Genomic DNA, 225552 nt, shown 5'->3' with positions numbered 1-225552 from the left:
TTTCACAGCCCGATCAGTTATTGGGACAGCACCCACCACGCTCTATGGGTTGCGCCGCTATCCATGGCAGTTTGCATTATCTGCTATGTTGTCCTGTGGCGTCGCGGGATTTCTGTGCCAGCGAAAGTGTTTTTCGCCGCACTGCTCGCTGCCGAGTTTTGGGTCGCGCGGCAGTGGCTTTTGTTCTTCTGACACCTGACAAAAAGAAAAGCGCGCTCCCTTTTCAGGAGCGCGCTTTTTCATCAGAAGTCGCCTTGGATCAGGCGGCTTCGGCTTGTTGAGCAGCGTTGCGACGTTCGCTTTCTTCGCGCGACAGCGCAACCGAGGTGCGAACACCACGTCCAACGAACTCCATCAGGCCGCTGACAACCCGTTCATTCGGGTCGATGCCCGCGCAGGACAGCACTTCGCGACCGTCCCGCGAACGCGCCCAACGGGCGATTTGTTCAGGGCCGTTGCCGTATTTCTTGTCATCGGCAATGGCGTCATCCAGAGCGGCCAACACAACAGCCGCGAAAAGTTTGCGTGCACGATTGCCTTGTTCGTTGTTAAAGGCAGTGCCGTCAACGAAATCTCTCATCTCGTCTTCCTTATTTTTCTTGCTCTTGCAATTTTCGGCGTGACGGTCCTTATGACCGATAAAGTGCGATTCGGATACAGCTAAATTGCATAGTTGCGTTGCGTCATTTGCATAGCTTGCTGCATGTGCAGCACTAGGTGTCGTTGTCTTGTCAGGTGTGTTCCCGCCAGATATAGGGACGGGAACTGACGCATCAACCGTTTGTGAAGGATTTAAGTCATGCCCAAGATAAATGGGAACGAAATTCGCCCCGGCAATGTGCTTGAGCATAACGACGGGCTGTGGGCCGCGGTCAAGGTTGACCACGTAAAGCCCGGTAAAGGCGGTGCTTTTGCACAGGTCGAATTGCGCAACTTGCGCAACGGCTCGAAACTGAACGAACGGTTCCGCTCGGCCGACAAAGTCGAACGTGTGCGCCTTGAGCAGAAGGATCAGCAGTTCCTGTACGAATCCGACGGCATGCTGGTGTTCATGGATTCCGAGACCTACGAGCAGATCGAACTGCCTGCGGAACTGCTGGGCGAACGCCGCCCGTTTCTGCAGGACGGCATGACAATTGTTGTCGAATTTTATGAAAGCGAGGCGTTGAACGCCACTTTGCCGCAGAAAGTGACCTGCAAGATCGTTGAAACCGAGCCGGTGGTTAAAGGTCAGACTGCGGCGAACTCGTTCAAGCCGGCCATTCTGGACAACGGCGTCAAGGTCATGGTGCCGCCGTTCATCGGTCAGGATGAAATGATCGTCGTGAACACGGAAACCATGGAATATTCCGAACGCGCGTAAACAGGCGTTTTCCGGGACAAGAAAAAACCGCGAGGGCCTGTGCCCCGCGGTTTTTTTGTCAGCGTCTGTTTTCGATCTGCCGATAGCGTTCCGGGTTGGGGCCAAAAAGCTCGAGCATGAGTTCGTACTTGATACGGTTTGCGCTGACCTGCCTGTAGAACGCGATCAGAAACGCCGTGGGGCCCTGAATTCTGCCAAGTCCGCTTGTCGCAGCCACGACAGTACCGACATCCGTTTTGCCGTTCAGCACCAGATACCCCCCCAACATCAGAACACCGACTGTTCCCGCCCCGTTGATTACGCTGAGAAGAAATTTGGCGGACAGCTTCCACAGGAACATCCTGCGCCGGGTCTCATAAATGTCGTCGAACAAGGCATCGACCTCTTTCGAGACCGCGTCGATGTCCTCAACTGTCAGCTTGTCGGTTGCGCCCCTCAGGATACGGACGCGTTCGGCGACAAAGACGTTCACCTTGCGCTGCGAAATCAGCACGATGATGATTTGAGGGACGATCATCGAAAAGGCGATCATACCAAGACCCGGTTGGGTCGATGAGATATAGCCGATAACGCTGATCAGGGTTCCGATCTGGACCACGGGGTCTGAGAATGCACCGCCTGCGAATTTGCCCAGCTCCTCGGCTTCGGCCGATATGGCGGTACTCATTGTGCCCTTGCGAACGTCCTCACCCGAGCCCTTGATATCTGAGGCACGCACTAACAACCGTTGCCGGATCAGGCGGATCACGTCCTCGCCCAGCGTTCCGGCGCGGTACCCCAGAAGCCATTTGAGCGCGAGGCTGAGCAGAACGACGGACATCATTCCAGTGCCCAGATAGATCAGCTTGTCGGTGCTGACATCGTCGGCGGTGAGGTGGTTTATGATATCGCGCTGAAACTCCAGCGGAACGGCCGCCAACCCGGCGATTGCAATCGACAAAACGATGAGAATGATCTGCCGCCCGGCGCTGGCCCGCCAGATCGCTCTGTATAGCTGGAACATAGGTGAATCCGGTTTTCTGAACTCAAACCAGTGTGACAGCGCGCGGGGCTATATTCAAACCTGACGGCGGACACGGGTTGGCCCGCCGTGCCGGTTCGGCAACATGTTAAGAATCCAACAGAAGGCTGGCACCATCGGCCTGCATGTCGTCCCCGACGCGGTCCAGGCGCAGATACGCGATCGCGCGGCCATTGGACTGAGTGAACAAGGTTCCCGCCGGTTTTCCGCCCGAAGTAATAGCGGTTCCAACGGCGGCAGACCCTGTGATGCTGACACTGCGCAGACCTTTGCGCAGCTCGGTCTTGTGTTTCATCCGAGCGGTAACCTCTTGCCCGACATAGCAGCCCTTTTTGAAGTCCACGCCGTTCAGCGCCTCGAACCCGGATTCCAGGATGTAACTATCGGGGGTCAGTTCGATGCCCGTTTCAGGAATGCAGTGGCGCACGCGAATTGCATCCCAATCGGTGCCATCATCGTTTTCTGACTCAGTTGTGTAAGCCCGCCAGCCCATATCCGGGTGGCGCGGGTCGGGCAGGGCGCCTTCGGGAACTGGGCCGGTCCCGCGTTGCAGGTTCAGACCGCTATCCTCGATGCGCACATCTGCGCGCAACTTGTACATGCCCAGCCGTTTGGCTAAGCCGTCAGCAAGCTCTTCGGCGACGTCGAGCAAAATGGCGTCGCCATCGCGTTTGAGAAAGAAATCCGCCAGATACTTGCCCTGAGGGGTCAGCAAGGCCGAATAGACCAGCCCGTCTTTCATACCGTCGATGTCGTTGGTGACCAGACCCTGCAAGAAACTGTCTGTGTCCGAGCCGCTGAGGCGCAAAATACGGCGGTTGGGCATCTGAGTTGTCCTCGTCTTTTCCTCGGGCCTCGTGATATAGGAGTTTCCGCTGCCATGACCAGAGGGTTTCCGCCGTGCCTGCGCCGATTAGTATTGTAATCCCGACCCTGAATTCGGGTGAAACGCTGCCTGCGACCCTCGGCGCCTTGATGGAGGGGCTGCACGGCGGGCTGATCCGCGAATTGATTATTACTGATGGTGGGTCGACTGATCAGACCCACGAGATTACCGATGAGGCTGGCGCCGAGACGGTGACCGGACCTGCCTCGCGAGGTGGGCAGTTGGTCCGGGGGTGCAGGGTGGCCAAAGGCGAATGGCTTCTCGTTTTGCATGCCGACACCATCCTGCAAGAGGGTTGGAGCAAAGCCGTCGCAGATCATCTCGGGTCCGGTAATCCGGCTGCGTTTCGGCTGGCATTCCGGGCCTCGGGGTTTGCGCCGACATGGGTGGCGGGATGGGCCAACTTGCGCAGTCGGCTGTTCAGCCTTCCTTACGGTGATCAGGGTTTGCTGGTTCCGCGCGCGATGTACCAAAGCGCGGGCGGCTTTCCCGACCAACCTTTGATGGAGGACGTGGCCCTTGCCCGCAGTTTGCCGGGCATCACGCTGCTGCCCTGTCGGGCTTTTACGAGTGCGGATCGGTATGAGCGGGCGGGGTGGATACGTCGCGGGGCGCGGAATCTGTGGACTCTGACGCGGTACTTTCTTGGTGCTGATCCCGAGCGGCTGGCACAGGACTATCGGCGCTGAGCGACGCGCGCAGCTCAACAATGGATTTGCCCAAACGGAAGGGCGCGGCAAAGCTGACCAGGCACAAGGCGACGATCTGCAACACCAGAATATGCGCATTGGCTTGCAGGTATTCCCATTCGTCTTTCAGCTTTCCGACCTGATCCACCAGATCATCATAGCTCTGCGCCAGGATCAGGTAATCACCGGCAATCGCGGGCACCTTGCGGCGCATATTGTCGATGGCGGCCTGCGTCATGTTATCCAGCGTGGTGAAAACGAGGAACTGGTCGATGCTGAAAGCATCGGCTTTGGCGGCCATGGCGCGCATCTCGTCCTGTTCGTCTTTTGCCTGACGGCCAAACAGAAAGTGGAGCCCCTGAAGCGGCGCAACCTCGTTTGTGACGGCGATAAATAAGGGCAGATCAGCGTTGCTGGCAGTTGAGGCGGACAGGAATTCGACCTTGTCGCATAGCACTGCGGTATCGGGGTCAAAAGCAGGGTCGCAGAACCGCAGCCGGAACCGGGCTGCGTCGCGGTCAAAGGCAAGCGTGGCGGCATAAGCGACATCAATTTGCCGGTCCAGCCGCGAACTGTCTGAAGTGTAGAGCCCCGCCAGAACCGCCACCAAGGCGCCAACCCCGCCCAGCACGACCCAGACCAGATCGGCAAGTTTCCATGCGCGATGCCCGGCGGGCTTGCGGAACAGAAAAGCGGTGCCAATTGACCCGAGAATAAAGAAGAGGATCAGCAGAGGCAGTTGGTTCTCGGTCACAAAACTCATGGCTTCAAAGTGACGGTCCGCTTTGCCGCTGGCAACACTCCTCACGCTCAGTTGTACCAAGTAGCAGGAAAAAGGCGTTATGAGCCCGAGCTTTGGCCGAATTTGCGGAACAGTTTGGTACGGTCAAACGCCTGTTCCAACTCATCCGTGCGCTCTTTGACCGAATCCCATAGCCTTTCCTGCACTTCGGCAATGACGCATTCCATGAGGACAAGAATGGACGCCATCGAGTCCCACGCTGATGGCACGGCGATCCGCGCGGCAAAGGTGTGCTTGGCCAGCCTGTGAATGGGTGAGCGCCATTGATCCGTGAATAAAATGATCTCGGCTTCGCGTTCATGGCACAGCTGGCCGATCAACAAAGACGAGTTTTCATAGCGGCGGACATCCAGCGCGACCAGCACATCGTCTTTACGGACATCCAGCAGATCATGCGTCCATGACGCCGCGACGGGCAGCAGACGGACATCGGGGCGGATCATCTGCAGATGCAGATACAGGTATTGCGCCAGGGTTCCGGTGATGCGGCCGCCGGTAATAAAGATGCGTCGGTCGGGATCGCATAACAGGTTGCAGAAACTGTCGAATTCGTCCGGGTCGACCTCGTCAATAGTGCGTTTCTGATTGGCCAGTGTCTGCTGGGAATACCGGTTTAGAATGTGCTCTTCAGGCAGATCATTCTGCCACAGGTCACGTTTCGCGACCGGCCCCGAGATCATCTCTTTCACCTCGCCCCGCAAGGCGGCCTGAAACTGCGGATAGCCGTCGAACCCGGTTTTTTGCAACATCCGTGCGACGGTCGTCGTGGAAACCGAGGCCGCGCTGGCCAGTTCGGTGATGCTGCCAAGGCCCGCCATCGGGTAGTCGTCCAGCAGGACGCTGACCAACTGTCGTTCGGACGGGGTCATTTTTTCCTTGTGGGCCAGCAGCCTGTCCGTCACCCGCACTCAACGTTCCTCCTGCATAATTTCGACCCTAGTGTGAATAATTTTTCAGCATGATCAAGTGTGGAGAATTTTGTACAGGAAAATTATTGACAGGTTAAGGTCTCATGTGGAAATTTTTCCACACGCATCTTTAATGGAATCGCAGGGCGGTATTTTGGACTTCGGAACAGTTGTTCACACAGACATGGCGGATGGTCCTTTTTCGGTGGTGTTGGTCTGCGAACACGCGTCCAACCGTATTCCCGAATTCTTGGGGGATATGGGTTTGTCTGCCGATGCCTTGCAGAGTCATATCGCGTGGGACCCGGGGGCTTTGGCCGTTGCGAAGCTGATGGCCGAGCGCATGCAGGCACCTTTGGTGCATGGTGGTGTATCGCGGCTGGTCTACGACTGTAATCGCCCACCCGAAGCCTCAGGGGCTATGCCCGTACGCAGTGAGGACTATCAGATTCCAGCCAATACCGACATGTCCGATCAAGAGCGTAACTGCAGGATTGAAGGCATCTATAAGCCCTTCACCGCGGCATTGTCCGGGCTGATCGCCGATAACCGGACCGAACTTGAGCTTATGGTTACGATCCACAGTTTCACGCCAGTCTATCATGGCGAAAAGCGCGAGGTTGAACTGGGCATTCTGCATGGCGTGGATGACCGATTTGCCCAGGCGCTGATGAGTTCGACGCCTGATGATCAGCCCTTTGTGGTCCGTTTGAATGAGCCGTATTCGGCCGCTGATGGTGTTGCCCACACGCTGGACGCCCGGGCACTGCCGTCTGGCTTGCTGAACGTCATGATCGAAATCCGCAATGACCTGATACAGACGCCCGAGCAGCAAGAAGCGATAGCTGACCGTTTGGTGCCGTGGATCATGCGAACCCTTGTGGAATTGAAGAAAGGGGGCGCGGCGTGATCAAAGCGATGGCGTCATATGTGCGGGTCGTCGATGCGGTGAATTACCGGATCGGGCGGGTCATGATGTGGGGCCTGTTCGCGATGATGGGCATCCTGCTTTGGTCCTCGATCTCGAAAACCTTCTTCCTGCCTTCACTCTGGACGCTGGAAATGGCGCAGTTTGCGATGGTGACCTATTATATCATGGGCGGCCCGTATTCGATCCAGATGGGGTCGAACGTGCGGATGGACCTGTTCTATCACAACTGGAGCCCGCACAGGAAAGCCTGGTTCGATGCGATCACCGTTCTGCTGCTGATCTTCTATCTGGGTGTTCTGTTCTATGGCGGGCTCGGGTCTACAGCTTATAGCCTTGGCTACTGGGGCGATGAGCCGGTTTCCTACTTCTTTGGCTTGCTGACCGGCAGTGAGGAAATTGGTCGGCTTGAGCGCTCATCCACGGCATGGCGCCCGTATATCTGGCCAATCAAAACCATCATGGTGTTCGGCTTCTTCCTGATGCTGCTGCAGGCGATATCGGAATTTTTCAAAGACATAGCCCGGATCAACGGGCAGGAAATCGGGGTCTCACGGGCATGAGCCAGGAATATATCGCCATCTTCATGTTCGCGCTGATGATGCTGATGCTGTTTACAGGTCAGCGCGTTTTTGGAGCGATTGGTGCAGTTGCCACCATTGCCGCGCTGGCGCTGTGGGGAACGGGCGGGCAGGACATCACGTTCTCGGCCGCGATGAAGCTGATGAAATGGTATCCGCTGCTGACGCTGCCGATGTTCATCTTCATGGGCTATGTGCTCAGCGAGAGCCGGCTGGCTGATGACCTTTACAGGATGTTCCACGTCTGGATGGGGCCGGTGAATGGAGGTCTGGCCATCGGCACGATCGGCCTGATGGTTCTGGTCTCGGCCATGAACGGGCTAAGCGTTGCTGGCATGGCCATCGGCGCGACAATTGCGTTGCCCGAGCTGTTGCGGCGCGGGTACGACAAGACAATGGTGACGGGGGTTATTCAGGCCGGGTCCAGTTTGGGAATCCTGGTGCCTCCTTCGGTGGTTCTGGTTCTATACGCAATGATCGCGCGCCAGCCTGTCGGGCAGCTGTGGTTGGCCGGAATCGTTCCGGGCTTGCTGATGGCCGGGATGTTCATCCTGTACATCTGGATCAGGTGTCGAATTCAACCCGAGCTGGGGCCGGCCATGGAAGACGCGCACGAGGTGCCAAGGGCCGAGAAAATCCGGCTGCTGGGGGCAGGGGCGCTGCCGCTGATCATCTTCGCCGCGATGATGGTGCCGTTTGTGAATGGCTGGACATCGCTGGTTGAAAGTTCGGCCATCGGTGCGCTGACCGCTTTGGCCGTTTCCGTCATTAAACGGCGGATGACTTGGAAAATATTCGAAGACTGCACCAAGCAGACGCTGGCCATTTCCTGCATGTTCATGTGGATCATTTTGGCCGCTCTGGGTTTTGGAGCCGTATTCGACGGTTTGGGTGCCGTGAAAGCCATCGACAACCTGTTCACCGAACAACTTGGCCTGTCGCCGTGGATGATCCTGATCCTGATGCAGCTGAGCTTCATCGTCATGGGTACCTTTCTGGACGACACGGCAATGCTGGTTATCGTCGCCCCGCTCTACGTGCCGCTGGTCGGGGCGCTGGGCTTTGACCTCATCTGGTACGGGGTGCTTTATACGATCACAACGCAGATCGCGTACATGACGCCGCCCTTCGGCTATAACCTGTTCCTGATGCGCGCGATGGCGCCGCCGGAGATTGGGTTAAAGGACATCTATACCTCGATCTTCCCCTTTGTCGGGGTGATGGTCCTGGCCCTGACAATCATCATGATTTTCCCGGAAATCGCGCTTTGGCTGCCCGGATATGTTTATGGAAACTAATAAGAATGCTCGGCGAACGGGCACAGGAACTTTAACGGAGAGGAAATTGACATGACTACAAGACGTAAGTTTCTGAAAACTGCCGGGGTCGGTGTTGCCGCCGCGCCGCTGGCAACGCCCGCGCTGGCGCAGAACACGATCACGTGGCGGATGCAGACCTATGCCGGTCCTGCTCTCGCCGAGCACGTGATTGATCCGGCCATCAAGATGTTCAACCAGATCGCCGGCGACCGGATGCAGATCGAGCTGTTCTATGCCGATCAGTTGGTCCCGACGGGCGAGTTGTTCCGTGCGATGCAAAAAGGCACAATCGACGCTGTGCAGTCGGACGATGACTCGATGGCATCGCCGACCGAAGTCACCGTGTTCGGCGGTTACTTCCCCTTTGCGTCGCGCTATTCGCTCGACGTGCCGGTCCTTTTCAATCAGTGGGGCCTGAACGAGATCTGGGACGAGGAATACTCCAAGGTCGGCGTCAAGCACATCAGTGCCGGTGCATGGGACCCGTGCCACTTTGCGACTAAAGACCCGATCAACTCGCTGGAAGACATGAAGGGCAAGCGCATCTTCACCTTCCCGACAGCGGGCCGTTTCCTGTCGCAGTTCGGTGTCGTTCCGGTGACTCTGCCATGGGAAGACATCGAAGTCGCGGTTCAGACCGGCGAGCTGGACGGTATCGCGTGGTCGGGTATCACCGAGGATTACACCGTTGGCTGGGCTGATGTGACCAACTACTTCCTGACCAACAACGTGTCGGGCGCATGGGCGGGTCACTTCTTCGCCAATATGGACCGTTGGAACGAACTGCCCGAAGACCTACAGACCTTGTTCAAGGTGTGCTGTGATCAGTCGCATTATTATCGCCAGTGGTGGTATTGGGGCGGCGAGGCCAACCTGCGCGTCAACGGAACCAAGATGCAGCTGACCACCATTCCGGACGAAGAATGGGCGACCGTCGAACAAGCCGCCGTCAAGTTCTGGGACGAAATCGCCGCAGAGTCGGAAACCAAGGCGAAGGTTGTTGACATCTTCAAGCGATACAACGCCGAAATGCTCAAGGCCGGCCGGCCCTATCGTTACGGCTGATAAATGAAATCCCGACGCGAGGGGCACCCCTTGCGTCGGGATTAGACATCAGGAAGCAACATCTTTTATGTTCACATCTGTTCCAGAAATAGAACGACAAAGCCGGATGCACACAAGTGCGCACCGGTTGATAGAGGTGTGAAGATATGGCTATCGCGAGCTTTTTGATTGAGATTTTCGCCGCAACAATGTTGCTGCTTTTTGCCGTGCGTTTGGTTCGAACTGGTATCGAACGGCGTTTTGGCGCGCTGTTCCAGTCGATCCTGACACGCCACTCTAACAGCTTTGTTGCAGGGGGGGCTGGCATGGTTTTGGCCACTATCCTGCAAAGCTCGGCCGCAGTTACGGTCTTGCTGACCGGCTTCGCCGCAGCGGGGATGGTAACGTTTGGAATGGCGCTGGCGGGTGTGCTGGGTGCTGATCTGGGCGCGGCACTGGTCATTCAGGTCCTGTCATACGATCTGGGCTGGCTTCAACCGGCGCTGCTGGCGTTGGGGGGCTGGCTGTATCTCAAATCCGAGCGATCGAACGTTCGGCTCATGGGGCGGATCGTTCTGGGTGTCGCCTTCATTCTGATCTCGCTGCAATTCCTGCGCGAAGCGGTTGAGCCGATCCGCGAAAGCGCGTTCCTGCCTGCGATCGCAGGGTACCTTGAGGCCGACTATTTCAGCGCCTTTATCGTCGGTGCGGTGCTGGCCTTTGTCATGCACAGCTCGGTTGCGACGATCCTGATGTGCGTTGCCCTGGTTCAGATCGGCGCGATCCCGTTCGCGGCCGGGCTGTCTCTGGTGTTGGGGGCAAACCTTGGTTCTGCCTTCATCCCGATCTGGTTGACGCGAGATATGACCGTCACAGCCCGCCGTATTCCGCTGGCCAATCTGTTGTTGCGGGGAACTGCGGCGCTTGTGATGTTGATTGTCGTCAATTTGGCAGGGCTGCACGACGCGTTGATGGTGGCGGGTGCGGCGCAATCGCTGATCTTTGCACATATCGGGTTTAACCTGGCAGTTTTCCTGCTGGCGACGGGGTTCGTGAACCAGATGGAACAGCCGATGGCTATTCTGCTGGCGGAGCCCAAAGTCGAGAAGAATGCGTTGGATCAGTTCTCGGATGCGCTCACGCCGCTGGGGGATCCCAGCGGGTCGCGGGCCAGCGTTGCGATGTCTTCTGTGCGTCACGAGCTGTTGCAGATGATCACGCAGGTCGAGCGCATGTTCCGACCGGTGCTGGATATCTACGAGCAGGACGACAGTGACGCGATTTCAGCGCTTTGGCAGCAGGACAAACGGGTCAACACGCAGCTGACCGAAATTCGCCGCTTTGTCGCGCGCATGCCGCGGCAGAATATGAGCAAAGCGCAGATCAAAGCCGCGCGAGGGCTGGTGGAATATGCCATCCGACTTGAGGCAGCAGGCGATGTCGTCTCGAACCGGATGACCCGCACGGCGCAGATAAAGCACACAGAGCGCACCGAGTTTTCGGCACAAGGTTGGAAAGAACTGACGGATTTGCATTCGGCAATTCTGGAAAGCTTCTCGCTGGCGCGGCATGTGCTTTTGGTTGACGACATGGATTGCGCGCGCCGGCTGGTGCTGGACAAGGCCGAGGTCAAGCGGATGTCGCGGGACAGCCGCAAAGCGCACCTGAAACGCCTTGAGCGCGGCCAGACCGAGAGCTTTCAGTCCTCCGATCTGCATCTGGAAACGTTACGCGCCATGCGTGATCTGCATGGTCACATCGCGGCCATCGCCTATCCGATCCTCTACAAAAGCGGTCAGGTTCTGGAAACGCGGCTGGTGATGGAAATGGACAAGGATCCTGCCGATGACTGATGGCAGGCAATCGAAACCGAGGTCTCACTGAGTGACAAAGGATACCAATGATGGGCAATGATGCGATTTTGGCCGATCTGAAAGCCAAATTCGAGGCGGGCGAGGTCGACACGGTTCTGGTCTGTATGGTGGACATGCAGGGCCGCCTTATGGGCAAACGTTTCCACGCCGGACATTTCGTGGCGGGCGCGTGGGAAGAGACGCATTGTTGCAATTACCTGCTGGCCACGGATCTTGAGATGGCAACACCGGACGGTTACGCCGCGACCAGTTGGGAGCGAGGTTACGGCGACTATGTCATGAAGCCGGATCTCAGCACTCTGCGCCCGGTGCCATGGCTGGAAGGCACGGCGATGGTGATGTGCGATGTGCTGGATCACCACACGCATGAGGAAGTGCCGCATGCGCCGCGCTCGATCCTTAAGAAACAGGTCAATCGTCTGAAGGCGATGGGCTATGAGGCGATGTGCGCCACGGAGCTTGAGTTCTTCCTGTTCGAGAAGAGCTTTGACCAAATTCGCAAGGAAGGCTTCCGCGATTTGGAGCCAATTTCGGGCTATAACGAAGACTATCACATCCTCCAGACCACTAAGGAAGAGCATGTGATGCGTCCGATCCGCAACCATCTTTGGAATGCGGGAATACCGGTTGAGAACTCAAAGGGTGAGGCGGAGGCCGGGCAGGAAGAGCTGAACATCAAGTACGCGCCGGCCATGGACACGGCCGAGTATCACTCGATCGCCAAGAACGCCGTGAAGGAGATCGCCTGGCAGCACGGTCACGCGGCGACGTTCCTGCCGAAGTGGCATCACGACAAGGTCGGCAGTTCCTCGCACGTGCACCAGTCGTTATGGGCCGATGGCAGACCTGCTTTCTATGACGCATCGGATGAGTTGGGCATGTCGGCGCTGATGAAAAGCTACATGGCGGGTCTGCTGAAATACGCAGGCGACTATACCTATTTCATGGCGCCCTACATCAACAGCTACAAGCGCTTCATGAAGGGCACCTTTGCGCCCACACGGATCATCTGGTCGGTCGACAACCGGACTGCCGGGTTCCGCCTGTGCGGTGACGGTACCAAGGCGGTTCGGGTCGAGTGCCGGATTCCGGGTTCGGACATGAACCCCTATCTGGCAATGGCCGGGATGCTGGCGGCTGGTATTGCGGGCATCGAAGAGGGGCTGGAGTTGCAGCCACCGACCAAGGGCGATGTGTACCAGGGCGAAAGCGGCATGATCCCGGGCAACCTGCGCGCGGCGCGGGACGCGTTGCACGGGTCAGAGATGCTGCGCGCAGCCTTGGGGAATGACGTGGTCGATCACTATACCCGCGCGGCCGAGGTCGAGATCGAAGAGTTCGAGCGTGTGGTGACGGATTGGGAAATCGCTCGCGGGTTCGAGCGGGCTTAGAGGGCTGGCTGGGGGCTCTGCCCCCAGACCCCCGAGATATTTTTGGCCAGATGAAGCAGGGGATCCTGTTTCTTTCGGAAATGGAGTGAATATGGGGCAGATGTTGCAATGTGTCTCGCCGATCAACGGATCGGTTTATGCGGAACGTGAGGTTCTGTCGCGTGAGGCTGCGTTTGAAGCCGCAGCCCGCGCACGGGTCGCACAGGCTGAATGGGCTGAGCGTCCTCTGCAAGAGCGGATCGATCTTGTGATGGCGGGCGTGGCGGCCGTTGGCGCGATGAACGATGAGGTCGTGCCTGAACTGGCGCATATGATGGGTCGCCCGGTGCGTTACGGCGGAGAGTTTGGCGGCTTTAACGAGCGCGCCAGCCACATGGCAGGGATTGCCGAGGCGTCTCTGGCTGATATCGCGGTCGGTGAGGATGAGACGTTCAAGCGGTACATCAAGCGCATCCCGCATGGCGTGGTTTTTGTGGTGGCGCCGTGGAACTACCCTTACATGACCGCAATCAACACGGTGGCCCCGGCATTGATAGCGGGGAACGCCGTGATCCTGAAACATGCCACACAGACCCTGCTGGTCGGTGAACGCATGGCTCGGGCCTTCCATTCGGCAGGTGTGCCCGAGAATGTGTTCCAGAACGTGTTCCTGAGCCATGACGTGACCAATGATCTGATTGCGGGCAATGCGTTTGATTTCGTGAATTTCACCGGATCGATCGGTGGTGGTCAGGCGATGGAGCGTGCGGCGGCGGGGACATTCACCGGTGTCGGCACCGAGCTGGGCGGCAAGGACCCGGGTTACGTCATGGACGATGCCGACCTGGACGCCGCCGTTGATACGCTGATCGACGGGGCGATGTTCAATTCGGGCCAGTGTTGTTGCGGCATCGAGCGGATTTATGTGCATGAGAGCCTATACGATGACTTCGTTGCCAAGGCGGTTGAGGTCGTGAAAGGTTATAAGCTGGGTAATCCGCTGGATACTGAGACGACAATTGGCCCGATGGCCAATGTCCGCTTTGCCAATGAAGTCCGGGCGCAGATTGCTGAGGCGGTCGAAGCGGGGGCTGTGGCCCATATCGACACTTTCGCCGAGGATGATGGCGGTGCGTATTTGACGCCCCAGATCCTGACCAACGTCACTCACGACATGCGCGTGATGCGGGATGAGAGTTTTGGTCCGGTGGTCGGTATCATGAAAGTGTCGTCGGACAACGAGGCCATTGCGCTGATGAATGATAGCGAGTTTGGCCTGACCGCCAGCCTGTGGACCCGCGATGTCGACCGCGCGGCACGGGTGGGTGACGCCGTCGAGACCGGCACGGTGTTCATGAACCGCGCGGACTATCTGGACCCAGGCCTCTGCTGGACCGGTTGCAAGAACACCGGGCGCGGCGGCGGATTGTCCGTCATCGGCTATCACAACCTGACACGTCCTAAATCCTACCACCTGAAAAAGGTCACAGGCTAAGGGCACCGGCCTGCTCTGGACAGACCCCCTCGCCAGAGCAGGCCTCAAATAACAAAGGAAAACCTGACATGTCACTTGTTGGAAACTGGTCGTACCCGACCGCGATCAAATTCGGGGCAGGGCGCATCAAGGAACTGCCCGAAGCCTGCGAAACTGCGGGCATGAAAAAGCCTCTGCTGGTCACGGACAAAGGGCTGGCCGACTTGCCGATCACAACGCAGACGTTGGACATTATGGAGGCCGCCGGTTTGGGCCGTGGGCTGTTCAGCGATGTGGACCCGAACCCGAATGAAAAGAACCTCGAAGCGGGTGTGGAAGCCTACAAGGCAGGCGGTCATGATGGCGTGATCGCGTTCGGCGGCGGCTCCGGGCTGGATTTGGGCAAGATGGTTGCCTTCATGGCGGGTCAGACGCGCCCCGTCTGGGATTTCGAGGATATCGGTGACTGGTGGACCCGTGCAGATGCAGACGCCATCGCGCCGATCATTGCAGTGCCCACCACCGCGGGAACAGGGTCCGAGGTTGGCCGCGCCAGCGTCATCACCAATTCCGAGACCCATGCCAAGAAGATCATCTTTCACCCCAAGGTCCTGCCAACCGTTGTGATCTGTGACCCCGAACTGACCGTTGGCATGCCCAGGTTCATCACCGCCGGTACCGGGCTGGATGCATTCGCGCACTGCGTCGAGGCGTTCTCAAGCCCGCATTACCATCCGATGAGCCAGGGTATCGCGCTGGAAGGTATGCGGCTGGTCAAGGAATACCTCCCGCGCGCCTATGCCGATGGCACCGATATTGAGGCGCGGGCCCAGATGATGAGCGCCGCTGCGATGGGCGCAACCGCCTTCCAGAAAGGACTGGGCGCGATCCACGCGATGAGCCACCCCATTGGCGCGTACTTTAATACTCACCACGGCACCACCAACGCGGTCTGTATGCCTGCAGTGTTGGAGTTCAATGCCCCGGCCATAGCAGACAGGTTCCAGTCGGCCGCAGCCTATCTGGGCATCGACGGAGGCTTTGACGGGGTCCGAGGATTTGTTCAGGAATTCAACGACTCGCTGGGAATCCCGGTCAAACTGGCCGAATTGGGCGTGACCGAGGATGCGATCCCAGAGCTGGTGCAAGGGGCCATCATCGACCCGTCCTGCGGCGGGAACCCGATCGAATTGACCGAAGAAAATCTGACCGACTTGTTCAAAGCCGCGTTGTGATCGGTTCAACGCTGTGCAAGTAACGTAACCGGCCCGTTTCTCGGGCCGGTTTTCTCTGCGCGAAAGGTTGGGACGTGACCCCGTTTGTAATCGCCATCATTCTGACGGCCGCGCTGCTGCACGCAGTGTGGAACGCGATTGTCAAAACCGCGGCCGACCGGACCACAACACTTGGGCTGGTCGCGTTGGGCCATGTCATCCCCGCAACGGCAATGATCCTGCTGCTGCCGCTTCCCAGTGCCGAGAGCTTTCCGTATATCCTGATCTCGACTGTCGTACATTTCGGCTACTACTACATGCTGGGCAAAGCCTATCAGCACGGGGATCTCAGTGTCGTCTACCCAATCGCGCGCGGTATCGTACCCGCGCTGGTCTCGCTCTGGGCGATGATCCTCGTAGGCGAGGTGCTGCCTTTGCAGGCTTGGGGTGGCATCGCGCTGATCGCACTCGGTATCCAGCTCAGCAGTTGGAAGGCCTTGAGGTCCGGCGTCGGACGCTGGGCCTTGGGGTTTGCGGTAGGAACCGGCTTTTGCATATCGGTTTATTCGGTCGTGGATGGGATCGGCGTCCGGTTGTCCGGCAATACGCTGAGTTATTGGGCGTGGGGCGCCTTTCTGCATCTGTTCATCGCTGGTTTTGTCGGCGTCAAGAAGCGCAACACCCTGGCAAGCCTCCCTGCCAAGACGTGGATGATCGGCATTCTTGGCGGGTTGGTGTCGATGACAGCTTACGGCCTCGTGCTTTATGCAAAGAACTTCGCCCCGCTGGGCGCGGTTTCGGCGCTGCGCGAGACTTCGGTCATCTTTGCCGCACTGATCGGGTTTGTTTTCCTGAAAGAAGGCAACTGGATGCGTCGGCTGGGGGCTGCTGTTTTGATGGCCTTTGGTGTTGCTTTAATCGGCTTGGCCGTCTGATCCAGGCGGCCTTGCCGCTTGCCGCCTTTGTCTCGCATAGTGGGTGCGAGTGACGAGGGAGCGATTTGATGACCAAAGAGATTGTTCTGATCCACGGGGCCTTTGCCGGGCCGTGGTGCATGCGAGACTACGCAAATTTCTTCCGCGCGCGCGGCTGGACAGTGCACACCCCGGCGTTGCGCTATCATGGCGGGGACCCCAAGGCCGAACCCGACCCGGGCCTGACGGATACCAGCGTGATGGATTACGCCAATGATATCGCCGAGTTCGTGCAAGGGCTGGACAGCAAACCTGTGCTACTGGGTCACGCCATTGCGGGCGTTGTGGCGCAGCAGGTGGCCTCACGCGGGCTGGCCAGTGCGATTGTTCTGATCAACCCGAATGCGCCGTGGGGCACGCTGCCCGAAACCGACGACGAACGCGCCATCCCGCGTGCGCTGATGGAGGGCGGGGCGTTCTGGAAACAGCCCATGCGGGTCGAGTTCGACCTGATGGCACCCTTTGCATTGAACAAGATGCCCGAGGCGCAGCAGCACGCGGTCTTCGACCAGCTGGGTGCGGAAAGCGGACGGGTAATGTTCGAGATGTTCTTCTGGATGTTCGACGACCACCACGCGATGAAGGTGGATATCGAAAAGGTCGATTGCCCGGTGCTGGTCGTCTCAGGCACCGAGGACCGGGCCGTGAACCCCAACACCTGCCGCGCGCTGGCTGAGCTGTACGGAGAGCGCGCGACGTTTATGCCCGTGGAAGACCACGCGCATTTCCTTTTCATGGAACCCGGCTGGGAACATCCCGCCGGGCAGATCGCGGAGTGGCTGGAGAAGAAGGTGGGTTAGACCGCCCACCTTTTCGGGTCAGTGATTGACCTGAATACCGCTCTCCGGTTTCCACTTCATGGCACCGTCGCCGCCTTTGATACAACGCAACAGGTGTTCTTCGCGCGCACTGGACGTTTCGGTCACGGTGTTGTTGCCAGAGATCACAACATAGGCGTCCACCGAAAAGGCGAGGCCGTTGTAATAGCAGAACCGCAACTCTGCCCCGACCGGAATAGGCGATGCGCCGATCAGCGACTGCTGCGCGCTTGCCTGACTGGCCAGCAAGGCTAAGGCCAGCCCGAGGGTTAGTGATTTCATGTCGTCCTCCCGTTCGAAATTTATGTTCGTTCAAATTGGGTCTTGGACGCTCGGAACCTCAAAAATTGTTCTTGCATGACAGATTGCGCGCAAGTGTGAACGGGATCAACGGGTTAGGCAAGGGGGGTGTTTGGCTGGCGATTGTGGGGTGGACTCGCGCCATCCGACTAATGCTTGATAAGAAGCATCAAGCGCGCCCCCGACCTGCCCTTCAGAGCGGGTGCCAATATTTTGGAGGCGGTAATCAGTGTTTGCAGGCGCGATTTTGGTTCCGCACCCTTTACTGGCTTCATTCAAAATTAAACGACAGGTACTTTTTCCAATCCCATCGAAAATCCTGATGTGGATGGCTTCGCCCGCGTTATCCAAACACTCTCGTTTGTGAGTAAAGCCTTTACATCATGCAAACTTACTCGTGACCTAAACTCAACAATTACTTTTGTGAGGTTTAGATTTCCTCCGAAATCGAAAAAAGAGAGATCTGCACCGTGGGGATATTTTACAAACTTCCGATATTCCTCCTCATACTCCCAATGCTTAGATTTTGTTCGCATGGCATACTCGATCCACCCTCTAAACAAATTACCGTTTTCGGGCGCTAATGCTGCGTCCGGAAACGCTTCTAATGTGTCTACATAGTCTATTTTTTCTATCCATCGTGATGGTGCCCTTGTGAAATTGCTTTGGACTGTTGCATCGAACTCAAGACAAACTCCGCGATGATTGTCGGCATAGTTCGCCCACATTGAAGGGCTTTCGAAATTCCCACTAAAGGAAATGAAACCGGTCGTAGTCTCGCTGGTTTCTAGAATTTTCTGAAAGCGTTCACGACTCTTTTCACTCGCAAACCTGAATGGTCGCATTTCAAATGGATCATTGGTATCTGTTGGTTTTGAAACTTTTAGCCGCTTTAGGGCCAAAGTCTCCAAAGCGTACCGTTCACCGATAAACTTATAAATTTTCATTCACAGGCTCAAACATCCAACTCTTCCACAAACCGCGCATTCTCCTGAATGTACTGGAACCGAAGTTCGGGTTTTTTACCCATCAGGCGCTCGACAAGGTCTCCGGTCTCGCCGGGTTCGTCCTCGTCGATGGTGACGCGGATCAATTTGCGGGATGCCGGGTCCATCGTGGTCTCTTTCAGGTCCTTGGCGTCCATCTCACCCAGACCCTTAAAGCGCGACACGTCGATCTTGCCCTTGCCGCCCAGACCTTTCTCAAGCCACTCATCCCGCTCGGCCTCGTCCAGGCAATAGACGCGTTTCGCCCCTTGGGTCAGGCGGTAGAGAGGCGGGCAGGCGAGGTAGAGGTGGCCAGCGTCAATCATTGGGCGCATCTGGGTGAAGAAGAACGTCATCAGCAGCGCCGCGATATGCGCCCCGTCCACATCCGCGTCGGTCATGATGATGACCTTGTCATAGCGCAGGTCGTCGACGTTGAACTTGGTGCCCAGCCCCACACCCAGAGCCTGCGTCAGATCGTTGATCTCGGCATTGGTGCCCAGTTTCGAACTGGCCGCGCCCAGCACGTTCAGGATCTTACCACGCAGGGGAAGCAGGGCCTGTGTTTTGCGGTCGCGGCCCATTTTCGCGGACCCGCCCGCCGAGTCACCCTCGACGATGAATAATTCGGTGCCGTCGCGTGTTGAACTAGAACAGTCCACCAGCTTGCCGGGAAGACGAAGTTTCTTAGTGGCGGACTTGCGTTGTGTTTCCTTCTCGGCCCGTCGGCGGAGGCGTTCCTCAGCCCTCAGGATGAGGAAGTCCAGAATGGCGCCGGCGGATTTCGTGTCCGCGGCCAGCCAGTTATCGAAATGGTCGCGGACCGAGTTTTCCACCAGCCGCTGTGCCTCGACCGTGGCCAGACGGTCTTTGGTCTGGCCCACAAATTCCGGTTCACTGATGAAACACGAGACCAGAGCACAGCCGCCGGTCATCAGGTCATCACGGGTGATCTGCGCGGCCTTCTTGTTGTTGATCAACTCGCCATAGGCTTTGATCCCTTTGAGAACCGCAGCCCAGAAGCCCGCGACATGCGTGCCGCCTTCAGGCGTGGGGACGGTGTTACAGTAGGATTGGATGAACCCGTCGCGCGAGGGCGTCCAGTTGATCGCCCATTCGACCTTGCCGGGGGTTCTGAATTTCTCGTTGAAATCCACCGTGCCGGCAAAGGGCTGCTCGGCATAGGTGGATGAGCCGTTCATCGTCTCTTTCAGATAATCGGATAGCCCGCCGGGGAAGTGAAAGGATGCTTCGGTCGGAGTTTCGCCGTCGTCGATGTGGGATTTCCAGCGGATTTCAACACCCGAGAACAGGTAAGCCTTGGAGCGGATGGATTTGAACAGCCGCGCAGGTTTAAAGCGGTGATGGCCAAAGATTTCCTCGTCCGCGTGGAAGGTCACTGTCGTGCCGCGCCGGTTGGGGGCCGCACCGATTTTTTCGACAGGACCCAGAGGGACGCCGCGTGAGAACCGCTGCTCGAACAGTTGCTTGTCGCGTGCCACCTGAACAACCATCGAATCCGACAGCGCGTTGACCACTGACGCACCCACGCCGTGCAGACCGCCAGAGGTCTGGTACGCTTTTCCCGAGAACTTACCACCCGCGTGCAAGGTGCACAGGATCACCTCGAGCGCTGATTTGCCGGGGAACTTGGGGTGCGGATCAATCGGAATGCCGCGTCCGTTGTCCCTTACAGTCAGGGCGTAGTCAGCGTGCAGTTCCACCTCGATCCGGTTGGCGTGACCAGCGACCGCCTCGTCCATCGAGTTGTCGAGGATTTCGGCCACCATATGGTGCAGCGCACGCTCATCCGTGCCGCCGATATACATGCCGGGGCGTTTTCGGACCGGTTCCAGACCCTCAAGCACCTCAATGGAAGAGGCGTCATATGTAGCGGTGGCGCTGGGCGTCAACAGATCGTCGGGCATGGGTGCTGCTCTTGTTTTTCGGTTTGATCCCATTATGGCAGGTGATGTGTCCGGGGGAAAGAGGGGCGCGAGGTGTTGTGGGTAAATGGGGTGATCGGAGGGGACGGTCGAAATTTTGAGTGTTCAATCAAGCTCTTTCAGGAACGCTTCGACCATGTCTGCAAGGTTCCCGCCGGCCAGGTTCATGAAGATTTCGAACTGATTTGCGCCGGATTCAGCGCCAGCAAGGTCAGACAGCGCCCGAAAGGCCAGGAATGGTACGCTGTTCACATCCGCAACCTGTGCTATGGCCGCCGTTTCCATGTCCATCACTCGGGCATTGAAAGTGTTATGAGCCCATTCACGAAAATTCGCGTTGTCGACGAAAGCTGTCCCTGAAACGCCGCCGCCGCCGACATAGATTTTCGGCGCGCGGGAGAGGTGCCGACCATCCGCTGCGGTCGAGGAAAGCTCCAGTTTGCTGGCCGCTGCTTTCGCTGCAGCGAGGAAGGTCTCGTCGGCGGGAAACCAGAACTTGCTGGTTCCATGCCCGGCGAGCTCTTCGAAAACGCCCAGATTTATGGTGTGCATCATTCCGAAATTCGCGAAAACAGACGACAGAAAGGGCGGCAGTTCGTAGCCGGTGTCAGTTTCGCGCGCGAACGCCATTTCCATGTACTGTCCCCATTGAACCGGAACAGAGATATCTCCGATGGACAAGTTCGGATCGGCACCACCGGCAACACCGGACACGACAATTCCCTTGATTGCGAAATGATCGAGGGCAAGCTGGGTTGTCATGGCGGCGTTGACCATAGACACGCCCGACGAAAACACGACCACCGGCTGCCCGGCCAGCGTCCCAAGTACAAAGTCGGTTTTTGCACGTTGCACGGTCTCTGCGTCTTGAATTCTGCTTCGCAGGATTTCGATCTCGGGCTCGAAGGCGGAAATGAGGGCAATTCTGGGTGTCGTGTCGATGGGGGAACTCGGGGACGTGGGTTGGGTCATGACTTTCCTTCGCTCCGGCGGTGATTTCTGAGACAAATTTGGCACCTGTACTGCGCGCCGACAAGTGGCTTGCATAGTCACGCAACATCTCTGGGGGTTCTGTCTCGCGGATTGTTAAACGAATGATTAAGGTATTGGGACTCATCGTGAAAATGGCAGGAGGTTTCATGAGTTGGATAAAGACGGTTCCGTTCGAACAAGCCACAGGCAAGCTCAGGAAGCTTTATGAGCGGGTGACGGGGCCCGGCAACAACGTCGACAACATCATGATGGTGCATTCTCTGCGGCCACATTCGATGGAAGGCCACATGGCGTTGTACAAAAACGTTCTGCACCATTCGGCAAACACGATCCCGAAGTGGTTCCTTGAAGTGCTGGGTGTCTGGGTCAGTGCGCTGAACAGGTGCGGCTATTGTGTCGAGCATCATTACAGCGGTCTGCAGCGGTTGCTGGACGACCCGGAGCGCAGCACGGCTATTCGCGCTGCGATTGAGGTCAACTCGCCGGAAACGGCTCCGCTGAATGCCGCTCAGATCGCGGCGATGCAGTATGCGCGCAAGTTAACCGAGGCACCGGCAGACATGACCGAGAATGACGTGCTTGCCCTACGGGAAGCGGGTTGGGATGATGGTGAGATACTCGAAATCAATCAGGTCTGCGCCTATTTTTCATACGCGAACCGAACCGTTCTGGGGCTGGGGTGTTCCACGGATGGGGATATTCTGGGTCTGTCGCCGAACAATTCTGATGACCCTTCGGACTGGGGCCACAGGTAACGGCGTTAACTTTCCATCCATTCGATGATCGCCTGTGCCACCAAGTCAGGTCGTTGGTGGTGCAACCAATGATCCGCGTCCGGAATGTCGACGCGCGTGAGGTCCGGTGCGAACTCTTCGAGCCCTTCGGTCGACTCGGGCAACAACGCCTTGTCATCGCGCCCCCACAACAGCAGGTGGGGGCAGCGAACCATCAACCTCTCCTTCGGCAACTCCGGTAAATCTGTGCGCGGCATACCGGGTTTGGCGACGACCAACGGGGACGCGCGATACCAGTTCAGCATGGCCTTCAGCCGACCGGGCCGCGCCCACTCGGCGCGGTATTCCTGCATTTGCGCTTCCGACAACCAGTCTGTGCCCATGCCAAAGCGAAAGAACTGTTCGAGCTTGGCGAAATTGTCAGCTGACAGGCGCTCTGCGGCGTCCGGAGCGCGCAGGGCATTGATGTACTGCGACGCCTCGGACTGTGCTCCCCCAGCGGCCATCGCCATTTGGAACGGCACCGGATGGACACCGTTCGCAATGATCAGCCGGCTGACCAGATCCGGGTGGAGCATGGCCAACCCATAAGCCACCGACGCGCCCCAGTCATGGCCCAACACGCAGACCGGACGACCCAGCCCTTTGATCAGCGCCACCATGTCCGCCACCAGTTGTGACAAGGCGTAGTGGCCGACGCCTTTAGGAGCCCAGCTTTGCCCGTATCCACGTTGATCCGGGGCGATGCAAAAGAAGTCGGAGGATAGATAAGGGGCCAAGTCTTGCCACGCCCCGCCGTATTCCGGAAACCCGTGCAACATCAGCAGAGGAGGCTGCGCGGGATCTCCCCAACTGCGTAGGCAAAAGTTTTGACCATTAAGCTCGATAAACCTGCAATCCATGACCTGAAACCTGTGTTGACCACGCAAAATGCGCCGGAAAAGGTGTAGCAGTTTGATACCAATCAAGGCGCAATTTTCCAACGTTTGCTAGGTGTCCCGTTGGACAGCGCAACAAGGAGAGCCTGAATGGAAACAGTGACGCAGATCAAGAATGAGCAACCGCTTGTCAGTGTTGCGGTAACGCCCAAAACAAAGCCGGCCGAACCCAGCCCCGAAAAGATCCGTCAGGCCTTTGAAAGCGGCAGGTACCCTTACGGCCGCAAGATGGCGCGTAAAACATATGAGATGGAGAAGGCGCAGCTTCAGGCCGAACTTTTGAAGGTGCAACTTTGGGCACAGGAAACCGGCCAGCGGTTTGTCTTGCTGTTCGAAGGTCGCGACGCAGCGGGCAAGGGCGGCACGATCAAACGGTTCATGGAGCATTTGAACCCCCGTCAGGCGCGCGTTGTGGCACTGAACAAACCGACCTGGGAAGAGAAGGGCCAGTGGTACTATCAGCGTTACATTCAGGAAATGCCCACTGTCGGGGAAATGGTGTTCTATGACCGCTCCTGGTACAACCGCGCCGGAGTTGAACGGGTCATGGGGTTCTGCTCGCCCAACGAGTATCTCGAGTTCATGCGTCAGACGCCCGAGCTTGAGCGGATGCTGGTGCGTTCGGGCATCCAACTGTACAAATACTGGTTCTCGGTCACGCAATCCGAACAGCAACGCCGCTTCAAAAGCCGTGAGACCGACCCCCTGAAGCAGTGGAAGCTGTCGCCCATCGACAAGGCCAGCCTGGATAAATGGGACGACTATACCGAGGCCAAAGAGGCGATGTTCTTCTATACCGACACCGCTGATGCCCCGTGGACCATCGTGAAGTCGAACGACAAGAAGCGCGCCCGCCTGAACTGCATGCGCCATTTCCTGTCCACATTGGACTATCCGGACAAGGATCATGACGTCGTCGGCACCCCCGATCCTTTGATCGTCGGACAGGCGCATCACGTGATCCAACGGTCCGAGCACATTCTGGGCAATTCACTGCACCCGGAAACCTAAAGGCATCTGTCCACTGGGCTGCGCATCGGGCTTTCGAACCGGGGCGTTAGTATCAGTGTGAAATTTCGTCGTTCGCCTCTTGTCCCGGCCTCTGGCCGGGCATATGGCTGATGCGATGAACAAGGTGATGACATATGGTGGCCACTTTAAGGCCATTGCCGTGCTGGGCCTGCCGCTGATCGGCGGGCATCTGGCTCAATTCGCGATTGGCTTGACGGACACTGTCATGCTGGGCTGGTACGGTGTCGAAGCACTGGCCGCTGTGACGCTGGCCAGCAGCTATTTCTTTGTGCTGTTCCTCTTTGGGGCCGGCTTTGGGCTGGCCGTCATGCCCATGGTGGCAACCGCTGCGGCCGAAGAGGACGAAACGAGCATTCGCCGTTCGACCCGCATGGGGCTGTGGTTGTCGCTTATCTACGCGGCGGTGATGATGCCAATGCTGTGGTGGTCTTACCCCATTCTCATCGCGTTGAAACAGGACCCGCAGGTTGCTGAAACCGCGTCGCAATACCTTCGCGTCGCGGGGTGGGGGTTGTTTCCTGCGCTTTTGGTCATGGTCCTGAAATCCTATCTGGCTGCGTTGGAGCGGACACAGATTGTTTTATGGATCACCGTCGCGGCCGCAATGGTCAACGCTTTCACCAACTATGCGCTGATCTTTGGCAACTGGGGCGCACCGGAACTGGGTGTGATGGGAGCGGCCATCGCCTCTGTGGTCACGCAGATCGTGTCTTTGGTCTTTGTGGTTATCTATGCCGTTCGCGTTTTGCCCGAGCACAGCCTGTTCCAACGGTTTTGGCGCCCCGACTGGGAGATGTTTCTGAGTGTCTTGCGTCTCGGCGTGCCGATTGGCCTGACAACGCTGTCCGAGGTCAGCCTGTTTGCGATGTCGGCGATTATGATGGGCTGGCTGGGGCAGGTTCCCTTGGCCGCACACGGGATTGCGCTGAACCTGGCATCCGCAACGTTCATGGTCCATCTGGGGCTGTCAAACGCGGCCACGATCCGGGCCGGGAATGCGCTGGGCCGCAAAGATCGGCCACATCTTGAAAGGGGCGCGATCGCGGTGACGGGGATGTCGCTGGCGATCTCGGTCCTGACAGTCACCCTTTTCCTGACCTGTGCTGAGCCGTTGATTTCGTTGTTCATGGAACCGGATGATCCGCAACGTTCGGAAATTCTGGCTATCGGCACCGGCCTATTGGCGATGGCGGCTTTGTTCCAGCTGGTGGACGGCGCTCAGGTGATCGCGCTGGGGCTGTTGCGTGGCTTGCAGGACGCGAAAATCCCGATGTTGATGGCTGCGCTCAGCTATTGGGGCGTGGGGATCACGTCCTCGTATTATTTCGGTTTCGTGCAGGGTATGGACGGGATTGGTGTCTGGCTGGGCCTTGTTCTGGGCCTGGCATGCGCCGCTGTAATGCTGATGGCACGCTTCTGGATGCGTTCAGTGCGTGCGGTTGGCGTACCCGCCGAGTAAACTGCGGCAGGTCACTCTTTGCCGAACCGGTCCGCCTTTTTGCGCACCAGAACGGTGCGCAGATCGTGCATCGCCAGCAGCAATCTGTCCGTCACGTCCTCAAGCTGCTCGTCCGTGGCTTTAGATTGCGCCCATTGAGTGGTCAGGTTCAGGTAATCGACTGCGCGGTGAATGTCGTCGATATCGCGCTGGGCCAAAAGCTCTTTGCGTTCGTCCATCCAACGCGCGATCTCGGCCTTGTCGGCATCGGACAAGATGCGCTGACCCTGAGGTTTCACCTCGCCGTTGCGGATATTTATGACCGCGATCTGATCCATCTCGATCCGGCGCTGACGGTTCTCGGTGTCGATCTTGAACACCGCCGCGCCGTTTTCGCGCACGCGGAAATAATATTCGGGCAGCTCTGTGGTCATCGGATTCTCCGGTCAGCGCAGAGAGGCGCAAAAGCGTTGGATGCGGGTGCAGGCTTCGGTCAGTGCCTCATCCGAGGTCGCGTAGCTGACCCGAAAGTTTGGCGACAGACCGAAGGCCGCGCCGAAAACGACGGCAACGTCCGCCTCTTCGAGCAGCGCGGTGGCAAAGGCTTCGTCCGTGTCGATGACGGTGCCCGCTGGCGTGGTCTTACCGATCAACCCCGCAATCGAAGGATAGACGTAAAACGCGCCCTCCGGGGTCGGACAGGTGACACCGTCGATCTCACTCAGCATTCGGACAACCAAATCGCGGCGGCGTTTGAACGTTTCATTGTTCGGGGCCAGAAAAGCCTGAGTTCCGTTCAGCGCTTCGACCGCAGCCCACTGGCTGACCGAACAGGGGTTCGATGTTGATTGCGATTGAATTTTGCGCATCGCGGCGATGATCTCGACCGGACCGGCGGCATAACCAATGCGCCAGCCCGTCATGGCATAAGCCTTGGAGACGCCGTTGCAGGTTAGCGTCCGGTCATACAGGCCGGGTTCTACCTCGGCCGGGGTGCAGAACTCGAATCCGTCATAGGCCAGGTGTTCATACATATCGTCGGACATGATCCAGACATGTGGATGGCGCATCAGAACATCTGTTAAAGCCTTGAGTTCCTCTCGGCTGTACCCTGCGCCGGTTGGGTTGGACGGAGAGTTAAAGATGAACCACTTGGTTTTTGGTGTAATCGCAGCCTCAAGCTGATCGGCCGTCAGTTTAAAGCTGTTCTCCAGCGTTGTTTCGACCACGACCGGAGTACCCCCGGCTAGCAACACCATATCGGGATAGCTGACCCAATAGGGGGCAGGGATGATGACCTCGTCGCCTTCGTTCATCGTGGCCATCAGCGCATTATACAGCGTCTGCTTGCCACCGGTTCCAACCGAGATCTGCGCGGGGGTGTAGTCCAGCCCGTGATCGCGCTTCATCTTGGCGCAAGCGGCCTGTTTCAACTCGGGGATACCGTCCGGCGCGGTGTACTTTGTCTTGCCCGCGGCGATGGCCGCAACCGCTGCGTCCTTGATGTTCTGCGGGGTGTCGAAATCCGGTTCACCTGCGCTCAGGCCGATAACGTCGCGCCCGGCGGCTTTTAACTCGGCTGCTTTTGCTGTCATTGCGATGGTGGGCGATGGCTTCACGCGTGACAGTGTCGCAGAAAGGAAACTCATGGGCGGCCTCGATTTGTATGTTCAGCCTGACTGTCATAGGGTGCGCTCGAATGACGATCAAGCGATATGAATTTAGGAATTGGAGACCCCGATGAACGACGAGAACGACTGGTACGGACCGGACTCAGCGACATTCGGGGACAGGTTGGCGGGGGCACGCGAAGCCGCCGGCATGACGCAGGCTCAGATGGCTCGCCGTCTTGGAGTCAAAAAAGCAACGATCGCAGCTTGGGAAAATGACCTGTCCGAGCCGCGCGCGAACCGACTGTCGATGATGGCGGGCATGGTCAACGTGTCGATCATGTGGCTGCTGACCGGCGAGGGCGAAGGCATGGATGCTCCGGTCGAAGCAGACGAAGGCACGCCCGAGCTGGCGGATATCGTGGCCGAGCTGCGCTCGATCCGCGGTGAGATGCGCGCCAGTGCCGAACGCGCCGCGAAGCTGGAGAAAAGGTTGCGTCTGATCGTGGAGCAATCCCGGTGACCGAACCTCGTGACATTCGCATCAAGCGTCTGAAAATGCGATCCATGCGCCGCGGGATCAAGGAAATGGACCTAATCCTGTCTGCCTATGCGGAACGGAACCTGACGGCGATGGATACATCCGGTCTGGATACTTACGACGCGCTGCTGCACGAAAACGATCAGGACTTGTACCAATGGGTAACGGGGCAGGTTCTGCCCCCTGAAGGTTACGCCGATCTGATATCCGACATCGCGCAGACGTTCCAAAAATAAAAGAAAAACCTGCTTAACCGATTTTTCGGGAATTCGATTCATTCTGCCTGAAACAGCGCGACTGAATCGGAGGGTCGGATGAGTATGGAAATGCAGGTCTCCGCGCCGGGAACCAAGGGGTTCATGACCAGCTATCTTGAGGCACTTGCCTTGGTGGAACGGCTGCACCGGTTGCTATTGGACGTCATCAAGGATGAGTTTGAGCGTGTTGGCGTATTGGAAATCAACGCGGTCCAAGCGTTGCTTTTGTTCAATATCGGCGATCACGAAGTCACCGCCGGTGAGTTGAAAAGCCGCGGTTATTATCAGGGCAGCAACGTCAGCTACAACCTGAAAAAGCTGGTTGAAATGGGTTATATGCATCACCAGAGATGCGAAATCGACCGCCGCTCGGTCCGAGTTCGGCTGACACCGCGCGGACGCGAGATACGAGACATCGTTTCGGAACTGTTCTCGCGTCACGCCGAAGGGTTGCAAAGCCGCGGAGTGCTGGGGTTGGAAGGTATCGACGACATCACAACATCTCTGCGGAGAGTTGAGCGCTACTGGACTGACCAGATCCGATACATCTACTGATCAGCGAACGCATCTTGGGCGTCCGAAAGGGTCAACCCTTTCAGTTCGCGGATCAGTTTTCGGGTCATGGAATCTTCGTAGGCTTCAAAGCCCAGAGCGACTTCGACAAACGCCCCGGGCCCGAGAATAACCCAGGCGTTGTAATAGGCCGACAGTTCGCCAACCTGAACGTATCGCTTGTCTCCATGAGTGGGGTCGTCGGCCCCGATCACCAGCCCGTTTACCGTGATGCCGGACGCCCGCAACATGCGTTTTGCTTCGCGCGGATGGGGGCCAAGGTTGTGCTTGCCGTCCCCGGACAGGTCCAGCGTCCGTTTCCAGCATTCCTGCTGTTTGGATAGCAACTCAGCTCCAAAAAGCATTGCAGAGCCAACTGCGGTGCCCCGAGGGGCGCTGCTGCGTTCCACGTTGTTCAAAAGGGTGCTGATCCGTGTCAGGTCGTGTGTCGTACGGATTTCAGTCCAGTTCAACAGCATGCGGTGATGGCGGGGCTCACTCCATTCGTAGATGGCCATTTTAATAGGCGCGCCAATGTCCGACAGGATCAGCCGGACGACCTCAGGTCGTTGCAATGCGGCAGCCAGCCCGTCCAATTGTAACCGGTATTCCCGAGTGTCGACAGAGCCGGACACGTCGAGCCCCAAAGCCAACGCCTGTCTGCATTCCGAAGCGGCGGAATTGCCCAAGATGGTGAAAAGGACGGCCAAAACACGGATCATTGGCGCGCAGCGTCCCGCAAAGCGCCGATCTGAAGCCCCGACAATTCGCGTTCCAGTTTGCGGCGCATGGCGCGTTCGAAATCTTCGAACCCTTGCGCGACCTCAAGAAAAGCACCGGGGCCATGCAGCACATTGTTTTCAAAGAACGGGATGAGGAACAGTTCGCCTTCAAAGTCTGCAGCGTTGATGACCAGCCCGTTGACCACCGTGTTTTCAAACGGAAAGTGCCGGTACGCTGAATCGGGCCCATAGCCGTCATTGTTGGAGCCATCCCCCGACAAATCGATGGTTTGAAACAGACAAGGCGGTGCCTGCTGCATCAAAGTCGCACCGAATGCCAGAGCATAGCCCATCGCTGTGGCCGACCCGCTGTCCGAACGGACAGATTGTTGCACGGTCGATGCCGCGACCAGCAGGTCTGCCTCTGACGTAATCATCGTCCAATCAAGAATGACCCGCTGGGTCGTGCGGCCGCTCCATTCATACACGGCCAACGCAACCGGCATGGGAGAGGAAAAAAAGGCCTCGACCACCTCAGGCGCAATCAACGCGGCTGCCAGCCCTTGCCGTTGCAGTATGTCTTCGGTCTCATCGACCGAGGTCGAGATATCCATGGCCAAGGCCAGGGCAAGACGACAGGTCTCGGCCCGAACAGGGCTGGCCATTGCGGCCAGACCCAATGCTATCAGCCCGCGGATCACCAGTGGCCAGTGCTTTCCATGCTGGCCCAGGGCTCGGCCGGTTCCAGCGCTTCGCCGTTTTGCAGCAGCTCGACCGAGATATTGTCGGGCGAGCGGACAAACGCCATACGACCGTCACGGGGGGGGCGGTTGATGACCACCCCATTGTCCTGCAGGTGCTGGCAAACTTCGTAGATGTTGTCGACCCCATACGCGAGATGCCCGAAATGCCGACTGTCGCTGGGCAGGGCGTCATCTCCGTCCCAGTTGTGAGTCAATTCGATCGGTCGGTCCTCTTGCCCCGGAGGGGCCATGAAGATCAGCGAAAACCGTCCGGATTCGCTGTCGTACCGGCGGGTTTCTTTCAGTCCCAGCAATTCAAAAAACGCCATCGACTTCTCCAGATCCTTCACGCGGATCATGGTGTGAAGATATGTCAGCCCCATAGCGGCTTCCTTTCCGTTCAGGTGATGCGCAGCAGCTTAGCGCACGATCATTGAGTGTCGAGGGGCAGTTCGGACACAATTTAGGAATTGGACAATTGCGCGCACATATCGCGGTTCCGGTAACCGTATTGCCGAGATATAGTGGTAGGCGACTCATTGCTGGAAAGGAAATTTCATGCCGCTCTCCTCTGACCAACTGGCCGAGATCGAAGCGCAACGGGCGCAATCGCATCCAACACGCCGCGTTGTGGCTGAGGGTATGGAAGACCACCTCTATACCGCCCATCAGGTGCTGGACCATGGCTTTGTGCGCGTGATCGACTATATGGGCGATGACGCGGCGATCTGCCAGGCGGCGCGTGTGTCTTACGGCAAGGGCACCAAGTCGGTTCAGAATGATGAAGGCCTAATCCGGTATCTGATGCGCCATTGGCACTCGACCCCGTTTGAAATGTGCGAGATCAAGCTGCACGTCAAACTGCCGGTCTTCGTGGCGCGCCAATGGATCCGTCACCGTACAGCAAATGTGAATGAGTATTCCGCCCGCTATTCGATCCTGGATCGAGAGTTCTACATTCCCGCGCCGGACCATGTCGCCGCTCAATCCGAAGTGAACAATCAGGGCCGGGGCGAAGCGCTGCAGGGGGAAGAGGCTGCGCGCGTGCTTGAGATGCTCAAGGCCGACAGCGCGCGGTGCTATGACAATTACGAAGCGATGATCAGCCAAGATGGTCAGCAGGGACTGGCGCGCGAATTGGCGCGGATGAACCTGCCCGCGAACATCTATACTCAGTGGTACTGGAAGGTGGATCTGCACAACCTGTTCCACTTCCTGCGCCTGCGTGCCGATCCGCATGCCCAGTATGAAATTCGCGTCTACGCGGACACCATGTGCAAGATCGTCGCCGACTGGGTGCCGTTCGCGTACAAGGCGTTCGAAGATTACCGGTTGGGCGCTGTCAATCTGTCGGCCCAGATGGTCGATAGCCTGCGGCGTATGCTGGCCGGTGAAGCCGTGACACAGGAAAATTCAGGCATGACCGCGCGGGAATGGCGCGAGTTCGAAGCTGTCATACGCGAGACCTGACGTTCTCTCAGGCATAGCGATTGTCTATACGCGGTGTCATGAAGCTGTTACGATTGCCTCATGGCACCAGTCTCTTTTATCCGTTGCTCGTGTTTGGCGTTCGCCCTATCGGCACAGCCCGGTCTGGCAAAGTCGCCAATCGCCGAAGTGCTTTGCGAGCCGACCTCCAGATTGCACGAAAAACTAGAACGTCAGTTCAGGTCCCAGCGTGCGGCGACAGGGCTGCGCGGACCAGAGCAACTGATGGAGGTCTGGACCAGCGACACGGGTGACTGGACAATGGTGGTGACATATTCCAGCGGCACGTCCTGCATCGTGGCGATGGGACAAGACTGGTACACTCATGCCGATAAGAAGCCGGCGCGAGGATAAGGTTTCCAACCTTAGGTAATGGACAACGGCCGGAAATTGGCCGTTGACCTGCTTTTAGTACCCGCAGATGACGGGGTGTTTTATAACGGCTTCAAATCAGAGGCCATTTGGCGGCCGTCGCGTCCGTCTTGCAACTCGTACGAGACTTTCTGATTGTCAGCGAGCCCGGTCAAACCGGACCGTTCAACGGCCGAGATATGAACAAAAACGTCCTTGCCACCTTCATCAGGGGCAATGAACCCATAGCCTTTCGTGGTATTAAACCATTTCACGGTGCCAGTTGGCATTTCCCGTGTCTCCTTCTACTTACGCGTTGTCCCACAAAAATGGTGGGGGCAGTCGTTGACGCAACCACAACACATCACCGCTTCGCCCACACGACGCGGCCCGGATTGCGTGTTTCGTCTTTTTCAACATTGCACGGTGAAGTAAAAAATCAAGAATTACCGAGTGAAGCAGGCGAAAATGCCAAAAATTCATACAAATACAGGAGCAGCCCAAACATGCGTCTTTATGGCCTGAAAAACTGCGATACGTGTCGTAAGGCATTGAAAAAAATTCCAAATGCCGAGTTCATCGATGTTCGGGCGCAAGGCGTGCCTGAATCTTTGCTGACGCAGGCGTTAAACACCTTCGGCGAAGCTTTGCTCAATACGCGGTCGACGACATGGCGTGGATTGGATGCAGAACAGCGCAGTCGGCCTCCTCTGGAATTGCTTCAGGAGCACCCGACTTTGATGAAGCGTCCCCTGATCGAAAACGACGGTGCGTTGCTGTTGGGCTGGACAGCTGAGACCAAGGCAAGCCTTGGCGTTGCTTGATCAGGTGCTTATGTGTCTGGCGTGAAAATGAGGGTTAAAATGCGCAACGCATCCATGATTTTGGGCATCATTGCCGGGTTGATCGGAATGATCGTCGGCTTCTTCGGGTATGGCTATATCGAGTTCATAGACTACTACGGCGAGATCGAGGGCATTGCCGAGCAGGTAGACAATGCTCAGTTCATCCAGGCGGCGTCCATTATTGCGCCTCTTCTGGCCATCGCAGGGGGCGCAATGGCGCATGCTCGGGCTCTGATCGGTGGGGTATTGCTGCTGATCTCGGCCGTCGGCATGTACTACGCGTTTGGTTTCAACGCGTTCACAATGTTCCCGGTGGCCTTTGCCGCCGTGGCGGGAATCCTTGGGCTGGCCGCAGGTAAGCCGGACGAGCCCAAGGCACATTTCTAAATTACTTGATGCGCAGGATCCGGTCGAGCGAGAGCGGACCTGCGCCATTGATCACGATCACAAGCAGCAGGAAGGTCCACAGCGTCCGGTCGTCCAGCAAGCTCACGGCGTTGGTGAAGTAGCTGCCCAACTCGGTGCCGTGCCCGTTGACGTCCACAACGGTCTGGACCCAGACAAAGGCGACCATGCCCAATGCGGCAAACCGCGACAGCAGGCCGATAACGATCAGTGTTGGCAGAAGGAATTCTGCCCATGTCCCTGCGACAGCAATGGCCCAGTGAAAAATGCCCAATTGTGAGCTGTCATAGCTGACCGCTTCCATCGCCTTGGGGAAGATCTGGACATAGGCGCCGTCCGACGGGGACAGAAAGCCGAAGAAGCCGCTGCCTAATTTGGTTTTTGCCGAATTCCAGTAATACACCAGCAAAGTTGCCGCAAAAACCAGCCGCGCCAGGGTCGGTGTCAACCAGCCAGAGGTTACTTCCAGCCTTCCCAGGGTGTTGTTGTGCAATGAGATCAGGGCAGTCATGTTGCCAGCCTTTCGATAGTCACAGAGGTTATTGCGCCGCCTTGCAATAGCAGCGCCAGAGTGGCCCCAAGGTCAAATTCGGGGAATTCAGCAGACGTTTGTTCAAACGCTTCGCCAATGGTTTGTCCGGCTTGCACGCGCGCGATCCAAGCCGCGCCGCCTGCTGGCAGAAGTTGTGGTGTTGGGTCGTATTCGGGCCGAGTAATCAGAACGTCCTCGGCACCGGGGGTGGGTTTCGGGGCGTCAACTTCCGAGTTGAAGCGCCAGACCGAGAACAGCGGCCACTCGGATTTCACGACCTGCATTGATGGTGCAAACTCTAGTTGCGCCTGTACGATCTCTTCCGGTGGGATGGAGAGAGCATCAGCCGGGGCGGCCTCGCTGTCGGCAGCGTGGTACGAATGACGCAGTGCCAGTTCCAACCTGGCCACATCCGAAAGATAGCCAAGGTGCGAAAGCTGTTCCATTCCAGCGAGGAACTCGGGGAACTCTTCGCCGTAGAACATCATCAGAGGGGAAGAGGGCGGATGCTTGCGCAGAAAAATCCCCGCCAGCCCGTCCATGTTCTGAGGCCCCAACAGGCGCGTTATAACAGGAAAGGCCTGATGCATGGCCTCGGTCAGCGAGACAGCGACGTTGTTGCGATAGACGCTGAACCGTCTTCCCGCCGGATGTTCTGCGGCATCCAGCAGTCCGTCCGGAACAGCCGCCGACGGGTCCAGCAGCGCATCATGGAAAATTGTTTGCGAAACGCTCATGCCGGAATGCGGTCCAGAGCCGCTTGCGCGCGGTCCGCTTCGGCTCGCAGAATTGGCCAGTCTGGTACGTCTGTATCCCACTCGATCAGAACGGGTTTGGGGCCAGAGCGCTCCAGAACATAATCCAGCAAGGTCCACACAGGATCGACCACTTCGCGCCCATGGCTGTCGATCAAAAGGGGGCGACCGTGGTCGTCTTCATCTTCATCATGACCACCCAGGTGGATCTCTGCGACTTTTTCAAGTGGGTAGGCGTCGATGTAGCCTTGCGGTGAAAAGTCCAGATTGGTTGCCGAAACAAAAACATTGTTCACGTCCAGCAACAGACCGCAGCCAGTACGCCGTGCAACCTCGCGCAGGAAGTCGGGCTCGGACCATGTGCTTTCTTCGAAAGCCAGATAGCTGGATGGGTTTTCCAACAGCATCTGCCGCCCCACGGTTTCCTGAACCTCGTCGATATGTGCGCAAACTCGGGCGAGCGTCCCGTCGGTGTAGGGCAGGGGCAGAAGGTCGTTTAGAAAATGGCTGTCATGAGTCGACCACGCCAGATGCTCGGAAAAGCTGGCCGGGTTCAGCCATCCTACCAAGTGCTTCAGGCGCGCAAGGTGATCGGGGTCAAGGGGGCCTTCTCCACCGATAGAGAGGCCGACGCCGTGGACCGAGATCGGAAACTGCTGAGAAAGATGGCGCAGTTGCGCAAGCGGCCTGCCACCATCGCCCATGTAATTTTCAGCGTGAATTTCAAGCCACGCGACCGGTTGGGCGTGGTCCAGAATCTGTTCAAAATGCTGAGGTTTATAGCCGACGCCCGGCGCTGCGGGCAGCCTGTTCGATCGAAGTGTACTATCCAGCATTTGCAAATCCTCCGGTCACGAAAAGAGGCGGGCGATAGTGCCCGCCCCTTCGGTTCTCAGATGCTTGGGCTTATGCCGGCAGGTCGCGTTCCAGCGGCTCCAGCGAACCTTTGCGCGGGGTGCCGTTTGCTTCGGCGGGCAGCTCGATATCGGCGCAGGTGCCTGCGTCGACCAGAGTCCAGGCGTTGCCCTGATAGTCAACGGTCGAGGTGCCGGCGCAGGTGGTGCCGGGGCCTGCAGCGCAGTCGTTCTGACCGGCTTTTGACACGCCATAGCATTTCTCTTTGGCTTGTGCGGTTGCGGTTGTAGCTGCGCCCGATACGGCTGCTGCAACTGCGGTTGCGATAACCAGGGTTTTTGCGGTGTTCGACATCTCGGTAATCCCTTTTGATGACTGCGTATGTCTTCTTGTGACAATGACAAAGGTAGTAGCTTAATTGGGGCAGGTGAATTCACGAGCCCGTGTCTCACAACCCCGTCAAAGAGCGTAATGCCCCCTTGAAGGTTAACAAATTGTTTTTGAAATGAAAAATGGAAATTGTTTCAATCCGGCCCCGAATTTAGGGCCGGATTTATGGCGATATGCTGCCGAATGTTACAGAAGGTCAGGCGGGGTTGCGGCCTGCGCCAGCTCTTTTGTTACAGCCTCAAGCGATTGAACCTGCGTCTGTTTTTCACCGAGGCGGCGCACGCTTACGGTGCGCTCGTCAACTTCGCGATGACCGACGGCCAGAATGACCGGAACCTTGCCGACCGAGTGCTCGCGGACTTTGTAGTTGATCTTCTCGTTGCGAATATCCGCTTCGGCACGGACGCCCGCAGCCTTGAGGGTTTCAACCACTTCCAGCACATAGTCATCCGCTTCGGACGTGATCGAGGCGACAACCACCTGACGCGGGGCCAGCCAGAACGGCAGCTTACCGGCGTGCTCTTCGATCAGGATGCCGATGAAGCGCTCGAACGAGCCAAGGCAGGCGCGGTGCAGCATAACGGGGCGATGCTTGGCACCATCAGCACCGATGTAAGTCGCATCCAGTCGCTCAGGCAGAACAAAGTCCACCTGGAATGTGCCGCATTGCCAATCGCGTCCAATGGCGTCTGTCAGGACGAACTCAAGCTTCGGGCCATAGAAGGCACCTTCGCCCGGGTTCAGTTCTGGTTCAACGCCTGCCGCTCGGGTCGCGGTCAGCAGAGCTTCTTCTGCCTTGTCCCAGACTTCGTCGGAACCGGCGCGCTGTTCGGGACGATCAGAAAACTTCACTTTAAAGCTATCGAACCCGAGGTCCTTGTAAACATTGGTCAGGAACCCGATGAAGAGGGCGCACTCTTCGCCGATCTGATCTTCGGTTGAGAAGATATGAGCGTCGTCCTGGGCGAAACCACGTACGCGCATAATGCCATGCAGGGCACCCGACGGTTCGTACCGTGCGCACGATCCAAACTCGGCCATACGCAACGGCAGATCGCGGTAGGATTTCAGACCCTGCTTGAAGATTTCTACATGGCAGGGGCAGTTCATCGGCTTGAGCGCGTTTACCGATTTCTCTCGCGCGTGTTCCTCGTCCACTTCGACAATGAACATATGCTCTTGGTACTTGTCCCAATGGCCGGACTTTTCCCACAGCTTGCGGTCTACGACCTGCGGCGTGTTCACTTCGACATAACCGCCACGATGCTGGGCGCGGCGCATATAGTCCTGCAGTTGCGTGTAAATGGTCCAGCCGTTCGGGTGCCAGAAGATCTGGCCGGGGGCCTCTTCCTGCATGTGGAACAGGTCCATCTCGCGGCCCAGCTTGCGGTGGTCGCGTTTGGCGGCCTCTTCCAGCATGTGCAGGTGGGCTTTCAGCTTTTCCTTGCCGGTAAAGGCTACGCCGTAGATCCGCTGCAACATCGCGCGCGAGCTGTCGCCACGCCAATAGGCGCCAGCAATGCTCATCAGCTTGAAGGCGTCGCCCGGCAATTGGCCGGTATGCTGAAGATGCGGTCCGCGGCATAGATCCTGCCAATGCCCGTGCCAGTACATCCGTAGCGGCTCATCACCGGGAATGGATTCGATCAGCTCGACCTTGTAGGGCTCGTTATTGGCCTTGTAGAACTCGATCGCGCGGTCGCGGTCCCAGACCTCGGTGGTGACGGGGTCCCGCTTGTTGATGATCTCTTTCATCTTTTTCTCGATGAGGCCGAGATCTTCGGGCGTGAACGGTTCATCCCGATCGAAGTCATAGTACCAACCGTTTTCGATAACGGGGCCGATGGTGACTTTGGTCGCGGGCCAGATTTCCTGAACCGCACGCGCCATCACATGCGCCAGATCGTGACGGATCAGTTCGTTGGCCTGCTCTTCATCCTTCATCGTGTGGATGGCGATGTCGGCATCCGCATCAATTGGCCATTGCAGGTCCCAATGCTTGCCGTTCACCGTTGCGGAAATGGCCTTCTTGGCCAGAGAGGTCGAGATATCGGCAGCCACTTGCGCCGGCGTTACGCCTGCGTCGTAGGATCGTGCATTGCCATCGGGAAAAGTAAGGGAGACTGACTGTGAGTCCAGGGCCATATCGGCTCTCCTCGTCGGTTTGGCGCCCACTGAACGCCCGGTTGCGGGTTATTGTGTGCGCCTCATGTGGCAGGTGCAGCATCAGCTGTCAAGAATGGAGGGCTGCAAAACTGACGCGGCGAGAGGTTGGAATTCGGCAATTGCGGCCCGTGTGCAGCCGTGCATGATGATCAGCAAAGAAGAATGAGGAAAACATGGCGGCAACGAATTTTCTGACCACAGGGCAAGGGCGGCAGCTGGCGTATCACAAGACAGAAGGTGCGGGGCCGACCATCGTGTTTCTCGGTGGGCTCAAATCCGATATGGAGGGCACCAAGGCAATACATCTTGAGGCCTGGGCCAAATCCCGCGGACAGGCGTTTCTGCGGTTTGACTATTCTGGTCACGGCGAAAGCTCGGGCAAGTTCGAGGACGGCTGCATCGGTGATTGGCACGAGGATACTGTGACCGCCGTGACCGAGCTGACAGTCGGACCGCTGATCGTTGTCGGGTCGTCGATGGGCGGCTGGCAGGCGCTTTTGCTGGCAAAGGCGATGCCTGAACGGATTGTGGGTATGGCGACGATCGCTGCTGCGCCGGATTTTACCGAGGACGGATATTGGGCGTCTTTCTCTGACACACAAAAACAGGTGTTGGAGACTGAGGGATATGTCGAATTGCCGTCGGACTACATGGAGCCGTACATCATCACCAAGCGCATGATCGAAGACGGCAGACAGCAACTGGTCCTACGCGAGGCGCTGGATCTGCCGTTTCCGGTCCGCTTCCTGCAAGGCACGGCGGACACCGCGGTTTCCACCGAAACTGCGGTTCGATTGCTGGAACATGCAACAGGCCCAGACATGCGTCTTTTGCTGGTCAAAGACGCGGATCACCGCTTCTCCGACGGGCCTTGCCTTGAGATAATCGAAAATGCCGTGCTGGAAGTGATGGGCCAGCAATGATCCGGGGATTTGGAAGGGGACTTGGGCGCCTGTTGCTGGCGCTGGTTGCAGTAGGTGCGCTTATCTACTGGTTCGGTCCGCGTGAGGACGTAAACCTGAACCCGACCTTTGAGCCGCGCAAATTCGGCGAAGGCGTGCAGGTCTATTTCGAAAGCACCGAGTCCGCCTATGACGATATCGTCCCGGGTGTCGAAAAACGGGTGATCTGGCAGGACGGGTTCAAAGAGCAGCGCACGCCGGTTTCAATTCTGTATGTCCACGGGTTTTCCGCTTCGTCAGAAGAAATTCGCCCCGTCCCCGACATGGTAGCTGACGCGCTTGGCGCCAATCTGGTCTACACCCGTCTGCAGGGTCACGGCCGGAGCGGGCAGGCGATGGCCGAAGGCACCGCCTCGGGTTGGATGCAGGACATGGCCGAAGGGCTGGCTGCCGCGCGCGCGGTCGGAGATCAGGTCGTAGTGATCTCGACCTCGACCGGAGGAACGCTGGCTGCTGCTGCTGCGCTAGATGACGCGCTGATGGAAAACGTGGCCGGTCTGGTCTTTGTCTCGCCGAATTTCGGTGTGAACTCGCCCGGCGCATGGATACCCGGCCTTCCGTGGGCGCGCACCTGGCTGCCGATGATCATGGGTGAAGAACGCGATGTTTCCGGACCGGATCCGGAAAAGAACAAATACTGGTCGTCGGTCTATCCATGGGAGGCCGTTGTTCCGATGACAGTTCTGGTCGAGGTCGTCTACGCATTGGATTTTTCACAGGCCAAAGTACCGGCGCTGTTCTGGTTCTCTGACGACGATCAGGTTGTGCGTCCAGACCTGACCCATAAGGTGGCAGAGGCTTGGGGCGGCTCGGCAAACGTTAACACAGTGACGATGGGGCCGGGCGATGATCCGTCGTCACATGTTATCGCGGGACGTCTGATGTCGCCGGAACAGACCGATGACGCCGTTGCGGGTATTCTGGGCTGGTTGAAAGAGCAGGGGATTGAATGATGGAACAGCGTGTCAGCTTGATAACTGTCGGGGTCGACGACCCGGAGGTCGCCGCTGCATTCTATGAAAAAATCGGCTGGAAACGTGTCGACAGTCCGGACGGTGTAATAGCCTTTGACCTGATTGGACAGACGCTGGGCCTTTACCCTTTGCCTGCGCTGGCCGATGAAATTGGCGTCGATGTCGGCACGTTGGGGCGTGGGGCGTTGACCCTCAGCTACAACTGCCGGTCAAAGGAGGACGTCGCGCAGGTGTTGAACAAGGTCGAGGAGGCCGGTGCCGAAGTGCTGAAACCGGCGTCAGACGTGTTCTGGGGCGGACATCACGGCTATTTCCGGGCGCCCGAAGGCACGATCTGGGAGGTCGCTTTCAACCCGTTCTCGCCGCTGGCGACCGATGGTGCTTTCCGTTGGAACGGGTACGGGTGATGCGCAAGCCGGGCAGCATGTGGAGCCTTGAAACGCTCGGCCGTGTGCGCCTGTCCAGGCACTTCTTCATGCGCGATTTCCTGTATTCCGAAATCGGAAATTTCCATGAAAAACAAAACCTTCCCGAAGATCCCGACCTCGCGATCGAGACCGGTCGAGCGTTTTGCCAGACCCTTCTGGATCCGTTGGAGGAAACCTTTGGCCGAATAGCCGTTCGCTCGGGTTATCGCTCTCCTTCGCTGAACCAGTACGGCAATGAAAACCGGCTGAATTGCGCGCGAAACGACAACCCGCTGGAATGCCATATCTGGGACTGGGGGATGGGCGATGAGCGGGTTGCGGGCGCGTCACTCGTAGTCCCGTGGTTCGCGGACCAGTACGCAGAGGGGCGGGATTGGCGCGACCTTGCGTGGTGGATGCACGACCATCTGGACTATTCCGAAATCTGGTTTTTTCCCAAACTCTGCGCATTCAATCTGGTATGGCGACCAAATCCCATGAAGCGTATTGACAGCTATATCGCCCCGCGCGGATGCCTTTTGCGTGCCGGGGCCGAACCGGACGAAGACCTGCAAACCCGCCAAATGCGATATGCGGACTTTCCTGCATTCCGGGGCATCGTTTATCCGTGAAGTTTGACTTGCCCGCGCAGGAAAAACCACTCATCCTGAGAAAAAACGAAGCCGCCCGTGAGGTCGAGACGAAGGAGGCCGCGCTTGATCGAGCCGCTGGTTCTACTGCCCGGATTGATGTGCGATGCAAGGGTTTTTGACCCTCAGATCGCCTACCTGTCTCGTCAGCGCGCCGTCACTGTTGCTCCGGTTTCGTTAGGGGAAAGGATCGAAGAGATCGCCTCGGGTCTTTTGGACCAGTTGCCACACCGATTTGCACTGGCAGGGTTAAGCATGGGGGGTGTGGTCGCCTTGGAACTGGCCCGCCGCGCGCCTGACCGTATTTCGCGGTTGTGCCTGATTGCCACGGATGCGCAGGCGGATACCCCTCAGATTGCGGCAGCCAGAGAAGAGTACATGGTCGCTGCGAAAGCCGGGCGGCTTGAAGAAGTTATGCGCAAGATATTGGGGTCCGACACCTTGGCCCCCGGGCCTAAACGCGTTCCCATTCTGAATGACGTGATCGCCATGGCATTGGATCTGGGGGCGAACGTGTTCGAACGCCAGATGAGGGCGTTGCAGAGACGCCCGGATCAGCAAGGAGCGCTGCGAATGATCAAAGCTCCGACGCTCGTGTTATGTGGTGCGCATGACCTGCTGACACCTGTACGAAAGCACGCATTCATGGCGGACCTGATCCCGGAGGCACAGCTTAAGGTGATCGATGACGCAGGGCACCTGCCAACGCTTGAAACTCCTCAGGTCGTCAATGAGGCGCTTGAGAACTGGTTGAACACACCCGCGCGGGCTTCTTACGGGTAAAGGGCCGCGCGTTCGGCCTTTCTGAGGATCACCGGCTTGGCAACGGGATCTGCGGTATCCGGATTGAAGAAAGGCGTGTTCTTCCAACTGCCGGACCAACGCGATTTCGCGACGCGCGTCACCAAGCCGTAGATGGCCGATCCAATCTTTTCGTGCGCCTGCTTGCCGTTCCCTTTGGGAACAAACCCCCGAGTCGTAATCGGTCCCAGCCCGCCCGGGTCGGGAATGCATTTGACGATAAATCCGATAAATGGAAACTTCGGTGTTCTTGTGGTGGTCCCCAGCGGGGCATTGCAGCAGCTGGCGTACCAGCGCAGCATTCCATTGGGGCTGAGTTGCATCACGGCAAGGTGTTCTGCACCGCTGTCAATAATGATGTCTTCCGGTAGCGTCTGCAGGATCTCAATGGGGCCGGGAAACGGGTCCGGCTGTCCGAAATACAACTGAGCAGCGCGGCAATCGTGGCAAAAGCACACGGTATGCGTGCCATGTTTCACACCCGCCGCTGTGATCCGTCCTTGCAAGGAGCCACATGAGCAGGAAAACGAGGTTTCAGTCGCTGTTTTCCTGCTCATCGAACTCAGGCCACTTTGTTTTTGTTGGCCGCGCGACGCTGCGGTTTTCGCGAGTTGGCGTTCATGAAGTCGATAACAAGCGGCCGGATATTGTCGCGCCAGCTGCGGCCGGCGAAGATACCGTAGTGGCCAGCGCCCGGTTCGACATGGCTTGCCTTTTTGGCGTCCGGCAATCCAGTGCACAGGTCAAGCGCGGCAATACACTGACCCGGTGCCGAGATGTCGTCGTTGGCACCTTCGACCGTTTTGACAGCGACATCGGTGATATTGCCGATATCCACCTTGTGGCCTGCAACAATGAACTCATTGCGGGCAATCTCGCGTTTCTTGAAGACACGTTCGACGGTCGACAGGTAGAACTCGGCGGTCATGTCCATGACGGCAAGGTATTCGTCGTAGAACCGGTTATGCGCGTCGTGGTCCGACGCCTCGCCCCGCATCACGCGCTGAATTTGATCCGAAAAAGCTTTGGAATGACGGTCTGCATTCATCGACATGAAAGATGCCAGTTGCAGAAGGCCTGGATACACCATGCGGCCGACGCCTTTGTATTTGAACCCGACGCGCTGAATCATGGTTTCTTCCAGCTGGCCCATGGTGACGCGGGCACCGAAATCAGTCACATCCGTTGGGGTGGCATCGGGGTCAACCGGGCCGCCGATCAGGGTCAGCGTACTGGGCTGTGCCTTGGGGTCCACCTCGGCCAGATAGGCAGTCGCGGCCAAAGTCAGAGGTACGGGTTGGCAAACGGCGACGACATGCGTATCCGGGCCCAGCTCTTTCATAAAATCGACAAGATACAGCGTGTAATCCTCGACATCGAACTTGCCTTCGGAAACGGGAATATCACGCGCATTATGCCAGTCGGTAACGTAGACCTCGCAATTGACCAGCAAACTTTTGACGGTAGAGCGCAACAAAGTCGCGTAGTGCCCGGACATTGGTGCCACCAACAGCACCTTGCGGGGTTGTTCTTCGCGGCCATTGACGCGAATATGGATCAGGTCGCCAAATGGGCGCTCCATTACGGGAACAATATCAACAAGGTGGTCTTTGCCATCCTCACACGTAAACGTTCGTATACCCCAGTCCGGCTTAGCGATCATGCGCTGAAAGGTGCGCTCGGTCACTTCGCCCCACGCTGCCATCATGCTGAACGCAGGATTCGGTATCATGGAAAACAGCGGGTAAGACGCCATTGCGCTGGCTGTCGCTCCCATCCACTGGTTCGTATTGCGCATCGTTTCCATCAGATCGTAGGTGATCATATAGCGCATGTTGGGGGCCTCCTGGCTGCCGGTGTGAGTGTCGGACTATTCGTCGCTTTGCTCCCCAGGCCCACGACGATTATTCTGCATAGCAGCGAGGTTAGGGGGGAATTGTTAAAATGACAACAAGCGAACACCAGACACCGGATATGTCCCCGGAACACCTTGAACGACTTAAAGAAAATATGGGCAAAGTCGAAGAGCTGTCAAAGCGGCTTGTCGAGGTGATGGCCGGAAAAAAGACGCACAACCCGGCGTTAGACGGCCCGAATCAGGAACTTTATGCAAAGGCAGCATCGGCCTATTGGGCAGAAGCAATGCAAAACCCGGCCAAGCTGCTTGAACAGCAGATCGAGTTCTGGGGAAAGTCGGTTCTGAATTTCGCCGAAGCACAGCAGGCGCTGACGAAAGGCGAAACCGATGACGACAACTCCGGGCCGATAGATAAACGGTTTTCGAACCCTTTGTGGGAAACAAATCCATACTTCAAGTTCATTCGCCAGCAATACCAGACCAATGCCGAGGCAATCTCTCAAGCCGTGGCATCGGTTGAGGATCTGGACGCGACGGATAAACAGCGCCTGAAGTTCTTCTCGCAACAGATCATCGACATGATGTCGCCGACGAACTTTCTGGCGACCAACCCCGACGCGCTGGAAAAAGCGGTTGAGACAGAAGGTCAGTCACTGATCAAGGGGCTTGAGAACCTTGTGGCTGATCTTGAGGCCAATGACGGCGAAATGGTCGTCAAACTTGCCGATGACAGTGCCTTTAAGGTTGGGGGCAATATCGCAACGACACCGGGCGACGTTGTATACCGCAATCGTCTGATGGAGCTGATCCAGTACAAACCAGCGACCGAGACGGTTCACGAAACGCCGCTGCTTCTGTTCCCACCCTGGATCAACAAGTTCTACATTCTGGACCTCAAGGCGAAAAACAGCCTGATCAAATGGGTGACTGAGCAGGGGTACACCCTGTTTGTCGTCAGCTGGGTGAACGCAAACGAATCCCACGCCGATATCGGGATGGAGGATTACATCCAGAAAGGCTTCCTGACCGCAATCGAAGAGGTCAAATCGATTTGCAAGGTCAAGCAAGTCAACGCGGTTGGCTATTGCATTGCGGGAACCACGCTGAGCCTGACCCTGTCGCTACTGAAACAGCGCGGCGACAAATCCATCAAGTCGGCGACGTTCTTTACGGCGCTGACGGATTTCGGCGATCAGGGAGAGTTCACGCCCTTCCTGCAAAACGACTTTGTGGATGGCATAGAGGACCAGATCTCGAAAGACGGCGTGCTGAAAGCCTGGGTCATCGGACGCACAATGTCGTTTCTTCGGTCCAAGGACCTTATCTATGGGCCTGCGATCCGCAGCTATATGATGGGCGAAACGCCTCCGGCGTTCGACCTGTTGTTTTGGAATGGGGACGGGGCCAACTTGCCCGGTCGCATGGCTGTTCAGTACCTGCGCGGTTTGTGTCAGAGAAATGACTTCGTCACGGATGGGTTCGAACTGCTGGGGCACAAGTTGCATGTCCGGGATGTGGATGTGCCTTTGATGGCGATCACCTGCGAAACGGATCACATCGCGGCATGGAAGGCATGTTATCGCGGCGTGCAGGAGATGGGGTCGCGCTCCAAGACTTTCATCGTGTCGGAATCCGGGCATATCGCCGGGATTGTGAACCCGCCCAGCAAGAAGAAATACGGCCACTATACGAATTCCGATCTGAAAGTGGATGCTGACACCTGGCTTAAAGAGGCTGAGTTCCACGAAGGGTCTTGGTGGCCAAGGTGGGAAGCCTGGCTCAAGAAGCGTTCCGGCAAACAAGTGCCCGCGCGGGAAACCGGCGATTCGAAGCATCCTTCGCTTGCTCCGGCACCCGGAACCTATGTTTTAGCCAAGGCAACCAATTGATTTTCAAACTGATTTGAAAATTTTTCTGCACCGCAGCAAGAAAAAACTTGCAATGCTGCGGTGCGGCAATCATATTGTCCTCAAGCTGATGAAAACCGGGGTGGGCCCGGTTCAGCAAAAGGATTTGGACAATGGCAAAGACTCAAGACTTTACCGCGACCCTGAAAGACATGATGGGCGCATTCCCCGTTGACACCACCGCTCTGGAAGGTGCCTTCAAGTCGACCGCGACCCTGAACGAAAAGCTGTCGGGCGTTGCTCTGGAAGCTGCTGAAAAGTCGGCTGAAATCTCGAACAAATGGACCAAGGACACCCTGGCCAAGCTGACCGAGATGTCGAAAGCAAAGGCAGAGCCCGCTGACTACGCAAAAGCTGCAACCGACTTCGCAAGCGCATCGGCTGAGGTTGCCGCTGAAAACATGGCTGCTTTCGCTGAAATCGCGAAAAAAGTGCAGACCGAAACCGTTGAGCTGCTGATGGCGGCTGGCAAAGACGCTGCAGAAGACGCAACCGCAGCCGTCAAAAAAGCCACTAACGACGTGACTGCAGCTGCCAAAAAAGCAACTGCTGCCAAGTAAGTTAATGCCGCGAGGCGCACCCACTCCTCCCATTTGGTGCAATCGCGTGGGGCAGGTCGTTCGACCTGCCCTTTCTTTTTGTTCTGCGCTCGCATAATCTCTGCTGCAACGCATCATCCTTGGGGAGGGTAAACGGTGACAGAACAAGAAAAACCACTGTTGATAAAACGTTATGCCAGCCGTCGGCTGTATAACACCGAGACCAGCGACTATGTCACGCTGGAAGACATCGCGTCGTTCATTCGGGACGGGCGTGAAGTGCAGATCATCGACCTGAAAACCGGCGATGACCTGACACGGCAATACCTGCTGCAAATCATCGCCGAACATGAAAGCCGCGGTGAAAATGTGCTGCCGGTCAACGTGCTGAACGATCTGGTCCGCAGCTACATGCTGCCGGGCGGGGGTGTGATGCCGCAGTTTCTTCAAAGCTCGTTCGAGATGCTGCGCGAAAGCCAGAACAAGATGATGGAAAACATGAATGCCATGAACCCGATGTCACAGATGCCGGGGTTCGATGCGCTGCAGGCGCAACAGCAGGCATTTCTGAAAGCCATGACAGGCGGTCTGTCCAGCGGGTGGTCCGGACCTGACAAGGAAGACGAGGCCAAGTCGGAACCCAAAGAAGATCTGGACGACATCAAAAAGCAGCTGGCGGAATTGCAGCAAAAGCTGTCCAAGCTGAACTGATTGCACGCGGATGCGCTGTTTGTTCCTGAGTGCCGCAATACTCAGTGGAACATTCGCGTGGGCGCAGGGAGACTTTTCCGAGGTCTGGTCACCGATCTGCACAATTGGAACGACGGCGGAAGAAGGCTGCAAAGACATTCGCGCGCGCGAGATTCTGGACGCCGCAGAGCCCGCCTGGCGCGCAATTGGTCGCGTCAACTTCGCCAGCCGGGACCAGCGATCGCATTGCACCGGTGTTCTGGTGGCAGACGATCTGGTTTTGACTGCGGCCCACTGCCTATACAATTCGTCACGAAAGACTTGGATACCTGCCTCCAGCATTCGGTTCGCCGGGGGGTATCAGCGCGGAGAAGCGTCCGCATTTTCAATGATAAAATCATACCGGTTGCATCCTTATCAGGCCGCTGATTCAGGTTTCAATGATCGCGCTGAACTGGATTGGGCCGTGCTTGAACTGGCTGAGCCCATTGGTCAATCACTGGGATACTTTGAAATCGGAAACTTGGACACCGAAGCAGGGACTGTGGCCGGCTATGCGGGCCTGCGCCCACACGTCCTGAGCCGCACGAACAACTGCCCCGTACGTCGCTCAGCGGATGGTCTGTTGCTCGCGATTTGCCCGGTGATGATGGGCGATTCCGGGGCGCCCTTGCTGGTGGAAACGCCTTCAGGGATCAGGGTGGTCGGCATCCTGTCGCGGGTTGCCGCGACCCCTCAGGGGATTGCGGCGCTGTTTGTGTCGAGCGAGAGCTTTGCTGTGCCCGACTAAAGCTCAGGTGCCGTAAACCGGAACAGGACCGGTTACTTCGCCCATAGCGGCCAGAAGAATATCGGCGATCACATCCAGCTCTTTGCGCGTCAGGCGAACCGGAAGCCGCACATCGCAGGCTTTCATCAACATCGCGCGGGTTTGTGGCAGGTCGACCTGCTCGGGCAGGAACTGCCAGTTCCAGAACGCGCGGGCGTTATCCTCGCTTAGACCGAAGACTTGAACCTTGACGCCGCGCGCCTCGGTTGCGGCGGCAAAGGCGCGGATATCATCGTCACTCATGTCCACAAGGTTGAACTGAATGGAATCCGGCGCTCGGCGTTCGGGTGCCAGAGGGGCAGGGACGTGGATAAAGGGTGACGTGTTCAGGCGCTCGGCCACGTAGTCGTGGTTGGTCAGGCCGTCCCTTACGCGACGTGCGAGTTCCGGGATTTGCGGACGGATCACGGCGGCGCTGAGGTTGCTCATCCGCAGGTTATAAAGCGGCAACTGGTTCTGCCAGCGTGCAAAAGCCTGCTCCAGCTCGGGCGAGTTGTCGCCGTGAGGGCCTTTGTGCTTTTTCCAGTTGTGTTCGTAAGCGCCGGACATGATGACGGCACGCGCTACCAAATCGGCGTCGTCGGTGATCAGGATGCCACCTTCGCCCGCATTGATCATCTTGTAGGACTGGAACGAGAAGCAGCCGATCTTGCCGATCGTTCCGATATTGCGCCCGTGCCACGTCGTTCCCAGCGAGTGGGCCGCATCTTCGATCACAGGGATGTCACGCGCGTCGCACAGGGCCATGATGGCGTCCATATCCGAAGTATGGCCGCGCATGTGGCTGATGATGACCGCCTGTACACCGTCCAGCTTGGCCTCGAAATCGGCCATGTCGATGCGATAGTTCTCACCCACTTCGCACAAAACCGGAATGCAGTCCGCGTGCACGATTGAGGACGGCACGGCGGCAAAGGTGAAGCCAGGGATCAGAACACGTGCGTCACGTGGCAGGTCCAGAGCCTTTAGCGACAGGAACAATGCGGCCGAGCAGGACGATACTGCCAGCGCGTACTTGCTGCCCAGCAGCTCGGCAAATTCGGCTTCGAGCAAGGCAACCGGTGCATCCTGAGGCGCGGTATAGCGAAACAGGTCGCCAGACTGCATCAGGGCGTCGATGGCTTCTCGTGCTGCTGGGGGAATGGGTTCGGCGTCATGAACGTTTGGAGGAAGCGTCATATTTGGTTTTCCCGAATTCTAACTTTGGAAAAGATAAAGCTAAACATTGGGTGTTCCAACCCCCTTTCGCCAACACGGCGAAATTTCACCAATCTGTTGCAAAACAGAAGAAGTTAAAGGCCCAGGCGATCCCGAAGCGCAAACCAGGTCATCGCCAGGACCAGCAGCGGGCTACGCAATGCGGGGCCACCGGGGAAGGGAAGGGCGGGTACACGGGCCATAGTGTCGAACCCTTCGGCCTGACCCTGAATGGCCAGCGCCATCAGTTGGCCGGCATGGGTGGCGGTGCCTACACCGTGACCGGAATAGCCCGATGCCGACAGTACATTGGGCGCGACCCGAGCCAGATAGGGCATTCGGCGCATAGTGATGGCCAGCGTGCCGCCCCAGGCGTAGTCGATCTTAACATCCCGCAAATGCGGGAAAATCTCGGTCATGGGCTTGCGTACTTTGGTTGCGATGTCGCTGGGGAAGCGGTAGCCATAGCTTTCGCCACCCCCAAACAGCAGGCGGCCATCGGCGCTGAGACGGAAGTAGTTCACCACGAATTTGGTGTCGGCGACGGCGACGTCGCGGGTCAGAACCTGCGCGGCCTCGGCCCCCAAAGGTTCCGTGGCTGCGATGAAGTTATTGATAGGCATGACCCTAGCCGCCACCTTGCGGTTCAGGTCGCCGAGGTATCCGTTGCAGGCCAGAATGACGTGGTCGGCCGTGACAGCGCCCTCAGCAGTCCGAACCACAGCCGGGAGGTTTTCTTCGATGCCCAAAACCTCGGTGCTTTCGAAAATGCGCACACCAGCTTTGGCTGCGGCCTGCGCCAGCCCTAACGCGTAGTTCAACGGATGCAAATGGGCAGCACCCATGTCCAGATAGCCGCCTTTGTACGCGGGCGAAGGACACAGCGCATGTCCGGCATCTGTATCCAGCAGTTCGATCTGGTCATAGCCATATCGCCCAGACAAATGGACGGCGTGATCGCGCAGTTCCTTTTGTTCCGTATCCGACAGGCCCAGAACAGCGATGCCGGGCTTCAGGTCGCAGTCGATCTGATGCCTCGCGATCAGGGACTTGACCAGGTCCTTTGCGTCTTCGGCCAGTTCCCAGAGCTTAGCCGCGTCGTCATCGCCGACCAGACGCTCGAGGTCCTCCTGATCCATGCGCTGGGCGCTGCCAAGTTGCCCGCCATTTCGGCCCGACGCCCCGAAGCCCACGCGATGCGCCTCAAGCAGGACAACATCGAACCCTGCTTCGGCCAGATGCAAAGCAGCCGACAACCCGGTATATCCGCCGCCCACGACGCAAACATCCGCCTTGGTGTCGCCTGACAACGCCGGAAATCGATCCATCTGATTGGCGGTCGCAGCGTACCAGCTGGCCGGATGCTCCGACTTGCGGTCATTGGAATAAAGCAGGTTCATTGCGTGCCTCAGACGTTCATCAGCAGATGCTCACGCTCCCACGGAGAGATGACCTGCAGGAACTCCTCGTACTCGGCGCGTTTGACGATGCCGTACACGCGGGCGAACTCGGGGCCCAGCACCTCGTGAAGGGCGGTGGCCTCATCAAACAGGTCCAGCGCATTGCCCATAACCTGCGGGATGTCGCCTTCGCCCTCATAAGCGTCACCGTAGAACTGACGGCGCGGGCGTTCCTGCTGGGTCAGGCCCAAATAGCCACAAGCCAGCGACAGTGCGATGCCCAGATACGGGTTACAGTCCATGCCTGCGATGCGGTTCTCCACCCGACGAGCCTCAGGACCGGACAGCGGTACGCGAATACCGGTCGTCCGGTTGTCGCGCGCCCATTCCAGATTGATCGGCGCTGCATGGTCCTTCACATAGCGCCGATATGAGTTCACGTAGGGCGCCATCACGGCCAGACCCGCGGGCAAGTGGTTCTGCAGACCGGCGATGAAGTTGTAGAACGCGTCCGTTTCACCGCCCTGAGGACCCGAGAAGATGTTCTGGCCAGTTTCCATGTCGATAATCGAGTGATGGATGTGCATGGCCGAACCAGGCTCATCCTCGATCGGTTTTGCCATGAAAGTTGCAAAGCAGTTGTGCCGCAGCGCGGCCTCGCGGATCAGGCGTTTGAAATAGAATACCTCATCGGCCAGCTTGACCGGGTTGCCATGACGGAGGTTGATCTCCAACTGACCCGCGCCGCCTTCCTGAGTGATGCCGTCGATTTCGAACCCCTGGTGTTCGGCGAAGTCATAAATATCGTCGATCACCGGTCCGAATTCGTCCACCGCCGTCATCGAATAAGCCTGGCGCGCCGCAGCGGGACGACCTGAACGGCCCATCATCGGTTTGATTCCATGCGCCGGATCGACGTTCGGGGCGACCAGAAAGAACTCCATCTCGGGTGCGACGATCGGTTTCCAGCCTTTGTCCTGATACAGCTGCACCACGCGTTTCAGTACGTTGCGCGGGCTGAAGGGGATCGGCTCGCCATCGCGGTCATAAGCGTCGTGGATCACCTGCAGCGTCCAGTCCCCGGTCCAGGGCGCGGCGGACGTTGTTGAGAAGTCGGGCTTCAGGATCATGTCCCGTTCGATGAAGCCATCATCCCCTGCAGCCTCACCCCAGTCGCCTGTGATGGTCTGGTAAAAGATGCTGTCTGGCAGGTGGAAATAGTCCTGACGGGCGAATTTCGATGCCGGAACGGCCTTGCCTCGGGCGATACCGGGCAGATCTGAAATGATGCACTCGACCTCATCGAGCCTCTGGCCGTCGATATAGTCCCGTGCCGCTTGCGGTAGCTGATCTTTCCAGTCGGCCATCAGGCCCTCTCTTTCTTTAGAAACTCCGCCATATACTTTCCGATCAGCGGATTGTCATTTCGGGTCGGCAGGCGATTTGCAGCGGCTTCCATAAGCCCATCAGGGACCACGCCTTTGCCGCGTGTTTCCATCAGGCCCTGTATGAAGGCGTCGCCGTATTCCGGGTGGGCCTGTACCGTCCAAACGTTGTCGCCGTAGCTCACCATGGCATTGCGGCAGAAGTCGTTGGTGCCAGTAACGCGTGCGCCCTCGGGCAGCTCAACCACCTGGTCCTGATGCCAGGCGTTCAGTGTTACCGTTCCGCCTTCAAAGTCATAGTCAGTTCGTCCAACAGACCATCCGGCCTTGAACTTTTCGACTTTGCCGCCCAAAGCCTGCGCGATGATCTGGTGGCCAAAGCAGACACCGATCAAAGGCTTGCCACTTTTCTGAATGGCGCGGATCAGGTCCTCAAGCGGTGGAATCCAAGCGTGATCTTCGTAAGCACCATGACGCGAGCCGGTGATGATCCAGCCATCGGCCTGATCCTCATCCCGCGGAAACTGATCGTCCACGACTGCGAATGTTTCGTATTCAAAACCGTTGCCGTCCAGAAGTGTGCTGAACATCGTGTCGTATTCGCCGAATTGGCCGTGCAGCTCGTCCGGTGGATGGCCGGTCAGAAGGATACCGATTTTCATGGGTCACCAAATTTGATCAAATTTATTCTAGCCCACCGAATCCGGGCGGGCAAGGGGGCTCATACGGCTTCTATGTAACTCAGCCAGTGGTTTTCGGGAGGGCGGTCGGCAAAGCGCCTGATTTCCTGTCGCTTGGTCATTGCAAAGTAGCGGATCAACTCGGCAGGAAAGATGCGGGCGACGCTTGGATCGGTTTCGAACGCTGCAATGGCCTGAGGCCAATCGCTGGCAAGCTGAGGCAACCCGTCGATGTCATAGGCATTGCCCGAAATCGGGGCGGGCGGTTCGGCTTTGTCTTCGATGCCGTTCAGCGCCGCACCCAGAACAGCGGCCAGCATCAGATAGGGGTTGATATCCCCGCCTGCGACGCGATGCTCGATGCGTCGCGCGGCTGGGGCGCCGCCGGGAATGCGGAGGGCCGCAGTTCGGTTCTCATACGCCCAGCTTGCGCCTGTCGGGGCGTGTGCGCCCGGAACAAGGCGCGTGTAAGAATTGCCATGCGGCGCAAAGACCAGCGTGCAGCCTGGCATTGCGGTCAGGCATCCCGCCACGGCCCAGCGCAGCAAATCGGTGCCTTCGGGACCGCCATTGTCAAAGACGTTGCGGCCTTGCTGATCCACCACCGAAAAGTGCACATGCATCCCGTTGCCGGCATCATCCGCGTAGGGCTTGGCCATGAACGTGGCGGTGAACCCGTGTTTGCGGGCCAGACCACGCGCCAAAGACTTGAAAAGCCACGTATCATCTGCACAACGCATCGCTTCCTGATGGTTCAGGTTGATTTCGAACTGGCCGATGCCGCTTTCTGATATGGCGGTTTGCGCGGGAATGCCCATGGCGGCACATCCGTCATAAAGGTCCGTGAAAAAGGCATCAAAGGCGTCCAGTTCCGCCATAGACAGGACGGCCTCATCCTCCAACTGTCTTTGGGTGATGGGGCTCACGGGCGGCTGTGGATGAGCGCCCGAGGCGTCGAGTAAAGTGAATTCCAACTCGGTGGCTGCAATGACGGACCAACCGCGCTGGGCAAAACGATCCAGAATCGAGGCAAGCGCGTGTCTTGGGTCGCCGGGAAAGGGGGCGCCGTTGTCATCATGCAGGCTCATCGGAACCAGCGCGGTTTCAGTCGCCAGCCAGGGCACAGGAACCGGTCCGCGGTCTGTCGGCAACAGCACGCCATCCGCATCGCCGGATTCAAACACAAGCGGGCTGCCGTCGATATCGGCGCCCCACAGGTCGACATTCAGCGCGGAAAAGGGCATGCGCACCGCGCCCTTGTCCAGTTTGCTGGCATAAGAGGGCGGCACACGCTTTCCGCGCATCTGACCATTAAGATCACATGCTGCGACGCGAAAACTGTGCAGGGCGCTCAAGTCCATCGGAGTCTCCATTACTCTGGTTACCCGAGATGTAATCAAGACGCGCGGCGTTGTCACGAAATTTGATCAAATTATTTCGCACTGAGAAAAATCCCGCGCCAATTTAGTTAGGCGCGGGGGTAGGGGCTTAGATGAAGCTGACGCCGTTTTCTGCCATAGGCAGTTCCGCAACGTGAACGCCCGATAAGGCGTTGATCGCGTTTGCCAGAGCGGGCGCCGAGGGCGGCGTTCCAGGCTCACCCACGCCAGTCGGAGCTTCGGCCGACGGGACGATATGCACGTCGATGGCAGCGATATCGCCAATCCGCAGCGGCTCATAGTCCGGGAAGTTGAACTGGTCTACAGAACCGCTGGTCAGGGTGATCTGGTCGCGCATCACGTGACCGATGCCATAACCGATGCCACCTTCCATCTGGGCGCGTACGACGTCCGGGTTGACGGCAATTCCGCAATCCACGGCACAGGTGACCTTTTCGATCTTTATGCCGTCTTCAGGATTGCCGGAAACCTCAACCACTTGTGCCGCGTAAGAGCCAAAAGACTTGTGGACTGCGACGCCCTGCGACCGACCGGCAGGCGCATTGCCCCAGCCGGCTTTTTCGACGGCCAGTTTCAGGACATCCGCTTTCCGCTTCTGATCGGCATCACCGGCATCCGCAAGATGGGCGAGGCGGAACTCAACCGGATCGCGGCCCGCCGCAAGGGCTGCCATGTCCATCATCGTCTCCATGACGTAAGCCGTGTGCGTGTGACCCACGGATCGCCACCACAGAACCGAAGTCGCCTTTGGCGTATCGGTCAACCCAAGCGCCATACCAGGGATCTGATAGGGGCTGTCCGCGATACCTTCGATAGAGCTGTGGTCAACTCCGTCATGGACCAGCATGGCCTCGAAGGCTGTCCCCTTGATGATCGACTGTCCCGCGACCTGGTGCTGCCAGCCGACGATGTTTCCGTCGGCGTCCAGACCAACCCGGACTTTGTGCCCGAAGGCTGGGCGGTAGTAGCCGCTGCGGATGTCATCTTCGCGCGTCCAGACCAGCTTGACCGGGCGCGAGCGGTCGGTGACCACAAAGGCCAATGCAGCCTCGACCTGATAATCCGCATCCGGTGTTGCGCGGCGTCCGAACGAACCGCCCGCCAGCATCGTTTTGATCTGGATTTTCTCAGGCGGCAATTGGAAGATCTGCTGATAGGCCATGTGCGGACCGGTTGGCATTTGCGCACCGTCATGCAGAACAATGGTGCCGTCCGCAGTCTGTTCAATGGTGCAGTTCAGTGGCTCCATCGGGGCATGGGCCAGCAGGGGGAAGTAAAAGGTCTTCTCAATGACCCTATCTGCGCCATCGATTGCCGACGAAACGGCCGCTGCGTCCGCTTTGTTCACGTTATAGGTGGGCTCGGCATCCAGCGCGGCCATGATCTCGGCCTTGATTTGATCCGAGTCGCGGGTTTCTGCGCCGGACATGTCCCACTCGACCTCAAGCGCGTCGCGCGCCTGAATGGCGGCCCATGTGTTTTCGGCATAGACTGCGACCCCTGCCTGATTGGGCAGCACTGCGGCACTGATATAGCCTTTGACCTCTTTCGACGCGCTGTCGTCAAAACCGTTGGCTATACCGCCCTTTGACTCAGGGCGCTTGATCATGGCGACCATCTGGTTCGGCAGGTGAACGTCCATCGCGTACATCGCCTGGCCGTTGCCCTTGATCGCCGAGTCCTTGCGTCGGACGGATTCATTGCCGATCAGGCGGAACTCCGACGGGTCTTTCAGGCGAGGTTCGGCAGGGGCTTCCAACTGCGATGCAGCAGCCACGAATTCCGCGATCGGGGCCGACTTGTCGCCCGCTTTGACGATGCCCTCTTCGATGGTGATACCGGACGCGTCCACGCCCCAGCTTTGCGCGGCGGCGTTGATCAGCATTTCGCGCGCGGCGGCACCGGCCTGACGGTATTGCATCCACGAGTTCGCCATTGCGGTCGAACCGCCGGTGCCCTGAAACGGCCCGAATAGCAGGTTGTTGTAGACCTGTGGGTTGGAGGGAGCAAATTCGTATTCGATCTGGTTCATGGTCAGGCCGATTTCCTCGGCGATCAGCGTCGGCAAACCGGTTGCTGGACCTTGGCCCTTTTCAAAATGCTTCACGATGGCCGTTACGGTTCCATCGGCGTCGATTTTTACAAACGGGTTGAATTGAGCGGTTTCGGATGAGCCCGCCGCCAGCGCGCCATCAGGGCGTGCGCCGACCAGCAGGACGGCACCGGCAGCGGCGGCACCTTTCAGAAATCCACGGCGGGAGGTGTTGATGGTCATGGATCAGGCCTCCAGAATTTCAGATGCGCGTTGGATACCGGCGCGAATACGTTGGTAGGTGGCACAGCGGCAGGCGTTGCCGGCCATGTAGTCGTCGATCTCTTCGACGCTGGGCTTGGGGTTTTCTGACAACAGTCCGACTGCCGACATCACTTGGCCCGACTGGCAATAGCCGCACTGGACCACGTCCAGTTCGACCCAGGCCTGCTGTATGGCCGCGCCGATTTTGTCGTCGCCAACTGCCTCGATTGTGGTTATCTCGGCATCTTCAACGTCTTCGATATAGGTCTGGCACGAGCGCACAGGCTCGCCATTCAGGTGCACGGTGCACGCGCCGCAGGATGCGACGCCGCAGCCGAATTTGGTTCCGGTCAGCTTGAGTTCGTCCCGGATCACCCAGAGGAGGGGCGTGCCGGGTTCGGCGTCGACCGTGTGGGTTTCGCCGTTCAGTTTCAAAGTCAATGCCATGAGGGGACTCTCCGTGTTGGGCTGGTTACCTGAGTCGGTAAACTGGCGGGTTTACACTAGGCGAAGAATTCGCGCGTGTAAACTGGAGAGTTTACGTAGAGTTTGACCTCGATCTGTCAATAGGTCTATAGCTTTGGATATGAACGAATGCACAACGCCGAATGCGTCCAAACATGCCCAGATCATTGAGGCGGCTGTGGCTGAATTCCAGGAAAAGGGGTTCGCCGCCGCCAGCATGGATCGCATCTCGGCGCAGGCGGAGGTTTCCAAGCGGACGCTGTATAAGTATTTCGAAAGCAAGGAAAACCTGTTTCGATCCATTGTGATCGAACTGGCAAACCGCTTCGCAGGCGTATTGGATATTCGGTATGAAAAAGGCCGCGATATTCGCGAGCAACTGACCGAACTGGCCTGGGCCGAGGGGCGCATTCTGATGCTGCCAGAAGTGATGGCGATGGCACGGATGGTGATCAGCGAAACCCTGCGCAACCCGGTTCTTGCGGCTGCGGCTCAGGGCAAGCTGGATAAAACGGCGATCTTTGTGCAGATGCTGAAAGATGCTGCGGCGGACGGTCAGCTACGAATCGACGACCCGGAAAGCGCAGGGCAGGAGTTCATCGGCCTGATCAAGGCCAAAGCTTTCTGGCCCATGATCTTCACCGGCAGCGTCCTGAACGAAGCCGAGATGACTGCGACTATTGAAAATAGCGTGGACATGATCCTCAGCCGATACGGCGTTTAGTTGCAGGCGGTGCGAGGCGGGCATCGCAACGCACCCGCCCCGCCAACTTTATTCAAGCCGTCAGATCGTGCTTCACAGCCTGCGGCAGGACGAAAGGCACCTTGCCCATGGGCAGCGTGTTGATTGGCAGGTCAATTCCATAGACTTGCTCCATCGTTTTGTCGTTCAGGATGGTTGTCGGTGTACCCGAGCCCCAAACATTGCCTTCCGACAAGACATATACGTCGTCAGCAAAAAGCGCGGTAAGGTTCAGATCGTGCATGACCACAACAACTCCGCCGCCCTGCGCCGCGAAATCTCTTGCAACGCCTAGCACAGTAAACTCATGCGCGATGTCGAGGCTTGCAACCGGTTCGTCCAGCAAAAGCCATCTGGGCTTGTCGTGGTACTTCGCGTCCCAGACCTGAGTCAGAACACGGGCAAGCTGAACCCGTTGCTGTTCGCCGCCGGAGAGGTTCTGATAGGACCGATGCTCGAACCCGGCAAGATCGACATGGGCCAACGCCCTTGATGGCAGGGTGTCGTCCCCGGCCGCCAAGCCATTTGCCAGCCCCAGTTTGACGATCTCCAGCACGCTGAAGGGAAAGGCCACCGTTGACGATTGCGGCAGAACACCCCGCATTGCGGCCAGTTGCCAGGGTTTAAGTTCGGAAATTTCGCGCCCGTTCAAGGACACTTTGCCCAAGGATTCAATTTCGCCGGATAAGGCTTTGAGCAGGGTCGATTTTCCCGAGCCGTTCGGACCGATAATTGCCGTCACTTTCCCGGGCTCAGCCGCAAAGTCAACGCCATGCAGGATTTCCTTTCGTCCCAGACTGACCCGTATGTTCTCGCCCTTCATCACTTACATTCCCATTGTTCCGTGGCGCCGCAGCAGAATCCACAGGAAGACTGGCGCGCCAAGAATTGCGGTTACGATTCCGATTGGTAACTCTGCCGGGGCAACGACCAGTCGGCTGATCACGTCGGCGCCCAGCAACAGGCTGGCCCCCAGCAAGGCAGAGTTCATCAGTAGGCGATGGTGATCCGGTCCTGCCGCCAAACGCAGCAGGTGCGGTACGACGATGCCGATGAAACCAATTCCGCCAGACACCGCGGCGGCCGCACCGGTTGCGCCGGCGACGGCCAGAATGGCGATGTTCTTGCTGCGCTGAACCGGGATACCCATATGGTGCGCCACAGCTTCACCCATGGCCATACCGTTCAGGGTGCGAGCGAGGAATTGTGCGACAAAGACCGAGATCAGGATGATTGGCGCAGCCGATGCCGCCTTGGTCCACGTCGCACCCGCCAACGACCCCATGCCCCAGAAGGTCAGGTCGCGCAGTTGCTGGTCATCGGCCATGTAGACCAGAACACCTGATACCGCTCCTGACAACGCACCCAGAGCGATCCCGGCCAGCAGCATGGTTGCAACGGATGTCTGCCCTCGGCGCGTTGAAACGCGATACAGCAACAGGACGGACGCCCATCCACCCAGAAACGCGGCGATTGCCACCAGGCTGTTTCCTGTCCACGCCAGAACAGACGCGGGCAAATAGGACCCCAGAATGATCGCGGAAATCGCTCCAAGACCGGCACCAGCGCTGACACCTACTATGCCGGGGTCAGCGAGCGGGTTGCGGAATAGCCCCTGCATGACGACACCGGAAACCGCAAGCGCGGCCCCTACAAGAACTCCCATGGCCAGCCGGGGCAGGCGGATGTCCCAAAGAACGATCCGGTCGAGGTCCGAGATTTCTCGTCCGGCGATCAGATCACTCAACGCAGCGCCGAGCGATGCATTCGATGCGCCGACCGAGATGCTAACCACGCTGGTGACGATAAGAAGAAAAAACAGGGCCAATGTGACCCGGCGCGCCGTCACCCGACGGTCACGCGGGGCCACATTCAGCCCATCGTGATCCACTGCCAGAGTCATGAGTCACTTATTTTCTGCAGTTCCGCGGATAGATCCGCAATCGCATCGGCTGTGCGAGGACCAAATCCAAGAAGGTACGCCCCTTGCATGCGGATCAGACGCTTGTTCCGGCCAGCCGGTGTCAGCTGAATTGCAGGCAGGGCAAACAGTTCTTCGTTGCCGGTGATGTGATTGCCCTGACGATCCATCATCAGGATCACGTCTGGTGCGGTCGAGGCGATCGCTTCGGGTGTCATCGGTTTAAATCCGGACACGCTGCCTGCCGCGTTCACGCCACCCGCCAACCGGATGATGCTGTCCGCCTGAGTGTCCGCACCACCAACCAGAATCCGATTGTCTTGCGCTGACAGGACGAACAAGACCCGAACCGATCCATCCAGCGCTGCGTCAACGGCGTCCGAATTCGCACCGTCAATACGTGTGCCGGTCTGCGCGGCCAGTTCTTCCGCTGCTTCGTCCACTCCAAGCGCGGACCCGACGGCCCGGATCTTTTCCACGACTCCATCTCGTGAGTAGGTGTCGCTGATCGTGACATACGCCACACCCGCCTCCTTGAGTACTTCGACAGCTTCAGGCGGTCCGGCTCCTTCCAGTGCGACGATCAAATCCGGCTGGACCGACAAGACACCTTCGGGGGACAGGGCGCGCATGTAACCGACGTCGGGCAACTCAAGCACCTCGTTCGGGTATGTCGACGTCTGATCGCGGCCGACAAGCCGGTCTTGCTGGCCCAGTGCGTAAACGATCTCGGTCACGGAACTGCCGATTGCGATTATGCGGTTGGGCTCTGCCTCATTTGCCGACATGGCCTGAGTGCCGAAAACGCCTGCGGCGAGAACGGCAAGGGCTGAGGCAACGCGTGTAACGGTATTCATTATGCCACCTCGGCTTCTTTTTTGGATTGCAGCTTTGCTACCAGTTCATCCCAGGCCGGACGGTGATCCTTCTCGCCCGAGCGACGGCCAAAGACCTGTAGGATAAGGCCGCCTTCGGCATCGAAAGCCTCGACAGAGACCGCAGGACCGCGTTGCGTAGGCTTGGAAACCGCCCAGACTTCGGCGATGTGGTCCGAGCGCAGGTGCAGGTTGAAACGCGGATCAAGCACATTGAACCAAGGTCCCATCTGTTTAAGCGTCTCAACCGGGCCACCATGAATTTCGATGCAACCCCGGTTTCCGACGAAGACCATGACCTCAAGCCCCTGATCCCGAACTTGTTCGAATATCTGTGAAACCGTGTCAGTCGAAAGCTCACGAGCCAGCGGTTCGCCCGCAACTCGGTAAGCCCCCAAGCGGTTCATTTTCAACTTTGACGTCAGGCGCAGAAACTGATGTGTGTCCGTCATCTTGGCCCATTCCGAGCGCAGGATGTCGACTTTTTCCGAGTTTACTTTGGCGGCTTCGATCGGCTTGCGCGGCTCAACAGTCAACGTCTGCGATTGGTCTTCCGAAGCCAACGCGCTGACGAGTTCGTTCCAGTGGTTCAGGTCAGACCCCTCGCGCAGAAAGATCTTGTGAACTGCATCCCCGGCAGCATCAAAAATCTGAAGCGACCGTTTGGTTCCGTTCTGTGTTTCACGTTCGATCGCAAATGCATGGACCCAATGGCTGGGGAACATGCGCAAGTCGATGTCTTCGGTCAGCACCATCGAAGCATGAGCGCCAGAATGGAAATTATCGTACTGCCCGACCTTTTCGATGACACAGGACGGGTTGCGCGTCAGCGCCATGACCTCGCCCAGCCCGTTCAGCTTTGGAAAGATGTCATCAAGCTTTGCCGACAACCTTGTCACATCAATCCCTGTGTTTGCGGCAACAAGTTGCCCTTCGGTGATACCAAGCGATTCCGCCAAGTCGCGGTCACGTTTTCCGGGGTTTTCAGCATAGGCTGCGCGAATTTGATCCGGGGCCATAAGCACCTGTTCCGTCATGGGTTTTTCCATCTTCGAGTGTCATGATTGAGGTGCTGGCATGGTCATCGGTGAGCGCGGTGACCTGCTGGCGGATGTCGTGCGAACGACTAAGAATTTATGTTGACTATTTTAGTCAGCTTTATTAGCGAACACAAGTCGCCAAACCGGCGATTCCAAAAATCAAAAAAGACTGACCAAGCCAGCACGGAGCAAGCATTTCCGGTCCTCTTAAATGTTTCGAAGGGACAGAAATGCGTTCGCGGATTCAAAAGATGGGGTTGCTGGGTACGGTGTCGTGCCTGAGCATGATCGCGGCTGGTGCTTCGGCGCAGGAACAGGATGAAGGCTTCCTGGGCACGCTGGAACTGGGCGAAAGCAAACGGGAAATCCAGACGGATACCGCCGTACCGATAACGAGCATTGATCAGGAAGAAATCAACGATCGTCAGGCCAACACGGTTGCAGAGCTGATCGACACGGTGCCCGGTGTGACACTGGTCAACGGCTCGACGCCGCAGGGTTCGGGGATCAACATCCGCGGATTCGGGGCCAACGGTACTTTCGGCACCGACCAGAAAGTGCTGATCCTTGTCGATGGGGCGACAACCGGCGCGGAAGAACTGTATCGGATCGGTAACCAGTTGTTTACCGACCCGCAGCTATACAAAAGCGTTTCGGTTATCCGCGGTACCGTGGGTTCGTTCGAATACGGCTCGGGTGTCGTAGGCGGCGTGGTTCAGTTGGAAACCAAGGACGCGTCGGACTTCACCGGTGGTGAGCCGGGCTTCCGGTTCCGCCAAACGCTGGAAGGATACTCCAACGGAAACGGCTTTGCGTCCTCGTCGATCCTGGCCTGGCAGCCAAACCGGCAGACCGAGTTCCTGTTCAACTACACCTATCGGGACCAGGACGATCAGGAGGACGGAAACGGCGACACCATCGGCAACAGTGCTTTCACGCTGCCGTCTCTTTTGGCCAAGGGGAAGTACAGCTTTGGGGACAACCTCGAACACTCGATCACCGCGTCCTACAACCAATCCACCTCGGAAGAGCGAGATGTGCCATATGACTCGTTCGGAACGACATCGGATTCATTCGGTAACGTAGACCGCGACATCGAAACCAAAATTGGCATTCTACGCTATCAATACCGTCCGGCTGGCAACGACCTGATCGATCTGGACGTGAACCTCAGCTACTCGGAACAGAAGATCGACAGCTCGTATGTGCCGGGATCGTCCAGCCTGGAGGGAACACCTTTCTTCCCAAGCATTCGTGCACTGGCCGATGCGACCCATAACTATGAAACAACCAAGCTAACGATCAAGAACACGTCCTACTTCCAGACAGGCATCGCGTCGCACGACCTGCGCGCCGGGATCGAGTTCATCAATCGTGAGCGTCTGGACGCGCCGTCGGCCCCGGGTGGAACAGACCGCCGTGTCGCCTTGTTCGCAGTGGACGATATCCAGATTGGCGATCAGCTGACCATTACTCCGACCATCCGTTATGAAACGCAGGACATCGAAGGTGACAGAGATGCGCCGGCCCCGCGCAATGCGAGCTATGACAACAACGCGTTGATGGGGGGCCTGTCTGCACGATACGAGTTCGCAAGCGGCTTTGCCGTTTTCGGTAGCGGTGCATACACCGAAAACCTGCCGATTATCGACGATCTGGGTACGCCAGCGTATATGACGCAGCCTGAGAAGTCGCGCACTTGGGAAGCAGGTTTCTCGTACAACCGTGGTGATATCTTTGCCGAGGGCGACGTTGTTCGTGCCAAGGTCAACTTCTACAAGACAGACCTGTGGGACATTACGTCGTACGGCTCGGGCCGCCCTTCGACGCCGCTGTCCGAAGTTGAAACCAAAGGCGTGGAAATCGAGGCATCCTATGCCAACGCGGCTGGATACTACGTCGATTTCAACGCCAACATTGTCGACGGAACCGAGACAAGCTCGACCGGAGTGGAATCCCCGTGGCGCAACGAGCCGACGGACTCGGCCCGCGTGACGGTTGGCAAACGCTTCGGCGAGACACTGGATGTCAGCTGGGAGTTGTTCGGCGCCAAATCCGGCACCAATTCCAGCGGCGATCCGGTTGCAGGCTATGGGGTGAATACCCTGCGGGCGACCTATCTGCCGCAAGAGGGCGTGTTCGAGGGCTTCGAAGTCCGCGCCGGCATCGAGAATATCTTTGACAAGAACTACCTGCCGAACCTTTCGACCCGCAACTCACCGGGCCGGAACTTCAAGCTGACTTTGGCGAAAACATTCTGATCCACACGAAAGGACCAGTCATGCAAACAAGAACCAAGAGAAATGCTCGAGTGGTCCTGCTGGCCCTGCTCCCAATAATGGGGGCAGGGTTTGTCAGTGCAGAGGAAACCAGCAAGCCCGGCGGTATTTCCATCGAGCTGAGCTCGGCAGAGGCGAGGGGGCGAAACTGCCTGCTGAGTTTCGTGGCCAAAAACTCCTATGACACCGATATCGACAGTGCCGTTTACGAAACCGTCCTTTTTGGATCCGAAGGTCAGGTGGCATTACTGACCTTGCTGGATTTTGCGGAACTGCCCGCCGGACGCCCCCGAGTGCGTCAGTTCCAATTCAACGACATGGCCTGCAACGAGATCAGCCGAATTCTGATTAACGGAGTGCAAGAGTGTGAAACCCAAGGCGGTATGGCGGATGCCTGCCTGAGCGGGCTCGAACTCAAAAGCCGTCTAGAAACCGAGGTGATTGGCTAAAGTCATGAATGCGATACTTCAAAAGCTGATGGATATTCTGGCGCTGGGCGGGCCGGTTGTGGCCATCCTGATCCTGACGTCCATCGCAACACTCTCGTTGGTTTTATACAAGCTTTGGCAATTCAGGGCGGCGGGGGTTGGTCGTCACATCGAGCTTTCGCGGGCGATTCAAGCGTGGGATCGTCAGGATCACGCGGGCACCCGTGCGCATCTCAACAAAAGCCGCAGCTATCTGGCCTCGGTGATTGCGATGGCGTTGTCCGGTGATGATCGCACATTGTCCGAGCGTGTCGATGCCGAAGCCGAAGCACGTTTCGCGCAGCTTGAGCAGGGGTTCAACGTGTTGGACATGGTGGCTCAGCTTGCACCGCTTTTGGGTCTTTTCGGAACTGTCCTCGGAATGATTGAGGCGTTTCAAACTCTTCAGGGCGCAGGCAACTCAGTGGACCCCTCATTGTTGGCTGGTGGTATATGGGTGGCACTGCTGACAACGGCGGCCGGGCTGGCCGTCGCAATGCCGACGTCGATGGTTTTGACGTGGTTCGAAGCCCGCATGAACCGTGAACGCACCTTTGCCAACCGCGCATTGCGGACGGTCTTTGCGCCGGGGCATGCGGATAACGAAGTCGCGGCTGGAGAGCCCGCGCAATCAGTCTTTGCCCATGGCACTTGACGTTCGCAAGAAGCGGCGCAGTCGCCTGTCGATGACGTCCCTGATTGACGTCATCTTTTTGTTGCTTCTGTTTTTCATGCTGACGTCGACTTTCTCGAAGTTTGGCGAGATTGAATTCGCCACCGCCGCTGCCGGAGGACCGGAAACGGATCGGGCCATCCGGTTTGTCAAACTCGAGGCCAATCGAATTCTCGTCGATGGAACGCTGGTATCCTTCGAAGATGTTGGCGAAAGGCTTGCTGATAGCAAGCCCCAGACAGCGCTGATCAGCCTCGGCCAGGACGCAACCTCTCAGCAGTTGATCGACCTTCTTACAGTCCTGAAGGGTATTGATCAGTTGCGCGCGCAGGTGATCGGATGATTCAGCTGAAACCCAAGGCAAAACAGGGCCGAGAGCCGACGATCGCGTTGATCAATGTTGTATTTCTGATGCTAATCTTCTTCATGATCGCGGGCACACTCGCGCCGCCGCTCAGCAAATCGGTGAAGCTTGTGGAAACCGGCGATCTGGAGGGGCGCGAGCCGCCGGATGCTTTGGTCATTCGCAGCGATGGCACGCTGGAATACCGTGGCGCGGAACTCACGGGTGCCGAAGCGTATGTCGAACGCGCATCCATCGATCTGCCGCTGGACGACGTTCGCGTCGTGCCTGACCGTGCCTTGCCTGCGGTCAAGTTGAAAGAGGTCAGCGATACGCTGCGCAAGCTGGGCGCAAAGAAGGTCTATGTGGTCACCGAAAGGGGTTTGCAATGATACCCCGATCACGTGGCGCCGCCATAACCGCTTTGGCATTGGCCGCAGCAACGCACGTCCTCGCGTTGCATGACTTTTCCGCAGGTGAAACAGTGCACATAGAAGGAGGCGGCTCGGGTGAGGTCACCGCCTTGGGAGATTCATTCAAAGACTACGTCACTGGGGCCACCGCCTCTGCACCTTCGGCCATGCGCCAAAAATCAGTGACGCCCGCTCAACAGCAACCCTCGGTCACGCCGATATCCCAAGCCGAGGCGAGCGTTCCGCAGACGACCCGTCCCGCGGCTCCGAACAGCGCGGCGGCGGTCGCGGTGATCAACCCGCAAAAGCCAGTGGAGCCGGAGACAGCAAAGGCCCCAGAGCTACAGCCCACGAAAGCCGCCGCTTCGCAGCCGGAGGAGGTAACGCCACCTGAACCGGTGGAGCAGAAGGTCAATCAGATTGCATCGAAGCAGGGCAACTCGGAAAAGTCGGCCCAAAAGGGCAGCGCATCCGGAAAAACGAGCAAAGGTGCTGCGACAGCGAAAGAAACCAAGTCAAAATCGGCGGTGCAGGGTAACGCCGAGGCCAGTAACTACGCGGGGCATGTGAAGCGAAAAATCACGCGTGTAAAGCGCAAGAGCGTCAATATCCGGGGCGCGGCTCTGGTGAGCTTTCGGATCGGCGACAATGGTGACTTGCTTAGTGTCAGCATCACACGCAGCTCGGGGTCTGAGCGACTGGATCAAGTGGCCCTTGCCCAAGTGCGCGCTGCTGCTCCGTTTCAGCCACCACCAGCTGCGGCGAGGCGTGATTACACGATCGAGATCGTCGGCAAGTGACGGGGTCTTTCTGAGTCAATGTCACTCCAATTCAATCGCGACTTCAGAAGTGTTGTTTCTGAGAAGGCCGGTTTCCGGTCCAGACTTGTGTCCGCGCTCAGGGGTCCAAATAGTATCTTCCTAAAGATCTGCGGGCCGAATGAACGAGACTTAGAGATCTGCCGCGGCAAAGCGTATTATAGTTTTCAGGTTAGGCCTTGGCCTTGCCGATTTAATACGCGCCGTAGCGATCAATTGCTCGATCAGTTTCAGGACATTGGTGCGGGCCTGACCATTAACAAGATTCCCGGATTCAATCGCTTTCTCAATTTGCCTAATCCAAGTCAGGGCCGCGGTTCTTTTTGAAAACGTTGTTGAATTTGGAGAAGGCGACCCAGCCATAGTATTTTTGGCTGACCTGTGTCCGATGCGTGATGCCAGATTTGCCCTTGCGATCCACGGTAGCGCACATTACTTCCCATTCTTTGATTTGGCATACTGCGGATAAACGTTTGTGGAATGCCGCGTTCCAGTGAGTAAGCTAAAAGCTCAAAATACGGAAAACCCAGCAAAACAAGATCCGATCAGATCATCATACGAGCCAACAAAGATAGCCTAAATGACGGATAAGTCCTTAAAAACAAAGGCCGCGAGGCTGTCAGGTGCACCCATGATGGATTTGTGCGACTGATTGTAGGATTCTGAATTTAATAGACTGTTTAGGGGTGATTTCGGCATGTAGCACATACGTAGCAACTGTCCCGGCTTGATCATGAAGCTGCGCTTTACTCGGTTAGTTGTGCAGAATTTCAGCGTGCTGGGCAAACGACTGCTTCGTCGCAAAATGCGATGTGTCACCGGATCGCATTGAAGTTCGAAGACGAGGTCTAATCGACGAAGCCAAACCTGTCTTGCCAATGGATCCATCTTCTCCACTTTTTGCAACGCAAGTTATTTCTGCGGGGTTCATACCGAAATCCCGAAGAAGCAACTGTGCTGCACAATCTCGCCAACATTTCTCATGGTTTTCAATAGGAACCCGCCTCAGGTCAGCCAGTCATGGTGTTATAGCATTAGACAGTCGATCAGCATCCCTTTTGTTCTTGTGGCGGTAACGGGTACGATCAAAATGGGCGGTTCTGAACGCTCTGCAAATGATCGATAGTACTGTGATCCGCGTCCATCATCAGGCAGCGGTTACAAAAGGGGGACACCGAGACGGGGTTTCGGGCGTTCAAGAGGTGGCTTTACGACCAAGGTCCAACTTCTCGTCAATGCACACGATCTGCCAATGAGGACAGAGAACTCGCCCGGCCAGACATCCGATTATCGCGGTTTTGATCTGGTTATGGTCGACAATTTGCCCGGCCCGCGAGTATTACTTGCGGATTGCGGCTACGGTGTCGACAGCGGCAGGGCGAAAATGGAGGTCCGAGACTTGCAGCCCCAAATACCGATGCGGAAGTCCCGAAGGGAGCACATCGCTCTGGACCGATCGCTCTACCGTCTATGCAACCTCGTCGAACGCTGCTTCAACGAGCTCAAGAATGCCCGCCGCATCGCAACGCGTTACGATAAGACGATGGAGAGCTTCTCGGGATTCATCAATGTAACACCGATACGACACCGGCTCCGCAATTTGTCAACATGACTTTACCACTTGGAATGGACCAGGAGCTAAATGGCTAATAATTATTAACATTTCTTTCAAGAGACAAAGCTATTTGTCATTTAGGAACTGGGACCCCTAAATCAGATCTCTGACACCGTAATACATGTATGCAAGCGACAAACCGTGGCGGCGAAAGCTCGGGAGAGGGAATGTTGCCGGTTGTGTTTGTATGAAGTGAGGCAAGGGTGATTTGTAGGGCTTACCAGCTGCAATTCCTGCCAGCAGCCGCCCGGTATAGGTCGCCATTGCAACACCGCCGCCGTGATAGCCAAACCCCGACCAGGCGCGACGCCAGTTTCCAATCTGCCCGACAAAAGGGATAAGGCCTCGGGTGAGGCAGACCAGACCGCTCCAGTGAAACTCAGTTTCCGCATTGGTCAGCGCCGGGAACATCGCCTCGAATTCGCGGCGGATCTGACGCCGCATCCGCTGCATTGAGGCAGATGTGATATTGCTGGTGCCACGCATTCCAAACAGCACACGGTCGTCCGGCAGCAGACGAAAGTAGTGCAGCAGGTTACGGGTGTCGTAGGCGATGCGCCGGGTGGTCCACCCCTGGGTCTGTTTTTCCAGTTCGGTCAATGGCCGCGTGACCATGATATGTGACACCACCGGCAAATAGCGCCCCCGCAGCCAGTCCGGAAGGTTGTCGCTGCTGTAGCCGTTGCTGGCGACGATGAGACGATCAGCCTGAATCCGGCCGGCAGGCGTTTCTATGATGTAAGTGCCGCCCGGCTCTTCCTGCACCGAAAGCGCAGGGCTGCTGCCGTGAATCACAGCGCCGGCCTGCTGTGCCAGACGGGCCAGACCAGCAGCATACTTACCTGGGTTCAAGCCGAAGCCCTGGGGCAGCAGAAAACCACCGTGGAAACCGTCGCCGTGCAAGCCTTCCTGTTGCATCTCCTGTGCTGACAGAATCTGGCAATCAACCCCGGCATAGCGGCGCAGACCCTTCGCCACCTCTGGTAGTGCACGGGCGGCTGAGGCGTTGTGGGCCAGGCAGTATTCTCCGTCAACCTGGGCCTCTGCCTCAATGCCACCGCTGGAGGTGAGATCTCGGACCAGGGCGACGGCCTCCTTCTGGGCGCTGTAGAAAGCGCGCAGGTCATCCTCGCCGAAGCGGCGGATGATCGCGCTATCTCCCAGTTTGGCGCCGCCGAAGCCGCAGAATCCGGCATTACGCCCAGATGCCCCCCAGCCGGGCTGGGCGGCCTCGATTACAAGCGGCGCCTCGCCGTAGTCGCGGGCGAGATGCAGAGCCGTGCTGAGACCGGTGTAGCCAGCACCGATAATGGCCACGCCCGCGCGCCGATCCCCGTCCAGCGCCGGAAAGGCAGGCGTGGCAGGCATAGTAGCCTCCCAATAGCTGCCAATCGGTGTCTCGGTGTCATAGGCGTGGGCGTCGTAGATGCGGTGGAGATTTGGCATGGCGTTGGTCCGTTCCGGCGGCGCCCCTTCAGAGCGCTGCGATCACCTTGGTTTCAAGATATTCGAGAATACCTTCACGGCCGCCCTCTCGCCCGACTCCCGACCTCTTGATCCCACCGAAAGGAGAGCCCGCGCCAAGGAAGGCACCGTTCACATTGACCATACCCGAGTGCAGGGCGCGTGCGACGCGAGCCGCGCGGTCACTGTCGCCGGTTTGCACATAGGCAGAAAGGCCGTAAGGCGAGTCATTGGCAATGGCGATAGCTTCCGCCTCGTTGTCGAAGGGGATCATTACCAGAACCGGACCGAAGATTTCCTCCTGTGCGATGCGCATTGCATTGTTTACATCGGCAAAAATGGTGGGACGGGCATAGTAGCCAGTCTCAAATCCTTCAGGCTTGCCAGGTCCGCCAGCGACCAGCCGCGCGCCTTCGGCAATACCGGCCTCCATCATCTCCTGCACGCGGGCGTATTGCTGCGCGCTAGACAGCGGCCCCATGTGATCGCCCGGTTCAGCGGGGTTGCCGACGGTCATTTGCTCGCATTTCGCCTGCGCCAGTTCCACTGCGCGGTCATAGACGGTTTGCTCTACCAACATCCGGGTGGCGGCATCGCAACTCTGACCAGTATTGATGAAACAGGCTTCGATACCCTCGGTGACAGCAGTTTCCAGATCGCAATCGGCAAAGATCAGATTCGGGGACTTGCCACCTAGTTCCAGTGCCACCTTCTTGACCGTTTCCGCTGCGTCCCGAGTCACCGCGACACCGCCGCGGGTCGACCCGGTGAAGGACATCATGGCGACATCCGGGTGGCGTGACAGCGCAGCACCAACCACCGGGCCTTCGCCGTGAACTAGGTTGAATACACCCGCAGGTACACCAGCCTCATGCAGTACTTCAGCATAAAGAACCGCGGAAAGCGGTGTCAGTTCCGAGGGCTTCAGCACCATGGTGCAGCCCGCCGCCAGTGCAGGCGCGACTTTCAGCACGATCTGGTTGATTGGCCAGTTCCAGGGGGTAATCAGCCCGCAAACGCCTACCGGCATCCGCACAAGCGTGTCGCCGTTGGGCAGGGGTTCCTCGAAATCAAGCGCCTTCAGATCCGCGATGATGGCCTCCAGGTGGTCGATGCCCACCTGGGCCTGCATCTCACGCGACATGGAGATCGGGGCACCCATCTCCAATGAGATGGCCTGTGCAAAATCATCAACGCGGGCGGTGTAGACCTCCAGCACTCTTTCAAGGAGCGCGATTCGATTCTCCCGACTGGTGGCGGCAAAGGCGGGCAGCGCAGCCTTGGCTGCAGCAACTGCGGCATCGACGTCGGCTTCCTTGCCAAGTGCGAGATGGCCGAGAGACTGTTCGGTGGCAGGGTTGATCACATCAACAGTGCTGTTGCCGCAGGGTGTGGTCCAGTTGCCGCCGATATAGAACTGGGACATGTTGTACTGCATTGTCGTTTCCGATCTGGTTGGAGGGAAGGTCACGCGGCGGCCATTGCTGCGCGGGTTTCCTGTTTCTGGCGACGTTCTTGTCGGCGGTTGATGAGCGACGCGGCGATGACACCGGTGGCGACGACGCCTATCAGCATGGTCGAAAGAGCATTGATCTCGGGCGAGACACCAAGCCGGACGGAGGAATAGAGCTTCATCGGCAAAGTGGTGGAGCCGGGTCCTGAGGTAAAGGTAGCGATCACCAGATCATCGAGTGACAGAGTGAATGACAATAGCCAGGCCGAGATCACTGCAGGCGCGATTACCGGCAGGGTCACCTGACGGAAGGCGGAAAACGGAGTGCAACCCAGGTCGAGGGCCGCATCCTCCAGCGACCTGTCAAAACTTGACAGCCGGGAGGTGACCACCACCGAGGCATAGCACATGGAAAAGGTCGCATGAGCGACGGTGATGGTCCAAAACCCACGGTCGAGACCAATGGCAACAAACAGCAACAGAAGCGACAGGCCGGTCACCACTTCGGGCATTACCAGAGGAGCAAAGATCATGCCGGAGAACAGCGTGCGCCCTGGAAAGCGACCCATGCGGACCATGACGATAGCGCTGAGCGTACCCAGAACCGTGGCAAGAGTCGCGGAGACGAAGGCGATGCGGATAGTTATCCAGGCGGCCTCAAGGTAAGCCTCATTGTTCAGCACGATACCATACCATTTGGTGCTGAAGCCGCCCCAGACTGTGACGAGGCGCGAGTCGTTGAAGGAATAGACCACCACCAGCAGCAGCGGCAAATAGAGGAAGGCAAAGCCTAAGGTCAGCGATGTCAGGTTGAACAAGTTGAAGCGGCGGATCATCCCAATTCCTCCTGATGTTTCTGCTGATGGCGTTGAAACAGTACGATCGGCACTATCAGGATAGTAAGCAGCACGATGGCCACGGCCGCCGCGACGCCCCAGTCGCGGTTGGAGAAGAACTCGAGCCACAGGGTCTTGCCGATCATCAGTGTGCCGGATCCGCCCAGAAGGTCAGGAATCACGAATTCGCCGATTGCGGGAATGAAGACCAGAAAACAACCTGCGATCACCCCCGGCAGCGATAGCGGCAAAGTGATCTGGCGAAAGGCTGCAAATGCACTGCAGCCGAGGTCTTCGGCCGCTTCCAGCAGGCGGCCGTCGATCCGCTCCAGTGAGGCGTATAGCGGCAGGATCATGAACGGCAGGTAGGAATAGACGATGCCGATATAGACCGCGATTTCGGTGTGGATGATGGCCAGCGGCTGGTCGATGAGGCCGAGCTTCATCAGGGTGAGGTTCAGGAACCCCTCGTTCTTGAGAATGCCGATCCAAGCGTAGATGCGGATCAGGAAGCTGGTCCAGAACGGCAGGATTACCAGTAGCAGGAGCGTCTTGCGCCATTCCTGCGGAGCCTTGGCCATGGCATAGGCAACCGGGTAGCCGATCAGCAGGGCGAGGAGGGTTGCGATAGCGGCGACCTTGACGCTGTTGAGGTAGGCCTTGAGGTAGATGCCGTCCTCGGCCAGCCAGAGGAAATTCTCGAAATCAAGTTCCGCGAAGGATGCGCGCAGTCCGGCAAGCCCCTCATCCAGGCTGAAGGTGGGGGCATAGGGCGGGCTGGCGGTGACGGAATCCGACAGGGAAATCTTGATGACGATCAGGAAGGGCACCAGGAAAAAAAGCGTCAACCACAGGTAGGGCACGAGGATAAGCAGGCGTCGTGATGTAATCATGATCCTGCCCTCACGCGTCGACCAGCACGCAGGCACCTGCGCGCCAGCTGAGCCAGACCCTATCGTTCCAGTCGATCTCGCGCCGTGAGGTCAGCAACCGGTTGGCTTCCTGCGCACGGATCAGAAGGCCTCCGTCAAGCCGAACCAGAAAGGTTGAGGCGCTGCCGGTATAGGAAATTTCTTCGACTGTACCCTCGACCATGTTCACGTTGTGCGCTGCTGCCGGTTGGTCCTTGGTGAGGTGGATTTTCTCGGGGCGCAGCACCAAGATCTTGCGAGCACCGGGCGTCAGAACATCACCGGGCTGTGGGCGGAATACCAGTTGGGTGCCGCCGTCCCAACGGGCTATCGCCAGTTCTCCCTCCATGCCCGACAGCTCGATATCCAACAGGTTCACATTACCAATGAAGTCAGCAACATAGCTGGACGCAGGGTGTTCATATATCCGCGCGGGCGTGTCGGTCTGCAAGAGCTTGCCTGCCTTCATCACAGCGATACGAGAGGAAACGGTCATTGCCTCTTCCTGATCATGAGTGACGATTATGAAGGTAAGGCCCAGCCGGTCCTGAACGTCCATCAGTTGAAACTGTGTTTCCTCGCGCAGCTTTTTGTCGAGCGCGCCCAGCGGCTCGTCCAACAGCAGCACTTTGGGTTTCTTGGCCAAAGAGCGCGCCAACGCCACCCGCTGCATCTGTCCGCCAGACAATTGGTGTGGCTTGCGGTCTTCAAACCCTTCGAGCTGTACCAGCGCAAGCATCTCGTCCACACGGTCCTGAATGTCGCGCTTCTTCCAGCGTTCCTGCTTGAGACCGAAGCCGATGTTCTTGGCCACCGACATATGTGGAAACAACGCGTAGGACTGGAACATCATATTGATCGGTCGCCGGTTTGCCGGGATACCTGTAAGATCCTGCCCATCCAGCAGAATGCGGCCCGAAGTTGCGTCTTCGAAACCCGCCAGCAAACGCATCATCGTGGTCTTGCCGCAGCCGGAGGGGCCGAGGAGCGAAAAGAACTCGCGTTCCTGAATGTCCAGGTTCAGATCCGAGATTGCGGTGAAGCCGCCAAAGGTCTTGGTCACATTCTCGAAGCGGATCAATGGTGTCCGGGGCTGTTCCTGCGGACTGGCAGGTTCGGCGTGGGCGGCATGGGCCGGATCAAAGAGGTTCATTGCTGCAGGTTCCTCTGTCGCTGGTCTCTGCCGCGGACCGGGCGGGTGCTGCGGCAGAGCTAAGGATGCGCGGCCCGAAAGCCGCGCGTCAGGTCACTCGCCGGTACGGACTTTCGACCATGTGCGGGTGTAAAGTCGCTCGGTCTTTCGGTCCTGCAACACAGGAGTAGTCAGCATCTCCATCGTCTCTTCGGTCGGATAGACGGCGGGATTGCTGGTCAGCTCCGGGTCTATCTCAGCCTGGGCGGTGAAGTTGGCGCTGCCGTAGCGGATGAAGTTGGCATTCTGGGCCGACACCGAGGGCTGCATCAGGTAGTTCAGGAAGGCGTGGGCCTCGTCCACGTTTTTGGCATCGGCCAAAATGGCAAGGCCATCAAAATCCAGCAGCGTGCCTTCTTCCGGGATGATGTATTCCAGATTGACGCCATTGCTGGCCTCTTTAGCGCCGTCCGCAGCCCAGTAGGCATCACCGCTCCAGGTCAAGCCGAGGCAGGCGTCGCCATCCGACAGCGCTCCTATCATGCCATCGGTCGAAATCTGGGCGATATTGCCACGGATTGCGCCGATATGCGCTCCGGCCGCCGCAATCTGGTCCTTGTCGCTGGTATTCGGGTCATAGCCCATATCGATCAACGCCGCACCAATCACATCGATTGGGGAATCAGCGATCATCACGCTGCAATCTGTCAGTTTGCCGGAAATCTCAGGATCAAACAGCAAGTCCCAGGATTTGGGATGGTCTTCGCCCAGGCGCTCGGTCAGCTTGCCGGTGTTATACGCGATGCCGAAGGTCCACCAGTTGTAGGGCACCAGATATTCGTTGCCAGGATCGAAGGTTTCGATCAGTCCGGCGATTTTGGGCCAGACATGTTCCAGGTTCGGAATCTTGGATTTGTCGATCTTCTGAAGCACGCCGGCCGAAATCAGCCGCGCAGTGCCGGTGGAGGAGGGCACAATGATGTCATAACCTGAGCTTCCTGCGAGCACTTTGGTTTCCAGCATCGCGTTTGAATCATAGGTGTCATAAGTGACGTCGATTCCGGTTTCCGCTTCAAAGGCTTCGATGATCGCAGGGTCGAGATAGTCGCTCCAGTTATAGATCACCAGTTCGCCCTCTGCCGCAGCAGCGATGCCCCAGATAGTGGCGGCTCCTACCATAAGGCTGGTTGTCAGCTTGGTATTCATGGTTTCCTCCCGTGATGGGGTTGCGTTTTCTTGCGGTGCGGGCCTCAGGCCCGCTCCCGTTCCAGTTCGAGCCCCTGACCCAGCAATTCCTGAGTGGCGTGTTCGACACCTTCGGTAAGCATGTCGAACATGTCGTCGATCTGCGCCTTGGTGATCACCAGCGGCGGTGAGAAAATCGCCATGTTGCCATAGGGGCGGACCATCAGGCCCAGTTCCTGGCAGCGGGCGTCAATGACGGCACCAATGCTCGCATCAATCTCGGCACTGGCCTGACCATCGCGGGTCAGCGAGCATTCAATGCAGCCCACCAACCCCATTCCACGCACATCCACAATCAGCGGCAGTTCCAGCATTTGACTCAGGCGCTTCTGGAAATGCGGAGTCACGCTGCGGACGTGCTCCAAAATGCCGTCGCGCTCGAAGATCTCGATGTTTTTGAGACCGGCGGCGGCACAAACCGGGTGCCCGGAATAAGTGTAGCCGCTGGTGAAATAGACGTCCTTGGAGATATCACCTTCGATGTCCTTGAACAGACGGTCAGAGAACATCGCGGCCCCCATCGGGGCATAGCCCGAAGTTAACCCCTTGGCGCAGGTGATAATATCCGGAGTGACACCGAAGAGTTCCTCGGACGCGAACCAGTGGCCAAGTCTGCCAAAGCCGGTGACGACCTCGTCTGAAATGTAAAGGACGTCATGTTTGCGGCATACCTCCAGGCAGCGTTTGTGGTAGCCTGTGGGCGGTACGATCACGCCACCGGAGCCTAGCACCGGTTCGGCGATGAAGGCGGCGACGTTATCCGCGCCCAGGTCCAGAATGGCATTTTCCAGATCTGCGACTTTTTCATCGAGGAAGGCTTCAATGCTCATGCCTTTCGGTCGGCGAAAGGCGTTCACGTCCGGCAGGAAATGAGGAATGACCTGATCTGTGTCGAACCACTGGCGCTCACTCGGCTTGCCGCTGAGTGACGCGGTTAGATAGGTGCCGCCGTGATAGGCATGGGCCCGGGTGATGATGCGCTTCTTGGACGGCTTGCCCAGCAGGTTGTTTCGGAAATGGACAAAGCGGATGGCGGTATCAACCGCGGTGGAACCGCCGGTGGTGAAATAAACCCGGTTGAGGTCGCCCGGTGCCCGTTCTGCAATCGCATGGGCGAATTCTGCGCTGACTGACGTGGCCTCGCTGAAGGGCGAACAATAGGCCATCTTGCGGGCTTGCGCCGCCATTGCATCGGCAATTTCAGTGTTGCCATAGCCGAGCTGCATGCACCACATGCCACCGGGGCCGTCGATCACCTTGTTGCCGTGCTCGTCGTAGACATAGATGCCCTCGGCATATTCGCTGAACGTCCTGTCTGCTTTACCGGCGCCTTGGACTTCCAGCCCTTCCCACGGATGGAAGTAATTCTCCTTGTCCCATGTTTTATAGTTTTCGAAGTCGTTTCCAAATCTGGTCATCACGGCCCTCTGTCCGGAGTTGTTGCTTTCATGAATGAACGTACATACATTGGATATAAATGAATGGTCGTTCATTGTCGATGGAAATTTGTTCCGATATTGGGCAAAGTGTTCTAACGGCGCAAATCCAGCCGGGAGAAGAAAAGGGCAGGCAAATGACAAGCGTCGGAGATACAAGAAAAAAGCGGAAGGTGGACAAAGATCTGCACCGTGAAGTGCTGCTGGAAGCTGCTGCCAACGTGATCCTGCGTCATGGGGTGAGCGGCGCGACAATCAGCCGAATCCAGGAGGAATCCGGGCTCTCACGCGGTATGATTAACCTGCACTTCCAGTCAAAGGACAATCTGATTCGCGAACTCGCGAAACACATGACGCGGGAATACAATGCAGCCTGGCAGGGCTTCACCAGCCAGGCACCGGAAGAAGTATGTACCCCGGAAGATGCCGCTGCCCGTCTGCAGGCGCTATTCGAGACGGATTTTTCAGAAGCAGTGCTGAACAAGCGCAGCGTACGACTGACTTTCGCTTTCCGCGCTGAACCTGATCTCCAGGCAGTTGGATCGGGTTACATCGAGACCCGAGGAACTGATCTGCATGATCATGTGCGCGGCTGCTGCAAGGTGCTCTGCGAGGCTTGCGGCACTCAAGGTGATCCCGAAAAAGTCGCTATGGCGATCATGTCCTTGCTGGAGGGGTTGTGGACCGATTTTCATGCACATCCCGACGAGTTCAGCAGGAAAAATGCGGTGGAAATCTGCCAAACTACCGCTCGTGCTTTTTTCCCGGGTTTTTTCTGAACGGAAAGACCAGAGTTACAAATTTTTGCGAGTAGACCGGCCGTTTGAGATTTCTGGACGCCATAAACCCCCATTGAGAGCGTAATATTAGTTTTCCCAGATATCAAAGGTTTCAGATACCCAGCCGGCAGGCATAAGGCATTGAAATTAATTTATATAAGATCGCTGAAAGCAGATCGGTAAGGTGTTCAGTCTAAGTGGAATTCTACCCCGTTCGACCGTCTTTTCCAGTAAGCCGCGTTGCAGCACCTTGTGCCCAGAGTGACACTCAAATTCGAACTACCGGCCAAGCAATGAAAGCCCAAGCGAACTCGCGGCATCGCGAAGCTGTCGTGCAACTCGGCCTGGTTACCCGTCGGTCTCGCTTCCATCGAACATCGCATACCCGTCCCAGAGACTCGGAGCCGCGCCGATTTCCTACGCGGTCATCAGGGAGGCTGGAAGGCCCGCGTCCAGCTTTGCCTGTGGCCAGGCGCGCACCAGAACCTGCGCGTGCTTTGGGAAATGCCGCCCGTCTGGTGTCAGGGTCGCGCTGGATTTTCCGCGTTTGAACACAGGCTGGCCAAGATGTTGTTCACGCGTCTCGGTACGCATGCTCACCGTTGATTGCGTGACGTGAACCTTGTTCGCAGCATCGTAGAAGGTTCCCGTTTCAACGACGCCCAGGAAGGTTCGGGCAAGTTCAACGTCCATAGGTTATCTATTCGAATATCCGATACTATCTACAACAAAAATTCGTTTTTTAGCACGATAAGTTCGTGCCATATTCCGGTTGTAGCGCGAAAGTGCCCCCCACCAGATCGGAACGCCAATCAATATTTCTCGTTTGTAGTGGAGATCTCGATCTGAGGACCGTTGCAGCCTGAAACCCATAGAAATGCCACCGACACCAGAGCGCTACACCAACCCAACAATGGGCAGAATGCCCATTTTCTGATGGAGAACAAAATGAGTCGAGTTTCTGTTGTTGCTCTGCTCTCATCGCTGTTTGCCCTGCCGGCATTTGCCATGCCAGCGGATCTCGATATGGATGGGGACGGCCTGGCGTCGCTGGCAGAGCTTCAGACGAAGTATCCTGAAGTCTCGGAAGATCTCTTCCTGGAGATCGACGCAAACGCCGATGGTTTCATCAATGACGACGAATTGCTTGCCGCTGTTGACGCAGAGCTTCTCCCTGGTCCCGCAGGGGATCAGTAAGCAAAGGTCGTCACGGTTATGAGGAAGCCCATCCCACCCTATAGATGGCTACTTGCCGCAATGGGTATCTGGTTGGTTCTGTCCCCATTTGTCCTGTTCCGTGAGGACGCTCTGTTACAGGGCATGGCTGAACTTGAAGCGCTCGCCTTCATCGCCATCGGCATTGCTGCCCTGGTTATGTCCAGCGCTGACGGTCGGAGCCACCTTCTCGCACGGGTGGCTCCGGTATCTGCACTAGGGATTTCTCTGATCGCCGCACCTGCGGCGCTGAGTTTCACCGGCCATATTATGGCAACGGCCAATGCATGGCTAACGGGATCGGCACTGATCGCGCTCGTCGCATGGGAGGTAATAGTGAGCCGCGGATTGCGTGCGATCTCGTAGACTGGCGCGGGGCGGGCAACTGCCCCGCGCTCTCAATATCAGGCCACCTACAGGCCAATTAAATGATTTCATCCTCATCGAACATTGGATCGCCGTCGAGCTGATTGGCGATCATGTCGACCCGCATTTCAACATCTGCGCTCGTCGTTTTGGCGATATGAAACAAGGCGTCGCCCTCGTGCACAAATGGCAAGTTGGTGCGGCCCACAATGATGCCGTCAGACTCTCCAAGAACATCCATTCTGATTTCACCAAACGGGTCCGAGATCCGGCCGAGCAAGTCGCCAACCTTCACATATTCGCCCGCTGCCTTGAACGTTCTCAACAAACCACCGACCGGAGCGCGTACCCAGGAACTTGTCCTTGCGTGAACCGGCGCCTCACGCACGGTGGCGATGCCACGCTTGGCGACCATGCCCATCGCGTTCATAACCCGAAGGATACCTGCGAGACCCGCCCGTGCCGAAAGCTCGTCAAAACGCAGCCCTTCGCCGCCTTCGAACAGCAACACATCGACGCCCCGCTCTTGGGCTGCCTTTCGCAGTGACCCGTCGCGCAGCTTGGAAATCATCACGACCGGTGCACCGAACGCATCGGCGTATCTGATCGTCACGTCCGAGGCCGGCGAAACTCGAATTTGAGGCAGGTTGGTGCGGTGGATCGCGGCAGAATGAAGATCGATACCGAGATCGGAACGCTCAACAATTTCGGTCATGAAGATATGCGCGAGGCGGCCCGCCAGGGATCCGCCCTCGCTGCCGGGAAACGACCGGTTCAGGTCGCGCCTGTCCGGAAGGTATCTCGATTGGGTCATGAAGCCGAACGCGTTCACGATGGGCACAACCAGCAACGTGCCCGCGACCTTGTCGAGTTGAGGTGCCCGTAGCAATCGTCGTGCGATTTCGACACCAATCACTTCATCGCCATGAATTGCCGCGCTGACAAACAGGACTGGTCCTGGGCGGCGGCCATGAACCACATGCACTGACATGCTCACCGGGGTATGATCGGACATCACGCTCACCGGCAGGTCCAGCGTGGCCCGCGTACCTGCTGGAACGCTGAAGCCGCCGATTTCAAATGGCTCGCGCATGGCCGTTACCCGCGCCCTCTGGTCTTGGTGTTTCCCTTGGCGGCGTTCTTTTCCAGAAACTCGATGATTTTGCCGGCAACATCAATGCCGGTTGCCTTTTCCACCCCTTCCAGACCGGGTGAGGAGTTCACTTCCATGACCACGGCACCATGATTGGCGCGCAGCATATCTACGCCGCAGACATTCAGCCCCATCGTCTTGGCTGCGCGCACAGCGGTAGAGCGTTCCTCGGGCGAGATCTTGATGGGTTGGGCGCTTCCACCCCGATGCAGGTTGGATCGAAACTCGCCCTCGGCCCCTTTGCGCTGCATGGCTGCAATCACGCGCCCACCAACCACGAGCGCACGGATATCTGCGCCGCCCGCTTCCTTGATGAATTCCTGCACCATGATGTTAACTTTCGCGCCGCGAAATGCCTCGACTACGGATTTTGCCGACCGGTTTGAATCGGCAAGAACCACCCCGATACCCTGCGTACCCTCCAGCAGCTTGACCACCAGTGGAGCGTCCCCCGCGAGTTTGAGAACTTCGCCGGTTTGCTTCGGGTCATGAGCGAAGGTGGTGACCGGCAGGCCAATGCCGTCCCGCGCCATGAGCTGCATGGAGCGCAGCTTGTCGCGCGATCTGCCAATCGCCACTGACTCGTTGAGTGGAAAGACCCCCATGATTTCGAATTGCCGCAGCACAGCCAATCCATAAAAAGTGACCGATGCTCCGATCCGGGGGATCACAGCATCATAACGCCCGAGCTTCTTACCATCATAATAGACCTCGGGTCGGCGTGAAGCGATGTTCATGTAGCAGCGCAACGTGTTCACGATATCAAGCTCGTGACCGCGCTGCTCGGCGGCTTCTTTCAGACGGCGGTGCGAATAAAGGTCCGGGTTCCGGGCCAGCATGACAAATTTCATTGGCGTTGTCCCTCCGGGTCCTTGCTTCTGGCTTTCTTTTTGATCCCTGCTGGAGCTTTTCCGGAACCCAGCAGATAGGAGTGACCCGGATCGACAAGAATCCCCCGCCTGCGAATGGCGGTGCGGCCGAGGATCAGATCAAATTCCATCTTCGCACGGTTGGCCAGAGAGACGTCGATCTGCCAGCGATGCCGTCCAAGCAAAAGCTGGGTTCTCACGATCAGTCGACGTTCGGGAACACCACCCGTGTTCTTGATCTCGCGTTCGTCGACAACCCTGGTTCGAACCCGGTTTGGCGAACGGCGGTTTTGGACTGGTATCATGAATTCGACCCATCGCTCGCCGTCAATCTCGAACACGGTCTGGTCCACTGCATGGAGTGCTGCGGTCCTTGCGCCCGTGTCTATCTTGGCCGGGATATTCTTTATTCCGAAGTCGGGCAGACTGATGCGTTCACGCCAACCTATGATTTCTGGGTGTACAGCACGCTTCACCATGGCACCTACTCTATGCATTCATCGTTGGCACGCCTGTAATTTACAAACGAATTGGCGCTCATCACGACATAAAACGTGTCCATATCGATTAGCACGTACCCAAGTTCAAAAAGCGCGACTGACAATCCGCGGATGTCCGTTTCGTATAAACGTCTACGCCCTGCGATCCGACGCACGAGCTTGTCCGGGATTCGATAACGTCCATTTGCCTTACCGCCAAAGTCCTGATCGTAAAGTTCCGCCAAGCGTTCAGCGGTCATAGATATCCAGTCATTTTCACGCATGACTTTCCCTATATTGGCAAGAATAATTTGTCTATAGGTAAAAAAAATCTGTTATAAGGCCTGTATTGACCGGAAATCCCACCGAAGAAACGAATATGAGCGATACAGATACTTTCCCAAGGGAACTGGAAATGCAGCTGCAGCAGGCTTTGTCTGAGCGTGACGGGGCCGAACTCGCAAACCTGCTTGATCCTCTTCCATTGAGCGATGCATTGCGTGAGTTACTCAATCTGCCGGTGGAACAACGGAGCGTCGCACTGTCTTTGCTGCCACCGGAACTGGCTGCCGAACTTATCGAAGAGGCACCGAATGCGATGGCGGTCGATCTTGTCGAGCGCATGGAATCGGAGCAGGCCGCAGAAGTTATCGAAGAACTGGATTCGGATGTTCAGGCTGATGTCATCGGAGAGCTTGAAGACGCGGACGCGGAAGCAATCCTTACCCGGATGGACCCCGAGGATGCTGCCGACGTTCGCCGCTTGGTGGAGTACGAGGACGATGTCGCAGGCGGGCTCATGGTTGCTGAGGCCTTCACATTTTCTGAGACCGACACAGTCGGAAAGGTGTTGCGGCGGTTCGCCAACGAAGAATATGACCTCGAACGTTATCGGGGTCAGCATCCCTATGTGCTGGATTCAAATGGTGCCCCTATTGGCGTGGTCTCATTACGTAGCCTCGTGTCGACACGCCGAAGCGCGCGTTTGACCGATATCATGGTCCCACCAATCGTCGTCCCGGCCACGATGCAGTTGGAGAAACTGGAAGACCTGTTCGATGAAAACCCGTTTCTTGGATTGCCGGTCGTCGAGGCGAACGGGCATCTGGTGGGTGTCGTCTCTAGGTCTGCCGTCGATGATGCTCTGCTGAAACGCGCGGAATCGTCCAGCCTGAAACGTCAGGGTGTTTTCGGCGACGAACTTCGGTCGATGCCCCTGCCACTTCGGGCGCGGCGTCGGCTTCAATGGCTCTCGGCAAACATTGTTCTCAATGTGATTGCCGCCAGTGTGATTGCCGCCTATGAACAAACCCTCGCGGCTGTTATCGCGCTGGCTGTGTTCCTGCCAATGGTGTCCGACATGAGCGGCTGTTCCGGCAATCAGGCCGTCGCCGTCAGCATGCGCGAATTGTCCCTCGGCCTTGTGCGGCCCATCGACGCCATGCGGGTTTGGCTCAAAGAAGTGTCGGTCGGGGTGATCAACGGGTTCGTTCTGGGACTTCTGATTGGCGTCATTGCCTGGATGTGGAAAGGCAACCCGTTTCTGGGGCTGGTGATTGGTGGAGCGCTTGGGCTCAACACCGTCGTCGCCGTGTCCATTGGCGGTGTTCTACCATTGCTGTTGAAGCGCATCGGTCAGGACCCCGCCGTCGCCAGCGGCCCTTTATTGACGACTATAACCGACATGGCGGGGTTCTTCCTCGTCTTGAGTCTTGCAACCGCAATGATGCCACTTCTGGTTTGACGCTTTCCCGCACCGGAACCATCAGTTTGGTCGGGCGCCTTCTCACGAGGGGCAAAGAATGACGATCTCAAGTATTGTCGAAGCACAGAATCTAAAAAATCGCCCTTTCTGCGACGCTGACACAACCGTATTCGAAGCAGCGGTCACAATTGCACTTTTGGAAGTGAATGCCCTCGCCGTGCTTAAGGATGAGAAGTTGGTCGGGATCATCACGGATCACGCTGTGTTGCTATGTCTCGCGGATTCAGGGACCTCCTTTTACGAGCAAACCGTGGATGACTGGATGACAGAGAAACCAATCACATGTGCGACTGGTCATTGCCATCCGCACGCTTGCGGATTTGTACCCGGTAGGAGAACTTTCTATTCTTATCTTTAAATCGGGTGATGTTCTGCTCCTTGAATTTTTCTCTGGGTCTCCTTGCGAGGTTTCTTTTTTTCTGCTCGGCCGACGAAACCGGCAGGGTGTTTTCTGAAACCCCAGCAGCAGTCACAGCTGTAGCTTGAGAAGGGGAGCGGTGGAAGAGATTCTGGGCAGTAATCGCTGCGAGTACATCCGTTGTGCTGTTCTTGATAGTAGTCATGGAATTCGTCCCATCTTGCTTTCGATGATAGGGAATTCGGTTCGGTCGCACGAAAAACATTCCGGGGTTTGATAGCGGAATTCCGAGGGAAACACAGAAAATGGAACCGCGGTGCCCGGACCAGAAACCAGATGCATTTGGGCCACTGTTTGTATGCTTTGGATGTGCTACACCGTAGCACGCTCGAATCGAGAACCTCCGAAAACCCCCGGAAATACGGTGAAATCAGGAGAAGTCGTGCTACGCGAAGTTTGGAGATAAATGGAGTTAGCGCTTTGAAGAATAACGCACAAAAAGCAGCGCGTTTAAGCGTGGCACCCATGATGGATTGGACGGATCGGCATTGCCGGTTCCTGCACAGACTGCTTAGCCAGGAAACGCTGTTGTACACGGAAATGGTAACCGCCCCGGCGCTTGTGCGTGGTGGAGCTTTGCATTTGCTGGACTATAGCCCACAGGAACATCCTGTTGCTCTGCAATTAGGCGGTTCAGATCCTCAGGAACTTGCGCAGGCGGCACGGCTTGGAGCGGACGCGGGGTATGATGAGATCAACCTGAACTGCGGGTGCCCGTCAGACCGAGTGCAGTCCGGCACATTCGGCGCGGTGTTGATGAAAGATCCGGGGCGCGTGGCCGAGTGCGTCGCCGCCATGCGGGACACAGTCGATGTTGAGGTAACCGTAAAGTGTCGCATCGGCGTTGATGAACAGGATCCCGAAAAGGTCTTGCCAGACTTCCTGCAGGCCATTCGCGCAGTCGGGTGCCATCGCGTGACAATCCACGCGCGCAAGGCGTGGCTGCAGGGGCTGAGCCCCAAGGAAAACCGAGATATCCCGCCACTGGATTACGACCTTGTCCACCGGATGAAGGGTGCATTTCCGGATCTGCATATCTCAATCAACGGCGGCATAACGTCCCTGGATCAGGCGCGCGCGCATCTTGAGGCCGGGTTGGATGGCGTCATGATAGGACGGGCGGCCTATCACCAGCCGACTGATATTCTGGCTGGCGCAGACTCGCTGATTTTTGGCGCCGGGTATGCGGCCGATCCGATTGATGTCGTTCAAAAAATGGTGCCCTATGTCGAACAGCACCTTGCCGAAGGCGGGCGCTTGCACCAGATCACCCGTCACATGCTGGGCCTATTTGCCGGTCGCCCCGGCGCTCGTGCCTGGCGGCGTTATTTGTCCGAGGGGGCGGTTCACGAAGGTGCTGGCCCCGAAGTGATGCTGCAGGCTCTGGACAGCGTTGCGCCTTTGGCAGAGGTTTGACTGGAATTCGATACGGCCAAAAGGCCGGTTTGGGGGGATGATGCCCGAGACGATGTTGCTGGCCCAGATGCTGGGCCTTTTGCTTGCGATCGGAGCGCTGGCCGGTGTGCTGGCCGGGTTGCTGGGTGTCGGTGGCGGCATCGTTCTGGTGCCTGCATTTTTCTATGCGTTTCAAACGCTTGGATATGGCGGCCCGCAACTGATGCAGCTGTGTCTTGCAACATCTCTGGCAACGATCATCGTGACCTCCCTGCGTTCGGTTTTGGCACATAACAAGAAGGGCGCGGTCGATTGGGATATCCTGCGAGGCTGGGGGCCCGGTATCGCTGTCGGGGCCATCTTGGGTGTGCTGGTTGCCTCGGCCCTGCGGACCGAGGCTCTGCAAGCCCTGTTTGGCCTGCTGGGAATGGTGATTGGTGCATATCTTGGATTGGGCAAGTCGGAATGGCGGCTTGGCGATGCCATGCCCAAGGGACTCAAGCGTGCGATCCTGTCGCCCTCGGTCGGGTTTCTATCCGTCCTGATGGGGATCGGCGGCGGCAGCTTTGGTGTGCCGTTGATGAGCCTGTACCACACTCCCATTCATCGGGCGGTTGCTACGGCTGCCGGTTTTGGCGTGATCATTGCGGTACCTTCGGTTATCGGATTTTTGTTTCTGGATATCGCGCCTGAGCATCGGCCGCCGTATACGATCGGAGCCGTCAACCTGATTGCCTTTGCAATTGTCGTCGCCATGACGATGATCACCGCTCCGTGGGGCGTAAAACTGGCCCATGCGATGGATCCTAAGCCTTTGAAACGTGTCTTTGCCGTGTTCCTGACGTTGGTTGCATTGAACATGCTGCGTAAGGCGTTGGGCTTTTGACCGGTTTTTGGGAAAAAGGGTGGGTCCGGTTCCCACATGATCCGACGTTAGCCGAGTGGATAGAGCATGCGTTGCCCTCGGCTCGTGCCTCGGTCACAGATACGGCCTTTGCTGAATGGATGGACTGCGAAGGAACGTGGTTTATCGGCGTTGATGCACTGGACAATGATGCGGAGGGCAGGGTGGCGGGCTCTGCGCCTTTGGCCGGGCAGGCCATGGACTTCATTGCCGAACACTATGGGCGTTTACCGCTGCATAAGGGACAGGTCTCGGTTGTCTATCCCGGGTATCCCCGCCCTCGTCGTGGTGAGGGCGAGGCAGCCAGCAGATACAGACGGAACCGTGACGCGGCACATGTGGATGGGTTGCGCCCCATGGGGCCGGATCGACGCCGCCGGGTGGATGAGCCGCACGCCTGGATTCTGGGTATCCCGCTGACTGAGGCCAGTGCGGACGCCGCGCCGATGGTTCTTTGGGAAGGAAGCCACAAGATCCTGGGCGCCGCTTTCGCGCGCGCGATGGAGGGTCAGCCCAAAGACACCCTTCACCAAATGGACATCACCGAAATATATCAGACCGCCCGTCGTGAGGTGTTTGAATCCTGCGCCCGCATCGAACTCCCGGCAAAGCCGGGCGAGGCTTACCTGTTGCACCGCCACTGTCTGCACGGCGTCGCGCCTTGGGGCGACGGGGCCACTGCCGGGGCCGATGGACGGATGATCGCCTATTTCCGCCCCGAATGCGCCGGGGGAGTAGCCGAGTGGATCGAATCCTCCTAACGTGTTGCCATTATTCAGGTTTGGAGGTTTTTCGATGATTACGGTCCACACGGATTCTGAAGGTGCTCAGATCGAAGTCGAGCTGTCAGGCGAAGTGACCAGCGCCGATTACAGCGAGACGTTAGTTCCCGCAATCGAGGCAGCCCTGGCCGAGCATGACTCGGTACGTTTGTTGGCCATCGTTCAGCCGGAATTCAAAGGGTACGACCTTGGGGCGGCCTGGTCTGACACGAAACTTGGCCTCAGCCATTGGCGCGGGTTCGACCGCATTGCCGTCGCCGCCGATCAGAGCTGGGTGCAAACCAGTATCCGACTGGCGGCACCGATCCTGCCATGCCCTGTTCATGTGTTCGAGCTGTCCGAGGTCGAAGCCGCGCGCCGCTGGATGCGCGAGTCGCTCGGAGCGATTCATGTGACCGATCTGGGCGGTCCCTGTGTGCAGATCAGCCTGATGGGGAAACTGGACCCTGAAGAATACAAACAGGCAGAGCTGGATCTTGATGCGGTCTTGGCCTCGAAGGACGGGTTCCGCCTTCTGATTGATCTGCGCGAGTTTGATGGCTGGCAGGGTTTGACGGCCATGGCCGCACATTTCCGGTTGGCTCGGGGACATATCGGAATGCTGGATCGTGCGGCAATTGTGGGGGACAAGGCCTGGCAGCATTTGGCTCAGCGAATTGCAAGCCATGTCCTTGGCGCACGGACGCAGTTTTTTCCGTCAGAGGAATTTGAAAACGCTAAATCCTGGCTGGCAGCGGGCTAGGGGCTTCGGTTTGAAGGCCGCAAATGCGACCTGGCTTTACTTTTACGTAAAGTCAGGTTTGCGAACGCTCAGTTTTTCTTGATTGGTTGGTCAAAAAACGCTTAGAGTGGCCCTGTTCGTCCGCGAAAACCACTTCGGAAGAACACTTATGCTGAAGAGCGCCGCTGTGGGTTGCCACTCACTTACCGGATGTCTTCGAACTTAATCCCCCTCGGAGTTCAGACCAACCTGCAGCGGCGCGGATTCACGGAACCCGGCTCAGAACGAAATTCAGGAATTGTTCACGCGGGCAGCGCGTCCGCCGCGCCGTTTGGCCAGACGGGGCTTGCGGGCTGGTAGATCTTCCATGACCTCAGCACGCTCGGTGCTGTCCATTTTCGACCAGCGCGTAATCTCGTCGATGGTGCGATAGCAACCGGTGCAGATGCGTTCTGTCGGGTGCACGACGCATATCTGGATGCAAGGGCTTTCGACCTCGTTCCTTTTCCAGACCATGTTTGTCATCGGTGTACCCCGTTGCCACTAAAGAAAGCGCAGCCTGTCCAGCGCTCCTTGCAGAATATAGCCAGCCGCGACGTGATCGATAACCTGTCCGCGACGTTTTCGTGTCGTATCCGCCTCAAGCAGTGCCTTTTCTGCCGCTACTGTGCTGAGTCGTTCGTCCCAAAATCCGATGGGAACCTCGGTCAGGCGGGACAGGTTTCGGGCAAAAGCACGGGTTGATTGGCAGCGGGGACCTTCGGTGCCGTCCATGTTTTTCGGCAAACCGAGAATGACACCGCCAATTTCCCGGTCGGCAATAATGTCCAGTAACCTGGCTGAATCCAGCGTGAATTTCTTGCGCCGAACTGTTTCAAGCGGGCTCGCCACGGCGCGCATCCGGTCCGAGACAGCCACGCCAATGGTCTTTTCACCCAAATCCAACCCCATCAGGGCAGTCATGGGCGCGAGCGTGGCCGCAAAATCTTCGAACTCGTCAAGGATCATTGGGCGATTCCGGCCTGCAACGCGGCGGCGTCGATCATTTCAAGCGCCTCGGCATTTCCGGCGAATACTTCCATGGCTTCGTTTTTGATGTCGATGGCGCGCTGCCCTTCACCTAGAACGCCGAGAGCGGCGATTAGCCGAGCCCAATCTTCGGGCGCGCCGCCTTCGCTGGCCAGCCGGTCCGAGAGCTGATTGACCATGCTAAGGATCATTTCCTGGCGTTCTTCCGGGGTCAGCGCGGCGGCGGCCTCAACATCGTCCTGACTGGGGCCGGATGCCGCAGGAGCCTGAACCTCGGGCGCGTTGAAAACGCCAGCCCGGAAGGCCAGCTCATCCAATTGCGCATAGATCGCCTCTGCCCATGGCGCGCCGGAAGGCGCATTGCGCAGCGCGTCGACCCAGATGCGATATCCGATGTCGGGGCGTCCAACCTGAACCATCATCTGTCCCAGATAATACAGGGCGGGTCCATGGCGCGGATCGCTCTGCAGAGCTTGTCTCAGCGCCTCTTCGGCTTCAGGGGAAACATATCCGCCTGCGGCCAAAATCATCATCTCGGCCAAGTGCGAATAGGCATCTGCGGGAACGGTGTCGCCGGACAGCTCAATCACACGTTGCTGCGCCACGTAAGCCGCCACAAAGTTGCCCGCGTTCGCCTCGTGTTGGGCCAGTAAAATATGGCCTTGCAGGTCGTCGGGACGCGCAGCCACGGTTTCCCGCAATTGCTTCAACAGAGTTGCATAACTCTCTTCCAGCTCAGGTTGGGGCGCTGGTGTCGCGGTCGCTTCGAATTCAACCTGACTGGGGCGTTCTGCGCGCAGGGTTTCAGCCATCTCAAGCCTGAGCGATAGGGGCTGGTCCGGAAGTCCCGCCGCACCCATCCGATCATACATCCAGGAAGCGCCGCCAACCAGAATAAGGCCAACCGCAGCGATTGCCGTGACCGAAACCCAGCGCGGTGGTCCGACCTGTTTCCCCTGTGCTTGCATCTGGGCGTCCGCCGCCAGAATGCGTCGCGAGATTTCTGTTCGCACGCGCTCGGCATCTGCTTCACCGATAACGCCACGGGCCAGATCCTTGTCCACGCCCGCCAGTTGTTCGCGATAAACGCGCAGGTCATAGGCCGCAGCTGGTTCGCGTGTGTCGCGCCCCCGCAGCATGGAAAATCCCAGGAACACTGCCGTCACCAGTGCGGTTAAAATGATCAGGGCCCAGAATGTCATGGCTTCTCCGATATGGCTGCCCTGACTTAGACCTCTCGGCGGGCCGAAAAAAGGGACAAATGGCCGCTGGGCACCTTCATGTCGCAATAATGGAGCCTATGTCGCAATAGTGCGATATTACGGCGTTGCGCGGCAGGGGCTTAGTATCGTTACACGGCATATCTTCGCCCAATCACCGAACCGGATGGATTCGCCTATGAAACACTATTCAGCCTTTGCTGTAGCGCGCGAAGCGCTGCGCTATCACACCGGATGGGAACGCGCCTGGCGTTCGCCCGAGCCCAAGAAGAAATACGACGTCATCATTGTCGGTGCTGGCGGCCATGGTTTGGCCACCGCGTATTACTTGGGTAAGAACTACGGCATCCAGAATGTCGCCGTGATCGAAAAGGGCTGGCTGGGCGGTGGCAACACCGGCCGGAACACGACCATTATCCGCTCGAACTATCTGCAGGACCCGTCGGCAGCGATCTATGAAAAAGCGCGTAGCCTTTACGAAGACCTGAGTCAGGACCTGAACTACAACATCATGTTCAGCCCGCGCGGCGTCATGATGCTGGCCCAGACACAGCATGAGATTCGCGGCTATCAGCGCACGGCGCATGCAAACGCACTACAGGGCGTAAAGACCGAGTGGATCGGTCCCGAGCGCGTCAAACAGCTGGTGCCGATCATCAACATCGACGGTCCGCGTTATCCGGTATTGGGCGCGCTGTGGCAGGAACGCGGTGGCACCGCGCGCCACGACGCGGTGGCCTGGGGCTATGCCCGGGCGTGCTCGGCGATGGGTATGGACATTATACAGCAGTGCGAAGTAACCGGCGTACGGTCTGACAATGGACGCGTTGTCGGCGTTGACACCACCAAGGGCGCAATCGACTGTGACAAGCTGGGCATCGTCGTGGCGGGTCACTCCGGTCAGTTGGCCGAAATGGCAGGCTTCCGCCTGCCGCTGGAGGCGATTGCGCTGCAGGCGCTGGTTTCCGAGCCGATCAAACCCTGCATGGACGTTGTGGTGATGGCCAACACCGTGCACGGCTACATGTCGCAATCCGACAAGGGCGAGATGGTGATTGGCGGCGGGACTGACGGGTTTAACAACTTCACTCAGCGCGGTTCGTTTCACCATATCGAGGAAACGGTCCGCGCGCTGGTCGAGACCTTCCCGATGATCTCGCGCCTGAAGATGCTGCGGCAGTGGGGCGGGATCGTGGACATGACCGGCGACCGCTCGCCCATCCTGTCAAAGACGCCGCTACAAGGCTGCTTTATCAACGGTGGATGGGGCACTGGTGGCTTCAAGGCCATCCCTGGCTCGGGCTGGGGTATGGCGCAGCTGATGGCCACGGGCCATTCACCGCTGACAGAAGCCTTCTCGCTGGACCGGTTCAAAGAGGGCCGCTTCATCGACGAAAGCGTCGCCGCCGGGGTGGCACACTAAGGGCTCGGCCCAAAGTTGCCCGATAACAGAATTCTGGTCGGCCACAGTGCCGACCAACCGCCAAAAGGATGATCACATGCTGATCCTGAACTGTCCCTATTGCGGCGTCGATGCCGAAGAAACTGAACTGGCCGCCGGTGGCGAGGCGCATCTGAAGCGCTATGGCCCCGGATCGTCGGATGATGAATTCCACGACTACCTGTTCATGCGCGAAAACCCCAAGGGCGTTCATTTCGAACGCTGGCGCCACAGCAATGGCTGCGGCAAGTGGTTCCATGCCGCGCGCTGCACTCAGACGCTCGAAGTGTTTGGAACCTATTCCGCCCAGACCACCGAGCCGCCGCAAGAGATCAAGGACGCAATCTCTGCCAAACGTCCGGGATGGACGTGGAGAGAGTTCTCCTGATGCTTCATCTTTTCAAAAATACTCCCGCCGGAGGCTCCCACACCTCCACCTGCGAAAGGTCCGCAACATGAGCACCCGTCTCGCAAAACAAGGCCGGCTGATTGACCGGTCGAAACAGGTCACCTTCACCTTCAACGGCACCTCGATGCAGGGCTACGAGGGCGACACGCTTGCCTCGGCTCTGCTGGCCAATGACCAGATGATGATGGGCCGGTCGTTCAAATACCACCGTCCGCGCGGCGTTGTCGCCAGCGGCGCGGAAGAGCCGAACGCTCTGGTCGGTCTGGGGCAGGGCAACCGGTTCGAGCCCAACCAGCGCGCCACCACGACCGAGCTATTCAATGGCCTGACCTCAGTGTCGCAGAACCACTGGCCGAACCTCGAGTTCGACATCGGTGCCGTGAACACCGCTTTCGCCCGGTTCCTGCCGGCCGGTTTCTACTACAAGACGTTCATCCATCCGAAACCGTTCTGGAAGCACGTTTACGAGCCGATTATCCGTCAGTCCGCCGGTTTGGGCAAAGCGCCTGACAAGGACTCGCGCGATGCGGACACCTACGAACACTTCTACGCCTTCACCGATGTACTGGTGATCGGTGGCGGTGTTGCCGGTCTGCAGGCAGCCAAAGCAGCGGCGCAGTCCGGTGCCAAGGTTATGCTGATCGAGCAGACCGCCCATTGGGGCGGGCGTGCTCCGGTTGATGGGGGCACCATCGACGGCGAACCTGTGGATAAGTTCGTGGAACAATTGGTTTCCGAATTGGTAACAATAGACAACGTCACCATGCGCAATCGCTGCATGGGCGCTGGTGTCTATGACCACGGCTATGTTCTGGGGTATGAGCGTCTGACCGACCACAAACCGGGCACACAAGGCCCGCGTCACCGCCTGTGGCGCATTCGTGCCAAGCAGGTCGTTACTGCCACCGGTGCCATCGAACGTCCGCTTTCCTTTGCAGGCAACGATGTGCCGGGTGTGATGCTGGCCTCGGCGATGCGCGACTACGTCGTGAACTGGGGTGTGGCGCCGGGCGAAAAAGTGATCGTTGCCACCAACAACGATGATGCGTACCGCACCGCAATCATCCTGAAACAAGCCGGTGTAGACGTAATTCGCGTGGTCGATGCCCGTGCCGCAGCTGGTCCTCTGGCCGAAGAGGCGCGTCAGCTTGGCATCCGTGTTGACCCCGGTAAGGCCATTGCAAAGGTCAAAGGTGGCAAGCGCGTCAAGAAGGTCGCCCTGTGCAATCAGGAAGGCGTCGGTGGCGCTCGCGAGGAAGTTGAGTGCGATGCGGTTGCCATGTCGGGCGGCTGGTCTCCGGTCGTTCATATGTGGTCGCATTGCGGCGGCAAGCTGATCTGGGATGAGGCCAATGCCCATTTCCGTCCCGACCCGTCGCGTCCGCCCTTGGGTGCCAATGGCGAAGGGTTTGTTCTGGCCGCTGGTTCGTCGAACGGTCCGCTGGCGTTGGCTGACGTTCTGACCGACGCGCAGGCGGCAGGAAAAGCTGCGGCGAAGGCTGCGGGTTTCAAGCCCAAGAATACCAAGGCGCCTGTTGGTGAAACGACGGCAGAAGCCCCGATGGAAGCCGTTTGGCTCATGCCAGCCAATGCCGAAGTCCAGTTGCGCATGAAATCCTGGCTCGATTTCCAGAACGACGTCAAAGTATCGGACGTTCAACTGGCTGCGCGCGAAGGGTATGAAAGCGTTGAGCACACCAAGCGTTACACCACGCTGGGTATGGCGACCGATCAGGGTAAGCTAAGCAACATCAATGGCTTGGCGATCCTTGCTGATGCGCTGGAATCGGAAATTCCGAAGGTCGGCACTACCACTTTCCGCCCGCCATACACTCCGATTTCGCTGGCGGCCATCGGTGGCGAAGCGCGCGGTGAGGTGTTCCAGCCGATCCGTCAAACTCCGATGCACGACTGGCACGACAAGAACGGCGCGGACTGGGAGCCGGTCGGCCACTGGCGCCGGACCTATGCCTATGTGCGCCCGGGTGAATCCGTGCATGACGCGGTGAACCGCGAGGTCAAAAACACTCGGGAAAACCTCGGCCTGCTGGACGCGTCGACACTGGGTAAACTGATCGTCAAAGGCCCGGACGCCGGCAAGTTCCTCGACATGATGTACACCAACATGATGTCCACGCTGAAAGTCGGCAAATGTCGCTATGGCCTGATGTGCTCGGAAAACGGCTTCCTGATCGACGACGGCGTTGTTGCTCGTATCGACGAGGACACCTGGCTGTGTCACACAACCACCGGCGGAGCAGAACGTATCCACGGCCATATGGAAGAGTGGCTGCAGACCGAGTGGTGGGACTGGAAAGTCTACGTCGCCAACGTGACCGAGCAATACGCTCAGGTCGCCGTGGTCGGCCCCAACGCCCGCAAGGTGTTGGAAAAGCTGGGTGGCATGGATGTCAGCAAAGAGGCGCTGCCGTTCATGGAATGGCGGGACGGCAAGATCGGTGAGTTCGATTGCCGTGCATACCGTATCTCGTTCTCGGGTGAGCTGTCTTATGAAATCGCTGTTCCTGCCAGCCAGGGTCAGGCTTTCTGGGATGCGCTGATGGAGGCAGGTAAAGAGTTCGGAGTCATGCCTTACGGCACCGAATGTCTGCACATCCTGCGGGCCGAGAAGGGCTTTATCATGATCGGGGACGAAACCGACGGCACCGTGATCCCGCAGGATCTGGGGCTGCATTGGGCGCTCTCGAAAAAGAAAGAGGACTACCTCGGAAAACGCGCCCATTCGCGCAGCCACATGGCAGATCCCGAGCGTTGGAAACTGGTCGGTCTCGAGACTGTGGATGGTTCTGTCATCCCCGACGGAGCTTACGCAGTCGGCGAGGGCGTCAACGCCAACGGTCAGCGCAACATGATCGGCCGTGTGACGTCGACTTACTATTCGGCCAATCTGGGCAAGGGCATCGCGATGGGCCTGATCAAGCACGGTCCGGACCGGATGGGCGAGATCGTTGAATTCCCGGGCACCGACGGCAAAACCTACAAAGCTAAGATCGTGGACCCGATCTTCTTCGACAAGGACGGGGAGAAGCAGAATGTCTGAACCCATCAGCGCACTGAACCACGCCAGCTATGACGGCATCGCCAAGGTTGAGGAAACCGGCCTGCAGGGTATGATCACCCTGCGGGGCGAGCTGTCCGACAGGGTGCTGGCCAAGGCCGTCAAGGACGCTACCGGTCAGAACGTGCCCAGTCAGCGCGAAGCTCTGGTCAACGGTGATACTGGCGTCTGCTGGATGTCTACCGACGAATTGCTGGTCCTGGTGCCTTATGCCGAGGTCGAGGCCAAACTGGCCGCGATGACCAACGCGCTAAGCGGCACGCATGCTTTAGCAGTCAACGTTTCGGACGCGCGGGCGGTTTTCCGCATCTCTGGCGCGAACGCGCGTGAAGTGCTGGGCAAGCTGGCTCCGGTTGAGTTGTCGGCCGAGGCGTTCCAACCCGGCCAGATCCGCCGCTCGCGCCTTGCGCAGGTGGCGGGCGCATTCTGGATGGATGACGCAGAAACCTTCCGTGTAGTCTGTTTCCGGTCTGCTGCGGATTATGTGTTCAAACTGCTCAAGGTTGCGGCGCAGCCGGGCAGTGAAGTCGGGGTTTACTGATCTACAAGTGATAATCGAAAGCCCCAAGGGATTGGGGCTTTCGGTATTTCGAGTTAACTCTTTTTGAGAAGGCATGTTCCGGTCGTTGCAGGAGGTTTTTTGATCCAGCGTTGAACGAATGCGCCGCGCAACTCAATGGTGGCCTTCTTTGGGTCAAGTTTGGCGAAGCAGTCTCTCCAAAAATTTTTGACCATTTGCGGCCTTTGGCTTTTCTTGCCACCGCATACGATTGCGGCCTTTTGCGTCGACCCTGAGCTTGCTGGGCGCATGGCTTTGTCCAACGGCCGCGTATTTCGCTTTGTTCGAACCGGTTTCGATCCTTAAGGATTACTGCGGGCGACCCACCCACGGCTGCTTTGATTGGCGATCTGGCACTCGTAGATGAGCGTTTCAGAAGCCGCAACTTGCGGTCCGAATGACAATGCTAACGCGTTTTGACCCATTCCGGTTTGTCAGCAACCAGCGCCGGCCCGTCTTCAGAGTCGATCTGAAACGCGTACTGTGGCGCAGATCCATCCTCTGCTATCTGTTTTGGTCATCTGGCATTCGTAGCTTGCGGCCGACGCAAATGCTGTTTGCGCGGTGAGAACCCCTGCGACAGCGGCTAAAAAAACGATTTCATGAGGTTTCCTACTATTTATCCGTAGACGAAACTCAGCAGGTATTTTCGTTTTTTCAAGATAACTACAGCTAATTCGGGAAGTTGCAGTGTCGCACTCTACTCGGTGAAAAGAAGAGTATGATACCGCGCCATGTTCGCTGCGCTCATTACATCGCCGATATCCAGAAGTTGCCCTTTGGCATCGTGGATTTTGGAGTAAAAAGACAAACTTTCCAGCAGTATGGACATATGGGTTAACCGCTCTTCTTCTGCAAGCAAGGGGGCGTGGAGCGACAGGTACAAAGCAGGGCGGATTTTCTTCAACCACGGCAGCAAGGTCGGCAAAACAAAGAATTCCGCTCCCTCAATGTCCATTTTGACGATTGAAACATTCGACAGCTCATTCGCCGCTTCGAACTGATCCCATGCGATCGTCAGTGCGTCGTTGCCGTGGGTGCCGTCATGCAGGAGCGAGCTAGTGGAGTCTCCGGGCTCTCCGCGCACCGACGCCATGCGGGCGACGCCAAACTGATCCGACAATGCGACGCCGAACGCCGAGACGTTTTCGATATCGTTAAGATCCAGGTTCCAGGCCAGATGCCGATATGCCGTCGGATCGGGCTCAAAACACCAAACATGCCGTGCCTTGCGAGCCCCGTAAAGAACCGTGGGGCCAATCCACGCTCCGATATCCAGATAGTCGCGGTCGGGCGACAGGAATTGGTCCAGAATCGCGAAGGTTTCGGGCTCCCAATTACCCGCGGACGCCTTGCGCCAGAACTTCGAATGGTAGGGGTCCAGGCGGAATGGCTCGCCATTCAGGTTGCCCGCATAGTATCCGCGGGCGCGGTAAAACATTTTGCGCGCCTTGGTCAGCATCGCCTGCCTCCGGGTTTTCTTGTCTCGGCTCTTGACCTGCGGCGGTTGCCAAAGCATTTAACCTTGGGAACCGCAACTTACATTTAAACAGGGGGCCGACATGGCTTTTGAACTTCCTGATCTTCCTTATGCACATGACGCGCTGGCAGCCAAGGGTATGTCCGCGGAAACGTTGGAATATCACCACGACCTGCACCACAAGGCCTATGTCGACAACGGCAACAAGCTGATCGCCGGAACCGAGTGGGACGGCAAGTCGCTGGAAGAGATCATCGTTGGCACCTACGACGCGAACGCTGTCGCCCAGAATGGCATCTTCAACAACATCAGCCAGCTGTGGAACCACAACCAGTTTTGGGAAATGATGGGCCCCGGTGGCAACGCCATGCCCGGTGAGCTGGAAAAAGCGCTGACCGAAAGCTTTGGCTCGGTTGACGAGTTCAAGTCGCAGTTCAGCGCCGCTGGCGCCGGTCAGTTCGGTTCGGGCTGGGCGTGGCTGGTCAAGAACGCAGACGGCTCGCTGGCCGTGACCAAGACCGAGAACGGCGTGAACCCGCTGTGCTTTGACCAAACCGCTCTGCTGGGTTGCGACGTGTGGGAGCATTCGTACTACATCGACTTCCGCAATAAGCGCCCGGCGTACCTGTCGAACTTCCTCGACAACCTGGTGAACTGGGAAAACGTTGCATCGCGCATGTGATCATTGACCCCGTGGGGTTAATCAAGGGCCTGCTGGTGGAGACGCCGGCAGGCCTTTTTGTGTTTGGCGGAGCGTTACTCCAGTACCGATTTTGTGTTTGCACCCGACATCGAACGACTGGTTTGAGCCCAAAGCGGAAGCTGATTGACGCACCAGCATATAATTCTATCTTGGCATGAACATTCGAATTGGAAATTGCAAAGTAATGATACCTAACAAAGTTTTAGCTCTTGTTCTCGTTCTCGTTGGTTCGGCCACTTTCGCAGAAAATACCCAAGATGCTGAAAATCAGTATTTACTTGCCGGAGAAATTGAGAGGGTATCTACAACATCACAGCAAGCCTTTTCCAACACAGAAATTGGCTCTTTGTCAGAGCACAATCCTTCTAGAATATTCCGGCAAGAGATGCGCGTTCAGAGCTGCGAAATTACTGCAAGACGTACCAGCGTTGATGAGCGAAGCGGTATAGAGGAAATTCTAACTGAAATCACCTTTGACCTCAGTCGCACGCTGGTGCCTAGCCCGACAGTATCTCTTGGTGAAGAGCTTTCGTTCGAAGCTGATATAGATGAATCCTCAAAAGGGATAGCCATGTTCGAACTACATTTCTTACCTCCCTACACTCCGATAAGTCGAACACAGCCCTCATCTATTGTAGAAATCGAACGAGCGGTCTCATCTGTGCTTTTTTCCATGGGTTCGATCTCCGATGAAACGCAAGCTCGCCAACTGTTGGCACTTCTAACCCAGTACCAAACAGAGTTTTGTACTTTCGCTGGGTAGGAAATTTACACGACTGAACGGCAGCGTTGTCCGCATAGTGGACGTCATCGAAAAGTTCCGTTTGACAGTGCTGACATGACCCCGTGAAGCCACCGCAGGAAAAAACCTGCCGATACGTCAACTTTCGAATTGAGACCTATTGTACGCCGCCCGGCAATACCTAGCTAAAGTGGGCGGAGGGAGAGAGCCGCGAACCACTAAGAAAACCGTCAGGCAACGCGCTGATCATCGTCGGCGCGTCTCGGGTGAGGTGTGTCTGACGCATGAGGGATGGCTAAGAAAACGCCACTACAGGAGAACACAATGGTCGAACTTGCACAGGGAACATGGGTTGTTATTGCCGACGGGGAAAAGGCGCTGTTCATGGAGAACGTCACGGACGCCGAAGACCCAAATCTGGTTGTCGTATCGGTGGAAGAAAGCGACGGACCAAACACGAAGCCTTCTGACCGGGCTGGCCGTCGTTTCGACACGGCGCCAAATCAGAAATCTGCGGTCGAAGAAAACAAATGGAAAACCCATGCGAAATCCCTATTTGTTCAGGATGTTGCCAATCTTCTGAACCGCAAAGGGTTGAAAGGGGCCTATAACCGACTGGTTCTGGTGGCCAGCCCGCATGTTCTGGGGCTGTTGCGTCGGCGGTTGCACAGTGAAGTGCTGGCCAAGGTTATTGCCGAAGTCGACAAAACCCTGACCAACCACCCACTTCACAAGGTCGAGCAGGTGCTGAGAAACCGTCTGGCACCCGCAACTTGAGTTTTGCCAAAAAAAGACGGGCGGCTTTGACCGCCCGTTGTTCTGCCCGATTACGTCAACACCTGTCTCAGCGTGGACATTGCGGTGTTTGGATCTTCGACCCACGTGATGAATTCTGATAGCGATTGTTCCGCAAATCCCTGACCGATGACCTGCTGCAGCAAGTCATGCAGCGCATCCCAATAGCCATCCACATTCATGACCAGAATGGGTTTGTCATGCAGGCCCAGCTGCCGCCATGTCAGCGCCTCGAACAACTCGTCCAGCGATCCAGGTCCGCCGGGCAACACAACGACAGCGTCGGCGTTCATGATCATTACCTTTTTGCGTTCGTGCATCGTTTCGGTAATGACGAAATGCGTCAGGTCTGTTTTGCCGACCTCCCGTTTCACAAGGTGCACCGGGATCACGCCAAAGGTTTCTCCGCCAGCAGCCTGCGCTGATCGCGCAACTTCACCCATCAGGCCCACATCCCCGGCGCCATAGACCAGCCGCCAGCCCTCCTTGGCCAGCAACTCTCCAAACGTGCGCGCGGCCTCGGAATACGCGGAATTCGCGCCATTTCGTGACCCACAGTACACACAGACAGATTTCTGAGACATAAGATGGCTTCTCCGGGCTTGTGTCTGGGCTTTTGACCCGTGATAGCGGGATTGATAGATTGGCTCAACCGTCAGGCAGAATGTGTTATACTCAAAGCACTTGCGCTGCGGAGCGAAAGGAAAAGAATGAACTCCAAGTCGGGAAGCGAAAGCTCCGGAACTTTCACCTGGGGGGTGATCGCCGGCATCGTTGCTTTGGTTGGGGCAGGTGGGTTGTACCTGTCCGGCATCTTCGGGAACGTCTCACAAGACGCGACGTCGCAATCGGATGTGGCAGTTCAGACCTCGGAGGTGGCCAGCCCGGCTCCGACCAGTTCTCCGGCGGCTGAGGATCAGGCGCAGTCGGACGCCGAACCGGAAACCACCGAAACAGCGAGCGATCAGGACAGTGCCGAGCCTGCACCGGCGGCAGAACAAACAGCTGAGGTCGATGCCGGGACAACGCCGCCGACGCTGGACCAGATCTTTGTTGAGCCGGATGGCAATACGGTCCTGTCGGGCAACGCTGAGCCCGGCGCAGATGTTCGCGTCTTGCTGGACGGAGAACCGGTTCACAGCTTTACCGTCGATGATACGGGTCAGTTTGCAGAATTCCTTTCCATCCCGTTTTCGGAAGACGCGCGTGGACTGACGCTTGAGACAGCTGACGAGGGTCAGCCCGTGCGTTCGGACGACTACCTGATTGCCGCCCTGCCTGATCCGCAGCCGGAAACTCAGGACGTTGCGAGCGCTGAAACGGCTGAAACTACGCCTTCCGCTGACGCATCTGAAGCGAGTGATGAGGAAACCTCCGCACAGGAAGCCACAGCTGATGCGACCGCGTCGCCCGAGACTGAAGTTGAGACGGCGGAAGCAACGCCAGAGCCGACCGAAGATCAGGCAGAGCAAGCAGCTGATGAGGTTGCAGAGGAAGCCGAACAGAACCAACAGGTTGCCATCCTGCGTTCAGGTGAAGACGGGGTCGAGCTGGTACAGCCACCGTCAGAGCAAGGCGCATCGGACGAAGTTGCTTTGGATACGATCGGGTATTCGGACGTTGGCGACGTGGAACTTACCGGTCGGGTGCCGGACGGGTCTGCAGTGCGGCTGTATCTGGATAATCAACTGGTCGCCGATCTTTCCCCTGTCGATGACGGTAAGTGGCGCAGTGAGCTCGAAGGGATCGACCCGGGCGTTTACACCCTGCGTGTGGATGAGGTTGCTTCGGATGGCACAGTCGTCAGTCGATTGGAAACCCCGTTCAAACGCGAGCCGCTTGAGGTTCTTCGCGCCGCTGAGGGTACAAATGTGTCAGAGGACGAGCAGGAAACGCCCCCGATCCGTTCGGTTACCGTACAGGAAGGCGACACGCTATGGGCCATTTCCCGTGACCGTTTCGGAGATGGCATCCTTTATGTCAGGCTCTTCGAGGCCAACCGGGATTCGATCCGTGACCCTGACCTGATCTATCCAGGGCAGATTTTCACAATCCCGGAATAATTTTTGCCTCTGGCCCTTGCGGGGTCCAGGGCCTATCTCTGACCGCAGATCAGGTACGTGATGAGACGAACAGCGCCGATGACCTCAGCCGATATGCCCACGCCCGATGAACGCCGCTCTGGTTGGCGCACGATCCGGAAGGTCGCGCCTTATATGTGGCCCGAGGATCAACCGTGGGTGAAACGACGCGTCGTGCTGGCCATGGGCATGTTGGTGTTGGCCAAGCTGATCGCGGTTTATACGCCCATCCTTTACAAAGGCGCGGTCGACAGTCTGGCGGGCGAAGGTGTTCCGCCTTTGGCTCTGGGTGCGGTGGGCCTGACCGTCGCCTACGGCGTCGCGCGGATGATGACCGTTGGCTTTCAGCAACTGCGCGACGCGGCTTTTGCCCCGGTGGGGCAGCGTGCGCTGCGTGCATTGGCGCTTGAGACGTTCCAGCACATTCACCAGTTGTCTATGCGTTACCATGTGACGCGCCGGACCGGCGGACTCAGCCGGATCATTGAGCGCGGCGTGAAAGGTGTGGAGTTCCTGCTGCGGTTTCTGCTGTTCTCCATTGGACCGTTGATCCTGGAATTGCTGCTGGTTGCGATCATCCTGATGTGGCTGTTCGATGTCTGGTATCTGGTTGTCGTCGCGGTCACCATCGCGTTGTACATCTGGTTCACCTTCGCAGTGACGGAATGGCGCGTGAAGCTGCGGCGTGAGATGAACGATCAGGATACCGAGGCCAATCAACGCGCCATCGACAGTTTGCTGAATTTCGAAACCGTCAAGTATTTCAATGCTGAACAGCGCGAAGCTGACCGGTATGACGTTTCGATGAAAGCCTATGCCGGCGCCGCGCTGAAGACGGCGTATTCGCTGGCCTTCCTGAATTTTGGACAGTCTTTTCTGATCACTTGCGGGTTGATTGGGGTGATGGTGCTGGCTGCGATCGGCGTGCAGAACGGGTCGCTGACCGTCGGCGATTTTGTCATGGTGAATGCTTATATGATCCAGATTACCGTGCCCCTGAACTTTCTGGGCACCGTATATCGGGAAATTCGCCAGTCGCTGGTCGATATGGGGCAGATGTTCGATCTTCTGGAGCAACCTGCCGAGGTCAAGGATAAGCCCGGCGCGCCTGATCTAGTGGTCAATGGCGGCGAAGTGACATTGGACAACGTCCGCTTTGGCTACGATGCGGATCGGGAGATCCTCAAAGGTGTCTCGCTTACGGTTCCAGCCGGTCAGACTGTTGCGATAGTTGGGGCGACCGGGTCGGGTAAGTCCACTATCGGGCGTCTGCTGTTCCGGTTCTACGATGTGACCGGTGGGGCTCTGAAAATCGACGGGCAGGATGTGCGCGATGTCACCCTGAACAGCCTGCATGCAGCCATCGGTGTGGTGCCGCAGGACACGGTGCTGTTCAACGATACCATCCGCTACAACATCGCCTACGGCCGCGACGGCGCTACGCAGGAAGATGTAGAAACCGCAGCCAAGGCCGCTCAGATCCACGATTTCATCGTTACGCTGCCCGAAGGTTACGACACCAAAGTTGGGGAACGTGGCCTGAAACTGTCAGGCGGTGAAAAGCAGCGTGTCGGAATCGCGCGCACATTGCTGAAGAATCCGCCAATCCTGTTGCTGGACGAGGCGACCTCGGCGCTGGACACGGACACCGAGCAGGACATCAAGGACGCTCTGGCGCGGGCAGGTGAGGGGCGTACGGTTCTGACGATCGCCCATCGCCTCAGCACCATTGCCGAGGCGGATCGGATCGTGGTGCTGGAACAGGGTGAGATTCTGGAGCAGGGCACCCATGACGAGCTTTTGAGACGCGAAGGCCGGTACGCGCAACTGTGGAGCCGCCAGCAAGCTGATGCCGCCTGATCCGTCGGCCATGTTCACTGTGTCTTTTGGCGCACGGGCCGAGGACGGTTAGCAGATCAGACCGACTACTCTGTGCCCGTAATTGACGCGCGTTTCGGGACGAAATACACGTGGCCGATGAAATTTCAGTTTTCTTCTGGGGCCGAGTATCTGCATGGATAGGAAAGAACTTTCCAGACCGGAGGCACAATTGGTGCGCGCCGTGTGCAGGGAAAAAATGACTATGGTTGGTCGCCACTCGGCATTTGCCACTGCGCTGTCCGCGCTTCACGTCGTCAAACAAAAGATACCTGGTGACTTTGTCGAATGTGGTGTGTGGCGCGGGGGCAATGTGGCAATCGCGGCTAAAGTTTTCACACACCGGAACGACCCGCGGAAGTGTTATTTGTTCGATACCTTCACGGGCATGACGGCACCGACGCAGGATGATGTCGATCAGGCCGGCGCACCGGCCTTGGATGAATTCGAGCGCAAGAAAACTGAAGAAGGGTCCGATTGGTGCCTGGCGTCGCTGCAGGAAGTAAAATCCAATTTGGCGGGCTTTGATCTTGCCCCCGACATGTTTCAGTTCTGCAAGGGGGACGTCCTGGAGACGCTGAGACAGGAAGAAAACTTGCCTGAAAAGATTTCGTTCCTGCGTTTGGATACGGATTGGCATGATTCAACAAAATTGGAACTCGAGGTCTTGTATCCCCGGTTGTCACCAGGGGGAGTGATTATTGTCGATGATTATGGGCACTGGAGTGGTGCTCGAAAAGCGACTGATGAGTTCTTCGAAAACTCTGACTTCAAGCGCCCATTTTTCTTTACGCTTGAGAATGGCGGGATCATCGGAACAAAGATCTGATTTCCCGGCAACACAAAGTGCAATCTGACTTCGTTCACTCAAGATTAATTTGACGAATATTTTCGTTGATGACAATTTACCGACAGGCATAGTGCTTGGTGCTTTGACCGAACCCTAAACAAAGGAATAACTGATGAAAATGCGTGCAGCAGCAGCGTTGACCGCAACTGTACTTATGGCGACTTCGGCATTTGCCGATGATCTTGAATTTCTGGTGGTAAATGACTCCAGTGCGGATCTGGTCGAGTTCAATGTCTCGCCCGCGTCGTCCAGTGATTGGGAAGGCAACCTGCTGCGCGGCGGCTACCTCGCCCCCGACTACGAAGCCGACGTTGTTATCGCGGACGGGTTGACCACATGCATCTACGACATTCGTGGCGCTTTCCACGATGGTTCTTTGGTCGAAGACTATGGCCTGGATCTGTGTGATCTGGGTGAATACGTGTTCACCGATTAATCCTGCGCAAAGAAAAATGGCGAACCCCGGGGTTCGCCATTTACGTTATTCAGCCGCCTTGAGGGGCGTTTTGGGCGGGTGATCGGGGCGATCATCTTTCCGGGTATCCGGGTCTGCCGCAGCGACGGCTTCATCATCCCACACGACTTCTGTAGCCTGGGCTTGCATAGCAGCACGGCCAACGGCCATGTCCTGAGCGACCTGGCTGGACCGACCGGCAGTGACACGTGCCAGAGCTTTGCCAGTCCAGATCGCATAGGTCGTTACCCAGACACGCAAGGCCAGGAACGATGGCGTCACGATCAGGGTCAGAACCGTCGCGATGCCCAAACCAAACACAACCGCAGTCGCCAGTTGCTTCCACCACAGCGCGGTCGGGCTGTCGATGGAATAGCCGCCGTTGATGAAGTCCAGCGACAAGCCGAACATCATCGGTGTCAGACCGGCCATCGTTGTCAGCGTGGTCAACAGAACCGGACGGATACGTGCCTCGGCCGTTCGGATGATCGCCTCGATCCGGGGCATATAGCGGCTGTATTCCTGATAGGTGTCGATCAGAACAATATTGTTGTTCACCACGATCCCCGCCAGAGCCACAATCCCGGTCCCGGTCATGATGATCGAGAAGGGCTGCTGCATGACCATCATCCCGATCAGAACACCGGTGGTCGACAGGACAACAGCCAGCAGAACCAGAACCGAGTTGTAGAACGAGTTGAACTGCGCCAGCAGGATGACGAACATCAGCCCAAGGGCGGCCAGAAACGCGCTGGACAAGAAGGCCTGGCTTTCGGCCTGTTCTTCCTGATCCCCGGTCCATTCCCAGCTGACGGTGTTGGCGAACGGGTTGGTGTTCAACCATTCGGTCAGAACCGCGATGCGTTCGTTCGCGTTGATCAGGCTGATCCGGGCGTCACCAGAGTCGATACCAGCACGCAAGGCGTCGACGTTCTCTGCTCCCGTCAGCGTAACCAGTTCAAAGGTTTTACCCGTTGGACCTGTAAAGGTTGCCCCGACAGGTTCGACCCCTTCGACGACCTCACGCACAACGGCCAGGCGCTGTTCGGTTCCGTCCGGATTGTCGGTCACAACCTTGCTCAGTCCCGGCTCAACATCGGCCTTCACATCGTAATAGCGCTGCTGGTTGATCCGGTTGATCTCGGCCAGCTTGGCCACCGGCTTACGCGTGACAAAGTTCGACAGTGGCACCAGACCATCGGGTGTGCGCACCTTGAGCGTATCGAGCGTGGACAGAACCCGATCCTCGTCGGGCAGGCGGACGCGGATTTCGATTTCCTCGTCCACACTTTCAGGGCGCATTTCGCCAAGCAACAGCCCGCGCGTGACCAGTTGAACCATCGCGCCTACGGTCGCCACATCCGCGCCGAAACGGCCAGCTTTGGCGACATCCACGTCGATCTGCCAGTCGATGCCGGGCAGGGGGAGCGAGTCTTCGATCTTGATCAAGCCCGGGGTCTCATCGAACACTTCCCGTGCGGCCACGGTGGCCGCGGTCAGGTCTTCCCAGCCATCCGCCCTGATGCGAAGGTGAACCGGTTTGGCCGAGGCCGGACCCTGTTCCAGCGGTTGGATATCAACGATGAAGCCCGGCAGGTTTGCCAGATCAGCAGTCAAATCGTCGAGAACCACGTTTCCATCATATTCCGGCGCAATGGTTTCGCGATCCAGCAGGCCGCCCAAAATCGGTTCGGACAGATTGGGCCGGTCCTCCCACGGGATGATCTCGAACTGGACACGACCCACTGTATCAGCCGGGGCCTCTGCACCGCCGGTGTTCTGATTCAACCCGCCTTCGCCAGCAAAGGCAAAGACGTTGACGACCGCAGGATGCGCGCTGATGATCTCTTCGGCGGCCAGAACCATCGCGTCCTTTTCCGTCAGCGAAAGGTTACCCCGTGCGCGGACATAGGCCGTGGCCTGTTCCGGCTCGGTTTCCACAAAGAACTCGACACCGCGATTGTTGTTACCAAAGGCGGTCATCACCGTGACAACAGCGAAACCGATCGCCACGATGGACACAATTGGCATGATTGGATTGCCGACCAAGAACTTCATCACATAACCAAAGTTGGTGTGTTCCCGGGCAGTGTGCACATGGTTATCAGGCGCGCGCTGAATTTTGGCCGCGCTCAGCGTGATCGATCCGCCAAAGGCCCCGAACATCAGCAACAGGGCACCAAGCACCACACCGCCAGCGGACGATCCGGGCATCAGGTAATCGGGATTTACCATCTGCATCGCGCCGAGGAACATCATATACAGAACCGGCGGGATCATAATGGCACGTACCCACCATGCGGTTCTCGCGCGCAACCAGTCAGAGATGCGGTCAAACACTCGGCTCACCCGCCCCGAGACCCCGCCTACAACCGGCAGATAGATCAGAGCCACAACCAGCGATGCCGACAGAACGAAGATCAGGGTGATCGGTAGCATCTTCATGAACTCGCCCGGAACGCCGGGCCAGAACAGCATGGGCAGGAAGGCACAAAGCGTTGTGGCGGTCGACGACACGATGGGCCAGAACATCCGCTGTGCTGCCTCAACATAGGCATGCATCGGGCCGACGCCTTCTTTGATGCGTTTGTCGGCATATTCCACGACAACGATGGCCCCATCGACCAGCATCCCCACGGCCAGGATCAGCCCGAACATCACCATGTTCGAGATTGTAACCCCGATCATCGCCAGAAAGGCGAAACACAGCAGGAATGAGGTTGGGATTGCAAAACCCACAAGCAGTGCCGCGCGGGTGCCGAGCGAGGCCAGAACAACGATCATAACCAGAGCGATCGCGGTCAAAACCGAGCCTTCGAGCTGTCTGACCATCGAATCGACAATGCGGCTTTGGTCATTCGAGGTGCCAAGCTGGATGGCAGCCTGCATCTCGGGCGGCCATTTCGCCTGTGCAGCGGCAATGGTCTCTTTCACCCCTTCGACCGTGTCGATCAGGTTAAAGCCCTTGCGCTTGACCACCTGCAACGCGACGGTCTGTTCACCGTTGAAACGGGCCGTGCCTTCGCGATCTTCAAAGGTATAGTTGACCTGCGCCAGCTCGCCCAGCGTGACAACCCGGTCACCGTTGACCTTGACTGGCAGGTCATACACGTCCTGCGAGGTTTTGAAGGACGACGGGATCTTGACCGAGAATGTACCTTGTTCAGTTTCGACCTCACCGGCCGCGATCAACTGGTTGTTGTTGCGGACGACGTCGATGAGTTCCGCCGCTGTGACGTTGTATGCCTCAAGTCGCAGAGGGTCGATAATCACCTCCAACAGCTCATCCCGATTGCCCGCGATCCCAGCTTCCAGAACGGAATCCATCGCTTCCAGATCGTCCTGCAAGTCTTTGGCGACGCGTGCCATTGTGCGTTCCGGGACAGCCCCTGTCAGGTTGACGATGACAATGGGGAATTCCGAGAAATTGACCTCGGTGATCGTGTACTGCTCGGCTCCGTCAGGAAACTTGCTCTGAGCTGTGTTCATCGCATCGCGCACATCGGCGATGGTGGCGGACTTGTCCCAGCCGAACTCGAACTCCATCAGAATACCCGCGTAGCCCTCGGCGGCGGTTGCGGTCATCTTGTCCAGCCCGTCGAGATCGGCCATCTCGGTTTCCATTGGCTTGACCAGAAGGCTTTCGCTGTCCTCAGCCGAAATGCCGGGGAACTGAACCGATACGAAAAGCATCGGGATATCGATATCCGGTTCGCCTTCTTTCGGCAGGCTGACATAAGCAAACCCGCCGATCACCAGCGAGATGGCGATGAAGGCCAGAACCATTCTGGCCCGGTCGGCGGCCCAACTGACTATTCCGGTCATTTTGCAGCTTCCCGATATGTGGGCTTAACCGTAACACCGCGAGTCACGAATTCCTGCCCGACGACGATGATATCCACTGTTTCCGGCAGGCCGCCGACCCAGACACCTTCTGCAGTGTCACGCAGCAAGACGATGGGTTGGAAATCGACCACGTTGCCCTGGCCGACCGTACGGACACCGACCTGACCTTCGTTGTTCAGGGTCAATGCAGATTGCGGCAAGAAGTGCGCCTTGGCACCATCCGCCGAGATGCGGATGTCGGCGGTTTGGCCATCCCGAATAGCAAGTTCCGGGTTCGGAACCGTGATCTCGACCTCAAAAGTACGGGTCGTTTCATCCGCCGAACGGCTAAGGAAGGTCACACGACCGGCGACCTGCAGGCCGGTTACAAGCTGCGCCGACGCCTCAGAGCCGACGAGGATACGGTTAACCTCGGTTTCCGGGACAAACCCGACCAGTTTGATGGGGTCCAGCTGAATGACCGTCGCACACAGCGAACCGGGCTGCATCAGGCTGCCAAGTTCGGCGGTGTCGCTCTCCAGCAGGCCCTTGAAGGGGGCTTCGATCGTCTGCCGGTCGATCTCGCGTTTAGCGGCTTCGACTTCGGCTGTTGCGGCTTCGATTCCCGCGCGCGTGGCCTCAAGCCCGGCTTCGGCGGTCTTGATCCCTGCTTCAGCCGTCCGCATGGCGGCTTCGCTCGAGATTCTGCGGGTTTCAGAACCAAACCCGGTTTCGGACAGCTTGTTGGCGGCGGTCAGGTTGATCTGAGCCTCGGCAACCAAGGCGTGGGCTTCCTCCAGACGGGCCTCGGCCTCGGGGATACGACTTTCGGCTTCGAGTTTACCTGCCATTGCCTCGGCCAGGCTGGCGGGGCGGGTGCCCGGGTCCAGTTCGCACAGCAGGTCGCCCGCTTCGACAAAAGTACCCTTGCGCTTGGGTTCCGAGATGACGGTCGACGTGGTTTCGGCCAGAACTTCAACCTGGCGATTTGCCTTCGTCTGACCACGCAACAGCACGGCGCTGTCAATTTCGCGCGCAGTTGACCTTACGGCAACTACGCCGATGGTCGCTTGATCCACGGCAGTTCCGTCGCCGGAATCGGTCCCGGCTTCGGGGCCAGCATCGGCTTCTGCTCGTCCGGCAAAGGCAAACAGAGTGTCACGTTCGAAAACCAACAAAAACAGAATAACAATCACCAAGGCGGCATTTGCCAATGAAATCAATCGCATGCAGGACTACTCCCAGAATTCTTGGCCAAGGTTATTTTGGCGCTCATGCTAGAAAGTGGGGACGATTATGTACCTTTTCCACGCTAAACTGAATAGTTCGGTTTATTTTTTTGCACAAGAGCGCTTACCCCCCTCGGGATTGTGCAAAATCGGGCTCTTGGCTTGGCGATGGTGCCGGGGTATGACATGGCGCCATACACCAAGGATGCAGCCCCGGAGGGCAGGGATGAGCGACGTCGACAGTTTTATTGATGAGGTGACCGAAGAGGTGCGCCGAGACCGCCTGTTCCTATTGCTGCGCAGGTGGGGCTGGATCGGTGTGGTTGCGGTTGTTCTGATCGTGGGCGGCGCTGCTTTCAATGAGATCCGCAAGTCACGCGCAACCAGCCAGGCGCAGGATCTGGGCGACTCTATTCTGGCCGCGCTGGCGCAGAATCAGTCGGAAGAGCGAGCGACAAGCCTCGCCGCTGTTGAGGTCCAGTCACCGGGTGGAGACGCGATTCTCAACATGCTTTTGTCGGCATCTCAGGTCGAGGCTGGTTCGGAACAGGATGCGGTCAGCAGCCTGAACACCATTGCATCCCAGGGTGATCTTCCGGAAATCTATCGTGCGATCGCAACCTTCAAGGCGCTGTTGCTGCAAACCGAGACATTGCCCGCAGCCGATCGCCGCCTCCAGTTCGAGGCGCTCGCCGCACCGGGTGCTCCGCTGCGTCTTCTGGCCGAAGAACAGCTGGCTCTGATTGATGTGTCCGAGGGCAATGTCGACGCAGCCATCGCGCGGTTGGAAACGCTGCGTCAGGACGCGGAAGTCGGGGTGGATTTACAGCAGCGCGCGGCCCAGCTGATTGTTGCGTTGGGCGGTGAACCGAAACCTCTGGTCGCCCAACAGGGCTGATCCGGTGGCGGAACGAAAAATCACAGGCGAGTTCGGAAGATCATGGTAGCAAGTCTATTTTCTCGTATTGGATTGCCGGTGGCAGCCCTTTCCCTGACCATGGTCGCCGCCTGTCAGGAACCCGAAGTCATTCTGCCCGGTCCGCGTGAAGATATCCGGCCGGCGTCCGATACCGAAACGGTGGTGACCCGCGGTTCCAAGCCGATCAGCCTGCCGTCGCAAAAAGCCAATGCCAGCTGGCCACAAAGTGCGGGCACAGCTGCGTTCCGTACAACAAATGCCCAGTTGCGCGCCACACCGCAGAGGGTCTGGTCTACATCGATCGGTCAGGGGGACTCGCGCAAGCAGCGGATCACCGCAGAGCCGGTTGTCGCAGGGGGGCTGATCTACACGCTGGATGCGGGCGCGACAGTATCCGCGTTGTCGCCGCAGGGTCAGGTCGTGTGGAGCACCAACCTAATTCCGCCGAATGATGGCGATTCCGACGCCACCGGTGGCGGTTTGGCCTATGACAACGGCGTGCTGTACATTTCGTCCGGATATGGCCGTTTGACGGCACTGGATGCGAGGTCCGGTAACGTCCGCTGGCAGAAACGATTGAACGCGACAGGCAGCGGGGCACCTCTTGTCAGCAACGGGATTCTGTATCTTGTTGCCGGTGATGAAACCGGGTGGGCCGTCAATACCAAGGATGGGCGGATCGCCTGGCAGGTTCAGGGCACACCCAGCGTTGGTAACGTTCTGGGCGCACCGGCGCCGGTGATCGCTTCGGACTTTGCCGTCTTTGCCTTTGGCTCGGGCGACATCGCGGCCGCTTTCCGTCGGGGGGGTATTCGCCGCTGGAACGCATCCGTTGCAGGTGGGCGCCGTGGCAGAGCGGCCGCGCAGATTGTTGATGTCACCGGTGGGCCAATGGTCGTGGGCGACACGATCTATATCGGCAACCATTCCGGACGGACCGTTGCTTTTGACGCCAATTCCGGGGATCGGATCTGGACCGCAGACGAGGGCGCCGTCGATACGGTCTGGCCTGCTGGCAACAGCATTTTCCTGATCAGCGACCGCAGCCAGTTGGTCCGGCTCGACGCGGCCACCGGAGCGATTGTCTGGGCGCAGGACCTACCGGGCTTTGTCAAGGACAAGCCGGGTCGCCGTGGCCCGATCTACGCGCATTATGGTCCGATCCTCGCAGGCGGTCGCATCGTTATCGCCTCGAATGACGGCTACCTGCGCTTCTTCAACCCTGTCGATGGAACGCTGGTGAACCGCGTTGAAGTGCCGGGCGGCGCCACAACAGCGCCGGTTGTGGCGGGGCAGACACTGTACGTCGTGTCCACCAAAGGTGATTTGCACGCTTTCCGTTGACAGCAAGATGCGCTAAAGGGCGCGTCTGAGTCTTGAAAGTTGAGTATCATGTCGCTGACCCTCGCCATCGTGGGGCGCCCGAATGTGGGCAAATCCACCCTGTTCAATCGCCTTGTGGGCAAACGTCTGGCTCTGGTCGACGACCAGCCCGGCGTGACGCGCGACCTGCGCGAAGGCGAAGGGCGTCTGGGTGATCTTCGCTTTACCGTGATCGACACTGCTGGTCTTGAAGACGCAACCGATGACAGCCTTCAGGGCCGGATGCGCCGCCTGACCGAGCGCGCTGTGGATATGGCCGATGTCTGCCTGTTCATGATTGATGCTCGGGTCGGCATCACCCCAACCGACGAAATGTTCGCCGAAATTCTGCGCAAACGCTCCAAACACGTGATCCTGGCTGCCAACAAGGCCGAAGGCAGCGCGGCAGATGCGGGTGTACTCGAGGCTTATAACCTGGGTCTTGGCGAGCCGATTCGCCTGTCGGGTGAGCATGGTGAGGGCATGACCGACCTTTACACTCAGCTGATGCCTTTGGCTGATGCTGCCGAGGAAAAGGCCGTTGAGGATGCACCGGAAACCGATATCGAGTTAGACGAGGATGGAGAGGGCGAAACGCCTCTGATCACAGCGGCCAAGCCACTACAGGTCGCGGTCGTGGGCCGTCCGAACGCCGGAAAGTCCACGCTGATCAACAAGATTATCGGTGAGGATCGCTTGCTGACTGGTCCCGAAGCCGGAATTACCCGCGATGCAATCAGTTTGCGTATCGACTGGGCGGACCCTGACGGGGAAAGCACGCCCATGCGTATCTTTGATACGGCGGGTATGCGCAAAAAGGCCAAGGTTCAGGAGAAGCTTGAGAAGCTTTCGGTTTCGGACGGCCTGCGTGCGGTAAAGTTTGCCGAGGTTGTGGTTGTTCTTCTGGACGCCGCAATTCCCTTTGAGCAACAGGACCTACGCATCGCAGATCTGGCCGAGCGAGAAGGCCGCGCCGTCGTTGTCGCCATTAACAAGTGGGACATCGAAGAGGACAAGCAGGAAAAGCTGCGGGACCTGAAAGAGTCGTTCGAGCGTTTGCTGCCTCAACTGCGTGGCGCGCCGCTTGTTACGGTTTCGGCAAAAACGGGCAGGGGGCTGGAGCGTTTGCGCGCCGCCATCCTCCGTGCCCATGACGTTTGGAACCGTCGCGTTCCAACGGCCGCTCTGAACCGCTGGCTGACCGCCATGCTGGAACAGCACCCACCACCAGCGCCGCAGGGCCGCCGGATTAAACTGCGCTATATGACTCAGGCCAAAACCCGCCCGCCTGGGTTCGTGGTCATGTGTTCGCACCCAGACAAAATGCCGGCCAGCTATACCCGTTATCTGGTCAATGGTCTGCGTGAAGACTTTGACATGCCGGGCACTCCGATCCGCCTGACTTTGCGCGGACAGGGCGACAAGAACCCCTATAAGGGACGCCGCAAAAAGAACGCGGGCGCTCTGGCCAAACATCTCAAGGGTCGCGCGTAACTGCGCCAATTTTCAGCATTTTCGGCTGAGGGGCGTGACAGTCCCGATTCCCCGCGCTAGCATTCGTTTGCGTGCATCTGTTCATGCGCGCGCTTTTTCACGCGGAATTTCCGCACCAATTTTTGAAACACCATTGGACCTGACCATCGTGGGGAGCGGCTGGATGGATCTGAGGGAATACACAAGGCAATACGCGGTTCAGGACAATAGATTGGCCGCCTTGAGCTACTTTGGAACTTTCGCGGTGTATTTTGCATCGCTCGCGCTGGCGATTGTCTACGTAGATCGTTGGTACATCATGATCCCGGCGGGAGTCGTCTTTGCCTTTTCGGCGGTGCGCCTCTATGTGTTGCAGCACGATTGCGGGCATCATTCGTTGTTCGAAATCCGCGCGCAAAATGAATGGGCCGGGCACGGGCTGTCACCATTTACCTTTGCGCCTTTCGAGGTGATGAAGCAAAACCACAACCTGCATCACGCGGGCATCGGCAATCTCGAGCATCGCGAGACCGGCGAAATCCACACAATGACTCTGCGGGAATGGAACGAGGCCGATTGGAAGACGCGCCTGTTCTACCGCCTTTATCGTAATCCGTTCATCCTGGTTCCCATTGGCGCGTTGTTCACCTACTTCATCCGCTACCGCTGGCCGAAGAATACCGTTCGGTTCGGTATGACCGGTGTGCTGTTGCACAACTTGTCGATAGTTGTGTTCCTTGGACTTCTTTATTTGATCGCTGGTATGACAGGTATTCTCGTCTGGCTGGTTTTCTCATTGCTGGGTGGAATGTTGGGCGTTTTCCTTGTCTACCTGCAGCATAATTTCGAGGATACGTATTGGGACCGGCGTCCGGACCTTGACCCCAAGCTGGCGGCTTTGCAGGGGTCGTCGGCGCTGGATTTCGGGTGGTGGTTCGACAACGCGGTGGCCTGCATTACGCTGCACGATATCCATCACTTCAACGCGCGGATACCGTCGTACCGGTTACGGGCATGCCACTATAACTTGCCGCCCGAATACACTCCGCGTCGGATCAAGTTCCCTGAAGCCGTCGCCGCTTTGAATCTTAAACTCTGGGACGAAGATGCAAAGCGCCTTGTTCCATTTCCCGGAAAAGATCGATCTGGCGATCTGGCCCACAGTAACTGATATTAGCAACATGCTTGCCCGGCCGTTGGCTTGCAGGTCTGTATATCCAGTGTATATACGACAACGAAGGGCGAAATAGAAAGGACAGATAATGACCGCAGTGACCGATATTAAAGGTGTAGGTGAAGCGCTTGGAAAGTCTTTGGCTGCCAACGGTTTCAAGACCGCCGAAGCCATTGCCAAGGCAACCCCCGCTGATCTGGTCAAAGTTCCCCGAATTGGTGAAGCCCGCGCGGCTGTGCTGATTGCCGCCGCAAAAGAAGCCATTGCCGCGAAGCCTGCGGCTGCACAGCGTGCCGCGGCAAAACCAGCCGCGGCAAAACCAGTTGCCGCTAAACCTGCTGCTACCAGACGTACCACGACTAAACCTGCAGCGCGCCGCGCTCCGGCCAGAAAACCCGCGACGCGCCGACCGGCGGCCCGCAAGACAGTTGCGACCGCCGCTGCTGAGAAGCGGGCGGAAGAGGCAGCGCGTAAGGCGGCAGAGGAAAAGGCAGCGGCCGAGTTGGCAGAGGCGAAAGCCAGGAAGAAGGCAAAGGCCAAAGCGAAAGCTGAAAAAGCCGCCAAAAAGCTGCAAGAGATGGAGGCTGTGTTTTCCAAGGCCAAGGATAAGGTAAAAGCCAAGGCCAAGAAGGACAAAAAGTCCAAGAAGGACGACAAAAAGAAAGCTGACAAAAAGGCCGACAAGAAAAAAGCCGACAAAAAGAAAGACAAAAAGACAGATAAGAAGAAGGATAAGAAAAAGGCGAAGAAGTAACCTTCTTCACCTTACTGCCTTATGAACCCGGCGCCGATATTCGGCGCCGTTTTTTTATGCTAGTGCGCCGTCCAGCTGCAGCGTCATCTTGCCGCCCAGATAAGGGGCCAGAACCTCGGGCAGGGTGACGGTGCCGTCTGCGTTCTGGCCGTTTTCCAGAACGGCGATCAGGCAGCGTCCAACGGCCAGACCGGAACCGTTCAGGGTGTGAACGTATTCGGGCTTGCCACCACCTTCGGGACGGAACCGTGCGTTCATACGGCGCGCCTGGAAGTCACCGCAGGTCGAGACCGAGCTGATCTCGCGATACGTATCCTGACCCGGTAGCCACGCTTCGATGTCGTAGGTCCGGCGCGCGCCAAAGCCCATGTCGCCGGTGCACAGGATCACGGTGCGATAGGGGATGCCCAGCTTTTCCAGAATACCCTCGGCGCAACGCAGCATGCGCTTTTGTTCGTCATCCGATTTGTCCGGATGTGTGACCGAGACCATCTCGACCTTTTCGAACTGGTGCTGACGCAGCATGCCCCGGGTGTCCTTGCCGGCGCTGCCGGCTTCCGAACGGAAGCAGAGCGAATGCGCGGTATAGCGGCGGGGCAGGTAGCTTTCCTCGATCATCGTGTCGTTGACGATGTTGGTCAGCGAGACCTCCGACGTCGGGATCAGCCACCAGCCTTCGCGGGTCTGATAGCTGTCTTCGCCGAATTTCGGCAGTTGGCCGGTGCCCTGCATCATTTCAGACAGAACCAGAACCGGGCCGTTCACCTCGGTCAGTTCGTTCTCGTTGATATGCGTGTCCAGCATGAATTGTGCGAGCGCACGGTGAATGCGGGCAACGCCGCCGGACAGCAGCACGAAACGCGAGCCGGAAAGTTTTGCCGCCGTCTCGAAATCCATCCCGCTCTGAACGGCTTCGATTTCGAAATGCTCTTTCGGCGCAAAATCCAACGCACGTGGAGTGCCCCAGCGGTTGACCTCGACATTGTCGTCTTCGTCAGCGCCTTCGGGCACGTCCTCGGCCGGCAGGTTCGCGATGCGGATCAACTGATCGGTCAGCAGCGCATCCAAATCCTTGGCCTCGGTCTGCATCTGGGCTATCTCGGCCTTCTTTTCCGAGACCAGAGCGCGCAGACGCTGGAACTCTTCCTCGTCGCCGCGGGCCTTGGCAGCGCCAACTTCCTTGCTGGCCTTGTTCTGTTCGGCCTGCGCGGTTTCAGCCGCCAGAATCTTGGCCCGGCGGCTTTCGTCCAGCCTCAGCAAATCTGACGACACCGGCGCGTCCCCACGGCGCGCAAGAGCGGCGTCGAAGGCGGCTGGGTTTTCGCGAATGGCGCGGATGTCGTGCATGGTTCAGATCCTTAAATGCGTGAATCACTGAAACCGCTTATGCACCATCTGAAAGGCGGGTTGTAGCACCGCTTACGACTTATCCGTGTCCTCGTGTGTTTCGTGCGCCAGATGGCCATCCCAATGCTCGACCGGGATCTTGGGTTCGGGCGGATCGGCCATGTAAGAGGGCGTCATGATCTGCACGCCATTCTCATTGAACACCGCTACAATGTTGCGGTGCAGGTCCGACCGGATTTTCGGGATAATGCTGCCCCGAGTCGTGTAGCCGTTTATCTGGTAGTTGATCGCGTAATCTGCCAATGCCGTCCACAAAACAAAGGGTTCCGGTTTGGACTTGATGCCCTTGGTGCGATTGGCGGCCTCGATCAGCATCGCCTCAACTTTCTCGGGTGGCTCTTCGTATCCGATGCCGACCGTTGTGTGCAGCAACAGCCCACTGCCGTCCGTTTTTTTCGAGAAATTCACAACGTCCGAATTCATCAACTGGGCATTGGGGATCGAGATCAGCTCGTTCTTGATGGATTTCAGGTGCGTCTCCATCAGTTTGATCTGAACCACGTCTCCGATATGGTCGCCGATCTGAATGCGGTCCCCGATCGAGGTCGACCGGCGGTAGATCACGAACAGGCCGGCCAGCATGTTTGACACGACTGAATTGGCGCCAAGCGACAGCATCGCGCCCACGAGAATGGTCAAGCCTTGGAATGCAGCCGAGTCCGATCCAGGGATGTAGGGGACCGCGAAGACCAAGGCGATCAGGATCACGACAACTCGTGCAATGTTGAAGGTTGGGCTGACCCAGTGCTTCTCGAAATCGCCCATATCGAATGAGCCTGCTTCGACAGCGTCAAAAAACACCCGCACCCCCTTGATGATGTACATCGTTACCCAGGCGATCAAACCCAGCATGATCATGTTGGGGATGTAACTGATAACGCCTTTGAAGATCAGCAGCACAGGCTCTGTCAGGTAAGTCAGCAGAAGCTGGGCGAAATAGCGGGTTTCGGCGAAGGCCAGTAGAACAAACGAAAGGTAGTAGTAAAAACCCAGGAAGAAGATGATTAGCAGAACAAAACTCAGCCCGTACCGGACGAGCGCTGCAATCGCCTCGGCCTGAACGCTTTTGGCCGTCGCGGTTTCCACGTCTTTAAGATGACGCGAGACAAACTTCAGTGTCTTCCGTCGTATCCGACGGTGCAACCAGAGGATCGCAACTACAAACGCAACAAACCCCAAGGTCCATGCGGCGGCCTCGATCGCACCGGAAACGCGCGCCTGTTCGGTGCGGTTGGAGCGATAGGATTCAATGGATTGTTTGATCGCGTCCCCGTGTAAAACACTCAGAACGCTCAGCTCCATCTGTTCCAATTCGGCGTCAGCTTCGGTAACGATCGAGATTCTCTCACCATCAGCCAGTGTCCAGATACCAAACTCGGTTTCTTCGTATGTGATCTCGACCTTGGGCGTGTCCGAGGCTTCGGCGACTTCGACAATCTTGTTCTGAACAATCTCCGCTCGTTCGGGGGCGGGCAGGGCACTAGACCCACGGACCCGGAACAACACGTCCCCGTCCACTATAACCGGGGCGACGAAGGCATCCGATTCCGTACCCTCAGAAGCCGCCGGCTCGGCCGGTGTTTCCTGTGCCGACACAGCGTCTGAGAGCCAAAGGCTGGCAGCCAGTGCTGTCACAAAATAAGCCAGCAAAAGGAAGGGCTTGAATTGTTGTGTCATATGTCCCCCTTAGCCCAAACTATACCCAGTTTCGGTGACCTGCCTAGGACATATCTGCAACGCCTGGCTTGTTCTTTGCACACTGTGGTCAGATCCCGGTGGAGTTCGGCGCGGCCTTCGCTTGCAAAGGCGCAACTCAGAGCATAGGTTCTCGCCAAATTTGCGGAGCGTTTCCGCAGCACCAAAACAAAGGAATATCCCATGGAAGGTGGCGCAATCGCCCAGTTTCTCCCGCTGATCCTGATCTTCGCGATCATGTATTTCCTGCTGATCCGTCCGCAGCAGAAAAAGATGAAGCAGCATCAGGCCATGGTCGAGGCTGTCCGCCGCGGCGATCAGGTCGTCACCCAGGGTGGTCTGATCGGCAAGGTGTCGAAGGTCAAGGAAGGCGACAACGAGATCGAGGTCGAGATCGCCGAAAACGTCAAGGTTCGTGTGGTCAAATCGACCATTGCGCAGGTTCTGAACAAAACCGAACCGGCGAAGTAACTTCGCGCGACAATTCCTTGAAAAGGCAGGGTAATGCTGCAAATTGATACCTGGAAGCGGGTTCTGATCTGGTCGGTCTGCGTGATCGGCCTGCTGATGGCCCTGCCGAATGCGTTTTATACGCGCGTCGAGCAATCCAACGATGCCAAAGCCGCCATTGAGCTTGGCATCGACACCCCCGAAATGCAGGCCGAAGCGGCGCAGTGGCCAAACTGGCTGCCGTCCTCTCTGGTCAATCTGGGCCTCGATCTACGCGGAGGTGCGCATCTGCTGGCCGAAGTTCAGGTAGACGATGTCTACGAATCCCGGATGGAGGCGATGTGGCCGGAAATCCGCGATGCTCTGCGGGATGAGCGGGCGACTGTCGGCACGATCCGCAAGCAAGACTCGGCCCCCGATGAGATTCGCGTAAAGATCAGCCAGCCCGAGGGCATGTCCCGCGCGCTTGAGGTTGTGCGCGGACTGGCCCGTCAGGTGCAGACCCTGACAGGCGTAGGGGCCACGGATATCGAGGCGCGGTCGGATGGAGACACGATTGTCGTTCAACTGTCCGAAGCCGAAAAACTGGCCTCGGACGACCGCACCGTGCGCCAATCACTTGAGATTGTCCGCCGCCGGATCGACGAAGTTGGCACGCGCGAGCCGACGATCCAGCGGCAAGGTGCAGACCGTATCCTGATCCAGGTTCCGGGGATCGGTAGCGCGGGTGAGTTGAAGGACATCATCGGTACCACCGCACAGCTGACCTTCAACCCCGTTGTCGGGCGGGGCACCAACCCGGATGCGGTTCCGGGAATCGGCGAAAAGATCATTCCATCCATCGACGAAAATGGCATTTTCTACACCGTCGAAGCGGCGCCGGTCGTCACCGGTGAAGAGCTGGTGGATGCCCAACCGTCCTTCGACCAGAACGGACGTCCGGCGGTAAGCTTCCGGTTCAATACGTCCGGTGCTCGTAAGTTCGGCGACTATACGCTGGAGAACATTGGCCAGCCTTTTGCGATCGTTCTCGATGACGAAGTGATTTCGGCCCCTGTGATCCAAAGCCACATTCCGGGTGGTTCCGGTATCATCACCGGTAACTTCACCGTTGAAGAAAGCACCAACCTTGCCGTTCTTCTGCGTGCCGGTGCTTTGCCTGCCGGGCTGGAATTCCTTGAAGAACGAACCATTGGACCCGAGCTGGGTCAAGACAGCATCGACGCAGGTAAGGTGGCAACGATTGTGGCCTTTGTGGCCGTGCTGACCTTCATGGCGCTCAGCTATGGGCTGTTTGGCATATTCGCCAACATCGCGCTGATCATTAACGTCGGTCTGTTGTTTGGCCTGCTGTCGCTGATCGGGGCAACGCTGACCCTGCCGGGTATCGCGGGCATCGTGTTGACTGTCGGTATGGCGGTGGATGCCAACGTGCTGATCTTCGAGCGTATCCGCGAGGAACTGAAATCTGCCAGAGGTCCGGCGCGTGCCATCGAGCTTGGCTATGAAAAAGCGCTGTCGGCCATTCTGGACGCAAACGTCACGACATTCATTACGGCAACCATCCTGTTCGCCATGGGTAGCGGACCGGTACGCGGCTTCGCAATCACCCTCGGCCTGGGTATCCTGACTTCGGTCTTCACCGCGATCTTCGTGACGCGACTGATGATCGTCACGTGGTTCGAGCGCCGCCGTCCGAAAATGATCGAGGTTTGACATGAGACTTAAACTCGTACCCCAGAACACCTCGTTCGATTTCTTCAGCCGTTGGAAAATCTGGCTGGGCATCTCGGCCCTGATGATGATTGTGGCGTTCACCTCCTTCCTGCTGCAGGGGCTGAACTTCGGCATCGACTTCCGTGGTGGAACCACGATCCGGATCCAAAGCGCAGAAGTTGTGGATGTGGGCGCTTACCGTGGGGCTATTGCTCCGCTGGAATTGGGCGATGTGACGATTACCGAGATTTTCGATCCCACTTTTGCGGACGATGAAAATGTCGCGATGATCCGTATTCAGGCGCAGGCCGAGGCCGAGGCCGTGTCGGCCGCGACTGTTACAGCGGTTCAAGAGGCCCTGAAAACCGCCGCACCAGACATTCAGTTTGTCTCCGTCGAATCCGTCGGACCCAAAGTCTCGGGCGAGTTGATTCAGACCGCCGTCATCGCGGTGGCCTTGGCCATCGGCGCGGTGCTTGTTTATATCTGGTTGCGCTTCGAATGGCAGTTCGCATTGGGTGCTGTTGCCGCGCTGGTTCATGACGTGATCCTGACCATCGGTATCTTCTCGGAGCTGCAGATTCGGTTCGATCTGGCCATCATCGCGGCGCTTCTGACCATCGTTGGTTACTCGTTGAACGACACCGTGGTCGTGTTCGACCGCGTGCGCGAGAACCTGCGGAAGTACAAGAAGAAGGATCTGAAAGAGGTCCTGAACATCTCGATCAACGAAACGCTTAGCCGGACGGTGATGACCTCGGTCACCACACTGTTGGCTCTGATCTCGCTCTATGTCCTAGGCGGAGACGTGATCCGCGGCTTTGTCTTCGCGATGATTTGGGGCGTGATTGTTGGTACTTACTCCTCGGTCTTCGTGGCCTCGACCATCCTGCTGTGGCTGGGTGTCAAGCGCGACTGGTCGAAACCGTCCAATAATGCGGGCAATCAGTTCGCAAATGTGGACGCCTGATCTGTTCGGCCAGTCCCCCACGGGGCTGGCCGTTATCTTTTTTGCGGCCACTTTGGGCGGCATCGTACGCGGGTTTTCCGGTTTTGGAACCGCGCTGGTCTTTCTGCCAATTGCCACCCCGTTCCTGGGCCCGTTCGGGGCGCTGATCGGCCTGACGATCATGGATATCTTCGGACCGCTACCCAACCTGCGCCGCGCATGGCGCGTTGTGGATCGGGGCGATTTGGCGCGTCTGCTATTGGGCTGTGCTCTGGTTCTGCCCGTCGGGTTGTGGGTCCTGACGCAGGTCGACCCCAAGGTCTTCCGATATGCCGTCAGTTTCCTTGCCCTGTTCATGCTCACGATCCTGATTCTGGGGTTGCGCTATCAGGGACGGGTTCGGCGCGCGATGGTGGCTGCAATCGGCGGTGCTGCGGGATTTCTGGGCGGCGTTGCGGGCCTGCCTGGACCTGCGGTGATCCTTTTCTACATGTCCCGCCCGCTGCCGGTTGAGGTCATACGGGCCACGATCCTGCTGTTTCTGTTCGGCTTCGATTTTCTCATCTTTGGCTTCCTGTCTGGCATGGGACGGGTCACATTTGATTCCATCATTCTGGGGCTGGCACTGTCGATACCGAACCTTTTGGGCAATTGGCTGGGGGGCTGGCTGTTCCACCCCGAGCGGGAAAAGCTGTATCGGACTGCCGCATATGTCGCGATTGCGCTTGCCGCCTTGTCGGGATTACCACTTTGGGGCATAGAGGACGCCCATGCGGTTGAATGAAATCACATACAACAATGCGACGCCTGTAGACGGCTACGGGCCCGGTTTCTTTCGCGTTGGAGGGCAGGTCTATGAAGGCGCCATTCTGACCGGACCCGGCGGAACCGCCGGTTGGGGCGGCTATTCGGACCAGTCGACCTTGCTTGCGCTGTCCGAACAAGTGGACGTCCTGCTGATCGGAACAGGGACGGAACTTGCCCATATTCCCGCGGATCTGCGCGCTTCGCTCGAACAAGCGGGTATTGGCGTTGAGATCATGAACTCGCCCGCCGCGTGCCGGACCTATAATGTTCTCCTCTCCGAAGGTCGCCGCATTGCGCTGGCATTACTCCCGACCTGACGGGATCCCATTCATCTGGCCAAAAATACCTCGGGGAGCGCGAAGGGCTGGCCCCTCGCTTCGACGATCCCCACAAACGAGCCGGTCAGCACCCTGCGGCAAATCTCGCCTTTTGCCCCTGACCGCAATGGGCTAAGCGGGGTTTCATGACTTTGACCGTAACCGATCTTGCCATTACCCGCGGGGGTATTCCCGTGCTGGAAGGGCTGAATTTTTCTTTGCCACCCGGACGGGCCCTGATCCTGCGCGGCCCGAACGGGATCGGCAAGACCACGTTGCTGCGCACGCTTGCGGGGCTTCAACCGCCATTGACCGGTCGTATTGACGGGGCCGAGGATCAGATCGCCTATGCCTCGCATTCGGACGGGTTGAAGCCGACACTTACGGTATTGGAAAACCTGAATTTCTGGGCCTCGGTCTTTGGCACAGATGATATCCAGTCCGCTCTGGACGCTTTTGCGCTGAACGAATTGTCCGACCGCCACGCTGGCAACCTGTCCGCCGGGCAGAAACGGCGGTTGGGACTGGCGCGGATGCTGGTGACCGGGCGACCAATCTGGATGCTGGACGAACCAACCGTTTCGCTGGACCGCCACGCAGTTCAGATGTTTGCCGATGCAGTGCGGGCGCATCTGGGGCAGGGCGGCTCGGCCCTGATCGCCACCCATATCGACCTCGGTCTTGACGGAGAGGTGCTGGACGTCGGCCCCAACAAAGCCAAGCCAAAACCCATCGATGACTTTGACGGAGGCTTCCTGTGATCGCTCTGCTTCTGCGCGACCTGAAATTGGCCTTCCGCGCGGGCGGAGGCTTTGGCCTTGGCCTTGCGTTCTTCCTGATCGTAACGGTTCTGGTGCCATTTTCGGTTGGCCCGCAATCCTCATTGCTCTCGACCATTGCGCCGGGTGTGCTGTGGCTGGGCGCGCTTCTAGCCTGCCTGTTGTCGCTGGATCGCCTGTTGGCGCTGGATTGGGAGGACGGATCGCTCGACCTCTTGGCCACCGCTCCCCTGCCGCTTGAGGCTGTCGTATCCATCAAGGCGCTGGCTCACTGGCTGACCACCGGGTTACCACTGGTTCTGGCCGCGCCGTTTTTGGGTGTGTTGCTGAACCTTCCGACCCCTGGCTTTTCCTGGCTGGTGATCTCACTGCTGATCGGAACCCCGGCCATGAGCGTCATCGGCACGTTCGGTGCTGCTTTGACGGTGGGTCTGAAACGTGGCGGATTGCTGTTGTCTCTGTTGGTTCTGCCGCTTTACGTGCCAACGCTGATCTTCGGGGCCGAGGTCGCCCGTCGCGGAGCAACAGGAATGGAAACCCAGACACCGCTGCTGATGCTGGCGGGCGTGACTGCGGCCACAATCGCCCTGCTACCCTTTGCCAGCTCAGCGGTGCTGCGCATCAACCTTCGGTGACACGGTCGCAGTTTGACTGATGTCAATTGAGTACCGACCCGACTCGGACTAGATAAGGCCCATGTCTATCGCAGCCAAAGCCAACGCCCTTTGGGAATACGCCAACCCGCGCAAGTTCCTCGCGACCAGCGAGCGGGTTCTGCCGTTTTTCTGGATTACGTCCGCCGTCTGCCTGATCGTCGGGCTGACCTGGGGATTCTTCTTCACGCCGGATGACTACAAGCAGGGTTCGACCGTCAAGATCATCTATCTGCATGTGCCCGCGGCGCTGATGGCGATCAATTGCTGGCTGATGATGTTGGCGACGTCACTGGTCTGGTTGGTTCGGCGGCACCACGTTAGCGCATTGGCCGCACGTGCTGCAGCCCCGATCGGGATCGTGATGACCCTGATCGCCCTGGCAACCGGCGCGATCTGGGGTCAGCCGATGTGGGGTACCTGGTGGGCTTGGGATCCGCGTCTGACATCGTTCCTGATCCTGTTCCTGTTCTACCTGGGCTACGTCGCCCTGTGGGAGGCTATCGAGGACTCCGATACCGCGGCTGATCTGACTTCGGTTCTTTGTCTTGTGGGTTCGGTCTTCGCGATTCTCAGCCGCTATGCGGTGAACTTCTGGAACCAGGGGCTTCATCAGGGGGCGTCGGTGATGCGGGCGGCCGCCGTGACTGGGGCGGATACTGAAGAAAAAGTCAGCAATATCTATTTCTATCCGCTGCTTCTGTGCATCATCGGGTTTGTGCTGCTGTTCATTGCTTTGGTGCTGTATCGCACGGGCACGGAAATCCGCGCACGCCGGATCAAGGCGCTGCTGGCGCGGGAAAGGGTAAACGGATGATCCCTGATCTTGGAAAATACGCCGATACTGTCTTGTGGTCCTATGCGGCGTCATTGGGTTTGCTGGCCGCGTTGATTGTCGTCAGCGTGATGCGCGGGCGCAAGGTCCGGGCCGAGATGGAAAAAGTCGAAAACAGGATGACGCGCAATGGTTAAAATCTCGCCCCTGATGATTGCGCCGCCCCTGATCTTCGGCGCTTTTGCCGTTCTTGCGGGGATCGGTATGTTCCGCGAGGATCCAAACGCATTGCCCTCGGCCCGTGAAGGTCAGCCCGCGCCGCCGGTGGTCCTGACCGAGTTTCCGGGCAAGCAGATTTTCGACGATGCCACGCTGCGTGACGGCGAGATCAAGCTGGTGAACTACTGGGCCAGCTGGTGCGCGCCCTGCCGCGCCGAACATCCAAACCTTGAGGCACTTTCGGAGGAAGGCATTCCGGTCTACGGCATCAACTACAAGGATCAGTTGGGCAACGCAGAGGCCTTTTTGGCCGAGTTGGGCGATCCATACGCGGCCATGGGACGGGATGAACAGGGGCGTATGGCGCTCGACTGGGGTCTGTATGGTGTGCCGGAAACCTATGTGATCGATGGAGAGGGTACAATCATCTTGCGCTTTGCCGGGCCGATTACACAGCGTGTGATCGAAAGCACGATCCGTCCAGCATTGGAAAAAGCCAGCCAGTAATTCGGGCTGTAGCGAAACGGAGCGTGCCTGCGGCACGCGCTTTATCTTTTTTTGCGTTTGCGACTGCGACGTCTGGAACGTGAAAGCCCCGGCGCGTTGGCCGGGGCTTTGTTGTTTTAGTCGGCTTTTGCCAAGTTCCGCAGAACATATTGCAGAACGCCACCGTTTTCGATGTATTCGATCTCGGGCGCGGTATCGATCCGGCATTTCAGGGTGATGGTTTTCTCGGCTCCGTCGCCATAGACGATAGTGCAGGGCACCTCTTGCAACGGTTCGACGTTTTCCAATCCATCAATCGAGACGGTTTCATCCCCCTTCAGACCCAGCGATTTGCGGCTATCGCCGCCGGTGAATTCGAACGGGATGACTCCCATGCCAACCAGGTTGGAACGGTGGATACGCTCAAAGCTCTCTGCGATGACGGCCTTGACGCCCAGCAGAGCGGTGCCCTTCGCGGCCCAGTCGCGCGAAGACCCGGCGCCGTATTGCTCGCCACCGAAGACGACCAATGGGACGCCTTCTGCCTGATAGGCCATCGAAGCCTCGTAAACCGAAGTTTGCTGACCGTCCGGACCTTTGGTGTAGCCACCTTCGACGCCATCCAGCATCTCGTTTTTGACGCGAATATTGGCGAAAGTGCCGCGCATCATGACCTCGTGGTTCCCCCGACGCGAGCCGTACGAGTTGAACTCACGTGGTTGAACCTGTCGGTCGGTCAGATACTTACCCGCCGGAGTTGTCGTGGCGAAGGACCCGGCGGGCGAGATGTGGTCAGTCGTGATCATGTCGCCCAGGATCAGCAGGACCTTTGCACCATCGATATTCGAGATCGTGCCGGGTTCGGGGTTCATACCCAGGAAATAGGGCGGGTTCTGGATGTAGGTCGACGTCGGAGGCCAGTCATAGGTTTCCTGTTGGGGAACCTCGACCGATTGCCATTTTTCATCACCCTTGAAGACGTCCGCGTACTTGGACTGGAACGCCTCGCGGGTGACCGTCTGCTGAACCAGTTCCGCAATTTCGTGTTGGGTCGGCCAGAGATCTTTCATAAAGACGTCATTGCCGTCCTTGTCCTGTCCAATCGGCTCGGATGTCAGATCGATGTCCATCGTCCCGGCTAACGCATAGACAACAACCAGCGGCGGGGAGGCCAGATAGTTGGCCCGCACGTCGGGTGAAATCCGGCCTTCGAAGTTTCTGTTGCCTGACAGGACCGAAGTGGCGACCAGGTCGCCTTCGGAAATCGCCTCAGAAATTTCCCTCTGGAGCGGTCCCGAGTTGCCGATGCAGGTGGTGCAACCATAACCCACAAGGTTGAATCCGATGGCGTCCAGGTGCTGTTGCAGCCCGGCGGCCTCAAGGTACTCCGACACAACCTGCGAACCGGGGGCCAGCGAGGTTTTGACCCAGGGCTTACGGTTCAGGCCCAGCTCATGTGCTTTCTTTGCCACCAGACCGGCGCCGATCATCACGTAAGGATTCGAGGTGTTAGTGCAGGAAGTAATCGAGGCGATCACGACCTTGCCCGACTCCATGCCGTATTCTTCACCTTTGACTTCGACCTGCTTGCCCATCGGGCGCTTGAAGGTTTCAGCCATTTCTTTGGTAAAGGCCGCCTTGGCGTCGGTCAGAGCGACATAGTCTTGCGGGCGTTTCGGACCCGAGATCGCCGGGACGATGGTGCCCATATCCAGCGACAGTGTGTCCGTGTAGATCGGTGCGTAATTCTCATCGCGCCAGAACCCGTTCTCTTTCGCGTAGGCCTCGACCAACGCCAGACGGTCCTCGTCACGACCAGTGTTGCGCATGTAGCGCAGGGTCTCGTTGTCGATCGGGAAGAAGCCGCAGGTCGCGCCGTATTCAGGTGCCATATTGGCGATGGTGGCGCGGTCGGCCAGCGGCAGACGGTCCAGACCCTCGCCGTAGAATTCCACGAACTTGCCAACCACGCCTTTTTCGCGAAGCATCTCGACGACTTTCAGAACCAGATCGGTGCCGGTGGTGCCTTCGACCAGTTCACCGGTAAGTTCAAACCCGATGACCTCGGGGATCAGCATCGAGATCGGTTGACCCAGCATTGCGGCCTCGGCCTCGATCCCGCCGACGCCCCAGCCAAGAACGGCCATGCCGTTGACCATGGTAGTGTGGCTGTCGGTGCCGACCAGGGTGTCGGGGTAGGCGACTTCTTCGCCACTCTGGTCGGTATCGGTCCAGACGGTCTGCGACAAATACTCCAGGTTCACCTGATGGCAGATGCCGGTCCCGGGCGGCACCACGCGGAAGTTGTTGAAGGCCGACTGACCCCATTTCAGGAACTGGTAGCGCTCCATATTCCGTTCATATTCGCGGTCCACGTTCATCTGGAACGCGCGTGGGTTTCCGAATTCATCAATCATGACCGAGTGATCGATGACCAGATCAACCGGGTTCAGCGGGTTGATCTTTTGCGCATCGCCGCCCAGCGCTTTGATGCCGTCGCGCATCGCGGCTAGATCGACCACGGCCGGAACGCCGGTGAAGTCTTGCATCAGCACGCGAGCAGGGCGGTAGGCAATTTCGCGCGGGTTCTTGCCACCGTTGTCAGCCCATTCTCCGAAGGCTTTGATGTCGTCGACCGAGACCGAGAAACCGTCATCCTCGAACCGCAGCATGTTCTCCAGAACAACTTTCAACGCGGCGGGCAGCTTTGAAAAATCACCCAGACCGGCCTCTTGCGCGGCGGGGATCGAATAATAAGAAATGGATTTGCCATTCACGCTCAGGCTGCGGCGTGTCTTGGCGGTATCCTGTCCAACTTTGATGGGCATCTGTGGCCTCCCTCTGAAATGACTTAGGTCTCGGGATTCGCTATTAGTTATCTGCATCACCAAAGCCTTCGGTTCAAGGACCAAGGCAGTAGGTTCGCCGCTTGATGTATACCGTTGCACACAGAATTTAAGAGTCTTGACGGTCGTATCTCTCAAGAAACGTTGATTGGAGGTTGAGCGGGGTTCCGTTTAAACCGGTCGGGCACTCCGAAAGAAGCCCGAGATTCAAAATGTTCAGATCAGTTCGTGCAACCGCACTTGTTTCCTTGTTCCTTGCCACCGCCGCTGTGGCTGAAAGTGACCCGGTCGTGGTTGAACTGTTCACGTCTCAGGGATGTTCGTCCTGTCCGCCGGCGGATCGGATCATGCATGAACTGGCCAAGCGTGATGACGTCATCGGCCTCGCGCTGCATGTGGATTACTGGGACTACATCGGGTGGAAGGATGAGTATGCGGATCCGGACCACACACTGCGGCAGCGCTCATATGCCCGCCAAGGCGGACGGTCGATGATCTATACGCCTCAGATGGTGGTGAACGGCCAACAGGATGTGGTCGGCGCACAATCGCGGGAACTGGACCGTTTGATCAATGCGCACCTCAAGGCTGCGCCCGAGGCTTCTGTTACGGCGACCAGGTCCGGCAACGACGTAACGGTCGCCGTGACGCCCGTCGAGCTTCCTGTAGGAGAGACCTATGATGTGCGCGTCATCCAGTACGCGCCCTTGCGGCATGCTTCTATACGGCGTGGTGAACTTGCCGGGCATGAGCTGGATTACGCGAACGTTGTCGACTCCTGGCACTTGGCCGGTCAGTGGGACGGCGTTTCGCCGCAGGAGTTTTCGGTATCCCTGAACTCGGACTTGCCCGCCGTCGTGCTGATCCAAAGGGCGGGGCACGGGCCGATCGTCGCGGCGGCGCGGGTCAAGTAATCAGGGCATATCCTCGGGCTGAACACCCAAACCGTTCCACGTTTTCCAGCGCCGGTGAATCCAGAACCACTGACCCATGTGTTTCTTGACCATCGACTCCAGATCGTCATTTGTGAACTGGGTCATGGTCTTGGGGTCAGTGTGCGGCACCGGGTCGTGCAGAACGATTTCGAAATCAATGCCGTTGGGCTGACGAACCGCATAGCATGGGATCAGAACGGCGTCGTATTTCATCGCCAGTTCCGCGTTCAGCACCGAGGTCACGGCCGGTTTTCCAAAGAACATCAGCTCTTCGCCGCCATGCGCGTGCAGGTCCGAAACGATTGCGATGATCCCGCTTTTCTTGAGAGAGCGGACCATCTCGACCATCCCGCGACGACCTTGTTCGAACATCGGTGCGCCGGTTTTATAGAATGATTCGACATACATTTCGTTGAAATACGGGTTTGCCATGCGGCGATACAGGCATCCGATCGGTTGACCGCTGCGCTCTTGCAGGGCGATGCGGGCGGCCAGGTAGTGGCCGAAGTGCGCGGTGATCATCATGATCGGGCGACCCTCTGCCACGGCGGCGTCAAAGGCGGCAACACCGGATCCGCTGACCTTGGCGTTGCGTTGACGATCGGTGAATCCCTCGGGCGAAAAATGCTCCATAATGGCGCGACCGGCATTGTCGGGAACCGCGCGGCAAATCCGTTTGACCTCGTCTTCGGGCAGGTCCGGACAAGTCAGTTTCAGATTGCTGCGCACCCGGTTCGTGAATCCAATCAACGGAGACAGACCGCGCGCGATTGCGGCCATGGTGGCCAGACGGGTTTCATAGGGCAGCAGACGCATGGCCCCGATGACACCTTTCATGAACAATCCGGTGATATAGTATTTTCTAAGCTCTGCGCGGCTTAATTCCGACTTTTCGACGGGCATAGTGAAGTCTCACCGGCTGTTGCGATTTGCCGGGCAAGACATACAAGGCAGAAACCGCAACCACAAGCGTTGCAAAACAACCCTTTGTGCCGGCACGCTGGAAGGCGCTTGTCTGTCACTATTCGCGGTCTTCTTCGATCAAAGATATTGCCCCTTCGTCGACAAGGGCCCGAATTGCGCCAACGATCAGCGTCATGGCTTCTTCGGTTTCGGATAGCTTCACCTTGCCCCGCTCGCCAATTTCTTCGCGCAGGTTGTCGGCCATGCGGGTCGACATGTTGGACAATAGGAACGTAGCCGCGGCCTTGTCACCCTCAGCCGCAGCGCCCGCCAGAGCGGTGACGAGGTCTGCCTGATCCACGCCTCGCAGAATCGCAGGCACGTCGCGAGGAAGAATGCGGGCTGGGATATGGGCGAAGGTGAAGATCGACTGCCGTACGATGGCCGCAAAATCGGTGTCCTCTTCGTCCAGAGCAGTCAAAAGCCCATCGCGCGTCGAGGCAGCGGACTGGTTCAGGATCGCGCCGACGCGAACTCCGGGACCGTCTGAGAAAGCCGTCGCCGGACGTCGATCCAACTGGGCCGCCAGAGACCAGCCAATCCGTTCGACCGCCTCGGGCGTAACATTTGCCGTTTTCGACACGGCATAGGTGATGCGCCGCGCAATCGGGCCGGGTAGGTGCCCCAGTAGTTGCGCCGCCTTTGCAGTTTCTAGCTTGGACAACATGACGGCCGCAATCTCGGTGCTTTCGGCCTGCGCCATTTCCGCCAGGTCTTCGGTCGGGATCTCGCGCAGTCTTTGCCACGGGTCGCCGATCTGACGTACCCCGGCTTCTTTCCGCAACCGGGCGGCGGTCGCCGGAGCGATCTTGCCGTTGACCGCGTCCAAAGCCCCTGCCAAGCCATGCGGAAAGGACAGGCCGATGCCATCCAGTGCCTCTGCAAACTCCTGCGCGACGGCGTCCAGAGTGACCCGGTCCACAAGCCCCATCTGCCCCAGCTGATGCGTCAGCTTTTCCTGTAGGCTATCGGGAAGTTCTTCGAGCGGGATATCCGCGCCTTCGTTCAGCAAAAGGCGCACCACGACCGCGGCTTTCTGTCGGCTGCTTAGCGCCCTGGGCACAACACGGGGCGCGTCGTCCTGAGCGTTTGCGACGGGTGGCGACGCCCCCGGTGCCACTTGTACCAAAGAGTTCGTATCCTGCATCTGCCTGCGGTGCCAAAATTCTGTTCCACAGGCAGACTACGGGGAGTCGGGTAAAGAAAGGCTGAAGCTTAGTAGCTATAGGTCAGCCCGGTGCGGATCGCTTTGCGCAGGGATGCTTCGGCCCAGGTGCCTTCACCACCGCGCGCCTTGATTTCGCGCCACTGTTCGATTGCCAGATCGGGTTTACCTTCGGCCACAAATCCCTGACCCATGTAGCTGCGGGCCAGAATGTTGTCGGGGTTGGCTTCAATGGCATTGTTGTAAAAGGCATTTGCCAGCTCAAGCTCGCCCAGTTTGCGATAGGTAAAGCCCCAGTAGGTCAGGACGCGATCGTCGTTCTGGTCCATGATGCGCAGGATGTCCTGAGCATTCTCGAACTGTCCGTCATACGCCAGCTCGCGCACGGCATCGTACAACTGATCATCCGTAAAGTTGCTTTTGTTCGGCTTCACGCAGCGCCCGGCGTCCTTGTCGTAAACGCGGCCAAACAGGCATTTCTTGGTCGTATTGGTCGGCTTTGGCGGACTGCTGTCACCGCCCGCAGCAAGCGCAACTGGTGCGAATGCAAAGGCCTGAAGGGCGATGGCGGAAGCTATTACAAGGCGCATTTTCCTACTCCGTTGTCAGGGCTGCTTTGAGAAAGCATAGTGCGATCTTCAAAAAAGCTAACAACCCAAGGCTCGCATTTATTCACGAGTAGGAAAATTTTTTCTCAGCTGTTTACAATTTTGGCGCAAGTCTGGGCTTCGGAATCCCAATATGTCCCCGGCGCGCAAGATTGGGTTTGCTTGGAATGACCACTGCAGGCTAACGCGACAGACGCTGAACAGCTTAGGATCATAGCGCAGATAAGAGTACGGACCATCTTGTTTCTCCTGTTCGGAAATACGCGCTTAGGATAACCGAATTGAGGCCGTCTGGCAAAAGAACAAAGCCCGGCTCGCATCGTGCGAACCGGGCCTTTTCAACTGATTGATCAGCTTGAATTATTCGCCGAATACGCGGGCGAAAATCGTATCGACGTGCTTGGTGTGGTAACCGAGGTCAAATTTCTCTTCGATTTCTTCGGGGCTCAGCGCGGCGGTGACATCGGGGTCTGCCAGCAATTCCTCTTTGAAATCGGTACGGTGTTCCCAAACTTTCAGCGCATTGCGCTGGACCATGGCATAGGCATCTTCACGGCTGACACCTGCTTGGGTCAGCGCCAGCAGAACACGCTGGCTCATAACCAGGCCGGGGAACTTGTTCATGTTCTCGATCATGTTCTCCGGGAAGATCAGCATCTTGTCGATCACGCCTGTCAGGCGGGCCAGCGCAAAGTCCAAAGTGATTGTGGCGTCCGGCCCGATCATGCGTTCGACCGAGGAATGCGAGATATCGCGCTCGTGCCACAGCGCCACGTTTTCCATCGCCGGGATTACGGCTGCGCGCACCATGCGGGCCAGCCCCGTCAGGTTCTCGGTCAGCACCGGGTTTTTCTTGTGCGGCATGGCCGACGAGCCTTTTTGACCCATCGAGAAGAACTCGGCGCCCTCCAGCACCTCGGTCCGCTGCATATGGCGGATTTCGACGGCGATGTTTTCGATGCTGCTCGCAATCACGCCCAGTGTCGCAAAGAACGCCGCGTGGCGGTCGCGCGGGATGACTTGGGTGCTGATCGGTTCAGGCACAAGACCCAGCTGGTCGCAGACATGTTCCTCGACGCGCGGGTCGACATTGGCGAAGGTGCCGACCGCACCGCTGATCGCGCCGGTTGCGATTTCTGCGCGGGCGTCGCGCATACGGGATAGGTTACGGTCCATCTCGGCGTAGAAGCGGGCGAAGGTCAGGCCCATGGTTGTTGGCTCGGCGTGGATGCCGTGGCTGCGGCCGATGCGGACGGTGTTCTTATGTTCGATCGCGCGGCGCTTCAGGGCGGCCAGCAGACCTTCGAGGTCAGCGATCAGCAGATCAGCGGCGCGGGTCAGTTGCACGTTGAGGCAGGTGTCCAGCACGTCCGAGCTGGTCATGCCCTGATGCACAAAACGCGCTTCTTCGCTGCCAACATGTTCGGCCAGATGGGTCAGGAACGCAATGACGTCGTGCTTGGTGACGGCCTCGATCTCATCGATGCGCGCCACGTCGAATTCCACATCCTTGGCTTTCCAAACGGCCTCGGCATTCTCGCGCGGGATGACCCCCAGATCGGCCATGGCATCGCAGGCATGCGCTTCGATCTCGTACCAGATGCGGAACTTGGTTTCGGGCGACCAGATGGCGACCATGTCGGGGCGGGAATAGCGTGGAATCATTGGCAGCGGCACCTTATTGTGATTTGGCAGGAGGCGATGCGGCGGGGTTTAAACCCGTGCAGGCACAGGAACAAGGCGCGAGTGCATATATGAGACGGTTTGCCCTGATTTTCGCCCTTTGGCCCGGTTTGCTGCAGGCTGAAGAGTTCCGGACGTTGAACGGAGAACAGATTCTGGCGGCGCTGACCGGGCAGAAGCTCGATTACGGGCAGGGTGTCTGGCAGACCTTCGATGATACGATGCTGACACAGTACTTTTCGGGCCGGCCAAGCGCGGGACGCTGGGCGGTGCGTGAGGATCGTTATTGCTCGCTCTGGCCGCCGTCGGACCTGTGGGCCTGCTACGACGTTCAGCAAAGCGGCAGGGTCATTCGGTTCGTTGACGACAACGGCGGCACGACGGAGGGGATCTACGCCGAATGACCCTGCCGACAAGCCTGTCCGACTTTGAAGGCCGCTGGAATTTGACCCGGACGATCCGGGATGCTCGGGCCGGCCAGGTCGTGCAGGCGGATGGATTGGCGAACTTGCATCGGGTTGCAGACGGTTTGATCTATGATGAGAAGGTGACGCTGTACCTTCCCAACCAGCCTGCCATGAAGGGAACGCGCAGATATCTGTGGCACGACAGCGAAGAGAGAGTTTCCATTCACTTTGACGATGGCCGGTATTTCCATGCCCTTAAACTGGGCGTTGCGCGGGCTTGCGATCACCATGATTGCCCACCGGACAGCTATGATGCGGAATACGATTTTTCGGGCTGGCCGAATTGGACTGTGCGCTGGATCGTGGATGGGCCACGAAAATCCTATGAAATGGACACTAAGTACAAGTTAAGATAGCGTAATCATATTGCAGCTAGCGATCGAAACGGGCAATGCTGCACCTGCATATAAATCCGAAAGTGGAGATATGAGAATGGATGCGAATGTTCTGGCCAATGCGATTGGCCCGCGCGAAGGGACGGCATTGCGCGTAAAACAGGTTGCTCTGGTCGCTCTGGGTATCCTTGCGCTGGCAATTGCCGCTAAAATCAAGGTGCCGATGTGGCCTGTTCCGATCACCATGGGCACCTTTGCTGTGCTAACAATCGGCACAGCCTACGGAACGCGCTTGGGTCTGATCACCATGCTGGGCTACCTGCTGGTCGGAGCGCTCGGCTTTGACGTCTTCGCGGGTTCTTCGGCCGAGAAGTTCGGTCTGACTTACATGATGGGTGGCACTGGCGGCTATCTGGTTGGTTACCTGCTGGCAACTGTTCTGCTGGGTGCTCTGGCCGCGCGCGGCTGGGACCGCTCGTTTGGGAAGATGGCGCTGGCTCTGGTTCTGGCCAATGTCGTGATTTACGTGCCGGGTCTCTTGTGGCTGGGTCAACTGTACGGCTGGGACAAGCCGATCCTGGAATGGGGTCTGACGCCCTTCCTGGTGGGTGATGCCATCAAGCTGGTTTTGGCTGCGGTATTGATCCCCGGCCTGTGGAAACTGGTGGGCGACGCCCGCACCTGATCTCTGCCGAAATCGCCTATACGGAACCGCGCCCGGAAGTATCCCGGCGCGGTTTTTTCTTGTTTCCTGGCCGCAACGCTGGACAACTCCGGTGGCGGCGGTTCAATCTGCACTCAATGAAATCATCAGGTTATTGAAATATGCGTATTCAAATTGCCTCGGCATTCACCGTTTGTGCCGCTCTTTGGTTGAGTGGTGGGGGCGCATCAGCAGATACTCCGGTTACTTATACCGACAACGGGCGCGCACTGTTCAGCTTTTCCGTGCCTGACTATTGGGCGCTGCGGACGGGCGGCCCGCGTGAGATTGAGGATACCGAATTAGGTGACATGCGTGCCGTTTCCCGCGTCATGGGGGTGCGGCCTGTCACAGATGACAATGTCTGGATGGGGTTTGTCTCACCTGCTGGCGTGGCTTCGATTGAAGACGGTCTTCGTTATCTTGAAGACATCGACAAGTTTCTGGTCAAGGACCCAACAGTGTCCGAGACCACGTCGACGCGCATCGGCGGGATGCCGGCGCGGGTCATTCGTGGGACGGGCAATCGAGATGGGCGTGGCGTGAATTTCACCGCAACCATCATCGACCTGCCGCGAAACCGTGTTGCCGTAGTTGTCGCAATTCTGCGCGACGGCGCCGACCCAGCCTATGTTGACGACTTGAACGCCGTTTTCGCGTCGTTCCGCTCTAAACAGTGAGGAGGCGCCGATGACCCGCAAACTGATCAAACGCGTAACCCTCGCATTGGGATTGGGCGTAGCAAGCCTGACCCTATCAGCCTGTGATGGCGTAACCGTCGGCGTCGGATACGGGTACGATCCGTTTTACGATTCGATGCTGTGGAACGACTATTACCACGATGTTAACGTCGATATTGATATCGACCGGCCAGATCGCCCCGGACGTCCGGGAACGCGCCCCCCGGCGCGTCCGGTTCCGCCCATCGCAAAGCCGCCGAACAGACCGCCGGTGTCGCGACCGCCAAACAGGCCGCGCCCGCCGGTCGCGCGTCCTCCAGCCGCCCGGCCTCCCATTCACCGCCCCGCTGGGCGGCGATAACGCATCGGATCAGTCCAGTAATTCCGTCGTGATCTGGGCTGACCCTTCCAGCGTTCTGTGAACCGGGCATTTGTCCGCGATTTCCATCAACCTCGCGCGCTGCTCTAGCGTTAACGGACCTTCCAGGCGGATTTTGCGTCGGAATTGGTCGACCTTTCCTTCATTGGCCAAGCCCGCGTCCTGAGCGTGGACCTTGTTGTGGCAGACATCGACGGTGATGCCGTTCAGAGGCCAGCGTTTGCGCCGGGCGTACATGCGGATGGTCATCGACGTGCATGCGCCCAAACCGGATGACACAAAGCCATAGGGTGACATCCCCCTGTCCGTGCCGCCGTATGAGGCCGGTTCGTCTGCAACCGCATGGTGTCGGGGGCCGGATTGGATGTCCTGCAGAAACCCGGACGGGTCGGCCTCGGTTACGCGCACAACACCCTCGGGCGCACCCGGAGGCGGGGCAGGCGGGCAGAGTTTGACATAGCGCGTCACCCACGCGGCGATTACGTCCGCTGCATATTCAGCGTCGGCCGCGCGCGTAATCAGGTGGTCTGCATCGTCCAGTGTCACAAAGCTTTTGGGGTGTTTGGCCGCAAGGAAGAGTGTGCTGGCGTTGTCAATGCTTACGGTTTCGTCCCGGGGTGCGTGCAGGATCAACAACGCGGCTTTCAGGTCGGCGACTGCCGGGAGAAGCGCGGTCTCAGAGATATCGTCAACGAATGCCTTGCCTATGCGGAAAGGGCGCCCACCCAACATTACGTCAGCCGCCCCTTCTTGCGTGATCTCGGGCAACGCGTCCTCAAAGTGATGAGCAACATGACCCGGGTCAGCAGGTGCACCCAGAGTGACCACCGCCTTGACACTTGGAATGCCAGCGCGCGCGCGCAAAACCGCCGCTCCGCCCAGCGAATGACCGATCAGGAGTGCCGGCGCCATGTTGCGACCGGCAAGATAATGCGATGCAGCGATCAGGTCTTCGACATTCGACGAGAAGGTCGTATTGGCAAATTCTCCGCCGGAATGCCCCAGACCGGTGAAGTCGAAACGCAAAACGGCAATGCCCATTGCCGCCAACCGCGCCGCAATTCGGCGTGCGGCGGGGATGTCTTTTGAGCAGGTAAAACAATGTGCAAACAGCGCCGTTGCCAGGACCGGCCCGTCTGGCAGGTCAAGGCGCGCGGCCAATTGGTTGCCGTCGTGACCGGCAAAAGTAATGCGTTCGGTGGGCATGGCAGTTCCTTGTGTGTCGGGATGAACCAATAGTGTGTGCATCCGTCAGGTCGCTCAACCCCATTGTAAGGCGCGTCACGGGAAGGTGAGGTCCTGATACAGGTTTGTGCTTTAGCCCAGCGAAGATTCAATACATCAACATGTGTGATGCTTTTATTAATAAATATTCGTTTCACTAATTCTGAAAGCACCCCCATGTTGCGGTCACAGATCTTTTCAGCTCAGGAGGCTCAAATGGCACATAGCGTATCTGAACCCAGGGGCGTGATATTGCGTCCGAATATTGTGATCGTGATCGTACTAGCCGGTGTAATTGGTTTTTCACTCGGTCAGAATTGGCCGCTGGTTTCTTCGGACACAATGGAAACTGCCGCGCCCGTCACAGAGGACTGGCACGGCAATGTCAGGCGGTCGTACTGGTCGAACTGAGGGCTTGGCTCAGACCCATCAACTGCGGATCAAAGGGATAGGTGGTCAGGTTCTCATACCCGTCTTCTGTGATCAGAACCTGATCCTCCAGCTTGATCGAGAAATCTCCGCCGACCTCGCCGCAGGCGGCTTCGACGCACAACACCATGCCGGGCTCGAGCGGATAGTCGTACGAGCCCGCCACCGCCTTATCCGGGTAAGCGACCAGCGGCCATTCATCACACAAGCCGACGCCATGCATCAGGCAGCCGTATTTCTGCGCCTGGAATTTGTCGTCCAGTTTGTGCGCATTGGCCGTCAGTTCCGGGATCATTACGCCGGGTTTTAGCATCTCCATATTGGTCATGATGTGCTCATGCGCATGCTGCATGGCATAAACCATATCGGGGCGGGGTTTTTCGTCCCCAATCCACCATGTGCGCGAGATATCGATGCAAATGCCATATGAGCCGATCAGGTCTGTATCGAAGGCAATGATCTCGTTTTTCTGAGTAATCCGCGGGCCGCATTCCTGAAACCACGGGTTGGTTCGCTGGCCCGAGGCGAGCAGGCGGGTTTCAATCCACTCACCACCGCGGCGAATGTTTTCGGCGTGCAGGACGGCCCAGATGTCATCTTCTGACGTTTTGCCATCGCCCACGTTGGCGCGTGCGAACTTCTCCATCTCGGCAACGGCCGTTTCGCAGGCATGGTTGGCGCAGCGCATGGCGAGGATTTCGTCTGGTCCCTTGATGGCGCGGGTTTTTTCGGTGACTTCCTCACCTTCCATGATCTCGAACCCCTGCGCCTCAAGCGCGCGCAGCCCGTGCAGCATGATCTTGTCCACGGCCAGACGTTGATTGCCGCCGCCGTGCTCGTTGATCAGAACGCGCACCTCATTCGAAAACACGTCAGCGGCCACATCCACCTTGTCGCCGCGGTCGAAATAGAACAGGTCCGCACCGGATCGCTGTTCACGGACCAGCGGGTTGAACTTCGACAGGAACGGAGAGTTCTTATAGTCCCAGATCACCATATACCCATCGGCGCACAACAGAACCGCACGGAACGGGTTATGGGTGTTCCACAGCTGCATATTGGTACTATCGGTGGCATAGCGGATGTTGAGCGGGTCGAACATCAACAGTCCACCATAGCCGCGATCGACGATGGCTTGGGTTAATCGCTTCCACCGGTGTTCCCGCATCCGTGTCAGGTCAGGCAGGACAAGGCCGGCCTGTTCCCATTCCGAGAATGCAAGCTGAGTTGGCCCTATCTCAATCCGGTCATTCTCGTTCGGGGTGCCGTCACCAAGGGTCGCACCTTTGGTCGGGTCGATCTTGCGGTTGTCGCGATAGTGCTGATTCATGGTGGGTCTCCCTGCCTATTTTTCGAACGTGGAGAATCAATCTCCCGGCGTCTTGAAAATTTGCGACGGCGCATTCGTCGCTTTTTGACCGACAAGCCAAAATTCTGATGGTAGGTCAGAACCATGACGACCATTCTTCAAACATCTATCCCATACGATCCGCTGGACCAACGTCCCTTGCCCGGTATTCAGCCCGGTAGCATGGATGACTGGTTGCACTGCGATGACGCGTTCGCGGCTCAGATGCAAAGACGTGCAACGCTGTTGGCGGACCGGCGTGCGGACGTGCTGGCGCTGGACCCAGGCGCGATGCCCGCCGCACAGGAATTACTGGATCTGGTTCTGCAGCACGCCTATCCTGGAAGCACGGACCATGTGATCCGCTCGGACGGGCAGCGGGTAGAGGTTGACCGGTATCGTCCGTTCGACACGCTGTGCCAGCTGGTGCAGGAAGATTTCTGTATTCTGCAAAAGCAAGGGGACGAACACGTTCTGACCGGCGCTATCTTGTGTTTTCCCGCCAGTTGGCGGTTGTCCGAGAAATTCATGCGTCCCCTCGTCGGCATTCATGTTCCTGTAGATAGCTATGACGAAAACATCGCGCGGCGCGTTCAGCGCCTGTTCGACGGGATTCAGCCGGGACGTCCGCTGTGGAGGTTCAACACGCTGTGGTATAAGGATGCCGAGCTGCATCAACCCCGTAGCGCAAGCGAACCGCGCGACATAACAGATCCGGGATCCACAAGTTTCCTGCGAAGTGAGCGGCAGACACTTTTGCGCCTGCCGGAAACGCGGGCCGTCATCTTCTCGATCCATACGTATGTGCTTGCGGCAGATCAGGTGGCCAAAATGGAAAACCCCGCCTGACGGCGGGGCCTCCAAGGAGGGTCACTTGATGCCGGGCTACATGCCCAACGCACCGGCCACGCCTGCGAATGCACCGCTTGTGCTGAGAGCGGAGATCGCAACGGAATAGGCCAGCACCTGAGTATTAAGGCGAAAGTCTTCGCCCTTGATCAGGTTTACAGCGGCCAATGAGGCCGCAATCGGGACCGACACGCTTGCCACGGCACCCGTCAATCCCCAACTGGTCAGTCGTAGGATATCGCTGGGTTTTTCGTGGTCGAGGGGGGGCGTGTCGTCCCGATCGGTAGGCTGCTCGATAGGTTCTTCTGTCCGAAAAGCGATGCTGAGCAACTGCTCATCCGACAGCTGGATCGGCCGGGCTGCTGGTTTCAGCGCCCCTTTTTCTGGCTCATCCAGGTCTTGTGCGTCAGGAAGGTTCAGCCCTGCAAACGGGCCTGTTACTGCCTCGAATATCTGCTTTCTGTTCCGCGCCTTTCCGGGGGTCAGAGAGTCAAACGCGCTCATGAATTGTTCGAGCGTTAGAACGGTATTAGGGGATAGCCATTCAATCCGCTGCGTCGCGCAGATGTCGACCATCCTGTACAGGATTACCACCAGCATCAGCTCGGAAATTTCGCTGTCGTCCAGCAGGGGCGAAACCGGGGAAACCGTGATCGACAACCGGTTTTGCGGCTTGCTTACAATCGGTCTGGGAATGGTTTTCAAACCTGCTGCGCGGTCCAGACGCCCGAACCGGTCTTCAGTCTCGGCCGCCTGAGTGTCCAGTGTCAGGCGCACCAGATACTGGCTGGAAACAATACTGGCTTCGGTGGCGCTCAACAGGGCCCTGCGTTCGACCAGGTGACCATAGTCCTGAAGCGTCGTTGCAACGATTTTTCCAAACCGCTCAATCGCGCCTTCGGTCTTACCGTTGAATTGCAGACCACCGTGATAGCTGTGCTTCGGAGTCACTGCGCTGTCCTTTGTCGCATCCTGTCGTTGGAAACAATCTAGCAAGCGATCTGGGGCAGATTGGGGCGAAAATGGAAAAAAATGAAAAATCGCCCGGATTGATTACGCTATGGAAACCTAGGCATTTTAAGGGCCGTTTAATTTCTGTGGCGACAATGTGGCTGAAATTTGGTGCATTGGCCCGAATTCCCAGCTTCTCTTAACCGTCGATTCGGGCGGCCATGATTGCAATGGACTGCTGGTACACCGACGCGGCGTTCCACTGTTGAATGACCGCGAAATTCGGCTGGCCCTGCTGATAGCCGCGCCCCGGTTTCCACCCTTTCCTACGTAGAAAATTGGCGGTTGAGGCCAGTGCATCCGTCATATTGTAGAAATCAACGCGACCGTCGCCGGTGGCATCTACCCCGTAAGTCATGGCGTTGCCGGGCAGAAACTGAGTGTGCCCAAGCTCGCCATGTTTTGCGCCTTTTGTAGCCGTCGTAATGCTGCCTTGATCGACCAGTTTCAGCGCCCCGATGGCGTGGGGAATGAAAAACTCAGACCGGCGACAATCGTAGGCCAGTGTTGTAATTGCGGAAACAACCTGGCTGTCACCCATGAAGTTGCCAAAGCCAGTTTCCATACCGTGTATGGCGATCAAGACTCCTGCGGGCACTCCATATTGGCGTTCAAGTGCCGCGTAGAATTGCGGGTTACGCGCCTTGCGTTTACGACCCTGCGCGACAATGGTGTCCGCGCCGCGCACGCGCATGAACTTGTCGAGAGAGTATTTAAAGCTCTTCTGATTGCGGTCAGCCGCGATTGTGCGCGTGGCGTATTGCGACTGCGCCAGCGCTTGCAGACCCTTCTTTTTCACACCGGCGCGCTTGGCCTGTCTGGCAAAGTCGCTTTTCCACGCGTCAAATCCACTGCCGGTATTGCCGCAAGGGGCGGCCGCCGTCAGCGCGGGTATGGATAAAGCGAAAGCGATCAAAATGGCGAGGCGCCGCATGGTTTTCATTCCCTCAATCAGTTCTGTTTAAGCCGGTGCGAACTTTTACAACGCACGCTGCAGGTCTTCGGAGGTCAGGACGGGCTGGATTTCTATGTTTGCGTCCAGTGCTGCAAAAAGCGGTTCGTTGATTGCGGGCATGCGGGCCTGATCGGTTTCCTCAAAGATGACGATCCCCATTCTTTTGCCGTGCTCAAGCGCGAAATAAGCGGCCTCTGCGTTCACTTCTTTTACCAGAGCTTCAATCGCTGCTCCAAGTGTGCCGTCCCGCTCGGCCTGATTGCCTTTTTCAACGGGTATCGTGAATTTCAACATCAGGCGCATCGTTTTCTCCCAAAGCGATCAAGACAATACTTCAAAGAAAGGCTCTGACGATACCAACTGTCAGTCAAGACGCTTGTGATAGCGATGTTCGGAATGACAAAAGGGCGCCCAACAGGCGCCCTTTCGTTTGGTCTTTGCGCTAACCCTCGGTTTAGCAGCTGTAGTACATGCCGTACTCAACTGGGTGGGGTGTGTGCTCGTAGGTTTCGACCTCTTCCATCTTCAGTGCGATGTAGCCGTCGATCTGGTCTTTGGTGAACACGTCGCCCTGCAGCAGGAAGTCGTGATCGGACGCCAGAGCTTCCAGAGCCTCACGCAAGCTGCCGCAGACGGTCGGGATGTCGGCCAGTTCTTCGGCGGGCAGATCGTACAGGTTCTTGTCCATGGCTTCGCCCGGATCGATCTTGTTCTTGATGCCGTCCAGACCGGCCATCAGCAGAGCGGCAAACGCCAGGTAGGGGTTTGCGGCCGGATCGGGGAAGCGGGCCTCAACGCGCTTGGCTTTCGGGCTTTCGGTCCACGGAATACGGACACACCCCGAACGGTTGCGGGCCGAGTAGGCGCGTAGAACGGGGGCTTCGAAGCCCGGGATCAGACGCTTATAGCTGTTGGTTGCCGGGTTGGTGAAAGCGTTCAGGGTCTTGGCGTGCTTCAGAACACCACCGATGAACCACAGAGCTTCGTCCGACAGGTCGGCGTATTTGTCGCCGGCGAACAGAGGCTTGCCGTCTTTCCAGATCGACATGTTCACGTGCATACCGGTGCCGTTGTCGCCCGCGATCGGCTTCGGCATGAAGGTGGCCGATTTGCCGTAGGCGTGTGCAACGTTGTGGATGACGTACTTGTACTTCTGTAGTTCGTCGGCTTGCTTGGTCAGGCTGTCAAAGATCAGACCCAGTTCGTGCTGGCACGATGCAACCTCGTGGTGGTGCTTGTCGACCTTCATGCCCAGACGCTTCATGGTCGACAGCATTTCCGAACGCAGGTCCTGTGCTTCGTCGATCGGGTTGACCGGGAAGTAACCACCCTTGACGCCCGGACGGTGGCCCATGTTGCCCATCTCGTACTCGGTGTCGGTGTTCCACGACGCGTCCGTTGCATCAACTTCGTAGGATACTTTGTTGATAGTGTTCGAGAAACGGACGTCGTCGAACAGGAAAAACTCCGCTTCGGGGCCCATATAGGCGACGTCGCCGATGCCTGAGGCTTTCAGGTAAGCTTCGGCCTTCTGGGCAGTGCCGCGCGGGTCACGCTCATAGGCTTCGCCGGTGTCGGGCTCGACAACCGAGCAGTGTACACAGATGGTTTTTTCCGCGTAGAACGGATCGACATAGGCGCTTTCAGTGTCGACCATCAGCTTCATGTCAGATGCTTCGATCGACTTCCAGCCCGCGATGGACGAACCGTCGAACATGAAGCCTTCTTCCAGAAAGTCTTCGTCAACCTGATCTGCCATCAGCGTCACGTGCTGAAGCTTGCCGCGCGGGTCGGTGAAGCGAACGTCGACGTATTCGGCGTCCTCGTCCTTGATCAGCTGAAGAACTGCGTCCTTGCTCATAGCTTATTATTCCTCTGCTTTGAGATTGTTCTGTTACAGGGCTTCCGGGCCGGTTTCGCCGGTCCGGATGCGAATGGCTTGTTCAACGGGCGAGACAAAGATTTTGCCGTCGCCGATCTTGTCGGTTTTGGCTGCCGCAACGATGGCGTCGATGGCCGCATCAACCTGATCGTCGTCCAGCACAACCTCGACCTTCACCTTGGGCAGGAAATCAACGACGTATTCCGCGCCGCGGTAGAGTTCGGTGTGGCCTTTCTGACGGCCAAAACCCTTGACTTCGATCACGCTGAGACCCTGGACGCCGACGTCCTGCAGCGCCTCTTTAACTTCATCGAGTTTGAACGGCTTGATGATCGCTTCGATCTTCTTCATCCCGGGCTCCTTTTAACTCTTGTCACTGAGGCACTGACCACGTCTAAAATCGGTCGGCAATGTGATTGCGAAAATGGTCCGGGTTGGGCGCTTAGAAAAAAGGCGACAGGTCAAATTTTGATCGACTTGCACAAAAAGTAATCGAAATTGAATCACCGGGGGATTTGAGATGACGGAATTGCTGACAGCGGCGCAGATGCGGGCGATAGAACAGGCCGCTATTGAGTCCGGTCAGGTGACGGGTCTGGAGCTTATGGAGCGCGCCGGTCGCGGAGTTGTCGAGGCGATTTTCGAAGAATGGCCGGAGCTGTCGAAAACGTCCGGAGCGGCCGTGGTTTTCTGCGGCCCCGGTAACAATGGCGGTGACGGGTTTGTCGTCGCGCGGTTGTTGAAAGAGTGGGGCTGGGAGGTCGATGTTTATCTATTTTGCGATCCGGGCAAGCTGCCGCCAGACGCAAAAGCGAACTATGCGCGATGGTGTGCGATCGGAACCGTCGCGGAAGGGAAGCCGGTCGCTGAGGAATTGCTGCAGCGCGACCACAACCTTGTAATTGACGCAGTATTTGGAACGGGATTGTCGCGCCCACTTTCAGGTGCTGCAAAGGCGTTTTGCCTGGAAATGTTCAAGACTGGAATTGATGTGGCAATCGACGTTCCGTCCGGTTTCTGCTCCGATAGTGGGAAATTTCTGGACGAAGAAACGTCGTTTTATGATGGACCGATGGGCGTTGCGCTTATCGTGACGTTCGAACGCAAGAGGTTAGGCCACGAACTCGGTATTCTCGCGGATCAGGCTAAAACGTTAAAAGTCAAGGAAATCGGAGTATCCGACTTTGTACCTTCTTATCGGCGGGACTTTTCCATGCAATATGAGGCTGGGCGTGCTCGCTATCGGGCCTCAAGTAAGAACATTTCTGACATTCGTACCGGCAAACCGACGCATAAGTTCTCGTACGGCCATGCGCTGATCCTCTCTGGGGGCTCAGGTAAAACCGGCGCGGCGCGATTGGCGGCGCGTGGAGCTTTGCGGATCGGGGCCGGGTTGGTGACATTGGGTGTTCCTCTGGCAGCGCAGACGGAGGTCGCGGCGCAGGTGACAGCGATCATGTTGCAGCAAGTGGAGGATGCCAGTTCGTTATCCGAAGCTCTGAGAGACGAGCGTCTGAATGCCTTATGCCTTGGCCCCGGAATCGGGCTGGACCGAGGGCAGGATTTGGTGCCGGCCGCTCTGGCGGCTGGGAGGTCAACCGTTCTGGACGCGGATGCGTTGACGGGTTTTGCGAAAGCCCCCTCGACCTTGTTCAACATGCTGCATGAAAATTGTGTCCTCACTCCGCACGGGGGAGAATTCGCGCGTCTATTCCCTGACATAGCTGAAAAGCTAAAGGCGGTTCCCACCAAAGGCCCGGCCTATTCCAAGGTCGACGCTACTCGCGAGGCCGCCAAGCGGGCAGGGTGCGTGGTTCTGTTCAAGGGGCCGGATACAGTGATTGCTGCGCCGGATGGGCGCTGCGCGATCAATTCGGCCCACTACGAGCGGTCCGCACCGTGGCTGGCAACGGCGGGTTCCGGCGATGTTTTGGCGGGGTTCATCACTGGCTTGATGGCGCGCGGCTTTGATCCCATGTCGGCCGCGGAAACAGCGGCTTGGTTGCATGTGGAATGCGCACGTTCCTTCGGTCCGGGTCTGATTGCCGAGGATTTGCCCGAGCTGCTGCCTCGGGTGTTTCAGCAAATGTCCAGTTGACGCATGCGCGGAATTTGGCCGCTTTCCCTGGCTTTCGGCAAGAATTGGCCGCACGCATCTGCATCATTGCATGTCATTCTTTTGAAAGACGTGTGGTGGAGTGGCAGACTTGACACAGGAGCCCTGAACAATTTGAGGGCGCGCGAACAACGTGTTGATATATTTGCCATTTAGTTTCTGCCGATTTAGAGCCGTAAGGCGGAACCTCAGAGTCAGAATAGCCGGTTCTACGTGATGGATCTGTCGCATGAGTTCAGCCCGCTGACAGTATCCAAAAATAACGTTCATGGTGAAAGAAATGACAGTGAAATTAAGCATCCCTTCAATTGCCGGAGTTCTGGCCGTTACCACGGCAATTCCCGCTGCAGCCGAATTGAAGTACGACAACAACAGTGGCGGTTATGTGCTGCTGTATGGTCAGTTTGACCCGGTGATCGTGTCGGTCGATGACGGCCAGGAGACCGAGACCCGCTTGCTGGACAATGACCTGTCCAACAGCCGGGTGGGCCTGCGCGTGATGCAGCCTTACGGTAGTAACGAGTTCATGTTCCGGTTCGAGACGGGTCTGGGTCTGCCAAGTACCGGGTCGGCCAACCAGGACGGCACCAACACCAATGGCTGGACCCGCGAAGATATTCGTCACGTCGATTTCTCGCTCAAGGGGGGATACGGCAAATTTTCCGCCGGTCAGGGAAGCATGGCCTCGGACGGAGCCGCTGAAACGGATCTGTCTTACGTCGGAACCGCATTGTATTCGTTTACGAACGACGAAAACGGCGCATTCTTCTATCGTGCACCCGATGGTATCCTGAGTGACATCACAGTTGGTGACTCGGCCAGCAACTTTGACGGGGCTCGCCGGGGTAGGGTGCGTTACGATACACCTGATTTCAACGGCTTCTCGGCCGCAATCGCTTATGGCCAGAACATCCTGTCCAGCAGCGACGATGACGATTACTACGACATCGCAGTCAAATATCGGAACACCTTCACAAACGGCGTCGAGTTTGCAGCCAGCATTGCATACGCTGTGCGTGACTTTGACGGCCAACCTGGTGAACGCAAGGATACCATCGGATCGGCCTCGGTCTTGATGCCAAGCGGCTTTAGCTTCACAGCGGCTCTGGGATCGCGCGACGATACCTCGGCAGGGGCAAGCGATCCGGACTACTGGTACACCAAGCTTGCTTACGAAGGCGATTGGGTGTCGTGGGGCAAAACCGGTGTTGGTATCGACTATTTCGACGGTTCGGATTTCGAAAACCAGGGGTCCAGCACAAAGTCGTGGGGTATCGCAGTTGTTCAGCGGATCGATGCGATCAACACGGATGCCTATCTGAAGTACCGTAACCACGATTTCGACGACACGGTCGACTTTGACAAGAACGAAGCCTGGGTGCTGGGTGCGCTCTGGAAGTTCTGACGACAATTCCCCGTGAACTGGACGCGCCCCGACTTAGTTCGGGGCGTTTTTTTTGTTCAAATCGGCGGCAAAACAAGGCGGATCCGGCCATTGCCTCTTGCACGCGGGCGGCTGGGCAAATAGAAGGCGTCAAATTTGCCCGGCGCGCCGTTTTGCGCGCCCCGAATCCTATGGGGACTACCATAATGCAGGTTACCGAGACGCTGAACGAAGGTCTGAAACGCGGCTACAATATCGTCGTATCCGCAGCCGAGCTGGACGACAAAGTTAACGAGAAACTGGTCGAAGCGCAGCCGGAAATCGAGATGAAGGGTTTCCGCAAAGGCAAGGTGCCGATGGCGCTGCTGAAAAAGCAGTTCGGCCAGCGCCTGTTGGGCGAAGCGATGCAGGAAAGCATCGACGGTGCGATGAACAAGCACTTTGAAGACAGCGGCGAACGCCCCGCGCTGCAGCCCGAGGTCAAAATGACCAATGAGGACTGGAAAGAAGGCGACGATGTAGAAGTCGCAATGTCCTATGAGGCACTGCCCGAGATTCCCGAAGTTGACCTGAAATCGGTTGAACTGGAAAAGCTGGTTGTCAAAGCAGACGACGCTGCCGTTGAAGAAGCGCTGAACAACCTGGCCGAAACCGCTCAGGACTTCAAAGCGCGCCGCAAGGGTTCGAAAGCCAAGGATGGCGATCAGGTTGTGATCGACTTCGTTGGCAAGGTTGACGGCGAAGAGTTCGAAGGCGGTTCCGCTGAAGACTATCCGCTGGTTCTGGGTTCGAACAGCTTCATCCCCGGCTTCGAAGAGCAGCTGGTTGGCGTGAAGGCCGAAGAAGTCAAAGACGTCGAAGTAAAGTTCCCCGAGGAATATGGCGCCGAGCACCTGGCCGGTAAAGACGCCGTTTTCACCTGCACCGTCAAAGAGGTCAAAGAGCCGGTTGCGGCCGAGATCAACGACGAACTGGCCACGAAATTTGGCGCAGAAGATCTGGAAGCCCTGAAAGGCCAAATCGCCGAGCGTCTGGAAGCGGAATATGCCGGTGCCTCGCGCGCTGTTATGAAGCGTGCTCTGCTCGACGCGCTGGACGAGAAAGTCTCGTTCGACCTGCCGCCGTCGCTGGTTGAAGCCGAAGCCAAGCAGATTGCACACCAGCTGTGGCACGAAGAAAACCCGGAAGTGGAAGGCCACGACCACGGTGAGATCGAGCCCACGGACGAGCACAACAAGCTGGCCGAACGCCGCGTGCGTCTGGGTCTGCTGCTGGCCGAGCTGGGCCAGAAGGCCGAGGTCGAAGTGACCGATGCGGAAATGACTCAGGCGATCATGAACCAGGCGCGTCAGTACCCGGGTCAGGAACGCCAGTTCTTTGAGTTCGTTCAGCAGAACGCTCAGATGCAGCAGCAGCTGCGCGCGCCGATCTTCGAAGACAAGGTTATCGACTACGTATTCGAACTGGCTCAGGTTGCGGACAAAGAAGTCAGCAAGGACGACCTGCAGAAAGCCGTTGAGGCACTGGAAGAGGAGTAATCCTCTTCCGCCCATCCCCATGGGCACAAAAATAAACGGAGCCGTCTGAAATTAGACGGCTCCGCGTGGGTGGCTTCAACTTATGAGGTGAGGGGGTCAGGCCTCATGAGCAAAAGCACGGGGGGTTCTTAGCAGAGCGGTCTTCTGCTCTGGCGTAAATCGGTCCGAAAGCGCTTCGATCAGTTTCAACACTGACTCTACTTCGGCCTTCGATGTTGCCGAATTCATCTGTTCGACAAAGTATTTTTCCAGCTGTGTTAGCGGCTGATGGTCGTAATTCGCGGCACTTGGCTTTGCTTTTGCACCTTCGAAGCGCTCAAGCGCCTGTTCGTCGGTCAGAAAGACATCATGTTCAATGCCAGCATAATCCCGAATTCCCGAAATCCGCTCCTCCGAGCAGTCCATAAGGGCGGCCATCGCTACCACCTTGCCCATCGGCTTGGCGGTTCCAAGATAGTCGTAAGGCGCGTTGCCCGACCGTTGCAGGACGCGGTTCATCACCGGGTCGATCACGGCGATCGAGTCCAATACACCCGCTGTTTTCGCGTATTCGAACGAACCGATCATAACCTCGCTGGTGACATAGGACACAGAGTTTTCCCCACGACCGCGTCCTAGCTTTTTGGTGTCGACGCAAAACCGTGTTGCTTCCCAAACCTGAGCGCTGCGGATCGGTGGTTCGCCGTCCAGAATTGAATGAAAAACGTCGGACAGCATATGTGGCCCGGTCGTTTGCAGCAGTCTCATGCACCCAACAACGTCCCCCTCGTCGTTGATGCTGACTACGTGTGCAGGATGCAGATCGTCAAAATGGTCGCGCTCGCGCCCATCAACGATGTTGACCTCCCAGCCAAGACGGTCTCCAAAAACGCGTGCGCGCAGTTTGAACATCTCGTCCAAGACGTCATTAAACTTATGTTGGTTGATACCATCAATTACGATGATCATTTCCATCCCCCTACAGTCTGGTTACCGTAGAGAATAAGTTAACTAAGTTTTGAGCTGAGACTATTGGGGGTTTCCCGTATTTTTTATCTTTTTTGATTATCCTGGGGCAATTAAGCCCAGTCCAATGGCCCGTCCGATAGCCTGAGGTGTGGTCAAGGCACCGAGTTTTTCCCGCCCGGATCGCATGTGAACTTCGACGGTTCGGTGAGAAATCGACAGGATATCGCCAATATCCTGCTGAGATTTGCCGTCAGCGACCCATTGCAGGATCTCTTTTTCCCGCGTCGAAAGGGCTGGAAGATACAGCGCTTTGGCCAGCAGGCCGGACTGCATCACAGTATCATGCGCCTGAACAGCAGCCATCTGCAGGTCCCCCATGACATGTTTTTTAAGCTTTTCCCACTCTGCATCCGAACAATCGCGGGTCACATTCAACAGACCGCATTCTCCGTAAGGACCGCGCACGGGAACGGTCAAACCCCTTGGAGTTATGCCGAAATCATGCGCGTCACGGAAAACCGAGTGGAATTTTTCGTCGTGATTGAAGCGTCCCCAATCAACAGGGGCGATGCTGAGAACAGATTGGTATAGGGTCGGGTCGAAATGGTGAAATCCTTGACTTCCATAGTGAATTTTCCATTCGTCCGGATAGTTTGCATAGCCTTGGACGTCACCCTTCACGGGATTGAAGGTGGCATAAGACGCATAATCAAAGCCGAGTTCCTCGCAGACAGCGTTAATAATGTCGGCTGCCGACTTCTCCTCGTGGTCGATCGCGGCCAAGTCTATGAGTTTCACCTGTCCAACCCTTACGGCGGCAAATCTTTCCCCAAAGAAGTGCCATATCTGTCCATTTCATTGCATACGTTGCGTCAACTTAGGTGTCCCGCGCAAGGTATTTGTTCAAAACGTTTAGGCATATTGCGTGGTTCCGGCAACATAGTACCTAAGTAAACCACTAAGACACCTGTTAATATATTGTTCACATTTGGACTTGAAATTCAAGTCGACATCATTCCGGCCGCAAACCTGTTTCAATCAACATTCCTTGCGCTTTTGCTTCGGGGTAATAGCCCTTGGCATAGAGAAATATCGCGCGTTTCTGGTCGCCATCCGACAAGAGCCACGCACCGCGAAGGTATTTTCCGGCGAATTCCAGATTGGTTTCCGCGTCCAGCAATCCCTTTGCGTTACCTTTATATCCCATGGAACGCGCCGTCGCCGGAAGGATCTGCAACAGTCCGTAATATGGGCGGTTCACAGCCCACGGCCGATGCGTGCTTTCCCGAATCGCCAGCTTGTGAACCAACTCACGCGGCAATTCGTAGTGGTCGGCCCATTTGTTGATTGACGCGCGCAGCTCGGGGGTCTCATTGGGGTACAGAGGGGGATCAAAGGCATCACGGGCCGAAGTGTCAGGGCCACCACAGGCAGCGAGGGGCGCGGCAAGTAACATGGCCATAACGCTTCGGCGCAAAAAGTTATTCATCAGGGAACTCCGAGTTTCTGGACCCGATGATATGAGTTGATACCGTGACCGCAAGCATAGGTAAAAACTCTGGCTGATTTCTGCCCGTCTTGCGTGTGTACGAAAAAAGACCGCACGTTGAGTGCGGCCTTTTAAAACTCAGGTTAGCTAGATCAGGCCTTGGCTTCGTCTTCTTCAGCCGGGGCTTCTTCGGCAACCAGATCATCGTCGTCGGAGGCGGCGGAACCGATATCGTCGAACAGTTCAGCGATTTCGAATTCAGCGGCGGCCTCTTCTTCAGCTGCCAGTTCCTGGATCGATTTGCCCGACGCCTGCAGTTCGGCTTCTTCTTCCGAACGGGCGACGTTCATTTTGATTTCAACTTCGACCTCGGGGTGCAGCTTGACTGCCAGCGAGTGAAGACCCAGTTCCTTGATCGGAGCGATCAGGGCAATCTGCTTCTTGTCGACGGTGAAACCAGCTTCGGTTGCAGCGTCTGCTGCGTCACGCGGGGTGACCGAGCCGTACAGAGCGCCGGCATCCGATGCCGAGCGGATCACGATGAACTGCTGACCGTCCAGCTTTTCAGCCAGTGCTTCAGCTTCTTTCTTGGTTTCCAGGTTGCGCGCCTCAAGCTGCGCTTTCTGAGCTTCGAACGACGCGATGTTAGCGTCCGATGCGCTCAGCGCTTTGCCCTGGGGCAGCAGGAAGTTGCGGGCGTAGCCGGGCTTGACGTCAACGACGTCGCCCATTTGACCCAGTTTCGCAACGCGTTCGAGAAGGATAACTTGCATGTCAGTCTCTCCTTACTTCACGGCGTAGGGCAGCAGGGCGAGGAAACGGGCGCGCTTGATAGCACGGGCCAGTTCACGCTGCTTTTTCGCCGAAACGGCGGTGATGCGCGAAGGAACGATCTTGCCACGCTCAGAGATGTAGCGCTGCAGCAGACGGGTGTCTTTGTAGTCGATCTTCGGCGCGTTGTCGCCCGAGAACGGGCAAACTTTGCGGCGGCGGAAAAATGGTTTTGCGGCCATGGTGTATGTCCTTTTGTCAGGCTTAGATCAGCGGCGCTCGCGGCGGCCTTCGCGCTCATCGCGCTTCTGCATCTGGACCGAGGGGCCCTCGGCATGCTCGTCGACCTTGATGGTCAGAACGCGCATAACGTCGTCATGCAGGCGCATCAGGCGTTCCATTTCCTGAACGGCACCAGCGGGGGCGTCCGTCTTCAGGAAGGCGTAGTGGCCTTTGCGGTTCTTGTTGATCTTGTAGGCCATCGTCTTGACGCCCCAGTACTCGCTTTCGACGACGTTGCCGCCGTTGTCAGCCAGAACGGTGCCGAAATGTTCGACGAGGCTTTCTGCCTGCGCGTTGGACAAGTCCTGACGCGCGATCATTACATGCTCATACAGTGGCATGTGCACTCCTGTTTATATCAAGGCGCATTTCAAAGGCGGGGCCATCTGGTCCTTCGCGACCCTGCCACGAGAGGCTGCGCGATTCATAACTCTTGCGAAGGATGGCCCCATATACACGATTGCGCGCAGGGGGCAAGCCCTGCCACAAATGCCTTTGCGAAGTCGCGCTATTAACATTCAATTAACATTGCACCGCCCAATTCCTGACTCTTTTCGGCTCAAAGTTGTTTTGCATACCGGGGACTAGCCGGACAGAACGAACCTAAAGACGGCAACCTGAAACAGGGTACAGTGAAATGACCGCGATAAACACGAATACCTACGACAAGTCCGCGACCACCGCGAACTATGAGCAATCGGTTCCAGTTCTTATCGCATTCGCGCCAAACTGGCCGGCCCGGATCATTCTTGCACGTGTCGCAGGAGCGTTTCTGATCGTCGTTGCATTCTCGATGTGGCTGATGTCTGGCGCAGTGATGGCAACTGAGGTCTGGCCGATTAAACTGGCTGCGTCGCTTATGTTTCTTCTTGTTGGCGTGAGCCTGCTGACCATTCAGGTTCTGGATCCGCGCCCTGATGCCTATTTCGATCCGATCCGTCGCGAGGTTCGGGTTCTGCAAAAGAATGAAAACGGACGCCCTCAGACGGTGTTGCGCCGCAGCTACGACACCTTGGGAGGTGCCCGGTTTGCGGATGACCAGGTCGAACTGTACGACGTGGATGGCAGCCTGCTGATGAAACTGCCGCTACAATCGGCGGATGTCAGCCGAGCGCTGAAGGGGCAACTCAGCGGAAGTGTAACAATCTTTGCCTGATTTCTTTTCTGTTCATTTAAGAACAGAAAATGTGAGAGATTGAGTCTTGTGTGCCGCCCTTGGGCGGCACATTTTCGTTATCGAGCATTCCAACTGGTTTGCATCCACAACATTTTTGGAGATTGTCATGAAATCCACCCTTCTTGCTGCTGCACTGGCCGTATCGGCGACCTCGGCATTTGCGAGCGCCGAGAAATACGTTCTGGACCCCAGCCACAGCCAGGTTGTCTTTACCTACAACCACCTTGGTTTCTCGACCACGACCGGCATGTTCTCGGGCTTTGAGGGCGAGATCATGTTCGATCAAGAGAACCCGGCTGGTTCCAGCGTGAGTGTTTCGATGCCAGTCGTCGAAATGATCACCGGATGGAAACCGCGCGAAGATCACTTCATGACCGAAGACTTTTTTGGCGTTGCCGAAGGTGACCTGATCACGTTCACCTCGACCGGCATTGAAGTGACCGGCGACAATACCGCGAACATCACCGGCGATCTGACCATGAACGGCGTGACTAAGTCGGTCGTTCTGGACGCAAAGCTGAATCAAGTTGGCGAGCATCCGATGGCGGGCAAACCCTGGGCCGGTTTCGATGCGACCACCACATTGGTCCGCAGCGAGTTCGATCTGGGGCAGTTTGCGCCGTTTGTGGGCGACGAAGTGGAAGTTCGTATCTCGGTTGAAGCACAGAAGGCCGAATAAGCCTGCGTCAAACCCAAAGATTACCGCCGGGACCGAAAGGCTCCGGCGGTTTTTTGCATAGAAGCTATTGTTCTGCCTGCGTCGCCGTGAGTTCAACGGCCACTTTGACGCCAAACGCCAGAGAGTCTTCGGTCGGTTGTGATTTTCCGATGTCGAAGTCTAGCCGGTTAAGCTCGAGTTCGCCTTGCATCTTCGCGGTGCCGTCCTGCAGGTCCAGTTCAAACGGCAACACGACGTCCATGGTTTTGTCCCGGATGGTCAATGTGCCGCGCGCCTCATAGGCTAGGTCGGTCTTGAACAGGTCGGCTGTGAATTGCGCGGTGGGGAACTGACTGCTGTCAAAGAAATCGGCGCCCAACGCCTGATCTGTCACCGTGCCAATGCTTAGAGAGCCGATGGCGACTGTCACGTCAATAGACCCCGCAGGCCCGGGTTCAGCCGGATCGTCAAAGGTGATTGCGGCGGTCCACTCGGAAAACCCGCCGTTTACGGGGCTGCCCAACTGAGTGATCGTGATGCCCAGCGTGCCTTCCTGCACCTGCCAGTCGGATTGCACCGCTTCCAACTCGGCTGACGTGTGATCTGAAGTCGGATGCGCAGAATAGACCCCGTCAAACCAACCGACGGCCAGAGCCGCGCCCCAGATCACGATGGCGGCGAATGCAGGGACGGGAGAATGCCATTGCTGCGGTGGTTCCGGTAGCTCGATGCGACCGGGCAACATACGGCGCAGCGTGCTGTCCTTATCGATAACGTGGTGCTTGAGGGCGCCGGCGATGTGCAACACCAAGGCACCCAGCAAAACCAGCATCAGTACTTTGTGCAAGCCGCCGGTCACTTCGGCCACTTCGGGGGACTTGGGAACGAAAGGCAGGTTTTGTCCGAACGGCCAAAGGATCGGAGCGAAGCCTTCGGTTGCCGCATGGTGAATCCAACCGGTCAGAGGAACCAGAACCAGCGAGCCGTACAACAACCAATGCACAGTTTCTGCCGCAAAGGCCTCGGGTTTGTTTTCGGCGTTCAGCAGGCCGGGTTTGGGTTGACTCAGCGCCCACAGGATTCGGGCCAGTGCAACAATGAACACGGTGACGCCGATCGTTTTGTGCAGCGAGAATAGTTGCGCGGCTTGCTGAAGGTCTTCTGGTGTTGTCGGAATGGCCGGGTCTTCAATGGCATGTGCCAGTCGGTTTGCGAACCAACCTATCGGGAAGGCCGACAGAATTAACAAGGCCGTCAGCCAGTGAAAGGTTTTGGTAACGCCCCCATAGCTTTGGGCGGTGTTGGCAAGGGACATTGGTGAAAAGCTCCGGTCTGTTTGCTGGTGCTAACCTAATTGCACAGCGTTTCGACACAATAGCGTCTAGCGCACAGATTGCGTGTCAGGATGCAGAGCTTGTGCCGCTCGTTCACTCGGTTTACACCCCCACGCAACCTAACGTCATCCAAGAGGTTGCAATGACACGCGCGTTCGTTTTTCCGGGGCAGGGCGCCCAAACCATCGGCATGGGCAAAGCACTGGCTGAGGCCTATCCGACTGCTCAGGCCATTTTCGATGAGGTTGACGACGCGCTGGGCGAAAAGCTGAGCAGCCTGATCTGGGAAGGTGACATCGCAGAGCTGACGCTGACCCAGAATGCGCAACCGGCCCTGATGGCAACTTCGATGGCGGCAATGCGCGCATTAGAAGCTGAGGGCGTTGCGGTGATAGATGCGGCATATGTCGCCGGTCACTCTCTGGGTGAGTATTCGGCCCTAGCAGCGGCAGGAGCGTTGACTGTGGCTGACACCGCGCGTCTGTTGCGCACCCGCGGTCAAGCGATGCAAAGCGCGGTGCCGGTGGGCGAGGGCGCGATGGCTGCGATCCTTGGGTTGGATCTTGAGGCCGTGCGTGCCGTTGCAGAAGAGGCTGCACAGAATGGGGTCTGTCAGGCCGCGAACGACAATGATCCTACTCAGGTTGTGGTGTCGGGCGCCAAGGCCGCCGTGGAACGTGCTGCTGAGATTGCCAAGGAAAAAGGCGCCAAGCGTGCTGTGATGTTGCCCGTAAGCGCTCCGTTCCATTGTGCATTGATGCAGCCTGCCGCGGATGTGATGGCCGAGGCGCTGGCAGCTGTGGAAATCAAAGCTCCGGCGGTTCCGTTGGTGGCGAACGTCCGAGCTGAGGCCGTCAGTGACCCGGACCTGATCCGGCAGTTGCTGGTCGAGCAGGTCACTGGGTCCGTGCGCTGGCGCGAGAGCGTGCAGTATATGGCAGCACAGGGTGTAACCGAGACATGGGAAGTCGGCGCGGGCAAGGCGCTGTCGGGCATGATCCGCAAGATCGACCGCTCGATTGCCGGTAAGGCTGTTGGCACGCCGGATGACGTGCAGAATGTGATTCAGAGCGAATCGTAAGGACAACGTGCGACGCAAGTTGTGCACCAAGAGGAAGATCGAATGTTTGATTTGACAGGTAAGAATGCGCTGATCACCGGTGCGTCCGGTGGGATTGGCGGCGAGATCGCACGTGCGTTGCACGGCGCGGGTGCGACCGTTGCGTTGTCCGGTACGCGGGTTGAGCCGCTGGAGGCGCTGGCGGCTGAGCTGGGCGACCGGGCTCATGTCCTGCCGTGCAACCTGAGCGATGGTGAGGCCGTGGCCGCGCTGCCGAAACAGGCGGCCGAGGCGATGGGCTCGGTTGATATTCTGGTCAACAACGCCGGGATCACGCGGGACAACCTGTTCATGCGTATGTCGGACGACGAGTGGCAGAGCGTGATCGACGTGAACATGACCTCGACCGCCCGGCTGTGCAAAGGCGTCTTGCGGGGCATGATGAAGGCCCGCTGGGGTCGGATCATAAATATCTCGTCCGTGGTTGGCGCCACTGGTAACCCCGGTCAGGCAAATTACGCGGCGTCCAAGGCAGGTATGGTCGGCATGACCAAGTCGCTGGCCTATGAGGTTGCCAGCCGCGGGATCACTGCCAATGCGGTTGCGCCTGGCTTCATCACCACGGCCATGACCGACAAGCTGACCGACGATCAAAAGGCAGGCATTTTGGGGCAGGTTCCGGCCGGACGCATGGGCGATGCATCGGAAATTGCGGCGGCTGTTCTGTATCTTGCCAGCCCCGAAGCCGGATATGTTACCGGAACCACCTTGCATGTTAACGGCGGTATGGCCATGTTGTGAGCGCGGACAGGGGCAGGTGCGAAAGCGTTTGCCTCGCGCGTTGTCTATGTTATAGGCGGCGCATAAATGCTGAGGTCGACCAAACGGTCGGCCTTCTACTTTCCCGGTCATCCGGGAGCCAACCGCCCGCACCGGGCAAATCAAAGCCAGCCTGAGCGGGCAAGGGCAGAACCGGGCACTAGGCCCTGAAAACGGAATGAGGAATAGACATGAGCGACGTCGCAGATCGCGTAAAAAAGATCGTTGTTGAGCACCTGGGTGTTGAAGAAGACAAAGTGACCGAAAACGCGTCATTCATCGACGATCTGGGCGCAGACAGCCTGGATACTGTTGAGCTGGTTATGGCCTTCGAAGAAGAATTCGGAATCGAGATCCCTGATGACGCAGCCGAGACCATCCAGACATTTGGCGACGCCGTCAAATTCATCTCGGAAGCCTCCTAAGAGCTTCGAAAACGTTAAAAAGCGGCGCTTCCGGGCAACGGAGGCGCCGTTTTTTATTGTCCGTTAGAAATTCAGGCTTGCAAGCTGCGGCATTCGTTCGCAACCATTTATGTGAGGCTTAAATTTCTGAGCGGGCAGGGCATGATACGATCCACCCCGATGATAAACACGGCACGCCTGACGCTGTGCGCCATGCGGCCAGAGGATTTCAACCGGTTCGCCGAGATTTGGCGGAACCCGTGTATTGTGCGGCATATCGGTGGCATACCGCGTTCTCGTGGTGAGGCGTGGGATTCTTTTCTTCGCAATGCGGGGCACTGGCAGATGGCTGGGTTCGGTCAATGGGCCGTGGTTCAGCAATCGAATCGGCAAATGATCGGTCAGGCCGGTTTTTTCTACGGTAACCGTTCAATCGGTGAAGATTTCGACAGTTTCCCCGAGGCCGGATGGATTTTGGTTCCCGAGGCGCAGGGGCAGGGGCTGGGGTTCGAGGCCGCGCAGGCCGCGCACGACTGGTTTGACCGAATTATGCCCGGCCCATTGGTTGCAATGGTAAATTCGGCGAACGAGGCCTCGCAAAAGTTGGCTGGAAAGCTTGGGTATGTTCCCATGCGCGAATGCGATTTCAACGGCAGTGAGGTGACACTTTTCCGCCGCAACGGGCCACCCGCCCGTCACTGACACTTTGAGACTTCGGGATGCCGCAAACCGGCCGTAGTTTGCCGATCTTGGTAACATCGGGCTGATCTTCCGCGTGTATGGTACTCTGGATTTGCAGAGCGATTGAGCGGAGGAGCAAGCTCATGAGGATTTACCCCACGATGGAATTGCAGAACGGCCGGTGTGTCACACTGGACAAGGGCCGTCTGGACGAAGCGATGATCTGGCATGTGAATCCGACGGAAACGGCACGCAGCTGGTCTGCCGCCGGGGCCACGTGGATGCACCTGACGGATTTTGACGCGATCGAAGGCAGCGATGCCAACGCCGCGTTGGTCGAAGAAATTATCCGCACTTCCGAAATGTCGGTGCAACTGGCCGGCGGTATGCGGACAAGGGAACAGGTTGAACACTGGATCGACAAGGGCGCGGGTCGGATTGTGATCGGAACGCTGGCCGCTTGGGATCCAAACCTGGTCAAGGAACTGGCCAAGCTGTACCCGGACCAGATCGTTCTGGCCGTGGATGTTTGGCAGGGCCAGGTCATGACAGAAGGCTGGCGCAGCCAGAGTGCGTTTACACCCGAAGCTTTCATCGAAGCCTTCGAAGGCACGCCGTTCGCGGCAATTCTGGTGACTGACATCGACAGTGATATTGAAGATGTTGACGCGCAGCTGGGTCTGATCTCTGGTATTGCAGAAGCATCACGTACCCCGGTTATCGCCAGCGGTGTTGTTCGCACCGTCGATGATATCTCGCGCCTGGCGTATGTTCATAACATTTCGGGTGCATTGGTCGGGCGGGCGTTGTTCCGTAAGACGATCGATTTGTCGGACGCGTTGGAAGTCGCCGCGCAAGCGCACGAACCGATCGCCGAATTCCAGTAATACCACGTCAATTCTACAAGCCCCGCCTCATTCTTTTCAGGGAAGGGGCGGGGCAGTTCGTTCCGGCACATAGCTTCCTGCCGGAACTTCCGGCGAAATGGTGCCGGTGCGGAATGTGCCGTTGCTCTTGCCCCCGGACCCCGGGCCGGGGTATGAGCGGTTCTCAAATAGGAAGCAGGCAAGAGGCATTTCATGCGCAGAGTCGTTGTAACCGGTCTGGGATTGGTCACTCCTTTGGCCAGCGGGGTCGAGGAATCTTGGTCGCGGCTGCTGGATGGAGAATCCGGCGCGGGCCCGATCACGCAGTTTGATGCCGAAGCAAGCGGTGTCACCACGACCTATGCCTGCGAAGTTCCGCGCGGCGATGGCACCAACGGGACATTCAACCCCGATGACTGGCTGCCGCCGAAAGAGCAGCGCAAGATCGAAGACTTCATTCTCTATTCCATCGCGGCCGCCGACATGGCCTGTCAGGACGCCAACTGGCTGCCTGAGGGTGAAGAGGACCGCCTGCGCACAGGCGTTTTGATTGGTTCCGGTATTGGCGGGCTGGGCTCTATCGCTGAAACAGCGAACCTGATCCGCGACAAAGGTCCGCGCCGCGTGTCGCCGTTCTTTATTCCCGGGGCTCTGATCAACCTGGCATCTGGCCAGGTCTCGATCCGTCATGGCTTCAAGGGGCCGAACCACTCGGTCGTGACTGCTTGCTCCACCGGCGCGCACGCCATTGGCGACGCGAGCCGCATCATTCGCGCAGGTGACGCGGACGTCATGGTTGCAGGCGGCGGCGAAGGTTGCATCTGCGAAATCGGTATTGCCGGTTTCAACGCATGCAAGGCGCTGTCGACCAAATACGCGGACGATCCGAAGAAAGCGAGCCGGCCATACGATGTGGATCGTGACGGATTCGTCATGGGCGAGGGCGCAGGCATCGTGGTTCTGGAAGAATACGAGCATGCTAAAGCACGTGGCGCGAAGATCTATGCGGAAGTGCTGGGCTACGGTATGTCCGGTGACGCCTATCACATCACCGCCCCGTCTGAAGATGGTGACGGTGCAGAACGTTCGATGAAAGCCGCGCTGCGCAGCGCCGGGCTGGAGCCGAAAGATCTGGACTATATCAACGCGCATGGTACCTCGACCATGGCCGACACGATCGAGCTGGGTGCGGTTGAGCGCCTGCTGGGCGATCACGCCAGCAAGGCGACCATGACCTCGACCAAATCGGCCACCGGCCACCTGTTGGGTGCGGCTGGCGCGATTGAGGCGATCTTCTCGATCCTCGCGATCCGCGATCAGGTTGCTCCGCCTACGATCAACCTGGACAATCCGGCGGTTGAGACGCCGATTGATCTGGCACCGAACGCAAAACGCGAGCGGGAAATCAACGTGGCGCTGTCGAACTCGTTCGGCTTTGGCGGCACCAACGCCAGCGTGATCTTCGGAAAGGTCAGCTAAATGTTCCGGGCTCTTGCTTCGAACGCGTTGACTCTGCTGATCGTCGGCCTGTTCCTGATGGGGGGGCTGATCCTGTGGGGCCAGTCGCAATATAAGGCCGAGGGCCCACTGGAAACCGCCATGTGCCTGCAGGTCAAAAGCGGTTCGAACATGACAAAGGTGAGTCGCGAACTGGAAGATCAAGGTGCCATCAGCAATGCGACGATCTTCCGGATGGCGGCGGACTACACCGACAAAGCCCAGCAACTGAAGGCCGGCAGCTTTCTGGTGCGCGAAGGCGCGTCGATGGAGCAGATCATCGACGAAATCACCAGCAGCGGTGCCAGCACCTGTGGCTCCGAGATCGAGTATCGTATCGGCGTCACCCGGATTCAGACGCGCGTGCGCGAACTGGACCCTGCAACGCTGGACTTTGTCGAAATCGCTTCGTTTGATGCAACTGACGAGGACATTCCCGCCGAGTACACAGAAAAGCGAGGCGATGCCGACACCCGGTATCGCGTTTCGGTTGCTGAGGGCGTGACGTCCTGGCAGGTGGTTGAGGGGCTCAAAGGAATTGACACTCTGACCGGCGAAATCGGGGAAATTCCGGCCGAGGGCATGTTGGCACCCGACAGCTACGAACTGGCCCCCGGCGCTGACCGGGCGGCCATTTTGCAGGCGATGCAGGACAAACAACAACTGCGCATCAACGCTGTTTGGGAAGGCCGTCAAGAAGATTTGCCTATCAGCAGCCCAGAAGAGATGCTGATCCTCGCTTCTATCATCGAGAAGGAAACCGGTGTTCCACATGAGCGCGGTCAGGTTGCCAGTGTCTTTGTGAACCGCCTTGAACAGGGGATGAAGCTGCAAACGGACCCAACGGTCATCTACGGCGTCACCAAGGGGCAGGGTACGCTGGGTCGCGGTCTGCGTCGTAGTGAGCTGCGTCGGGCAACGCCTTGGAATACCTACGTGATCGATGGGTTGCCACCGACACCGATTGCAAACCCCGGACTGGCCAGCCTTGAGGCAGCCGTCGCGCCCGAAGACACCAATTTCGTCTTCTTCGTTGCGGATGGAACGGGCGGTCACGCGTTTGCGGAAACTCTGCAGGAACACAATCGCAACGTTGCCAAGTGGCGTGAGATTGAGGCCGAGCGGCAAAGTTCAGGCAACTAAATAAGGCCGCGCCGGAAACCAAGCCTTTAGCCAGACGAGTTGCTGATCACGCGACAGCGGTTGCGAGATCGGCGGCTCCTTCATGTCAGGTTCGAGTCCAAAGCCACGGTCTTGAATTTTAATTCAGAGATTACTAACCGTGATGAAAATTGCTTTCTTCGGAAATCAATGGCTGAGTAAGTCATTTCAGTGAAGGTTCCATTTTGATCTTGGCAACTGATTGGGCCAATAGTGCAGGTGGCCAATGAAACAGCGCGGAGTCCTTCTTTATTACGTCACAGCGGCGTTTTCTGTGTTTGTGGTCGGCTCGGGGATATTTTTCCTATCAGCTAGTATGAAACCAACTGCTGATGTCGAAGCACGTTATCGAAACGATGTACACTCTGTTTGGCTGGAAAACTGGAAGCCCGGCGATGTCAGGACTCTGCGTCTTGACGAAAAACCAATTGTGTTGTGGCGTCGAGATATCACAGAAATTGCGGCTGCGATGGCACAGATTGATCCAGACGTTTCAAAGGAAGAATGGTTGAATGTGCTGAACGACGGAACGTTTGCGTTTGAGATAGGGCCGGAAGCTTACAATCGTTTAGAATGGTTCATTGCTAGCCCCATAAACGTCGGCGGATATGGGTGCATTGTACATCCGAAGGTCGGCGATTACGACGGCTTTCTTGATCCTTGCCAGGCCGTGCACTTCGATATGTGGGGGCGCCCGAAAGCAGGACCAACCACGGAAAACCTGAAAGTAACTCCCGCTTGGTTTTCTGAGGACCTGCAGTCAGTCTATTTGGACCTTTCAGATATGCCGACCATGAAATGATCTGACCAACATTACGTCCGCACCAGCCAATCCTATCCTCCTGTTCTTCTACATAGTCAAAGCTTTAAACCAAAACACCCTCGCAGATATTTGCGAGGGTGTTTTTCTTGTTAGAGCCCGCTGCGCCTTGGGTTGTTCAGGCTTTGCGACACTCCCGGTAAGAGGCTTGGCCGCAAACGTGGCTCCATGCTTTGGCTTAGGCAGCGGGGCGTCGACGCGGCCGGCGACGCTTGGAAGGCGCAGGCTTGGACGCCGTGTTCGCAGCTTTGGGTTTGATGCCGCGGCCCCGGAAACCGCCGCGTCCGCGGGACTTTTTGGGTTCTGCAACTTCGGGCATCGTGCCGCTCGCGACAGGGATTTCGATTTTCATCAGTTTCTGAATCTGACGGAACTGATCCAGCTCATCGGGGGCGCAGAACGCAATCCCTTCGCCCTCGCGACCGGCACGGGCCGTTCGGCCGATACGGTGAACATAATTGTCCGGCACCTCGGGCAGGTCATAGTTGATCACATAAGCGACACCCGGAATGTCGATGCCGCGCGCGGCGACATCGGTGGCGACCAGTACGTTGATCTCTCCGGTGCGAAACGCTTTGATGGCGCGGTCACGTTGCCCCTGACTTTTGTTTCCGTGAATGGAGGCGGCGTTGAAGCCGTCTTTGACGAGGTCTTTCATCAGGCGTTCCGCACCGTGTTTGGTACGTGCAAAGACCAAAGTCAGAGCACCCATGTCCGCCGACAGGATTTCGCGCAGTTTCACAGGCTTCTCAGCCCGGCTGAGGAAGTGCACCGACTGAGCGATTTTGTCGGCCGCCTTGCCCGGAGGTGAAACCTGCACCCGGTGGGGGTTCGTCAGATAGGCCTGGCTGATCTCTTCCATCTGTTTCGGCATCGTGGCCGAAAACAGCATGGTTTGGCGCGGGGTTCCCAGCTTGGGCGCAATTTTGCGGAGCGCGTGAATGAAACCCATGTCAAGCATCTGATCCGCTTCGTCCAGAACCAGATGGCGCACTTGGCTGAGGTCTACCGCCTCACGTTCCATCAGGTCGATCAGACGACCGGGAGTGGCGACCAGAATATCGGTCCCGCGGGACAGAAATGAGATCTGTTTTCCGATGGACTGCCCCCCAACAACGGTGGCGACGCGCAGCTTGGATTTCTGTGTCAGGTTGCGCAGGCTTTCGGCGATCTGGTTGACCAGTTCGCGTGTGGGGGCGAGGATCAGCGCTTTGGCCGTTTTGGGGGCTGGTCTGCCGGGCTGGGCCAGCAGGTGGTCGATCAGCGGCAGGCCAAAGGCCAGTGTCTTGCCGGTGCCGGTTTGGGCCAGCCCGAGGATATCGTGGCCTTTTAGCGCCAACGGGATCGCCTGGTTCTGAATCGGAGTCGGTTGGGTGAAGTTGGCGCGTTCCAGCGCTTCATTCAGGGCCGGGGCGAGGCCCAGCATGTCGAAGTCGAACAAGTGTCATTCCTTTGCGGCCCATGGCGAAAGGTCAACCACGGACAATAGTGTTTGATCCCGCAAACTGCGAGACCGGCAGGGTTTTTACGAAGCCTCGGGTTGCACAGGCGAGTCCTGTGGCATCCGGCCGTCGCATCAAGAACCCTGCGTGATGGGGAACTGGGAAATGTTTAGCGCACTGTTGGGGCGGTCTTATCCGCGAAAGCTCACGCAATGGCGCTGTAATCCGGGGCAGATGCAAGTTTAGACGTCAAATGTCAAGCGGCTCTAAGGATTGCAATGTATTCAGCGAAACAGAACGCCGATCACGCGTTTCAGACTTTGAGCATAGTTTTCCGGTGTGCCGACCTTGAGCAGCAATCCCTTTGAGGCGAGGTTGAGCACATAAGCCGCATCCTTGGCCGCTTCTTCAGAGGGTGCCATACCTTGGGCCAAAAGGAACCACTCGACCGCTCGGGTGAACTCCCCCTCATAGTCGCGCGCTGATCTTTCGGCGGCAGATTTCGTTTGGTCCAGAAGCTCGGACCCATGCGGTGTTCCGCGCATCAAGGGAAGGTGATCACCGATCCAAGCCTGATAGGCTGATACAAGGGTTTGGGATGCAGAGCCGTCCATCGTTTCGAGGCAGTGAAGGGCATCGTCGATAATCGCGTCAAGGAAACTGGTCACCGCCCAATCAAGAACCGCCTCTTTTGAGCCAAACTGGTTGTAGATCGACTGTCGAGACAGCCCTGCGGCGGTTGCGATTTCACTCATCGATGCCTTGCGAAACCCGTAATTGGCAAAAAGTGTCAGAACATTCAGGGCGTTGCTATCGTTGGGCATTTTCGTATTTAACATTTTGGGTCCAAATTGTAAACATGGTACACGACCGGGTTACCTCCAACAAGCCTTACCTCAGGATTGAACTATGGAACAGAAAATCAGCGATTCCGGATTTGCGAATTGGACGCACGCGCAACTGCCCGATCTGACCGGCGGGACCTTCGTGATTACGGGGGCGAATTCGGGCATCGGATTTGAAGCTGCGCGGATGCTTGGCGAAAAGGGCGGAAACATCGTCATGGTATGCCGGTCGCGCGAAAAAGGTGAAGCTGCGCAACGCAAGCTTTCGGCACGTGTCAAAGGCAAATTGGATCTGATCTTGATGGACCTGTCAGATCTGTCTTCAGTTCGTAGTGCTGCCAAAGAACTGCGCGGCCGCTACAGCAAGATTGATGCGCTGATCAACAATGCCGGCATTATGATGACGCCGCAGACAAAGACAGTAGACGGTTTTGACCTGCAAATGGGGGCCAACCATTTGGGTCATTTCCTGTGGACCGGACTTTTACTGGATTTGGTTGAGGCGGCTGAGGGTCGTGTTGTTGTCTTGTCGAGCATGGCTCACAAGTTTAGACCGCTGGATCTGGATGATCTTATGTCAGACAGGAATTACTCGCCGACCAAAGCCTATGCCCAGAGTAAACTGGCAAACCTGATGTTCGCTTTCGAGTTAGATCGCCGCCTCAATACCCCGGGCAGCAAGGCATCCTGTATAGCTTGCCACCCGGGATACACCCAGACAAACCTGCAAAGCACAGGACCCAAGGGTGTTCTGAAGGGTCTCATGGCATTGACCAACAAACTGATGGCGCAAAGTCCCGAGGCCGGTGCGACCCCGACGGTTCTGGCGGCGGCAGGAACCGAAGCCAAAGCTGGTGCCTATTACGGGCCGCAAAAGATGCACGAGGCGCGCGGGCCGGTGAGCGATGCCAAGGTCATGGATCATGCGCTGGATCGCGAAAAGCAAGCGGCGCTGTGGGTCAGAAGTGAAGAATTGGTCGGCTTTCGATGGAGCCTTCCGGCTGTTTCTGACGCGGCCTGAGACCCGTTTTAAAGGCGTGATGCCAGTCAGGGCAGTGGCTCCGTTAAGAAATTCATAGGAGTTTTTGAACGGTGCCTGTTGCGACCATGTTGCGCAAAGCATTGACTTTGCGCGCTTTTTCGCGTACTAAGTGTGTCATGCTAGAAGAAGTGGGCAACGGCCCCGGGGAGACCCGGTGGCCGTTTTTCGTTTCTCTCGTGCGGAAAAACTCACGCATGAGGTCACAGGCAAACATGACTTTGATTACCCCGGAAGAGAGGATTTCCCAGACGGCGGAACTTTTGCAGTCGCTTGAGACATCCATTCGCGGTTTGCGCCAGGCAGCGGAAGAACTGCGCAGGCAAATCGGAACCGGGGAGGATGCAGATCTTGCTGGTTCAGCCAAGCAACTCGGGCAGCTAGAGGGGCTGATCCGAACCTGTCAGAAAGTGGAGACAAGCTTTGTCGAACAACATCACAGACAAGCCGGAATTGCCCAAGGGGGGTATGCGCTCGACCTTGAGCGCGCTCGATTTGAAGTCGGGTGCAGGCTGGCTCGCCTCCGCGCCTGCTGCGGTTCGGGAGAGATTTCTGAGTGAGATCGGGGAGGGGGGGCTGTGTGCCCTCCCTTTCCTGTTCGAGTTCTGGGCGTTGCCGCACCAGTTGCCGCCCGAGGGCGACTGGCGATCCTGGGTGATCATGGGCGGGCGTGGGGCCGGTAAGACGCGGGCCGGGGCCGAGTGGGTGCGGTCGATGGTTGAGGGGTCGAAGCCGTTGGATCGCGGTGAGGCGTGTCGTGTCGCTCTGGTCGGAGAGACCTTCGATCAGGTGCGCGATGTGATGATTTTTGGCGATAGTGGGATTTTGCAGTGCTCGCCACCGGATCGGCGGCCTGCGTGGAAAGCAACCGAACGCAAGCTGATCTGGCCCAACGGGGCCGAGGCGCAGGCGTTTTCGGCGCATGACCCGGAGGGGTTGCGGGGGCCTCAGTTCGATGCGGCTTGGGTGGATGAATTGGCCAAGTGGAAGAAGGGTGGTGAAACCTGGGATATGTTGCAATTTGCGCTGCGTTTGGGGGATCGGCCTCGGGTCTGTGTGACCACGACGCCGCGCAATGTGAAGGTATTGAGGGCGTTGTTGGCGTCTCCGTCCACGGTGCAGACCCATGCGCCGACCGAGGCGAACCGGGCCAATCTGGCGGACTCGTTTTTGGCCGAAGTGCGCGCGCGCTATGCAGGCACGCGGCTGGGGCGGCAGGAGTTGGACGGGGTGCTGCTGTCGGATGCCGAGGGGGCGCTGTGGACGGGTTCGATGCTGGAGGCGGTGCGCTGTGCGCAGGTGCCGGAGTTGGACCGGGTTGTCGTGGCGCTGGACCCGGCGGTGACAGCGGGGTCGGATGCGGATGCCTGCGGGATCGTGGTTGTGGGTGCGCGGGTGCAGGGGCCGCCAGAGGAGTGGAGGGCCTTTGTGCTGGCCGACCGGACGGTGCAGGGCGTTGGCCCGGCGGGTTGGGCGCAGGCGGCGATTGACGCGATGGACGAGTTCGGGGCCGAGCGGCTGGTGGCCGAGGTCAATCAGGGCGGACAACTGGTGGAAGAGGTCGTGCGGCAGGTGGACCCTTTGGTGCCCTTCCGCGCGGTGCGTGCCTCACGCGGCAAGGTCGCGCGGGCCGAGCCTGTGGCGGCGCTGTACGAACAGGGGCGGGTGTGCCATGTGGCGGGGCTGGTCGCGCTGGAGGAGCAGATGTGCCAGATGACCGCGCGCGGGTTCGAGGGGCAGGGCTCGCCCGACAGGGTCGACGCGCTGGTCTGGGCGCTGCATGAGTTGGTTGTGGGGCCTGCTGGGGCGTATCGGCGGCCTAGGGTGCGGAGTTTGTAACCGCAGCGAATAGAGAACATTGACTGTGTTCTCGAATAAGTTGCAAATGCTCAAAGGTTTTTCATGCATAGGAGCGAATTGTGACCGCTGCTTCTACTACTCCCTCGCTGTCAGGTCTTCCTATCGGCTTTGAAGCCGAAGGTAGCGATGCCCTGTTGGAACTTTTTCGCAAAGAACGGGACCCAGACCTCTGGCACTTATGCTTAACGCAAATGAACCCTGACACAGGCGTGGTGTATCCGCTCGCTATATGGGTGATAGAGCAGCCAGAAGTGGATAGGGCGACTGCAATGCTTTTGTTAGAGGTATTTGGTTGGAATACGGAGAGAAATGGCGGAAAGGTCTACCCGGTTTACTCTGGTAGTGGGCAATATAGATATGCGCCTGACTCTGATGGGCCTGACCGCGAACGGGATGCCTTCAATTTAGCTATTGATCGACTTCGGAGAGGTGATTTTTCTCGAGCAGAGTTATCTGCAAGAAAGTACTCTATTGTTAATGAGACCGATGCAAGAGACTTTGAGCCGAAAATTCTTCTAAGCGGTCAGCCCGGGCGTAAGCCGAATACGCCTTGGAAAGTGTTTGATGAAACAGCTGTGGTCTACGATCCCCATGATACCGTTATAACGCCATATTGGATGTAGTATCTAACGAACAGAATGAAATTGAGTAGCTGTATCTTTGAAAGAGCGCCCGGTTTTTGTCGAGTTGGGGTCGCCCTCCGAACGTCCGCCTATCGCAGAATTTTTTCTCTGACGTGTTGCCCACCCCCCGTACGCCCCGTTCCCAAGCGCTAAACTTCTTTCTGTCATAACTCCTTTCAACAAGCCGGGCAGAGCGGCGGCAGAAAGGAGCACAGATGGTATTCGATTTCTTGCGTCGTGGATCGGCTGAGGCGGCACCCGAGGCGAAGGCGAGCGCGGCGGGGCCTGTGGTAGCGTGGCAGACGGGCGGGCGCGTGGCGTGGAGCCCTAGGGATGCGGTGTCGCTGACGCGGACGGGGTTTTCCGGGAACCCGGTGGGGTTTCGCTCGGTCAAACTGATTGCTGAGGCGGCGGCGGCTCTGCCTCTGGTGTTGCAGGATCAGGCGCAGCGGTATGATACTCATCCGATCCTGTCGCTGATGCGTCGTCCGAATGCGGCGCAGGGGCGGGCGGAGTTGATGGAAGCTCTGTTCGGGCAGTTGCTGCTGTCGGGAAATGCCTATGTCGAGGCTGTGCAGGCCGATGAAGGGTTGCCGGTTGAGCTGCACGTGTTGCGCTCGGACCGGATGAGTGTGGTGCCGGGGGCGGATGGTTGGCCCAAGGCCTATGATTACGCGGTGGGTGGAAAGAAGCACCGGTTCGCGGCGGAAAACATCTGCCATATCAAATCGTTCCACCCCCAGGATGACCATTACGGATTCTCGCCCATGCAGGCGGCGGCGATGGCGATTGACGTGCATAACAGCGCGTCCCGGTGGTCGAAATCGCTGCTGGACAATGCGGCGCGGCCTTCGGGAGCGCTGGTTTGGAAGGGCGGTGACGGGCATGGCGTGATGGCCGAGGACCAGTTCCGCCGCCTGTCAGATGAGATCGAGCAGAACTATCGCGGTGCACGTAATGCCGGGCGGCCAATGGTTCTGGAAGGGGGATTGGATTGGAAGCCGATGGGTTTCTCGCCCTCGGACATGGAGTTTCAAAAGACCAAGGAAGCCGCCGCCCGCGAGATCGCGCTGGCCTTTGGGGTCCCACCGATGCTGCTGGGGATACAAGGCGATGCGACTTATTCGAACTATCAGGAGGCCAACCGGGCGTTCTATCGCCTGACCGTTCTGCCCCTGGTGACGCGGGTGGCGGCGGCGGTGTCCGAATGGCTTTCGGGTTTCACAGGTGAAGAGATGGTTCTGAAGCCCGATCTGGATCAGGTGCCTGCACTGGCCGCCGAACGCGACGCGCAATGGGCGCGGGTCAGCCAGGCAGAATTCCTGACAGAGGCTGAAAAGCGTTCGTTGCTTGGGCTGCCAGCGCTGGCAGATAACGCGGATGGCTGAAGGGTATCCGCCGTTCGAATGCGCGCCGGGCCTGCGTCTGGCCGCGCATGAGAGGGTGGCCGAGATTCAGCATGCGCATCTGTGCCGACGGTTGGATCAGATCGAAGAGATGATGGAGCGGCTGGAGCGGCGACTATGGTTGACGGTCTACGGTGTGGCCGCAGTGATTTTGGCGCAGGCGTTTCAATCATTTCTTACGGTAACACCATGAGTTCAGCGGGTTACATGGAGAAGTTTATGGACTTAGAGCACAAGTTTGCGCGGTTTGGTGACGGGCTGTCCGTATCCGAAGACGCGGTGATAGAAGGCTATGCCAGTCTGTTCGGTCAGGTCGACCATGGCAGTGATGTGGTGCAGAAAGGGGCCTATCGCGGATCGCTGGAAGGTCTGAAAGCGGTTGGTCAGCGAGTCAAGATGCTGTGGCAACATGATCCGGCACAACCCATCGGTGTCTGGGATGAGGTGCGCGAGGATGAGCGCGGTCTGTGGGTCAAGGGCCGGCTGCTGGAGAGCACACAGCAAGGTCGTGAGGCTGCGGAACTGATCCGAGCCGGCGCAATTGACGGGTTGTCGATTGGTTACCGCACCAAGCGTGCCGTGAAGAATGAAAAGGGCCAGCGGCTCTTGACCGAACTGGAGCTGTGGGAGGTGTCTTTGGTGACCTTTCCGATGCTTTCCAGTGCGCGGGTTGCGGCGAAGGGGGCGGACCCCGAGGCCGATAACACCTGGCGCAGTATTGCCGAGGTGTTCGATCACGCCCGGCAGGAGCTGGCGCGAATCTAGCGCGCCTCAAACCCACCCAAAAAGGAAGTGCTGATGAGCAAGACCGATACCCCGGCCTTGACCGTAGAGGGTGCGCCCCTGGTTCAGGAGGTGAAGCAGGCGATGGCTGGCTTCGTGAATGAATTTAGGGGCCTGAAGGCTGAAGTTAATACTAAACTGCAACAGACAGAAGAGCGACTGACTATGCTGGATCGTAAATCAACCATCGCGGCGCGTCCGCACCTTTCGACCTCGATCGAAGACGGCGCACCGCACCAGAAGGCCTTTGACGCTTATGTGCGTTCGGGTGACGATGATGGGCTGCGCGGGCTGGAAATGGAGGCCAAATCGCTTTCCGGTGCAGTCAACAGCGACGGCGGGTATCTGGTTGATCCGCAGACTGCCGAGATGATCAAATCCGTGCTGAAATCCACTGCTTCGATCCGCTCGATTGCATCAGTGGTGAATGTCGAGGCGAACTCGTTTGATGTGCTGATCGACCATACCGATGTAGGTGCGGGTTGGGCGGATGAGACCTCGGCCGCGACCGAAACAGCGACGCCTTCGATTGACCGAATTTCCATCGCGCTGCACGAGCTGAGCGCGCTGCCCAAGGCTTCGCAGCGGTTGTTGGATGACAGCGCATTTGATGTCGAAGGCTGGCTGGCCGGGCGGATCGCAGACAAGTTCGCCCGTGCCGAGGCGGCGGCGTTCATTAGCGGCGATGGCTCGGAAAAGCCGAAGGGCATTTTGGACCACGGCAAGGTCGACAATGATGTCTGGACCTGGGGCAATATCGGTTATGTCCCGACCGGCACGGCGGGCGGCATCGACGCGGACGCGATTGTCGATGTGGTCTACGCGCTGGGCGCGCAGTACCGCGTCAACGGGACATTCGTGATGAACTCGAAGACCGCCGGCCTGATCCGCAAGCTGAAGGACAGTGACGGCCGCTTCCTGTGGTCGGACGGTTTGGCCGCGGGTGAGCCTGCACGCCTGATGGGCTATCCGGTGCTGATTGCCGAGGATATGCCGGACGCCGGCACCGACAGTTTCTCGATTGCTTTTGGGGACTTCCAGGCGGGCTACACCATCGCCGAGCGTCCTGATCTCCGCGTTCTGCGCGATCCCTTCAGCGCCAAGCCTCATGTCCTGTTCTACGCAACCAAACGTGTTGGCGGCGACGTGAGCGACTTTGCCGCGATCAAATTGGTGAAATTCGGCACCGCCTAAACGGTGACGGATCTGGGGGGCTTTGCGCCCCTCGGGCGGCGGGTACGGGCCGGGGTGAGATCCCCTGCGTTGTCTAGCTGCTCCCCTCCGTCCGAGCAACGTGGGGCGGCACGTGCCCGTCATTTTCCTCAAGTGGCCCAGGAGGGGTCCGAGATTGCGGAGTGAATAGATGATGTTGATCGAAGAAACCGCCATCGCGGATGCGGCGTTGCCGGTGGATCAGTTCAAGGCGCACCTGCGGCTGGGCACAGGGTTTGCCGAAGGCAGTGTGCAGGACGAGGTGTTGAAGGGATTTCTGCGCGCGGCGATTGCAGCGATAGAGGCGCGCACCGGCAAAGTGTTGATAGAGCGGGATTTCTCGTGGAGCGTGAATGGCTGGCGTGATCCGGCGGGTGAGGTTCTGCCGGTGGCGCCGGTGGGCTACGTTGATGCGGTGACGCTGACGGACGCCGCTGGAGCCGAAACTGCGGCGAAAACCTCGACGTATCGGCTGGAACACGACAGTCAGCGTCCTCGGCTGCGGCCTGTGGGATCGGTATTGCCAGCGATCAGGACCGGTGGATCGGTGAAGATCGTCTTCACTGCAGGAATGGCTGTGGACTGGGGCGGGTTGCCTGCTGATCTGGGGCAGGCGGTTCTACTGCTGGCTGCGCATTACTACGAATACCGCGATGAGACTGCTCTGGGTGCGGAATGTATGCCCTTTGGCGTCACCAGCCTGATCCAGCGTTATCGCACGGTTCGGTTTGGCGCTGGAGTGATGCAATGAAGAAGCCGCGACTGAATCGAAAGCTTGTGCTGGAAGCGCCGGTGCGCGTTGCGGATGGGGCAGGTGGATACACCGAGACCTGGGCGACGCTGGGCACTGTATGGGCCGAGGTGACCGCACGCAGCGGTTCTGAGCGGCATGTGGCAGGCATTCCCGTATCGCGGGTTGGCTATCGCATCGTGGTCCGAGGTGCCCCCACAGGATCGACCATGCGACCATCGCCGGATCAGCGCTTTGCAGAGGGCACGCGCCGCTTTGTCATCCGCGCCGTCGCCGAGCGTGACTCGAGTGGCCAGTACCTGACCTGTTTCGCGGATGAGGAGGTGGCCGCATGAGCTATGGTGTCTCGGCCGCCCTGCAGGCGGCGGTGTTCAAGCAGATTTCAGAGGATACGCAGGTCAGTGCCTTGTCGGGAGGCGCGATTTACGACGCGGTGCCAGCTGGCTCTGTGCCACAGACCTACGTGACCCTGGGGCCGGAAGACGTGCGTGATGCTTCTGACAGGTCGGGCGTAGGCGCAGTGCACCGGTTTTCAGTTTCGGTTGTTTCCGAAGCCGCGGGATTTGGGGCTGCCAAAGCGCTGGCAGGCGCGGTGTGTGACGCGCTGGATGGTGCTACGCCCAGTCTCGATCGCGGACGCCTGGTGGGGCTGTGGTTCGAGCGCGCCTCGGCGCGGCGCACCGGGACCGGAGGAGCGATCCGCCAGATCGACCTGAGATTCCGCGCCCGCGTGGAAGACGATTAATTAATCAACGGAGAGAGCATATGGGTGCCCAGAACGGCAAGGACCTGTTGGTCAAAGTGGATATGAACGGCTCAGGCCTGTTCGAAACCATCGCGGGGCTGCGCGCTACGCGGGTCAGTTTCAACGCGGAAAGCGTGGATGTCACAAGTCTGGAAAGCCAGGGCGGCTGGCGCGAGCTGCTGTCGGGGGCGGGTGTCAAATCGGCGTCGATTTCTGGCTCGGGCGTGTTCAAGGATGCGGGCACGGATGAACGCGCGCGGCAATTGTTCTTTGACGGAGAGACGCCGGGTTTTCAGGTAATCATCCCCGATTTCGGTATCGTCGAGGGGCCGTTTCAGGTGACCGGTATCGAGTACGCCGGTTCGCACAATGGTGAGGCGACCTATGAAATGAGCCTGGCAAGCGCCGGTGCTCTGACCTTTACGGCGCTGTAAATCCGATGGCCAATCCGTGGACGGGCGAGGTGGCTTTGGCCATCGATGGAGAGCAGCGAGTACTCAAGCTGACGCTGGGTGCATTGGCGGAGTTGGAGCAGGAACTGGGCACAAGTTCCCTGGTAGAACTGGTGCAACGGTTCGAAGGCGGGGCCTATTCCAGCGGCGATGTATTGGCATTGATCGTGGCCGGGTTGCGCGGTGGCGGCGCTGATGTGAACCGCGCCGACCTGCTGAGCGCCGAGATCGAGGGCGGCCCGATGGCCGGTGCGCGGGCAGCCGCCGAGCTGCTGGCGCGCGCCTTCATGGTCCCCGGTCAGGCATGAGTGGCTTTGACTGGCCCGCCCTGATGCGCGCCGGGATGACCGGTCTCTGTCTGGCGCCGGATCAGTTCTGGCGTCTGACACCGGCTGAACTGCGACTGATGCTTGGGCAGGGCGCAGGGATGCCCTCGATGAACCGGGCGGGGTTGGACGCGCTTTTGGCGGCCTACCCGGACAAAACAATAGGAGAGCGTGATGACTGAGCGTGAAGGTCTGGAGGATCTGCAGGAGCGCGGCGAAGCGCTAGGCGACTCGCTGAGCGATGCGGCGTCAATGGCGGCGGCCTTTGACGGACAGATGAAGCGGATCAGCGCGGCGTTTGAAGAAACCGGTAAGGACGTCGCCACGCTGGAACGCGGTATGTCCAGCGGTTTGCGCAAGGCTTTCGATGGAGTGGTTTTGGATGGCATGAATTTGTCGGATGCCCTGGATGTACTGAAGAACTCGATGATCCGAACGGCTTACTCGGCGGCGATCAAGCCAGTAACGGACCATTTTGGCGGGATGTTAGCGGGTACGGTAGGCGGTCTGGTGCAGGGTCTTTTGCCATTCGCTGATGGTGGCAGCTTTTCGCAGGGGCGGGTGATGCCTTTTGCCAATGGCGGCGTTGTGAGCGGTCCGACCATGTTTCCGATGCGCGGCGCCACCGGGTTGATGGGCGAGGCTGGGCCCGAAGCGATCATGCCTCTGGCCCGTGGTCCGGACGGCAAGCTGGGCGTTCGCAACTCGGGTGGCGGGCGTGCTGTCAACGTCGTCATGAATATAACGACCCCGGACGTGCAAGGCTTCCGCCGAAGTCAGAGCCAGATCGCGGCCCAGATGAGCCGCGCGTTGGGGCGCGGCAATCGCAACAGGTAACAAGAGGGAGAATGTCATGAGTTTCCACGAGGTGAGATTTCCCGCCAGCCTGAGCTTTGGTTCGGTCGGTGGCCCCGAGCGGCGCACGGATATCGTGGCGCTGGCCAACGGGTTCGAGGAACGCAACACACCCTGGGCGCATTCTCGGCGGCGATATGATGCCGGGCTTGGGATGCGCTCGCTGGACGATATAGAAACGCTGATCTCGTTTTTTGAGGCGCGACAGGGGCAGATGTTTGGGTTCCGGTGGAAGGACTGGTCGGATTTCAAATCCGGCGCAGCAACGGCCGAAGTGGATAAGGCCGATCAAGTGATTGCGCAGGGCGATGGCAAGACGACCGAATTCCAATTGGTAAAAACCTACAGCTCTGGTGGGTTTAAATACGTCCGCCCGATCATCAAACCGGTGCTGGGAACCGTCAAGCTTGGACTTGAGCAGGATGAAATGCGCGAAGGCGTGGATTTCGAGGTCGATCTGGCACGCGGCCGGGTCATGTTCACGATCGCTCCACCAGAGGATGTCGATATCACGGCAGGTTTTGAGTTTGATGTGCCCGTTCGTTTCGACACGGACAAGATTCAGACCAGCGTGGCCAGCTTTCATGCAGGCGACGTGCCAAATGTTCCGGTGGTCGAGGTACGTGTCAGATGAGTGGTGATAGTCAGGCGCTGCAAGCACATCTGCAAAGTGGCATAACGACAACTTGCCGGTGCTGGGCAATCGGGCGAACGGATGGGCAGGTTTACGGTTTTACCGATCACGATATGGAGTTGCGCTTTGACGGGCTGACGTTCAAAGCCAGCACCGGATTGACGGCGGCAGCGATTGAACAGGCCACCGGGCTGTCCATCGACAACTCTGAGGCAATGGGCGCGCTGTCCGATGCGGCGATCAAAGAAGATGACATCGAAGCAGGTCGGTTTGACGGAGCACAGGTTCGCGCCTGGCTGGTAAACTGGGCCGCGCCCGAGCAGCGAGTCCTGCAATTTCGGGGCTCGATCGGTGAGATGCGTCGCGGCGGTGGGGCGTTTCATGCCGAATTGCGCGGACTGACGGATCTGCTGAACCGGCCTCTGGGCCGCATCTACCAAAAGCCATGTACCGCAGTTCTGGCTGACGCCGCCTGCCGGTTTAACGTGGTTGCGCCCGGGTTTCAGGCGGAAGCTGAGATCGTCAGCCTGACCGCGGGCAGCGTATTGCAACTGAAAGGGGCCGAGGCGTCGGATACGGCATGGTTCGAACGAGGCCGGTTAGATGTGATTTCTGGCACGGCGGCTGGGCTTTGGGCGTCTGTCAAACAGGATGAGCGTATCTCGGGCGGGCGCAATGTGACGTTGTGGTCCGGGATCAGTGGCGGGTTGACCGTCGGAGATCGCGTCAGGCTGACCGCCGGCTGCGACAAGCGCATGGAGACCTGCCGGAAGAAATTCAACAACCTTATCAATTTTCAAGGTTTTCCGGACTTGCCAGGCGAAGACTGGGTAATGGCTGTGCCGAAGAAAGACAAACCGAACAAAGGGGGCAGCAGGCGATGATGTCAGGCCGGCAAGACATAGTTGCAGAAGCACGCAGTTGGTTGGGTACGCCCTATGTGCATCAAGCATCCGTAAAAGGCGCGGGGGCGGACTGTCTTGGATTGCTGCGTGGTATCTGGCGCGCGCTTTATGGGGCCGAACCGGAGGCCGTTCCGAACTACAGCATGGATTGGTCGGAGCCGCAGGGAGAGGAGCGTATGTGGGCCGCTGCCTGCCGTCATCTGACGTCCAAAGCGCCTGAAGAACTGGCACCTGGGGACGTGCTGTTGTTTCGCATGCGAGACGGTAGCGTCGCCAAGCATGTGAGCATTGTCAGTGAAACCGGGGCGGTGCCTCGGTTCATTCACGCATATTCCGGGCATGGCGTTGTTGAAAACGCGCTGAGTGAGCCTTGGCGTCGCCGGGTTGTCGCATGTTTCGCATTTCCGCTGGAGGTCAAGTAAATGGCTACGATTGTTCTTTCGGCAGCCGGGGCTGCCATTGGTGGCTCGATCGGTGGCACTGTCGCGGGCCTTTCCACGGCGATCATCGGCCGCGCGGTCGGGGCCACTCTCGGTCGGGTCATCGACCAGCGGTTGATGAGCCAATCGGTGATGGGGGGCGGCAGCGAAGTTGTTGAAACCGGGCGACTCGATCGCTTCCGCCTGACTGAAACCGGAGAGGGTGCTCCGGTCACAACTGTATTCGGGCGAATGCGCGTCGGCGGTCAGGTGATCTGGGCCTCTGACTTTCTGGAAACCCGCAGCACCAGCACGACAACACAGTCCACTCGTGGCGGGAAAGGGTCGCGACGTCCAAGCTCGACCACAACAACCACGACCACGCATACTTACAGCTATTCGATCTCGCTGGCCATCGCGGTTGGCGCCGGGCAGATTTCCGACGTCGCGCGTATCTGGGCCGATGGTGAGGAGTTGGAGCGTGCCGGGCTGAACATGCGCGTCTACAAAGGCACCAATGACCAGTTGCCGGACCCACTAATCGAGTCCGTTGAGGGCACCGGCCAGGTTCCGGCGTATCGGGGCACGGCTTATGTAGTTATTGAGGACTTTCATCTGGCCTCCTTCGGAAACCGGGTTCCACAGTTTTCCTTCGAAGTGGTTCGGCAGGAACAGCCCGGGCTGCCGGATACGCCTGACGCCGTTTCCCGGATCGTTCGCGGTGTAGCGATGATCCCGGGAACGGGGGAGTATTCGCTGGCCAGTTCTCAGGTGAACTATTCCAAGGGGCAGGGGCAAAGCTGGGCTGCGAATGTGCATTCCGCCTCTGGTGTTTCTGATCTGGTTACCTCAACGCAGGCGTTGAACGCGGAAATGCCGGCCTGCGATGCGGTTTCGCTGGTCGTTTCCTGGTTCGGCGACGATCTGCGATGCGGACATTGCAAGGTTCAGCCAAAGGTTCTGCATAAGGAATTTGATGGCGAAAACATGCCCTGGAGCGTGTCGGGTGTCTCTCGCGCTGCGGCGCAAGTCGTTCAGATTGAAAACGACCGCCCAGTCTACGGAGCGACGCCTGCAGATGCATCTGTGATTGAGGCGATCCGACATCTGAAAAGCTCAGGTAAACGGGTGATGTTCTATCCATTCATCCTGATGGACCAATTGCGCAACAACGGCTTACCCGACCCGTGGTCGGATGCCACCAGTCAGCCGCATCTGCCGTGGCGGGGGCGCATCACGCTCAGCGAAGCACCGGGGCGCACGGGGTCCCCGGACAAGACCACCGAGGCCGACGCGCAGGTTGCGCAGTTCTTTGGCCAGGCCCGGGCGAGCGATTTTTCCGTTGGCGATGGGATCGTGACCTACAGCGGCCCGCAGGAGTGGGGCCTGTTCCGGTTCATTCTTCACTATGCGGCGCTTTGTAAGGCTGCAGGTGGCGTGACGTCCTTCTGTATCGCCTCGGAGATGCGCGGGCTGACGCAAGTCAGGGGCGCGACCGGGTTTCCTGCCGTGGCGCAGATGCGGATTCTAGCGGCTGAAGTGAGGGAAATTCTTGGGGCGGATACCAAAATTGGCTACGCCGCCGACTGGAGCGAGTATTTTGGCTATAAGCCCGCTGACGCGGGAAACGACCGGTATTTCCACCTTGATCCGCTGTGGGCCGACGACAACATCAACTTCGTCGGGATCGACAATTACATGCCCCTGTCCGACTGGCGCGACGGCGAGGATCACGTCGACACCAAGGCGGGAGTGGACGCGATTTACAACCTTGATTACCTGCGCAGCAATGTCGAAGGCGGAGAGGGCTACGATTGGTACTATGCCTCGCCCGAGGAAGCCAAGGCACAGATCCGGTCTCCGATCGAAGACAAGGCCCATGACGAGGCTTGGATCTGGCGATACAAGGATTTGCGCAACTGGTGGTCGCAACCCCATCACGAGCGGATTGGAGGGGTGCGGCAGGAAAATCGCACGGCTTGGGTGCCGGGCTCGAAACCAATCTGGTTCACGGAACTCGGCTGTGCCGCCGTCGACAAAGGCACCAACCAGCCCAACAAATTTCTTGATCCGAAGTCCTCGGAATCCAAGCTGCCGCGCTACTCGAACGGCCTGCGTGACGACTTCATGCAGGTGCAATATCTGAAAGCAATTCTGGGCTATTGGTCCGACTCTAGAAACAACCCGACTTCAGAGGCCTATGGTGGTCGCATGATCGATCTGTCAAACGCCTATGTCTGGGCCTGGGACGCGCGACCGTATCCAATCTTTCCGAACCTGCAAAGCCAGTGGAGCGATGGTGAAAACTATCCGCGCGGTCACTGGCTGAACGGCCGGTCAGGTTCGCGCACGTTGGCGTCGGTTGTGACGGAGATTTGCCACGGGGCCGGAGTGACCGACATCGACACGTCGCGCCTATATGGGGTTGTGAGGGGCTATGCACTTGAGCAGGTGTCCGACGCACGATCGGCCTTGCAACCACTTATGCTGCGCTATGGGTTTGACGCGATCGAACGTGACGGCGTGTTGCGGTTTCAAATGCGCAATGGCCAGCGCGCGATTGCGTTGGATCAGGAACGGCTCGCCATCAATTCCGACATTGAAGGTGGTATCGAGCATCGCCGGGAAGCCGAAGCTGAAATGACAGGCCGAGTTCGTCTTCGTTTTGTGCAGTCGGATGCGGACCATGAAATCGTGGCGGAAGAGGCGGTATTGCCGGACACGCGCACGCATTCTGTTTCGGTCAACGAAATGCCCCTGTCCATGACACGTTCTGAAGGACGGCAGACGGCAGAACGGTGGCTGAGCGAGGCGCGGGTGTCCCGCGAAACCGTACGCTTTGCCCTGCCGCCCTCCTTGGGACACATCGGTGCGGGGGATGTCATCAGCCTGACCGAGGGGGGGCGGGGCGCGCGTTTTCGGATCGACCGTCTTGAACAGGCCGAAATGCAGTTGGCAGATGCCGTCAGGATTGAGCCGGGAATTTATGCGCCGTCGGATTTGCCCGACGACAAGGTGTCCGCAAAGCCTTTTGTTGCTCCGGTCCCGGTTCTGCCGGTGTTTATGGATCTGCCTCTGCTGACCGGTTCCGAAGTACCGCATGCGCCGTACATTGCAGTATCCGCAGACCCCTGGCCCGGAAGCGCGGCGGTGTACTCGGCAGCAAACGACGAGGATTATGCCCTGCAAGAGGTCATCTCGGGTCAGGCTGTCATCGGGTTCACTGAAACGCCCATGCGACGGGCCAGCGTTGGTGTCTGGGACGATGGGGTACCACTGCGCGTCCGTTTGGTCGCCGGCTTGCTGGAATCCCGTCCGAGGGACGCTTTGCTGAACGGGGCCAACCTGGCGGCAATCGGAGACGGAACCCCGGGAAACTGGGAGCTTTTCCAGTTCGCCAATGCCGAACTTCAGGATCAGGGGATCTACACTCTGTCCGGTCGTTTGCGTGGGCAGTTAGGAACGGATGCCGCCATGCCGGATGTCTGGCCCGACGGTTCAACCTTTGTGCTGTTGGACGAACGGGTCTTTCAAACCGGGTTGCTGCGGTCGGAAAGGCGCGTGGCCAAGCATTATCGAATTGGCCCCGGGACCCGAGGATATGACGATCCGTCCTATGTCCATCAGGTTCATGCATTCGACGGCAATGGATTGCGACCCTATGCGCCAGCGCACCTCAAGATTACGTCGACCGGTACCGGCGACGAGCTGTCGTGGATACGCCGGACTCGGGTGGACGGCGACGACTGGGCCGGGTTGGACGTTCCTCTGGGCGAAGAGACCGAATCCTATCTGGTGAAAATCCGGGTTAACGGCGCGATCACGCGCGAATATGTCTCAGCGCAGCCAAGATGGCTCTATACGACCGCAATGAAAGCCGCGGATGGAGCCACCGGAGCTTATGAGGCTGAAGTAGCGCAGGTCTCGGCCAGTTACGGGCCCGGCCCGGCTGCACGCCTTTCGGTCGGCTGAGGCAATCATGCGTCCTGTTCTGCACGGTGACGTGAGTGCTGCGGCGCGGGCTCTGCTTAACGCGCCGCCCGCGGACCGTGAACAGCTCTGCATCAGAATGATAAACGAAGCCCAGCTGGCCGACGCACATGTCGGCCAGACCGGGCGTCTTCATCCGTTGTTCGGAAATGGCTCTTTGATGGCGTCGGCGCGCAACTGGCAACTGGCTGAGGAGCCGAATTTTGACGATCTGCAATATTGTCAGTGTTTTGAGTTGGTTCTGCGGTGCCTGGTTCAATTCCACGTTACCCGGATGCGCAGGTGACGCACTTGCTGGCGGCGAGATTCAGGTTCAGGCGACCAGCCGGGATCTCGTCGCCGCAATCTTCGCAATAGCCGAATTCACCGTCCTCAATTCGGATCAGTGCCGCCGATAACCTGCGTGCCTCAATATCCCGATTTGCCTGCTGCGCCTTTGCCATGGCCTGGTTTTGCAGGGCGTCCATTCGGCTCAGACGTCCAACCGCCTGCTGGTCTAACTCAACAACCGACTGAGACTCATTTGCCAGCGCCGATTGGTCTTTCAGTTCCTCCAACCGCGCGCGTATCCTGGCTTTGAATTGGCCCAACTGCGTTTCATTCATTTTCGTTACCCTGCAGATCACGGGTTTGCGTTTGGCGTTTTTCCAACTAAATGGCATTCTAGGCGCAGCAAAGGAAGAAAAACCATGTTGGAAACGCGCAGTCACGTGACCCCTGTCGATCCGGTTTGGGATCGTATCACGACCGAAGCTCAGTCGGCCGTTGAAAAAGAGCCATTGATGGGTGGGTTGGTGCATGCCTGTATTCTTCACCACCGTAGCCTCGAACGGGCGCTTTCGTATCGGGTGTCGGCCAAGCTGTGCTCGAACGAAATGTCCATGATGGTGCTGCGCGAGATCGTGGACGAGGCCTATGCCAACGATCCGTTACTAATCGAGGCCGCCCGTGCGGATCTCATGGCTGTCTACGAACGCGATCCTGCCTGCCACCGACTGTTGCAGCCGATCCTTTACTTCAAGGGATATCAGGCGATGCAAGCCTATCGGGTTGCGCATTGGCTGTGGCGCAAGGGACGTTACGATCTGGCTTATTTCTTCCAGATGCGGTCGTCCGAGATTTTTGGGATCGATATCCACCCTGCAGCCCGTATCGGCAAAGGGATCATGATCGACCACGCGCACTCGATCGTGATCGGTGAAACGGCTGTCGTCGGCGATAACGTCTCGATGCTGCATTCGGTGACCCTTGGCGGGACCGGCAAAGAAGAAGAACAGCGTCACCCGACCATTGGCGACGGCGTGCTGATCGGCGCAGGGGCAAAGGTTCTGGGCAATATTGTGGTCGGCCATTGCAGCCGCATCGCGGCCGGTTCTGTTGTCCTGCAAGAGGTTCCTGCCTGCAAAACCGTAGCTGGAATTCCCGCGAAGATCGTGGGCGAGGCTGGATGTGATCAGCCGTCGATCTCGATGGACCACATGCTGGGCAAGGATCAGTAATCCGACCCCTGAAAACGAAAAAAGCCGCCTCATGAAAGTGAGGCGGCTTTTTTTGTGCTTGAATTGATAGGCGTTAGGCCAGCATGACCATCGGGTTTTCCAGGTTCTCCACGATGGCTTTGAGCAATTCGGCACCCAATGCTCCGTCTATGACCCTGTGGTCAACGGACATGGTGACCGACATGACAGTCGCTACGGTCAACTCTCCATCGTCGCCGACAACCGGTTTTTTGACACCCGTTCCGACCGCCAGAATACCGGCGTGCGGCGGGTTCACGATGGCGTCAAAATTGTCGATGCCGAACATGCCGAGGTTCGATACCGCGAAAGTGCCGCCCTGATATTCATGCGGGGCGAGCTTACGCTCGCGGGCGCGGGCAGCGAGGTCCTTCATCTCGGTCGACAGAGCGGACAGGGATTTGGTGTCAGCATCCTGCAGGACCGGCGTGAACAGACCGCCTTCAATAGCGACCGCGACGGCCACGTCCGAAGGTTTCAGTTGCAGCACCCGGTCGCCAGCCCAAACAGCGTTGCAGGCCGGAACCTGTTGCAGCGCGTTGGCGACAGCCTTGATGATGAAGTCGTTGACGCTCAGCTTGACGCCACGGCCTTCCAGCTGCTTGTTCAGCTGACTGCGGAACTTGAGCAGCGCATCGAGCTTAATATCGCGGCGCAGGTAGAAATGAGGGATGGTCTGTTTGGCTTCGGACAAGCGCGCGGCAATGGTCTTACGCATCCCGTCCAGTTTGATCTCTTCGTACTCGCGACCTTCATACATCCGGGCAACAGCATCCGCGGACGGCCCAGCCGGCGGAGCGGCGGGTGCAGGAGCTGCAGCAGCAGGTGCGGGTGCCGCAGCCGGAGCTGTGGCAGTTGCACCTTCGACGTCGGCTTTCACAATCCGCCCGTGCGGTCCCGAACCGGTGATCTGCGCCAGATCAAGGCCTTTTTGCGCTGCAATCCGGCGGGCCAGTGGCGAGGCAAAGATACGTTCGCCATCCGCTTTGATCGGAGCTGCAGGGGCAGGGGCGGGCGCCTCGGGTGCCGCTGGCGCGGCAGCCTCGTTGCCCGCAGCGGCTGCGGGTGCAGCCGCAGGAGCAGCAGCCGGTGTGGTCGCGATATCATCTGCGCTTTCGCCATCTTCCAACAATACCGCGATGGCGGTGTTGACCTTGACCCCTTCGGTGCCCTCGGGGATCAGGATTTTGCCAATGGTTCCTTCGTCAACGGCCTCGAACTCCATCGTGGCCTTGTCGGTTTCGATCTCAGCCAGCAGGTCGCCGGAGGAGACGGTGTCACCTTCTTTGACCAGCCATTTGGCGAGCGTGCCTTCCTCCATGGTCGGTGAAAGGGCGGGCATCAGAATTTCGGTGGGCATCTGTTTGTCGCTCCTTACCGGTAGGTCACTTGTTTGACGGCGGCGATCACCTCATCGGTGGTGATCAGGGCCAGTTTTTCGAGGTTTGCGGCATAGGGCATCGGAACATCCTTGCCGGTGCAGTTAATGACCGGTGCGTCGAGATAGTCGAACGCCTCTTGCATCACGACCGATGAGATGTAGCTGCCAACCGAACCCTGCGGCCAGCCTTCTTCGACTGTGACCAGACGGTTGGTTTTCATCACCGAGTTGATGATTGCACCGGTATCCATCGGGCGGATGGTGCGCAGGTCGATTACTTCGGCGCTGATGCCTTCCTCGGCCAACTTGTCTGCGGCTTCCAGCGCATATTGCATACCGATGCCGAAGCTGACGATGGTCACGTCCGAGCCTTCACGCCAGATGCGTGCCTTGCCCAGCGGGACCGTAAGGTCATCCACTTGTGGCATGTCAAAGCTGCGACCGTAGAGGATTTCGTTCTCCAGGAACACGACCGGGTTGGGGTCGCGAATCGCCGATTTCAGCAGGCCTTTGGCATCGGCTGCCGAATAGGGCATCACCACTTTCAGACCGGGGATCTGCATGTACCAAGCCGCGTAGTCCTGGCTGTGCTGGGCGGCCACGCGCGCAGCGGCGCCGTTGGGGCCACGGAACACGATTGGGCATCCCATCTGACCACCGGACATATAAAGCGTCTTAGCGGCCGAGTTGATGATTTGGTCGATCGCCTGCATGGCGAAGTTGAAGGTCATGAACTCGACAATTGGCTTCAGACCGCCAAAGGCGGACCCAACCGCGATCCCGGCAAAGCCGTGCTCGGTAATCGGAGTATCGATGACGCGCTTGGAGCCGAACTCATCCAGCATACCCTGGCTGATCTTGTAGGCGCCTTGATATTCGGCAACCTCTTCGCCCATCAGGTAGACATCTTCGTCGCTGCGCATTTCTTCAGCCATCGCATCGCGAAGTGCTTCGCGCACAGTCTGCTGGATCATCGGCGCATCTGCCGGCCAGTCCGGCGACAGATCCACTTTGGGCGCAGCAGGAGCGGCTGTGGCTGGGGCTTCTGTCGCCACGGGGGCGGCTTCGGCCACCGCCGCGGATGCGGGTGCAGCCGCGGGAATGGCTGAGGCGTCTTCGCCTTCTTCGACCAGCACCGCGATGGGGGTATTCACCTTGACCCCTTCGGTGCCTTCGGCGATCAGGATCTTGCCGACGATGCCTTCATCGACGGCTTCGAACTCCATCGTCGCCTTGTCTGTTTCGATCTCGGCCATGATATCGCCGGACGATACGGTGTCGCCTTCCTTCACCAGCCATTTGGCCAGCGTGCCTTCTTCCATGGTGGGCGAAAGGGCGGGCATGAGAATTTCGGTTGCCATGTCTTAGTCGTCCTCTCAGGCGTAAATGTCGGTCCAGAGCTCTTCGACGGAAGGCTCGGGGCTTTCTTTCGAGAATTCGGCGGCCTGGTTCACGATCTCCTTGATCTCTTTGTCGATCGCCTTCAGGTCATCCTCGGTCGCATGTTTGCCGGACAGCAACAGCTCGCGTACATGTTCGATTGGATCGCTTTGCTCGCGGACCTTCTGAACCTCTTCTCGGGTGCGGTACTTGGCCGGGTCGGACATCGAGTGACCGCGATAGCGGTAAGTCTTGATTTCCAGGATGTAAGGGCCTTTGCCCGCGCGGCAGTGCGCGACGGCTTTCTCACCGGCTTCCTTGACGGCCAGCACGTCCATGCCATTGACGATCTCACCGGGGATGCCGAAGGCTTCGCCCCGGTGGTAGATGTCCTTGGTCGAGGTCGATCGCGCCTGAGCGGTGCCCATGGCGTATTGGTTATTCTCGATCACGAAAACAACAGGCAGGGCCCAAAGAGCCGCCATGTTGAACGTCTCATAGACCTGGCCCTGGTTCGCCGCACCATCACCGAAATAGGTGAAGGTCACGCGACCGTTTTCCTTGTACTTGTCAGCGAATGCCAACCCCGCGCCCAGCGGAACCTGCGCGCCGACGATGCCGTGACCGCCATAGAAGTGCTTCTCTTTCGAGAACATGTGCATCGAGCCGCCCTTACCTTTGGACAGGCCACCGATGCGCCCGGTCAGTTCGGCCATCACGCCGCCCGGGTCCATGCCGCAAGCCAGCATGTGACCGTGGTCGCGATAGGAGGTAATTCGCTTGTCACCTTCTTCGGCCGCAGCCTCGAGGCCGACAACAACCGCTTCCTGACCGATGTAAAGGTGGCAGAAACCGCCAATCAAGCCCATGCCGTACAACTGACCGGCCTTTTCCTCGAATCGGCGGATCAGCAGCATCTCACGGTAATATTCGGTAAGTTCTTCCGCAGAAACATTTGGTTTCTTTGTGGTTTTTCGCGCAGCCATTGTGGCGATCTCCCCCTCTCGGCAAGATAGTTTAGCGTTAAACTATCTCATAAAGCATTTGGCGCTTTCTGGCGAGTGGAAATGTGACGCAGCGTTTCGCCGCGCAGATTTTAGCGTGATTCTGAGTGTTTGCCGGTTGTGAAGGTCTTGGGGAGGGGATCAGCGAATGACGATTTCATCCGATCGGATCATACCAAGCACAGAACGCGCCTGCTGATCCAACAGGTCGAGGTCCAGATAGGTGTCCGACAGGCGGCGCGTCAGGTTTTCCATCTCTGAGATCTCAGCCTCAAGCTTGGCCAAGTCGCGCGACAGGGCGTCCCGTTCCGCTGCGATCTCGACCCGCCGGAACAGGCCATAGTCGCCCTGCACAGCGGCGAAGGTGAAATAAACACCAAGCATGAAAGCCACCATGAAGAATACAACTGCGCCCAAACCGGGCCGATGGGAACGGGACACTCTGTTTACCGCCGTATGAAGTCTGCCTCAATAACGTGCCCTTTTCGAGCATCTGTCAGCACTATGTCACAGGTGATTCGGCTTGTGAATCCCTCGATTCGCACTTTTTGCAATTCGACGAAGAAATGTGATCTTCTGCGGGTTGTGACGGCGCAAGCAACGCATCACCGCCAAGCGGCCAGTTCCTGATTTCGTTTCAGGGTCTGTTCTTCCATGCAGGCCCAGTAGAACATCTGCGCTGCACTGCCATCGCTTTTTAGTTCGGGGTCACAGGTTGCATCCCTGCGTTTTAACCAGGCGCGCTGTTCGTTCAACAAAGCCTGACCGCTACCGCGCGTATCCGCCGCCGGTTTGATCTCTTTCCAGAGGCGGTTCAGCTCTTTATCTGCGGTTTCCATTTCTCCTTGGCGCAGAAAGTGGCCTCGATCTGAGTTTGACCAGCGCAATGGGATTGCGCGTCAGAGGCAGTGGGCAGAAGGATGACAGCAAGGACGGCAACGGCTTTCATGGCTCATCTCCCGGTTTGCGGAAGAATACCATGAATGCAGATTGCCAGCCAGAATGGGGTTATTGATCCAGTGCGGCGACACCGGGCAGCGTTTTGCCTTCCATCCACTCGAGGAATGCGCCACCAGCCGTCGAGATGTATGAGAAGTCCTTTGCAGCGCCGGATGCATTAAGCGCGGCCACCGTATCACCGCCACCGGCGACAGAGACCAGTTGCCCGGACCGTGTCAGTTCCGCAGCTTTCAGCGCTGCTGCGTTGGTGGCGGCGTCAAACGGTTCGATCTCGAACGCGCCTAGCGGGCCGTTCCAGATCAACGTCTGGCTTTTGTCAAAAATCTCGGTGATGGCCGCAACGGTTTCAGGGCCGGCGTCCAGGATCATGCTGTCATCCGGGCACTGATCGGCTGGCAAAGTCTGGTTGGGCGCGTGGGCTTCGAACTTCTCGGCGACGACGACATCGCGGGGGAGAACGATTTGGCAACCAGTTGTTTCAGCTTTGGCCATGATCTCAGCGGCTGTGTCTTTCATTGCCGTTTCCGCCAGCGATTTGCCGACGTTCACGCCCTGCGCGACGAGGAAGGTGTTCGCCATCCCACCGCCGATGATCAGGTAATCTACCTTTTCGATCAGGTTGCCCAGCAGATCCAGTTTGGTCGAGACTTTGGCTCCACCCACAACGGCTGTCACGGGGCGTTTCGGCGAGCCAAGTGCGGCTTCCAGCGCGCTCAACTCTTGCTGCATCAGACGGCCCGCACAGGCGGGCAGCAGGCGCGCCAGAGCCTCGGTCGAGCTGTGTGCGCGGTGTGCGGCCGAAAATGCGTCGTTGCAATATACGTCACCCATCTTAGCCATGCCCGCAGCCAGTTCAGGGCTGTTCTTGGTCTCAGCAGCGTGAAAGCGGGTGTTCTCCAGCAAAAGCACTTCACCAGCGCCCAGGTTCGCCGCCGCGGTTTCCGCCTCGATCCCAACACAGTCATCGCCGAAACGCACCTTGGTGCCAAAGGCGGTTTCCAGCGTCGGAACAAGCTGTTTCAGCGACAGGTTCTGGCGGCGTTCACCGCCCGGGCGTCCGAAATGGGCCAACAGGATGGGTTTGCCGCCAGCCGCCAGAATGTCCTTCACGGTTGGTACGATGCGCTCGATGCGCGTGGCGTCTGTGACCACCCCGTCGACCACCGGCACGTTGATATCCACGCGCACCAGCACGCGTTTGCCGTTCAGGTCCATGTCGTCCAGTGTTTTCCAGCCCATCGCGCAATCCTCGACAAAAGTGAAATCCATTTAGGCGGTTCTTTTCCTGCATTTTGCCCTCAGGTCAATGCGTCACTTGGCATTCCCGCGTCCGGCGCATAGGTATTTGCGCAAGATAAAACGACAGGAGGGCCTCATGGCCGAGATCAAGGATCCCGAAAACACAATCATCGTCGAGCTTAAAGACGGCAACGTCGTCATCGAACTGCTGCCGGACGTGGCACCGCAGCACAGCGCGCGGATGAAGGAACTGGCACGGGCTGGCGAATATGACAACGTGGCTTTCCACCGTGTGATCGACGGCTTCATGGCACAGACCGGCGATGTGCAGCACGGCGATATGGAAGACGGGTTCAACCTGCGTATGGCGGGCACCGGTGGTTCGTCTCTTCCGAACGTTCCGGCGGAATTCTCGAAACTGCCGCATGACCGCGGCACGCTGGGTGCTGCCCGTTCGCAGAACCCGGACTCGGCCAACTCGCAGTTCTTCATCAACTTCAAGGACAACCACTTCCTGAACGGTCAGTACACTGTTTACGGCCGCGTCATCGACGGGATGGAACATGTGGACGCCATTGTACGTGGCGAGCCGCCGATGAGCCCTGATCGCATGATCAGCGTCAAGGTAGCAGCCGATGTATAAACTGGCCGCTGCATTTGCCCTTCTGGCCAGCCCTGCGCTGGCCACGGGCCTGGAGATCGAGATTGAAGGTGAAGGGGCCAACGGCACTGTCACCATCGATCTGTTCGATGACCTGGCCCCTAAGCATGTCGAGCAAATCTCGGCTCTGGCCAACGAAGGCAAGTATGATGGCGTGGTGTTCCACCGCGTTATCGATGGCTTCATGGCGCAGACTGGTGATGTCGAGCATGGCCGTTTGGGTGGCGACATGCGCCGCGCCGGCACCGGTGGTTCGGACCGTCCCGACCTGCCTGCCGAGTTCTCGGACTATGAATATGACCGGGGCGTGGTTGGCATGGCCCGTTCGCAGGATCCGAACAGCGCCAACTCGCAGTTCTTCATCATGTTTGAGCCCGGCCCGTTCCTGAACGGCCAATATACAGTTGTTGGTCAGGTGACCGACGGAATGGATGTGGTCGACGCGATCAAACGAGGAGAGGGTCAGAATGGCGCCGTGATCGGCCAACCGGACGTGATGAAAAAAGTCACTGTGACCGAATAATGATTAGACCCGGCACTGACATAGGCGCCGGGTTTTTCCTTATTGGTCGATAAAGTCCCTTATCGCCTGTGTGTATGCGTCCGGCGCCTGGAACGACGCAAAATGGCTGACGTCTTTCATAATCAGAAGATCAGCATCGGGGATTGCCTCAGCAATTACCTCAGAGTGTTCGGTGAGGATCGCTTCATCATGTTCGCTCTGCACGACAAGGGTAGGAACCGTTAATGAGTTCAGCCCTTCAAGCCCGCCGGGCTTTTCTGTGGCCCACATGGCCGCGACACCGCCCAGAAACGCGTCGAACCCGTCCGGAGTGGGGGACATGGCAGCATAATCTTCGGCCATCATACCGACGTAAGCACCGAAGAGCTCGTTGGTTTCCACCGATGGATCGATGCCATCAAGGGTGACGTTTCCCGCATGCGCAAAATGGCTGGCCAAACGTTCGGGCGCCGTAGACGAAATCGTGTAGCCAATATTAGCTCCGTCCGACCACCCGACCAGATGCACCTGATCTACGCCTAGGTGATCCAGCAACGCCAAATAATCCTGCGCCAGAAGGTCGTAAGAATAGGTGCTGCCGTCATTAGTGGATCGGCCATGTCCGCGTGTATCCGCGACGATCACGCTATGGTCAGTGGAAAGGTCAGCCACTTGCGCCGCCCAGATATCACCATGTGCCAGACCGCCGTGGATCAGAAGCACAGGAGTGCCCCCCGATGCGCCATAGGTGGCGTAATACATGTCGATACCATTGACGCTGGCGGTGCCGCCGGTCACCGCTTCGGGCATCGAAGGTGGTTCGGGAATTGTCAACCAGACGTCCTGCGCCAACGCTGCCGTTGAGGTCAGAATGACCGCAATTGCCGTAATAAATCGAAACATGAGCATCTCTCTGCTTGGGGCCATACGCCACGTGGGCGGCGCGGTTCTGCCGGAGATGATAGCTGAGGAAGGTGAGCCGCGGGGGAAAATCCCCCGCCGCCTTTTTTAGTCGTCGCCCATTGCTTTCCAAATCAGGGCACCGATAGCCCCACCGATCAAAGGCGCGACCCAGAACAGCCAGAGCTGTGCCAGCGCCGGCCCATCTGCAAACAGGGCCACACCAGTTGACCGAGCCGGGTTGACGGATGTGTTTGTCACCGGGATCGAAATCAGGTGGATCAGTGTCAGGCCAAGACCGATGGCGATCGGCCCAAAGCCCGCCGGTGCGCCCGCAGACGTCGCGCCCAGAATGATGATGATGAAGAAGGCGGTCATCACGATCTCGATCACTAGGGCCGACGTCAGTGAGTACCCTTCGGGCGAAGCCTCTCCGTACCCGTTTGACGCAAAACTGCCGGCGCCTTCGAACCCCGGCGCGCCACTGACAATCAGGTAAAGGACGGCTGCGGCTGCAATTGCTCCAATAACCTGCGCGATCCAATAGGGCAGCAAATCCTTGGCTGGGAACCTTCCGCCAATCATCAACCCAAGGCTGACCGCCGGGTTGAAATGCCCGCCCGAGATATGCCCAACCGCATAAGCCATTGTCAGAACGGTCAAGCCAAAGGCGAAGGCAACGCCCAACCATCCGATGCCCACATCGGCCACGCCAGCCGCCAGAACGGCGCTACCGCAACCGCCCAGCACCAACCAGAACGTGCCGAAGAACTCGGCCATGAGTTTTGATGACATGAAAAATCCTCCAGAAAACACTGATTTAAGGTTAATTCAATAAACACAATTTTTGAAATACTTGAAAATGAGGGACGTTTTTTCTGTTTAAGTATTTCTTTTGGGTAACTACCTCAGTGGTTGATTTGTTCCCCGGTGGATTGGGTTTTGACTCGATCCCCTTCAATACTCGCCCTTCTCTATGCCGACTGATTTCGAGAGGAACGCTGTCGGATTTGCGTCACTCTTCTGAAAAAAAAACAGCGCTTGGCGCCGCGCTTTTCATGAGATGGAGTGAGTTTGAAGGAATTTTTTGAGCTAGATTAGAATAAAGAATGCCAAAACAGTTTCAACTTACGCGTTGCGCGCCTCTCTGCGCTGTTCTGAGTCTTGCTGCGCCGATCCCGGCCTATGCTCAGCAACAGGCAGAAAGCGCGGGCTTGGATTTCTTCCTTGGGGCGGCGTTCCGCAATATCTTAACATTCCCGCAGTCTGAGGTCTCAACCGAAGAAGTACGTGGGCAAATTGCTTTGAACTTTTTCGCGCTGATGTCTAATGCGGATATCGTGCTGTCTCATGCGGATTCCGTTGACTATTTGCGAGTGGTCTCAAACAAATATTCGTTTTCAGTTACCAAAGAACCGGCGCGGTATGACCCGGATCGTGACGGCGTCGTCACGCAATCTGAGCTTGAGGTCTTCTGGTCCAAAGACGCCTGGAAATCAGCCGCTCATGAATACAAGCAAGGTGCAACGTTCGAAGCGGCGACGGAACGGTTTAAGGATAAACTTGGACAACAAACGGCTTTTATCCGGGATCTCATGGGGGGCCGGCGACCGGAGAAATCGTAGTTGATGACCCGCAAGGCGGATATACCGGGGCAGAGGAAACGGCTCAGCCGAAACCGGTACCGTATCTGGAGGAGTTTGACACAGACGGGGATGCAGTTTTGACTTTTGCGGAGTTCACCGAACCGCTTTGGGCGGCAGCCAGCGCCGCGGATTCAGATGGGGACGGCCTGTATTCAGACGATGAAATCAATCTGGTGCGCGAACGCTTTATTCTTGCCAATAGAGCACTGGATGGGAACGGGGTCCGCTCCGTCTCGAGCTGGAAAAAGCGATGAGGGTACCACCGATTTCTTCAGGTGACACGTTCATCCTGTCAGAGAGTCCTGAATCTGGCGCATTAATTCCAACTGACGGGGTCCAGACGGAACAGTTTGGACAGTTGTTCGTACACATCCGGCGCCTCGGCCTTTAGCGCTCGGGGCTTCTCAAAGAAAACTTCGACCGAGACGGCAAAGAACTCTTCATGTCCCGTCGCACCGTAAGCATCAATGACGGTGTGCCGCCCGCTTTCTACCGCGCGGACAAGGTCGTCATAGGCGGTCAGAAAGACGCGTTCCCACTCGGCAAAGCTTTGGCCGTCGCTCAGGATGGGAACGCCGTTGGTGCCGCCGGACAGATCGTCGATCTGATGGGCGAATTCATGCAGAACAACATTCTGCCCGTCATGGTCGTTCAAGGCACCCAGCTTGCTGTGTGTCCAGGACAGGATGACAGGCCCGCGGTCCCAGCTTTCGCCGGTTCGCACGATTTCCTTTTCGCTGACCACGTACCCTTCCTGTCGGCGCTGCCGCGACTTGAAGGCGTTCGGGTAGATCAGGATGGTCGTGAGATTGTCATACCAGAGGTCGCTGTTGACGATCAGCAGGCAAGCCTGTGTGGCGATGGCCAGTTCCATCTCTTCAGTGACCTCGAGCCCGTCGCAGCCATAGAAGCGCACCTGATCCAGAAACAGGTTCACTTTGCCATCCAGCTTGACGCTCAGGTCCAGAGGTAGGCGACGGATAAGCGGCACCTGCTGTTCGATGATCATGCGTTGATGGTCCGTAAGCCGGGTTGACAGAAGCTGCTGCCGCGCCTGGGATTTGGACCATTGGCGATACAGAAAGAATCCGGCGATAAGCGCAAGCGCAATAAAGAAAAACAGCATGGGGATCACTATAGGGACCCTCCCGCCGGTTGGAACCGGAAAACCCAATCCTCCTCTACTAATGAAAAACGCCGCGGGTCACCCCGCGGCGTTCAGAACTTTAGCTGGGTGTCAGCGTTACTGCTTGACCTCGGCTGCCGGGTTCGCGCCCGACTTGCCGCTGCGGCCCGGGTTCAGGGGGTCGTCCTGACGCTGAACCGAACCTTCGAAATGCGCGCCGCTTTCGATCGCGATGGTCTTGTGGATGATGTCGCCTTCGACGCGTGCGGTCGAGGTCAGACGGACTTTCAGACCACGTACGCGGCCAACGATACGGCCGTTGATCACGACGTCATCGGCGGTGACTTCGCCCTTGATGGTAGCGGTTTCGCCAATAGTCAGCAGATGTGCACGGATGTCGCCTTCGACTGTGCCTTCAACCTGGATGTCGCCCGATGTCTTCAGGTTGCCCGTGATGTGCAGGTCCGAGGACAGAACCGATGCCGGTGGCTTGGGCTTGGGCGCGGTGCTGGCCTTGTTTTCTGCCGGTGCAGGGGTCGCCGGAGTCGCCGGTGCAGCGGGTTTTGCCGCCTCGGGGGCAGTGGACGCGGGCTCGTTGATTTTGCTCTTAGAAAACATTTCTCGCAGCCTTGATGTAAGTCATTGGGTTAACAGGTTTTCCGTTCACGCGAACTTCATAGTGCAAATGCGTGCCGGTCGACCGTCCGGTGCTACCCATATCAGCAATATGATCCCCGCGCGAGACCCTTTGACCAACCGTCACACGTATCTTCGTGTTATGGGCATAAAGTGTCTCAATTCCGAAAGCATGCTTGATTTTTACCAGCCGTCCGAATCCGGACTGCCAGCCGGCGTGGCTGACCACGCCGTCGGCGGTGGCAAAAATGTCGGTGCCGTGGGCACCGGCGAAATCAGCGCCGTTGTGCATGCGGCGACCACCGGTCTTGGGGTCGCGGCGAGTCCCGTAACCGCTCGTGAAACGTACGACGGCGTTGACGGGGCTTGCAAACGGCGCTTTCTCGGCTGCGATGCGATACAGATTCAGCTGATCCATTTGCTGCAGCAGAGTATTCGCGCGGATCTCGTCGGGGGTCAGTTCCTCACCGCGCGTGCTAAAAGAGATAGGGGTTAGGGGGCCGCCCATGCCGCTGTAACCGCGGCGGACTTCTTCGATGATGCGGTCGGTGGGCATACCGGCCTGACGGAACATCTTGTCCAGCGGTTCGACCGAGATCACCATAGCTTCTTCAAGCTGGCGGAAGATCTCGTCGCTTCGTTCCTGCATCAGCTGGATTTCCAGCTCAAGATCGTCACGCTGTTCTAGCGCGTCCTTGGCATTTGCCGCGATCTGGTCCCGTTCCTCAGCGGTACGGGACAAGGCCTCGGTCATGAAGTTCATCTGTTCGGGGTTGGCAACGGCGGCCATGTAGATGTCGCCTTCGCCGGCTTCCTGCTGCAGCTTGGCCACCTCAGTGCGGGCTTCTTCGCGCTGTTTCATTGTGGCGCGCAGGGTCGTCTGGATGACCTCGATGCCGGTCTCAAGCTCACGGCGACGGTTTTCCGAGGCCAGCAATTCCGACTGCATGGCCGAGATCTGATCCAGTGCCGCATTGAACCGGTCCTGCGCGGCAAGGGCCTCTTGCGCGCGCGCATCGCGTTCGGCGGACATGATGTTCAGGCGTTCCTGATAAGTCGCCTGATCGCGCTTTGCCTGTTCCCGGAAGTTGCCAGACCCGATGCTGTCCATCAAAAGGATCGCCGTTGCAACAGCCGTCCAGGCGACAAACAGCCCGACACCGGCAACAGCAACAATCTGCGTTTCCGAGCTGAGCCGGATGAATCGCGTATCGTTGTCCGATTTCAGAAATACACGGCGTTCAGGAAAATGCCGCTCGAGCAGTGAGTGTAGTTTGATTGCCAGACGTGTTCTCACGCGTCTTACCTCTCCATCCCCAAAGATCGGGCCGGTCGTGAGTGATAGCCGCCCCTTGGGCGAAGTGCATAGATGGAGAGGGGGCTTTGGGCAAGTTTGTTAACCAGCCGACCCTGCGTTAGTGGATTTTACCGCCAATTCTAGGCGGGAAATTGCCGATTACGTCAACTTGCGCAGGACTATTGCGCTTGTCCGGGCGGAGGCAGATTTTCGGTAAGAGGCCAATAGAAATCCGGCGGCAGCCCGGCTTCGGCGCGCTTTTCCTCATTGAAGGGGGGCTTGAGCACGCCGTGGAAGTAGCGTCGCACCAGTTCGTGAAACACGTCTTTGGGATCGGCGTTTTCGCGCCCGCACAAAAAATGGAACCATTTTGACCCATAGGCCACATGGCCGACTTCTTCGGCATAAATGACTTCAAGCGCGGCAATCGCCTGTTCCGCTTTGGCCTTGCGGAAGATGTCGATCATGCCGGGTGTCACGTCCAGACCGCGCGCCTCAAGCACCATCGGGACAACGGCCAGTCGGCCCATCAAGTCCTCAGCCGTGTCCTCGGCTGCGCGCCACATTCCGGCATGCGCTGGCAGTGCGCCGTAGTGACTGCCCATCTGTTGCAGACAATCGCAGACCATCTCGAAATGGCGCGATTCCTCTTTGGCACATTTAACCCAGTCGTCGTAGAAACCGATCGGCATGGGCACGTGGCCAAAACGCGCGATGATGTCCCAATGCAGGTCCACAGCGTTCAGTTCGATATGCGCAACTGCGTGAAGCAGGGCGATGCGGCCTGCCTCGGTCCCCGGACGGCGCTTTGGGACGTCGCGAGGTGACAGCAGTTCCGGCTTGTCCGGGCGCGCCGGGTTCAGGGGCGGTGCTGCTGTTCCGACCTCAATCGCAGGCGCGTCGCCTTTTCGCGATGCGAACCACTCGGCGGCGTACCGCTTGGACAGGGTGGTCTTCTCGCGGCCATCCGCCGTTGTCAGGACCTCGGTCGCCATCTGAGTCAGTGTTTTGGACACCGTGTTGTCTCCGCTGATCTGGGTTGGCGGCTCATAAACCGGATGGCGACCGTGGTCGAGAGCGTTACAGGGCGCGCACGGCCTCAAGCACCTCATCCACATGGCCGGGGACTTTGACCTTGCGCCAGACCTTGGCGATCTTGCCTTCGGCGTCGATCAGGAAGGTCGAGCGCTGAATGCCCATCGATTTCTTGCCGTACATGTTCTTTTCAACCCAGACGCCGTAATCCTCGCAGACAGTCGATCCTTCGTCTGACAGCAGCGGCGTGGTCAGGTTGTGTTTGGCGACAAATTTGTCGTGCTTGGCGACGCTGTCCCGCGAGATGCCGAAAACTTGAGCGCCCGCATTGGCAAACTCCTGAAGTTGTTCCGAGAAACCGATGGATTCCTTGGTGCAGCCCGGCGTATCATCGCGGGGATAGAAAAACAGCACGACGGTGCCGCCGCGCAGGTCCGAAAGGGTCACCTCGCCGCCTCCGTCGCGGGGTAATGTGAAATCAGGGGCGATGTCTGTAACGTCGGGCATTGGAAACTCCGCTAAAGGTTTTTAAGTGCTGCCCGGCATAATAGGGCGACGCGAGCGGGTTGAAAGACGTGGATAAAAATTTGGTTCAGCACGAAAACACAAGTGCCGACCGGCCACAAAAGCCTGTGCGCCGGCGGTCGCGCCGCCGTATCGCCGCGCGCTGGGCCATCGTAGCCACTTTGTTTTTGTGTCTTCTGGCCGGTGCAGGTTGGTTTTTTCTGATCGGCAAGCAGTTGCATGCGCCCGAATGGGTGCGGGAAAGAGTCGAAGCACGCCTTGAGCAGAGCCTTGGGGGCCTGAAGTTCACGTTTGGGGACGCCAGTTTTATCGTCAACGAGAATTGGCGCCCGCGAATCCGGCTGACGGACGTGACGATCAGCGATGCCGCTGGTCGACAGATCGCTCAGGTATCCGAGCTGAGGACCCGGTTGTCGATGCGCGGCCTGTTGCGCGGCCAGATTCGGCCCCGGCGGATTGTTTTACTTGGCGCGCAAATTGCACTGACCAGAGGAGAGGACGGTGCGCTGTCGCTGACCGTGGGGTCGGGAAGCACTCCGGTTCAAAAGGCGCCGACGCTGGCCCAGCTTATCGAGGAATCCGACGATGTGTTCCTGTCGCCAATCCTGTCGGGGTTGCGGTCCGTCGAACTGGAGTCCCTGACACTGGATTATCAGGACCTGCGGCTGGGGCGGGCCTGGGTGTTTGACGGCGGGCACATCTCGATCACTCGAGAGGATTATGAAATGCGTCTCGCAACCGGGTTCTCGGTTCTGACCGGGCGCGACTATGCCAGCACGATTGAGGCAAACTATACCAGCGTGCTTGGTACCCCTCAGGCCACGTTTGGCGTTTCGATCACTGATTTGCCATCCGAGGATATCGCGGGTCAAAGTCTGGCGCTGTCCTGGCTGCAGGTGCTCAATGCGCCGATTTCAGGCGCGCTGCGGGGCAGTGTCGATGGTCAGGCCGCGCTGGGTCCGCTTTTTGCGACGCTGAACCTGGGTGAGGGCGTGGTGCAACCCACTCCGGAAACGCGGCCCATTCGCTTTGACTCGGCTAGGGCCTATTTCACCTATGATCCTGCGCGGCAGGTTCTGGACTTTAATGAGGCGTCGGTCGTCTCTGACCTTGGCGCGGTACAGGCTGAGGGCAAAGCGTTTCTGAATGGAATTGAGAATGGTGTTCTGGAAAGCCTGACAGCTCAACTGACGCTTAATAGTATCGATATCTATCCGGGCGGCCTGTTCCCGGAATCGCTTGAAACGGCGCGGGCGGATCTGGATTTCCAGATGAAGCTTGCGCCGTTTGAGGTGCGGCTGGGGCAGATGACCATCAAGGACGCCCATCATGAACTTCACGCCACGGGCAAGCTGATCGGCCAGCCCGACGGTTGGGTGGCGGAACTGGATGCACAACTGGACAAAATGGGGTCTGAAAACCTGCTGAGGTATTGGCCCGAGCAGCTGGCACCGAACCCGAGGAAATGGGTGGCCGAAAACCTGTTCAAAGGCCAGTTTTCGGATGTCGAATTCGCGCTCCGGGTAAGACCCGGTAGCAAGCCGGATGTCTATCTTGGTCTCGGGTTCGAGCAGGCCGAGATCAGATTTGCCAAAACCCTGCCACCGATTGAAAACACGCAGGGGCGTCTGAGCCTGCTGAAAGACCGTTTCACCGTCACTGCGGAACGCGGCGTCGTAATTGCCGATCAAGGTGGTCAGGTGGATGCGTCCGGAACCTCGTTCATTATTCCCGACACGACCGCCAAGGGGGCAACGCCCGCAGTGGCCCGGATCAAGGCGCGCGGCAACGTGGAGGCGGCATTGTCATTGCTGGACCGGCCGCCTCTAAGTCTGATGACCAAGGCCAATTTGCCGGTTGATCTGGCGTCAGGTGAAGTAAGCCTTTCCGGCACCTTGTCTCTGCCTTTGAAAAAAGGCCTGAAATTCGAGGATACCGAGTTCCACTACACCGGCGATATCGATGATGTCCAAAGTGACAAGCTGGTTCCCGGTTATTCGGTCAGCGCGGATCAGCTCAACCTGTCCGGAAATCAAACCGAGGTGGAAATCGATGGCTATGGGCTGTTTGGGCAGGTTCCGATACAGGCGGCGTGGCGTCAGCCGATTGGCGGCACCGGGCCGCAACGTAGTGCGCTGACCGGTCAGATCGAGCTGTCACCGCTGTTGATGGCCGAACTGAAGGTGCCGTTGCCCTCGGGCATGCTGACCGGAAAGGGCAAGGCGGACATCACTGTGGGTATTGGTGCGGACGAACCAATCAAACTGACTGCGACGTCGAATCTGGCCGGTGTTGGTCTTGCAATCCCGGAGCTTGGTTGGCGAAAGGGGACAGGCGCGACAGGTACGATGTCCTTGGACGCGACGCTGGGCAAGCAGCCAAGAGTAGATAACCTTACGCTGAACGTTGCCGGTCTGCGCAGCACGGCGACAATCTCGTTCAAAGACGGCGGCCAGTTCGACCGGATGCGGTTCAGCTCATTCGAACTGGGCAGCTGGCTCGCGGTTCCGGCAGAACTGATCAACACCGGTGGCCCTGTTCCCAATATTGTCGTGCAGGGCGGTGTGATGAATCTGGGTCGCGCAACCTTCGGGTCAGGGGGTGGCGGAGGTGGCGCGTCTGGCCCTGGTCCAAGGATCGATGTCCTGCTGGATCGGCTTCAAGTGACCGAAGATGTGTCTCTCACCGGGTTCAGAGGTGTTTTCCAAACCACCGGGGGCGTCAACGGAACGTTCTCGGCGAAGGTGAATGGTGGTGCTTCGGTCAGCGGTCAGGTGTCACCGCGCGGCGGGCGCAGCGCGGTCGACATAAAGTCGAATGATGCGGGTGCCGTATTGCGGTCGGCCGGCGTGATCACGCAGGCTCGTGGTGGAGGGCTGGATATGCAGCTCGAGCCGGTGAACGCGCCGGGAAACTACGACGTGATACTGAAAATCGTGAACACTCGCATTACCGATGCCCCCGCGATGGCCGCACTGCTTGATGCCATCAGCGTAGTTGGTTTGCTGGATGAATTGACCGGGCAGGGGATCTTTTTCTCGGCGATCGAAAGCCGTATGCGGATCACGCCGACCGAAATCAAGGTTCTCAGCGGCAGCGCCGTCGGTCCGTCCATGGGGCTGTCCTTCGACGGAACGATAGATACGGTCGCAGGGATGCTGAACTTGCGCGGTGCGATCTCTCCGATCTACTTGGTGAATGCGATCGGGAGTGTTTTCACCCGAAAGGGTGAAGGTGTCATCGGCTTTAACTACAGCCTGACTGGGCCGCTGACAAAGCCGAAGGTGTCAGTAAACCCGCTTTCGGGACTTGCGCCACTGTTCCTGCGAAACCTGATGCGTGCGCCGGCGCCAACGGTGTCGGACGGACCAAACGCGCAGCCGACAAAACCGGATGAGCCGAAAAAGACCTTTGGCTCTCCCCCCAAAGACCATTGAATGGGCTGTTGCTGAATCCGGTACGGCCTTGTATGGCGCGGCCATGAAACTCAGCGACTTTGATTTCCATCTGCCCGAAGACCTGATCGCCACACGCCCCGCCAGCCCGCGCTCGTCCGCGCGCCTACTGGTGGCCGAGGGCGAGGGGATCTCGGATGCGCATGTGTTTGATTTGCCCGACTGGCTGCGGCCCGGCGACCGTCTGGTGCTGAACGACACGCGCGTCATCCCTGCACGCCTGAACGGTCGGCGTCACCGGGACAGCGCGCAGGGTCCGGTTTCTGCGGCCATCGAGGCGACATTGCTGGACCCGCAAGCCGACGGCACATGGGCAGCGCTGATTAAGCCGCTGAAAAAGGTGAAGTTGGGTGAGGACATTCAGTTTTCGGATCAACTCAGCGCGTCGCTGGAACGCGTCGAAGATGGGCAGGCCTATTTGAAGTTCAATCTGTCCGGCGACGACTTTGACTCCGCCCTGGAACAGGCCGGGGCAATGCCTCTGCCGCCGTATATCGCGGCCAAACGTCCGGCAGACGAACAGGACAAAACGGATTATCAGACGATCTGGGCGCGGAACTCGGGTGCGGTTGCGGCACCGACGGCTTCTCTTCACTTTGATGAAACACTGATGCAGGCGCTGGGCGCGCACGGCGTCGAAATCAGCCACGTCACGCTACACGTGGGCGCCGGCACATTCTTACCGGTCAAGGTCGAGGACGTGACCACGCACAAAATGCACGCTGAATGGGGACGGGTCAGCGCCGCCGCCGTTCAGGAGATTCGCGCGACCAAAGCCGCCGGTGGACGGGTCATCCCCGTGGGCACTACAGCCCTGCGACTGATTGAAAGCGCGGCACGCTCCGGTGAGATCGAACCGTGGGAGGGGGACACCGATATCTTCATCTTCCCTGGCTTTCAGTTCCACGTGACCGATGCGCTGATGACCAATTTCCACCTGCCGAAATCTACCTTGCTGATGCTGGTCTCGGCCCTGATGGGGAAGGAGCGGATGCGTCAGGTCTATGCGCACGCCATTGAACAGAAATACCGGTTCTTCTCTTACGGGGATGCGTCGCTTTTGATCCCGTAAAGGCCGTGTTGTCGGGATCGAATCTTTCCAATGTCGTAGACAAGCATGATCAAAGCCGTTTTTGATTGCAGGACGGCGTCATAGTCTAGGTCGAAACTTTTCGGAGGCCCAAATGATTCAGGTCCTTTCCAGCGCGTGGGCGCTTTTGCTTGGTATGGGCCTGTTGATGGTCGGGAATGGCCTGCAAGGAACGGTTCTGGGTGTCCGTGGCGAGATCGAGGGTTTTTCGACGCTGCAAATGTCCTTTGTGATGTCGGCCTATTTTATGGGATTTTTGGGCGGATCGCGCCTTGCGCCAGAAATGATCCGGCGCGTCGGACATGTGCGGGTCTTTGCGGCGCTGGCATCATTCATTTCTGCCGTCATGATCCTCTACCCCCTGATGACGGACCCAATCGTATGGATTCTGGGTCGAGTCGTCATCGGCTTTTGCTTCTCCGGTGTTTATGTGACTGCGGAAAGCTGGCTGAATAACGCCGCCAGCAACGAAAACCGCGGTCAGGCGCTGTCACTTTACATGATCTTCCAGATGATGGGCATCATCAGCGCCCAAGGGCTGGTATTGTTAGGCGACCCAGCCGGTTTCGATACCTTTGTCATCGCATCCATTTTGGTTTCAGTGTCTTTTGCTCCAATCCTTTTGTCCATCTCGCCCACGCCAGCGTTCGACACCACGAAACCGATGACCCTGCGCGAGCTGTTCGGGTATTCGCCGCTGGGTTGCGTCGGCATGTTCCTTCTGGGGGGCGTTTTCTCGGCTCAGTTCGGCATGGCGTCGGTCTATGGTGCCCGTGCGGGCCTGACGCTGGTCGAGATTTCGACTTTCATTGCAGCTTTCTATGTCGGTGCTTTAGTGCTGCAATACCCGCTGGGCTGGATGTCGGACCGCATGGATCGCCGTTTCCTGATCATGCTGGTCGCCGGCGTCGGGACGTGCGCGGCCTTAGTGGGCATGGTATTCGGCGTGACATTCCCGCTACTGCTGGTGTCGGCCTTTGTGATCGGCGGAATGTCGAACCCGCTTTATTCCTTGCTGATCGCCCACGCGAACGACTTTCTGGATCATGAGGACATGGCTGCCGCCTCGGGCGGGCTGCTGTTTATCAATGGTCTGGGTGCGATCGCAGGCCCGCTGATTACCGGTTGGCTCATGGGCGACGCGGTGTTTGGCCCGCCCGGCTTTTTCCTGTTCATTGCGGCGCTGCTGGCCACGATGGCGGTGTACGCTCTGTACCGTACGACACAGCGTGCGGCGATCCCGGTCGACGAAACGGGAACCATGTCTCCGGTCTATCCAACAGCGTCACCGGTTGCAGTTGAAGTTGCGCAAGAAGTGGCCATCGAAGCCGCCGAAGCTGAGCAGGAGACGCAAGATGTTGCCTAAGACACAAGTTTATGTCGCAAGTGTTGCAATATTTTACTGTAACAACTCTGTAAAACGTTCTTAAATGACCCTACGTCCCTGGGGTGGGAAACACGACGGAGTTAAGGGCATGGCAAGTCCTGAAGAAGTATTGAGTTATTGGTTAGATGAAGTCGGTCCGAAGGGTTGGTATTTACAGGACGACGCATTGGACACAGAGATCCGCGAGAGGTTCTTGACCACTTGGGAGGCTGCAATTGAAGGCAGATTTTCCCTGTGGCTGACATACCCAAGTGGTGCTTTGGCGTACATCATCCTGATGGATCAGTTCCCACGCAACATGTTCCGCGGAAGCGCAAAGGCTTTTGCATCGGATCGTGCGGCATTGTCGGCGGCAAAATGTGCTGTGGACAAGGGTTGGGATCTCAAGATCGATGAACCGGCCCGGCAGTTCTTCTATCTGCCGATGATGCATTCGGAAAACCTGTGTGACCAGGAACGCTGTGTGCGCCTGATGTGTCAGAACATGACCAACAGCGACGACGGCAACCTGTTGCACGCACGTGCGCATCGCGAGGTGATCCGCAAATTCGGTCGGTTCCCGTATCGCAACGATGCATTGTCACGGCCGATGACCGAGCACGAGGCCGCCTATGTCGACATGGGTGGATATGGATCGACGGTACGCGAACTGCAGGCAGCCGGCTAAGACGCCGGCTCACAGCCTCGGATTGCAATGATCCGGTCGGCGATGACGTCGGCCGAGTTCTCTATGGCGATGTTTACCAATTGGTCCGGAGTTTCCGTAATATCTGCGATACGCGCCTGCGTCGCCTGTAGTTTTTCTTCCAGCCCGTCCAGTTTTGCCAAACTCTCTGAAATCTTTTGGGCGGTGGCGCTGTTGGCGACGGTTTCCCCAAGTTGAATGGAAGCCAGGTCGCTACGCAGAGCTGTCAGTTCGCCTCTGACCCCCTGAACTTCTTCTTTCAAAGGCGCAACGATCTGAACCTTTTCGGCGAATGTACCCGTGATGTCGTCGACTGTAGATGCCAATTTCCACCCCAAAAACAGGCACAGCGCGACCAGTATGAGTGTGGCGTTCAATAGAGCGAGCAACAGATCTTTGAGCGTTTTGCCCATGGTAAGCCTTTCGAATAACTTGGGTTTCGCAATGTCCGGGCAGGGCCGGTACCTATGTTCTAGCCATTCGACCACGCGCGGTATAGGCTGAATTCAGCGCAATCTGCGCTAGTTTACCCGGCGTCTCTTTTGTCGCGGGAGCAATATATTGATGCGTTCGAGAAATTAGTTTAATGGTAAACTAATTTCTGAATCGACCTGCGCCGAGAGGGAAACATGGCAGCACAATCTTTTGATCTGATCGTAATCGGCGCCGGTCCAGGCGGCTATGTGGCTGCAATTCGCGCAGCCCAACTGGGCCTGAAAACGGCCGTGGTCGAGCGTGAGCATCTGGGCGGCATCTGCCTGAACTGGGGATGTATCCCGACAAAGGCCCTGTTGCGTTCGTCCGAAGTGTTCCACTTGATGGAGCGCGCCAAGGATTTCGGGCTGAGTGCCGACAAAGTTGGCTACGATCTGAACGCGGTCGTAAAACGCTCGCGTGGTGTGGCGGCGCAACTTTCTGGGGGCATCGGCCACCTGTTAAAAAAGAACAAAGTGATTGTGGTTATGGGCGAGGCCACGATCCCTTCCAAGGGTAAGGTCACCGTCAAGACCGACAAGGGCACCGAGGAACTAACGGCCAAGAACATCGTTCTTGCCACAGGCGCGCGCGCGCGCGAACTGCCGGGGCTTGAGGCCGATGGCGATCTGGTCTGGACCTACAAGCACGCGCTGCAACCCCCTCGGATGCCCAAAAAGCTGCTGGTTATTGGGTCTGGTGCGATCGGCATCGAATTTGCCAGCTTTTACAACACATTGGGCGCAGACACGACGGTCGTCGAGGTGATGGATCGCGTATTGCCGGTTGAAGATGCTGAGATCAGTGCCTTGGCCAAGAAAGCCTTCACCAAGCAGGGCATGACCATCATGGAAAAGGCGATGGTCAAACAGTTGGACCGTGGCAAAGGCAAAGTCACCGCACATATCGAAGCGGGTGGCAAAGTTGAGAAGCACGATTTTGATACCGTGATTTCGGCCGTCGGAATTGTGGGGAATGTCGAAAACCTCGGTCTCGAAGCTCTGGGCGTCAAAATCGATCGTACCCATGTAGTGACAGATGAGTTCTGCCGCACCGGCGTTGACGGTTTGTACGCTATCGGCGACATCGCCGGCGCACCCTGGTTGGCACACAAGGCCAGCCACGAAGGAATTATGGTCGCTGAATTGATCGCGGGCAAGCACGCCCATCCGGTAAAACCTGAAAGCATCGCTGGCTGCACCTATTGCCAGCCGCAAGTTGCGTCGGTCGGCTATTCCGAGGCGAAGGCCAAGGAACTGGGCTACGACATCAAGGTCGGCCGGTTCCCTTTCATCGGCAATGGCAAAGCCATCGCATTGGGTGAGCCAGAGGGCCTGATCAAAACGGTCTTTGATGCAAAAACCGGCGAGTTGCTGGGCGCGCATATGATCGGCGCAGAGGTAACTGAATTGATTCAGGGTTATGTGGTCGGCCGGCAGCTGGAAACCACGGAAGAAGACCTGATGAACACAGTCTTCCCGCATCCGACTCTGTCAGAGATGATGCACGAAAGTGTGCTGGACGCCTACGGTCGTGTGATCCACATGTAAGGGAAGGGGGCTCTGCCCCCGCCGCCTTCGGCGACTCCCCCGAGGTATTTTCAGCCAGATCAAGCGAGGGATCCTTACTTCATCTGGCCTCAAATACCTCGGTGCGCGAGGCAGAGCCTCGCAAAGTGCTTTTACTTATTCAAAGCTTCCAGAATGCGCGCCCAAGAGCGGATGCCCTTGTGGAAGCTTTTGACATCATACTTTTCGTTCGGCGAGTGGATGGCGTCGTCGTCATTGGCGTAACCAACCAGCATGGAATCCAGCCCCAGAACGCTGTCGAAGTAGCCGACGACAGGGATCGAGCCGCCCATACCGGTGAAGACAGCCTCACGGTCCCATTCATCCGAGAGTGCGCCGCGTGCGGCTTCGAACTCTGGACGGTCCAGGTTCATGACCGACGCAGGGGCGCCTTCAAGATCGTTATCCCACACAACCTTCGCGTCAGGTGACAGGCGGTCTTCGACATGTTTGCGGATTTTGGTGCGCAGGGAGTCGGGGTCCATGTCGCCGACCAGACGGCAGGTGATCTTGCAATGGGCTTCGGACGGGATCACGGTTTTCGAGCCTGCGCCATTGTAACCGCCCCACAAACCGTTCACTTCCAGCGTCGGTCGCGCCCATTGCTGTTCCAGAGTGGAGTATCCCTTTTCGCCGTGCGGCTGGGAATATCCGACCGAATTCAGGTACTCAGCCTCGTTGAAGCCACAGTTTTCCCATTGGCGGAGCTGCTCTGCGGGCACTTCGTGTACGCCTTCGTAGAACCCTTCAACGGCCACGCGCCCAGTTTCGTCGTCATAGAAAGAGGCAACGATTTTGGACAATTCGCGCAACGGGTTCAGACCCGGGCCGCCATAGTGACCGGAGTGCAAGTCGATGCGAGGGCCGATGATGGTGAACTCATCCTTGAGCATACCGCGCAACTGAGATGCAATTGAGGGCACGCCGCGCGAAACCATCGAGGTATCGCAGACCAACGCCAGATCAGCCTTCAACTCGTCCTTGTTGGCTTCGAGGAAGGGAACCAGCGACGGCGAGCCGGATTCTTCTTCGCCTTCGAAGAAGAATGTGATGCGGCAGGGCAGGGTACCGTGGATCGCCTTCCATGCGCGGCAGGCCTCGACGAAGGTCATCAACTGGCCTTTGTCATCCGACGAACCTCGACCACGGATCACCTGTCCGTTTTCGGTGTCTTCCAGCGCCGGATCAAACGGGTCGCGGTTCCAAAGCTCCAGCGGATCGACGGGTTGGACATCGTAGTGACCGTAGAACAAGACATGGGGTCCGTCGCTACCTTCGCCCACATGACCTACAACCATGGGGTGGCCCGGAGTTTCGCGTTTTTCGGCTGCGATGCCAATGCTTTGCAGGTCAGCGACAAGCCAGTCCGCGGCTTGGTCGACCTGCTCTTTGTAAGCGGGGTCGGTCGAGATCGACGGGATGCGCAGAAATTCCATCAAACGGTCAATGGACGTGGGCAGATCGGAGTCGATCCTGCTCAGAACAGCGTCAAGCGACATGGGCTTCTCCTGATTGTATTGAACTGATGCGGAACCTATCAGCACCGGAGGCGCCGTCCAGTGCGTATCGGTGGGAATTGGCGTATACTATCGGAAACGGGATGTATGCTGTGGGGATGGCCTGCGTCGTTTCCTCGCGTCTGATGGCCGTAACTTTGCTTGTCCGAGGGCATGATCAGAGATAATTGATGCAAATCAAAGTTGCGACTCCAACAATGCCGATAGGCAGGGTAGTCAAGGGGAAGCAAAACCGCAGGGACAGTGTGCTTTGTCATCTGGGGGAATACAGGGTTCGGCAACCAGCAGGTCAATGCCGGGCACAGAAGGAGAAACCGGTGGACTATACTGCTCAGCTCGATTCTGCGATTGCCAGGCTGCATGATGAAGGACGTTACAGAACTTTCATCGATATCGAACGCCGGAATGGTCACTTCCCGCACGCAGTTCGCACGCGCCCGGACGGGTCGCAGCAGAACATCACCGTGTGGTGTGGCAACGACTATCTGGGGATGGGGCAACATCCGGTTGTTCTGAACGCCATGCACGAGGCGATTGAAGCCGCCGGTGCAGGTTCGGGTGGCACGCGCAACATTTCGGGCACCACGGTTTACCACAAACGTCTTGAGGCTGAGCTTGCCGATCTGCACGGCAAAGAATCTGCCTTGCTGTTTACCAGCGCCTATATCGCCAATGACGCGACGCTCAGCACTCTGCCCAAGCTGTTCCCCGGGCTGATCATTTATTCTGATGCGCTGAACCATGCCTCGATGATCGAAGGTGTGCGCCGCAACGGCGGCGCCAAGCGCATCTTCCGCCACAACGACGTCGCCCATCTGCGCGAGCTTCTTGAGGCCGACGATCCGAACGTGCCCAAGCTGATCGCGTTTGAATCGGTTTACTCGATGGACGGCGATTTCGGCCCGATTGAAGAGATTTGTGACCTCGCCGACGAATTCGGCGCGCTGACCTATATTGACGAAGTGCACGCGGTTGGCATGTACGGCCCGCGGGGCGGTGGTGTAACCGAACGTGATCGTCTGGCCCATCGCATCGACATCATCAATGGCACACTCGCCAAAGCCTATGGCGTGATGGGTGGCTATATCGCCGCCAGTGAGAAAATGTGTGATGCCGTACGCTCTTACGCGCCCGGGTTCATCTTCACGACGTCTTTGCCGCCTTCGGTTGCGGCCGGTGCTGCAGCGTCGGTTGCTTACCTCAAGGGCGCGCAGGAACTGCGGGATCAGCACCAGACCCAAGCCAAGGTTCTCAAGCTGCGTCTGAAAGGCATGGGCCTGCCCTTGATCGACCACGGCAGCCATATTGTGCCGGTAATTGTCGGCAATCCGGTGCATACCAAAATCCTCAGCGACAGGCTGCTGGATGACCACGGAATCTACGTCCAGCCGATCAACTTCCCGACAGTTCCGCGCGGAACAGAGCGCCTGCGGTTTACACCGTCACCGGTCCACGGACCGGGTGAGATGAACCGTTTGATCCAGGCTATGGACGAACTTTGGTCACATTGTGCGCTAAATCGCGCCGAACTTGCCGGCTAACCTCACGCCAAAGTGTGCAATGCATTTGTCGCGTGTTAAGCTTACGCTAACAAAACAAACGCACGAATCGTTATGGGAGTGATTCGTCGTTAGCGTGTAAGGCGCATAAGGCAGAATGGGGCAGCAGGAATGATTGGGCGCAGATCACAGCGCGATTCCAAAGATAAAACGGACGTCCGGCCTAAAGGCTATGACGACTACGAAGTGCGGCTTGGCGACAGGATGCGCGGCGAACGCGCGACCATGGGCAAGTCTCTTCTGGATGTTCAGCGCGAACTTAGGATCAAAGCCAACTACATAGCTGCCATTGAAGACGCTGATCCCGATGCGTTCGACACACCCGGCTTTATCGCCGGGTATGTACGTTCTTATGCCCGGTATCTGGGTATGAACCCGGACGAAACTTTCGCCGCGTTCTGCGCAGAAAGCGGGTTCGAAGTTGCCCATGGCATGTCGGCCGAAGCATCGGTTGTGCGCAAACCTTCCGGCGCTTTGCCGTCGCGCGGTCCGATGGGGCGTGACCCGTTCATCTCACCGAACACTCCATATATTCCGGGCAAGGAATCTCTGGTCAGCCAGATCGAACCACGCGCGATCGGGTCTTCGCTGGTCTTGCTGGCGGTGATCTGCGGTATTGGGTATGGCGGCTGGGCCGTTCTGAACAAAATCCAGCAAGTGCAGGTCAGCCCGGTCGAACAAGCCCCCGTCGTTCTGTCCGATCTCGATCCTTTGGACGCCGCCCGTGGTGTAATCGAGATTGTCGACCCGACCGAAACCTCGGCCCCGAATGCCGAAGCTCTGGACCGTCTATATCGCCCGCAGGCCTTGGACGTACCGGTTCTCGTGGCACGCGATGCACCGATCTCCACACTGGATCCGCGTACTGTCGGTACTTTCCGCCCACCAGAACCGCCCAAGGTCGAAGTGGCCGAGGTTCACACGGTTGAGCGTCCGGCATTGCCGCAAGTGGTCGAACAGGTAGATACCTCGTTGAAAATCGTGGCCGTTGGGCCTGCGTGGATGCGCATCCGAGCCGCGGATGGCAGCGTTCTGTTCGAGGGCACCTTGGGTACAGTCGAACAGGGGAATACGTTCGAGATACCCTTGACCGAAGAACCGCCGCAACTGCGCGCAGGGGCTTCGGGTGCCGTCTATTTCTCGATGAACGGAGAGCACTACGGACCGGTCGGTAAGCCCGGAACCGTGACCAAGGGCGTTGTTCTGTCCAAGGACGCTGTCGCCGAGCGCTATAAGGTCGCTGATCTTGAGGCCGAACAGAATAGCGCGCTTAAGCAGTTGGTGGCCGAACTTCAGTCACAAGTCACAGAAGCACCGGCCGAGTGATCTGACCATTGCGGTGCCCGGGTAGGCGAACTATTTAAGACCCAACTCAGGCAGCTTTGGACCCATCCTCATGTCCCTCAATCACGTCCGCCCGTGGCGCAACATCTATCGCCGCAAATCCCGCCAGATCATGGTCGGGAATGTTCCGGTCGGGGGCGACGCGCCGATTGCGGTTCAGACGATGACCAACACTCTGACAACGGATGTGGCTGCGACCGTGGCTCAGGTTCAGGCCGCGGCGGAGGCTGGTGCCGATATCGTTCGTGTATCGGTCCCGGACGAGGCATCGTCGAAGGCGCTGAAGGAAATCGTGCGCGAAAGCCCGGCTCCCATAGTGGCAGATATCCATTTCCATTACCGCCGTGGCATCGAAGCCGCCGAAGCCGGGGCCGCCTGCCTGCGGATCAATCCGGGCAATATCGGCGACGAGAAACGTGTAAAAGAAGTCATCAAGGCGGCACGTGACCACAATTGTTCGATCCGTATCGGCGTGAACGCGGGCAGCCTTGAAAAGCACCTGCTTGAAAAATATGGCGAACCTTGCCCTGACGCGATGGTCGAAAGCGGGTTGGAGCATATCCGAATCCTGCAGGACAACGACTTTCACGAGTTCAAGATCAGCGTGAAAGCCAGCGATGTCTTCTTGTCGGCGGCTGCTTACCAGGGAATTGCCGAGGCCACGGATGCGCCGATCCACCTTGGTATCACCGAGGCAGGGGGGCTAGTTTCGGGCACCATCAAATCCGCTATCGGACTGGGCAATCTGTTGTGGATGGGCATCGGAGACACGATCCGCGTCAGCTTGTCCGCCGATCCCGTCGAAGAGGTCAAGGTTGGCTATGAGATTTTGAAATCTCTGGGCCTGCGCCATCGTGGTGTGAACATCATCTCGTGCCCATCCTGCGCACGTCAGGGCTTTGACGTGATCAAGACCGTTGAAGCTTTGGAGCAGCGGTTGGAACACATCAAGACGCCGATGAGCCTGTCAATCATCGGTTGCGTCGTCAACGGACCGGGTGAAGCGCTGATGACCGATGTTGGCTTCACCGGCGGCGGTGCAGGGTCCGGCATGGTCTATCTGGCAGGCAAGGCCAGCCACAAGATGTCGAACGACCAGATGATTGAACACATCGTCGAAGAGGTCGAGAAAAAGGCCGCCGAACTGAATGCAGCGCAAGAAGCCGCAGAATAGTCGACTGAAGGCACCCTTCGAAAAACGCTTTCCTTTCAATCCGGTAATCCCAGATATGGCCGCGGATTGTCAAACTTGCGCCCTATTTTCTCTCCACAACACTCTAATGTTGTTTGGAGGTAATGATGGTCTCTCTAAAACGACGCCTGTTTCGCGAGCGTCGCAGATTTTTGATAATCGCTTTGATGACATTCATTGCCGGTTTGGTGGCGGGAATAGATGACGACCGCATCGTGTTCGGTATTCCGTTTCAACTGGCCTACGGGGTGGCCTTTACCCTGATCCTGACGCCGGTTTTGATGACCATCGCGCTCCTTTTTCCAAGTGTCCGAACCGCAACCGAGTCCGTGGCCTTTTCACTGCCGTTCATTTGTTGGATGGGCCTGTACGGGGCAGGGTACGAGGGCTCGGGATTTGAGGCATCCTCGACGGTTCTAACGCTCATGTTCCTGTATCTTGTTTTTGCTGTTTATGGTGGCGGTTGGCTTGACCGGTTTCTCCCCGCCAGGCGGCGTGCCTTTGACAGCAAGGTAATCACGCGCCTCGCCCCTGATGAACTGTGGCCGTTTCTGGTCGTGACACCCGATACGTTCGACACCTATGGCGGCGAAAAGACGGTTTCGATGAAATGGGTTGAGCCCGGGGTCAGCTTTGTAGAAGTCGAGCAGGTCGATGACCTGACACGGATCGAAGAGATGCAGACCATTGAACAGCTCGAGCCTGACGCGCGTGTTCGTGTCCGTTTTCAGGCTCTAAGTGCCAAAGAGACAGCGGATGGCGCCAGCGGGTGGATGGCCCGGAAGTTCGAGCGCACTGCAAATGGGACCCGGTTGTTCTCAACCCGGTGTTTCGACCGGACATCGCCCACGGCGGGGTTCCGGATGTGGGTGGATGATACCTTCGGGCGTTCTGACGACGAGTATGTCTCGCGAGCTGAGCAGATGTCTGGGCTGTAAAAGCCTTGAGTTTGGTGTGAGTTACACTGGGCAGTTAATCCGTCCGAGGCTCATCGAATTTGTTCGGCCCAGACAGGGAAACTACACGGCGGGCATCTGTTGCGTAGCGCAGTGGATACCGCCGCCAGACTCTCCCAAAACGTCGACGTTCAGCGAAACGATTTCGCGTCCGGGATAGTGCTGGGCCAAAGCATCACGCGCCATTGCATCGGTTTCCTGGTCGCCAAACCGGGCCATCACAACGGCGCCGTTGCAAACATAGTAGTTTGCGTAAGATGCCACGAATTCCAGATCTTTTACACGCGGTTCAAAGGGTTCGGGAATGACGTCAACCTGCAAGCCTTCGGCAATCAACCGGTCATATGTATCCAGCGCGGCAAGGTGGAAAGGGTCGTCCATGTCGGGTTCGTCCGGCAGGTTGACCAGTACACGGCCCGGACCGGTGAAACGCGCGAGGCTGTCGATATGGTAATCAGTTATGTCTTCGCCCCAGACCCCCTTTGACCAGATCATTCGGTCTGCACCATAGGCGGCCAGCAGCTTGGCTTCTATTTCGTCGCGGGATTGGCCGGGGTTGCGATTGTCATTCACCCACGAGCTTTCATGGGCCATCAGCAGCCCGTGGCCATCCTGCTCAACACCGCCGGCTTCGCCGTTCAGGCCCGAGGGCAGCAGCGGCAGGCCCAAACGCTCGGCCACTCGAGCGGCGATGCGGGCGTCGTGTTTATGCACCTGTTTGCGACCCCAGCCATTAAACTGGATCCGGCGGATTGCCATCTCTCCGCTGTCATTGACCAGAAATACCGGGCCAGCGTCCCGGCACCAGAGGTCTTCGGTGGGAACATCCCAAAGTTCGACCGACGCTGACAATTTCCTGCGGGCTGCCGCATGGTGATCGGCTGCTGCCAGCATGGTCACCGGTTCGAAATCCGAAATCGCGTTGGCAATGTCGGCGATCGTCTGCTGCACCAAGTCGAGAAGGTGGGCATCGTTGTACACTTGTCGGCTGACCGGCCACTGCATGAATGTCCGCTGGTGACGCGCTTCCTCGGCCGGAACAAAAAGACCCGAAGGTTGAGCTAATAACTGACCAGTAAAACCCATGACACCCAACGCCGCACCGGAAAGCAAAACACCCCGTCGGTTCATGCAAGATCACCTTTTAGGAATGGTGGTTGGGGCAACCCAGCCTGAGGTGCCCCGTGATCGGTCAGCCTTGTTCTGCGCGTACGCCATTGGCGATCTGCTGCATCTGATCGGCAGGCAAGAAGCCACGCAGCATTTCGGTGCCCAGAACGAAGGAAGGCGTTCCCGAAATCTGCATCCGCTGCGCCAGAGCCCGCGTCTGGTTGATTTCGTCCGTGACCTGTTCGCTGTCCATCGCCGCGATGATTGCATCGCTGTCCAGCCCGAGGCCGTCGGAAATGCGACGCAGCGAAACTTCTGAAGGTTCGCCGGTGAATTCCAGCAGCGCGTCGTGCACCTGCTTATAGGCGTCGTCGCCCGCCACATGCTTGGTCGCGACCGCGAAACGTGAAGACAGGACCGAGGCCTCACCCAGAATCGGGAATTCTTTGATTACAAGACGGATATTGCCGTCCGCTTCCAGCAAGGTGGCCACTTCGGGCACGGCACGGCGGCAGTAACCACAGCGGTAATCCATGAATTCGACCAAAGTGATGTCGCCATCGGGGTTGCCGCCGACCCAGCTGTAGCCGTCATTGAACAGCTCGTCGGAATTGGCTGCGACCAACTCTTTGTCGACCTGAGCTTCGGCGGCAGCGTTGCGCTGTTCCAGGATGTTGATGGCCTCGATGATGACTTCGGGGTTCTCGAGAAGATACTCCCGAACCTGCGCGCCGAACTGATCTTTTTCGGCGTCACTCATCGTGCTCAGGTCCAGCGCCTGAACAGGTCCTGATATCAGGGAAAGCCCCAGAAGGGCCGGTGCAGCGTGTCTGAGGATCATTTCCGTTTCCTTTTCTTTTTCTTCGCTCGTTCCGAGGCAATCAACACATCCTGTGCCCTTTGCCAACCCGGTGAGCCTTCGGGTAATTGCCCAATCGCTCGTTTTGCATGAATCCCCGCATCTGCCAACCGGCCTTGCAGGGCATAACGTTCTGCGGTCACGGCCGAGGCCATGCCGTTATTTCCAATCTTGGCGTAGGCCACCCCAAGATCCTGCATCAATCGCGCATTGCGATAATCCCGTGCGCGTGCTTTTTCAAGAACTTGCAGGGCGTTCTTCGTCTGACCCCGCGCCAGCAGGGCGCGCCCGTATCCCGCGAGGATAAGGGCGTCATTTGGCGCCATCTCCACCGCTTGGCCATAGGCATCCACAGCCTCGGTGAATTGACGATTTTCCAGTAAAATCTGTCCTTTAAGCTCATAATAGAACGGATCGTCCGGGCGTATTTCCAGTGCTCCGTCGATTGCCGTGCGGGCGCGGGCCAGATCACGGTTCTGGTGGTAGGCCGCGGCTTGGCGCATCAGCCGAATGTCTTCGGCGTTTTCTTCTTTGGCCCTGCGCATGGTCCAGGTTGGTGAGCGGAGGAACGCCGACAGCTTTCCTTTCACCCGTGCGAACCAGTAATCGGCGTTTGGATTCGGAAGCGCATTGTCACTGAACTCGCCCATAAACGCCTCAGCTGCGCGCAGACGTTCGCGGCTGGTGGGGTGGGACCGCATATAGGGGTCCTGGTTCGCGGTACTCAGCAATTCCTGACCCGCAAATTTTTGGTGCAGGGCAACCATACCGCTGGGCGAGATACCTGCTGCCCTGAGGTAGCTGGCCGAACTGCGGTCTGCCGAGGCCTCTTCCGCCCGCGTATGTCCCAGAAAACTCCGCAGCGCCGAGGCTGATGTTCCTGCGGCGATACCGGCCGCAGCCTCGCCACCCCCTGCAGCGGCCACGATCAAGGCCAAGGCCGTACCCAATTGCGCATTGCGCTGTGCAGCACGCAGGTTCTCGACCCGACGGGCCAGATGGCCATTAGCGATATGGGCCGCTTCGTGGGCGATCACGGCCTGCAGCATCTCGGGGCTTTCGACGGTCAGGATCAGCCCGTAATTTACGTAAATTGCATTGTAATCAATGACAAAGGCGTTGAACGTGCTGTCATTGACGACCAAAATCCTGACCCGGTTGGTGTTCAGCCCGGCGGCGCGCAGGATCGGAAAAGCCAATTCGCGCAGCCCATGTTCGATATCCGGGTCCCGGATCAGGCTCTGGGCGCTGGCCGGAAACGCGCTGCCCATCCATGTTACTGCCACCAGCAACAGGGCCGGGATTGACGCCAGCCTGGATACGCGTTCAAAAGCCATGGCTGCAACATGGGAGATGGGCATGAGAAACTCAACCCGATCCGGGGTCGATCCCTTCATCGTGATGGACGTGATGGAGGCCGCGCGCCGTGCTGAGGAGGCGGGGCGTCACATTATCCATATGGAGGTTGGCCAACCCGGAACCGGCGCGCCCAAGGGGGCCGTTCAGGCGTTGGCCCATGAGATGGAGCAAGGCCCTTTGGGTTATACCGTTGCTCTGGGTCTGCCTGCCTTGCGCAAGCGGATCGCGCGGCTTTATGGCGAATGGTACAATGTCGATCTGAACCCCGAACGCGTGGTGATCACACCGGGGTCGTCCGGTGGGTTTCTGCTGGCTTTTACCGCGCTGTTCGACAGCGGGGACCGCGTGGGAATCGGCGCGCCCGGTTACCCGTCCTATCGGCAGATTCTGAAAGCACTGGGGCTGGTCCCGGTAGACCTGCCGACAGCACCCGAGAACCGGCTGCAACCCGTGGCCGCTGACTTTGCCGGGCTGGACCTGCAAGGCCTGATGGTTGCGTCTCCGGCCAATCCCACCGGCACCATGTTGGATCACTCGGCAATGGGCGCGTTGATCGAGGCTGCGCACGGGCAGGGCGCGTCATTCATTAGCGACGAGATTTATCACGGTCTGGAATATGAGGCCAAAGCCGTCACCGCGCTGGAGCTGACGGATGAGTGCTACGTGATCAACTCGTTCTCCAAGTATTTCTCGATGACCGGTTGGCGTGTCGGCTGGATGGTCGTCCCCGAGGATCAGGTGCGCGTGGTTGAACGGATCGCCCAGAACATGTTCATCTGCGCCCCGCACGCCAGCCAGGTTGCAGCGCTTGCCGCAATGGATTGCGATGAAGAGTTGCAGGGAAATCTGGATGTCTACCGCCGCAACCGCCAATTGATGCTGGAAGGATTGCCCAAGGCCGGGTTCACCAATATCGCGCCGCCTGACGGGGCGTTCTATGTCTACGCAGACGTCTCGGACCTGACTGATGACAGCCACGCATTTGCGGCTGAAATTCTGGAAAAGGCCGGAGTCGCGGTCACGCCGGGTCTGGATTTTGACCCGTTGCGAGGTCATACGACCCTGCGGTTCTCGTATGCGCGCTCGACGGTCGATATTGAGGAGGGTCTGGAACGCCTTCACCGGTTCATGGCCGAACGTGGTGCGATCACAGAACAGGCCTGAGCCGTTCACAACACGGGCCGGATGCGATAGGGTGCCAGACAAACGATCTCGGGAAAACTTGAGGCTATGAGCAGGATCATCTACGCCATTGCGCTGTTCTGGGCGCTGACAAATGCCGCTGTCGCACATGACTTCAGCGCGCTTGCGCGCGTCCTGCCGGATGACAGCCGCATTGTTGACGAGGGTCGGGCAGGGGTGCGGATCGATCTTGGCCTCAGCCAAGGCGTGCCATACCGTGTGTTTACCCTGCAAGATCCGTACCGGATGGTGCTTGATTTTCAGGAGGTCGATTGGACCGGCCTGGACCGCGACGCATTCCTGCAGAGCGACCGCATCAGCGGCGTTCAATTCGGTGCCTATGTACCGGGATGGTCGCGGATGGTTCTGGACCTGGGCGCTCCGTTGGCCGTCAACAGCGCCGAGATGCGGATTGATGAGACGACCGGAAATGCGCAGTTGTCGCTGAGCTTGACGGGAACAGATTTCGGCATCTTTGCCGCAAGCTCAGGAGCGCCCCGTCAACAGGGCTGGGACCTACCCGAACCGGCAGTGACCCAGGCCTTGCCCCGCGACAGCGCCTCGGGTGCTTTACGGGTCATGCTGGACCCGGGCCATGGAGGTATCGATCCGGGGGCCGAGGTCGAGGGAACCGATGAAAAGACCTTGATGCTGACCTTCGCGCGCGAGCTGCGCGAGCAAATGCTGCGCACCGGAGGGTTTGAGGTCGTGTTGACGCGGGTCGATGATCAGTTCGTCTCGCTTGAACGGCGCATTGCACTGGCGCATCGGGCCGGTGCAGACGTGTTCATTTCGTTGCACGCGGATATTCTGTCCGAGGGGCGCGCGCATGGGGCCGCGGTTTATACCCTGTCCGATGACGCCTCGGATGTGGCGAGCCACAAGCTGGCTGAACGTCACGACCGGGGCGACCTGATTTCGGGGATCGATCTGAGTGGCGCGGATGATCAGGTGGCCGATGTGCTGCTGGATATGGCGCGTCAGGAAACCAAGCCCCGCACCGATGCACTTGCGCGGAGCCTCGCAGACGGCATGGCGCAGCAGGGCGGGCCGATGAACAGCAGACCGATCCGAACCGCCTCGTTTTCGGTTCTAAAGGCGGCGGATATCCCATCGGTTCTGGTCGAGCTTGGATTTCTATCCAGTCCCCGCGACCTGAAAAACATCGAAAACCCGGAATGGCGCAGAAGCATGGCGCGGGGTATCGTGGATGGTCTGAAGAAATGGCGGCAGGAAGATCTTGTCAAACGGTCCCTGATTGGACAGTGACCCAGCGGCGCAAACCGGCTATTATTGGCCATCGTGTTTTGACCCTGCGCCGGGCCATCACTATATAGGCGTCACCGCGAGTAAAAGGCAGTAACGTGATCCGTTTCATTCTTTCGATTTTCGGGGCAATCTTCAGCCTCGTGACCTTGGGTATTTTCATGGCCGCGCTGGTCGTAGGCGCGGTCTTCTGGATGTATGGGCGCGACCTTCCCAGCCATGAATCGCTGGCGCAGTACAAGCCGCCGACGATCAGCCGAATCTATTCGGGCGAAGGCCAGCTGATCGACGAATTCGCACAGGAACGCCGCCTGTTCACGCCGTCCGAGGAAATCCCCGATCTGGTGAAGCAAGCCTTCATCTCGGCGGAAGACAAGAACTTCTACACCCACCAGGGTTATGATCCGCGCGGTATCATTGCCGCCGGTGTCGAGGCGGTGAAGTCCAAGGGTGAGAACGTTCGCGGTGCGTCGACTATCACGCAGCAGGTGATGAAGAACTTCCTGCTGTCCGGCGACCGCCGTGCCGAGCGAAAGATCAAGGAAATCATCCTCGCCACCCGGCTTGAAGATACACTGGACAAGGAACAGATCCTCGAACTCTACATGAACGAGATCTTTCTGGGTCAGAACTCCTATGGTGTGACCGCTGCCGCGCAGACCTATTTCAACAAGACTTTGCAGGAACTGGAGCCGCACGAGGCCGCGACCCTGGCCGCGATGCCCAAGGCGCCGTCGGACTATCACCCGGTTCGACAAAAGGACCGCCTGCTGGCGCGCCGGAACTACGTGCTGCGTGAGATGAACCAGAACGGGTATATCGATAAGGCGACATACGAGACCGAAGTCGACATGCCGCTGCGCTCGGTCCAGAACGGTGATTTCGAAAGCTTCCGCACCGCGCTGCCGCCGCGCGATTATTTCACCGACGAGATTCGCCGCCAGCTGAGCGAGGATTTCGGCGAGGGTGAGTTCTTTACCGGCGGTTTCACCGTCCGTGCTTCGGTTGATGAGGAAATGCAGGTCGAAGCAGCCAAAGCCCTGCGCACCGCGCTTCAGAAATACGACCGTTCGCGTGGCAAGTGGCGCGGCACGGGCGAAGTCATTCCCGAAGAAAAGCTGGCCGATGAGACGCAGTGGCGCGAAGCGCTGGCGATCATGGAAATCCCACGCGACGTGGTGCTGCCGACGCAGTGGTATCCTGCCGTCGTGATGAACGTGGGCGAACAGCAGTTGACCGTGGGCATTGAAGATGGCCCCGCCGACGGCATCGTTCCGCGTTCGGACATCCAGTGGATGCAGGGCGATTTTGCGGCGAACTTCAAACGCGGCGACGTCATTCTGGTCATGGCCGGGGAAGAGGGCCAATGGTCCGCCCGACAGATCCCCGAAGTGCAGGGCGGATTCGTCGCAATGGATGTGAACTCGGGTCGCGTTCTGGCGATGCAGGGCGGGTTCTCGTATCAGGACACCGTGTTCAACCGTGCCACGCAGGCGCAGCGTCAACCGGGGTCGAGCTTCAAGCCCTTCGTTTATGCGGCTGCTTTGGACAGTGGCTACAGCCCCGCAACGATCGTGGTGGACGCTCCGATTGAAGTGAACACGCCGCAAGGTCTCTGGCGCCCCAAGAACTCGTCGAACAAGTTCTACGGCCCAACACCGCTGCGCACCGGGATCGAACAATCGCGGAACCTGATGACCATCCGTCTGGCGCAAGAGGTTACCATGCCGGTTGTCGCAGGCTATGCCGAGCGGTTCGGTGTTTATGACCGGATGGGCGCATTTCTGGCCAACTCGCTGGGGTCCGAAGAAACCACGTTATACAAGATGGTTGCTGCCTATGCGATGTTTGCCAACGGCGGCGAGCGCGTAGAACCCACTTTGGTCGACCGTATTCAGGATCGTTTCGGCAAGACGATCTACCGTCATGACGATCGCCAGTGTCTGGATTGTAACTCGGCGTGGTTGGAGCCGGATGAGTCGCCCACCATTGAGACCAACCGGTCTCAGGTTATGGACGCGATCACCGCTTATCAGTTGACGTCGATGATGAAGGGCGTAGTGGATCGTGGTACAGCCTCGGCCCATATCAATCTGCCGGTGCCCACGGCTGGTAAGACCGGTACGACCAACGAATCCAAGGATGCATGGTTCATCGGCTTCACCTCGAACATCGTCGCCGGGTGCTATATCGGTTACGACCGTCCGCGCCCGATGGGGCGGGGGGCTTATGGTGGCACCATGTGCGGCCCTGTCTTCCAGAGCTTCATGGAGAAAGCCGTCAAGAAATACGGCGGCGGCCCGTTTGAAGTGCCCGAAGGTGGCCATTTCATCAAGATCGACCGTTTTAGCGGCGCGCGTCTGCCGGCCGATGCAACAGGTGACTATGTCGTAGCCGAGTATTTCCGCGATGGTGTCGACGGCTTTATCGACCGCGTCTATGACGGTGGTTTCGCGATGGGATCGGACCTGCCACTGTTCGAAGAGGCAAGCTCGGGCCGACAGGTCACAACGTCCACCGGCAACACGATCACGGTTGGCCCGAATGCCAGCCAGGGCGATTTGCAAGGCGGCGGTCTTTACTGATCGGCCGCTCTTAGGAACAGATTGAGCAAGTCTGCCTGGCTGTCGTCCATAACAGTTCCCTCGGACCGCCAGAAGATCGACAGCGCACATTTTGCGGCGACCCATCGTTTCAGGCGTTTGGGCTGTACGCGCAGGGCCTCGGAATAGAGTGCAATGCAACGGTTGATCTGTTCAGGCTGGCGCAGAAGCTCCGGCATACCCTTTGGGTGGCGCAAGGCATTGGCCAGCTCAAAAGCCGGATCGCCCAGATACCCCTTGGCGTCAATAACCTGCAGACCCTTCGAGGTCTGGATGACGTTGTCATGATGCAGATCACCATGCAGTGGCACCGGATCGTCTTGGGTGTCCAGAAGAGACTGCGCCAAGCGCATCGCGCGGGTCATGTCCCGTCTAAGGTCTTCACGGCAGTTCACAGAGAAGACACAACCAAACAGCGGGGAAAAAACCTCTTTCAGGTCCTTCAAACCTGCCCGGTTCACCAGCGGCTCGGCGTGAAGGCGAGCTGCAGTTTCAGCCAACAGGTTACAGGCTAGGTCCGGGTCGCCGCGGCGGGCAATATCACCCAAGGAAGGGCCTTCAAGCCATTCCATCAGCACCGCATTTCCTGTTTCGGCCAATACCCGAACGGCGCCACGATCCTGCCAGCGCGCCAATAGCTGTGCACCGGGGGCTTCGTTCCCGCGATCAGGCTTTCTATAGAGTTTGAGCGCCGCTTCGGTTCCGTCGGACGTTTTGACCTTCCACACCTTTGCCAAATCGGTATCAGCGACCGGTTCCATGATCGTCAGGCCCCAACTCTTGGGAAACTCAAGCGGTACATTTCTCATTCCAGTCTCACGTGCCTTGTGGTGGTCTCGCGCTCTTGCTATCACGCAAGCCTGATTGAGCAAGTTGGGACAAGACTATGCGCGCCGAAACCCAGAACACCGTGGCGGAAATCGAAAAGTCGCTGGAGCTGCTGGCGCAGCGCATGGACTATGAAACCGCCCCCCACCGTCTTGAGGAATTCAACGCTCGGGTCGAGGACCCCAATCTGTGGGACAACCCTGAAAACGCGCAGAAACTGATGCGCGAACGTCAGATGCTGGTGGATGCCATCGAGACCTACGAGTCGATCAAAACCGATCTGAGCGACAATATCGAACTGATCGAACTGGGCGAGATGGAAGAGGACGAAGAGGTCGTCTCCGACGCCGAGGGCGCCATCAAAAAGCTGAAGGCCAAAGCCGCCAAGAAAGAGCTTGAGGCGCTGCTGGATGGTGAGGCCGATGGCAATGACACGTTCCTCGAAATCAACTCGGGCGCAGGTGGCACGGAAAGCTGCGACTGGGCCTCGATGCTGGCGCGGATGTATGTGCGTTGGGCCGAGAAAAAAGGTTACACGGTCGAGCTGCAGTCCGAGACCGCGGGCGAAGAGGCGGGGATCAAATCCGCCGCTTACAAGATTTCTGGTCACAACGCCTATGGCTGGCTGAAATCGGAAAGCGGCGTGCATCGATTGGTTCGGATTTCGCCTTATGACTCGGCAGCCAAGCGGCACACCTCGTTCAGCTCAGTCTGGGTCTATCCGGTGGTCGACGACAATATCGAGATTGAGGTCAACCCGTCCGACATACGCATCGACACCTACCGGTCCTCGGGTGCGGGTGGTCAGCACGTGAACACCACGGACTCGGCCGTTCGGATCACGCACATCCCGACCGGGATTGTCGTAACCTCGTCCGAGAAGTCGCAGCACCAGAACCGCGATATTGCCATGAAAGCGCTGAAATCGCGTCTGTACCAACAGGAACTGGATCGCCGGAACGCCGACATCAACGCCGCGCATGAGGCCAAAGGCGACGCGGGGTGGGGCAACCAGATTCGGTCTTACGTTTTGCAGCCCTATCAGATGGTCAAGGACCTGCGCACCAATCACGAGACCTCGGACACAAAGGGTGTTCTGGATGGGGATCTGGATGGATTCATGGCCGCGACGCTTGCGATGAATGTCGCCGGCAAGAGCCGCTCGGAGGCGCAGGGCTAGTAAGCCGGGCGGGGGGCACTGCCCCGATCTCCACATGCGGAGATTCCCCCGAGGTATATTGGGCCAGATGAAGCAGATCCAGGGCGCTGTGTTTCGTACGAGAAAAGATATATGTAAAACGTGGGTTTAAATGAGTTTGAGCCCCGGCTAGGCTGAGCGCGACACACTGACACGGGACGCGATGAGCCACGGATGGATCTGAGCCAGAAAACCGCAACCGCTTTGCTGGCCGATCTCTCGGCAGGACGCGTTTCTGCCGCTGATCTGATGCGCGCAACGTTGGCCCGGATCGCGACAATAAATGGTCCCCTCAACGCAATCGTCGCGCTTAGGGATCAGGATTCTTTGATGGCCGAGGCTCGGGCTTTGGATGCGGGGCCTTGGACAGGGCCGCTGCACGGGTTGCCGATCGCCGTCAAAGACCTGGTGAATGTCGCCGGCATCGTGTCGTCGCAGGGATCACCGTTGTACCGGGACCATGTGCCCAAGGAAGACGATCTGATTGCAGAGCGGTTGCGGGCCGCGGGCGCCATCCTGATCGGAAAAACCAACACACCGGAATTCGGATTGGGGTCGCACACGTTCAATCCTGTCTATGGTGCCACACGCAATCCCTACGACACTTCGCGCACATGCGGTGGATCGTCCGGCGGAGCAGCCGTCGCACTCGCAACAGGGATGTTGGCGCTTGCAGATGGCTCTGACATGATGGGCAGTCTACGTAACCCGGCAGCTTGGAACAATGTCTATGGATTCCGCCCGAGCTGGGGAAGGGTGCCGCCGGAACCAGCAGGCGACGTTTTCCTGCATCAGTTGTCCACCCTTGGTCCCATGGCCCGGTGCCCTGAGGACTTGGGCCTGTTGTTGGACGTGATTTCAGGCCCGGACCCCAGGCATCCTTTGGCCGTTCCCAGACAAGCGGTTTCTCCGGTTCAGGCCGCAGAACTTTCTGGCGTACGGATTGGTTGGCTGGGCGACTGGGGCGGAGCATTTCCGTATGAGGATGGCATTCGCGAGGTGTGCGAGGACGCATTGTCCGTCTTTACGCAACTTGGTGCACAGGTGGAGCCTGTTGCGCCGCCGTTCGACGCCGAGAGCATGTTCGACAGTTGGGCGACACTGCGGTCGTGGAGCGTAGCGGCCAGCCTCTCGCCGATGGCGGAACACCGGGCGCAGTTGAAAGATACAGCACAATGGGAAATGGACCAGGGGCAGGCTTTGACGGCGATGCAAGTGCATCAGGCAAGCGTTGTCCGATCCGACTGGTTCCGGCGCGCGGCTGAGATTTTTCAGGATTATGATGTGCTTGTCCTGCCATCCGCTCAGGTCTGGCCGTTTGATATCGAAACGCCGTTTCCCACAGAAATCGCTGGGAAAACAATGGATACCTATCACAGATGGATGCAGGTTCTTGTTCCCGTCAGTTTGATTGGTTTGCCGTGTCTGTCGGTTCCGGCCGGGTTCGGCGCAGGCGGGTTGCCAATGGGAATACAGGTCTTTGGCCCGCGTGGGGCGGATACACGCGTACTATCGATAGGGGCCGCTTATCACGCTGCGACCAAGTGGCCGCAAAAACGACCGGCTTGAGGAAAAGGCCGGAAAGGGGAGGAGAGACAGAACATGGAAAAGCCCTTTGGTGTTCCGGCAATGGGACCCGTGAATACAGAAATGCTGCGTCTGGCATTGCGCCGCGCTTGGGCGGATTTTCGTCGTGCACCGATCTTTGGCTTGTTGTTCGGTGGGTTCTACGTGCTGGCCGGTTGGGTGATGGCATGGGTGACGATCGAAACAGAGACGTCCTATTGGCTGGTGTTGGCCGCGATAGGATTCCCCTTGCTCGGGCCATTTGCAGCCGTGGGTCTGTATGAGGTCTCGCACAGGTTGGAACTGGGTGAACCATTGAATTTCGGGGCGATTTTTGGCGTGGTCATCCAGCAAAGCCGCCGACAGTTGCCGTCGATCTGCGCGATTATCGTGGTGATCTTTCTGTTCTGGTTCTTTCTGGGCCACATGATTTTCGCCCTGTTCATGGGTCTGTCCACAATGACCAACGTGTCCAGTTCGTTCGAGGTGTTTCTGACCCCGAACGGCCTGACGATGCTGGCCGTTGGAAGCGCTTTCGGGGCCGTGTTTGCAATTGTTCTGTACATGATCACAGTGCTTTCAATCCCGATGTTACTGGACCGAGAGCTGGATTTCGTGACCGCCATGATCGCCAGTTTCAACTATGTCAGATCGAACCCCACGGTCATGCTGGGGTGGGGTGCGTTCGTGGCGGTGCTGACCTTTGTCGCAATGATCCCATGGTTTTTGGGGCTGTTAATCGTGCTGCCTCTGCTGGGACATGCCAGCTGGCATCTGTATCGCCTCATCACCTTGGCGGGAGACGGGAAGAACTCCTAGGACCTGGCGGCAAATGGTGTTGTCGGGTTAGGCAGCGCTCTGCTCAAATCGCTTGGCGGCCCGGGCCGCGGGCAAAGCGGCTGTGGGCTTTGTGCCAAGATAGTTCAAGGTCAGTCTGCGCATGGTGGTTGCTTGTGCCGTGGTCTTTGACAGGCAAATCGCAACCCCGCGCCAGCGTTCGGAGTTCTCATCCGAGCCTCGGGTTACAAGGTAGATGCGGCTGTTTTGCGCGGCGCGACTGGACATAAGAATGTATATCTGTTGGCCCGCGCAAGCGGCAATGCCCTGAACCTCGCGCCTGGACGGTGAAGCCTGTTTTTCGCCGTTACTGGGTTCATAGCTGCGAACGAGTGTGCACTGCGGCATTCGCCGCGCATGGATCACTCTGTGTCGGGTCGAAAGCCCCTCATCCAGTCCTGTTTCCGTGACATAGTAGAACCCAGCCGGCAATAGGTTCTCGGTCAAAGTGGACGGGCCCGATCCCAGAAACTCGGTCAGGGCCGAGGCCGCCGGATGTATTGGCGGCAATTCGATTTCATCCAGAGGACGCAGGAGAATTCGGGCGTCGACGTCAAAAAACCGGCACATACGATCAAGGACATCGGGGCGGGGAAAGCTCTCGCCCGCAAGATATCTGTTGAACTGTGTCCTGTTGATGCCAAGCTGACGGCAGAGCTCTGACACAGAAGAGTATTGCCGCGACAATTGTCGCAGATTGGCGCCAAACATCCTGCGCAATTCATCAGGGCTACGGATACTCTTGGTCATTTCTGTCCCAGATTCCAGAGTGTCGTTCACAAGGGCGACGCACCCGACCTTTTGGCCGTTCATGCGCTTTTAATCGTACTGATGACCCTAGCGGACGCATCCCAACACCACGCTACGTTTTGAAGCTAACGTAGGGGGTAACAAACGCAATAGGCTTTATGCCAATTTGTATGATCTTTTGGGGCTTTTATGTTCATCGGCAACAATCAGCTGAACCACTAAAGCCCTCTGAGCAGCATCGCCTCGCCCCATAAATTGGGGCGAGGCTGAACAGTTCAATCTCCGCGCAACAGGGCGGCGACGCCGGTACGGGCGATTTCAACCAGGCCCAGTGGGCGCATCAGATCGGCGAAAGCGTCAATCTTGTCCGGAGCGCCCGTGATCTCAAAAATGAACGAATTCAGCGTGCTGTCGACAACGTTCGCGCGGAAGATATCTGCCAGACGCAGCGCTTCGACCCGCTTGTCACCGCCGCCAACGACCTTGATGATGGCCAGTTCCCGCTCAACCGAGGAGCCTTCGACAGTCAGGTCGTGAACATCATGTACCGGCACGATGCGCCCCAACTGGGCTTTGATCTGTTCGATCACCTGCGGGGTACCAGTGGTCACTATGGTGATGCGGCTGAGATGGCCGGTGTGATCCACCTCGGCCACGGTCAGGCTATCGATGTTGTAACCGCGGCCCGAGAACAACCCGATC

At 58.0% G+C, this 225552-nt stretch carries 232 protein-coding genes and 2 pseudogenes (2 of these 234 running past the window's edge); 135 read left to right on the top strand and 99 right to left on the bottom strand.

Translation table 11 applies throughout. The features are described 5' to 3' along the window. Positions 1–192, top strand: partial view of a cobalamin biosynthesis protein CobQ gene (locus ACR0J0_RS02580; RefSeq protein ID WP_480661101.1) — the final stretch only. Its footprint begins 378 nt before the window's first position; the window shows 192 of its 570 coding nt (coding positions 379–570); the start codon falls outside the window, past its left edge; it ends in the stop codon at positions 190–192. A gap of 67 nt (positions 193–259) precedes the next feature. On the opposite strand, the gene ACR0J0_RS02575 is transcribed toward ACR0J0_RS02580, so the two are convergent. Further along, positions 260–580: a DUF6280 family protein gene (locus ACR0J0_RS02575; protein WP_037310273.1), complete on the bottom strand. Its 321-nt coding sequence runs from the start codon at positions 578–580 to the stop codon at positions 260–262. Between the two features lie 219 nt (positions 581–799). On the opposite strand from ACR0J0_RS02575, the gene efp reads away from it, so the two are divergent. After that, complete coding sequence (gene efp, locus ACR0J0_RS02570; RefSeq protein WP_170325421.1) at positions 800–1363, top strand: elongation factor P; 564 nt, start codon at positions 800–802, stop codon at positions 1361–1363. Positions 1364–1421: 58 nt separating this feature from the next. On the opposite strand, the gene ACR0J0_RS02565 is transcribed toward efp, so the two are convergent. Together ACR0J0_RS02565 and ygfZ are read right to left on the bottom strand one after the other, a co-directional pair. Next, positions 1422–2366, bottom strand: coding sequence for an ABC transporter transmembrane domain-containing protein (locus tag ACR0J0_RS02565; RefSeq protein WP_480661099.1), 945 nt, complete (start codon positions 2364–2366; stop codon positions 1422–1424). Between the two features lie 106 nt (positions 2367–2472). After that, positions 2473–3210 (bottom strand): CAF17-like 4Fe-4S cluster assembly/insertion protein YgfZ, encoded by a 738-nt coding sequence (gene ygfZ / locus ACR0J0_RS02560; protein WP_480661097.1) that lies wholly within the window; start codon positions 3208–3210, stop codon positions 2473–2475. A 74-nt stretch (positions 3211–3284) separates the two neighbouring features. On the opposite strand from ygfZ, the gene ACR0J0_RS02555 reads away from it, so the two are divergent. After that, positions 3285–3959 carry a TIGR04283 family arsenosugar biosynthesis glycosyltransferase gene (locus ACR0J0_RS02555; protein WP_480661095.1) on the top strand — a complete coding sequence of 225 codons (675 nt, stop codon included), beginning with the start codon at positions 3285–3287 and terminating at the stop codon, positions 3957–3959. Between the two features lie 7 nt (positions 3960–3966). Here ACR0J0_RS02555 and ACR0J0_RS02550 read toward each other — a convergent pair. Then, positions 3967–4722: pseudogene (locus ACR0J0_RS02550) on the bottom strand (hypothetical protein); the annotation flags it as partial. Between the two features lie 77 nt (positions 4723–4799). Continuing rightward, positions 4800–5669 (bottom strand): MurR/RpiR family transcriptional regulator, encoded by an 870-nt coding sequence (locus ACR0J0_RS02545; protein ID WP_480661093.1) that lies wholly within the window; start codon positions 5667–5669, stop codon positions 4800–4802. A gap of 133 nt (positions 5670–5802) precedes the next feature. On the opposite strand from ACR0J0_RS02545, the gene ACR0J0_RS02540 reads away from it, so the two are divergent. From ACR0J0_RS02540 to ACR0J0_RS02495, 10 genes are all read left to right on the top strand, one after another. After that, positions 5803–6579, top strand: a complete 777-nt coding sequence (locus ACR0J0_RS02540) for an N-formylglutamate amidohydrolase (RefSeq protein WP_480661091.1) — start codon at positions 5803–5805, stop codon at positions 6577–6579. Then, positions 6576–7160 carry a TRAP transporter small permease subunit gene (locus tag ACR0J0_RS02535; RefSeq protein WP_480661089.1) on the top strand — a complete coding sequence of 195 codons (585 nt, stop codon included), beginning with the start codon at positions 6576–6578 and terminating at the stop codon, positions 7158–7160. The genes ACR0J0_RS02540 and ACR0J0_RS02535 overlap by 4 nt, the downstream gene beginning before the upstream one ends. Next, positions 7157–8476 carry a TRAP transporter large permease gene (locus ACR0J0_RS02530; RefSeq protein ID WP_480661087.1) on the top strand — a complete coding sequence of 440 codons (1320 nt, stop codon included), beginning with the start codon at positions 7157–7159 and terminating at the stop codon, positions 8474–8476. The genes ACR0J0_RS02535 and ACR0J0_RS02530 overlap by 4 nt, the downstream gene beginning before the upstream one ends. Positions 8477–8527: 51 nt before the next feature. Continuing rightward, positions 8528–9562, top strand: a complete 1035-nt coding sequence (locus ACR0J0_RS02525) for a TRAP transporter substrate-binding protein (RefSeq protein ID WP_480661085.1) — start codon at positions 8528–8530, stop codon at positions 9560–9562. Between the two features lie 146 nt (positions 9563–9708). Continuing rightward, complete coding sequence (locus tag ACR0J0_RS02520; protein WP_480661083.1) at positions 9709–11394, top strand: Na/Pi cotransporter family protein; 1686 nt, start codon at positions 9709–9711, stop codon at positions 11392–11394. 50 nt (positions 11395–11444) lie between these two features. After that, the gene (locus ACR0J0_RS02515) at positions 11445–12806 is read left to right on the top strand and encodes a glutamine synthetase family protein (protein WP_480661214.1); all 1362 of its coding nucleotides are present in this window, start codon (positions 11445–11447) and stop codon (positions 12804–12806) included. Positions 12807–12897: 91 nt separating this feature from the next. Next, complete coding sequence (locus ACR0J0_RS02510; protein WP_480661081.1) at positions 12898–14280, top strand: aldehyde dehydrogenase family protein; 1383 nt, start codon at positions 12898–12900, stop codon at positions 14278–14280. A gap of 68 nt (positions 14281–14348) precedes the next feature. Then, complete coding sequence (locus ACR0J0_RS02505) at positions 14349–15494, top strand: iron-containing alcohol dehydrogenase (protein ID WP_480661079.1); 1146 nt, start codon at positions 14349–14351, stop codon at positions 15492–15494. Between the two features lie 74 nt (positions 15495–15568). Continuing rightward, positions 15569–16408, top strand: coding sequence for an EamA family transporter (locus ACR0J0_RS02500; protein ID WP_480661077.1), 840 nt, complete (start codon positions 15569–15571; stop codon positions 16406–16408). A gap of 68 nt (positions 16409–16476) precedes the next feature. Next, on the top strand, positions 16477–17247 hold the full coding sequence (locus ACR0J0_RS02495; protein ID WP_480661075.1) for an alpha/beta hydrolase: 771 nt from the start codon (positions 16477–16479) through the stop codon (positions 17245–17247). A gap of 18 nt (positions 17248–17265) precedes the next feature. Here ACR0J0_RS02495 and ACR0J0_RS02490 read toward each other — a convergent pair whose 3' ends face one another. From ACR0J0_RS02490 to ACR0J0_RS02475, 4 genes are all read right to left on the bottom strand, one after another. Then, positions 17266–17547 (bottom strand): hypothetical protein, encoded by a 282-nt coding sequence (locus ACR0J0_RS02490; RefSeq protein WP_480661074.1) that lies wholly within the window; start codon positions 17545–17547, stop codon positions 17266–17268. Between the two features lie 299 nt (positions 17548–17846). Further along, positions 17847–18512: a DUF2971 domain-containing protein gene (locus ACR0J0_RS02485; RefSeq protein WP_480661072.1), complete on the bottom strand. Its 666-nt coding sequence runs from the start codon at positions 18510–18512 to the stop codon at positions 17847–17849. Between the two features lie 8 nt (positions 18513–18520). Continuing rightward, positions 18521–20479, bottom strand: coding sequence for a DNA topoisomerase IV subunit B (gene parE / locus ACR0J0_RS02480; protein ID WP_480661070.1), 1959 nt, complete (start codon positions 20477–20479; stop codon positions 18521–18523). A 123-nt stretch (positions 20480–20602) separates the two neighbouring features. Further along, positions 20603–21469, bottom strand: a complete 867-nt coding sequence (locus ACR0J0_RS02475; RefSeq protein WP_480661068.1) for a 5'-methylthioadenosine/S-adenosylhomocysteine nucleosidase — start codon at positions 21467–21469, stop codon at positions 20603–20605. Between the two features lie 167 nt (positions 21470–21636). On the opposite strand from ACR0J0_RS02475, the gene ACR0J0_RS02470 reads away from it, so the two are divergent. Beyond that, positions 21637–22245 carry a carboxymuconolactone decarboxylase family protein gene (locus ACR0J0_RS02470; RefSeq protein WP_480661066.1) on the top strand — a complete coding sequence of 203 codons (609 nt, stop codon included), beginning with the start codon at positions 21637–21639 and terminating at the stop codon, positions 22243–22245. A 5-nt stretch (positions 22246–22250) separates the two neighbouring features. On the opposite strand, the gene ACR0J0_RS02465 is transcribed toward ACR0J0_RS02470, so the two are convergent. Continuing rightward, positions 22251–23045 (bottom strand): alpha/beta fold hydrolase, encoded by a 795-nt coding sequence (locus ACR0J0_RS02465; protein ID WP_480661065.1) that lies wholly within the window; start codon positions 23043–23045, stop codon positions 22251–22253. Positions 23046–23252: 207 nt separating this feature from the next. Between ACR0J0_RS02465 and ppk2 the strand changes: the two genes are divergently transcribed. Both ppk2 and ACR0J0_RS02455 read left to right on the top strand, forming a co-directional pair. Then, entirely contained in the window at positions 23253–24173 is a 921-nt protein-coding gene (gene ppk2 / locus ACR0J0_RS02460; protein ID WP_480661063.1) for a polyphosphate kinase 2, read from the top strand. 115 nt (positions 24174–24288) lie between these two features. Then, the gene (locus ACR0J0_RS02455) at positions 24289–25653 is read left to right on the top strand and encodes an MATE family efflux transporter (protein WP_480661213.1); all 1365 of its coding nucleotides are present in this window, start codon (positions 24289–24291) and stop codon (positions 25651–25653) included. An 11-nt stretch (positions 25654–25664) separates the two neighbouring features. Here the strand turns inward: ACR0J0_RS02455 and ACR0J0_RS02450 are convergent, their stop codons facing one another. Then, positions 25665–26066 (bottom strand): hypothetical protein, encoded by a 402-nt coding sequence (locus tag ACR0J0_RS02450; protein ID WP_480661060.1) that lies wholly within the window; start codon positions 26064–26066, stop codon positions 25665–25667. Between the two features lie 12 nt (positions 26067–26078). Continuing rightward, positions 26079–27281, bottom strand: a complete 1203-nt coding sequence (locus ACR0J0_RS02445) for a pyridoxal phosphate-dependent aminotransferase (protein ID WP_480661059.1) — start codon at positions 27279–27281, stop codon at positions 26079–26081. A gap of 91 nt (positions 27282–27372) precedes the next feature. Between ACR0J0_RS02445 and ACR0J0_RS02440 the strand changes: the two genes are divergently transcribed. The 3 genes from ACR0J0_RS02440 (at position 27373) to ACR0J0_RS02430 (ending at position 28595) form a co-directional block, all read left to right on the top strand. After that, positions 27373–27765 carry a helix-turn-helix domain-containing protein gene (locus ACR0J0_RS02440; RefSeq protein WP_480661058.1) on the top strand — a complete coding sequence of 131 codons (393 nt, stop codon included), beginning with the start codon at positions 27373–27375 and terminating at the stop codon, positions 27763–27765. Then, positions 27762–28019, top strand: a complete 258-nt coding sequence (locus ACR0J0_RS02435; protein WP_480661056.1) for a succinate dehydrogenase assembly factor 2 — start codon at positions 27762–27764, stop codon at positions 28017–28019. Before ACR0J0_RS02440 ends, ACR0J0_RS02435 begins: the two co-directional genes overlap by 4 nt. Before the next feature lie 78 nt (positions 28020–28097). Further along, positions 28098–28595, top strand: a complete 498-nt coding sequence (locus tag ACR0J0_RS02430; RefSeq protein ID WP_209222537.1) for a MarR family winged helix-turn-helix transcriptional regulator — start codon at positions 28098–28100, stop codon at positions 28593–28595. On the opposite strand, the gene ACR0J0_RS02425 is transcribed toward ACR0J0_RS02430, so the two are convergent. Genes ACR0J0_RS02425 through ACR0J0_RS02415 form a run of 3 tightly spaced genes read right to left on the bottom strand, consistent with a single transcriptional unit; the run spans position 28589 to position 30440 of the window. Beyond that, the gene (locus tag ACR0J0_RS02425) at positions 28589–29314 is read right to left on the bottom strand and encodes a DUF1194 domain-containing protein (RefSeq protein ID WP_480661055.1); all 726 of its coding nucleotides are present in this window, start codon (positions 29312–29314) and stop codon (positions 28589–28591) included. The two genes, ACR0J0_RS02430 and ACR0J0_RS02425, sit on opposite strands and share 7 nt — an antisense overlap. Next, entirely contained in the window at positions 29311–30015 is a 705-nt protein-coding gene (locus ACR0J0_RS02420; protein WP_480661053.1) for a DUF1194 domain-containing protein, read from the bottom strand. Before ACR0J0_RS02420 ends, ACR0J0_RS02425 begins: the two co-directional genes overlap by 4 nt. Next, positions 30012–30440 carry a VOC family protein gene (locus ACR0J0_RS02415; RefSeq protein ID WP_480661052.1) on the bottom strand — a complete coding sequence of 143 codons (429 nt, stop codon included), beginning with the start codon at positions 30438–30440 and terminating at the stop codon, positions 30012–30014. Before ACR0J0_RS02415 ends, ACR0J0_RS02420 begins: the two co-directional genes overlap by 4 nt. Before the next feature lie 175 nt (positions 30441–30615). Here ACR0J0_RS02415 and thyX point away from each other — a divergent pair, with 175 nt between their 5' ends. Continuing rightward, complete coding sequence (thyX, locus tag ACR0J0_RS02410; protein WP_480661050.1) at positions 30616–31527, top strand: FAD-dependent thymidylate synthase; 912 nt, start codon at positions 30616–30618, stop codon at positions 31525–31527. A gap of 60 nt (positions 31528–31587) precedes the next feature. Beyond that, the gene (locus ACR0J0_RS02405) at positions 31588–31899 is read left to right on the top strand and encodes a hypothetical protein (protein WP_480661048.1); all 312 of its coding nucleotides are present in this window, start codon (positions 31588–31590) and stop codon (positions 31897–31899) included. 80 nt (positions 31900–31979) lie between these two features. Here the strand turns inward: ACR0J0_RS02405 and ACR0J0_RS02400 are convergent, their stop codons facing one another. Beyond that, on the bottom strand, positions 31980–32186 hold the full coding sequence (locus tag ACR0J0_RS02400; protein ID WP_138839651.1) for a cold-shock protein: 207 nt from the start codon (positions 32184–32186) through the stop codon (positions 31980–31982). 216 nt (positions 32187–32402) lie between these two features. Between ACR0J0_RS02400 and ACR0J0_RS02395 the strand changes: the two genes are divergently transcribed. Together ACR0J0_RS02395 and ACR0J0_RS02390 are read left to right on the top strand one after the other, a co-directional pair. Continuing rightward, on the top strand, positions 32403–32720 hold the full coding sequence (locus ACR0J0_RS02395) for an ArsC/Spx/MgsR family protein (protein WP_480661212.1): 318 nt from the start codon (positions 32403–32405) through the stop codon (positions 32718–32720). Positions 32721–32759: 39 nt separating this feature from the next. Beyond that, on the top strand, positions 32760–33128 hold the full coding sequence (locus ACR0J0_RS02390; protein ID WP_480661046.1) for a hypothetical protein: 369 nt from the start codon (positions 32760–32762) through the stop codon (positions 33126–33128). Between the two features lies 1 nt (position 33129). Here the strand turns inward: ACR0J0_RS02390 and ACR0J0_RS02385 are convergent, their stop codons facing one another. The 5 genes from ACR0J0_RS02385 to thrS all read right to left on the bottom strand — a co-directional run bounded on the left by ACR0J0_RS02385 (position 33130) and on the right by thrS (position 37823). Further along, entirely contained in the window at positions 33130–33657 is a 528-nt protein-coding gene (locus ACR0J0_RS02385) for a DoxX family protein (protein WP_480661044.1), read from the bottom strand. After that, on the bottom strand, positions 33654–34415 hold the full coding sequence (locus tag ACR0J0_RS02380; protein WP_480661042.1) for an HvfC/BufC family peptide modification chaperone: 762 nt from the start codon (positions 34413–34415) through the stop codon (positions 33654–33656). Before ACR0J0_RS02380 ends, ACR0J0_RS02385 begins: the two co-directional genes overlap by 4 nt. Next, positions 34412–35269 carry an MNIO family bufferin maturase gene (gene bufB / locus ACR0J0_RS02375; RefSeq protein ID WP_480661041.1) on the bottom strand — a complete coding sequence of 286 codons (858 nt, stop codon included), beginning with the start codon at positions 35267–35269 and terminating at the stop codon, positions 34412–34414. Before bufB ends, ACR0J0_RS02380 begins: the two co-directional genes overlap by 4 nt. Before the next feature lie 70 nt (positions 35270–35339). After that, on the bottom strand, positions 35340–35642 hold the full coding sequence (locus ACR0J0_RS02370) for a BufA1 family periplasmic bufferin-type metallophore (protein WP_480661040.1): 303 nt from the start codon (positions 35640–35642) through the stop codon (positions 35340–35342). Between the two features lie 222 nt (positions 35643–35864). Next, entirely contained in the window at positions 35865–37823 is a 1959-nt protein-coding gene (gene thrS / locus ACR0J0_RS02365) for a threonine--tRNA ligase (protein ID WP_480661038.1), read from the bottom strand. A gap of 194 nt (positions 37824–38017) precedes the next feature. Here thrS and ACR0J0_RS02360 point away from each other — a divergent pair, with 194 nt between their 5' ends. The 5 genes from ACR0J0_RS02360 (at position 38018) to ACR0J0_RS02340 (ending at position 41620) form a co-directional block, all read left to right on the top strand. Next, positions 38018–38767: an alpha/beta fold hydrolase gene (locus tag ACR0J0_RS02360; RefSeq protein WP_480661036.1), complete on the top strand. Its 750-nt coding sequence runs from the start codon at positions 38018–38020 to the stop codon at positions 38765–38767. Next, on the top strand, positions 38764–39759 hold the full coding sequence (locus ACR0J0_RS02355; RefSeq protein WP_480661034.1) for an alpha/beta hydrolase: 996 nt from the start codon (positions 38764–38766) through the stop codon (positions 39757–39759). The genes ACR0J0_RS02360 and ACR0J0_RS02355 overlap by 4 nt, the downstream gene beginning before the upstream one ends. Then, the gene (locus tag ACR0J0_RS02350; RefSeq protein WP_480661211.1) at positions 39759–40187 is read left to right on the top strand and encodes a VOC family protein; all 429 of its coding nucleotides are present in this window, start codon (positions 39759–39761) and stop codon (positions 40185–40187) included. The genes ACR0J0_RS02355 and ACR0J0_RS02350 overlap by 1 nt, the downstream gene beginning before the upstream one ends. 17 nt (positions 40188–40204) lie before the next feature. Continuing rightward, on the top strand, positions 40205–40819 hold the full coding sequence (locus ACR0J0_RS02345; RefSeq protein WP_480661210.1) for a hypothetical protein: 615 nt from the start codon (positions 40205–40207) through the stop codon (positions 40817–40819). A gap of 84 nt (positions 40820–40903) precedes the next feature. After that, positions 40904–41620 (top strand): alpha/beta fold hydrolase, encoded by a 717-nt coding sequence (locus tag ACR0J0_RS02340; RefSeq protein WP_480661032.1) that lies wholly within the window; start codon positions 40904–40906, stop codon positions 41618–41620. On the opposite strand, the gene ACR0J0_RS02335 is transcribed toward ACR0J0_RS02340, so the two are convergent. Both ACR0J0_RS02335 and phaZ read right to left on the bottom strand, forming a co-directional pair. Continuing rightward, a complete protein-coding gene (locus ACR0J0_RS02335; RefSeq protein WP_480661030.1) occupies positions 41611–42195 on the bottom strand; it encodes a DUF6151 family protein in 585 nt (194 codons plus the stop codon). The two genes, ACR0J0_RS02340 and ACR0J0_RS02335, sit on opposite strands and share 10 nt — an antisense overlap. Positions 42196–42200: 5 nt before the next feature. Then, a complete protein-coding gene (gene phaZ, locus ACR0J0_RS02330; RefSeq protein ID WP_480661028.1) occupies positions 42201–43472 on the bottom strand; it encodes a polyhydroxyalkanoate depolymerase in 1272 nt (423 codons plus the stop codon). A gap of 110 nt (positions 43473–43582) precedes the next feature. Here phaZ and ACR0J0_RS02325 point away from each other — a divergent pair, with 110 nt between their 5' ends. From ACR0J0_RS02325 to ACR0J0_RS02310, 4 genes are all read left to right on the top strand, one after another. Then, positions 43583–45385 carry a PHA/PHB synthase family protein gene (locus ACR0J0_RS02325; protein WP_480661026.1) on the top strand — a complete coding sequence of 601 codons (1803 nt, stop codon included), beginning with the start codon at positions 43583–43585 and terminating at the stop codon, positions 45383–45385. A 131-nt stretch (positions 45386–45516) separates the two neighbouring features. After that, a complete protein-coding gene (locus tag ACR0J0_RS02320; RefSeq protein WP_480661024.1) occupies positions 45517–45963 on the top strand; it encodes a phasin family protein in 447 nt (148 codons plus the stop codon). A 135-nt stretch (positions 45964–46098) separates the two neighbouring features. Continuing rightward, positions 46099–46653, top strand: a complete 555-nt coding sequence (gene phaR / locus ACR0J0_RS02315) for a polyhydroxyalkanoate synthesis repressor PhaR (RefSeq protein WP_480661022.1) — start codon at positions 46099–46101, stop codon at positions 46651–46653. A gap of 10 nt (positions 46654–46663) precedes the next feature. Next, positions 46664–47422 (top strand): trypsin-like serine peptidase, encoded by a 759-nt coding sequence (locus ACR0J0_RS02310; RefSeq protein ID WP_480661021.1) that lies wholly within the window; start codon positions 46664–46666, stop codon positions 47420–47422. Between the two features lie 3 nt (positions 47423–47425). Here the strand turns inward: ACR0J0_RS02310 and ACR0J0_RS02305 are convergent, their stop codons facing one another. The 7 genes from ACR0J0_RS02305 to ACR0J0_RS02275 form a co-directional block, all read right to left on the bottom strand. Beyond that, positions 47426–48640, bottom strand: coding sequence for a DegT/DnrJ/EryC1/StrS family aminotransferase (locus ACR0J0_RS02305; RefSeq protein ID WP_480661020.1), 1215 nt, complete (start codon positions 48638–48640; stop codon positions 47426–47428). Between the two features lie 113 nt (positions 48641–48753). Next, positions 48754–50058: an NAD(P)/FAD-dependent oxidoreductase gene (locus tag ACR0J0_RS02300; RefSeq protein ID WP_480661018.1), complete on the bottom strand. Its 1305-nt coding sequence runs from the start codon at positions 50056–50058 to the stop codon at positions 48754–48756. A gap of 8 nt (positions 50059–50066) precedes the next feature. Beyond that, the gene (locus tag ACR0J0_RS02295) at positions 50067–51425 is read right to left on the bottom strand and encodes a glutamine synthetase family protein (RefSeq protein ID WP_480661016.1); all 1359 of its coding nucleotides are present in this window, start codon (positions 51423–51425) and stop codon (positions 50067–50069) included. Continuing rightward, on the bottom strand, positions 51425–52105 hold the full coding sequence (locus ACR0J0_RS02290; RefSeq protein ID WP_480661014.1) for a type 1 glutamine amidotransferase: 681 nt from the start codon (positions 52103–52105) through the stop codon (positions 51425–51427). Before ACR0J0_RS02290 ends, ACR0J0_RS02295 begins: the two co-directional genes overlap by 1 nt. A 59-nt stretch (positions 52106–52164) precedes the next feature. Further along, positions 52165–53484: a glutamine synthetase family protein gene (locus ACR0J0_RS02285; RefSeq protein ID WP_480661012.1), complete on the bottom strand. Its 1320-nt coding sequence runs from the start codon at positions 53482–53484 to the stop codon at positions 52165–52167. A gap of 127 nt (positions 53485–53611) precedes the next feature. Then, entirely contained in the window at positions 53612–55798 is a 2187-nt protein-coding gene (locus tag ACR0J0_RS02280; protein ID WP_480661010.1) for a xanthine dehydrogenase family protein molybdopterin-binding subunit, read from the bottom strand. A 3-nt stretch (positions 55799–55801) separates the two neighbouring features. Beyond that, on the bottom strand, positions 55802–56266 hold the full coding sequence (locus ACR0J0_RS02275; protein ID WP_170560807.1) for a (2Fe-2S)-binding protein: 465 nt from the start codon (positions 56264–56266) through the stop codon (positions 55802–55804). 139 nt (positions 56267–56405) lie between these two features. On the opposite strand from ACR0J0_RS02275, the gene ACR0J0_RS02270 reads away from it, so the two are divergent. Next, a complete protein-coding gene (locus tag ACR0J0_RS02270) occupies positions 56406–57008 on the top strand; it encodes a TetR/AcrR family transcriptional regulator (protein WP_480661209.1) in 603 nt (200 codons plus the stop codon). 52 nt (positions 57009–57060) lie between these two features. Here ACR0J0_RS02270 and ACR0J0_RS02265 read toward each other — a convergent pair whose 3' ends face one another. From ACR0J0_RS02265 to ACR0J0_RS02250, 4 genes are read right to left on the bottom strand one after another with little or no spacing between them, the layout of a single operon-like run. Further along, entirely contained in the window at positions 57061–57849 is a 789-nt protein-coding gene (locus tag ACR0J0_RS02265) for a heme ABC transporter ATP-binding protein (protein WP_480661008.1), read from the bottom strand. Between the two features lie 3 nt (positions 57850–57852). Further along, the gene (locus ACR0J0_RS02260; RefSeq protein WP_480661006.1) at positions 57853–58929 is read right to left on the bottom strand and encodes a FecCD family ABC transporter permease; all 1077 of its coding nucleotides are present in this window, start codon (positions 58927–58929) and stop codon (positions 57853–57855) included. Then, positions 58926–59804: a heme/hemin ABC transporter substrate-binding protein gene (locus ACR0J0_RS02255; RefSeq protein WP_480661004.1), complete on the bottom strand. Its 879-nt coding sequence runs from the start codon at positions 59802–59804 to the stop codon at positions 58926–58928. The genes ACR0J0_RS02260 and ACR0J0_RS02255 overlap by 4 nt, the downstream gene beginning before the upstream one ends. Next, positions 59804–60859: a hemin-degrading factor gene (locus ACR0J0_RS02250; RefSeq protein ID WP_480661002.1), complete on the bottom strand. Its 1056-nt coding sequence runs from the start codon at positions 60857–60859 to the stop codon at positions 59804–59806. The genes ACR0J0_RS02255 and ACR0J0_RS02250 overlap by 1 nt, the downstream gene beginning before the upstream one ends. A 233-nt stretch (positions 60860–61092) precedes the next feature. On the opposite strand from ACR0J0_RS02250, the gene ACR0J0_RS02245 reads away from it, so the two are divergent. The 7 genes and pseudogenes from ACR0J0_RS02245 to ACR0J0_RS02215 all read left to right on the top strand — a co-directional run. Beyond that, complete coding sequence (locus ACR0J0_RS02245; RefSeq protein ID WP_480661000.1) at positions 61093–63123, top strand: TonB-dependent receptor domain-containing protein; 2031 nt, start codon at positions 61093–61095, stop codon at positions 63121–63123. Between the two features lie 20 nt (positions 63124–63143). Then, complete coding sequence (locus ACR0J0_RS02240; protein WP_480660998.1) at positions 63144–63590, top strand: hypothetical protein; 447 nt, start codon at positions 63144–63146, stop codon at positions 63588–63590. Positions 63591–63594: 4 nt separating this feature from the next. Further along, on the top strand, positions 63595–64263 hold the full coding sequence (locus ACR0J0_RS02235; RefSeq protein ID WP_480660996.1) for a MotA/TolQ/ExbB proton channel family protein: 669 nt from the start codon (positions 63595–63597) through the stop codon (positions 64261–64263). After that, complete coding sequence (locus ACR0J0_RS02230; protein WP_480660995.1) at positions 64253–64624, top strand: biopolymer transporter ExbD; 372 nt, start codon at positions 64253–64255, stop codon at positions 64622–64624. The genes ACR0J0_RS02235 and ACR0J0_RS02230 overlap by 11 nt, the downstream gene beginning before the upstream one ends. Continuing rightward, positions 64621–65016: an ExbD/TolR family protein gene (locus ACR0J0_RS02225; protein WP_480660993.1), complete on the top strand. Its 396-nt coding sequence runs from the start codon at positions 64621–64623 to the stop codon at positions 65014–65016. Before ACR0J0_RS02230 ends, ACR0J0_RS02225 begins: the two co-directional genes overlap by 4 nt. Then, entirely contained in the window at positions 65013–65837 is an 825-nt protein-coding gene (locus ACR0J0_RS02220) for an energy transducer TonB (RefSeq protein ID WP_480660991.1), read from the top strand. The genes ACR0J0_RS02225 and ACR0J0_RS02220 overlap by 4 nt, the downstream gene beginning before the upstream one ends. 1127 nt (positions 65838–66964) lie before the next feature. Further along, positions 66965–67467: pseudogene (locus ACR0J0_RS02215) on the top strand (IS5 family transposase); the annotation flags it as partial. 96 nt (positions 67468–67563) lie between these two features. Here the strand turns inward: ACR0J0_RS02215 and ACR0J0_RS02210 are convergent. From ACR0J0_RS02210 to ACR0J0_RS02180, 7 genes are all read right to left on the bottom strand, one after another. Beyond that, the gene (locus tag ACR0J0_RS02210) at positions 67564–68916 is read right to left on the bottom strand and encodes an NAD(P)/FAD-dependent oxidoreductase (protein ID WP_480660989.1); all 1353 of its coding nucleotides are present in this window, start codon (positions 68914–68916) and stop codon (positions 67564–67566) included. 28 nt (positions 68917–68944) lie between these two features. Next, on the bottom strand, positions 68945–70372 hold the full coding sequence (locus ACR0J0_RS02205) for an aldehyde dehydrogenase family protein (protein ID WP_480660987.1): 1428 nt from the start codon (positions 70370–70372) through the stop codon (positions 68945–68947). Positions 70373–70401: 29 nt separating this feature from the next. Then, positions 70402–71223 (bottom strand): ABC transporter permease, encoded by an 822-nt coding sequence (locus ACR0J0_RS02200; protein ID WP_480660985.1) that lies wholly within the window; start codon positions 71221–71223, stop codon positions 70402–70404. After that, positions 71220–72116 carry an ABC transporter permease subunit gene (locus tag ACR0J0_RS02195; RefSeq protein WP_480660983.1) on the bottom strand — a complete coding sequence of 299 codons (897 nt, stop codon included), beginning with the start codon at positions 72114–72116 and terminating at the stop codon, positions 71220–71222. The genes ACR0J0_RS02200 and ACR0J0_RS02195 overlap by 4 nt, the downstream gene beginning before the upstream one ends. Positions 72117–72126: 10 nt before the next feature. Further along, on the bottom strand, positions 72127–73287 hold the full coding sequence (locus tag ACR0J0_RS02190; RefSeq protein WP_480660982.1) for an ABC transporter ATP-binding protein: 1161 nt from the start codon (positions 73285–73287) through the stop codon (positions 72127–72129). Positions 73288–73380: 93 nt separating this feature from the next. After that, positions 73381–74472 carry an extracellular solute-binding protein gene (locus ACR0J0_RS02185; RefSeq protein WP_480660980.1) on the bottom strand — a complete coding sequence of 364 codons (1092 nt, stop codon included), beginning with the start codon at positions 74470–74472 and terminating at the stop codon, positions 73381–73383. Between the two features lie 44 nt (positions 74473–74516). Next, on the bottom strand, positions 74517–75929 hold the full coding sequence (locus ACR0J0_RS02180) for an aminotransferase (protein ID WP_480660978.1): 1413 nt from the start codon (positions 75927–75929) through the stop codon (positions 74517–74519). Between the two features lie 59 nt (positions 75930–75988). Between ACR0J0_RS02180 and ACR0J0_RS02175 the strand changes: the two genes are divergently transcribed. Continuing rightward, positions 75989–76726, top strand: a complete 738-nt coding sequence (locus ACR0J0_RS02175) for a TetR/AcrR family transcriptional regulator (RefSeq protein ID WP_480660976.1) — start codon at positions 75989–75991, stop codon at positions 76724–76726. A 417-nt stretch (positions 76727–77143) separates the two neighbouring features. Here the strand turns inward: ACR0J0_RS02175 and ACR0J0_RS02170 are convergent, their stop codons facing one another. Then, positions 77144–77419 (bottom strand): LysR family transcriptional regulator, encoded by a 276-nt coding sequence (locus ACR0J0_RS02170; RefSeq protein WP_480660974.1) that lies wholly within the window; start codon positions 77417–77419, stop codon positions 77144–77146. Positions 77420–77581: 162 nt separating this feature from the next. Here ACR0J0_RS02170 and ACR0J0_RS02165 point away from each other — a divergent pair, with 162 nt between their 5' ends. Both ACR0J0_RS02165 and ACR0J0_RS02160 read left to right on the top strand, forming a co-directional pair. Continuing rightward, positions 77582–77923 carry an EF-hand domain-containing protein gene (locus ACR0J0_RS02165; RefSeq protein WP_480660972.1) on the top strand — a complete coding sequence of 114 codons (342 nt, stop codon included), beginning with the start codon at positions 77582–77584 and terminating at the stop codon, positions 77921–77923. An 18-nt stretch (positions 77924–77941) separates the two neighbouring features. Then, positions 77942–78307, top strand: coding sequence for a hypothetical protein (locus tag ACR0J0_RS02160; RefSeq protein ID WP_480660970.1), 366 nt, complete (start codon positions 77942–77944; stop codon positions 78305–78307). A gap of 58 nt (positions 78308–78365) precedes the next feature. On the opposite strand, the gene ACR0J0_RS02155 is transcribed toward ACR0J0_RS02160, so the two are convergent. The 4 genes from ACR0J0_RS02155 to ACR0J0_RS02140 are packed head-to-tail and all read right to left on the bottom strand — an operon-like array spanning position 78366 to position 81092. After that, positions 78366–79400, bottom strand: a complete 1035-nt coding sequence (locus ACR0J0_RS02155) for a succinylglutamate desuccinylase/aspartoacylase family protein (RefSeq protein ID WP_480660968.1) — start codon at positions 79398–79400, stop codon at positions 78366–78368. Positions 79401–79405: 5 nt separating this feature from the next. Then, positions 79406–80311, bottom strand: a complete 906-nt coding sequence (gene rimK / locus ACR0J0_RS02150) for a 30S ribosomal protein S6--L-glutamate ligase (protein WP_142636275.1) — start codon at positions 80309–80311, stop codon at positions 79406–79408. After that, on the bottom strand, positions 80308–80808 hold the full coding sequence (locus ACR0J0_RS02145) for an ATP-dependent zinc protease family protein (protein ID WP_480485919.1): 501 nt from the start codon (positions 80806–80808) through the stop codon (positions 80308–80310). The genes rimK and ACR0J0_RS02145 overlap by 4 nt, the downstream gene beginning before the upstream one ends. Positions 80809–80813: 5 nt before the next feature. Further along, a complete protein-coding gene (locus tag ACR0J0_RS02140) occupies positions 80814–81092 on the bottom strand; it encodes a hypothetical protein (protein WP_480660965.1) in 279 nt (92 codons plus the stop codon). A 95-nt stretch (positions 81093–81187) separates the two neighbouring features. Between ACR0J0_RS02140 and mgtE the strand changes: the two genes are divergently transcribed. Beyond that, entirely contained in the window at positions 81188–82552 is a 1365-nt protein-coding gene (gene mgtE, locus ACR0J0_RS02135; RefSeq protein ID WP_480660963.1) for a magnesium transporter, read from the top strand. 58 nt (positions 82553–82610) lie between these two features. Beyond that, positions 82611–82931 (top strand): CBS domain-containing protein, encoded by a 321-nt coding sequence (locus ACR0J0_RS02130; RefSeq protein WP_480660961.1) that lies wholly within the window; start codon positions 82611–82613, stop codon positions 82929–82931. Here the strand turns inward: ACR0J0_RS02130 and ACR0J0_RS02125 are convergent. Next, positions 82852–83136, bottom strand: a complete 285-nt coding sequence (locus ACR0J0_RS02125) for a hypothetical protein (RefSeq protein WP_480661218.1) — start codon at positions 83134–83136, stop codon at positions 82852–82854. The genes ACR0J0_RS02130 and ACR0J0_RS02125 overlap by 80 nt on opposite strands. Positions 83137–83411: 275 nt before the next feature. Here ACR0J0_RS02125 and dusA point away from each other — a divergent pair, with 275 nt between their 5' ends. The 4 genes from dusA to ACR0J0_RS02105 are packed head-to-tail and all read left to right on the top strand — an operon-like array spanning position 83412 to position 86814. Further along, complete coding sequence (dusA, locus tag ACR0J0_RS02120) at positions 83412–84407, top strand: tRNA dihydrouridine(20/20a) synthase DusA (protein ID WP_480660959.1); 996 nt, start codon at positions 83412–83414, stop codon at positions 84405–84407. Positions 84408–84447: 40 nt separating this feature from the next. Next, positions 84448–85272, top strand: a complete 825-nt coding sequence (locus ACR0J0_RS02115) for a sulfite exporter TauE/SafE family protein (protein ID WP_480660957.1) — start codon at positions 84448–84450, stop codon at positions 85270–85272. Beyond that, positions 85269–86051: a hypothetical protein gene (locus tag ACR0J0_RS02110; RefSeq protein WP_480660955.1), complete on the top strand. Its 783-nt coding sequence runs from the start codon at positions 85269–85271 to the stop codon at positions 86049–86051. The genes ACR0J0_RS02115 and ACR0J0_RS02110 overlap by 4 nt, the downstream gene beginning before the upstream one ends. A 34-nt stretch (positions 86052–86085) precedes the next feature. Continuing rightward, on the top strand, positions 86086–86814 hold the full coding sequence (locus tag ACR0J0_RS02105; protein ID WP_480660953.1) for a SpoIIAA family protein: 729 nt from the start codon (positions 86086–86088) through the stop codon (positions 86812–86814). 270 nt (positions 86815–87084) lie between these two features. Here the strand turns inward: ACR0J0_RS02105 and ACR0J0_RS02100 are convergent, their stop codons facing one another. From ACR0J0_RS02100 to ccmI, 3 genes are read right to left on the bottom strand one after another with little or no spacing between them, the layout of a single operon-like run. Then, complete coding sequence (locus ACR0J0_RS02100) at positions 87085–87318, bottom strand: DUF1289 domain-containing protein (protein ID WP_480660951.1); 234 nt, start codon at positions 87316–87318, stop codon at positions 87085–87087. A gap of 18 nt (positions 87319–87336) precedes the next feature. Next, positions 87337–87801 carry a Holliday junction resolvase RuvX gene (gene ruvX, locus ACR0J0_RS02095; protein WP_480660949.1) on the bottom strand — a complete coding sequence of 155 codons (465 nt, stop codon included), beginning with the start codon at positions 87799–87801 and terminating at the stop codon, positions 87337–87339. Next, on the bottom strand, positions 87798–89024 hold the full coding sequence (gene ccmI, locus ACR0J0_RS02090; protein WP_480660947.1) for a c-type cytochrome biogenesis protein CcmI: 1227 nt from the start codon (positions 89022–89024) through the stop codon (positions 87798–87800). The genes ruvX and ccmI overlap by 4 nt, the downstream gene beginning before the upstream one ends. A gap of 196 nt (positions 89025–89220) precedes the next feature. Between ccmI and ACR0J0_RS02085 the strand changes: the two genes are divergently transcribed. The 4 genes from ACR0J0_RS02085 (at position 89221) to ACR0J0_RS02070 (ending at position 94512) form a co-directional block, all read left to right on the top strand. Beyond that, positions 89221–90465 (top strand): sarcosine oxidase subunit beta family protein, encoded by a 1245-nt coding sequence (locus ACR0J0_RS02085; protein WP_480660945.1) that lies wholly within the window; start codon positions 89221–89223, stop codon positions 90463–90465. Positions 90466–90541: 76 nt separating this feature from the next. Further along, the gene (locus ACR0J0_RS02080) at positions 90542–90871 is read left to right on the top strand and encodes a sarcosine oxidase subunit delta (protein WP_480660944.1); all 330 of its coding nucleotides are present in this window, start codon (positions 90542–90544) and stop codon (positions 90869–90871) included. A 67-nt stretch (positions 90872–90938) separates the two neighbouring features. Next, positions 90939–93953 (top strand): sarcosine oxidase subunit alpha family protein, encoded by a 3015-nt coding sequence (locus ACR0J0_RS02075; protein WP_480660942.1) that lies wholly within the window; start codon positions 90939–90941, stop codon positions 93951–93953. Then, the gene (locus ACR0J0_RS02070) at positions 93946–94512 is read left to right on the top strand and encodes a sarcosine oxidase subunit gamma (protein WP_480660940.1); all 567 of its coding nucleotides are present in this window, start codon (positions 93946–93948) and stop codon (positions 94510–94512) included. The genes ACR0J0_RS02075 and ACR0J0_RS02070 overlap by 8 nt, the downstream gene beginning before the upstream one ends. 718 nt (positions 94513–95230) lie before the next feature. On the opposite strand, the gene ACR0J0_RS02065 is transcribed toward ACR0J0_RS02070, so the two are convergent. After that, positions 95231–95992 carry an FkbM family methyltransferase gene (locus tag ACR0J0_RS02065; RefSeq protein WP_480660938.1) on the bottom strand — a complete coding sequence of 254 codons (762 nt, stop codon included), beginning with the start codon at positions 95990–95992 and terminating at the stop codon, positions 95231–95233. Between the two features lie 100 nt (positions 95993–96092). On the opposite strand from ACR0J0_RS02065, the gene ACR0J0_RS02060 reads away from it, so the two are divergent. The 3 genes from ACR0J0_RS02060 to ACR0J0_RS02050 all read left to right on the top strand — a co-directional run bounded on the left by ACR0J0_RS02060 (position 96093) and on the right by ACR0J0_RS02050 (position 98232). Beyond that, entirely contained in the window at positions 96093–96692 is a 600-nt protein-coding gene (locus ACR0J0_RS02060) for a superoxide dismutase (RefSeq protein WP_480660937.1), read from the top strand. 205 nt (positions 96693–96897) lie between these two features. Then, the gene (locus ACR0J0_RS02055; RefSeq protein ID WP_480660935.1) at positions 96898–97476 is read left to right on the top strand and encodes a hypothetical protein; all 579 of its coding nucleotides are present in this window, start codon (positions 96898–96900) and stop codon (positions 97474–97476) included. 303 nt (positions 97477–97779) lie between these two features. Continuing rightward, on the top strand, positions 97780–98232 hold the full coding sequence (locus ACR0J0_RS02050) for a baeRF12 domain-containing protein (RefSeq protein WP_480660933.1): 453 nt from the start codon (positions 97780–97782) through the stop codon (positions 98230–98232). 50 nt (positions 98233–98282) lie between these two features. On the opposite strand, the gene ACR0J0_RS02045 is transcribed toward ACR0J0_RS02050, so the two are convergent. After that, complete coding sequence (locus tag ACR0J0_RS02045) at positions 98283–98834, bottom strand: LOG family protein (RefSeq protein WP_480660931.1); 552 nt, start codon at positions 98832–98834, stop codon at positions 98283–98285. A 126-nt stretch (positions 98835–98960) separates the two neighbouring features. On the opposite strand from ACR0J0_RS02045, the gene ACR0J0_RS02040 reads away from it, so the two are divergent. The 4 genes from ACR0J0_RS02040 (at position 98961) to ACR0J0_RS02025 (ending at position 103495) form a co-directional block, all read left to right on the top strand. Next, the gene (locus ACR0J0_RS02040) at positions 98961–100313 is read left to right on the top strand and encodes a LysM peptidoglycan-binding domain-containing protein (protein WP_480660929.1); all 1353 of its coding nucleotides are present in this window, start codon (positions 98961–98963) and stop codon (positions 100311–100313) included. 78 nt (positions 100314–100391) lie between these two features. Continuing rightward, positions 100392–102191, top strand: coding sequence for an ABCB family ABC transporter ATP-binding protein/permease (locus ACR0J0_RS02035; RefSeq protein ID WP_480661208.1), 1800 nt, complete (start codon positions 100392–100394; stop codon positions 102189–102191). A 154-nt stretch (positions 102192–102345) separates the two neighbouring features. Continuing rightward, a complete protein-coding gene (locus tag ACR0J0_RS02030; RefSeq protein ID WP_480660927.1) occupies positions 102346–103038 on the top strand; it encodes a TylF/MycF/NovP-related O-methyltransferase in 693 nt (230 codons plus the stop codon). A 133-nt stretch (positions 103039–103171) separates the two neighbouring features. Further along, positions 103172–103495 carry a hypothetical protein gene (locus ACR0J0_RS02025; RefSeq protein ID WP_480660925.1) on the top strand — a complete coding sequence of 108 codons (324 nt, stop codon included), beginning with the start codon at positions 103172–103174 and terminating at the stop codon, positions 103493–103495. A gap of 45 nt (positions 103496–103540) precedes the next feature. Here ACR0J0_RS02025 and ACR0J0_RS02020 read toward each other — a convergent pair whose 3' ends face one another. After that, positions 103541–107338 carry an efflux RND transporter permease subunit gene (locus tag ACR0J0_RS02020; RefSeq protein ID WP_480660923.1) on the bottom strand — a complete coding sequence of 1266 codons (3798 nt, stop codon included), beginning with the start codon at positions 107336–107338 and terminating at the stop codon, positions 103541–103543. Beyond that, complete coding sequence (locus ACR0J0_RS02015; RefSeq protein ID WP_480660922.1) at positions 107335–108567, bottom strand: efflux RND transporter periplasmic adaptor subunit; 1233 nt, start codon at positions 108565–108567, stop codon at positions 107335–107337. Before ACR0J0_RS02015 ends, ACR0J0_RS02020 begins: the two co-directional genes overlap by 4 nt. A gap of 226 nt (positions 108568–108793) precedes the next feature. Here ACR0J0_RS02015 and ACR0J0_RS02010 point away from each other — a divergent pair, with 226 nt between their 5' ends. From ACR0J0_RS02010 to ACR0J0_RS01990, 5 genes are all read left to right on the top strand, one after another. Beyond that, on the top strand, positions 108794–109465 hold the full coding sequence (locus ACR0J0_RS02010) for a hypothetical protein (RefSeq protein ID WP_480660920.1): 672 nt from the start codon (positions 108794–108796) through the stop codon (positions 109463–109465). 42 nt (positions 109466–109507) lie between these two features. Continuing rightward, entirely contained in the window at positions 109508–110830 is a 1323-nt protein-coding gene (locus ACR0J0_RS02005) for an outer membrane protein assembly factor BamB family protein (RefSeq protein WP_480660918.1), read from the top strand. Positions 110831–110878: 48 nt separating this feature from the next. Beyond that, positions 110879–112342 carry a ribosome biogenesis GTPase Der gene (gene der / locus ACR0J0_RS02000; protein ID WP_480660916.1) on the top strand — a complete coding sequence of 488 codons (1464 nt, stop codon included), beginning with the start codon at positions 110879–110881 and terminating at the stop codon, positions 112340–112342. A 163-nt stretch (positions 112343–112505) separates the two neighbouring features. Further along, entirely contained in the window at positions 112506–113492 is a 987-nt protein-coding gene (locus ACR0J0_RS01995; protein ID WP_480660914.1) for a fatty acid desaturase, read from the top strand. A gap of 91 nt (positions 113493–113583) precedes the next feature. Continuing rightward, positions 113584–114249, top strand: a complete 666-nt coding sequence (locus tag ACR0J0_RS01990; protein ID WP_480660913.1) for a helix-hairpin-helix domain-containing protein — start codon at positions 113584–113586, stop codon at positions 114247–114249. A 54-nt stretch (positions 114250–114303) separates the two neighbouring features. On the opposite strand, the gene serS is transcribed toward ACR0J0_RS01990, so the two are convergent. Together serS and ACR0J0_RS01980 are read right to left on the bottom strand one after the other, a co-directional pair. Then, entirely contained in the window at positions 114304–115596 is a 1293-nt protein-coding gene (gene serS, locus ACR0J0_RS01985) for a serine--tRNA ligase (protein ID WP_480660911.1), read from the bottom strand. A 72-nt stretch (positions 115597–115668) separates the two neighbouring features. After that, entirely contained in the window at positions 115669–117333 is a 1665-nt protein-coding gene (locus ACR0J0_RS01980; protein WP_480660909.1) for a mechanosensitive ion channel family protein, read from the bottom strand. Between the two features lie 201 nt (positions 117334–117534). Here ACR0J0_RS01980 and yajC point away from each other — a divergent pair, with 201 nt between their 5' ends. The 10 genes from yajC to ACR0J0_RS01930 all read left to right on the top strand — a co-directional run bounded on the left by yajC (position 117535) and on the right by ACR0J0_RS01930 (position 124523). Continuing rightward, the gene (yajC, locus tag ACR0J0_RS01975; RefSeq protein WP_170382681.1) at positions 117535–117822 is read left to right on the top strand and encodes a preprotein translocase subunit YajC; all 288 of its coding nucleotides are present in this window, start codon (positions 117535–117537) and stop codon (positions 117820–117822) included. 33 nt (positions 117823–117855) lie between these two features. After that, positions 117856–119517 (top strand): protein translocase subunit SecD, encoded by a 1662-nt coding sequence (gene secD, locus ACR0J0_RS01970; RefSeq protein WP_480660907.1) that lies wholly within the window; start codon positions 117856–117858, stop codon positions 119515–119517. Position 119518: 1 nt separating this feature from the next. Continuing rightward, a complete protein-coding gene (gene secF / locus ACR0J0_RS01965) occupies positions 119519–120487 on the top strand; it encodes a protein translocase subunit SecF (protein WP_480660905.1) in 969 nt (322 codons plus the stop codon). Continuing rightward, on the top strand, positions 120474–121250 hold the full coding sequence (locus ACR0J0_RS01960; protein WP_480660903.1) for a TSUP family transporter: 777 nt from the start codon (positions 120474–120476) through the stop codon (positions 121248–121250). The genes secF and ACR0J0_RS01960 overlap by 14 nt, the downstream gene beginning before the upstream one ends. Next, positions 121237–121590, top strand: coding sequence for an Mth938-like domain-containing protein (locus ACR0J0_RS01955; protein ID WP_480660901.1), 354 nt, complete (start codon positions 121237–121239; stop codon positions 121588–121590). Before ACR0J0_RS01960 ends, ACR0J0_RS01955 begins: the two co-directional genes overlap by 14 nt. 146 nt (positions 121591–121736) lie before the next feature. After that, entirely contained in the window at positions 121737–122351 is a 615-nt protein-coding gene (gene ccmA, locus ACR0J0_RS01950) for a heme ABC exporter ATP-binding protein CcmA (protein WP_480660899.1), read from the top strand. Beyond that, positions 122348–123004, top strand: a complete 657-nt coding sequence (ccmB, locus tag ACR0J0_RS01945) for a heme exporter protein CcmB (RefSeq protein ID WP_239343725.1) — start codon at positions 122348–122350, stop codon at positions 123002–123004. Before ccmA ends, ccmB begins: the two co-directional genes overlap by 4 nt. A 61-nt stretch (positions 123005–123065) precedes the next feature. Then, positions 123066–123839 carry a heme ABC transporter permease gene (locus ACR0J0_RS01940; RefSeq protein ID WP_480660897.1) on the top strand — a complete coding sequence of 258 codons (774 nt, stop codon included), beginning with the start codon at positions 123066–123068 and terminating at the stop codon, positions 123837–123839. After that, positions 123836–123994 (top strand): heme exporter protein CcmD, encoded by a 159-nt coding sequence (gene ccmD, locus ACR0J0_RS01935; RefSeq protein WP_239343723.1) that lies wholly within the window; start codon positions 123836–123838, stop codon positions 123992–123994. The genes ACR0J0_RS01940 and ccmD overlap by 4 nt, the downstream gene beginning before the upstream one ends. Continuing rightward, positions 123987–124523: a DsbE family thiol:disulfide interchange protein gene (locus ACR0J0_RS01930; RefSeq protein WP_480660895.1), complete on the top strand. Its 537-nt coding sequence runs from the start codon at positions 123987–123989 to the stop codon at positions 124521–124523. Before ccmD ends, ACR0J0_RS01930 begins: the two co-directional genes overlap by 8 nt. A 116-nt stretch (positions 124524–124639) precedes the next feature. On the opposite strand, the gene acnA is transcribed toward ACR0J0_RS01930, so the two are convergent. Next, positions 124640–127330 carry an aconitate hydratase AcnA gene (gene acnA / locus ACR0J0_RS01925; protein WP_480660894.1) on the bottom strand — a complete coding sequence of 897 codons (2691 nt, stop codon included), beginning with the start codon at positions 127328–127330 and terminating at the stop codon, positions 124640–124642. 230 nt (positions 127331–127560) lie between these two features. Here acnA and ACR0J0_RS01920 point away from each other — a divergent pair, with 230 nt between their 5' ends. Next, positions 127561–128262, top strand: coding sequence for a DUF1223 domain-containing protein (locus ACR0J0_RS01920; RefSeq protein ID WP_480660892.1), 702 nt, complete (start codon positions 127561–127563; stop codon positions 128260–128262). Here ACR0J0_RS01920 and ACR0J0_RS01915 read toward each other — a convergent pair whose 3' ends face one another. The 4 genes from ACR0J0_RS01915 to purB all read right to left on the bottom strand — a co-directional run bounded on the left by ACR0J0_RS01915 (position 128263) and on the right by purB (position 132684). Then, a complete protein-coding gene (locus tag ACR0J0_RS01915; RefSeq protein ID WP_480660890.1) occupies positions 128263–129186 on the bottom strand; it encodes a lysophospholipid acyltransferase family protein in 924 nt (307 codons plus the stop codon). Between the two features lie 118 nt (positions 129187–129304). Beyond that, entirely contained in the window at positions 129305–130393 is a 1089-nt protein-coding gene (locus tag ACR0J0_RS01910) for a flagellar motor switch protein FliG (protein ID WP_480660888.1), read from the bottom strand. Between the two features lie 68 nt (positions 130394–130461). After that, complete coding sequence (locus ACR0J0_RS01905; RefSeq protein ID WP_480660886.1) at positions 130462–131001, bottom strand: tetratricopeptide repeat protein; 540 nt, start codon at positions 130999–131001, stop codon at positions 130462–130464. A 378-nt stretch (positions 131002–131379) separates the two neighbouring features. Continuing rightward, positions 131380–132684, bottom strand: coding sequence for an adenylosuccinate lyase (gene purB, locus ACR0J0_RS01900; protein ID WP_480660884.1), 1305 nt, complete (start codon positions 132682–132684; stop codon positions 131380–131382). A gap of 89 nt (positions 132685–132773) precedes the next feature. On the opposite strand from purB, the gene ACR0J0_RS01895 reads away from it, so the two are divergent. The 5 genes from ACR0J0_RS01895 to ACR0J0_RS01875 all read left to right on the top strand — a co-directional run bounded on the left by ACR0J0_RS01895 (position 132774) and on the right by ACR0J0_RS01875 (position 135248). After that, positions 132774–133106: a hypothetical protein gene (locus ACR0J0_RS01895; protein WP_480660882.1), complete on the top strand. Its 333-nt coding sequence runs from the start codon at positions 132774–132776 to the stop codon at positions 133104–133106. After that, positions 133103–133525: a DUF6314 family protein gene (locus ACR0J0_RS01890; protein ID WP_480660880.1), complete on the top strand. Its 423-nt coding sequence runs from the start codon at positions 133103–133105 to the stop codon at positions 133523–133525. The genes ACR0J0_RS01895 and ACR0J0_RS01890 overlap by 4 nt, the downstream gene beginning before the upstream one ends. 76 nt (positions 133526–133601) lie before the next feature. Next, positions 133602–134189, top strand: a complete 588-nt coding sequence (locus ACR0J0_RS01885; protein ID WP_480660878.1) for a biotin transporter BioY — start codon at positions 133602–133604, stop codon at positions 134187–134189. A gap of 140 nt (positions 134190–134329) precedes the next feature. Beyond that, the gene (locus ACR0J0_RS01880) at positions 134330–134887 is read left to right on the top strand and encodes a hypothetical protein (RefSeq protein WP_480660877.1); all 558 of its coding nucleotides are present in this window, start codon (positions 134330–134332) and stop codon (positions 134885–134887) included. 10 nt (positions 134888–134897) lie between these two features. Then, the gene (locus ACR0J0_RS01875) at positions 134898–135248 is read left to right on the top strand and encodes a hypothetical protein (protein WP_480660875.1); all 351 of its coding nucleotides are present in this window, start codon (positions 134898–134900) and stop codon (positions 135246–135248) included. A 9-nt stretch (positions 135249–135257) separates the two neighbouring features. On the opposite strand, the gene ACR0J0_RS01870 is transcribed toward ACR0J0_RS01875, so the two are convergent. Then, positions 135258–136472, bottom strand: coding sequence for a bifunctional alpha/beta hydrolase/OsmC family protein (locus ACR0J0_RS01870; RefSeq protein ID WP_480660874.1), 1215 nt, complete (start codon positions 136470–136472; stop codon positions 135258–135260). A 234-nt stretch (positions 136473–136706) separates the two neighbouring features. On the opposite strand from ACR0J0_RS01870, the gene ACR0J0_RS01865 reads away from it, so the two are divergent. Further along, positions 136707–136901, top strand: coding sequence for a hypothetical protein (locus ACR0J0_RS01865; RefSeq protein WP_480660872.1), 195 nt, complete (start codon positions 136707–136709; stop codon positions 136899–136901). Here ACR0J0_RS01865 and dddP read toward each other — a convergent pair. Further along, positions 136876–138249, bottom strand: coding sequence for a dimethylsulfonioproprionate lyase DddP (dddP, locus tag ACR0J0_RS01860; RefSeq protein ID WP_480660870.1), 1374 nt, complete (start codon positions 138247–138249; stop codon positions 136876–136878). The genes ACR0J0_RS01865 and dddP overlap by 26 nt on opposite strands. Positions 138250–138372: 123 nt before the next feature. On the opposite strand from dddP, the gene ACR0J0_RS01855 reads away from it, so the two are divergent. Beyond that, entirely contained in the window at positions 138373–139116 is a 744-nt protein-coding gene (locus ACR0J0_RS01855; protein ID WP_480660869.1) for a heme-dependent oxidative N-demethylase family protein, read from the top strand. A 36-nt stretch (positions 139117–139152) separates the two neighbouring features. Here the strand turns inward: ACR0J0_RS01855 and ACR0J0_RS01850 are convergent, their stop codons facing one another. The 5 genes from ACR0J0_RS01850 to ACR0J0_RS01830 form a co-directional block, all read right to left on the bottom strand. Further along, positions 139153–140067, bottom strand: coding sequence for a hypothetical protein (locus ACR0J0_RS01850; RefSeq protein ID WP_480660868.1), 915 nt, complete (start codon positions 140065–140067; stop codon positions 139153–139155). A 199-nt stretch (positions 140068–140266) separates the two neighbouring features. Next, positions 140267–141070 (bottom strand): lytic murein transglycosylase, encoded by an 804-nt coding sequence (locus ACR0J0_RS01845; protein ID WP_480660867.1) that lies wholly within the window; start codon positions 141068–141070, stop codon positions 140267–140269. A 36-nt stretch (positions 141071–141106) separates the two neighbouring features. Then, positions 141107–141385, bottom strand: a complete 279-nt coding sequence (locus ACR0J0_RS01840; RefSeq protein WP_480660866.1) for a hypothetical protein — start codon at positions 141383–141385, stop codon at positions 141107–141109. Positions 141386–141536: 151 nt separating this feature from the next. Then, a complete protein-coding gene (glnA, locus tag ACR0J0_RS01835; protein WP_480660865.1) occupies positions 141537–142943 on the bottom strand; it encodes a type I glutamate--ammonia ligase in 1407 nt (468 codons plus the stop codon). A 33-nt stretch (positions 142944–142976) separates the two neighbouring features. Beyond that, positions 142977–143315 carry a P-II family nitrogen regulator gene (locus ACR0J0_RS01830; RefSeq protein WP_058274017.1) on the bottom strand — a complete coding sequence of 113 codons (339 nt, stop codon included), beginning with the start codon at positions 143313–143315 and terminating at the stop codon, positions 142977–142979. Positions 143316–143484: 169 nt separating this feature from the next. On the opposite strand from ACR0J0_RS01830, the gene ACR0J0_RS01825 reads away from it, so the two are divergent. From ACR0J0_RS01825 to tig, 3 genes are all read left to right on the top strand, one after another. Continuing rightward, the gene (locus tag ACR0J0_RS01825; RefSeq protein ID WP_480660864.1) at positions 143485–145062 is read left to right on the top strand and encodes an NAD(P)H-hydrate dehydratase; all 1578 of its coding nucleotides are present in this window, start codon (positions 143485–143487) and stop codon (positions 145060–145062) included. A 298-nt stretch (positions 145063–145360) separates the two neighbouring features. Then, complete coding sequence (locus tag ACR0J0_RS01820; RefSeq protein ID WP_480660862.1) at positions 145361–146485, top strand: porin; 1125 nt, start codon at positions 145361–145363, stop codon at positions 146483–146485. A 185-nt stretch (positions 146486–146670) separates the two neighbouring features. Beyond that, positions 146671–148002 carry a trigger factor gene (gene tig, locus ACR0J0_RS01815; RefSeq protein ID WP_480660860.1) on the top strand — a complete coding sequence of 444 codons (1332 nt, stop codon included), beginning with the start codon at positions 146671–146673 and terminating at the stop codon, positions 148000–148002. Positions 148003–148098: 96 nt separating this feature from the next. Here the strand turns inward: tig and ACR0J0_RS01810 are convergent, their stop codons facing one another. From ACR0J0_RS01810 to rpsF, 6 genes are all read right to left on the bottom strand, one after another. Next, positions 148099–148950: an acyl-homoserine-lactone synthase gene (locus tag ACR0J0_RS01810; RefSeq protein ID WP_480660859.1), complete on the bottom strand. Its 852-nt coding sequence runs from the start codon at positions 148948–148950 to the stop codon at positions 148099–148101. Between the two features lie 96 nt (positions 148951–149046). Continuing rightward, entirely contained in the window at positions 149047–149748 is a 702-nt protein-coding gene (locus ACR0J0_RS01805) for a helix-turn-helix transcriptional regulator (protein ID WP_480660858.1), read from the bottom strand. Between the two features lie 214 nt (positions 149749–149962). Next, entirely contained in the window at positions 149963–150439 is a 477-nt protein-coding gene (locus ACR0J0_RS01800) for a transglycosylase SLT domain-containing protein (protein ID WP_480660856.1), read from the bottom strand. 152 nt (positions 150440–150591) lie between these two features. Further along, entirely contained in the window at positions 150592–151212 is a 621-nt protein-coding gene (rplI, locus tag ACR0J0_RS01795) for a 50S ribosomal protein L9 (protein WP_475064066.1), read from the bottom strand. Positions 151213–151224: 12 nt separating this feature from the next. Beyond that, complete coding sequence (gene rpsR / locus ACR0J0_RS01790) at positions 151225–151452, bottom strand: 30S ribosomal protein S18 (RefSeq protein WP_005982441.1); 228 nt, start codon at positions 151450–151452, stop codon at positions 151225–151227. 27 nt (positions 151453–151479) lie between these two features. Beyond that, entirely contained in the window at positions 151480–151833 is a 354-nt protein-coding gene (rpsF, locus tag ACR0J0_RS01785) for a 30S ribosomal protein S6 (protein WP_155151103.1), read from the bottom strand. A 296-nt stretch (positions 151834–152129) separates the two neighbouring features. On the opposite strand from rpsF, the gene ACR0J0_RS01780 reads away from it, so the two are divergent. Then, complete coding sequence (locus ACR0J0_RS01780; RefSeq protein ID WP_480660853.1) at positions 152130–152648, top strand: hypothetical protein; 519 nt, start codon at positions 152130–152132, stop codon at positions 152646–152648. 127 nt (positions 152649–152775) lie between these two features. After that, positions 152776–153348, top strand: a complete 573-nt coding sequence (locus ACR0J0_RS01775; protein WP_480660851.1) for a YceI family protein — start codon at positions 152776–152778, stop codon at positions 153346–153348. A gap of 64 nt (positions 153349–153412) precedes the next feature. On the opposite strand, the gene ACR0J0_RS01770 is transcribed toward ACR0J0_RS01775, so the two are convergent. Next, positions 153413–154642, bottom strand: a complete 1230-nt coding sequence (locus tag ACR0J0_RS01770; RefSeq protein ID WP_480660849.1) for a cytochrome b/b6 domain-containing protein — start codon at positions 154640–154642, stop codon at positions 153413–153415. A gap of 161 nt (positions 154643–154803) precedes the next feature. On the opposite strand from ACR0J0_RS01770, the gene fabD reads away from it, so the two are divergent. The 8 genes from fabD to ACR0J0_RS01730 all read left to right on the top strand — a co-directional run bounded on the left by fabD (position 154804) and on the right by ACR0J0_RS01730 (position 161951). Next, positions 154804–155742, top strand: coding sequence for an ACP S-malonyltransferase (gene fabD, locus ACR0J0_RS01765; protein WP_480660847.1), 939 nt, complete (start codon positions 154804–154806; stop codon positions 155740–155742). A gap of 42 nt (positions 155743–155784) precedes the next feature. Then, entirely contained in the window at positions 155785–156522 is a 738-nt protein-coding gene (gene fabG, locus ACR0J0_RS01760) for a 3-oxoacyl-[acyl-carrier-protein] reductase (protein WP_239343691.1), read from the top strand. Positions 156523–156731: 209 nt separating this feature from the next. Next, complete coding sequence (locus tag ACR0J0_RS01755) at positions 156732–156965, top strand: acyl carrier protein (protein ID WP_005982462.1); 234 nt, start codon at positions 156732–156734, stop codon at positions 156963–156965. Between the two features lie 141 nt (positions 156966–157106). After that, positions 157107–157646, top strand: coding sequence for a GNAT family N-acetyltransferase (locus ACR0J0_RS01750; protein WP_480660845.1), 540 nt, complete (start codon positions 157107–157109; stop codon positions 157644–157646). Positions 157647–157768: 122 nt separating this feature from the next. Further along, positions 157769–158512, top strand: coding sequence for a 1-(5-phosphoribosyl)-5-[(5-phosphoribosylamino)methylideneamino]imidazole-4-carboxamide isomerase (locus ACR0J0_RS01745; protein WP_480660843.1), 744 nt, complete (start codon positions 157769–157771; stop codon positions 158510–158512). Between the two features lie 192 nt (positions 158513–158704). Continuing rightward, positions 158705–159970, top strand: a complete 1266-nt coding sequence (fabF, locus tag ACR0J0_RS01740; protein ID WP_480660842.1) for a beta-ketoacyl-ACP synthase II — start codon at positions 158705–158707, stop codon at positions 159968–159970. Further along, a complete protein-coding gene (mltG, locus tag ACR0J0_RS01735; protein WP_480660840.1) occupies positions 159971–161131 on the top strand; it encodes an endolytic transglycosylase MltG in 1161 nt (386 codons plus the stop codon). It begins immediately after the preceding gene. A 244-nt stretch (positions 161132–161375) separates the two neighbouring features. Next, positions 161376–161951, top strand: a complete 576-nt coding sequence (locus tag ACR0J0_RS01730) for a Rieske (2Fe-2S) protein (RefSeq protein ID WP_480660839.1) — start codon at positions 161376–161378, stop codon at positions 161949–161951. Positions 161952–162147: 196 nt separating this feature from the next. Here ACR0J0_RS01730 and ACR0J0_RS01725 read toward each other — a convergent pair whose 3' ends face one another. Together ACR0J0_RS01725 and ACR0J0_RS01720 are read right to left on the bottom strand one after the other, a co-directional pair. Continuing rightward, a complete protein-coding gene (locus ACR0J0_RS01725) occupies positions 162148–163410 on the bottom strand; it encodes a DEAD/DEAH box helicase (protein ID WP_480660837.1) in 1263 nt (420 codons plus the stop codon). Positions 163411–163695: 285 nt separating this feature from the next. Next, entirely contained in the window at positions 163696–164250 is a 555-nt protein-coding gene (locus tag ACR0J0_RS01720) for a TetR/AcrR family transcriptional regulator (RefSeq protein ID WP_480660835.1), read from the bottom strand. A gap of 70 nt (positions 164251–164320) precedes the next feature. On the opposite strand from ACR0J0_RS01720, the gene ACR0J0_RS01715 reads away from it, so the two are divergent. From ACR0J0_RS01715 to ACR0J0_RS01625, 19 genes are all read left to right on the top strand, one after another. After that, a complete protein-coding gene (locus ACR0J0_RS01715; protein WP_480660833.1) occupies positions 164321–165277 on the top strand; it encodes an oxidoreductase in 957 nt (318 codons plus the stop codon). A gap of 486 nt (positions 165278–165763) precedes the next feature. After that, positions 165764–167134, top strand: a complete 1371-nt coding sequence (locus tag ACR0J0_RS01710) for a DNA-packaging protein (protein WP_480661207.1) — start codon at positions 165764–165766, stop codon at positions 167132–167134. Positions 167135–167214: 80 nt separating this feature from the next. Then, entirely contained in the window at positions 167215–167778 is a 564-nt protein-coding gene (locus ACR0J0_RS01705) for a hypothetical protein (RefSeq protein ID WP_480660832.1), read from the top strand. Between the two features lie 215 nt (positions 167779–167993). Further along, positions 167994–169166, top strand: coding sequence for a phage portal protein (locus ACR0J0_RS01700; protein WP_480660830.1), 1173 nt, complete (start codon positions 167994–167996; stop codon positions 169164–169166). Further along, the gene (locus tag ACR0J0_RS01695; protein WP_480660828.1) at positions 169159–169377 is read left to right on the top strand and encodes a GTA head formation protein, RCAP_rcc01685 family; all 219 of its coding nucleotides are present in this window, start codon (positions 169159–169161) and stop codon (positions 169375–169377) included. Before ACR0J0_RS01700 ends, ACR0J0_RS01695 begins: the two co-directional genes overlap by 8 nt. 26 nt (positions 169378–169403) lie before the next feature. Then, positions 169404–169949 (top strand): HK97 family phage prohead protease, encoded by a 546-nt coding sequence (locus ACR0J0_RS01690; protein ID WP_480660826.1) that lies wholly within the window; start codon positions 169404–169406, stop codon positions 169947–169949. A gap of 33 nt (positions 169950–169982) precedes the next feature. Next, positions 169983–171161, top strand: coding sequence for a phage major capsid protein (locus ACR0J0_RS01685; protein ID WP_480660824.1), 1179 nt, complete (start codon positions 169983–169985; stop codon positions 171159–171161). A gap of 169 nt (positions 171162–171330) precedes the next feature. Further along, positions 171331–171930, top strand: a complete 600-nt coding sequence (locus ACR0J0_RS01680; RefSeq protein ID WP_480660822.1) for a head-tail connector protein — start codon at positions 171331–171333, stop codon at positions 171928–171930. Continuing rightward, entirely contained in the window at positions 171927–172265 is a 339-nt protein-coding gene (locus ACR0J0_RS01675; RefSeq protein ID WP_480660821.1) for a phage head closure protein, read from the top strand. Before ACR0J0_RS01680 ends, ACR0J0_RS01675 begins: the two co-directional genes overlap by 4 nt. Continuing rightward, positions 172262–172675, top strand: coding sequence for a DUF3168 domain-containing protein (locus tag ACR0J0_RS01670; protein ID WP_480660820.1), 414 nt, complete (start codon positions 172262–172264; stop codon positions 172673–172675). The genes ACR0J0_RS01675 and ACR0J0_RS01670 overlap by 4 nt, the downstream gene beginning before the upstream one ends. Positions 172676–172695: 20 nt before the next feature. Continuing rightward, on the top strand, positions 172696–173109 hold the full coding sequence (locus tag ACR0J0_RS01665; RefSeq protein WP_239343675.1) for a phage major tail protein, TP901-1 family: 414 nt from the start codon (positions 172696–172698) through the stop codon (positions 173107–173109). 5 nt (positions 173110–173114) lie between these two features. After that, positions 173115–173435 (top strand): gene transfer agent family protein, encoded by a 321-nt coding sequence (locus tag ACR0J0_RS01660; RefSeq protein WP_480660818.1) that lies wholly within the window; start codon positions 173115–173117, stop codon positions 173433–173435. Then, positions 173432–173635, top strand: a complete 204-nt coding sequence (locus tag ACR0J0_RS01655) for a rcc01693 family protein (RefSeq protein WP_480660817.1) — start codon at positions 173432–173434, stop codon at positions 173633–173635. The genes ACR0J0_RS01660 and ACR0J0_RS01655 overlap by 4 nt, the downstream gene beginning before the upstream one ends. Further along, positions 173628–174290: a phage tail tape measure protein gene (locus ACR0J0_RS01650; RefSeq protein ID WP_480660815.1), complete on the top strand. Its 663-nt coding sequence runs from the start codon at positions 173628–173630 to the stop codon at positions 174288–174290. Before ACR0J0_RS01655 ends, ACR0J0_RS01650 begins: the two co-directional genes overlap by 8 nt. A gap of 16 nt (positions 174291–174306) precedes the next feature. Continuing rightward, positions 174307–174942, top strand: a complete 636-nt coding sequence (locus ACR0J0_RS01645) for a phage distal tail protein, Rcc01695 family (RefSeq protein ID WP_480660813.1) — start codon at positions 174307–174309, stop codon at positions 174940–174942. After that, on the top strand, positions 174939–175826 hold the full coding sequence (locus ACR0J0_RS01640) for a DUF2163 domain-containing protein (RefSeq protein WP_480660811.1): 888 nt from the start codon (positions 174939–174941) through the stop codon (positions 175824–175826). The genes ACR0J0_RS01645 and ACR0J0_RS01640 overlap by 4 nt, the downstream gene beginning before the upstream one ends. Beyond that, positions 175826–176269 carry an NlpC/P60 family protein gene (locus tag ACR0J0_RS01635; RefSeq protein WP_480660809.1) on the top strand — a complete coding sequence of 148 codons (444 nt, stop codon included), beginning with the start codon at positions 175826–175828 and terminating at the stop codon, positions 176267–176269. The genes ACR0J0_RS01640 and ACR0J0_RS01635 overlap by 1 nt, the downstream gene beginning before the upstream one ends. Then, positions 176270–180238: a baseplate multidomain protein megatron gene (locus ACR0J0_RS01630; protein ID WP_480660807.1), complete on the top strand. Its 3969-nt coding sequence runs from the start codon at positions 176270–176272 to the stop codon at positions 180236–180238. 7 nt (positions 180239–180245) lie between these two features. Further along, positions 180246–180542, top strand: a complete 297-nt coding sequence (locus ACR0J0_RS01625) for a DUF7742 family protein (protein WP_480660805.1) — start codon at positions 180246–180248, stop codon at positions 180540–180542. Here ACR0J0_RS01625 and ACR0J0_RS01620 read toward each other — a convergent pair. After that, entirely contained in the window at positions 180523–180861 is a 339-nt protein-coding gene (locus tag ACR0J0_RS01620; RefSeq protein WP_480660803.1) for a TraR/DksA family transcriptional regulator, read from the bottom strand. The genes ACR0J0_RS01625 and ACR0J0_RS01620 overlap by 20 nt on opposite strands. 84 nt (positions 180862–180945) lie before the next feature. Between ACR0J0_RS01620 and cysE the strand changes: the two genes are divergently transcribed. Beyond that, on the top strand, positions 180946–181755 hold the full coding sequence (gene cysE, locus ACR0J0_RS01615; protein ID WP_480660801.1) for a serine O-acetyltransferase: 810 nt from the start codon (positions 180946–180948) through the stop codon (positions 181753–181755). Between the two features lie 73 nt (positions 181756–181828). Here the strand turns inward: cysE and ACR0J0_RS01610 are convergent, their stop codons facing one another. From ACR0J0_RS01610 to ACR0J0_RS01585, 6 genes are all read right to left on the bottom strand, one after another. Further along, positions 181829–183133: a pyruvate dehydrogenase complex dihydrolipoamide acetyltransferase gene (locus ACR0J0_RS01610; protein WP_480660799.1), complete on the bottom strand. Its 1305-nt coding sequence runs from the start codon at positions 183131–183133 to the stop codon at positions 181829–181831. Between the two features lie 14 nt (positions 183134–183147). Continuing rightward, positions 183148–184515 (bottom strand): pyruvate dehydrogenase complex E1 component subunit beta, encoded by a 1368-nt coding sequence (locus tag ACR0J0_RS01605; protein WP_480660797.1) that lies wholly within the window; start codon positions 184513–184515, stop codon positions 183148–183150. 15 nt (positions 184516–184530) lie between these two features. Then, positions 184531–185520, bottom strand: coding sequence for a pyruvate dehydrogenase (acetyl-transferring) E1 component subunit alpha (gene pdhA / locus ACR0J0_RS01600; RefSeq protein ID WP_480660795.1), 990 nt, complete (start codon positions 185518–185520; stop codon positions 184531–184533). Positions 185521–185679: 159 nt separating this feature from the next. Then, complete coding sequence (locus tag ACR0J0_RS01595) at positions 185680–185979, bottom strand: FtsB family cell division protein (protein WP_480660793.1); 300 nt, start codon at positions 185977–185979, stop codon at positions 185680–185682. Between the two features lie 164 nt (positions 185980–186143). Beyond that, on the bottom strand, positions 186144–186377 hold the full coding sequence (locus tag ACR0J0_RS01590; protein WP_480660791.1) for a lysozyme inhibitor LprI family protein: 234 nt from the start codon (positions 186375–186377) through the stop codon (positions 186144–186146). A 169-nt stretch (positions 186378–186546) separates the two neighbouring features. After that, the gene (locus ACR0J0_RS01585; protein WP_480661206.1) at positions 186547–187737 is read right to left on the bottom strand and encodes a phosphoglycerate kinase; all 1191 of its coding nucleotides are present in this window, start codon (positions 187735–187737) and stop codon (positions 186547–186549) included. A gap of 136 nt (positions 187738–187873) precedes the next feature. Here ACR0J0_RS01585 and ACR0J0_RS01580 point away from each other — a divergent pair, with 136 nt between their 5' ends. Together ACR0J0_RS01580 and ACR0J0_RS01575 are read left to right on the top strand one after the other, a co-directional pair. Beyond that, entirely contained in the window at positions 187874–188380 is a 507-nt protein-coding gene (locus ACR0J0_RS01580) for a peptidylprolyl isomerase (protein ID WP_155151010.1), read from the top strand. Next, on the top strand, positions 188373–188921 hold the full coding sequence (locus ACR0J0_RS01575) for a peptidylprolyl isomerase (RefSeq protein WP_480660789.1): 549 nt from the start codon (positions 188373–188375) through the stop codon (positions 188919–188921). The genes ACR0J0_RS01580 and ACR0J0_RS01575 overlap by 8 nt, the downstream gene beginning before the upstream one ends. A gap of 39 nt (positions 188922–188960) precedes the next feature. Here the strand turns inward: ACR0J0_RS01575 and ACR0J0_RS01570 are convergent, their stop codons facing one another. Beyond that, a complete protein-coding gene (locus ACR0J0_RS01570; protein WP_480660787.1) occupies positions 188961–189803 on the bottom strand; it encodes an alpha/beta fold hydrolase in 843 nt (280 codons plus the stop codon). A gap of 105 nt (positions 189804–189908) precedes the next feature. Next, on the bottom strand, positions 189909–190595 hold the full coding sequence (aqpZ, locus tag ACR0J0_RS01565; protein ID WP_480660785.1) for an aquaporin Z: 687 nt from the start codon (positions 190593–190595) through the stop codon (positions 189909–189911). Positions 190596–191014: 419 nt separating this feature from the next. Between aqpZ and ACR0J0_RS01560 the strand changes: the two genes are divergently transcribed. Both ACR0J0_RS01560 and ACR0J0_RS01555 read left to right on the top strand, forming a co-directional pair. Beyond that, on the top strand, positions 191015–191425 hold the full coding sequence (locus tag ACR0J0_RS01560) for a hypothetical protein (protein WP_480660784.1): 411 nt from the start codon (positions 191015–191017) through the stop codon (positions 191423–191425). A gap of 98 nt (positions 191426–191523) precedes the next feature. After that, on the top strand, positions 191524–191700 hold the full coding sequence (locus ACR0J0_RS01555) for a hypothetical protein (RefSeq protein ID WP_480660782.1): 177 nt from the start codon (positions 191524–191526) through the stop codon (positions 191698–191700). A gap of 62 nt (positions 191701–191762) precedes the next feature. Here the strand turns inward: ACR0J0_RS01555 and ACR0J0_RS01550 are convergent, their stop codons facing one another. From ACR0J0_RS01550 to ACR0J0_RS01530, 5 genes are all read right to left on the bottom strand, one after another. After that, positions 191763–192572, bottom strand: coding sequence for a M90 family metallopeptidase (locus tag ACR0J0_RS01550; RefSeq protein ID WP_480660780.1), 810 nt, complete (start codon positions 192570–192572; stop codon positions 191763–191765). Between the two features lie 117 nt (positions 192573–192689). Next, positions 192690–193190, bottom strand: a complete 501-nt coding sequence (locus ACR0J0_RS01545; RefSeq protein ID WP_480660778.1) for a bactofilin family protein — start codon at positions 193188–193190, stop codon at positions 192690–192692. Then, positions 193180–194505, bottom strand: a complete 1326-nt coding sequence (locus ACR0J0_RS01540; RefSeq protein WP_480660776.1) for a DUF5930 domain-containing protein — start codon at positions 194503–194505, stop codon at positions 193180–193182. The genes ACR0J0_RS01545 and ACR0J0_RS01540 overlap by 11 nt, the downstream gene beginning before the upstream one ends. 179 nt (positions 194506–194684) lie before the next feature. Next, on the bottom strand, positions 194685–195500 hold the full coding sequence (locus ACR0J0_RS01535) for a ferritin-like domain-containing protein (protein WP_480661205.1): 816 nt from the start codon (positions 195498–195500) through the stop codon (positions 194685–194687). An 85-nt stretch (positions 195501–195585) separates the two neighbouring features. Then, on the bottom strand, positions 195586–196047 hold the full coding sequence (locus ACR0J0_RS01530; RefSeq protein ID WP_480660773.1) for a peroxiredoxin: 462 nt from the start codon (positions 196045–196047) through the stop codon (positions 195586–195588). A 68-nt stretch (positions 196048–196115) separates the two neighbouring features. Between ACR0J0_RS01530 and ACR0J0_RS01525 the strand changes: the two genes are divergently transcribed. From ACR0J0_RS01525 to ACR0J0_RS01510, 4 genes are all read left to right on the top strand, one after another. Continuing rightward, positions 196116–199502, top strand: a complete 3387-nt coding sequence (locus ACR0J0_RS01525) for a YhdP family protein (RefSeq protein WP_480660771.1) — start codon at positions 196116–196118, stop codon at positions 199500–199502. 43 nt (positions 199503–199545) lie between these two features. Then, on the top strand, positions 199546–200592 hold the full coding sequence (gene queA, locus ACR0J0_RS01520; RefSeq protein WP_480661204.1) for a tRNA preQ1(34) S-adenosylmethionine ribosyltransferase-isomerase QueA: 1047 nt from the start codon (positions 199546–199548) through the stop codon (positions 200590–200592). A gap of 112 nt (positions 200593–200704) precedes the next feature. Next, complete coding sequence (locus ACR0J0_RS01515) at positions 200705–201976, top strand: MFS transporter (RefSeq protein ID WP_480660769.1); 1272 nt, start codon at positions 200705–200707, stop codon at positions 201974–201976. A 109-nt stretch (positions 201977–202085) separates the two neighbouring features. Next, positions 202086–202664 carry a DUF924 family protein gene (locus tag ACR0J0_RS01510; RefSeq protein ID WP_480660767.1) on the top strand — a complete coding sequence of 193 codons (579 nt, stop codon included), beginning with the start codon at positions 202086–202088 and terminating at the stop codon, positions 202662–202664. On the opposite strand, the gene ACR0J0_RS01505 is transcribed toward ACR0J0_RS01510, so the two are convergent. Further along, positions 202661–203095 carry a hypothetical protein gene (locus ACR0J0_RS01505; RefSeq protein WP_480660765.1) on the bottom strand — a complete coding sequence of 145 codons (435 nt, stop codon included), beginning with the start codon at positions 203093–203095 and terminating at the stop codon, positions 202661–202663. The two genes, ACR0J0_RS01510 and ACR0J0_RS01505, sit on opposite strands and share 4 nt — an antisense overlap. Positions 203096–203311: 216 nt before the next feature. Here ACR0J0_RS01505 and lpdA point away from each other — a divergent pair, with 216 nt between their 5' ends. Next, positions 203312–204706 carry a dihydrolipoyl dehydrogenase gene (gene lpdA / locus ACR0J0_RS01500; protein ID WP_480660763.1) on the top strand — a complete coding sequence of 465 codons (1395 nt, stop codon included), beginning with the start codon at positions 203312–203314 and terminating at the stop codon, positions 204704–204706. 131 nt (positions 204707–204837) lie between these two features. Here lpdA and ACR0J0_RS01495 read toward each other — a convergent pair whose 3' ends face one another. Further along, positions 204838–206223, bottom strand: a complete 1386-nt coding sequence (locus ACR0J0_RS01495) for a dipeptidase (protein ID WP_480660761.1) — start codon at positions 206221–206223, stop codon at positions 204838–204840. A 335-nt stretch (positions 206224–206558) separates the two neighbouring features. Here ACR0J0_RS01495 and hemA point away from each other — a divergent pair, with 335 nt between their 5' ends. The 4 genes from hemA (at position 206559) to ACR0J0_RS01475 (ending at position 211274) form a co-directional block, all read left to right on the top strand. After that, positions 206559–207782 carry a 5-aminolevulinate synthase gene (gene hemA, locus ACR0J0_RS01490; RefSeq protein ID WP_480660759.1) on the top strand — a complete coding sequence of 408 codons (1224 nt, stop codon included), beginning with the start codon at positions 206559–206561 and terminating at the stop codon, positions 207780–207782. Positions 207783–207911: 129 nt separating this feature from the next. Continuing rightward, complete coding sequence (locus ACR0J0_RS01485; RefSeq protein WP_480660757.1) at positions 207912–209126, top strand: helix-turn-helix domain-containing protein; 1215 nt, start codon at positions 207912–207914, stop codon at positions 209124–209126. Between the two features lie 70 nt (positions 209127–209196). Then, positions 209197–210318, top strand: coding sequence for a flavodoxin-dependent (E)-4-hydroxy-3-methylbut-2-enyl-diphosphate synthase (gene ispG, locus ACR0J0_RS01480; protein ID WP_480660755.1), 1122 nt, complete (start codon positions 209197–209199; stop codon positions 210316–210318). 185 nt (positions 210319–210503) lie between these two features. Further along, positions 210504–211274: a hypothetical protein gene (locus ACR0J0_RS01475; RefSeq protein WP_480660753.1), complete on the top strand. Its 771-nt coding sequence runs from the start codon at positions 210504–210506 to the stop codon at positions 211272–211274. An 81-nt stretch (positions 211275–211355) separates the two neighbouring features. On the opposite strand, the gene ACR0J0_RS01470 is transcribed toward ACR0J0_RS01475, so the two are convergent. The 3 genes from ACR0J0_RS01470 to ACR0J0_RS01460 form a co-directional block, all read right to left on the bottom strand. Beyond that, complete coding sequence (locus tag ACR0J0_RS01470) at positions 211356–212423, bottom strand: agmatine deiminase family protein (protein WP_480660751.1); 1068 nt, start codon at positions 212421–212423, stop codon at positions 211356–211358. Positions 212424–212484: 61 nt separating this feature from the next. Then, a complete protein-coding gene (locus tag ACR0J0_RS01465) occupies positions 212485–213243 on the bottom strand; it encodes a DsbA family protein (RefSeq protein WP_480660749.1) in 759 nt (252 codons plus the stop codon). Beyond that, a complete protein-coding gene (locus ACR0J0_RS01460) occupies positions 213240–214622 on the bottom strand; it encodes a M48 family metalloprotease (RefSeq protein ID WP_480660748.1) in 1383 nt (460 codons plus the stop codon). Before ACR0J0_RS01460 ends, ACR0J0_RS01465 begins: the two co-directional genes overlap by 4 nt. On the opposite strand from ACR0J0_RS01460, the gene ACR0J0_RS01455 reads away from it, so the two are divergent. From ACR0J0_RS01455 to ACR0J0_RS01445, 3 genes are all read left to right on the top strand, one after another. Further along, the gene (locus ACR0J0_RS01455) at positions 214621–215784 is read left to right on the top strand and encodes a pyridoxal phosphate-dependent aminotransferase (protein WP_480660746.1); all 1164 of its coding nucleotides are present in this window, start codon (positions 214621–214623) and stop codon (positions 215782–215784) included. The two genes, ACR0J0_RS01460 and ACR0J0_RS01455, sit on opposite strands and share 2 nt — an antisense overlap. 66 nt (positions 215785–215850) lie before the next feature. After that, positions 215851–217071 carry an N-acetylmuramoyl-L-alanine amidase gene (locus ACR0J0_RS01450; protein WP_480660744.1) on the top strand — a complete coding sequence of 407 codons (1221 nt, stop codon included), beginning with the start codon at positions 215851–215853 and terminating at the stop codon, positions 217069–217071. Positions 217072–217166: 95 nt separating this feature from the next. After that, positions 217167–219653, top strand: coding sequence for a penicillin-binding protein 1A (locus ACR0J0_RS01445; RefSeq protein WP_480660742.1), 2487 nt, complete (start codon positions 217167–217169; stop codon positions 219651–219653). Here ACR0J0_RS01445 and ACR0J0_RS01440 read toward each other — a convergent pair. Next, on the bottom strand, positions 219647–220480 hold the full coding sequence (locus ACR0J0_RS01440) for an aminoglycoside phosphotransferase family protein (protein WP_480660740.1): 834 nt from the start codon (positions 220478–220480) through the stop codon (positions 219647–219649). The genes ACR0J0_RS01445 and ACR0J0_RS01440 overlap by 7 nt on opposite strands. A gap of 77 nt (positions 220481–220557) precedes the next feature. Between ACR0J0_RS01440 and prfB the strand changes: the two genes are divergently transcribed. The 3 genes from prfB (at position 220558) to ACR0J0_RS01425 (ending at position 224082) form a co-directional block, all read left to right on the top strand. Next, the gene (gene prfB / locus ACR0J0_RS01435) at positions 220558–221679 is read left to right on the top strand and encodes a peptide chain release factor 2 (RefSeq protein ID WP_480660739.1); all 1122 of its coding nucleotides are present in this window, start codon (positions 220558–220560) and stop codon (positions 221677–221679) included. Positions 221680–221871: 192 nt separating this feature from the next. Beyond that, positions 221872–223266 carry an amidase gene (locus ACR0J0_RS01430; protein WP_480660737.1) on the top strand — a complete coding sequence of 465 codons (1395 nt, stop codon included), beginning with the start codon at positions 221872–221874 and terminating at the stop codon, positions 223264–223266. Positions 223267–223299: 33 nt separating this feature from the next. Next, positions 223300–224082 carry a DUF2189 domain-containing protein gene (locus ACR0J0_RS01425; RefSeq protein WP_480660735.1) on the top strand — a complete coding sequence of 261 codons (783 nt, stop codon included), beginning with the start codon at positions 223300–223302 and terminating at the stop codon, positions 224080–224082. Between the two features lie 27 nt (positions 224083–224109). On the opposite strand, the gene ACR0J0_RS01420 is transcribed toward ACR0J0_RS01425, so the two are convergent. Both ACR0J0_RS01420 and ilvN read right to left on the bottom strand, forming a co-directional pair. Next, complete coding sequence (locus ACR0J0_RS01420; protein ID WP_480660733.1) at positions 224110–224850, bottom strand: helix-turn-helix domain-containing protein; 741 nt, start codon at positions 224848–224850, stop codon at positions 224110–224112. Positions 224851–225125: 275 nt separating this feature from the next. Further along, on the bottom strand, positions 225126–225552 hold the 3' portion of the coding sequence (gene ilvN / locus ACR0J0_RS01415; protein ID WP_480660731.1) for an acetolactate synthase small subunit. 134 nt of this gene lie beyond the right edge of the window; only the last 427 of its 561 coding nucleotides appear in the window; its start codon lies off the right edge, out of view; it ends in the stop codon at positions 225126–225128.

The organism is Ruegeria sp. BF12, from assembly GCF_056538705.1.
Note: the sequence above shows the minus strand (reverse complement) of the source record. Positions and strands in the feature narration are given on the sequence as shown.

Coding starts and splice junctions, on each gene's coding strand:
- ACR0J0_RS02070 (WP_480660940.1), top strand. CDS start 93,946: ATGTCTGAACCCATCAGCGCACTGAACCACGCCAGCTATGACGGCATC.
- ACR0J0_RS02155 (WP_480660968.1), bottom strand. CDS start 79,400: ATGCGCGAGCCATTTGAAATCGGCGGCTTCAGCGTTCCAGCAGGTACG.
- ACR0J0_RS01550 (WP_480660780.1), bottom strand. CDS start 192,572: ATGCTGTTTTTCTTTATTGCGCTTGCGCTTATCGCCGGATTCTTTCTG.
- ACR0J0_RS02495 (WP_480661075.1), top strand. CDS start 16,477: ATGACCAAAGAGATTGTTCTGATCCACGGGGCCTTTGCCGGGCCGTGG.
- ACR0J0_RS01655 (WP_480660817.1), top strand. CDS start 173,432: ATGAGTGGCTTTGACTGGCCCGCCCTGATGCGCGCCGGGATGACCGGT.
- ACR0J0_RS01515 (WP_480660769.1), top strand. CDS start 200,705: ATGATTCAGGTCCTTTCCAGCGCGTGGGCGCTTTTGCTTGGTATGGGC.
- ACR0J0_RS02020 (WP_480660923.1), bottom strand. CDS start 107,338: ATGACCGGAATAGTCAGTTGGGCCGCCGACCGGGCCAGAATGGTTCTG.
- glnA (WP_480660865.1), bottom strand. CDS start 142,943: ATGAGCAAGGACGCAGTTCTTCAGCTGATCAAGGACGAGGACGCCGAA.
- ACR0J0_RS01460 (WP_480660748.1), bottom strand. CDS start 214,622: ATGCCCATCTCCCATGTTGCAGCCATGGCTTTTGAACGCGTATCCAGG.
- ACR0J0_RS02295 (WP_480661016.1), bottom strand. CDS start 51,425: ATGGCCGACTGGAAAGATCAGCTACCGCAAGCGGCACGGGACTATATC.
- ACR0J0_RS02300 (WP_480661018.1), bottom strand. CDS start 50,058: ATGAACCTGCTTTATTCCAATGACCGCAAGTCGGAGCATCCGGCCAGC.
- ACR0J0_RS01430 (WP_480660737.1), top strand. CDS start 221,872: ATGGATCTGAGCCAGAAAACCGCAACCGCTTTGCTGGCCGATCTCTCG.
- parE (WP_480661070.1), bottom strand. CDS start 20,479: ATGCCCGACGATCTGTTGACGCCCAGCGCCACCGCTACATATGACGCC.
- ACR0J0_RS01470 (WP_480660751.1), bottom strand. CDS start 212,423: ATGAACCGACGGGGTGTTTTGCTTTCCGGTGCGGCGTTGGGTGTCATG.
- ACR0J0_RS02055 (WP_480660935.1), top strand. CDS start 96,898: ATGATACCTAACAAAGTTTTAGCTCTTGTTCTCGTTCTCGTTGGTTCG.
- ACR0J0_RS02540 (WP_480661091.1), top strand. CDS start 5,803: ATGGAATCGCAGGGCGGTATTTTGGACTTCGGAACAGTTGTTCACACA.
- ACR0J0_RS02025 (WP_480660925.1), top strand. CDS start 103,172: ATGAAAATGCGTGCAGCAGCAGCGTTGACCGCAACTGTACTTATGGCG.
- rplI (WP_475064066.1), bottom strand. CDS start 151,212: ATGCAAGTTATCCTTCTCGAACGCGTTGCGAAACTGGGTCAAATGGGC.
- ACR0J0_RS01995 (WP_480660914.1), top strand. CDS start 112,506: ATGGATCTGAGGGAATACACAAGGCAATACGCGGTTCAGGACAATAGA.
- ACR0J0_RS02130 (WP_480660961.1), top strand. CDS start 82,611: ATGACGATCTCAAGTATTGTCGAAGCACAGAATCTAAAAAATCGCCCT.
- ACR0J0_RS01425 (WP_480660735.1), top strand. CDS start 223,300: ATGGAAAAGCCCTTTGGTGTTCCGGCAATGGGACCCGTGAATACAGAA.
- ACR0J0_RS01960 (WP_480660903.1), top strand. CDS start 120,474: ATGTGGACGCCTGATCTGTTCGGCCAGTCCCCCACGGGGCTGGCCGTT.
- ACR0J0_RS01720 (WP_480660835.1), bottom strand. CDS start 164,250: ATGTTAAATACGAAAATGCCCAACGATAGCAACGCCCTGAATGTTCTG.
- ACR0J0_RS01420 (WP_480660733.1), bottom strand. CDS start 224,850: ATGACCAAGAGTATCCGTAGCCCTGATGAATTGCGCAGGATGTTTGGC.
- ACR0J0_RS01570 (WP_480660787.1), bottom strand. CDS start 189,803: ATGTTTCGATTTATTACGGCAATTGCGGTCATTCTGACCTCAACGGCA.
- ACR0J0_RS01685 (WP_480660824.1), top strand. CDS start 169,983: ATGAGCAAGACCGATACCCCGGCCTTGACCGTAGAGGGTGCGCCCCTG.
- ACR0J0_RS02170 (WP_480660974.1), bottom strand. CDS start 77,419: ATGGACGTTGAACTTGCCCGAACCTTCCTGGGCGTCGTTGAAACGGGA.
- ACR0J0_RS02230 (WP_480660995.1), top strand. CDS start 64,253: ATGGCACTTGACGTTCGCAAGAAGCGGCGCAGTCGCCTGTCGATGACG.
- ACR0J0_RS02440 (WP_480661058.1), top strand. CDS start 27,373: ATGAACGACGAGAACGACTGGTACGGACCGGACTCAGCGACATTCGGG.
- ACR0J0_RS01665 (WP_239343675.1), top strand. CDS start 172,696: ATGGGTGCCCAGAACGGCAAGGACCTGTTGGTCAAAGTGGATATGAAC.
- ACR0J0_RS02160 (WP_480660970.1), top strand. CDS start 77,942: ATGAGGAAGCCCATCCCACCCTATAGATGGCTACTTGCCGCAATGGGT.
- ACR0J0_RS02040 (WP_480660929.1), top strand. CDS start 98,961: ATGAACTCCAAGTCGGGAAGCGAAAGCTCCGGAACTTTCACCTGGGGG.
- fabD (WP_480660847.1), top strand. CDS start 154,804: ATGACACGCGCGTTCGTTTTTCCGGGGCAGGGCGCCCAAACCATCGGC.
- rpsR (WP_005982441.1), bottom strand. CDS start 151,452: ATGGCCGCAAAACCATTTTTCCGCCGCCGCAAAGTTTGCCCGTTCTCG.
- ACR0J0_RS02265 (WP_480661008.1), bottom strand. CDS start 57,849: ATGAAGGGCGAGAACATACGGGTCAGTCTGGGACGAAAGGAAATCCTG.
- ACR0J0_RS01575 (WP_480660789.1), top strand. CDS start 188,373: ATGTATAAACTGGCCGCTGCATTTGCCCTTCTGGCCAGCCCTGCGCTG.
- ACR0J0_RS02015 (WP_480660922.1), bottom strand. CDS start 108,567: ATGCGATTGATTTCATTGGCAAATGCCGCCTTGGTGATTGTTATTCTG.
- ACR0J0_RS01820 (WP_480660862.1), top strand. CDS start 145,361: ATGACAGTGAAATTAAGCATCCCTTCAATTGCCGGAGTTCTGGCCGTT.
- ACR0J0_RS01885 (WP_480660878.1), top strand. CDS start 133,602: ATGGATGCGAATGTTCTGGCCAATGCGATTGGCCCGCGCGAAGGGACG.
- ccmA (WP_480660899.1), top strand. CDS start 121,737: ATGACTTTGACCGTAACCGATCTTGCCATTACCCGCGGGGGTATTCCC.
- ACR0J0_RS02470 (WP_480661066.1), top strand. CDS start 21,637: ATGAGTTGGATAAAGACGGTTCCGTTCGAACAAGCCACAGGCAAGCTC.
- ACR0J0_RS02415 (WP_480661052.1), bottom strand. CDS start 30,440: ATGGGGCTGACATATCTTCACACCATGATCCGCGTGAAGGATCTGGAG.
- ACR0J0_RS02515 (WP_480661214.1), top strand. CDS start 11,445: ATGGGCAATGATGCGATTTTGGCCGATCTGAAAGCCAAATTCGAGGCG.
- ACR0J0_RS02080 (WP_480660944.1), top strand. CDS start 90,542: ATGCTGATCCTGAACTGTCCCTATTGCGGCGTCGATGCCGAAGAAACT.
- ACR0J0_RS01755 (WP_005982462.1), top strand. CDS start 156,732: ATGAGCGACGTCGCAGATCGCGTAAAAAAGATCGTTGTTGAGCACCTG.
- ACR0J0_RS02520 (WP_480661083.1), top strand. CDS start 9,709: ATGGCTATCGCGAGCTTTTTGATTGAGATTTTCGCCGCAACAATGTTG.
- ACR0J0_RS01645 (WP_480660813.1), top strand. CDS start 174,307: ATGAGTTTCCACGAGGTGAGATTTCCCGCCAGCCTGAGCTTTGGTTCG.
- ACR0J0_RS02485 (WP_480661072.1), bottom strand. CDS start 18,512: ATGAAAATTTATAAGTTTATCGGTGAACGGTACGCTTTGGAGACTTTG.
- ACR0J0_RS01990 (WP_480660913.1), top strand. CDS start 113,584: ATGACCGCAGTGACCGATATTAAAGGTGTAGGTGAAGCGCTTGGAAAG.
- ACR0J0_RS01775 (WP_480660851.1), top strand. CDS start 152,776: ATGAAATCCACCCTTCTTGCTGCTGCACTGGCCGTATCGGCGACCTCG.
- bufB (WP_480661041.1), bottom strand. CDS start 35,269: ATGCTGGATAGTACACTTCGATCGAACAGGCTGCCCGCAGCGCCGGGC.
- ACR0J0_RS01695 (WP_480660828.1), top strand. CDS start 169,159: ATGGCTGAAGGGTATCCGCCGTTCGAATGCGCGCCGGGCCTGCGTCTG.
- ACR0J0_RS02530 (WP_480661087.1), top strand. CDS start 7,157: ATGAGCCAGGAATATATCGCCATCTTCATGTTCGCGCTGATGATGCTG.
- ACR0J0_RS01810 (WP_480660859.1), bottom strand. CDS start 148,950: ATGATCATCGTAATTGATGGTATCAACCAACATAAGTTTAATGACGTC.
- ACR0J0_RS02510 (WP_480661081.1), top strand. CDS start 12,898: ATGGGGCAGATGTTGCAATGTGTCTCGCCGATCAACGGATCGGTTTAT.
- ACR0J0_RS02195 (WP_480660983.1), bottom strand. CDS start 72,116: ATGATTACATCACGACGCCTGCTTATCCTCGTGCCCTACCTGTGGTTG.
- ACR0J0_RS01840 (WP_480660866.1), bottom strand. CDS start 141,385: ATGCGCCTGATGTTGAAATTCACGATACCCGTTGAAAAAGGCAATCAG.
- thyX (WP_480661050.1), top strand. CDS start 30,616: ATGCCGCTCTCCTCTGACCAACTGGCCGAGATCGAAGCGCAACGGGCG.
- ACR0J0_RS01485 (WP_480660757.1), top strand. CDS start 207,912: ATGATTGGGCGCAGATCACAGCGCGATTCCAAAGATAAAACGGACGTC.
- ACR0J0_RS02220 (WP_480660991.1), top strand. CDS start 65,013: ATGATACCCCGATCACGTGGCGCCGCCATAACCGCTTTGGCATTGGCC.
- acnA (WP_480660894.1), bottom strand. CDS start 127,330: ATGCCCATCAAAGTTGGACAGGATACCGCCAAGACACGCCGCAGCCTG.
- ACR0J0_RS02180 (WP_480660978.1), bottom strand. CDS start 75,929: ATGACCAGATTTGGAAACGACTTCGAAAACTATAAAACATGGGACAAG.
- ACR0J0_RS02360 (WP_480661036.1), top strand. CDS start 38,018: ATGGCGGCAACGAATTTTCTGACCACAGGGCAAGGGCGGCAGCTGGCG.
- serS (WP_480660911.1), bottom strand. CDS start 115,596: ATGCACGACATCCGCGCCATTCGCGAAAACCCAGCCGCCTTCGACGCC.
- rpsF (WP_155151103.1), bottom strand. CDS start 151,833: ATGCCACTGTATGAGCATGTAATGATCGCGCGTCAGGACTTGTCCAAC.
- ACR0J0_RS02450 (WP_480661060.1), bottom strand. CDS start 26,066: ATGACCACAGAGCTGCCCGAATATTATTTCCGCGTGCGCGAAAACGGC.
- aqpZ (WP_480660785.1), bottom strand. CDS start 190,595: ATGTCATCAAAACTCATGGCCGAGTTCTTCGGCACGTTCTGGTTGGTG.
- ACR0J0_RS01930 (WP_480660895.1), top strand. CDS start 123,987: ATGGTTAAAATCTCGCCCCTGATGATTGCGCCGCCCCTGATCTTCGGC.
- ACR0J0_RS02245 (WP_480661000.1), top strand. CDS start 61,093: ATGCGTTCGCGGATTCAAAAGATGGGGTTGCTGGGTACGGTGTCGTGC.
- ACR0J0_RS01770 (WP_480660849.1), bottom strand. CDS start 154,642: ATGTCCCTTGCCAACACCGCCCAAAGCTATGGGGGCGTTACCAAAACC.
- ACR0J0_RS02275 (WP_170560807.1), bottom strand. CDS start 56,266: ATGGCATTGACTTTGAAACTGAACGGCGAAACCCACACGGTCGACGCC.
- mgtE (WP_480660963.1), top strand. CDS start 81,188: ATGAGCGATACAGATACTTTCCCAAGGGAACTGGAAATGCAGCTGCAG.
- ACR0J0_RS02010 (WP_480660920.1), top strand. CDS start 108,794: ATGAGCGACGTCGACAGTTTTATTGATGAGGTGACCGAAGAGGTGCGC.
- ACR0J0_RS02505 (WP_480661079.1), top strand. CDS start 14,349: ATGTCACTTGTTGGAAACTGGTCGTACCCGACCGCGATCAAATTCGGG.
- ACR0J0_RS02210 (WP_480660989.1), bottom strand. CDS start 68,916: ATGCCAAATCTCCACCGCATCTACGACGCCCACGCCTATGACACCGAG.
- ACR0J0_RS02175 (WP_480660976.1), top strand. CDS start 75,989: ATGAATGGTCGTTCATTGTCGATGGAAATTTGTTCCGATATTGGGCAA.
- ACR0J0_RS01870 (WP_480660874.1), bottom strand. CDS start 136,472: ATGCCCACCGAACGCATTACTTTTGCCGGTCACGACGGCAACCAATTG.
- ACR0J0_RS02035 (WP_480661208.1), top strand. CDS start 100,392: ATGACCTCAGCCGATATGCCCACGCCCGATGAACGCCGCTCTGGTTGG.
- ACR0J0_RS01955 (WP_480660901.1), top strand. CDS start 121,237: ATGCGGTTGAATGAAATCACATACAACAATGCGACGCCTGTAGACGGC.
- ACR0J0_RS02280 (WP_480661010.1), bottom strand. CDS start 55,798: ATGACCATCAACACCTCCCGCCGTGGATTTCTGAAAGGTGCCGCCGCT.
- yajC (WP_170382681.1), top strand. CDS start 117,535: ATGGAAGGTGGCGCAATCGCCCAGTTTCTCCCGCTGATCCTGATCTTC.
- ACR0J0_RS01495 (WP_480660761.1), bottom strand. CDS start 206,223: ATGTCGCTTGACGCTGTTCTGAGCAGGATCGACTCCGATCTGCCCACG.
- ACR0J0_RS02085 (WP_480660945.1), top strand. CDS start 89,221: ATGAAACACTATTCAGCCTTTGCTGTAGCGCGCGAAGCGCTGCGCTAT.
- mltG (WP_480660840.1), top strand. CDS start 159,971: ATGTTCCGGGCTCTTGCTTCGAACGCGTTGACTCTGCTGATCGTCGGC.
- ACR0J0_RS02455 (WP_480661213.1), top strand. CDS start 24,289: ATGAACAAGGTGATGACATATGGTGGCCACTTTAAGGCCATTGCCGTG.
- ACR0J0_RS02255 (WP_480661004.1), bottom strand. CDS start 59,804: ATGAATACCGTTACACGCGTTGCCTCAGCCCTTGCCGTTCTCGCCGCA.
- ACR0J0_RS01580 (WP_155151010.1), top strand. CDS start 187,874: ATGGCCGAGATCAAGGATCCCGAAAACACAATCATCGTCGAGCTTAAA.
- ACR0J0_RS02475 (WP_480661068.1), bottom strand. CDS start 21,469: ATGACCCAACCCACGTCCCCGAGTTCCCCCATCGACACGACACCCAGA.
- ACR0J0_RS02305 (WP_480661020.1), bottom strand. CDS start 48,640: ATGACGCTTCCTCCAAACGTTCATGACGCCGAACCCATTCCCCCAGCA.
- ACR0J0_RS02240 (WP_480660998.1), top strand. CDS start 63,144: ATGCAAACAAGAACCAAGAGAAATGCTCGAGTGGTCCTGCTGGCCCTG.
- ACR0J0_RS01780 (WP_480660853.1), top strand. CDS start 152,130: ATGACCGCGATAAACACGAATACCTACGACAAGTCCGCGACCACCGCG.
- ACR0J0_RS02005 (WP_480660918.1), top strand. CDS start 109,508: ATGGTAGCAAGTCTATTTTCTCGTATTGGATTGCCGGTGGCAGCCCTT.
- ACR0J0_RS01545 (WP_480660778.1), bottom strand. CDS start 193,190: ATGTTTTCTAAGAGCAAAATCAACGAGCCCGCGTCCACTGCCCCCGAG.
- ACR0J0_RS02395 (WP_480661212.1), top strand. CDS start 32,403: ATGCGTCTTTATGGCCTGAAAAACTGCGATACGTGTCGTAAGGCATTG.
- ACR0J0_RS01670 (WP_480660820.1), top strand. CDS start 172,262: ATGAGCTATGGTGTCTCGGCCGCCCTGCAGGCGGCGGTGTTCAAGCAG.
- ACR0J0_RS02370 (WP_480661040.1), bottom strand. CDS start 35,642: ATGTCGAACACCGCAAAAACCCTGGTTATCGCAACCGCAGTTGCAGCA.
- ACR0J0_RS01845 (WP_480660867.1), bottom strand. CDS start 141,070: ATGAAAACCATGCGGCGCCTCGCCATTTTGATCGCTTTCGCTTTATCC.
- ACR0J0_RS02290 (WP_480661014.1), bottom strand. CDS start 52,105: ATGAAAATCGGTATCCTTCTGACCGGCCATCCACCGGACGAGCTGCAC.
- cysE (WP_480660801.1), top strand. CDS start 180,946: ATGTTGGAAACGCGCAGTCACGTGACCCCTGTCGATCCGGTTTGGGAT.
- fabG (WP_239343691.1), top strand. CDS start 155,785: ATGTTTGATTTGACAGGTAAGAATGCGCTGATCACCGGTGCGTCCGGT.
- ACR0J0_RS01745 (WP_480660843.1), top strand. CDS start 157,769: ATGAGGATTTACCCCACGATGGAATTGCAGAACGGCCGGTGTGTCACA.
- ACR0J0_RS01635 (WP_480660809.1), top strand. CDS start 175,826: ATGTCAGGCCGGCAAGACATAGTTGCAGAAGCACGCAGTTGGTTGGGT.
- ACR0J0_RS02400 (WP_138839651.1), bottom strand. CDS start 32,186: ATGCCAACTGGCACCGTGAAATGGTTTAATACCACGAAAGGCTATGGG.
- ACR0J0_RS02380 (WP_480661042.1), bottom strand. CDS start 34,415: ATGAGCGTTTCGCAAACAATTTTCCATGATGCGCTGCTGGACCCGTCG.
- fabF (WP_480660842.1), top strand. CDS start 158,705: ATGCGCAGAGTCGTTGTAACCGGTCTGGGATTGGTCACTCCTTTGGCC.
- secF (WP_480660905.1), top strand. CDS start 119,519: ATGAGACTTAAACTCGTACCCCAGAACACCTCGTTCGATTTCTTCAGC.
- ACR0J0_RS02425 (WP_480661055.1), bottom strand. CDS start 29,314: ATGATCCGTGTTTTGGCCGTCCTTTTCACCATCTTGGGCAATTCCGCC.
- ACR0J0_RS02045 (WP_480660931.1), bottom strand. CDS start 98,834: ATGTCTCAGAAATCTGTCTGTGTGTACTGTGGGTCACGAAATGGCGCG.
- ACR0J0_RS02260 (WP_480661006.1), bottom strand. CDS start 58,929: ATGACTCTGGCAGTGGATCACGATGGGCTGAATGTGGCCCCGCGTGAC.
- ACR0J0_RS01855 (WP_480660869.1), top strand. CDS start 138,373: ATGACGACCATTCTTCAAACATCTATCCCATACGATCCGCTGGACCAA.
- tig (WP_480660860.1), top strand. CDS start 146,671: ATGCAGGTTACCGAGACGCTGAACGAAGGTCTGAAACGCGGCTACAAT.
- ACR0J0_RS01465 (WP_480660749.1), bottom strand. CDS start 213,243: ATGATCCTCAGACACGCTGCACCGGCCCTTCTGGGGCTTTCCCTGATA.
- ACR0J0_RS01700 (WP_480660830.1), top strand. CDS start 167,994: ATGGTATTCGATTTCTTGCGTCGTGGATCGGCTGAGGCGGCACCCGAG.
- ACR0J0_RS01895 (WP_480660882.1), top strand. CDS start 132,774: ATGAGACGGTTTGCCCTGATTTTCGCCCTTTGGCCCGGTTTGCTGCAG.
- ACR0J0_RS02350 (WP_480661211.1), top strand. CDS start 39,759: ATGGAACAGCGTGTCAGCTTGATAACTGTCGGGGTCGACGACCCGGAG.
- ACR0J0_RS02200 (WP_480660985.1), bottom strand. CDS start 71,223: ATGATCCGCCGCTTCAACTTGTTCAACCTGACATCGCTGACCTTAGGC.
- ACR0J0_RS01940 (WP_480660897.1), top strand. CDS start 123,066: ATGTCTATCGCAGCCAAAGCCAACGCCCTTTGGGAATACGCCAACCCG.
- ruvX (WP_480660949.1), bottom strand. CDS start 87,801: ATGATCCTTGACGAGTTCGAAGATTTTGCGGCCACGCTCGCGCCCATG.
- ACR0J0_RS02335 (WP_480661030.1), bottom strand. CDS start 42,195: ATGAGCAGGAAAACAGCGACTGAAACCTCGTTTTCCTGCTCATGTGGC.
- ACR0J0_RS02490 (WP_480661074.1), bottom strand. CDS start 17,547: ATGAAATCACTAACCCTCGGGCTGGCCTTAGCCTTGCTGGCCAGTCAG.
- ACR0J0_RS01605 (WP_480660797.1), bottom strand. CDS start 184,515: ATGGCAACCGAAATTCTCATGCCCGCCCTTTCGCCCACCATGGAAGAA.
- ACR0J0_RS02225 (WP_480660993.1), top strand. CDS start 64,621: ATGATTCAGCTGAAACCCAAGGCAAAACAGGGCCGAGAGCCGACGATC.
- ACR0J0_RS02065 (WP_480660938.1), bottom strand. CDS start 95,992: ATGCTGACCAAGGCGCGCAAAATGTTTTACCGCGCCCGCGGATACTAT.
- ACR0J0_RS01640 (WP_480660811.1), top strand. CDS start 174,939: ATGAGTGGTGATAGTCAGGCGCTGCAAGCACATCTGCAAAGTGGCATA.
- ACR0J0_RS01690 (WP_480660826.1), top strand. CDS start 169,404: ATGGACTTAGAGCACAAGTTTGCGCGGTTTGGTGACGGGCTGTCCGTA.
- ACR0J0_RS02125 (WP_480661218.1), bottom strand. CDS start 83,136: ATGACTACTATCAAGAACAGCACAACGGATGTACTCGCAGCGATTACT.
- ACR0J0_RS02310 (WP_480661021.1), top strand. CDS start 46,664: ATGCGCTGTTTGTTCCTGAGTGCCGCAATACTCAGTGGAACATTCGCG.
- ACR0J0_RS02345 (WP_480661210.1), top strand. CDS start 40,205: ATGTGGAGCCTTGAAACGCTCGGCCGTGTGCGCCTGTCCAGGCACTTC.
- ACR0J0_RS01865 (WP_480660872.1), top strand. CDS start 136,707: ATGGCACATAGCGTATCTGAACCCAGGGGCGTGATATTGCGTCCGAAT.
- ACR0J0_RS01530 (WP_480660773.1), bottom strand. CDS start 196,047: ATGCCCGACGTTACAGACATCGCCCCTGATTTCACATTACCCCGCGAC.
- ACR0J0_RS02060 (WP_480660937.1), top strand. CDS start 96,093: ATGGCTTTTGAACTTCCTGATCTTCCTTATGCACATGACGCGCTGGCA.
- queA (WP_480661204.1), top strand. CDS start 199,546: ATGAAACTCAGCGACTTTGATTTCCATCTGCCCGAAGACCTGATCGCC.
- ACR0J0_RS02525 (WP_480661085.1), top strand. CDS start 8,528: ATGACTACAAGACGTAAGTTTCTGAAAACTGCCGGGGTCGGTGTTGCC.
- ACR0J0_RS02105 (WP_480660953.1), top strand. CDS start 86,086: ATGATTACGGTCCACACGGATTCTGAAGGTGCTCAGATCGAAGTCGAG.
- ACR0J0_RS02565 (WP_480661099.1), bottom strand. CDS start 2,366: ATGTTCCAGCTATACAGAGCGATCTGGCGGGCCAGCGCCGGGCGGCAG.
- pdhA (WP_480660795.1), bottom strand. CDS start 185,520: ATGGCTGCGCGAAAAACCACAAAGAAACCAAATGTTTCTGCGGAAGAA.
- ACR0J0_RS01630 (WP_480660807.1), top strand. CDS start 176,270: ATGGCTACGATTGTTCTTTCGGCAGCCGGGGCTGCCATTGGTGGCTCG.
- ACR0J0_RS01920 (WP_480660892.1), top strand. CDS start 127,561: ATGTTCAGATCAGTTCGTGCAACCGCACTTGTTTCCTTGTTCCTTGCC.
- ACR0J0_RS01475 (WP_480660753.1), top strand. CDS start 210,504: ATGACATTCATTGCCGGTTTGGTGGCGGGAATAGATGACGACCGCATC.
- ACR0J0_RS02235 (WP_480660996.1), top strand. CDS start 63,595: ATGAATGCGATACTTCAAAAGCTGATGGATATTCTGGCGCTGGGCGGG.
- ACR0J0_RS01715 (WP_480660833.1), top strand. CDS start 164,321: ATGGAACAGAAAATCAGCGATTCCGGATTTGCGAATTGGACGCACGCG.
- ACR0J0_RS02185 (WP_480660980.1), bottom strand. CDS start 74,472: ATGAATACCAAGCTGACAACCAGCCTTATGGTAGGAGCCGCCACTATC.
- ACR0J0_RS01890 (WP_480660880.1), top strand. CDS start 133,103: ATGACCCTGCCGACAAGCCTGTCCGACTTTGAAGGCCGCTGGAATTTG.
- ACR0J0_RS01585 (WP_480661206.1), bottom strand. CDS start 187,737: ATGGGCTGGAAAACACTGGACGACATGGACCTGAACGGCAAACGCGTG.
- ACR0J0_RS01825 (WP_480660864.1), top strand. CDS start 143,485: ATGACGGAATTGCTGACAGCGGCGCAGATGCGGGCGATAGAACAGGCC.
- ACR0J0_RS01710 (WP_480661207.1), top strand. CDS start 165,764: ATGCGCTCGACCTTGAGCGCGCTCGATTTGAAGTCGGGTGCAGGCTGG.
- dddP (WP_480660870.1), bottom strand. CDS start 138,249: ATGAATCAGCACTATCGCGACAACCGCAAGATCGACCCGACCAAAGGT.
- ACR0J0_RS02100 (WP_480660951.1), bottom strand. CDS start 87,318: ATGACAAACATGGTCTGGAAAAGGAACGAGGTCGAAAGCCCTTGCATC.
- purB (WP_480660884.1), bottom strand. CDS start 132,684: ATGATTCCACGCTATTCCCGCCCCGACATGGTCGCCATCTGGTCGCCC.
- ccmI (WP_480660947.1), bottom strand. CDS start 89,024: ATGACATTCTGGGCCCTGATCATTTTAACCGCACTGGTGACGGCAGTG.
- ACR0J0_RS02190 (WP_480660982.1), bottom strand. CDS start 73,287: ATGAACCTCTTTGATCCGGCCCATGCCGCCCACGCCGAACCTGCCAGT.
- ACR0J0_RS02385 (WP_480661044.1), bottom strand. CDS start 33,657: ATGACTGCCCTGATCTCATTGCACAACAACACCCTGGGAAGGCTGGAA.
- ACR0J0_RS01625 (WP_480660805.1), top strand. CDS start 180,246: ATGCGTCCTGTTCTGCACGGTGACGTGAGTGCTGCGGCGCGGGCTCTG.
- ispG (WP_480660755.1), top strand. CDS start 209,197: ATGTCCCTCAATCACGTCCGCCCGTGGCGCAACATCTATCGCCGCAAA.
- ACR0J0_RS01905 (WP_480660886.1), bottom strand. CDS start 131,001: ATGCGCCTTGTAATAGCTTCCGCCATCGCCCTTCAGGCCTTTGCATTC.
- ccmD (WP_239343723.1), top strand. CDS start 123,836: ATGATCCCTGATCTTGGAAAATACGCCGATACTGTCTTGTGGTCCTAT.
- ACR0J0_RS01450 (WP_480660744.1), top strand. CDS start 215,851: ATGAGCAGGATCATCTACGCCATTGCGCTGTTCTGGGCGCTGACAAAT.
- ACR0J0_RS01620 (WP_480660803.1), bottom strand. CDS start 180,861: ATGAATGAAACGCAGTTGGGCCAATTCAAAGCCAGGATACGCGCGCGG.
- ACR0J0_RS02270 (WP_480661209.1), top strand. CDS start 56,406: ATGAACGAATGCACAACGCCGAATGCGTCCAAACATGCCCAGATCATT.
- der (WP_480660916.1), top strand. CDS start 110,879: ATGTCGCTGACCCTCGCCATCGTGGGGCGCCCGAATGTGGGCAAATCC.
- rimK (WP_142636275.1), bottom strand. CDS start 80,311: ATGAAATTTGTCATGCTGGCCCGGAACCCGGACCTTTATTCGCACCGC.
- ACR0J0_RS01800 (WP_480660856.1), bottom strand. CDS start 150,439: ATGAATAACTTTTTGCGCCGAAGCGTTATGGCCATGTTACTTGCCGCG.
- ACR0J0_RS01915 (WP_480660890.1), bottom strand. CDS start 129,186: ATGCCCGTCGAAAAGTCGGAATTAAGCCGCGCAGAGCTTAGAAAATAC.
- ACR0J0_RS01440 (WP_480660740.1), bottom strand. CDS start 220,480: ATGAGAAATGTACCGCTTGAGTTTCCCAAGAGTTGGGGCCTGACGATC.
- secD (WP_480660907.1), top strand. CDS start 117,856: ATGCTGCAAATTGATACCTGGAAGCGGGTTCTGATCTGGTCGGTCTGC.
- ygfZ (WP_480661097.1), bottom strand. CDS start 3,210: ATGCCCAACCGCCGTATTTTGCGCCTCAGCGGCTCGGACACAGACAGT.
- ACR0J0_RS02075 (WP_480660942.1), top strand. CDS start 90,939: ATGAGCACCCGTCTCGCAAAACAAGGCCGGCTGATTGACCGGTCGAAA.
- ACR0J0_RS01680 (WP_480660822.1), top strand. CDS start 171,331: ATGATGTTGATCGAAGAAACCGCCATCGCGGATGCGGCGTTGCCGGTG.
- ACR0J0_RS01910 (WP_480660888.1), bottom strand. CDS start 130,393: ATGCAGGATACGAACTCTTTGGTACAAGTGGCACCGGGGGCGTCGCCA.
- ACR0J0_RS02405 (WP_480661048.1), top strand. CDS start 31,588: ATGGCACCAGTCTCTTTTATCCGTTGCTCGTGTTTGGCGTTCGCCCTA.
- ACR0J0_RS02145 (WP_480485919.1), bottom strand. CDS start 80,808: ATGGTGAAGCGTGCTGTACACCCAGAAATCATAGGTTGGCGTGAACGC.
- ACR0J0_RS01980 (WP_480660909.1), bottom strand. CDS start 117,333: ATGACACAACAATTCAAGCCCTTCCTTTTGCTGGCTTATTTTGTGACA.
- ppk2 (WP_480661063.1), top strand. CDS start 23,253: ATGGAAACAGTGACGCAGATCAAGAATGAGCAACCGCTTGTCAGTGTT.
- ACR0J0_RS01830 (WP_058274017.1), bottom strand. CDS start 143,315: ATGAAGAAGATCGAAGCGATCATCAAGCCGTTCAAACTCGATGAAGTT.
- ACR0J0_RS02250 (WP_480661002.1), bottom strand. CDS start 60,859: ATGACGGAACAGGTGCTTATGGCCCCGGATCAAATTCGCGCAGCCTAT.
- ACR0J0_RS02115 (WP_480660957.1), top strand. CDS start 84,448: ATGCCCGAGACGATGTTGCTGGCCCAGATGCTGGGCCTTTTGCTTGCG.
- ACR0J0_RS02285 (WP_480661012.1), bottom strand. CDS start 53,484: ATGGACTTGAGCGCCCTGCACAGTTTTCGCGTCGCAGCATGTGATCTT.
- ACR0J0_RS02575 (WP_037310273.1), bottom strand. CDS start 580: ATGAGAGATTTCGTTGACGGCACTGCCTTTAACAACGAACAAGGCAAT.
- ACR0J0_RS02320 (WP_480661024.1), top strand. CDS start 45,517: ATGGCAAAGACTCAAGACTTTACCGCGACCCTGAAAGACATGATGGGC.
- ACR0J0_RS01535 (WP_480661205.1), bottom strand. CDS start 195,500: ATGGCGACCGAGGTCCTGACAACGGCGGATGGCCGCGAGAAGACCACC.
- ACR0J0_RS02140 (WP_480660965.1), bottom strand. CDS start 81,092: ATGCGTGAAAATGACTGGATATCTATGACCGCTGAACGCTTGGCGGAA.
- ACR0J0_RS02355 (WP_480661034.1), top strand. CDS start 38,764: ATGATCCGGGGATTTGGAAGGGGACTTGGGCGCCTGTTGCTGGCGCTG.
- ACR0J0_RS01675 (WP_480660821.1), top strand. CDS start 171,927: ATGAAGAAGCCGCGACTGAATCGAAAGCTTGTGCTGGAAGCGCCGGTG.
- ACR0J0_RS01455 (WP_480660746.1), top strand. CDS start 214,621: ATGAGAAACTCAACCCGATCCGGGGTCGATCCCTTCATCGTGATGGAC.
- phaZ (WP_480661028.1), bottom strand. CDS start 43,472: ATGCGCTATATGATCACCTACGATCTGATGGAAACGATGCGCAATACG.
- ACR0J0_RS02205 (WP_480660987.1), bottom strand. CDS start 70,372: ATGCAGTACAACATGTCCCAGTTCTATATCGGCGGCAACTGGACCACA.
- ACR0J0_RS02430 (WP_209222537.1), top strand. CDS start 28,098: ATGAGTATGGAAATGCAGGTCTCCGCGCCGGGAACCAAGGGGTTCATG.
- ACR0J0_RS01875 (WP_480660875.1), top strand. CDS start 134,898: ATGACCCGCAAACTGATCAAACGCGTAACCCTCGCATTGGGATTGGGC.
- ACR0J0_RS01505 (WP_480660765.1), bottom strand. CDS start 203,095: ATGGGCAAAACGCTCAAAGATCTGTTGCTCGCTCTATTGAACGCCACA.
- ACR0J0_RS02325 (WP_480661026.1), top strand. CDS start 43,583: ATGACAACAAGCGAACACCAGACACCGGATATGTCCCCGGAACACCTT.
- ACR0J0_RS01730 (WP_480660839.1), top strand. CDS start 161,376: ATGAAACAGCGCGGAGTCCTTCTTTATTACGTCACAGCGGCGTTTTCT.
- ACR0J0_RS01660 (WP_480660818.1), top strand. CDS start 173,115: ATGGCCAATCCGTGGACGGGCGAGGTGGCTTTGGCCATCGATGGAGAG.
- lpdA (WP_480660763.1), top strand. CDS start 203,312: ATGGCAGCACAATCTTTTGATCTGATCGTAATCGGCGCCGGTCCAGGC.
- ACR0J0_RS02465 (WP_480661065.1), bottom strand. CDS start 23,045: ATGTTGCACGGGTTTCCGGAATACGGCGGGGCGTGGCAAGACTTGGCC.
- ACR0J0_RS01650 (WP_480660815.1), top strand. CDS start 173,628: ATGACTGAGCGTGAAGGTCTGGAGGATCTGCAGGAGCGCGGCGAAGCG.
- ACR0J0_RS02445 (WP_480661059.1), bottom strand. CDS start 27,281: ATGAGTTTCCTTTCTGCGACACTGTCACGCGTGAAGCCATCGCCCACC.
- ACR0J0_RS01610 (WP_480660799.1), bottom strand. CDS start 183,133: ATGCCCACCGAAATTCTGATGCCCGCCCTTTCACCGACCATGGAGGAA.
- thrS (WP_480661038.1), bottom strand. CDS start 37,823: ATGGCCCTGGACTCACAGTCAGTCTCCCTTACTTTTCCCGATGGCAAT.
- ACR0J0_RS01750 (WP_480660845.1), top strand. CDS start 157,107: ATGATACGATCCACCCCGATGATAAACACGGCACGCCTGACGCTGTGC.
- ACR0J0_RS01590 (WP_480660791.1), bottom strand. CDS start 186,377: ATGGAAACCGCAGATAAAGAGCTGAACCGCCTCTGGAAAGAGATCAAA.
- ACR0J0_RS01880 (WP_480660877.1), top strand. CDS start 134,330: ATGCGTATTCAAATTGCCTCGGCATTCACCGTTTGTGCCGCTCTTTGG.
- efp (WP_170325421.1), top strand. CDS start 800: ATGCCCAAGATAAATGGGAACGAAATTCGCCCCGGCAATGTGCTTGAG.
- ACR0J0_RS01510 (WP_480660767.1), top strand. CDS start 202,086: ATGGCAAGTCCTGAAGAAGTATTGAGTTATTGGTTAGATGAAGTCGGT.
- ACR0J0_RS02390 (WP_480661046.1), top strand. CDS start 32,760: ATGCGCAACGCATCCATGATTTTGGGCATCATTGCCGGGTTGATCGGA.
- ACR0J0_RS02030 (WP_480660927.1), top strand. CDS start 102,346: ATGGATAGGAAAGAACTTTCCAGACCGGAGGCACAATTGGTGCGCGCC.
- prfB (WP_480660739.1), top strand. CDS start 220,558: ATGCGCGCCGAAACCCAGAACACCGTGGCGGAAATCGAAAAGTCGCTG.
- ACR0J0_RS02050 (WP_480660933.1), top strand. CDS start 97,780: ATGGTCGAACTTGCACAGGGAACATGGGTTGTTATTGCCGACGGGGAA.